Origin of the sequence: Nocardioides marinisabuli (assembly GCF_013466785.1) — a bacterium.
In the GTDB taxonomy this organism is placed as follows: domain Bacteria; phylum Actinomycetota; class Actinomycetes; order Propionibacteriales; family Nocardioidaceae; genus Nocardioides; species Nocardioides marinisabuli.
On record NZ_CP059163.1, the window covers coordinates 1,124,116 to 1,347,016 of the forward strand.

The following is a 222,901-nucleotide window of genomic DNA, read 5'->3' on the forward strand; positions in this document are numbered from 1 at the left end:
TGCCCATCGTGAGCATGGCCTCCATCGTGCGCCGGGCCCGGTCGGGGTCGGGGTCGTCGAGCAGCTCGTTGAGCCGCGTCGGGACGACCTGCCACGAGAGGCCGAAGCGGTCCTTGATCCAGCCGCACGGTCCGGGCTCACCGCCGTCGGCGCCCAGCGCCTCCCACAGCCGGTCGACATCGGCCTGGTCCTCGCACTCGTAGACCAGCGAGACGGCCTCGCTGAAGCTGAACTCGGGGCCGCCGTTGAGCGCCTGGACCCGCTGCCCGGCGATCGTGAGGTCGACCACCAGCACCTGGCCGGCCGGGCCGGCAGGGGTGTCGGCGGGCGAGCGCCACACCTTGTCGACACGGCTGTCGGGGAAGATCCCCACGTAGTGCTCGGCCGCCTGCTCGGCCACGCCGTCGAACCACAGGCACGGGTACATCCTCGTGTTGGTCATGTGGAGATGGACCGGCGCGACGCGGGCGAATCATCGCCCGCGCCGCCGGGGCGGTGCGCCAGCAACCAGGTGTCGGCGACGGAAGGTTGCTGGGTCACCGCCGACCCCGGCGCGCGCACGCCACTGCGACCAGGGAGGCGCGGCACCTCCATCGCTGTCGTCAGGGCATCGCAGTCGATCCGGCGCCTCGTCGCGAGAGCTCCCGACGCCCGGTCACACGCTCATCCGCGTAGCTCGGACTGCAGACTGAGCGCGAATTCGGGCCATCGCCGGCGTGGACTGGGGCGATCGAACTCCTTCCATGCCCACACAGTGGTTCCTCCACTGAGGAGGAGCGAGAGCACCATCGGGACCAGCAGCGCCCGGATCTCCAGCGCCATGGCCAGCGCGATGGAACCGAGGGCGCAGGCCATGCACACCATCGTGAACGTCGCGGGGAGAGACGTGAATCCCAGCCTCGCTCGCCACAGCGCCTCTCGACGGCTCCTGAAGTCGTCGACGCCCGCCTTCCCGAACCCGCGGAGGAACCACTGGTGCTGCCACCACGACAGACCCGCGGCACCGAAGCAGGCGATGGAACCGATGACCGAGAAGAAGAACTCCGAGGGATAGGACTCGACCATCACCACCGGTCAGAGCTCGCTCTGGACCCCCGCCAGCAGCTGGCGCGCCATCACGATCCGCTGCACCTGGTTGGTGCCCTCGTAGATCTGGGTGATCTTGGCGTCGCGCATCATCCGCTCGACCGGGTAGTCGCGCGTGAAGCCGTAGCCGCCGAGCACCTGCACGGCGTTGACGGTGACTTCCATGGCCACGTCGGAGGCGAAGCACTTGGCCGCGGCACCGAAGAAGGTCAGGTCGCTGTCGCCGCGCTCGGAGCGGCCGGCGGCGGCGTACGTCATCTGGCGCGCGGCCTCCACCTTCATGCCCATGTCGGCGAGCATGAACTGCAGGCCCTGGAAGTCGGCGATGTTCTTGCCGAACTGCTGGCGCTCCTGGGCGTACTCCAGCGCGTAGTCGAGCGCGCCCTGCGCGACGCCGACGGCCTGCGCGGCGATGGTGACGCGGGTGTGGTCGAGGGTCTTCATCGCGGTCTCGAAGCCGGTGCCCTCCTCGCCGATCATCCGGTCGGCGGGGATGCGCACGTTGTCGAGGTAGACCTCGCGGGTCGGCGAGCCCTTGATCCCGAGCTTCTTCTCGGGGGCACCGAAGGAGACGCCCTCGTCGGACTTCTCGACCACGAAGGCCGAGATGCCCTTGGAGCGCTTCTCGGGGTCGGTGACGGCGATGACGGTGTAGTACTCCGACTCGCCGGCGTTGGTGATCCAGCGCTTGGTGCCGTTGAGCACCCAGTGGTCGCCGTCGCGCACCGCGCGGGTCTTCATCGACAGCGCGTCCGAGCCGGCCTCGGGCTCGGAGAGGCAGTAGGAGAACCCGCCCTCGCCGCGTGCGAGCGCGCCGAGGTACGTCGCCTTCAGCTCCTGCGAGCCCGCGATCTGCACCGGCAGCGAGCCGAGCTTGTTGACGGCCGGGATCAGCGAGGACGACACGCAGGCGCGGGCGATCTCCTCGATGACCAGCACGGTGGCCAGCGCGTCGGCGCCGGCCCCACCGAACTCCTCCGGCACGTGCGGGGCGTGGAAGTCCGCGGCCTGCAGCGCGGCGGCCGCCTCGTGCGGGAAGCGGGCCTCCTCGTCGACGGCGGCGGCGTACGGCGCCACCTTGGCCTCGACCAGGTCGCGCACGGCGCCACGGATCGCGCGGTGCTCCTCGGGCAGGGCGTAGAGGTCGGTCGTCTCGCTCACGGGGGCACTCACTTCTTGTCGTAGGTGTAGAAGCCGCGGCCGGACTTGCGGCCCAGGAGGCCGGCGTCGACCATCCGGGCCAGCAGCGGCGGCGGGGCGTAGAGGGGCTCCTTGAACTCCTCGTACAGCGACTCGGCCACGGCCTTGGTCGTGTCGAGGCCGATCAGGTCGGCGAGGGCCAGCGGGCCCTGCGGGTGGGCGGCGCCGAGCACCAGGCCCTGGTCGATGTCCTCGGCCGAGGCGAAGCCCGACTCCATCATCCGGATGCCGGAGAGGATGAAGGGCACCAGCAGCGCGTTGACGACGAAGCCGGCGCGGTCCTGGCAGAGGATCGAGCGCTTGCCGAGCAGGTCCTCGACGAAGGAGCGCGCGGTCGTGGTGGTCTCCTCCGAGGTCAGCAGGCTCGGCACCAGCTCGACGAGCTTGAGCACCGGGACCGGGTTGAAGAAGTGGATGCCGAGCACCTGCTGGGGCCGCGAGGTCACGACGCCGAGCTTCATGATCGGGATCGAGGACGTGTTGCTCGCGAGGATCGCGTCGGGCGCGGTGACGATCTCGTCGAGGCGCTTGAAGAGGTCGACCTTGACGGCCTCGTCCTCGACGATCGCCTCGACCACCAGCCCGCGGTCCGCGAGCGCCTCGAGCTCGGTCTCGACCCGGATGCGGGCCAGGACCTCGTCGGCGGAGTCGAGCTTGCCGCGCGACTCCGCGCGCCGCAGCGACCCCTCCAGGCGGGCCCGGCCGGCCTCGGCCGCGGCCTGGCTCGACTCGACCACGACCACGTCGAGCCCGGCCCTCGCGGAGACCTCCGCGATGCCGGCCCCCATCAGGCCACAGCCGACCACTCCGACGTTCTCGACACTCGTCACGCGCGCTCCATCCGTTGGTTCGGTACTCAGTACCGTACTCTCGGCATCGAGTCTCACCAACCTTGGGAGGTCCCGTGCCCGAATCGAGCACGCAGTCGAGCCGGCCCGGCGCGGGCGAGGTCCGCGACCGGCTGCGAGCCGCCGCCTTCGCCCTCTTCGAGGAGCGCGGGTACGACGCCACGACGGTCGGCGACATCGCCGAGGCCGCAGGGGTCGGGCGCACCACGTTCTTCCGGGCGTTCGGCTCCAAGGAGGACGTGATCTTCCCCGAGCACGCCGCCCTGATCGAGCGGGTGCGGGGCCGGCTGGAGACCGCGACCGCGCCGGGCGCGGCCACCCTGATCGGGATCGCCGAGGCGACCCGGCTGGTGCTGGAGCACTACCTGCAGGAGGGCGACGTGGCCCGGGCCCGCTACCGGCTGACCCGCACCGTGGCCACGCTGCGCGACCGCGAGCTGGCCAGCACCCTGCAGTACCACCGGGTCTACCGCGACGCGCTGCGCTCGTGGACCGGCGAGGAGGCCGGCAGCGACCTGCGCGCCGAGCTGGTCGCGGCCGCGGTGGTGACCGCTCACAACCACGTGCTGCGCCGCTGGCTGCGCGGCACGGTCGACGACGCCGGCGCCGTCGAGGAGCTGGGCGCGGCCCTGGAGCAGGCGCTGGACCACCCCTCACCCGGCGCCGGGCCGTCGCTCGACCACGCAGGGACGTCGGTGGTGGTGCTGCGCACCCCGCGCGACGTCGACGAGGTGCTGCCGGCGCTGCGCCGGGCGCTCGCCGAGCCGCCGCGCTGAGCGCACCCCGATTCCGGCCCCACGAGCCGCCCTGGATGGGACCATCGGAGCACCATGAGCACCGAGGACCAGGACGCGCAGCCGGGCGACGACCTCGTCGACCGGTGGCTCGCGCACCGCGAGCGCACCGCCGAGGACCCCGCGACCCGTCCCCGCACGTACGGCATCGCGCGCACCCAGCCGCTCGAGCGGCCGACCGCCCGGCCAGCCGCCCCTGCTCCCCCGCCTGCTGCCATCCCTGATCCCGTCCCTGCCCCCGCTCCTGCCGCGCCCGTCGAGGAGGCGACCCCGGTCGCCCGTGCGGCCGCCTCGGAGGTGGGCCTCGACCTCGACGGCTTCGAGCCGGTGCTCACCGCCTCCGCGCGCCGCGCGCTCGAGCAGCCCGAGCAGCGCCGGGGGTGGCGCGCCCGCACCCGGCCCGGTCGCGGGCCGGCCCCAGCCGACGCCGATCCCGCTCTCGATCCCGCCGAGGAGGTCGCGCCGGAGCCGGAGGTGGACACCGAGGAGGCGGTCGGCGCACCACCGGAGCCGGAGCCCGCGCCAGAGCCCACGCCTGCGCCCGAGCCCACGCCTGCGCCGGAGCCCGCGCCGGTGCGCGAGCCCGAGCCCGAGCCCGAGCCGGCGCCGGAGCCCGCGCCGGTGCGCGAGCCGGAGCCCGAGGCCGCGCCGACCCCGGCTCGCCCGACTGCCCGGCGCCACCCCGCCCGTCTCGCCCACCTCGGAGCGGCAGCGTCGTCGCTGCGCTCCCAGCTCGACCGGGCCGTCTCCGGCGGACCGCAGGCCCAGCCCGCCCCGGCGCGCGCGCAGGCACCGGCCACCCCGGCCCCACCAGCACGCCCGGCACGCACCGCACAGCCCGCGCCCGCGCCCCTGCCCGCTCCCGCGGCCACGCCGCTGCCCACCGAGCTGCACTCACCCGGCGGAGTACGAGCGGCGACCGGCCTGCTGCTCCTGCTGGGCCTGGCGGCGACGGGGGTGGCCGGCTACATCGCCTACGGCGACCCGACCGAGACCGCCCTGGGCGTCACGGGTGTCCTGGCCCTGCTCAGCGCCGTGATCTGGGCGGTGCGCGCGAGCGCCAGCCCGACGCACATGACGTTCCAGCAGGGCCACCTGGAGATCCGCAGCGCCGCCGGGCGGCACCTCTTCGACCTGGGCAACCCGCACACGGCCATCGAGGTGCGCGGCCGCCCCGGGTCGCGAGGCTGGAAGGTGCTCTTCCACCGCCGCTCCATGGCCCCGTTCGTGGTCGACCCCTCGATGGTCGACCCGGTCGCCTTCACCGAGGTCCTGCTCCACCACCGCCCCGACCTCGCGCCGCCGGACGACGCCCGACCGCGTCGGTGAAACGTGTTCTAGTCTGACCTCGTGGTCGGATACACGAAGGACGACGTCTCAACCGAGGAGCGCGAGCGCCAGCGCGCTCTCTACGGACCGTTCACCGACGCCCTGCGCGGACTCGTCGACGCGGGCATCCGCACCGAGGTCGACGACGACGAGGTCCGTGCGGTCCAGGCGGAGGTCGAGGCGCTCACCGCCCGCCTGCGGGCCCGCCAGATCGACGGGGCCTACGGGGTGCGCATGGGCGCGGGAGGACAGGGCCGGGCCTGGGGCAACGCCGTGGTGGGGCTGCGCAACGCGGTCGCGCCCCCGCTCGTGGTCGAGCAGGAGGGCGACAGCGGCCGGGTGTGGTCGGACTTCCACCTCGGCGCCGCCTACGAGGGGCCGCCCACGCTGGTGCACGGCGGCGTCGCCGCGCTCATCCTCGACCAGGTGCTGGGCCAGGCCGCGGGAGCCGGACGGCGGCCCGGGATGACCGGCACGCTGACGCTCGTCTACCGCCAGGGCACCCCGCTCGGCCCGTTGCGCGCCGAGGCGTGGATCGAGCGGAGCGAGGGGATCAAGACCTGGGCGCGCGGGCACATCCTGGGCCCCGAGGGCGTCACGGTCGAGGCCGAGGGCGTCTTCATCCTGCCGCGGTGGGCCCGCCGTGCCCTGGCCGAGCAGGACGCCTCGGACCAGCAGACCCCGCGCTACTTCGAGTGACCGCGCCTGCTCGACCGACGAAGGGGGTCAGGCGCGGTCGCCGACCTTGGTGCCGCGCTCGCCGGCGTCGGTGAGGCGGGCCTCCTCGGCGGCCTGGGCCTCCAGCTCCTCGCGCCGCTGGGAGTCGGCGCTGCGGCGCAGGTCGTCATACTCCCCCGGCTCGGAGACCAGGTCGCTGGCCCCGCGTTGCAGCCGCGCGAGCGCGCTGCGCCCGAAGATCTGCTGCTCGGTGGCGGTGCGCTCGGAGCGCCCACGACCCAGGAAGGAGACGAACCAGTGCAGCACCGCCGTGACGCGGTTCTTGAAGCCGGTGATGTAGAAGAGGTGCACCGCCAGCCACATCAGCCAGGCGATGAAGCCGGTCAGGCGCAGCTTGCCGACCATCGCCACCGCGCGGAAGCGGCTGATGGTCGCCATCGAACCCTTGTCGAAGTACTTGAAGGGCTTCTGCGCGGGCTTGCCCTTGAGCCGTCCGTCGATCTCCTTGGCGGCGTACTTGGCGCCCTGGATGGCCACCTGGGCCACGCCGGGCAGGTTGTCGAGGGCGATCATGTCGCCGACGACGAACACCTCGGGGTGCCCGGGCAGGGTCAGGTCGGGGTTGACGCTGATGCGTCCGGCCCGGTCGAGGGGCGCCCCGGTCTGCTCGGAGAGGGTCTTGCCCAGCGGGCTGCCCTGCACGCCGGCGGCCCAGATCTTGGTGATGGCCTCGACCCGGACGGTGCGCCCGTCCTTGTAGGACATCTCGAGGCCGCGCTCGTCGACGTCGGTGACCATGGCGCCGAGCATCACCTCGACACCGAGGTCCTCGAGCTCCTTCTTGGTCTTCTCGCCCAGCTTGGCGCCGAAGGGCGGAAGCACCTGGGGCGCCGCGTCGACGAGCAGCACGCGGGCCTGGCGGGTGTTGATGTGGCGGAAGTCGCGGCGCAGGGTGCGGTGCGCGAGCTCGGCGATCTGCCCGGCCATCTCGACGCCGGTGGGTCCGGCGCCGACGACGACGAAGGTGAGCAGGTGGTCGACCTCCTCGCCGCGGCGGGCGGCCAGCTCGGCCATCTCGAAGGCGCCGAAGATGCGGCCGCGCAGCTCGAGGGCGTCGTCGATGCTCTTCATGCCGGGAGCGAACTCGGCGAAGTGGTCGTTGCCGAAGTAGGACTGGCCCGCGCCGGCAGCGACGATCAGCGAGTCGTACTCGGCGACGGTCTCGCGCCCCAGCACGTGGAAGCTGACGCGGCGCTCCTCCAGGTCGATGTCGGTGACCTCGCCGAGCAGCACGGTCGCGTTGTCCTGGCCGCTGAGCACCTCGCGGGTCGGGGGCGCGATCTCGCCCTCGGAGAGGATGCCGGTCGCCACCTGGTAGAGCAGCGGCTGGAAGAGGTGGTGGGTCGTCTTGGCGATCATCGTCACCTCGACGTCGGAGCGCCGCAGGTGCTTGGTGCCGAAGAGACCGCCGAAGCCGGAGCCGATGACCACCACCCGGTGGCGTCGGGCGGCCTCGGGCGTGGCGTCCTGGGTCGCGGTCATGGGTGCTCACCTCTCGTGTCCGGGGCCGGCGCCCCGGGTGGTCGTACGTCGTGGTCGGCGGATCGGTGCCGGCACGGGTGCCTCGGGCACCCATTGTCGCCGATGCCCCGGCCACCACTGTCTCAACCTCGGGGCGGGCGCCCACCATCCGTATGGTCCGTCACACCGTCACGACGGGTGAAAATTCGACGACCCACGGTTTGCCCCCGAGCCCGGCGGGGTATGCGGGCACCAGTGCAGTTGATGCCGCCCGTCCTGATGTCCACCGTGGGAGTTCGCCAGTGCCGCTGAACCGGCCCGCCCTCTTGCTGGGCGCAGGACCTCGCAGCGTCCAGGACGCGAGGCGCTGGGTCGTCGACACCTGCCGCGACATCGACCGGCCCGAGCTCGCCGAGTGCGCCGAGCTGGGCGTCTCCGAGCTGGTGACCAACGCGCTCCTGCACGGTGAGGGCCCGATCCGGGTGCGCGTGCGCGGCACCCGGGAGCACCCCCGGGTCGAGGTGCGCGACGCCTCGCGCGAGCGGCCGGTGCTGCCCACCCCCGCCGAGCCCGGCGACGAGGACGACCTGCTGCTGACCTTCGGGCGGGGCCTGAGCATCGTGGCCCGCTCCTCCGACGCCTGGGGCGCCGAGATCGAGGCCGACGGCAAGGTGGTCTGGTTCGCCCCCGCTGCGCAGTTCGCCACCGACGACGGCGTGCAGGGCGTCATCACCGGCCTCGACGAGGTGCCCGGAGCCGCGCCCGCCGACCCCGTCACCGTGCACGTCCCCGGCGTCCCCGTCGAGCTCTACCAGGCCTTCGAGCGGCACTTCAGCGAGCTGCGGCGCGAGGTGCGGCTGCTGGCCCTGGCCCACGAGTCCGACTACCCGATCGCCAAGGACCTCTCCGACCTCTTCGGCGACATCGACCGCGAGCTGCGCCAGGCCGTGGGCACCGAGGAGATCGCGGTGGCCGAGCAGCGGGGCGAGAGCACCACCGACGTCGAGGTCGTGGTGTCCCGCTCGAGCGCCGACACCACGCAGAAGTTCGTCGAGCTGCTCGACATGGCCGACCAGTTCTGCCGCGAGCAGCGCCTGCTCTCCCTGGCCCGCTCCGAGGAGCAGCGGCGCTTCCAGCAGTGGTACCTCGGCGAGTTCGTCCGCCAGGCCCGGGGCGACGAGCCCACCCGCTGGGTCGGCGCGGACCGGCACAGCGGCGTCTGCTGAGACGGCACCACCGGCCGGACGGCCCCGCGACCGGCCACTAGGGTCGGCGCGTGAGCCCGCACCCCCCGCCCGGCCCGGCCTCGGGTGCCCCGGCGCTCGCCGCCGTGGCCCTCGGCGGTGCGGTCGGCGCAGTGCTGCGCTGGTCGGTCGGGGCGAGCGTGCCAGGCGGCGACTGGCTCGTGGCGGCGACGCTGGTCGTCAACGTCACCGGGTCGTTCGCCCTCGCCGCCCTGCCGGTCCTGCCCGCCGTACGCCGCCGGCCGCTGCTGCTGGTGGGCCTCGGCCCCGGTCTGCTCGGCGGGTTCACCACGCTGTCCGCCGCCTCGGAGCAGACCCGCTCGCTGCTCGACGAGGGGCGGGTGGTGAGCGCCGCCGCGCTGGTCGCGCTGACGCTGGCGGCGTCGCTGGGGGCCGTGGCGCTGGCGCGACGGCGCTGGCCGCCGGTCCGGGTCGAGCCGGGGCCCGCGCGGTGACGCCGCTGCTGGTGGCCCTGGGCGGCGCCGGGGGCGCGGCGCTGCGGTGGTGGCTGGGGGCGCGCCTGGACTCCGCGAGGTTCCCGCGGGGCACCCTGCTGGCCAACCTGGCCGGGTCGCTGCTGCTCGGGGTGCTGGTGGGCCTGGCGCTGCGCGGGCACGCCCTGGCCCTGCTGGGCACCGGCTTCTGCGGCGCGCTGACCACCTACTCGTCGTTCGCGGTGCAGGCCCACGACCGCGGGCGCCGCGCGGCGACGTACGTCGTGGTGACGCTGGGGGGCTCGCTGGCCCTGTGCACGCTCGGCTTCGTCGTCGGCGCCCAGGTGTGAGGGCGGCGGCTGCGGGGCCTCAGGCGTAGCCGAGGTCGTGCAGCCGGGCGTCGTCGATGCCGAAGTGGTGCGCGACCTCGTGGACGACGGTGACCCGCACCTCGTGGGCCAGCTGCTCGGGGGTGTCGCAGAAGTCGAGCAGCGGACCGCGGAAGAGGAAGATGCGGTCGGGCAGCCCGGCGGGCCCCCACGAGTCGCGGTGGGTCAGCGCGACCCCGTCGTAGAGGCCGAGCAGGTCGTCGGGCTCCTCGGGCGGCGGCTCCTCCTCGACGAGCACCACCAGGTTGCGCACCAGCGTGGCGAGCTCCTCGGGGATCTCGTCGAGCGCCGTCTCGACCAGGGCGTCGAAGCGCGCGGGGTCGGTGACGAGCGGGTCGAGCGGATCCAGGGGCACGACCCCATCGTGCCCGAGATGCAGAAGAGCTCCGAACCGTGACGGTCCGGAGCTCCCCGCTTCGTGCTGGCGACCCCGACGGGACTCGAACCCGCGGCCTCCGCCGTGACAGGGCGGCGCGCTAACCAACTGCGCTACGGGGCCATCGCTAGTGCCGGTCAAACCTCACCGGCGAAGCGTCGGAACTCTAACCCACGACCGGCGCCGCACCCAATTCGAGGTCCCGACCCGTCACGCCCGGGCCGTGGCGCGCGCCGCTCGGCGCCGCAGCACCCACCTCACCAGGCCTGCCGCACCGACCGCGGAGACCAGGAGCAGCAACCCCGCCGGACCGGCCAGGGCCCCCAGGGCGCGGACGGCACCTCCCGCGGTGACCCACACCATCGCCCACACCAGCGACCCGGAGACCGAGGCCGCAGCGAACCAGGCGTAGCGCATGCCGGCGACCCCGGCCACGGCGGGCATGACGGTGCGCACCAGCGGCAGCAACCTGCTCACGAAGACCGCGGGGGCGCCTCGCCGCTGCACCAGCCGGGTCGCGGTGGCCCACCGGTCCACGCCCACGCGCCGTACGAGCCGGGACCCCGCCAGACGCGGCCCGAAGCGGCGTCCCAGCAGGTAGCCGACGTGGTCCCCAGCGGTGGCGCCGAGGGCGAGGACCAGCACGGCGGCGCCCTGGCTCGCGCGGTCCAGACCCGCCACCACGGCGGTGATGGCCACCTCGCCCGGGAAGAAGGCGCCCACCCCCAGTGCGGACTCGGCGAAGGCGAGCAGCCCTGCCAGCAGCACCGACCACCCGTCGGCCGAGCTCACGCGCCCGGTCCCGGCGCCGGCAGGACCCGGCCCTCGGGCAGCGAGGTCCACCCTCGCTGACCCCGACGCGCCTGCGCGGCAGCCCGCACCAGCTCGTCGAGGCGGGGCCCCTCGACGGGCCAGATCTGGAACCGCTGCAGCATCTGGACCGCGCTCTCGGGGGCCCTCACGTCGTGCCGGACGACGACGGCGAGGTCGATGCCGCGCACGCGCAGCATCCGGCCCTCGAGGCAGAGCAGGACCGCGAGGTCCATCGAGATCTCCGTGAGCCCGGTCAGGTCCACCCCCACCACCTCGATCCACCCGGGGAGCCGCTGGTGCGCGCGGCGCAGCTGGCCCAGCAGGCTCTTCGGCGTCACCGCCGCGCCCAGGTGGGCGGCGAGGTCGAGCCACGCCGCACGGTCGGCCCGGTGGACGTAGGTCGGCACCGTCGGGTGCCGCAGCGCACGCCAGCGACGCCCTTCCGTCCGGACCTGGGTGCCGACGTTCATGCGTGCACGTCCTGGGCCGCCACCCGGACCGACGGGCTCGCGCCCAGTCGTGCGAGGGCCGAGACGCCCGGCCCTGGCAGCAGCCAGGCGGCGGCCCCGAGGAGCAGCGCAGCGACGAGACCGTCGAGCCACCAGTGGTTGGCGGTCACCACCACGACGAGGACGGTCACAGCCGCATGGAGCACCGCCACGGCGGCCAACGGTCGTGGCCCGGTCCGCACGAGGACCAACGCGATCAGCAGGGCCCACCCGATGTGCAGGCTGGGCATCGCCGCGTACTGGTTGGCGACCGCGGCGCTGGCACCGTCGTAGGCGGAGGGCCCCCAGACCGCCATCGTGTCGACGAATCCCCACTCCGGGAACATGCGCGGCGGCGCCAGCGGGAAGGCCACGTGGAGCACCAGCCCCAGGAAGGTCAGGGTCGCGAGCAGGTTGCGCGCCCAGGCGTACTCGGCCCGGGGCCGGGCCAGGAAGCCCCAGACCAGGAAGACGACCATCACCGGGAAGTGCAGTCCGACGTAGTAGTGGTTGGCGGCGACCAGCAGGTCCGGGACCCCGAGCAGCGCCCCCTGCAGCTGCGCCTCGGAGGGCAGCCCGAGCACACCCTCCACCCTGCGGACGAGGTCGGCGTTGCTCCGGGCCGTGTGCTCCTGGCCCTCGAGGGAGACACGACCGAGGTTGTAGAGGACGAACAGGACGCCCACGACGGCGGCCTCGACAGCGAGTCGAGCCAGGAGGCCCAGGCGACGTCTGGCCGTGGTCGGGTGGTGGGACATCCGGTTCCTCCTGGGGTCCGGGCGAGGACGGGCGGGCAGGCGCGAGGCCCGGCCGCACGGGAACCGTGCGGCCGGGCTCGGCACTCAGCCGACAGGCTGCGGCACCTGGTCGCCGTCGGAGGTCGGGTCCTCGGCGCCCGCGGCGGGCTCGGCCGGGTGGTCCCGCTCGAGCTTGGCGCCCTCGATGTCGACGTCCGGCAGGATGCGGTCGAGCCACGACGGCAGGTACCAGGCCTTGTCGCCCAGCAGCGCCATCACGGCCGGGACCATGGTCATCCGCACCACGAAGGCGTCGATGAGCACACCGAAGGCCAGCGCGAAGCCGATCGACTTGATGGTCGCGTCGTCACCGAGGATGAAGCCGGCGAAGACGGAGGCCATGATCAGCGCGGCCGCCGTGACCACCCGGGCGCCGTGGCGGAAGCCGCCGACGATCGACTCGCGCGGCGAGGCCCCGTGCACGTAGTCCTCGCGCATCCGGCTGACGAGGAACACCTCGTAGTCCATCGCGAGACCGAAGAGCAGGCCCACGAGGAGGATGGGCAGGAAGCTGATGATCGGCCCGGTCGACTCCACGCCGATCAGCTCGGCGAGCCAGCCCCACTGGAAGACCGCCACCAGCGCGCCGAAGGTGGCCGCCAGGCTGAGCAGGAACCCGGCGGTGGCCTTGAGCGGCACCAGGATGGAGCGGAAGGCGACGGTGAGCAGCACCAGCGAGAGGCCGACGACCACGATCAGGAAGAGCGGCAGGGCGCCGGTCAGCTTGTCGGAGATGTCGATGCCCAGCGCGGTGTTGCCGGTCACGTAGATCTCGCCGCCCGTCGCCTCGGCGACCTCGGGCTGCAGGTCGCGGATCGACCCGACCAGGTCCTTGGTCGCACTGTCGGCCGGGCCGCTCTCGGGGAACACGGTGATGATCGCGGTGTCACCGGCCGGGTTGAGCGTCGCGGGCGCGACACCGGCCACGTCGTCGAGCCCGCTCAGGGCCTCGACGGTGGTGTCGGCCGCCTCCTGCACACCACCGGTCCCGGCGCCGTCGACCACGACGGTCAGCGGCCCGTTGAAGCCCGGGCCGAACCCGTCGGCGAGGAGGTCGTAGGCCTGGCGCTGGGTGGTCTCGGAGCTCAGGTTGCCCTCGTCGGGCAGGCCCAGCTCGAGGTCGAGCGCCGGCACGGCGAGGATGCCGGTGCCGATCACGGCGGCGAGCAGGAACGCGGCAGGACGCTTGGTGACGAGCTTGGCCCAGCGGGTGCCGGTCGACTCGTTGGAGGCCAGGCGCGCCTGGCGGCCCTTGAGCCCCGGGACGGGGTACTTGTTGAACGACCGACCGGCGAAGCCGAGCAGCGCGGGCACCAGGGTGAGCGCGACCAGGACGGCGACACCGACCATGCCGGCAGCCACGAGACCCATCGTGGTCAGGAACGGGATGCCGACGACCGTGAGACCGGCGAGCGCGATCATCACCGTGGCACCGGCGAAGACCACCGCGCTGCCGGCGGTGCCGACGGACATGCCGGCGGACTCGTGCGGGTCCATGCCCTCGGCCAGGTGCTGCTTGTGGCGGATGGAGATGAACAGCGCGTAGTCGATGCCGACCGCCAGCCCGACCATCAGGCCCAGGGTGGGCGCGGTGCTCGTCAGGTCGACCACGGCCGAGAGGGCCAGGGTGCCGGCCATGCCGACGCCGACGCCGATGAGCGCGGTGAGCAGGGGCAGCCCGGCCGCCACCAGCGAGCCGAAGGTCACCGCGAGCACGAGCATCGCGACGAGCACGCCGATTGCCTCGGCTGCGGACTGGTGGGCCTCGGCCTGGGTGGCCTCGCCACCCACCTCGACCTGGAGCCCGGCGGCCTCGGCTGCCTCACCACTGTCGAGCAGACCCTCCCGGGCCTCCTCGGTGATGGCGTCGACGGCGACCGCGTAGGAGACGGTCGCGTAGGCGACCGTGCCGTCCGGCGAGACCGACTGGCTCTCGAACGGGTCCGACACCGCCGCGACCTGGGCGGCCTGGCCGACGGCAGCGAGCGACTCCTCGATGGCGGTCCGGTTCTGGGGGTCGCTCACCTGCTCGCCGTCCGGGGCCGCGAAGACGACCCGGGCGGTCGCTCCACCCGCGGCGCCCTGCGGGAAGCGGTCCTGCAGCAGCTCGGTGGCGGTCACGGACTCCACGCCGGGGATGGTCAGCTGGGCGTCGGCGTTCTTGCTGAACGCGCCGGCCAGTCCGCCGGCGGCGACCAGCACGAGCAGCCAGGCCGCGAGCACCAGCCTGCGGCGCTCGAACGCGAAGCGTCCGATGCGGTAGAGGAGTGAAGCCATGGGAGTCGTCTCCTGACGAGGATGAGGTGGACTCGATCTGACCGATCGACAAGTAGAGAGTGACACCGTCACTTGCCGATCGTCAAGTTATCGACTTGTCGCTCGTACAGATTTTGCTGTCCGGTCAGCCAGTCCCGCCCTTGTCGATCGACAAGTGGTTTCGCTTGTGTGTCACCTCTGTGGACGGCTAACCTCGCCCCATGCCGTCCCCAGCGATCTCCTCCCACCAGCCCGGTACACCGGCTGGACCGAGCCAGCGGTTCGTCGACGCGGCCCTGGACCTGTTCCTCGAGCACGGGTACAACGGCACCTCGCTCGCGATGATCGGCGACCGGTTGGGGGTCAGCAAGGCCGCGGTGACCTACCACTTCCGGTCCAAGGAGGAGCTCCTGGCCGCCGTGGTGGGGCCCGCGTTCACGGACCTCGCCCAGCTCCTGGACGAGGTGGAGGCGGTGCGGCGCGAGAGTGCGCGGCGACGCGAGGCGTTGCACGCCTACATCGACTACCTGATCCGTCAGCGTCAGGTCGCGGCGTGGCTGAGCCGCGACGTGGCCGCGATGACGCACCCGGTGGTCGTGGAGCCGGCCATGGCTCTCAGCGGCCGCATCGACGCACTGCTGGTCGCGGACCGCGACGAGCCCCTCGGCCGGATCTGGGGCGCCGCCATCACGCAGGCCCTGACCGGCCCCATCCTCAGCGAGATCCCGGTCAGCGACGACGAGCTGCGACTGCAGCTGGAGGGCATCGGCGAGACCCTCCTCCGTGGCTACCAGACCGCACGCCGCCGGGCCGCGGAGCCGACGGACTGACTGACGAGGACGCTGTTCCCCGCGGTCAGGGAGCGTCGCCCTCGCGAGCGAGCACCTCGGCGTGCAGGCGCTCCATGTGCTCATCGAGCCGGCCGGCCATCTCGGCGGCGTCGAGCAGGTCTCCTGCGAGCCGGGGCGGGACGGCGCGGTGGTAGCGGTAGTGGATCTTGTGCTCGAGGCTCGCCCAGAAGTCCATGGCGACCGTGCGGATCTGCACCTCGACGAGCACGAGCTCGACGCGGTCGGACAGGTGGACCGGGATGCGGACCACCAGGTTCAGGCTCCGGTAGCCGTTGGACTTCGGTTCGGCGATGTAGTCGCGCGCCCGGACCAGCTCGACGTCCGGCTGCCCGGTCACCATCTCCATGACGGTGTAGGCGTCGGAGATGAAGCTGCACACGATCCGGATGCCGGCGATGTCGAAGATGCCGTCCCGCACCGCCTCGAGGGTGGGTGGGCAGTCGATGCGCAGCGCCTTCTCGCGGATGTTCTCCAGCGACTTCAGTCGTGAGCTCACGTGCTCGATCGGGCAGTACCGGTCGGCCAGCGTGAGCTCCTCGCGGAGGATGTTGATCTTCGTCATCATCTCGTCGAGGCCGAACTTGTAGGCCATCAGGAAGCGGGTGAGCTCCGGCGTGACCGGGCCTCGGAACGGGTCGTCGGCAGGCAGCGCCCTCAGCCCCTCAGGTCGCGGCGGGCAAAGCCACGCTGACCGCCGACGAGGACGAGCGACGCCAGCGCGACGAGCACGAGGAGGTGGACCGGCTCTGCCCCGTTGGCGAGCGGGTCGCTGGAGTTGTAGTAGTACCAAGGACTCGTCCTGGCTCCCTCGGTCAACGAGTCGGAGAGCGGCAGGAAGCTGGCGAGCGCGAAGGAGAGACCACCCAGGCCGGCAGCGACCGCCGTGGTCAGCCGGGCACTTCCGCTCCAGGCACTCACCGCGAGGGCGACCGCCCCGAACAGCAGCCCCAGCGCTGCGACGTGCAGGCTGGCGCCCACGATGCCGGCCACGTCCAGCCCCATGTCGCCGACGAGGTCACCGAGCAGCAGCCCGACGCCGACCGCGACCGAGGCCAGCACGACGTGGACAGCGGTGGCTGCGACCTTCGCCCAGAGGAAGGCCGACCGAGGGACGGGTGCCGCCAGCAGCACGCCCAGGGTCTTCGACTCCTCCTCCCCGGCGACCGACTTCGCTGCGGAGATCACCGCCACCGCGATGACCGCGGCGGGCGCCACCATCGACAGCATCTCGGCGTTGGCCCACCCGCTGGGGGTGGACATGTCGGCGCCCGCCAGGACGGTGACGAAGGCGTCGGGCAGCGAGTCCTGGATGTCGGCGAAGGTGTCCTTCAGGGAGGGCCACAGCGCGCCGACCAGCAGTCCCATGCCCAGCATCGCCGCCGAGACGGTGCCGAGCAGGGCCAGCTTGTCCCGGACCGCGTAGGAGGCGATGACGATGCCGGGGTTGCCGGCGGCACCGGCGCGCGTGGCGGGGGTGGGGGCGGTACGGGTGGTGCTCATGTCTCTCAGCCCTTCAGGTCACGGCGGTTGAAGGCCACGACGGCCACGGCGAACGCCGCTGCCGCGAGCCCGCACAGCACCAGGAGGTGGGTCGGGTCGAAGCCGTTGACGAGCGGCTCGCTGCCGGCGTAGTAGAACCAGGGGCTCAGCTCGGCCCAGGCATCGAGGTCGGCCAGCGGCAGCATGCTGTTGGCCAGGTAGGACGCGACCGCGATCCCGCCCGCCACGCCGGCCGCGACCGACGCCCGGCCCGTCACGGCCCCCGCAGCCATCGCCACGGCCCCGAACGCCAGGGCCAGGGCGCCGAGGTGGACCGCGGTGGCCACGACGTTGCCGGTCGACAGGCCGACGTCGAACCAGGCCGTCGCCGCCGAGGCTGCCAGGAGGAAGCCTCCGGTGGCGGCGCCCAGCGCGACGAGCAGGGCACCGGCCTTGCCGACCAGCACGCTGGTGCGGCTGACCGGGGTGCCCATCACCATGCCCAGGGTCTTGCGCTCCTCCTCACCCGCGGTGGCGGCGGCACCGGTCATCACCGCGAGAGCGACCAACGCCAGCGGAGCGATCAGGTTGAAGACCTCGCCGACGACGTACCCCCCGGGCGCGTCGCCACCCATGAAGCTCATCAGCTCCTCGGGGAAGTCCTTCGTCAGGTCGTCGAGCGTGTCGCTCATCCCCGAGTAGACGCCCAGCGCGCCGATGGTCAGGATGCCGATCCCGATGCTCAGGGCCGCGACCGGCAGCGACCGCTCCCGCAGGTCCTTGACCAAGATCTCAGTAGACATCGGCGGGCTCCTCGTCCGAGCGCTCGTGCTGCGGCTGGGCGTCGCGGTAGTAGGCCAGGAAGATCTCCTCGAGGTCGGACTCCTTGCTGTGCAGGTTGACGACCTCGTGCGTCATCGCGGCCTGGAGGAGGGAGTTGACCGACCCTTCGAAGGACACGTGCGCGATGCGGCCCTCGACCTCGGACGAGCGCACCCCCTCGACGCCGAGGAAGAGGTCGGAGGGCACGTCGTGCGCGAACTCGAAGTCGATGCGCCGGATGGCCTTGCGCTTGAGCTCGTCGACCCGTTCCACCACGACCAGACGGCCGTTGCGGATGATGCCGACGCGCTCGGCCACACGCTCGACCTCCGAGAGGGTGTGCGAGGAGAGGAAGACGGTGCGACCGTCGTCGCGCACCTCCTGCATCATCGAGTGGAACTCCTGCTGCACGAGCGGGTCGAGGCCGGCGTTCGGCTCGTCGAGGATCAGCAGGTCGGGCTTGTGCATGAACGCCTGGATCAGCCCGATCTTCTGGCGGTTGCCGGTGGAGTACTCGCCGACCTTCTTCGACAGGTCCGCCTCGAGCCGCTCGGCGAGCTGGTCGACGTAGGACTGGTCCACGCCGCCTCGGAGCCGGGCGAAGTACTGCAACGTCTGGTGCCCCGTCAGCTTGGGGTAGAGCGCCAGGTCACCAGGCAGGTAGCCCAGGTGCCGACGGATCCGCACCGACTCCTCGCGGATGTCCATCCCGAGGATCCGGGCGGAACCGCTGGTGGCGCGGATCTGGTCGAGCAGGGTGCGCATGGTCGTGGACTTGCCGGCGCCGTTGGGCCCCAGGAAGCCGAAGATCTCTCCCCGTCGCACGTCCAGGTCGAGGTCCGCGAGGGCCGTGAAGTCGCCGTACTGCTTGGTGAGTCCACGGGACTCGATGACGTGCTCACTCATCAGACATCTCCTGGTGCGCTGGACCGGCCGGGGCCGCCTGCGAGGAGTTTAGGTGCAGTCACTGCATCAAAGCAACAACTGCATGCGTAGACCACCTGCACTGTTGCGGACGATGACATCACTCCGCATACTTCGGCCATGGACTCCGCAGTGGAACCGCCGGGCAGGCGCGAACGGAAGAAGCGTCAGACGCGTCGCTCACTGCGCGACAACGCGCTGCGGCTCTTCGCCGAGCAGGGCTTCGAGCGCACGACGATCGCCCACATCACCGAGGCCGCCGACGTGGCGCCCCGCACCTTCTTCCTGCACTTCGCCTCGAAGGAGGACGTGCTCCTCGCCGACGCCCAGGAACGAGGCGCTGCCTTCGAGGCGGCCCTCGCGGCCCAGCCGGCCGATGCGACGCCGCTCGAGGCCGTCCGCGAGGCTCTGCGCGCACTGATGGGCAGCGAGGACCTCGACGCCGAGGAGCTGATGCTGCGGGCGCGGCTGATGGAGGAGGCCCCCTCGGTGCTGGCCCGCAACCTCGAGCAGTACACCGCGTTCGAGGACCTCATCAGCCGCGACGCCGCGCAGCGGCTGGGTCAGGACGCCTACCGCGACCGCTACCCCGCACTGCTCGGCGCGTCGGTCATGACCGGGCTGCGAGTGGCCATCTCGCTGTGGTACCGCCAGGGCGGCACGAGCGATCTGACCACGTACGTCGACGACGTGCTCGACGCGATCGGCTCCGGACTGGCACTGGCACCCCCAACGGGATTCGAACCCGTGCTACCGCCGTGAAAGGGCGGGGTCCTGGGCCGCTAGACGATGGGGGCAGGACGCGCCAGATCATAACGTGACCCGTCGACGCCCGCGTGCGTCGGCTCGCGACCGGTGGGAGCGGCTGGCAGGCTGGGTGCCACCACCGGCCAGCACGTGCGGCACCGACGACGAGGAGGGTCAGCGATGGGCAGGGCCACCCTCCAGTCGATCGCCGACGAGGTCGGCGTCAGCCGGATGACGATCTCCAACGCATTCTCGCGCCCCGAGAAGCTCAGCGCCGACCTGCGCACCCGCATCCTGGCCGTGGCCGAGAAGCAGGGCTACGCGGGGCCCGACCCGGCGGCGAGGGCACTGGCCCGGGGCCGGACCGGCACCGTGGGCCTGCTGGTGACCGGGCGGCTCGGCGACAACGTGCGCGACGCGGTCGGCACCCAGTTCCTGGTGGCGGTCGCCGACGCCCTCTCCGACCACGGGCTCGCCCTGACGCTGATCGTGGCCGGCGTCGGCAGCGACGTGGTCCCCGCCCGGGACGTGCCGATGGACGGCGCGCTGGTCTACGTCAGCGAACCCGGCTCCCCGGACGTCGAGTGGCTGCGCAAGCGCGAGCTGCCGCTGGTGACGATCGACCAGGACCCGCTGCCCGGAGTGCCCAGCATCAACGTGGACGACCTGGCCGGAGCCCGGGCCGCGGCCCAGCACCTGCTCGACCTGGGTCACCGACGCATCGGCACCCTCAACCTCGACCCGGTCAGCCCACCCTCCCTCGAGCGCGCCCGGGGCTGGGCCCAGGCCTTCGCCACCACCGAGGTCGAGGTGGTCGAGGTGGTCACCCCCTTCCGGCCTCCCGAGGCGGCGTACACCGCTGCCGTGCGCCTGCTCAGCGCCGCGGACCGGCCCACGGCGGTGCTCTGCTACTCCGACGCGTACGCCGCGCAGGCGCTGCGGGCGGCCGAGTCGCTGGGGCTGCGGGTGCCCGACGACGTGTCGGTGGTCGGCTTCGACGACGGACCCCTGGCCGCCTCGCTGAGCCCCGCCCTCACGACGGTCGCCCAGGACGTCACCGAGAAGGGCCGGCTCGCGGTCACCAGGCTGCTCGAGGTGACCGCAGCCCGCGCCGCCGACGCCTCGACCAGCCCGGCCTCGGCGAGCGCGGCCCCGACGAGCACCGCCCCGCGCACGGTGATGGCGACCTCGCTGGTGGTGCGCGACAGCACCGCGCCCCCACCCGCGCAGGTGCGCCCGGCTCGCGCGCAGGCCGATTCGTGACGTCCCGCGGCGCTGCGGTAAGGTGACCGCGCTCGGGCAGGTAGCTCAGTTGGTACGAGCGTCCGCCTGAAAAGTGGAAGGTCGGCGGTTCGACCCCGCCCCTGCCCACGAGCACCGCAGGGCTCTGACCTGCAGCACGAGGCCCCCGCCGGTTCACCGGCGGGGGCCTTCTGCGTCTCGGCTCAGACCAGGGCGCTGCGGCGTGCCTTGAGCTCCCAGCCTCGGAGTGGGTGCTGGGTGAGGTGCCACCTGGGGTCGTGGGCGCGGTGGTGGTGCCAGGAGCAGAGGGGGAGGGCGTCGTCGAGGTCGGTGTCGCCGTGGTGGGCCCAGGGGGTGAGGTGGTGGGTCTCGGTCCAGGCGAAGGGTCTCTCGCAGGTCCCGATGGCGCAGGTGTCGTAGAGCAGGAACAGGGCTTTGCGTTGGTGGTGGGTGTGGAGTCGTCGGGTGCGGCCGAGGTCGAGTGGGACCGAGTCGTTGGTGCCGGGCGGGGCGCCGAGGACGGCGGGGACGAGTCCGGCTTCGCAGGCCAGGCGGCGCAGGTCCCCGGCGGCGACCCGGGTGCCGGTGTCGAGGCGGGCGGTGCCGGTCTCGTGGGGTCCGTGCCAGTCGGGCCAGGTGGTGGGGTCGAGGTCGCCGGACTGTGCGAGGTCGCGGGTGAGGTCTTCGGCGGTCATGGTGACGAGCAGTGTGAGGGCGTTGGCGCCGTTCCAGCCGTCGGTGGGCAGGTGCTCGATGAGCTCGCACAGGGCGTTGCCTGCGACCTCCCAGCCGGAGAGGCCGTGGTCGGGGCCGGTGGGGGCGGACTCGTCGTACCCGGAGACCTGTTCTCCCTCCGGGCCGTTGCGCGCCTTGTTGAGGCGCCGGGGTGCGGAGAGGGTCTCGAGGGCGGTGCGGAGCAGGGAGCCGTGGAGCTCGGGGATGGTGAACTTGCCGGAGTAGGTGCCGTCGCCGTTGTCGTGCAGGGCGAGGTAGGTCTCGTGCTTGGCTCGCCTGGATTCGCGCCCGAGCATGATCGCTTCGTGCTTGTCGGCGAGGTCGCGGTCGACGACGTCGAGCATCCGCCGCGCGGCTTGGCGGAGCCTCTTGGGGTTCATCGGGCGACCGGTGCGGGTGCCGATGCCGATGGCTTTGTTCACCAGGACCTCTTCGGCGGCGGCGAGCTGCTCGGGGGTGGTCTCGAGGGGTGCTTGTTCGGCGGCGGCGACGATGATGCGGACCTGGCGGGTGGTGATCGCACCGGTCGCGTACGCCGCACGCGCGTGGTGGTACTTGCTGCGGAGCAGCTCCGCCACCCGCGCACCACCGGCGAGGACCTCACGGGACTGCTCGGTCAGGGCGGCGGCCCACGCGTCGGTACCGGTGGCGGCCTCGGCGTCGGCGACCTGGCGTCGTTCGGCCTCACCGAGCACCTCACCCAGCAGCGCGGACGCCTCTGCCTCCAGTCCCGAGAGGGCTTGGACCAGGACAGCGAGGTCCTCGACCGGCTGCCGACGCAGATCCCCGTCGCGAGCAGCCGCCATCGCCGCACGAGCCGCCGCGACCGCCGCCGCGACAGGACCCGACTCAGGCGCTGGGGCGAGGCTGGCGGGCACCCCAGGACCCGGGCCGGGGGCCCGGTCGCTGGTGGGGTGCTGGAGCAGCCTCATGCCCACCATTCCCCCACGCCGAAACCGGTTTGTCGAACACTTGTTCTAAACGATTCTGCCCTCCCGGGACGCAGCTCACACGACGACGAGCGCCACCGAACGGGTGGTGAGACAAGTGCTTGACGCCCCTACCGTCGGGACCATGACCGGCACAGCGCAGCCCCCCCTCACCCCGACCACCGCACGCACGCCGGGGACCCGGCCGCTGGCCTGGGCGGTGCTGGCTGCCTCCGTCCTCGAGGTCGTGGCGCCAGCGATCACCCTCAACGGACCCGGCTCCTCCCCCGACGCCGGTTCGGGGCCGGAGCTGCTGATCACCCCCGCCGGGTGGGCCTTCTCGATCTGGGGCGTCATCTACGCCCTGGCGATCGCCCAGGCGGTCGGGGTGCTCGCCGCCGGGGCCGAGCACACCTCCCGGCGCCTCCAGGTCTCCCAGCTGGTGCTGTACGTCGGCGGGGCGGTGTGGATCGCGGTCGCGGGCGTCGACAGCACCCTGGCCACCGCCGCCGTGCTGGTCGTGATGGCGGTGGCCGCCACCGCCGCCGTCCTCACCGTCGCCACCCAGGGCGGGCCCGAGTGGCTGCGGCTGCTCAGCCGCGCAGCGGTCGGCCTGTACGCCGGCTGGGTGACCGCAGCGGTCTTCCTCAACGTCTCCACGGCCCTGGCCGAGCTCGGCCCGCTGTCGGCGCGTGACGCCGGCTGGCAGGTCGTCGTGCTGGCGCTGGCCGCACTGACCCTGCTCGTGATCACCGCGCTGACCGGCGGGGTGGTCACCTACGCGCTGGCCGGCGCCTGGGCGATGCTCGGCATCGCCGTGACCGCGGCCGGGGACGGCACCACCGCGGTGCTCGTCACGGCCGTCGTCGCCGGAACGGCGCTGCTGGTCGCGCTCGCGACGGCCGCGGCGCGGGCCCGGCGAGCGGTCGCCACCGCCTGACCCTGACCGACCCACCCTCCCGGTGAGCCGTGAGGCTGCCACAGTGGAGGCATGGACGTCGCCCTCACCCTGGTCGCCGGCAGCCTGCTGATCGCGGTCATCATCGCGGCCAACGGCTACTTCGTGGCCCAGGAGTTCGCCTACATGGCCGTCGACCGGTCGCGCCTGAAGGCCATGGCCGGGCGCGGCGACAAGGCGGCCCAGCGGACCCTGCGGATCACCGACCGCACCTCCTTCATGCTCTCGGGCGCCCAGCTCGGCATCACCGTCACCGGTCTGCTGGTCGGCTACGTCGCCGAGCCGGTGCTGGGCACGGCGATCGGCGAGGTGCTGGGCGGCGTGGGCGTGCCGACCGCCACCGGCATCCTGGCCGGCACCGTCCTGGTGCTGGTCGGCTCCACCTTCGTGCAGATGCTCTTCGGCGAGCTCTTCCCCAAGAACCTCGCCATCGCCCGGCCGTACCCGGTCGCCGAGCGCCTCTCCCGCTCGACCCTCGTCTACATGGCCGCCTTCGGGTGGCTGATCCGGGTCTTCGACGCCGCCTCCAACGCGCTGCTCAAGGTCCTGCGGATCGAGCCCGTGCACGACGTCGAGCACTCCGCCAACCTCCACGACCTGCGCCGCATCGTCAGCGTCTCCCGCGACTCCGGCGAGCTGCCGCCCGAGCTGAGCCTGGTGCTCGACCGGATGCTCGACTTCCCCCAGCGCCCCGTGGGCCACGCCCTGGTGCCGCGCTCGCGGGTCGACGTGCTGGCCCACGACACCCCGCTGACCGAGGTGCGCGACGTGATGGAGGGCGGGCACTCCCGCTACCCCGTGCTCGACGACGAGGGCGACGTCGTCGGGGTGGTCCACCTCGTCGACGTCCTGGAGTCCCTGCACGGGACCGGGGACACCGGGGACCGCCCCGTCAGCGACGTGGCGCGCCCCGCGACCGTCGTGCCGACCCTGATGCTGCTGCCCGGGGCGCTGGCCGCCATGGACGAGTCCGGCGACCAGATGGCCTGCGTGGTCGACGAGTACGGCGGCTTCGTCGGCGTGGTGACCCTCGAGGACCTCGCCGAGGAGGTCGTCGGCGAGATCACCGACGAGCACGACGTCGACGAGGAGCCGCACCTCGTGCCGGTCGGCGACGACGGGCGCTGGACGGTGCGCGGCGACGCGCCCCTCGACGAGGTCGAGCGCGAGATCGGCGTGGTGCTGCCCGAGGGCGACTACGTCACCGTGGGCGGACTCGTGATCGCCACCCACGGCGCGCTGCCCCGGGTGGGTGAGCAGGTGGTCGTGCCCCTGCCCGACGACCCGGCCGACCTCGCCCACGACGACCACCCGCCCCGGCGCCGCCTGGAGGTCGAGGTGCTCGAGGTCGCCCGCCACGTCCCGACCCAGCTGGCCGTCGCCCTGCACGCCACGGATCCGGACGCCCCCGACGAGCACGCCGAGCACGCCGAGACCGAGAGCGAGGTCGCCCGATGACCGGTCTGGCCGCCATCCCCGTCACCATCGCGATCATCGCGGCGAGCGCCTTCTTCGTCGCCACCGAGTTCTCGGTCATCGCCGCCCGCCGCACCCGCCTCGAGGCCGCGGCCGCCGACAGCCGCTCGGCCCGCGCCGCGCTGCGCAGCGCCTCCGAGGTGCCGCTGCTGCTCGCCGGCAGCCAGCTCGGCATCACCGCCTGCACCCTGGCCCTGGGCGCGGTCACCAAGCCCGCCGTGGACCACGCGCTCGAGCCGGTGCTCGAGCAGGTCGGCCTGCCGGCCTACGTCGCCGCACCGGCGTCGTTCGCGCTGGCGCTGCTGCTGGTGACCTTCCTGCACCTCGTCGTCGGCGAGATGGCCCCGAAGTCGTGGGCGATCAGCCACCCCGAGCGCTCCGCGACCCTGCTGGCGCTGCCGATGCGGGGCTTCATGTGGGCCTTCCGGCCGGTGCTGACGGTCCTCAACGACGCCGCCAACCGGCTGGTGCAGCGGATGGGGGTCGAGCCGGTCGCCGAGGTGGCGATCGAGCAGGACCCCGACGACCTGCGCGAGCTGGTGCGCCACTCCGCCGAGACCGGCGAGCTCGACGCCGGTTCCTCCGAGCAGCTCGTCGGCGCCCTGGAGACCTCCCGCGCCACGGTCGACGAGGTCATCGGCGAGCGGGAGCTGGTCGTGGTCGACGCCGGGGCCAGCGTCGCCGACGTGCACGAGCGCGCCCGGAGCACCGGCCACCTGCGCATCCTCGTCGGCAACCAGCACGCCCCCACCGGGGTCGTGCACGTGCGCGACACGCTGACGGCGTCCGGACAGGACGCGGTCGAGCCGTTCGTCCGCGGCCTGCACCGCCTCGACGGGAGCACGACCGTCCTGGAGGCGCTCTCGGCGCTGCGCGAGGAGGGCACCCAGATCGCCCTGGTCGTGCGGGAGGGCGCCAGCCCCGCCGTCGTGACGATCGCCGACCTGCTGTCGCGGCTGATGCCGGCCACCGCGCGCGCGGAGAAGGTCGAGCAGTAGGGAGCCCCAAAGGTCAGTAGGGAGGCCGGACTACCTGATCGGGTGGTTTGGCGAGCAGGTCGGTGCACGGGTGTTTTACCCGGCCCGGGTGCGGGCACAGGACGGTGCACCGCACCCGACCTGAGGAGACACCAGATGAGCGAGCACCGCGAGCCGCAGGGCCTGTCCGACGAGGAGCTGGCCGCCGAGACCGGCACCGCCCTCCCCGACAAGGAGGTCGTCTCGATCCTCGACCTCAACGCCGACCTCGACCTCGCGATCGACGCCGCGGCCCCCATCGACCTCGGTGTGGCGGCCAACGCCAACGTCGCGGCCCCGATCGACGCCGCGGTGGGCGCCAACGTGCTCTCGGAGGGCTCGACCGCCCAGGCGATGGCCGACCAGGGCGCGGTCATCAACCAGAACGTCGAGGCCGACGCGATCGCCAACGCCACGCAGGACAGCACCCTCGAGCAGGGCGCCTCGCCCGACGCCTCGGCCTCGAACGACCCGGTGACCACCGCGGCGGGCGACCCGACCGGACAGGAGTCGACCACCCCGACCGCACCCGACGCGACCGGCACGACCGGCACGATCGGCGGCGCCGTCGACGGTGCGACCGGCGCGGTGGACGGTGCCACCGGCGGCGCCACGGGCGGCGCGACCGACGGCTCGGCGACACCGTGGGCGGCGCCGTGGGTGACGCGGGCGGCGCCGTGGGCGGCGTGACCAGCGGCGCTCCCTCGGTGGGCGACCTGGCCGACGGCAACCTGCTCGACGTCAACGTCGACCTGGCCGCCGACGCCAACCTCGCGGCCCCGATCAACGGTGCCGTGGCCGCCAACGCCAACGTGGCCGCGCCGATCGACGCCGCGGTGGCCGCCAACGTCGGCTCGGTCGACAGCGACGCGGTGGCCCTGGCCCAGCAGGACGCGATCATCAACCAGAACATCGAGGGCTCGGCGGAGGCCACCTCCGACCAGACCTCCGACATCTCGCAGCCCTGACGGAGACCCGGTGACCCAGCAGACCGACCCGCCGCCGCAGACCGCGCTCGCCGACCCGGCGGCCGGTCTGCGGCGTGCCGACGGGGTGCAGCTGATCGGCGAGATGGAGGGGTCCGGCTACCGGACCCCTCCGGCCCTCGCCCGGCGCTCCGACGGCCAGACCGTCCAGCTCACCGCGCTGCTGTACGCCGTGCTGGCCGCGCTCGACGGTCGCCGCGACCCCGAGGCGGTCGCGGCGGCGGTGCGGGAGACCACGGGTCGCCCCGTCAGCCCCGACAACGTCGCCACCCTCGTCGACAAGCTGCGCGAGCTCGGTCTCGCGGTGCGCGCCGACGGCAGCGAGCCCGTCGTGCGCCGCAGCAACCCGCTGCTGGCGCTGCGGCTCAAGGTCGCGGTCACCGACCCCGAGCGCACCCGGCGCCTCACCACCCCCTTCGCCCGGCTCTTCCACCCGCTGCTCGTGGTGCCGGTTTTGCTGGGCTTCGCCGCCATCACGGTGTGGGTGCTGGTGGTCAAGGGGCTGGCCTCGGCCACCCACGAGGCCTTCGCGCGGCCCGGCCTGCTGCTCGCCATCCTGGCCGTCACGATCCTTTCCGGCGGCTTCCACGAGTTCGGGCACGCGGCGGCGGCGCGGCGGGGCGGCGCCGACCCGGGGGTGATGGGTGCGGGCCTCTACCTGGTCTGGCCCGCCTTCTACACCGACGTCACCGACTCCTACCGCCTCGGCCGGGTCGGGCGCCTGCGCACCGACCTGGGCGGGCTCTACTTCAACGCCATCGTGGTGGTGGCCACCATGGGCGTGTGGTGGGCCACCGGCTACGACGCGGTGCTGCTGGTCGTGGCCACCCAGATCCTCCAGATGCTGCGCCAGCTGCTGCCGCTGGTGCGCTTCGACGGCTACCACGTGCTCGCCGACCTGACCGGCGTGCCCGACCTCTTCGCCCGCATCGGCCCCACGCTGCGCGCCCTGGTGCCCTGGCGCGAGACCGAGCCACAGGCGCGCGACCTCAAGACCTGGGCCCGCGTCGTGGTCACCGTCTGGGTGCTCACGGTGGTGCCTGTGCTGCTGGGCGTCGTGGTGCTGCTCGTGCTGACCCTGCCCCGCATCGTCGGCACCGCCCTGGCCGCCGCCGACGCGCAGCGCCGGATGATGCTCGGCGGCGCCACCGGCGACCCGACCCTGCTCGAGTCGGCCGGGCACGCCGTGTCGATGGTGGTGGTCGCGCTGCCGGTGCTGGCCATCGGCTACATGCTGACCCGGGTCGTGCGCCAGGTCGGCGCCGCGACGTGGCGACGTACCGACGGCCGCCCCGTACGCCGCGCGCTCGCGGTGCTCCTCGCGCTCGCGCTGGCCGCCGGGCTCGCGCTGGCGTGGTGGCCCCAGGAGGACCGCTACCGACCGGTGCAGGCCTGGGAGGGCGGCACCCTCGGCGACGCGGTGAGCCTCGCCCGCCCGCCCGCCGGCTACGAGGTCGGCGCCCGTGGCAGCGGCACCATCTACCTGCCCGACGGCGCCGAGGCACCCACCCGTGAGCGCCCGACGCTCGCCGCGGTGCTGGTCCCCGCCGGGGGCGGGGTCACCGACCCGGCGGCCGGGGAGGCCGCGGCGACGGAGACCGCCGACCTCGAGCAGGGTGACGTCGAGCAGGCCGACGACGGCACCTGGATCTTCCCCTTCGACGAGCCGCTGGCTCCCGACGCCGGCGACAACCAGGCCCTGGCGACCAACACCACCGACGGGACGGCCGCCTACTCCGTGGCCTTCGCGCTGGTCTGGGCCGACGGGGACCAGCCGCTGACCAACACCAACGAGGCCTTCGCGGCCGCCAGCTGCGACCGGTGTGCCGCGGTCGCGGTCGCGTTCCAGGTGGTGCTCGTCGTGGGCGAGGCGAACGTGGCCGTGCCGCAGAACACCGCGGTGTCGGTGAACTACGACTGCACCAGCTGCCTGACGTTCTCGGCGGCCGTGCAGCTCTTCGTCACCCTCGACGGGCCGCTCAGCGAGGAGTCCACCGCGCGCATCGAGGAGATCTGGGCGGAGGCGGTCACCTTCGGGCAGGACATCGGCTCGGTGCCGCTGGACCAGATCCAGGCCCGGCTCACCGACTTCGAGCAGCAGATCCTCGCCGTCATCGAGGCCGAGCAGGGGCCGCTGACCCCCGGTGGCGCCACCGGCTCGCCCAGCCCCGGCGACAGCGCGAGCCCCAGCGGCACCCCCGGCGGGAGCACCAGCGCCAGCCCGAGCGGCTCCCCCGGAGCGAGCACCAGCGCGAGCCCCTCGGGCTCGACGAGCCCGTCCGGCAGCCCGTCGTCGAGCGGGTCGACCAGCCCCTCGGGCTCGACCACGCCGAGCCCCACCGCCGCGTCGTCGAGCACGTCGTCCGGCACGTCGTCGCCCACACCGTCGAGCACACCCTCGCCGAGCGGCTCGGTCAGCCCGTCGGGCAGCGCCACGCCCTGACCCCGCACAGCGACGGGCCCCCACCCCCGCTGCCGGCGTACCGGCGGGAGGGTGGGGGCCCGTGCCACGGGGCCCGTCTGCTCAGAGCACGAGGAACAGCAGGATGACGATGGCGATGACGAGGGCGGCGATGGCGATGGTGCGAGTGTTCATGGTTCCTCCTGGTGACGGGGTGCCAGGCGTCCGGTCGGACCCCTGCCCCTGATCGTGGGGGCACCAACCTGCCAGTGTCACGCCGCCACGCGGCCCACCCCTTCGGACACACCCGCCCCAGCGACCCCAGGGGCCGCTCCTCACCCGCACGGGCGGTGCGCCCGGGGCCGGGAGACGAGAACCTCACAGGGAGCGCCGCCGGCGCGAAGGGAGGCACCACCATGCGAGGCATCCTCGGAGCCGTCGTCGTCATCTGGCTCGTCATCGGCGTCGTCGCCGCCATCCAGCGCGGCTACTTCGGCGACGACCAGGAGGTCAGCTGCGCGACGGCCGGCACCACCGCCGTCACCGTGCTGGCCGGTCCGCTCAACTACGTCGGGGCCAACCCGAAGGTCGACTGCGAGGTGCCCGAGCCGTCGAGCTGAGCCGTCGAGCCGAGCCGTCGAGCCGGGCCGCCCGCACCGGGACCTCGGTCCCTGGGGCGGCTCGGGACGGCGTGGGACCATGGCAGCACCATGACGACCCCGCAGCCCGCCACGCGCCCGCGACGCCGCCACCTGATCGATCCCGACAACCCCCCGCCGCCGCCCAGCAACGCCTCGCTGGGCCGGGTGCAGCAGTGGGTGATGTCGGTGCTGGTCACCACGACGATCCTGCACCTGAGCGTCGGGCTGGTGCTGGCGGCGTGGGTGATCGACCAGGACGACCTGGTGCCGGTGGTCGGCCTCGAGGTCATCGCGGGCATCTTCGCGGTGATCGCCGTCGGGCTCGCCCGGGCGATCCACCGCCTGCCGGTCCTCTCGCCGTGGCTCCTGCTGGGCGTCGTGCCCACCCTGGTCGGGCTCGTCGTCACCCTGACGTGACCGACACCGGCGAACCCGCCCGGGTGGTGCCGCGACGTGGGACCCTGGGACCCGGCACCGAGGCGCGGTGCCCCGCGGCACAGCGACGACCATCCGGGGAGGGGACACGTGGCTGACTCGCCCGACCTGCCGCCCACGGTCTGGCGCTCCCTCGTCGAGGCCAGCACCGACGCGCTGTGGCTGCTCGGCACCGACGGCACCACCGTCTGGGCCAACGCCCGTCTCGGCGAGCTCCTGGGTCGCGACGACGACCTGACCGGCATGGCGGCACCGCAGGCGTTCGCGCCCGAGGCGCGCGAGCGCGTGCGCGGCCACCTCGCCCAGCTGGCCCGGGCCAGCCGCGGCCGCGAGAACGTCGCGATGGAGCTCCAGCGCGCTGACGGCGAGCGCCTGCCGGTCCTCGTGAGCTACGCCCCCGTCCGCGACGGCGACCCCTCGGCCCCGACCCGCTGGCTGCACCGGCTCACCCCGGCGCCGGCGGCCGCGACGAGCCCGCCGGCGGTCGATGCGCTGCTCGAGCGCCTCGAGGAGGTCACCGAGCGCGAGCGGCAGCTGGCCGAGGCGCAGGAGATCTCGGGGATGGGCAGCTGGTCCTGGGACATCGCCGAGGACGTCGTGACCTGGTCCGAGCAGCTCTACCGCTTCTACGGCATCGACCCGTCCGAGCACGTCGCGACCTACGACGGCGTGCTCGAGCACACCCATCCCGAGGACCGCGACCTGGTGCACGACGCCGTGCAGGAGGCCTTCGACGGCAGCGGTGAGTTCGAGCTGGAGTATCGCGTGCTGCGCCCCTCCGGCGAGGTCCGCTGGACGGTCGGAAGGGGTCGCGTGACCCGCGACCCCGCGACCGGTCGGCCGGTGCGGATGAGCGGCACCACCACCGACGTCACCGAGCTGCACCGCACCCAGGAGCTGGCCGCCGAGGCGACCGAGCGGATCCGCCTGCTGCAGGAGCTGGCCGTGGCCGCCAACAGCGCCACCACGCTCGAGGAGGCCGTCGAGGTGGCCGGCGCCGCCCTGGTCGAGCACACCGCCTGGCGACCCGTCGCCGGCTTCCGCGCCGTCCCCGGCGAGGAGTCGCTGCGCCCCATCGACCTGCTGATCCCACCGGCGTGCGACCCCGACCCGGCGCTCGCCGAGCGCGCGCGCCGCACCCGCAGCATCGTCGACGGGCCCGCGCCGGCGCCGTACGACGCCCCGGGGCCGTCCGCGCGGCGCCTCGTCGCGCTGCCGGTGTCGGCGGGCGAGCACGTGGTGGCGGTCCTGCAGGCCCTCACCGGGCCCGGCGTCGACCAGGAGGACCGGCACCTGGCCGTGCAGGTGGCCGACCAGCTCGGGCTCGTGGCGCTGCGCGAGCGCGACGCCGCCGAGGTGCTGGCCGCCCGGGACGCGGCGATGGAGGCCTCCCGGCTGAAGTCGGAGTTCCTGGCCACGATGAGCCACGAGATCCGCACCCCCATGAACGGCGTCATCGGGCTCAACGAGCTGCTGCTGCGCACCGAGCTCGACGAGCACCAGCACCGGCTGGCAGCCGGCGTGCAGAGCGCCGGGCTGTCGCTGCTGGCGATCATCAACGACATCCTCGACCTCTCGAAGATCGAGTCGGGCAAGCTCGAGCTCGAGGACGTCGACTTCGACGTGCGCAGCGTCTTCGAGCAGACCGCGGCCGTGCTGAGCGGACCCGCCCACGAGAAGGGCCTCGAGCTGGTGGTGGGCTGCCACCCCGACGTGCCCGAGTTCCTGCGCGGCGACCCGACGCGGCTGGGCCAGGTCGTGACCAACCTCGGCTCCAACGCGGTCAAGTTCACCGAGAGCGGCGAGGTGGCCATCCGCGCCCACGTCGAGCGCAGCGACGAGGGCGGGGTGCTGCTGCGCGTCGAGGTCAGCGACACCGGTGTCGGCATCCCGGCCGCCGCGCAGGCCGGGCTCTTCGACGCCTTCACCCAGGCCGACCTGTCCACCACCCGCCGCCACGGCGGCACCGGGCTGGGCCTGGCGATCTCCCAGCAGCTGGTCGAGGCGATGGGCGGTGCCATCGAGGTCGCCAGCGAGCCGGGCCGGGGCAGCACCTTCAGCTTCAGCGCCCTGCTCGAGCACACCTCGGTCGCCCCGCGACGCACCACCCCGCGCAGCCAGCCGCTGCGCGACGAGCGGGTGCTGGTGGTCGACGACAACGAGACCAACCGCTTCATCCTCACCGAGCAGCTCGCGGCCTGGCACCTGCGCCCGGTGGCGGTCTCGACACCCGCCGAGGCGCTCGCCGCGCTGCGCGAGGCGCACGCCTCCGGCGAGCCCTTCACCGTCGCCCTGCTCGACCTGGTGCTCCCCCGCGTCGACGGTCTCGAGCTGGCCCGCATGATCCACGCCGACACCGACCTCGCGGGCCTCACGATGCTGCTGCTGACCTCCGACCAGGCGGTCAGCCCCCGCGACGCCCGTGCCGCCGGCATCAGCGCGACCCTCAACAAGCCCGTGCGCCACGCCGAGCTCCACGACGCCATGGTCACCGCCACCGGCCGCACCGGCGAGCCCGTGCGGCGCTCCGTGCGCCGCGTCGTGGTGCCGTCGCTCGACCTGTCGGTGCTGGTCGTGGAGGACAACCCCGTCAACCAGCTGGTCGCCACCGGGCTCCTGGAGTCGCTGGGCCTGCACGTCGACGTCGCCGACGACGGCCTGGCCGCGGTCGAGGCGCTGCGCGGCGACCACGACTACGCGCTGGTGCTGATGGACTGCCGGATGCCCGAGATGGACGGCTTCGAGGCCACCCAGGTGGTCCGGGCCCGGGAGTCGCCCGGGCGCCGGGTGCCCATCATCGCGATGACCGCCTCGGCCCTGGAGGGCGAGCGGGAGCGGTGCCTCGAGGTCGGGATGGACGACTTCCTGACCAAGCCCGTCGACCCGACCTCGCTCGAGGAGGTGGTGCGGCGCTGGACCCGGCCGCAGCCCCCGGCCGACGAGCCGGCTGTCGCCTCCGCACCCGCGGGTGATCCCGGCGACCCCGGCGACCCCGGGGACCCCGCGACCGTGACCGACCCCGGGCTGCCGGTCGTCGACCAGGCCCGCCGCCGGCTCCTCGACGAGCTGGTCAAGGACGGCGTGAGCTTCTTCGACCGCACCGCGCGCTCGTTCTCCTCGCGCATCGACGACCAGGTCGCCGCGATCCGCGACGCCGTCGCCGCCGGCGACGCCAACCGCGCCTTCACCGCCTCCCACCTGGTCAAGGGCAGCGCGCTCAACCTGGGGCTGCCGCGGGTCTCGGCCGTGGCCGCCGCCCTCGAGGCGCACGCCCACGGCGGGCGCACCGACGACGCCGAGCCGATGCTCGCCGAGCTCGAGGCGGAGGTCGCCCGCGCCGTCGACGAGCTGCAGCGCGTGGTGCGGTCCTGACCCCTGTGCCTGCGCCCCCGCCGCCGCCCCCGGGCCCCACGGCCCCGGGCCGGTTCGAGGAGGTCGCCCGGCACCGCCCGGTCGACCTGGTCGCCCCCGGCGCGGTGCAGGTCGACGACGCTCCCCCGGCGCGCACTCGCGGCGACCGCTGCCCCAGGTGGCGCCCAGCACCGCGGTGGAGGCTGTCGTGCGGGGCCCCGGCCCGGTGCGCCTCGCCCTCGGCCTGGCCCCGCTGGTGGTGGCCGCGACCTGGGCCGACGGGGTCTGCGCCCTCGAGGTCACCACGCCCGCGGGCACCCAGGTGCACCGCAGCCGGCGCTCGGCCCGCGCGCCCGGCCTGGAGCGGCTCGCCCTCACCCTGACCGGCACCGAGGCCGTGGTGCTGGGCCACGACGGCAGCGGGTGGCGCGGCCACGCCCGCGTCGAGCTGCGCGAGGCGGCGGGGGTCCCGCCCGGTCTGTGCCGTGACGAGGCCTGGCTCGCCGGCGTCGAGGTGCAGCACACCGGCGACGTGGCCCACCTGCGTGCCGGCGGCTTCGGCCAGCTCGGGCTGCGCGACCTGCGGCTGGTCACCCACGCCGACGGCACGGCGTACGCCGACGGGGTGCAGGAGGAGGGGCGGGTGCTGTGGCTCAGCGCGACCAGCGCCGGCCCGGGGTTCTTCGGCACCGCCCACACCTCGGTGTGGCGCCTCGAGCTCGACGGCCACCGGCTCGAGCACCGCGCCGACCTGTTCTTCCGGCGGCCCGACCGGCCCGGGGTCTTCGGTGACCACGCCACCCACGTCGTGCGCGACGGCGACGAGTGGCTGGTGGCGACCAGCACCTGGGGCGACTTCGACCGGGACGCCGACGATGCGGGCGTCGCGGTCACGCTGGCGCGCACCGACGCCGACCTGCTGCGGGGGCGGCACGTCCTCGACACGCAGCCGCTGCCGCTGCCGGTCGAGGGGTTCGCCTCGGTGGGCGTGTGGGACCCGCACCTGGTGCGCACCGACCTCGGCGCCGGCCCGACCTGGCTGGTGGGCTACGTCAGCGCGCGGCGCTTCTTCGACTTCCACCCCGTGCTGGCCGCCGGCCCCGACCTCGACCACCTGTCCCTGCGCGCCGCCTCGCTGACGCGGCGCGCCACCGAGGGCACCACCCTGGTGCGCTGGGACGGCCAGTGGCGGGTGCTGGCCAGCGACGGGCGCGACAACCCGCGCCGCCACCGCGAGCAGCACCCCGTGCTCGACCTCGACCTGCAGCCCGCCGGCGCGCCCCTCGACGCGGCGTACCCGACCAACATCCCATGGCCCACGCTCGCGCCGCTGCCCGACGGTGGGTGGCTGATGGTCACCTTCAACGGGCGCGGGCTCGGCGGCCGGGTGGTGGGCTACGGCAGCCACGGCGACGTCATAGTCATGCGGGCGCCGGCCGCCGAAGCGACCGGGCCCGGCGTCTCGTCGTAGGCTGGGAGTGAGACCTGCGCCACCCCTGCGGGCTTCACCACCACCGCCACACCACCCCTGTGGCCCGAGCAGAGAGCGGCCCATCATGTCCGTGACCCCCAGCAGCAGCCCCGTCGACGTCTTCGAGCTCGGCGCCGAGCACGAGCAGGTCGTCTTCGCGAGCGACCCGGCCACCGGGCTGCGCGCCATCATCGCCATCCACTCCACCGCCCTGGGCCCGGCGCTGGGCGGCACCCGCTTCTACCCCTACGCCTCGACCGACGACGCGGTGCGCGACGTGCTCGACCTCTCGCGCGGCATGTCCTACAAGGCGGCCCTGGCCGGCCTCGACCTCGGCGGCGGCAAGGCCGTCATCATCGGCGACCCGGCCACGCTGAAGTCCGAGGCCCTGCTGCGCGCCTACGGCCGCTTCGTGCAGACCCTGGGCGGTCGCTACCGCACCGCCTGCGACATCGGCACCTTCTCGGCCGACATGGACCACGTCGCGCGCGAGTGCGACTACGTCACCGGGCGCACCGTCGCCCACGGCGGGGCCGGGGACAGCTCGGTGCTCACGGCGTACGGCGTCTTCCAGGGCATGCGCGCCGCCGCCCAGGTCGCCTGGGGCGAGCCCACGCTGGCCGGGCGCACCGTCGGCGTCGCCGGCGTCGGCAAGGTCGGTCGGCACCTGGTGCGCCACCTCGTCGAGGACGGCGCCGACGTCGTGGTCACCGACGTGCACGCCCCCGCCGTCGACGCCGTGGTCGCCGAGCACCCCGGGGTGCGCGCGGTCGCCACCACCGAGGAGCTCGTCGCCTCGCCGCTCGACGTCTACGCCCCCTGCGCCATGGGCGGCGCGATCAGCGACGAGGTCGTCGAGGTGCTCAGCGCGCGCGTCGTCTGCGGCGCCGCCAACAACCAGCTGGCCCACCCCGGCGTCGAGAAGGCGCTCGCCGACCGCGGGATCGTCTACGCCCCCGACTACTGCGTCAACGCCGGCGGGCTGATCCAGGTCGCCGACGAGCTCGACCCCGCCGGCTTCAGCTTCGAGCGCGCCCAGCAGCGCGCCACCGGCATCTTCGACACCACCCTGGCGATCCTCGCCCACGCCGAGGCCGAGCACGTCTCGCCCGCCCTGGCCGCCGACCGGATCGCCGAGGCGCGGATGCGCGACGTGGGTCGGTTGCGCTCGATCTGGGTCGGCTGAGCCACCCGCGAGCCGGCGCCAGTTCCTCACCGAGCCGGCGCCAGTTCCTCACCGAACCGGCGCGACTTCCTCACCGAGCCGGCGCTACTTCCCGTCGTACGACGTCGACGGCGGGAAGTGGCGCCGGCTCGCGCAGGAACTGGCGCCGACTCGCGCAGGAACTGGCGCCGGCTCGCGCCCGGACCCGGCCCCGAGTGGCCGGTGTCCGGGCGCGTCGACACGTCCGGTGGCCCACCCGGATGACCGGGGAGACCGTGCGAGGCCCGAGGGCCGCCGGTGGGGTCAGTCGCGACGAGGGTCGTAGTCCGACCACTCGTCGGGCTCGTCGCCCTGCTCGGTGTCACTTGCTTCTTCACTGCCATGCAGCTCTCGCGCCAACGCCCCGAAGTCCGTCTCGTGAGTGCGGTACTTCAGGTCGCGGGCGACCTTCGTCTGCTTGGCCTTTGCACGGCCGCGCCCCATAGGGTCAGCCCCCTCGCACGCTTGGCCGGGGCGCTATGGCTCCCGGGCTGTCTCTGCAATCTCGTGGGGGCAACGCTACCTGCTGGGGGGTCGTTCACGCACACCCGGCTCGCGGAGGCGCCCCCAGGCTTCACCAACCGGGGTGCTGGCCCACCAGGTCGACGCGCCCACCACGGTCGGCCGAGGCGCTCACCTCACCGGCCACCCAGGCGCGCACGCCGTGGCCGGCCAGCACCGACACCGCGGTGTCGACGTCGTCGGCGGGCAGCAGCGCCACCATCCCGACGCCGCAGTTGAGGGTGGCCTCGAGGTCGGGCTGGGAGACCGAGCCGACCTGGCGCACGAGGTCGAAGACCGGCTGCGGGGTCCAGGTGGCGCGGTCGATGGTGGCGGCCAGCTCGACCGGCATCACGCGCTCGAGGTTGGTGGCCAGGCCGCCGCCGGTGACGTGGGACATCGCGTGCACGCCGGTGCGGGCGGCGAGGTCGAGGCAGGCCTTGGCGTAGATGCGGGTCGGCTCGAGCAGCTCCTCGCCGAGGGTGCGGCCCAGCTCGGGCACGTCGCGGTCGAGGGCCCAGCCCGCCCCGCCGTCGGCGGCGCTGCCCAGCAGCACGTGGCGCACCAGCGAGTAGCCGTTGGAGTGCAGGCCGCTGGCCTCCATGGCCAGCACCACGTCGCCCGGGCGGACCCGCGCCGGGCCCAGCAGCCGGTCGGCCTCGACGACGCCGGTGGTGGCGCCGGCGACGTCGTACTCGTCGGGGGCCAGCAGCCCGGGGTGCTCGGCGGTCTCGCCGCCGACCAACGCGCAGCCGGCCTCGGCGCAGCCCTCGGCGATGCCCTTGACGATCGCGGCGATCCGCTCGGGGACGACCCGGCCGGTGGCGATGTAGTCGGTCATGAACAGCGGCTCGGCGCCGCACACGACGAGGTCGTCGACGACCATCCCGACCAGGTCGCGCCCGATCGTGTCGTGCACGTCCATCGCCTGCGCGATCGCGACCTTGGTGCCGACCCCGTCGGTGGAGGTGGCCAGCAGGGGGCGGGTGTAGCGGGTCAGCGCGGAGGCGTCGAAGAGCCCAGCGAAACCGCCGAGCCCGCCGATCACCTCGGGGCGCGTGGCCTTGGCGACCCAGCCCTTCATCAGCTCGATCGCGGTGTCGGCCGCCTCGATGTCGACGCCGGCCCGGGCGTAGGCGTTGGTCTCGGTCACGTCGGGGCCTCCTGGCCGGCTCACGGGTTGTTGAGGACGGGCAGCGCGCGGCCCAGGGTGGGCGAGCTCAGGCTCACCTCGAGCAGGTGCTTGCCGAGCAGCGACTCGTCGGGCAGCTCGACGGGGTAGTCGCCGGTGAAGCAGGCGGTGCACAGCGCCGTCTGCGGCTGACCGGTCGCCTCGACCATGCCGTCGAGGGAGATGTAGCCGAGGCTGTCGGCGCCGACGCTGGCGGCGATCTCGTCGACGTCGAGGCCGTTGGCGATCAGCTCGGCGCGGGTGGCGAAGTCGATGCCGTAGAAGCACGGCCACTTCACCGGCGGCGAGGAGATCCGCACGTGCACCTCGAGCGCCCCGGCCTCGCGCAGCATCCGCACCTGGGCGCGCTGGGTGTTGCCACGCACGATCGAGTCGTCGACGACCACGAGCTTCTTGCCGCGGATCATGTGCTCGAGGGCGTTGAGCTTGAGCCGGAGCCCGAGCTGGCGCAGCGTCTGGCTGGGCTGGATGAAGGTGCGGCCCACGTAGGCGTTCTTGACGAAGCCCTGGCCGAAGGGGATGCCGGACTCCTCGGCGTAGCCGGACGCGGCCGGGGTGCCCGACTCGGGCACCGGCATCACCATGTCGGCGTCGACGGGGAACTGGCGGGCCAGCTCGCGGCCCATCTCGACGCGCGCCTCGTGCACCGAGCGCCCGGCGATCTTGGCGTCGGGGCGGGCCAGGTAGACGTACTCGAAGACGCAGCCCTTGCGCTCGGGCTCGGCGAAGGTGTGCGAGCGCAGGCCGTCGCCGTCGATGACGATGAGCTCGCCCGGCTCGACCTCGCGCACCACGCTGGCGCCGATGGTGGCCAGGGCGGCGTCCTCGGAGGCCACCACCCAGCCCCGGTCGAGGCGGCCCAGCACCAGCGGCCGGATGCCCTGGGGGTCGCGCGCGGCGTAGAGGGTGTCCTCGTTCATCCACACGAAGCAGAACGCGCCGCGCAGCATCGGCAGCACCTCGAGCGCCCGGTCCTCGAGCGTCGAGTCGGGGTGGTGGGCCAGCAGCGCGGTCACCAGGCTGGTGTCGTTGGTGGACACGTGCCCGGGGCGCTGGAGGTCGAGCTCGTCGTCGGGCCCGGGCAGCGCCGCGACCTGCTCGCGCAGCTCGTGGGTGTTGATGAGGTTGCCGTTGTGGCCCAGGGCGATGGAGCCGTCGGGCGTGGGCCGGAAGGTCGGCTGGGCGTTCTCCCAGGTCGAGGCCCCGGTGGTGGAGTAGCGGGCGTGGCCGATGGCCAGGTGGCCCTTGAGGGAGTCGAGGGTGGTCTCGTCGAAGACCTGCGAGACCAGGCCCATGTCCTTGTAGACCAGGATCTGGCGACCGTTGCTGACGGCGATGCCGGCGGCCTCCTGGCCACGGTGCTGGAGGGCGTAGAGCCCGAAGTACGTCAGCTTGGCGACGTCCTCACCGGGCGCCCAGACGCCGAAGACGCCGCAGGCGTCCTGGGGTCCCTGGTCCTGGGGGTCGAGGGCGGTCGTCAGCCGCCCGTCGCCGCCTCGGCGGGTGCTGCCACTGCTCTGGAAGGGCACGACCGCAGTCTACGCACCGTCCACCTCCTGGCCGATTCGCCTCCCGCGAGGCCCCCCGGACCGTAGGATCGCCGGGCCTGGGGGGCATGACGTCACGTGCGGAGGACTGGGACCTGTGAGCGAGCGAGCCTGGCTGGGCGCGGACGCCGCGAGCCCTGCCGTCGACGCGCTCACGCTGATCGCCGAGGGCGTCACGCGCGTCGCCGGCTTCCGGGTCGCCACGGTCGGCCTGGTGCGCGGCAACGAGCTCGAGACGGTCGCGGTCGCCGGTGACGACGAGGCCCGCACCGCCCTGCTCGGCGCCCGCACCCCCCTCGCCTCCATCCTCGCCGAGCTCGAGCTGGCCGAGCACTGGGGCCCGCTGCGCTTCGTGCCGCACGAGTCGCTGCCCGTCGACCTGCAGGTCTGGGGCTGGGTCCCCGACCTGCTGCCGCTCGAGGGACCGGACGCCTGGCACCCGATGGACGCGCTGTGCGCCCCGCTGCACAGCGGGAGCGGCGAGATGCTGGGCATGCTGTCGATGGACCTGCCCGACGACGGGCGCCGGCCGGGCCCCGAGGCGCAGCGCGTCCTCGCGGCGTACGCCGACCAGGCGACGCGCGCGGCCCTGCTCGCGCTCGAGCGCGAGCAGCTGGCCGAACAGGTGCGCCTGGCCTCGGCGGCGCGCCAGATCGTGCGTGACGCCCCGGCCCAGCTCGGGGTCGAGGAGGTGCTCGCGGCGAGCGCCGACGCGCTGATGCAGGGCTTCCGGGCCGTCGGGGCCTGGTTGCAGATCTTCGCCGACGACGGCCTGGGCACCGGTCGGCTCGTGGCCGCCGACGGGACCCAGGTCGCGCTGCCGGGCCGGCTGGTGCGCACCGCCGAGCGCTCGGCGCGCGCCTCGTGGGCCGCGCAGCGCGTCGACGTGGTCTCCCGCGAGCACCTCCAGGCGCCGGCGCTGAGCGCGCGCGAGACCAGCGAGATCGTCGACTTCCTCGACGAGATCCGGGTCGGCTCGCTGCTCTTCGTGCCGATCGGGGCCGCCCACGAGGCCCTGGGCAACCTGGTGCTGACACGGCTCGCGGGGGCGCCGGGGTGGACGGCCGCGGAGCGCGAGGCGGCGCTCGACATCGGCCACGACCTGGGACGCGTCGTCCTCAACGCCCGCTCCTTCGAGCGGGAGCACCGGATGGTCGAGGAACTGCGCGCCCTCGACTCCTACAAGGGCCGGCTGATCGCCACGGTCTCGCACGAGCTGAAGAACCCGCTGACCGCGATCGTGGGTCACCTCGAGATCCTGCAGGACGAGCCCACAGACCCGGCCGTGTCGGCGTCGGTCGACGCCATCGACCGGGGAGCCCGGCGACTGGCCCGGGTGGCCGACGACCTGCTGCTGCTGGCCAAGGTCGGCGACCCCGACCACCCCGTCGTGCCGCGACCGGTCGACCTGGCCGACGTGGTGGCCGACGTCCTCGCGCTGCAGGAGCACAGCCTGACCCGCAAGGGCATCGAGGTGGTGGTGGAGAAGCCCGAGGAGCCGGTGGTGGCGATGGCCGAGGCCGAGGAGATCGAGCGCCTGGTGACGAACCTGGTCAGCAACGCCGGCAAGTACACCCCGAGCGGCGGCCGGGTGACGGTCTGCCTCGCGGTCGAGGGCGACGAGGCGGTCCTCGAGTGCACCGACACCGGCCTGGGCATCTCCGCGGAGGACCAGGAGCAGCTGTTCCAGGAGTTCTTCCGCTCCACCAACCCGCTCGCCCTGGCCCAGCCGGGCACCGGGCTCGGGCTCAGCATCGTGCACCGGATCGTCAGCCGCCACGGCGGGCGCACCGAGGTCGAGTCGCGGCTCGGCGAGGGCAGCACCTTCCGGGTGCGGCTGCCCGTGGCCGGCTGACCGTCCCGGCGGGACCGACCTGTGGAAAGCAGCGGCAGGGTTCAGGACCCCCCTTTAAGGTGAAGGGGACGGCGGCTCGTGCAGGCAGGGCCGCACTCTGCCACCCACCTGCCGGAGCCCCCACGTGACCCCGACCCAGGGCACCACCCACCAGCCCCTCGCGGCGACCCCCGTCGCTCCGGCGAGCCCGGTCCCCGCGACCACCGAGCTGACCCGGGTGCTGCGCTCGATCGCAGCGGAGATGGCCCAGGCCGGTGGCTTCCGGGTCTCGGCGGTCAGCCTGTTCCGGGCCACCGACGAGCTCGAGTTCGTCGTGGTCGACGGCGACCCCGAGGCCGTGGCCGAGCTGACCGGCGACGTCACCCCGACCCCCGTGGCGATGACGATGCTCGAGCGCGCCGAGCAGTGGGGGCCGCTGCGCTTCCTGCCCCACGAGCAGGCCGTGGAGCTGCTCGACCACATCTGGGTGGGATCGGCGCAGTCCGCGGCACCCGCGCACCCCGACGCCTGGCAGCCCTGCGACCTGCTGATGGCCCCGCTCACCGACACCGACGGCACCCTGCACGGCATCGTGTGGGTCGACCTGCCCCTCGACGGGCTGCGCCCCGGCACCGACCAGCGTCGGCGCCTGGGGGGCTACGCCGAGCGCGCCAACAGCGCCATGCTCGACGTGCTCGAGCGCGAGCGCCTGCTCGAGCAGGTGCGGCTCGCCGACGCCGCCCGGCGGGTGGTGCGCAGCGCCACCGCCGACCTCGACCTGGCCCGCCTGGTGCAGACCGTCATCGACACCGTCTGCGACGGGTTCACCGTCGACGACGTGCGGGTGCAGCTGCTCGCCGAGGAGGAGGAGGCCGACCTCGACGAGGTCTCGCTGCTGTCCCGGCGGCTGGCCGAGCGCTGCTGGCGCGACCAGCGCGTCGCCATCATCTCCCACCGCCGTGCCGCGCCGGCCCTGCTCAGCGCCGAGGAGCACGCGCTGCTGCTCGAGGGCCTGCACGGCCAGGGCGACACCTCGCTGCTGCTGACCCCGCTCGGCGCCGGGCCCGAGTGCGTGGGCCGGCTGCTGATGTTCCGCCGCGACCGCACCGACTGGTCCGACGAGGAGGCGAGCGCGGCCCTCGACATCGGCCACGACCTGGGCCGTGCGGTGCTCAACGCCCGCAGCTTCGAGCGCGAGCAGCAGGCGGCGGCGTACCGCCAGCAGCTGATCGCGACCATGGCCCACGAGCTGAAGAACCCGCTGGCGGCCGTCGGCGGATACCTCGACATGCTCGAGGACTTCCTGGCCGAGGAGCCCGCCACCGGCCCCGAGGTGCAGCGCTCGCTGCGCGGCATCGGGCGCGCCACCCGGCGCCTCGACGACATCGTCGCCGACCTGCTGACCCTGGCGCGCTTCGACGAGGCGGCCGACCCGGCGCTGGTGGCGCCGCAGGAGCTGGGCGCGCTGCTGCACGAGGTGGTCGAAGGCCTCGCCGTGCAGGCGGACGCCCGTGACGTGCGGGTGCGCGTGCACGCCCCGTCCAGAGGAGTGCTGGTCAGCGCCGACGCCGCGGACCTGGAGCGGCTGCTGGTCAACCTGGTCAGCAACGCCGTGAAGTACTCCCACGAGGGCGGCGAGGTCGAGGTGCACCTCGAGACCCGCCCCGGCCCGGTCCCCGCCACGACCGAGGTGGTGCTGCGGGTCGTCGACCACGGCATCGGCATCGCCGCCGCCGAGCAGCAGCGGCTCTTCGAGGAGTTCTACCGCTCGGCCGACCCGGCCGCGGCCAGCCAGCCGGGCACCGGCCTGGGCCTGGCCATCGTGCAGCGCGTCGTACGACGCCTCGACGGCGACATCGCCGTCGAGTCCGCTCCCGGGGAGGGCAGCGTCTTCACCGTCACCCTCCCCGGCAGCGGGTCCCCGACCTGAGGCCGGCGGGGTCGCTCAGGCCATCCCGCGCGCGCCCTGCACCACGGCCTCGCGGATGCGCGTGTAGGTGCCGCACCGGCAGATGTTGCGGATGGTGTCGAGGTCGGCGTCCCTGATCTCGCGTCCCTCGCGGCGCACCTTCTTGACCAGCGCGACCGCCGCCATGATCTGGCCCGGCTGGCAGTAGCCGCACTGCGGGACGTCGCGGTCGATCCAGGCCTCCTGCATCGGGTGCAGGTCCTGGCCCACGGTGTCGGGCAGGCCCTCGATGGTGGTGACCTCGTCGTCGCGGCCGAGGTCGCCCACCCGCACCGAGCACGGGTTGAACGCCTTGCCGTTGATGTGCGACGTGCACGCCTTGCACACGTTGATGCCGCAGCCGTACTTCGGACCGGTGACCCCGAGGAGGTCGCGCAGGACCCAGAGCACCCGCACGTCGTCCTTGACGTTCACGGTGACCGGCTTGCCGTTGAGGATGAATGTCTGCTTGGGCATGTCGGCCTCTCCTTAGTAGGTGAACTTGAGGCCGTTGGTCGGCGACTTGGGGACCGACGGCACGAACGACTTGGGCTTGAAGGTGACCTTGCCGTGGTTGATGGGGAACCGGGTCGGCATCGTCCCGGTCGCCCGGGCGTAGGCGCAGGCCACGGACGCCGCCGAGGCGGCCACGCCGGCCTCGCCGGCACCGCCGGGCAGCCGGTCCTCCGAGGGCAGCACGAAGCACTCGAAGCGGGGCGGGATGTTCCACTGCCGCGTGTAGTAGTAGTTGTCCCAGCTGGCCTCGAGGAAGTGCCCGTCGCGCAGGTGCACGCTGCTGGTCAGGGTGAGCGCGAGCCCGTCGGAGAAGCCGCCCATCATCTGGGCCTTCAGGCCCTGGGGGTTGATCACCAGGCCCGCGTCGACCGCGAAGGTGGCCCGGGTGACCCGCGGGCCGGTGACGGCGTTGCGGATCCTGCGGTTGACGGTCTCGGGCCGGGTGTCGATCTCGACCAGGCAGGCCGTCGCACCCTTGTACTCCTGGTGGATCGCGATGCCCTGGGCGAAGCCGGCGGGCATCCTGCGACCCCAGTCGCCCTCCTCGGCCACCTTCTCCAGCGCCTTGCGGACCTTGGCGCTCTTGGCGTGCTTGAGCCGGAACTCCAGCGGGTCCATGCCGACCTCGGCGGCGAGCCGGTCGACGACGAGCTCGACGGCGACCCGGGTGTCGGGCGAGTAGATGTTGCGCATGCTGCCGGTGTTGAACCGGTCGTCGGTCTCGTTGAGCAGCTGGGTGACGACACCGAAGTTGTAGCCGAGCTCCTGGGTCAGGGTGAAGATCGTCTGCGAGAAGCCCAGGCCGCCGACCTTCTTGCCGACCTCGGTCGGCGCCTCGTCGATGGTCGAGGTGATGATCTCGCCCAGCCCGTGGCTGAAGTCGGTGACGACGCTGGTGTTGCGCTGCTCGAAGCTGAGCACCTGCCCGGCCAGCACGGTCGCGCGGATGCGCGAGGTGACCATCGGGTGCAACCGGCCCTGGCGGGGCTCGTCGGCGCGGTGCCACATCAGCTTGACCGGCTTGCCCATCGCCTGCGAGACCTTGGCGGCCTCGATGGCGGCGTCGCTGAAGAGCTTGTGGCCGAAGGACCCGCCACCGGTGACGACGTTGACCTTCACCTGGTCCTGGCTCATCCCGAGCGCCTGGGCGATGTTCTGCTGGGCCAGGATCGGGACCTTGAGCCCCGCCCAGATCTCGGCGGAGTCCTCCCGGACGTCGGCGATCGCGCAGTTGGGCTCCAGCGCGGCGCTGGAGCGGAACATGAACTCGAAGCGCTCCTCGACGGTCTTGGCCAGCAGCGGCACCTCGGGCACCGCCAGCGGCAGCTCGGCCTTCTTCAGGCGCGCCAGGATGGTCTGGTCGGACTCGCCCTCGACGGGCCCGTCGTTCCACACCACGTCCATGGCCCGGATGGCGTCGATGCACTGGCCGAAGGTCGTGGCGCGCACCGCCACCCCGGTGTCGACGACCGCGACCTGCTTGACGCCCGGCATCTTGAGGATCTTCTTCTTGTTGCGCAGCCGCTTCGGCGAGCCGTTGAGGGTCGGCGGACGGCACAGCATCGTCGGCTTCGCACCCTTGACCTCGAGGTCGAGGGTGAAGTCCTTCCTGCCGGTCACCGCGAGCCGCGCGTCGTCGCGGTTGCGCGGCTTGCCGATGCGGGTGAACTCCTCGGGGTCCTTGAGCAGCACGTCGACGACCTCGGTAACCGGGCTGGCCGCCAGGGTCGCCAGCTCGCCGTAGCCCAGCGTCTCGCCGCCGGGACCGATCACGACGCCGTCCTTGGTGCGCAGCCGCTCGACGGCGTACCCGAGCTGGCGCGCGGCGGCGTCGAGCAGGGCGCCGCGCGCGATGGCCGAGGCCACCCGGATCGGGGTGTACGTCGACACGGTGCTGTTGGAGCCGCCGGTGAGCTGGTTGAAGACCAGCTCGGGACGGGCGGGGGCCAGGGTGACCGTGACCTTCTCGACCGGCAGGTCGAGCTCCTCGGCGATGATCATCGCGGTCGAGGTGGTGATGCCCTGGCCGACCTCCATGCGCGGCAGCGCGAAGGAGGCGGTGCCGTCCTCGTTGATCTCGATGGTGATCAGCTGCGAGGTCGGCAGCGCCGCGTCGGTCTGCAGGTCCTCGAGGTCGTAGAGCTCGGGCACCTGCGGCAGCGAGGGGACCGCCGCCCGCGCGGGCCGGGCCATGGTCAGGTCGGCGGCCGCGACCAGCGTGGTGCCGGCGACCACGTAGCCGAGGAAGGAGCGGCGGCGGACCCCTCCGGGAGGCCCGGTGTCCGGGGCGCTGTCGTGGCTGGTTCCGGCGGGTCCGGTGCTGTCTTCAGGCGCTGTCATGTGACCGAGAAGCTCCCCATGTCGTGGTCGGGCAAGGCCCCGGTCTAGACCGGGCGCCTCCTTTCTACCCGCGCGTGAGCGTCGTCACGCACATCTGGCGTTCGTTCCTGTCAGATGGACGGATTTTTACCCGGTGGGGCATCTCAGGGGGTGGGACGCCCCGCCTCCGCGAGCCGTGCCAGCAGCAGCGTCTCGGCCAGCACGACCCGCTCGAACTCGGCCAGGTGCAGGCCCTCGTTGGCGCCGTGCGCGCGGGTGTCGGGGTCCTCGACACCGGTCACCAGCACGCTCGCGCGCGGGAAGGCCTCGAGGAACTCCGCGATGAACGGGATCGAGCCGCCCACGCCCATGTCGATCGGCTCGGTGCCGTCCCAGGCCTCGGTGAAGGCCGCCCGCGCCGCGTCGTACGCCGGCCCGGTCGCGTCGATGTCGGTCGCCTCGCCGGTGTCGACGACGGTGACGGTGAGCTCGGCGCCCCACGGGACGTGGCGCTCGAGGTGGCGGCGCAGGCAGTCGGTCGCGTTGGCGGCGGTGTCGCCGGGGGCGATGCGCAGCGAGACCTTGGCGCGCGCGGCGGGCACCAGGGTGTTGCTCGCCCCCTCGACCTTGGGCGCGTCGAGACCGGTGATGCTCAGCGCCGGCCTGGTCCACAGCCGCTCGACCGCCGAGCCGGTGCCGATCCACTCGGTGCCGGCGCAGGCGCCCGAGTCGGCGCGCAGCCGCTCCTCGGGGTAGGCCACGTCGGCGGCGGGGCCGGAGTGCAGGCCCTCGATCGCGACGTCACCGGCGTCGTCGTGGAGGGTGGCGATGAGCCGGCTCAGCGTCATCAGCGCGTCGGGCACGAGGCCGCCCCACATGCCGGAGTGCACGGCGTGGGTAAGGGTGCGGACCTCGACGTCGGCGCGCACCAGGCCGCGCAGGCTCGTGGTCAGCGCCGGCACGCCGACGTCGAAGTTGCCGGAGTCGGCGATCACGATCACGTCGGCACGCAGCCGCTCCTGGTGGGCGGCCAGCAGGGCCGGCAGGGTCTCGGAGCCGACCTCCTCCTCGCCCTCGACGAAGACCGTCACGCTCACCGGCAGGTCGTCGCCGAAGACCCGCAGGGCACCCAGGTGCGCCACGATGCCGGCCTTGTCGTCGGCCGCGCCACGGGCGAAGAGCCGGCGCCCGCTCGGGGAGTCGCGCTCGGTGGGCTCGAAGGGCGGGGAGTCCCAGTCGGCGTGGTCGTTCTCGGGCTGCACGTCGTGGTGGGCGTAGAGCAGCACCGTCGGCGCACCCTCCGGGCCGGCCTTGTGCCCGATCACCGCGGGCGCCCCACCCTCGATGCTCACCACCTCGGTGTCCATGCCCTCCGCGGCCAGCAGCACACGCACGGCCTCGGCGCTGCGGCGCACCTCGTCGGCGCGCGCGGGGTCGGCGCTCACGGACTCGATGCGCACGAGGTCCTCGAGGTCGCTGCGCAGGCCGGGCAGCACGTCGGTGACGCGGGCCCGCAGGTCGGTGGTGTCGGCGTGGGAGCTCATGGCGTCAACGTAGCCGGGCCGCGACGCCGCAGGCACGCCGGCAGGGCGGCTCAGAAGCGCTTGCGCCGGCGCATCGACAGCGAGCGGCCGTCGGGGTCGTGGAGCAGCTGGTAGCCGGGCACGGCGAGCAGCTGGCGCGCCAGCGGCAGCCGCGGCTCGGGCAGGCGTCGCAGGCGCCCCGGGGGCCGCTCGCCCACGCGGCCGCCGTCGTGCCAGGCCTCGAGGGCGTCGGCGCTGGCCGCGAACCGGGCGAACATCTCGGCCGGGTCGACGCAGTCGGCCATCACCTCGAGCAGCCCGGCGTCGTCCATGTCGTCGAGGCAGGTCAGCTCGTCGGGGTCGAGCCGGTCGAGGTGCTCGGCGGCGAGCGTCAGCCGCAGCCGGCGCGCGAAGCCGGCGCGGTCGCCGTCGGTGCCGCGGTCGATGACGGCGGCCGAGAGCTCGGAGTCGTTGGTCCAGGAGCGGCGGCAGAAGTTGTCGGACCCGATCGAGGCCCAGGAGTCGTCGAGCACGCAGACCTTGGCGTGCACGTAGACGGGGGTGCCGGCGTGGTTCTCCAGGCCGTAGAACGCGACGCGGTCGGGCGCCTCCAGCAGCAGGCGCTGCACCCCGCGCAGCCGCCCCAGCACCTGGGGGTCGCGGGCGAACCAGCCGTCCTGGTCGGGGTACTGCGGCAGGACGGCGACCAGGTGCAGCCCCGGGTTCTCCTGCAGCGCGTCGACCAGCACGCTGCTCATCTCGTGGCCCCACAGGAACTGGTCCTCGACGTAGACGAGCTCGCGGGCGTGCCGGACCGCCTTGGTGTAGCCGCGGGCCACCGACCGCTCGCCCCGGGGGGCGAAGTCGAAGGCCCACCCGGCGCCCAGCACGGGGTAGGTGCGCAGCAGCTGCACGGCGTGGTCGGCCCCGGGCACCTCCGGCGGGGGCGGGGCCTGCGGCGGCAGCGGACGCTGGGCCTCGTCGAGGTCGGCGCGGGCGTCGCGCCAGCGGCGTACGGGGTTGCGCGAGGTGGGCGTGGAGTCCTCCCAGCGCTCCCGGAAGACGGTCTCGACGTCGTGCACCACGGGTCCCTGCACGGCCAGCTGCACGTCGTGCCACGGCGGGCGCTCGCCGTACTCGTCGGCGACGTGGATGCTCTGCGGGTCGCCGTGGTGCAGCGCGTCGTCGCGGCGGCCGTGGCACAGGTCGATGCCGCCGACGAAGGCGATGTCGCGGGTGGGGTCGTCACGGTGCCGGACCACGCAGAACTTCTGGTGGTGCGCACCCACCCGGGTCACCCGCATGTCGAGCTGGACGTCGCCGCCGCGCTCCTGCAGCAGCGCCCCGAGGTCGCGGTGCTCGTCGTGGGCGTAGCCGAAGAGCCCCGACTGCGAGCGCCACACCAGGGCCCGCACGTCGACGCCGCGCTCCAGCGCACGCCCGAGCACCTCGACCAGCTCGCTGGCCGGGTCGTCGTCGAGGCGCTGGTCGGGGTTGGACTGCCAGTCGGTGAACCAGACCAGGTCGCCCTCGCCGGTGGCCTCGACGCAGCGGCGCAGCTCGGCGAAGTAGGTGGCCCCGTGCACCAGCGGCCGGGCCAGGTTGCCGGTCGTGAAGGCGGCGTCGGGGTGCGCCTCGTCGAGACGGGTCGCGGGGTTGCCCCGCTCGTCGCGGGACAGGAACCAGTCACGCGGGTCGGGCATCGGGGGCATGGGTGGAGGCTAGACCTCCACCTCCCCCGCTCAGGTCAGCGGCAGGTGCGGGCCCAGGTCGGCGCGCTGACCGGAGGCGCTGACCCGCCCGGCGTCCTCGGCCTCGGCCCAGGTCAGCGCGCCCGTGGCCAGCGCGATCCAGGTGGCCCCGTCGGTCTCGACCACGGCCGGCGGGGTGCCCCGGGTGTGGCGCACGCCGGGGATGACCTGCACGGCGGCGTACGGCGGGACCCGGACCTCGACCGAGGCCCCGGGCGCGCGCTGGTCGAGGACGGCCAGGAAGTGCTTGACCAGCAGCCGCAGATCGGCGCGCTCCTCGGCCCCCGCGGCGAGGCGCTCGAGGGCCTCGGCGACGTCGTCGGGGTCGGCGGGGCGGAGTCGGACGGGCACCGCGGCAGCCTAGTCCCGCCGGGCCGGTCGGTGCGATCGGGTAGACAGGGCGCATGGACCCGCACTCCTCCGGCCGCACCGCCCGCTCGCTCGAGACCCTGCACGCGCTGGGCTACTTCGTGCCCGAGGTCGAGGAGGAGGTCACCGCCCTCGGCGTCCGCCGCGGCCGTGGCGCCTACTTCGCCTCCCGCTCGGCGGCGATGGGCCGGGTCGGGCCGGGCCCGGTCGCCGCGACCTTCTTCGTCTTCTCCCCCTCGCTGGTGGCCCACTTCGTCCCGGCCTGCTGGGAGGCGGCCTCCCCCGAGGACGTGCTGGCGGCGCGCTACCGCGGCGTCGACGCGGCGTACCGGCGGCTGCTGGGCCAGGAGGTCCTCGACTCCCCCGAGATGGCCGAGGCCGCCGAGCTGGGCCGCACCGCCGCCGGGGCGTGCACGCCCGAGGGTCGTGCGCTGTACGCCGCGCACGCCGACCTGCCCTGGCCCGAGGCGCCCCACCTGGTGCTCTTCCACGCCCTCACGCTCGTGCGCGAGCACCGCGGCGACGGCCACGTCGCGACCCTGCTGGGCCACGGCCTGACCGGCCTGGAGTCGCTGGTCACGCACACCGCGACCGGCACCGGCTTCACGGTGCCGGCCGCCCAGGCGACCCGGGGCTGGTCCGACGAGGAGTGGGCGGCCTGCTCGGCCGACCTGCAGCAGCGCGGGCTGCTCGGCGCCGACGGCGCCCTGACCGACCAGGGCGTGGCGCTGCGCACCTCGGTCGAGACCGCCACCGACGAGCTCGGGCACGCCCCGTGGGCCGCGCTGGGCGACGAGGGCGCCGACCGGCTGCGCACCCTGGGCCGTCCGTGGGTCAAGCAGATGGTCGCCGGGGGCGTCTTCCCCACCGGCGTGCTGGCCTGAGCGCCGTCCGGGGGCGACGTGCCCGAGGGTGACAGCGTCCACAAGCTCGCGCGGCGCCTCGACCGGGCGCTGCGCGGGCGCACCGTGGCGCGCTCGGACCTGCGGGTGCCGAGGCTGGCCACGCGCGACCTCGCCGGGCGCGAGGTGCTCGAGCACGCCACCCACGGCAAGCACCTGCTGACCCGCTTCTCGGGCGACGTCACCCTCCACAGCCACCTGCTGATGGACGGAGAGTGGTCGGTGACCCGGCCGGGCCGCCAGTTGCCGCGACGCCTGCAGCCCGACGTCCGCGTGGTGCTCGAGACCACTGAGGGCTCCACGGCCTGGGGGCTGCGCCTGCACCAGCTCGAGCTGGTGGCCACCTCGCAGGAGGCGCAGGTGGTCGGCCACCTGGGCCCCGACCTGCTGCACGACGACCTCGACACCGCCGAGGCGGTGCGCCGGCTGCGCGCCGACCCCGAGGTGCCGCTGGTCAGCGCCATGCTCGACCAGACGAAGGTGGCCGGGCTGGGCAACCTGTGGGCCAACGAGCTGGCCTTCGTCCTCGGCCGCAGCCCCTGGACGCCGGTCGGCGAGGTCGACGTCGAGCGGCTGGTCACGCTCGCGGCCCGGGCCCTGCGGCACTCCGCGACCGTGCCGGGCGCCTACCAGGTCACGACCGGCACGGGTCGCCGCGGCGAGTCGCACTGGGTCGCGGGGCGCCAGCGCCGACCGTGCCTGCGCTGCGGCACCGTGGTGCAGATGGTCGACGAGGTGCCGAACGACCCGGCCAACCGGCGTACGTGGTGGTGCCCGCACTGCCAGCCCGGCCCGGCCCGCCCGGCGCGCTGACCTCGCTGTCGGCTCAGAGGGCGTCGAGGACCTCCAGGGTGCGGGTCCAGGCGGCCGAGGCCGGGTCGACGACGGTGAAGTGGTCGCCCTCGACCTCGACCAGCTCGGCCTGTGCGCCCGCGGCGAGCGCGGCGTCGACGTAGCGCTGCGACTGGGTCGGCGGCACGATCGTGTCGTCGCGCCCGTGCACGCACCACACCGGCTGCTCGAGCGGGACCTGGCTCAGCGGGTCGACCGCGGTGTCCGCGGGGTCGGAGACGTCGGGGGCATGACCGAGGAACGCCGCGACCGCACCCCCGCCGAGCCCGGCGGCGTGCGCCCCGGCGAGGTCGAGCACCCCGGCCTGCGAGACGACGTGGGTCAGCTCGACGCCACCGGCCCAGCGGTCGTGACGGGTGCGCGAGGCCGCCCAGGTCGCCAGGTGACCGCCCGCGGAGTGACCCACGGCCACCACCGGCGCGGTGGCGAGGTCGAGGTCGGTGGTCGCGAGCAGGTCGATCCCGGCGGCGACGTCGTCGAGCGTCTCGGGCACCCCACCACCCCCGCCGTCCCCGCCGCCGACGCGGCGGTACTCCAGCGCCAGTGTCGCCCACCCGGCCGCGACCAGGCTCGGCACCAGCGGCTCGGCGTACTCGATGCCGTACTCCGCCTTCCAGAACCCGCCGTGCACGACCACCACGACCCCGCGCGGGGTGCCCGCGGGCCGGGTCAGCACGGCGTACTGGCTGGGGTCGTCGCCGTACGTCAGTCGCTCGGTGGTGGAGCCGTCGGCGGGAGCGGGCACGGTCGGGACCTCCTGGGAGCCGGTGGCGCAGGCCCCCACGGCGGCGAGGCCGGCGAGGGCGGGCAGGGTCAGCAGGCTACGTCGGCGCACACCCCTGCTTCGTAGCCGCGGCCACCCCCGATGCCGAGCAGTCACTTGTGAACCATCCACCGGTCACTTGTGCACCCTTCTTCAGCACCACGAGGGGCGGAAGTGACTGCTCGATGGTTCACAAGTGACTGCTCGTGCCTCACTCGTCGGGGCCGCGGCGCAGGCGCTTGGTCTGGCTGCGCTGCTTCTTCGCCTCGAGCCGGCGGCGCTGGGAACCGCGGGTCGGCTTGGTGGGCCGGCGCTTGGGGGGAGGTGGCCCGGCCGCCGAGCGCACGAGGGCCGCGAGCCGTTCCCGGGCGGCGCGGCGGTTGGCCAGCTGGGTGCGGAACTCCGAGGCCGCCACCGTCAGCACCCCGTCGACCAGCCGGCCCGAGAGCGCGTCGAGCACCCGGGAACGCACCACCGGGGGCAGCGACGAGGCCGCGACGTCGTACGACAGCTCGACGCGGGAGTCGGTGGTGTTGACGCCCTGCCCGCCGGGGCCGGAGGAGCGCGAGAAGCGCTCGGTGAGCTCGGCCCCCGGGATCACCAGGGTCCGGGTCACCGGCAGGTCGTCAGCCACCGCTCATCGTCAACCGGTCACAGGGTCGCGGCGACCACGGCGGGGTCGCCGGCCAGCGCGGCCGGCAGCGTCGCGGTCCACGCCGAGCGGAGCCGGAGCAGGTTGAGGGCGAACGAGCCCTCGACGACCAGCTCGTCGCCGCCGGTGCGGCCCAGCTCGGTCACCGGCACGCCGTGGCGCCCGGCCAGCTCGAGCAGCGCCGGGGCGTCGGCGTCGGCGACGGTGACCACCGCGCGCCCGGCCGACTCGGCGAAGAGCGCCAGGAACGGGTCGCCGCCGGCGACGGCGGCCAGGTCGACGGTGACGCCGCACATGTTGCTGATCGCGGACTCGGCCAGGGTCTGGGCCAGGCCGCCGTCGGAGACGTCGTGGGCGCTGGTGAGCAGCCCGACGCCCTCGTGCAGCACCCGCGCCAGCGCCTGCTCGGCAGCCAGGTCGACCTGCGGCGGGAGGCCGCCGAGGTGGCCGTGCACGACGTGGGCCCACTCCGAGCCGGAGAGCTCCTCGCGGGTCTCGCCGAGCAGGAAGACGCTCTCGCCGCGGTCGTCACCCTCGACGGCGCGCCAGCCGGTCGGCGTACGACGGGTGACGTCGTCGATAACGCCCAGCACGGCCACGACCGGCGTGGGCAGGATCGCCGTCTCGCCGGTCTGGTTGTAGAGGCTGACGTTGCCGCCGGTGACGGGGATGCCGAGCTCGAGGCAGCCGTCCTTGAGGCCGCGGCAGGCCTCGGCGAACTGCCACATCACGTCGGGGTCCTCGGGCGAGCCGAAGTTGAGGCAGTCGGAGATCGCCAGCGGCACCGCGCCGCCGGTGGCGACGTTGCGGTAGGACTCGGCCAGCGCCAGGCGCGCGCCGGTGTAGGGGTCGAGCTTGGCGAAGCGGCCGTTGCAGTCGGTGGCGACCGCGACGCCGAGGTTGCTCTCCTCGTCGATGCGGACCATGCCCGAGTCGGAGGGCTGGGAGAGCACGGTGTTGCCGCGCACGTAGCGGTCGTACTGGTCGGTGATCCACGACTTGTCGCAGAGGTTGGGGCTGGCGACCAGGCGCAGCAGCGTCTCGCCCAGCTCCTCGCCGGTGGTCGGCCGGGGCAGCGCCTCGGCGGCGTCGGCCTGCAGCGCGTCCTGCCAGGCCGGGCGGGCGAAGGGGCGCTCGTACGTCGGCCCGTCGTGGGCCACCGAGCGCGGCGGCACGTCGACCACGCGCTCGCCGTGCCAGTCGATCTCGAGGCGGCCGGTGTCGGTGACCTCGCCGACCACGACGGCCTCGACGTCCCACTTGGCGCAGATCGCCATGAACGCCTCGACGTCGCCGGGCTCGACGACGGCCATCATCCGCTCCTGGCTCTCGCTCATGAGGATCTCCTCGGGAGCCAGGGTCGAGTCGCGCAGCGGCACCCGGTCGAGCTCGACGTGCATGCCGCCGTCGCCGGCGCTGGCCAGCTCGGAGGTGGCGCAGGAGAGCCCGGCGCCGCCGAGGTCCTGGATGCCGGCGACCAGGCCGGCGGCGAAGATCTCGAGGGTGCACTCGATGAGCAGCTTCTCCATGAACGGGTCGCCGACCTGCACGCTGGGCCGCTTCGCGGGGCCGTCGGCGTCGAAGGTCTCGCTCGCGAGCACGGAGACGCCGCCGATGCCGTCGCCGCCGGTGCGGGCGCCGTACAGGATCACCTGGTTGCCGGCCCCCGAGGCCTTGGCCAGGTGCAGGTCCTCGTGGCGCAGCACGCCCACGCACAGCGCGTTGACCAGCGGGTTGCCGAGGTAGGTCTCGTCGAAGACGGCCTCGCCGCCGATGTTGGGCAGGCCCAGGCAGTTGCCGTAGTGGCCCACGCCCTCGACGATCCCGGGCAGCACCCGGTGGGTGTCGGGGGCGTCGAGGGGGCCGAAGCGCAGCGGGTCCATCACCGCGACCGGGCGCGCGCCCATGGCCAGGATGTCGCGCACGATGCCGCCGATGCCGGTGGCGGCACCCTGGTGCGGCTCGACGTACGACGGGTGGTTGTGCGACTCGACCTTGAAGGTGACGGCGTAGCCCTGGCCGACGTCGATGACGCCGGCGTTCTCGCCGATGCCGGCCAGCATCTTGCCGGCGGGGGTCTCCTGGGGGATCTCGGAGAACTGCTTGAGGTGCACCTTGGAGGACTTGTAGGAGCAGTGCTCGCTCCACATCACCGAGTACATCGCCAGCTCGCTGGAGGTGGGCCGGCGCCCGAGGATCTCGCGGATCCGGGCGTACTCGTCGGCCTTCAGACCGAGGTCGGACCAGGGCTGCTCACGGCCCGGGTCGTCGGTCGCGACCGCGACGGTGTCGAGAGCGGAGACGCGGGGCTGCGGGGAGTCCTCAGGCACGAGGGTCAATCTACCGGCGCCCCCGACCGCGGCTGCGCCCGACCGTCGGGTGACGGGTCGTCGGGCCACCGCACCCCCTCTGACCTGGGAAAACTACACGTCTGTAGTTCACGGTGAAGGCTGTTACTCGTGTGACTGGAGTGGTTAAGGTGGCGCAGCCCGACCCGTCGGGCGTCGTTCTTCCCCGCCTCGTAGGAGCCCCCTGATGCCCCGACAGACCTCCCCCCGGGTCCGCCTCGCCCTCGCCGGCGCACTCAGCGGCGCGCTCGCGACCACCGGGGTCCTGGCCCTGGTCCCGCTCGCCTCCGCCGCCGACCAGGGCAGCGCGTCGGCCCCCACGAGCAGCACCGGCGACCGCCGGGCCCCGACGGTCGAGGAGGGCCAGGTGGTCACCCCCGGCGACTTCACCGGCTACGGCTTCGACCAGTGCCTGGCGCCCACCCAGAAGTCGATGAACACCTGGTGGCGCACCTCGCCGTTCTCGGCGGTCGGCATCTACATCTCCGGCAAGTCCCGCGCCTGCCGCGACCAGCCCAACCTGACCCCCACCTGGGTGGTCAAGCAGGCCACCAAGGGCTGGCGGCTGCTGCCGATCACCCTCGGCCCGCAGGCCTCGTGCCAGCCGCGCTTCCCGCGCTACGACGACGACGTCACCATCGACCCCCGCCCCGGCAAGAACGGCCAGTACGTCAAGGCCCTCAAGATGGGCCGGCGCGAGGCCGTCTCGGCCGTCGCCGCCGCCAAGGCGCTCAAGATCGCCGAGGGCAGCACGCTGTGGTACGACCTCGAGGGCTTCGACCACAACAACACCGCCTGCCGCGAGTCGGCGCTGTCCTTCCTCTCCGGCTGGACCCAGAAGCTGCACCGCCTCGACTACGTCTCGGGCGTCTACTCCAGCGTCTCCTCGGGCATCAAGGCCCTCGACGACGCCCGGGTGAGCCGACCCGACCGCTTCGAGCTGCCCGACGCCATCTGGCTGGCGCGCTGGGACGGCGTCGCCAACACCTCCAGCAGCTACATCCGTGAGGACGGCTGGCGCCCCGGCGGCCGCGTCAAGCAGTACCGCGGCGGCCACGACGAGACCTGGGGCGGGGTGCGGATCAACATCGACTCCAACTTCCTCGACCTCGGCAAGGGCAGCACCGCCCGACCGGCCGCCGAGATGTGCGGCGGCACCCGCGTCAACTACACCTCCTACGAGCTGCTGCGCCCGCCGCGCGAGACCAGCGGCGGCACCAAGAAGTCCGACCCCGACAAGGTCGCGGCCCTGCAGTGCCTGCTCAAGCAGCGCGGCTACTTCGACACCGACATCACCGGCACGTACGGCGGCCGCGTCGTCACCGCCACCAAGGCCTGGCAGCGCGACCACGGCTTCGCCGAGCAGGACCTCTGGTCGCGCAAGCACTGGATGTCGCTGCTGGCCTCCGGCTCGAAGGTCACCACCAAGTACGGCTCCAGCGGCGACGCCGTGCGCCGGCTCCAGCGCGCCCTCAACGCCGCCTCGCCGAAGGCCCGGGTCGTCGTGACCGGCGTCTACGGCCCCGCGGTCGAGACGGCGGTCAAGGACTGGCAGGAGCGCGTCGGGATGAGCGCCTCCGGGGTCGTCAACGCGAAGACCTGGAAGAAGCTGCAGGCCGGCGCCCGGGGCTGAGGCCCCCGGCGCGGGCCGGTCAGCCGACCGGGGGGCCGGCCAGCAGCGCCACGCCGGTCAGCGCCGCGACCGCGGCCGCGCCGGTGACCGCGCCCCGGCCCGGGTGGCGCACCAGCCAGGAGACCGGGCGCTCCAGCCCCACGGGGGCGGCGGTCCGCAGCCGCCACGCGCTCCCGAGCAGCCCGCGCCGGTCGGCGTACCGCTCGAAGGGGAGGGTGGCCAGCGGGGGCACCGCGCTCGCGAGGCCGAGCAGGGTCCGACCGGCGCCCCAGCGCTGGTCGACGGCGACCACCACGGTCGCCACGGCGTAGGCCACGAAGACCACGCCGTGCAGCATCCCGAAGACGCTCACCGCGACGTCGGTGGTCTCGGTGACGTACTTGAGGAACATCCCCACCAGCAGCAGCGACCAGGTCACCGCCTCGGCGCCCGCGAGGCCGCGGAAGAGCAGGCGTGGGCTCACGCGAGCACGGCCTCGACGAGGCTGGTGAAGAAGCCCAGCCCGTCGGTGCCGGAGCCGGTGAGGTCCTCGACGGCGTGCTCGGGGTGCGGCATCAGGCCGACCACGTTGCCGCGCTCGTTGCTCACGCCCGCGATGTCGCGCAGCGAGCCGTTGGGGTTGTGGTCGAGGTAGCGGGCCACGACCTGCCCCTCGCCCTCGAGCCGGTCGAGGGTGGCCTCGTCGGCGACGTAGCCGCCCTCGCCGTTCTTGAGCACGACCGTGATCTCCTGGCCGGCCTCGTAGGCGGAGGTCCAGGGAGTGTCCGCGCGCTCGATGCGCAGGCGCTGGTCGCGGCACACGAACTTGCGGTGGTCGTTGCGGATCAGCGCACCCGGCAGCAGGTGCGACTCGCAGAGGATCTGGAAGCCGTTGCAGATGCCCAGCACCGGCATGCCGCGCTGGGCCGCCTCGACGACCTCGGCCATCACCGGCGAGAACCGCGAGATGGCGCCGCAGCGCAAGTAGTCGCCGTACGAGAAGCCGCCCGGCAGGACGACCGCGTCGACGCCCTTGAGGTCGTGCTCGCCGTGCCACAGCGCGACGGCCTCGTTGCCGCCGATGCGCACGGCGCGCTGGGCGTCGACGTCGTCGAGGGAGCCCGGGAAGGTGACGACGCCGATCTTCACGCCTGCACCTCGGCGGTCTCCTCGACGCGCACGGTGAAGTTCTCGATGACGGGGTTGGACAGCAGGGTCTCGGCCATCCGCGCCACCTCGGCGAGCACCTCGTCGGTCACCTCGCCCTCGACCTCGAGCTCGAAGCGCTTGCCCTGGCGCACGTCGGCGACGCCGGAGAAGCCCAGGCGCGGCAGGGCGCCGAGCACGGCCTTGCCCTGGGGGTCGAGGATCTCGGGCTTGGGCATCACGTCGACGACGACTCGGGACACGGGGCGCTCCTGGAGGAGGAAGGGTCGGAGAACACCCCGATCCTAGGCGCCGCCCCGACGGCTCACCCGCTCGGTCCCACCCCCACCGCGGCATGATGGGGCCATGAGCATGAACGCAGCGTCCCGCGCCCGCACGGCCCTGCCGCTGGAGTTCCCCCAGTCGCTGGCCGTCTACGACGACTACGCCGACGCCCAGCGCACCGTCGACCACCTCTCCGACAACAAGTTCCCCGTCGAGCACCTGATGATCGTCGGCACCGACCTCAAGCGGGTCGAGCGGATCACCGGGCGCCTGACCACCGGCCGGGTGGCCGCCGGCGGGCTGGCCTCGGGAGCCTGGTTCGGCACCTTCATCGGCCTGGTCTTCACGATCTTCACCGAGGAGGGCTTCCTGGCGACCTTCCTGCCGGTCGTGGTGATCGGCGCGCTCTTCGGCATGGTCTTCGCCCTGGTCGGGTACGCCGCCTCGCGCGGGCGGCGCGACTTCTCCTCCGTCACCCAGGTCGTGGCGACCCGCTACGAGGTGCTCGTCGAGCACAAGCACCTCGCCCGCGCCCGCGAGCAGCTCGCCGACCTGCCCGGCGCGCTGCCCAACCCCTTCGCCTGACCCGGCCCAAATCTCGCGCTGACCCGGCTCATATCTCTCACTGACCCGGCCCGAACCTCTCGACGAGAAGTTCGGGCCGGGTCAGGGTGATGTTTGCGCCGGGTCAGGGTGAAGTTTGCGCCCGGTCAGGGTGAGATTTGCGCCGGGTCAGGGTGAGATCTGCGCCGGGTCAGGGGCGGCGCTGGAGGACCACGATGGCCAGGGCGACGCCGAGGCCGGCGAGGACCGGCCCGAGGGTGCCCAGGGTGCGGTCGCCGCCGGGCTCCCCTGCCGCGCCGTCGTAGGAGAGGCCGAGGTAGGTCACCACGGCCCCTCCCACCAGCATCACGGCCGCGACGGCCAGCCCGAGGATCCGGGCACCGGTCACGACAGCTCGCGCTTGAGGATCTTGCCGGTCGCGGTCATCGGCAGGTCCTTGCTGAACTGCACGATGCGGGGGTACTTGTAGCCGGCCATCTGCTCCTTGCACCAGGCGACGATGTCGTCCTCGGTGACGGTGGAGCCCTCGTTCATGATCAGGACGGCCTTGATCTCCTCGCCGTGCGACTCGTGCGGCACGCCGATGACGGCGGCCAGCGAGACGTCGGGGTGGCTCATCAGCACCTCCTCGATCTCGCGCGGGTACACGTTGTAGCCGCCGCGGATGATCATGTCCTTGGAGCGGTCGACGATGTAGTACCAGCCGTCCTCGTCCTTGCGGCCCAGGTCGCCGGAGCGGAACCAGCCGTCCTGGATGGACTCCGCGGTCGCGTCGGGGCGCCCGTAGTAGCCCTTCATGATGTTGTGGCCCTTGATCGCGATCTCGCCGACGGCGTCGGGGCCGGTCTCGGTGATGTCGCTCCAGTCGCCGGGCTCGGGGCTGATCAGCTTCATCTCCACGCCGGGGATGGGCGTGCCGATCGAGCCGGGGCGCGGCTCCTCGCCGTACGGCGAGAAGGAGGCGACGGGGCTGGTCTCGGACAGGCCGTAGCCCTCGAGGATGGTGACGCCGAACTTCTTCTGGAAGTCCTTGTGGACCTCCACGGGCAGCGCCGAGCCGCCGGCCGCGGCCACGCGCAGGTTGGCGGCCAGCGAGGAGACGTCGTGCTCGGGGGTCAGCGCACCCAGCAGGCCCCAGTACATCGTCGGCACACCGGCGAAGAAGGTCACCTTCTCCTTGAGCATCAGCGACAGGGCCGGCTCGGCCTCGAAGCGCGGCAGCATCACGACGGTGCCACCGAAGGCGAAGGCGCCGTTCTGGATGACGGTCTGGCCGAAGGAGTGGAACAGCGGCAGCACGCACAGGTAGGTGTCGGGCTTGGCCGGGTCGGCGCCGAAGAGGTCGGTGCCGGCGAGCGCGTTGTCGCGCATGTTGCGGTGGCGCAGCTCGGCGCCCTTGGGCTGCCCGGTGGTGCCGGAGGTGTAGAGGATGACGGCGGTGTCGTCCTCGTCGGTGGCCACCGTGTCGAAGGTGGGCGGCTGCTGGGCCATCGCGCGGCCCATCGTCTCGGTGCCCTCGATCGGCGACTCGGCGGCCGGGTCGGCGGTGATCATGAAGAAGTGCTCGCAGGAGTCGGTCTCGCTGAACCCGGCGTGGCCCTCGGTGCCGATCGGCAGCTCGGGGGTGCCCTGGAAGCAGAAGAACGCCTTCGCGTCGGAGTCGGCGAGGTGGTAGGCCACCTCGCGGCCCTTGAGCAGCACGTTGAGCGGCACCACGGTGGCGCCGGCCTTGAGGATGCCGTAGTAGACGATCGAGAAGTACGGCAGGTTGGGGCAGCTCAGGGCCACCTTGTCGCCGGGCTGGACGCCGCGCGAGGCCAGCAGGTTCGCGACCTGGTTGGCGGCGCCGTCGACCTGGGCGTAGCTGAGCCGGGTGTCGCCGAAGATGATCGCGTCGCGGTCGCCGAACTCGCCGGCGGTGCTCTCGAGCAGGGTCGCAAGGTTGTAGCTGGTCACGCGGTGGCCTCCGTCACGTTGGTGGATGGCCCCAACCTACCGACGGGTCCTCAGGCGGACGAGGCCCCCTGGCACAACCTGGCCGCTCGGCGCAGGTCGGCGCGCACCGGGAGCACCGAGCCCAGGCTGAGCAGCAGCCCGAGCGGGCGCAGCGGCCCGGGCCCGCTGATGCGGAAGCCGAAGGTGACGTCGCAGCCCGCCGCGGTCGGGGCGAAGGACAGCTCGAGGCTCGCGCGCACCGCCCTCCAGGTGCCGACCTCGGCCCAGCGCCGCGGCCGGTCGTACGCCGTGGTCTCCATCGCCGGTCGCAGGCCCGGGCGGGTCACGTCGACCCAGCGCTGGCCGACCCCCACCTCGCCCTCGACCTGCTCGACGCCGGCCAGGCTCGACTGCCACTGCGCCCGGTGGCGCGGATCGACCAGGTAGTCGAAGGCGGCCTCGGCCGAGCACGGGAAGGCGACGGTGCCGCCCACGGTGCGCTCGCGGCTCACCACGCCTGCCCGGTGAGCAGCTCGTAGGCCTCGACGTAGCGGGCGCGGGTGCGCTCGACGACCTCGGCCGGCAGCGCGGGCGGCGCCTCGCCGGAGGCGCGGTCCCAGCCCGACTCGGGCGAGAGCGCCCAGTTGCGCACGATCTGCTTGTCGTACGACGGCTGGGTGCGCCCCGGCTGCCAGTCGTCGGCGGGCCAGAAGCGCGAGGAGTCGGGGGTGAGCACCTCGTCGCCGAGCACGACCGCGCCGGCGGGGTTGCGGGCCGCGCCGGCGGAGCGTCCGAACTCGAGCTTGGTGTCGGCCAGCAGGATGCCGCGCTCGCGGGCCAGCTCCTCGGCGCGGCGGTAGACCGCCAGGGTCAGCTCGCGCAGGTGGGCGGCGTCCTGCTCGCCGATCCGCTCGGCGACCGCGGCGTAGGAGACGTTCTCGTCGTGCTCGCCCAGCTCGGCCTTCGTCGCGGGGGTGAACACGGGCTCGGGCAGCCGGCTGCCGTCGACGAGGCCGGGGGGCAGCGCGACCCCGCACACCTCGCCGGTCGCGTCGTAGTCGAGCAGCCCCGAGCCGGTCAGGTAGCCGCGGGCCACGCACTCGACGGGGAACATGTCGAGCCGCTCGCAGACCACCGCGCGGCCGGCCACCGCGGCCGGCACGTCGGTGGAGAGCACGTGGTGGGGCACCAGGTCGGCGAGCTGCTCGAACCACCACAGCGACATCCGGGTCAGGATCTCGCCCTTGTCGGGGATCGTCGTGTCGAGCACGAAGTCGAAGATCGAGAGGCGGTCGCTGGCCACCACGAGCAGCTGCCCGGCGTGCTCGCCGGCCTCGACCTCGTAGAGGTCGCGCACCTTGCCCGAGTGCAGGTGGCGCATGCCGTCGAGGGCGGGGGCGGGCGGGATGTTGAGGTCGGCGCTCACTCGCCCAGCCTAGGGCCGCCCCAGGAACGGCGACGGGGCCGGCCCGGAGGATCGCTCCTCCGGACCGGCCCCGCCGGTGCTGCTGGTGCTGCTGGGTGCTGCTGGGTGGTGCTGGGTGGTGCTGGGTGTCAGCGACGCAGGTCGTCGCGGTGGTCGTGCGCCGGGTGCAGCTCGGCGTTGCGGGCCGCCTCCTGGGCCGCCTTGCGCTCCGAGCCGCTGGGACGCGGCTCGGGGGCGGGCGAGCCCTCGCCGAGGCCCTCGGTGCTGACGGCGTACGTCGCCACGGCGTGGGCGATCGCGCCGGACATCTCCGCGATCGCGTCGCTGCTCACGTTGTCGCGGTCGTCGCACTCCTGGTGGTAGCAGGGGTCGTAGGCCTCGCCGGCGGTGCCGCCGTAGATCGCGGCCTGCTCCTCGGTCTTGACGCCCTCGGCGCCGGTGAACAGGCCACCGGACGGGATGTCGACGCCCTCGGCGATGAACGGGCCGTAGTCGGAGCGGCCGCTGAACGGGGTCGCCTCGGAGGGCAGGTCGACGCTGTCGAAGTACTCGTTGAACATCGCCTCGATGTCGTCGGAGCCGGCGGGGCCGACCGCGCCGCCACCCTCGGAGTTGTCGCCGTCGTAGACGAAGCGCACGTAGTTGGGCGAGCCGACCATGTCGAAGTTCAGGTAGAGCGCGATCTCGTCGGTCTCCCCGGCCTCCACCAGCTGGTCGATGTAGTACTCGGAGCCGAGCAGGCCGAGCTCCTCGGCACCCCACCAGGCGAAGCGCACCTGGTTGGTCAGGCGGCCCTTGCCGCCGTTGCCCTTGGCCTTCTTGCCCTTCTTCTTCTCCTTGGCGTCGAACTTGGCCAGCTTGACCGCGGTCTCCAGGATCGCGCCGGAGCCCGAGCCGTTGTCGTTGATGCCGGGGCCCTCGGGCACCGAGTCGAGGTGCGAGCCGGCCATCACGACGTTGTCCTTGTCGCCGCCGCGGGTCTCGGCCAGGACGTTGTAGGTCGTGCGGATCTCAGACGTCGTGTCGGTGGTCAGGGTGACCTCGGTGCCGGCCGGGTCGTAGAGGTCCTGGCCGACGGCGAAGGAGGTGCCCACGACGGGGATGGTGTAGCCGGGCTGGCCCAGGGTGCCGGCGAAGGAGTCGGTGGCGCCCTCCGCACCGGAGTTGAAGATGATGACGCCGGTGGCACCGGCGTCCTGCGCGTTCGTGGCCTTGGTGCCGAAGGTGCACCCGCCGCGCTGGATCAGCGCGATCGAGCCCGCGGGGAAGTCGGTGAAGTCCGTGGCCCCGCAGCCGCTGGTGCCCGCACCGGGGGTGGCCGTCGTGTCGACGGGGGCCACCGCTCCGCTGGCCTCGCCCGAGCCGGAGTAGGTCATGATCGAGAAGTCCTCGGGCGAGTCGTACGTCGTCGCGTCCGGGGCGGTCTGCGCGAGCGTGGCCGGCGCGTTCTCGACGAAGTAGGGGAACTCGAACTCCTGCACCTCGGGCTCGTAGCCGACCCGCTCGAGGGTCCGCACGATGTAGCGCACGCTGGCGTTGTAGCCGGGGGTGCCCGAGGCACGGTTGCCGTCGAACTTGTCGGCGATCGCCTGGAGCTTGTCGAGGTGCACGTCGATGCCCTCGGCCTTGACCCGCTTGGTCAGCTGCTTGGGGAGGTCGAAGCCCTTGTCCTTGGGCTTGCCGCGCTCGGCGGCCTGGATGGTGGTGGTGTCGTCGGCGTTGGCGGTGAAGCCGACGCCGCCGGCGACGAGTGCTGCGGCCGTGGTGACGGCGAGTGCCGGCACGGCGGCACGGGACAGTGAACTGAGACGCACGAGTTCCTCCGAGAAAGTCCGCCCGCTCCCCCGGTCGTCCAGGGGCGGGCATGTCATGTGCGCGTCACCCTAGGCAGCGTGTGACCCAGCCCACAAGAGGCGCGCCGAAGATTCCCGACCGATCGGTCAGTGCCCGGCGCTGGTGCGCCGCCACGGCGGCGGCTGGCCCTGGAGGAACCACTGCATCCTGCGGGTGATCCAGGGCAGCGCGGCGTACGTCATCACCGGGGTCATCACGAGCACGGTCAGCAGGATCCGCACCGGCAGGGCCAGGTCGGCGACGTAGGAGCCGGCCAGCCAGTTGACCAGCACGCTGAGCGGGTAGAAGACCAGGAAGATCGTCACCGCCTGCTTCCAGCGCGGCGGGGGCGGCGGGTTGAGCCGCAGGTCGCGCACGTCGCGGCTGGTGGGCTCGTCGAACCACCCCTCGATGCCCGTACGCCGCTCGACGCGGGACTCGCGCACGCCCAGCCCGACCGCCGCGTGGCGCCACCACTCGCGCTCGTGGGAGTCCTCCCAGCGCGCCAGCGCCTCGGCGTCGGCGAAGCGGTAGAGCATGTGCCAGGTCTCGGAGTCGGCCTCGGGCCGCACCCACCCGGCGCCCAGGAAGCCGGGGAAGCGCTGCGCCAGCGCGGTGCCGGCCTGGAGCCAGCTGACCATCTCGGCCTCCCGGCCGGGGTCGAGGTGCCGGGTGATCGAGACGGTGACGGGGGCACTCATGCCCCGGATCCTCCCGGCCGGCCCCCGGGGCGCCAAACCGGGCGGTGCGACAGGATGGGCCGATGACCCCCAGCGACGGGAAGGAACAACAGGGCCCGGCGGGTTCCGAGGACATGACCCCCGCCGCCACCCACCCGACGACCGGGGACCCGGCCGCCGCCCGGGCCGAGGCGTTCGCCCGGTGGGTCGAGCCCGAGGTCGAGGTGCTGCTGCGGGTGGCCCACACGCTGACCGGCTCCTGGAGCGACGCCGACGACGTCGTGCAGGACACGCTGGTGCGGGCGTGGCGCGCAGCCGACCGCTTCGACGGCCGCCACCCCCGCGCCTGGCTGCTGACCATCCTGCGGCGCACCCACCTCAACAGCCTGCGCCGCACCCGGCCCGACCTGGTCGGCGACGACGTCCTGACCACCCGGCGCCCGGCCTTCGGCAGCGCCCGGGCCGCCTCGCCCGAGCAGATCGTCGACGAGCAGGGCTTCGACGCCGACGTGGCCGCCGCCCTGGCCGGCCTCGGCGAGCAGTTCCGCCGGGCGGTGCTGCTCGTCGACGTCGACCACCTCACCTACGAGGAGGCCGCCGCGGCCCTCGACGTGCCCGTCGGCACGGTCGTCTCGAGGGTCAGCCGGGGCCGCTCCCGCCTGCGCGCCGCCCTGGCCCACCGTCGCCCCGCAGGAGGTGCCTGATGCAAGGACCACGATCGATGCTGGAGTGCTGGTGGTCGGGCCGCGTCCTCGACCGCTACGTCGAGCAGCAGCCCGCCGCACCGCTGGGCCGGGCCGAGCGCGAGCGCCTCGAGCGCCACCTCGCCGTGTGCGGGCGCTGCGCCTCCTCGGCCGCCGAGCGCCGGCGGGTGCACGCCGCGCTCGACCGCCTCGGCGCCGGGCACACCCCTCCCCCGGCGTCCCTGCGCCGGGCCCACGACCTCGTCCGCGACCTGACCCACGGAGACAGCCGATGACCGCGACCACCCGGACCCCCGGCAGCCCCGGCAGCCCCGAGGCAGCGGCCCGCCGCTCCGACCCGCTCACCACCCCCGACGGCGCACCCTGGGACCTGCTGGTCGTCGGCGGCGGCACCGCCGGGCTGGTGGCCGCCCACACCGCGGCCGGGTTCGGTGCCCGCACCCTGCTCGTCGAGCGGCACCGCACCGGCGGCGACTGCCTGTGGACCGGCTGCGTGCCGAGCAAGGCGCTGCTCGCCGCTGCGCACGCCGCCGCCGCAGCCCGGCAGGCGCCGCGCCTGGGCGTGCACGTCGGCGACGTGCGGGTCGACTTCGCGGAGGTGATGCGCCACGTGCACGCGACGATCGAGCGCATCGAGCCGGTCGACTCCCCCGAGCGGCTGCGCGGGGCCGGGGTCGCCGTGGCCCACGGCAGCGTGGTGATGACGGGGCCGCAGAGCGCGGTCGTGGACGGCGAGCCGGTGCGGTTCGCCCAGGCGCTGCTGGCCACCGGCTCCTCACCGAGCGTGCCGGGCATCCCCGGGCTGGCCGACTCCGACCCGCTGACCTCCGACGACGTCTGGGACCTCACCGAGCTGCCGGGGCGCCTGCTGGTCCTGGGCGGCGGTCCGATCGGCTGCGAGCTCGGCCAGGCCTTCGCCCGCCTCGGCAGCCGGGTCGACATCGTCGAGGCCGGCCCTCGGATCCTCGGCCCCGAGGACGCCCACGCCGCCGCCCTGGTGCGCGCCTCGCTGCGCGCCGACGGTGTCGAGCTGCACGAGGACGTCTCCCTCGAGCGCGTCGAGGGCGTGCCGGGCGGGGTCACCGCGCACCTCTCCGACGGCACCCGCCTGCAGGCCGACCGGGTCCTGGTCGCCGTCGGCCGCGCGCCCGGCACCCGCGACCTGGACCTGGCGGCCGCCGGCGTCGAGCTGACGGAGCGCGGCCACGTCGTCGTCGACGGCGCGCTGCGCACCACCAACCCGCGCATCTGGGCGGCCGGCGACCTGACCGGCCACCCCGCCTTCACCCACGTGGCCGGCATGCACGGCAGCCTCGCGGCCTCCAACGCCGTGCTGGGCCTGCGCCGCAAGGTCCGGCTCGACACGGTCCCGCGGGTGACCTACACCCAGCCCGAGGTGGCCTCCTTCGGGGTCGGCACCGAGAGCGACGACCCGTCCCACACGGTGCACCGCGTCGACGCCGGCGAGGTCGACCGGGCGGTCGCCGAGGACGACACCGACGGCGAGGTCGCGGTGGTGCTCGACGGCCGGGGCCGGCTGGTGGGCGCCCGCGTCGTGGGGCCCCGCGCCGGTGAGGTGCTGGCCGAGCTCACGCTGGCCGCCCAGGCCGGCGTCAGCCTGCGCACCGTCGCGGGCACCATCCACCCCTACCCGGCGTGGAGCGACGGGGTCTCCAAGGCCGCGCTCTCGCGGACCCGCGAGGAGCTGGCGAAGCCGGTGCCGGCGACCGTCACCCGGGTCCTGGCGCGCGGTCGGCGTCGCTGGGTGCAGCACCGCGCGTCCGCCGCTGCCGCCACACCCCCAGCACGGTGAGCAGCACCAGCGCCGCGATCGCCAGCAGGAACGGCGGCGAGCCGGGGTCGGTGCCGAACGCGCCGACCGCCACGTAGACCGCCGAGCCCGGCACGATGCCCAGCGCCGTGGCGCCGGCGTACGAGCGGGTGCTCACCGAGGTCAGTCCGAAGGCGTAGTTGGCCGTGCTGAACGGCACCAGCGGGATCAGCCGGGCCAGCAGCACCGTCGCGAAGCCGTTGTCGCGCACCCGGTCGTCGAGGCTGGCGAAGCGCTGGCCGGTGAGGCTGCGCACAGCGTCGCGGCCCAGGAGCCGGCTGACGAAGAAGGCGGCGACGGCCCCCAGCACCGCCGCGGCGAGCACGGCGGCCAGCCCGGTGCCGAAGCCCAGCAGCAGCCCGCCGAGCACCGTCATCACCGCGGTCGGGCCGGCCGGCAGCAGGCTGACGGCGGCGTAGGCCGCCACGAAGGCGGGCACCGCCCACGCGCCGAGCCCGTCGAGGGTCGAGCGCAGCTCGGCCTGGCTGGGCAGGCCGACGCTCAGCTGGAGCCCGACGGCGAGCGCGACGAGGGCCAGCAGCACCCCGGCCTTGACGACGGTCGCGCGGTTCATCGCTCTCCTCCGTCCTGCTGGGCCTGCTGGGGCTGCTGGGGCAGCGAGGGCTGCCGGGGCAGCACGTGGCAGCGGTCGGGGGGCAGCACCAGGCGCGCGGGCTCGCCCGGCACGACCGCGGAGCCCACCGGCAGGTGGGCGCGCAGCGGCGTGCCGTCGGCCAGGGCGACCTCGACGACGACGTGGGTCCCGGCGAAGCGGACCTCCTTGACGGCCGCGTCGACGACACCGGCCCGGGCGGCCCGGGCGGACCCGGGGCCGGTCCGCCAGGAGCAGCGCCTCGGGCCCGCACGACGAGCACCGCCGACCCGGCGGGGGCGCCGGTCGGCACCCGCAGCGTGCCGTCGGGGCTGGTGAAGCAGCCGTCGGCGACCTCGCCGGCGAGCTCGTTGACCGGGCCGAAGTAGCGCGCCGTCGCCAGGGTCGCGGGCCGGGTGTAGACCTCCTCGGGGGTGCCGCCCCCGACGACCCGGCCGCGGTCGAGGACCAGCACCCGGTCGGCGACGTCCACGGCCTCGTCGCGGTCGTGGGTCACGAAGAGGGTGGTCACCCCGAGCTCGTCGTGCAGCCGGCGCACGAGGGTGCGCATGTCGGCGCGCAGCTCGGGGTCGAGCTGGCTGAAGGGCTCGTCGAGCAGCAGCACGCGGGGGCGGCGCAGCAGGGCGCGGGCCAGCGAGACGCGCTGCTCCTGCCCGCCCGAGAGCTCGTGGGGCCGACGGGTCCCGAGGTCGTCGAGACGGACCCGGCGCAGCATGTCGGCGACCTCGGCCCGTTCGTGGGACCTCAAGGCGCCGGCCATCCGCAGCCCGAACCCCACGTTGCGGGCGACGTCGAGGTGCGGGAAGAGCAGCGGCTTCTGCAGCACCAGCCCGACCGGGCGGCGCTCGGGCGGGCTGCCGAGCACCTCGACGCCGTCGATGCTCACACTCCCGGAGTCGGGGCGCTGCAGCCCCGCGAGCACCCCCAGCGTGGTGCTCTTGCCGCAGCCCGAGGGGCCCAGCAGGGCGGTGAAGCTGCCGGGCTCGAGGTCGAGGTCGAGGTGGTCGACGGCGACGGTCTCGCCGAAGCGGACCACCAGGTCGCGGGCGACCACCCGGGCCGCGGGGGCGGAGGCGTCGCCGGGACGCGGTCGGGGCTCACGCACGGGAGACCCCCATCCACGCGACGTCGCGCCCGGCCACCCGGGTCAGCGCCAGCACGAGCAGCACCGGGGGCGCCACGACGAGCAGCCCGAGGGCCGCGGCGGCGGTGCGGTCGGAGGACTCGATGGCCGAGAAGAGCAGCAGCGGCAGGGTCGTGACCCGGCCGCCGCCGACGAGGAGGGTCAGCACGTACTCGCTCCAGGAGATGAGGAAGGTCAGCAGGAAGGCGGTCACCAGCGCCGGGCGCAGCAGCGGCAGGCTCACGTGGAGCAGGGTCGCCACCGGGCCGGCACCGAGCACCCGGGCGGCCTTCTCGTGGTCGGTGTCGAGGTCGGCGTGCGCGGCGGCGAGCAGGCTGGCGGCGTACGGCACGGTCGGCACGAGCTGGACCAGCACCACGCCGGCGACGGTGTCGGAGAGGCCGTAGCGCACGAAGAAGACCTGCAGGCCCAGGGTGACCGCCAGCGGCGGCACGATGATCGGCGCCAGCAGCAGGAACTGCACCAGACGGCGGCCCCGGAAGCGGTGCAGGCCCAGGGCCCGGCCCGCGGGCAGGCCGACCAGGCAGGCGAGCGCCGCGACGCTGGTGGAGACCAGCACCGAGGTGCCCAGCGCACCCACGACGCCCTCGCTGCCGAGCAGCCGCAGGCCGCGCAGGCTCAGCTCGGGCGGCAGCAGGTCGGGGTAGCGCCACGCGCCGGCCACCGCCCACAGCACCACGGGCAGCATCGGCAGCAGGGTGACGACCGCGACGACGGCCACGGCTGCGCCGCGCCACGGGCTGCGGGTCACAGCGACCGCCTCGTGAGCCCGCCGACGAGGCGCAGGTAGACCAGCGCCGCGACGGTGGTCAGCAGCGCGATCAGCACCGCGAGCGCCATCGCCTCGGGCCGCGAGGTCAGGTCGATGTCGCGGTAGCGCTGGAAGGCCTCCACCGACAGCGTCGCCGGGTAGGGGCGACCCAGCAGCCGCGGCACCTCGTAGGAGGCGGTGACGAAGGCCAGCACCAGCACCGAGGCGGCCGCCACCGGCGGGGCGAGCACCGGCAGCGTCACCTCGCGCAGCCGCTGCCAGCGCGAGGCGCCCAGGGTCGCGGCGACGTCCTCGAGGTCGCCGACGCGGCGGCTCAGCGCCGCGAGCGCCACGACCGCGACGAAGGGCGTCTCCTTCCAGGTGTACTCCGCGATGATCCCCCAGCCGAAGGCGTCCTGGGTCAGCGCGGGCACGTCCTGCACCGAGTCGACCAGCCCGAGGCGGTACGCCGCCCGCGAGAGCAGGCCGGAGGGCGAGAGCAGCAGGCCGATGGCCAGCGCCCCCACCAGGTGCGGCACCGCCAGGGTGCCGTGGAACAGCGCGGCGAGCCGGCGGCGTCCTCCCAGCCGGCGCACCAGCAGGGCGAGCGCGGTGCCGAGGACGGCGGCGGCCGCGGTCGAGATCAGCGAGACCCGGGCGGTGAGCAGCAGGGAGGCGCGCACCGCGGGGTCGGCGACCACGCGGCGGTAGGCGTCGAGCGTCCACCGCGACTCCCCCACGACCGGTGCGTACCCGAGGCTCTGGAGCACGGCCTGGAGCACCCCGCCCACGACGAAGACGCCGACGACCAGCAGGGCCGGGGCCAGGAGCAGGGCGATGCGCAGGCGCGGGCTCACTCCTCGCCCCGCAGGACCTGTGCCCTCCAGTCGTCCTCGATGCGGGCGAGGGTCGCGCTGTCGAGCTCGGGCAGGGCGTCGGCGGTGAGCTCGGCGGGGGTCAGCACCGAGGGGCCCGCGTCGACCGCGGCGAAGCGCTCGGCCAGGGCGGGGTCGAGGGTGTCGAGGTCGACGACCGGGAAGATGCCGGTGGCCTCGTAGAGCCCCAGCTGGACCTCGGGGTCCTGCAGCACGTCGGCGAGCACCATCGCCCCCGCCCGGTCCTCCGCGTTGGCGGGCACGCCGACGAAGGAGACGTTGGAGATGTTGCCGACCGACAGCACGGTCTCGCGGGTGCTCCCGGGGAAGACGCCGTCGGCCACCAGGCTGCTCACCGCCCCGGGGCCGTAGGTCAGGAAGGCGCTGATCTCGCCGTCGGCGTAGAGCTTCTCGACCTCCTCCTGGCTGACCGGGTAGGTCTCGCCGCCGCGCCAGAAGCCGTCGGAGGCCGCCACGAGGCGGTCGAAGGTCTCGTCGCGGGCCTGCTCGTAGACGGCGTCGTCGAGCCCGCCGTCCTCGGCCGCGGCGGTGACCGTCTCGGCGCCGAGGGTGTCGTAGAGGAAGGTGCGCACCGCCATCGAGCCGGTGAAGTCGGGCGGGGCGGGGTGGGTGAAGCGCCCCGGCTCCCGGGCGGTCCAGGCCAGCAGCGACTCGACCGACTCGACGTCGGCCTCGTCGAGCACCGCGCTGTCGTAGACCAGCGCCGAGCTGGCCTGCTGCCAGGCCGCCTCGCAGCCCTCGACCGGCACCCCGAAGTCGGTGGCCACCGCCGGGTCGTCGAGGTCGACGTACCGGGCGTTGGGCAGGTCGGCGGTCCAGCCGCAGGCCCACAGGTCGGCCTGCACACCGGTGGCGAAGTTCTCGCCGTTGACCCAGATCGCGTCGACCGACCCGCCCGAGGTGCGCCCGGCCTGCTGCTCGCCGAGCACCTTGTTGACCGCCTCAGCGGTGTCGGTGATCTTGACCTGGTTGAGCGTGATGCCCAGCGCGGCCAGCCGGTCGGCCACCTCGCCGTTGACGAAGTCGTTGAGCCGCTGGTCGCCGCCGTACATGTACCAGTCGACGCTCTGGCCCTCGGCCTGGGCGAGGACGGCGTCCCAGTCGGAGGTGTCCACGGCGACGGCCTCCTCCGGCCCGCCGCCGCACGCGGAGGCGAGCAGGGCGGTGGCGGCGAGCGTCGCCGTCAGGGCGGCGGCGCGGGCGGGGCGGGTCACGGGGTCTCCTCGGCAGGGCGGGTCTCGGGGGTGGTTCGGAGCGGCCGCCGGTCCTGGATGCCCGGGCTCCGCTCACCCAGGCTCCGCACACCCAGGGCGATGCGCTGGAGGGCGGTCAGGGCGACCATCGCGGCGAAGACCCACAGCACGGTCTCGGCGTGGCCGGGCAGCAGGCACAGCACGGCGTAGGCCAGCACGGTCTCGGTGCCCTCGGCCAGGCCACCGACGAAGAGCACGGAGCGGCCGTCGCCGCGGGCGCCGCGCTTCTCCAGCAGCGGCGCGAGGGTCAGGAAGGCGGTCCCCGACACGTAGTAGGTCAGCAGCAGCACCAGGCAGGCCAGCCGCGCCTCGGGCACGGCGACCCCGACCGCGAGCACGAATCCGCCGTACACGCTGAAGTCGGCGAGCAGGTCGAGGTAGCCGCCCAGGTCGGTGGCGCCGCGGCGGCGAGCGAGGGGGCCGTCGAGGCCGTCGAGGAGCCGGTTGGCCAACCACAGGACCAGCGCCGTCGACCAGTGCGAGGTGGCCACGGCGACGCACGCGGCGAGGCCCACCAGCCAGCCGAGACCGGTGACGGCCAGCGGACGCACGCCCAGCCGGTCGAGGCCGGCCGCGGCCGCGTCGAGGCCCGGACCGAGGGCGCGGCGCGCGGGTGCGTCGAGCACGGTGGCTCCTCCTGGGTCCGGGATCGGGGGCGTCCTGGACCGGGAACCCGGTGGGACCCCCAGGATCATCCCGCGCCCAGCACACCCGCGCGGGTCTGGGGTGGTGCGTCAGGCTGGGGGCATGGTCGAGCAGCAGGACGTCCCGCGCGCCACCACGGGGCGCAGCGACGCCCTCGCACCCTGGTCCGGCGGCGACGGCGGGGACGAGCCCGACCCGCGGCGCTGGCGGATCTTCGCGGTCTCGCTGGTGGTCGGCTTCATGGCGCTGCTCGACGTGACCATCGTCAACGTGGCGATCCCCTCGATCCAGGAGGGCCTCGACACCTCGACCGGCACCGTGCAGTGGGTGGTCTCCGGCTACGCGCTGAGCTTCGGGCTGGTGCTCGTGACCGGTGGCCGGCTCGGTGACGCCTACGGGCGCCGGCGGCTGCTGCTCGTCGGGCTGGGCCTCTTCGTGCTCACCAGCGCGGCCGTCGGCCTCGCGCCCGGCGTCGAGCTGGTGATCCTGGCCCGGCTGCTGCAGGGCGCGGCCGCAGGCCTGCTGACCCCGCAGAACTCGGGGCTGATCCAGGAGCTCTTCTCGGGCCGCGAGCGAGGGCGCGCCTTCGGGATCTTCGGCCTGACGGTCTCGGTCTCCGCGGCCCTCGGCCCGGTGCTGGGCGGGCTGATCATCTCGCTCTTCGGCGAGGAGGACGGCTGGCGCTGGATCTTCCTGGTCAACGTGCCGATCGGGCTGGCAGCGCTGGTGGCGGTGCTGCGGCTGGTGCCGCACACCCCTGCGCGCGGGGCCGGCGAGACCCGTCCGCGGCTCGACCCGCTGGGCTCGGCACTGCTGGGTGCCGCGGTCCTCCTGCTGCTCTACCCGGTGGTCCGGGCCGAGAGCGGCAACTACCTGTGGCTGCTCCTGCTGCCGCTCGCGCCCGTGGTGGGCGCGTTGTTCGTGCGCTGGGAGCACCGCGTCGTACGCCGGGGCGGCGCGCCGCTGCTCGACGTCACCCTGCTGCGGCGCACGCCCGGCTTCGCCAACGGCATCGCGGTCGGCACCCTCTACTTCACCGGGTTCACCGGCCTGGTGCTCGTGCTCTCGATCCACCTGCAGACCGAGATGGGGCTCGCGCCGCTGACGGCCGGGCTGCTGCTCACCGGCTTCGCCCTCGGCTCGGCGATCTCGGCTCCGCTGGCGGGGCGGGTGGTGACGACGGTGGGTCGCCAGCTCAGCGTCGCCGCGCTGGTGACCGTCGTCGCGGCGGTGCTCGTGATGGCGGTGCTGGTGCCCGGGCGCGACGGGGGCGCCCTGTGGGCGCTGCTGCCGCCGCTGCTCTTCGTGGGCGGCCTGGGTGGCGGCGCAGTGATTTCGCCGAACTTCACCCTCACCCTCGACCGGGTGCCGCCGCGGATGGGCGGCGCCGCCGGCGGCGCACTGCAGACCGGTCAGCGCATCGGCTCGGCCGTGGGCTCGGCCCTCGGCGTCACCGCCTACACGGTGGCCCTGGGGATGTGGGGCCCCGACGCGGGGCTGCGCACGGCCTTCCTGACCTCGGCGGCGCTGGTGTCGCTGGCGCTGGTCGCGGCGGTCGTGGCCCTGCGCGACGAACGCGCCGGCCGCGAGGCCTGAGCCCCGCGACCGGCGCGCCGGTCGGTCACTGCGTCGTCAGGCCCTCAGGAGCCGATCGACTCGAGCATCCGCTTCGCCAGCGGCCCCGACGAGGCGGGGTTCTGGCCGGTGAACAGCGAGCGGTCGACCACGACGTTCTCGGACCACGGGTCGGCCTCCTGGAAGTCGGCCCCCAGGGCGACGAGCCGGTCCTGCAGCAGCCACGGCGCACCCTCGGCCAGCCCGGCCTGGGTCTCCTCGGCGTTGGTGAAGCCGGTCAGCTTGTAGCCGGAGAAGGGCGAGCCGTCCTCGCCCTCGGTCGCGAGCAGCGCGGCGGGCGCGTGGCACACGATGCCCAGCGGCTTGCCCGACTCGAGGGTCTGCACCAGCAGGCGGGCGGAGTCGGCGTCGCCGGAGAGGTCCTCCATCGGGCCGTGGCCGCCCGGGTAGAACACCGCGTCGTAGGCGGTGGGGTCGACCAGGTCGAGCGACTCGGGCGAGCGCAGCTGCTCGATCTCGTCGATGGCCTTGCGCAGCGCGTCGGCGTTCTCCTGCCCGCCGTTGGCCTCCGCGGCGAGGCTGCCCTCGTCGACCACGGGCTGCACGCCACCGGGGGTGGCGACGACGACCTGGTGGCCGGCGCCGGTGAAGACCTGGAAGGGCGCGACGAGCTCCTCGGCCCAGTAGCCGGTGGGGTGCTCGGTGCCGTCCTTGAGGGTCCAGTGGCGGGCGCCGGTGACGACGAAGAGGATCTTGCTCATGGGGTTGCTCCTTCGATCAGCTGAAGTTGCGTACCCCGTCACAACAGGTGCCCCGACGCGCGTGTTCCGACCTCAGGGGTGAGGCCGGGCAAAGCCTGCGTGGGCGACCTACAGGATCGCGCCGGGTGCGTACGCCGCCGCGACGGGGTGCTGCTCGGCGAGCGCCGCCACGCGGCGTACGACGGCCTGGGTCTGGGCGACCGCGGCGCCGGTGAAGGCGATCGGCTCTGCGACCAGGCTCTCGAGCTGCGTCTCGGTGAGCCCGAGCCGCTCGTCGGCGGCGAGCTTGGCGAAGACGTCGTTCTCGGCCTGGCCCTGGCGCATCGACAGCGCCGTGCCGACCGCCGCCTCCTTGATGGCCTCGTGGGCGCTCTCGCGGCCCACGCCGTTGCGCACCGCGGCCATCAGCACCTTGGTGGTGGCCAGGAACGGCAGGTAGCGGTCGAGCTCGCGCTGGATCACCGCGGGGAATGCGCCGAACTCGTCGAGCACGGTCAGGAAGGTCTGGAAGAGGCCGTCGACGGCGAAGAACGCGTCGGGCAGCGCGACGCGGCGCACCACCGAGCAGGAGACGTCGCCCTCGTTCCACTGGTCGCCGGCGAGCTCGCCGACCATCGAGAGGTAGCCGCGGGTGACGACGGCCAGCCCGTTGACCCGCTCGCAGGAGCGGGTGTTCATCTTGTGCGGCATCGCCGAGGAGCCGACCTGGCCCTCCTTGAACCCCTCGGTGACGATCTCGTTGCCGGCCATCAGCCGGATCGTGGTGGCCAGGTTCGAGGGGCCGGCGGTGAGCTGGACGAGCGCCGAGAGCACGTCGAAGTCGAGGCTGCGCGGGTAGACCTGGCCCACGCTGGTCAGCACCCGCTCGAAGCCGAGGTGGGCGGCGACGCGCTGCTCGAGGTCGACCAGCTTGTCCTCGTCGCCGTCGAGCAGGTCGAGCATGTCCTGGGCGGTGCCCATCGGGCCCTTGATGCCGCGCAGCGGGTAGCGCCCCAGCAGGTCCTCGACCCGCTCGAGGCTGACCAGCATCTCGTCGGCGACGCTGGCGAAGCGCTTGCCCAGGGTGGTCGCCTGCGCGGCGACGTTGTGGGAGCGGCCGGCCATCACGGTGGTCTCGTGCTCGGCGGCCAGGCGGCCCAGGCGGGTCAGCGTGGCCACGGCCCGGTCGCGCAGCAGCTCGAGGGACTGCTTGACCTGCAGCTGCTCGACGTTCTCGGTCAGGTCGCGGCTGGTCATGCCCTTGTGAATGTGCTCGTGCCCCGCCAGCGCCGAGAACTCCTCGATGCGGGCCTTCACGTCGTGGCGGGTGATCCTCTCGCGGGCGGCGATCGAGGCCAGGTCGACCGCGTCGGCACCCTGCGCGACCACCCGCTCGTACGCCTCGACGACCCCCTCGGGCACCGAGATGCCGAGGTCGCGCTGGGCCTTGAGCACCGCCACCCACAGCTCGCGCTCGAGCACGATCTTGTGCTCGGGCGACCAGATCTGGGCCAGGTCGGCGGCGGCGTAGCGGGTGGCGAGGACGTTCGGGACGGTCACGGACCCCATTCTCACCGATGCGCCGCGCCGCCTCCCACTCGCGGGTCGTGGTCCGGGTCGTGGCCTGGGTTGTGGCTCGGGTCGTGTGCCCGAGGACGCGCCAGGGCGCGACCAGGACCCACGACCCGGACCACGACCCAGGCCACGACCCGACGCAGGGCGGGCGAGGGCGGGGTCAGCCCTGCTCGGCGGCCTTCAGCGCGATGTCGGTGCGGTGCTGGGCGCCGGCGAAGGAGATCGCCCCGACCCCGTCGTACGCCGCGGCGCGCGCGGCGGGGAGCGAGTCACCGGTGCCGACCACGGCCAGCACGCGGCCGCCGGCCGTGACGACCTCGCCGTCGCCGCCGAGCGCGGTGCCGGCGTGGATGACGTGCACGTCGGGCAGCGCCTCGGCGGCCTCGAGGCCGCTGATGACGTCACCCTTCGAGGAGGACTCGGGGTAGCCGGCGCTGGCCATCACCACACCCACCGCCGCGCCGGAGCGCCACTGCGGGGCGGGCACGTCGGCCAGGGTGCCGGTGGCGGAGCCGAGGAGCAGCGGGGAGAGCGGGGAGTCGAGGAGCGCCAGCAGCGGCTGGGTCTCGGGATCGCCGAAGCGGGCGTTGAACTCCACGACCCGCACGCCGCGCGAGGTCAGCGCCAGGCCGGCGTACAGCAGGCCGGTGAAGGGGGTGCCACGGCGCGCCATCTCCTCGACCGTGGGGCGCAGCACGGTGGCCAGGACCTCGTCGACGAGGCCCTCGGGCGCCCAGGGCAGCGGCGTGTAGGCGCCCATGCCGCCGGTGTTGGGGCCCTCGTCGCCGTCGCGGATGCGCTTGAAGTCCTGGGCGGGCTGCAGCGGGTGCACCACGGCGCCCTGCTCCTCGTCCCAGCCGCAGATCGCGAACAGCGAGACCTCGGGGCCGTCGAGGAACTCCTCGACGAGCACCCGCTCGCAGCCGGCGGCGTGGGCCAGCGCCTCGTCGCGGTCGGAGGTCACCACGACGCCCTTGCCGGCGGCCAGGCCGTCGTCCTTGACGACGTACGGCGCCCCGTGGGCGTCGAGCGCGGCGGCGACCTCGTCGGCGGTGGTGCAGCTGGTGGCGGCGGCGGTCGGCACCCCGGCGGCGGCCATCACGTCCTTGGCGAAGGCCTTGGAGCCCTCGAGCTGCGCCGCGGCGGCCGAGGGGCCGAAGACCGCGGTGCCGCGCTCGCGCACGACGTCGGCGACCCCGGCGACCAGGGGCGCCTCGGGGCCCACCACGACCAGGTCGGCGCCGAGGCGCTCGGCCAGGTCGGCCACCGCCGTGCCGTCCATCGGGTCGACGTCGTGGAGCTCGGCGACCGCCGAGACCCCCGGGTTGCCGGGGGCGCAGTGCACCGCGGCGACGCCGGCGTCGTGGGCCAGGGCCCGCGACAGCGCGTGCTCGCGGCCACCGGTGCCGATGACGAGGACGGTCAGGGGGCCGGTCGGCGCGGTCGCGGAGGGGGCGGTGCTCACGGGCCCTGACTCTCTCAGATCAGCGGGTGGACGACCACGGTGGCCTCACGGTCCGGACCGACGCCGACCGCGGAGATCCGCGCCCCCGACAGCTCCTCGACGCGGCGCACGTAGGCCTGGGCGTTGGCGGGCAGGTCGTCCATGCTCCGCGCGCCGCTGATGTCCTCGGTCCAGCCGGGCAGCTCCTCGAAGATCGGCTGCGCGTGGTGGAAGTCGGTCTGGTTGACCGGCATCTCGTCGTGGCGGACCCCGCCCACGTCGTAGGCCACGCACACCGGGATCGTCTCGAGGCCGGTGAGCACGTCGAGCTTGGTGAGCACGAAGTCGGTCACGCCGTTGACCCGCGCGGCGTAGCGGGCGATGACGGCGTCGTACCAGCCGCAGCGGCGCTGGCGACCGGTCGTGGTGCCGAACTCGGCGCCGACGCTGGCCAGGTGGGCGCCGTTGTCGTCGAAGAGCTCGGTGGGGAACGGGCCCTCGCCGACGCGGGTCGTGTAGGCCTTGACGATGCCGATGACCTGGTCCATCCGCATCGGCGGGATGCCCGAGCCGGTGCAGGCGCCGCCGGCGGTGGCCGACGAGGAGGTCACGAAGGGGTAGGTGCCGTGGTCGACGTCGAGCAGCGTGGCCTGGCCGGCCTCGAGCAGCACGGTCTCGCCGCGGTCGAGGGCCTGGTTGAGCAGCAGGCCGGTGTCGGCGACCATCGGGCGCAGCCGGTCGGCGTACTGCAGCAGCTCCTCGAGGGTCTCGTCGACCGAGGGGGCGCGGCGGTTGTAGATCTTGGTGAGCACCTGGCCCTTGAGCTCGAGGGCGCCCTCGATCTTCTGGCGCAGGATCTTCTCGTCGAAGATGTCCTGCACCCGGATGCCGATGCGGTTCATCTTGTCGGCGTACGTCGGGCCGATGCCGCGCCCGGTGGTGCCCAGGCGGCGCGAGCCGAGGAAGCGTTCCGTGACCTTGTCGACCGTGCGGTTGTAGTCGGCGATCACGTGCGCGCTGGCGCTGACGACCAGCTTGCCGGTGTCGACGCCGCGGGCCTCGAGGCCCTCGATCTCCTGGAACAGCACGTTGAGGTCGACGACCACCCCGTTGCCGATGACGGGGGTGCAGCCCGGGGTCAGGATGCCGCTGGGCAGCAGGTGCAGGGCGTACTTCTGGTCCCCGATGACCACGGTGTGGCCGGCGTTGTTGCCGCCGTTGAACTTCACGACGTAGTCGACGCTGGAACCGAGGAGGTCGGTGGCCTTCCCCTTGCCCTCGTCGCCCCACTGGGCTCCGATGATGGCGATAGCGGGCATCTGCTCGCTCACTCTCCGTGGAAATCGAAGAACCCCGGCACAAGCGCACCGGGGCCTCTTGCGCAGTCACGCTACCAAAACGGGCGCCGGCCTCCCCTTTCGCCGCCGGTCGTCGGGACGGGCGGATAGGGTCACCGGCGATGGAACCCCTGCTCGTCATCAAGAACAGCGACGCGGGCACCGCCGACGAGGAGACGCTCGAGCGGGGCCTGGCGGTCCTGCGCGCCCGCACCTCCGTCGAGGTGGCCGGCACGTCGAACCCCGGCGAGCTCAACGGCGTCCTGCACCGGGCGGGCTCGCGACGCATCGTCGTCGCGGGCGGCGACGGCAGCCTGCACGCGGTCGTCTCGGCGCTGCACCGGCGCAACGAGCTCGCGGAGCGCACGCTCGCGCTGCTCCCGCTGGGCACCGGCAACGACTTCGCCCGCGGCAACGACATCCCCCTCGACATCGAGGAGGCCGCACGCCTGGTGCTCTCGGGCGAGCCGCGCCCGGTCGACCTGGTCGTCGACGAGGTGGGCGAGGTCGTGGTCAACAGCGTCCACGTCGGCGCCGGGGCGCAGGCCAGCCGGCGCGGCGCGCGCTGGAAGGAGCGCCTGGGCTCGGTCGGCGTCAAGGGGGTCAACCTCGGCAAGCTCGGGTACCCGGTCGGCGCCGCGCTCGCGGCGTTCCGGCCGCCCTACGTGCGCCTGCACGTCGAGGTCGACGGGCGCAGCGTGGTCGGGTTCGACCAGCCGGTGCTGATGGTGGCGGTCGGCAACGGCTCCAGCGTGGGCGGCGGCACCGACCTGGTGCCCGACGCCGACACCGAGGACCGTCGCCTCGACGTGATGATCTCGCGCTCCGTCGGCCCCGTGGCCCGCTTCGGGTACGTCGCCGGGCTGGTGCGCGGGCGCCACCCCGAGCGCGACGACGTGATCTCGCTGCGCGGCACCGAGGTCTCGGTCTCGGGCGAGGAGTTCTGGTGCGCGGCCGACGGGGAGATCTACGGCCCCGAGCGGCGACGCACCTGGCGCCTGGAGCCGGCGGCGTACACGATGGTGCTGCCCCGGCGCCGCTCCTCCTGAGCCGTCAGGGGCTCAGAGCCAGCCCCGCCTGGCCGCCTCGACGCCAGCCTGGAACCTCGAGTCGGCGCCCAGCTCGGCGAGCAGCTCGGCGACCCGGCGGCGCACGGTGCGCAGGCTGACCCCCAGCCGCCGCGCGATCTGCTCGTCCTGGGCGCCCGAGGCCAGCTGCTCGAGCAGGAACTCACGCATGTCGGGGCCGTTGTCGCGGGCACCGTCGAGGTCGAGCGGCACGGCGCGGTCCCACATCGACTCGAACCACAGGATCATCGCCTCGACCCAGCCCGGCTGGCGCACCAGCGTCCGCGGCTCGTCCATGAAGCCCAGCGGCTCGGGCAGGATCACGTGGGTGGTGCCGATGATGAACATCCGGGTCGGCAGGTCGGGCAGCAGCCGGATCTGCTCGCCCACCTCGGCGCGCAGCCGCAGCGTGTCGGGCACCTCGCTGACCGCCCGGACCGGGTAGATCGCCCGCGACTGGCGCCCGGTGCGGATGGCCTCCCCCACCACATGGGCCATCGCGTCCTCGCGGGGCTTGCGGAACTGGTCGGGGCGCAGCCACAGCAGGTCGCCCCGGCTCTCCCGGATCAGCGCCGTCAGCAGCTCCACGGGCTGCCCGCCCGAGGTGACCTCGCCGTCGATCGGCTCCACGTCGAGGATGTCGACCGGGCCGGGCCGGGCGCTGCTGCCGCTGAGGTAGGGGATCGCGTCGGCCACGGCGTTGAGCCGGGCGTGCGAGGCGGCGGCCGACTCGGCCGCCGAGGTCACCATCTGGCCGATCACCTCGGCCGGCGAGCTGACGAAGAGCCGCGAGTCCTCGACTGTGACGATGCCGCGCTCGCGCAGCGGCGCCAGGTCGCGCAGCAGCTCCTCGGGCGTCTGCAGCAGCGAGGCCGCCACCGAGACCAGCTCGCGCCCGGACTGCGGCAGCACCCGGTGGTAGGCGCGGTCGGCGTTGCGGGAGAAGCCGAGCGCGCTGATCACCGAGGGGTAGCTCGAGCGGACCATCGCTCCACTGTAGTGGCAACTTGCTGCCAGCGACAGGTACGCCGCGACTGGCACGGTCCGGTCAGGCAAAGATGGGTACCGCGGTGCCCCGCCGTCCTCGGCCGGGGTCTGGAGCCTCGCGACATCGGGGGATGACGTTGCTCCGACCACCGCAGGAGGGGCGCCGGGGCTGCCACAGGGGACGGCTCCGGCGTCCTGCACCCCCTCGGCGCTCCGGTAGCGTTTGCGCGGCCACAGCACCCCACGACGCAGGAGCTCCCCACCCCATGGCACGAGGCGGCGACGCACGCGGTACCGACCGGCCCGACCCCACCGACTGGGTCACCCGGGCAGCCGACGACGCGATCCGGCACGCCGGCGGCGAGGACGCGGTGCGCGCCGAGGGCCGCACCATCACCTGCGCCTCGGGCGCCAGCCCGTCGGGCCCGGTGCACCTGGGCAACCTGCGCGAGTTCCTGACGGTCCACTTCGTCGCCGAGGAGATCCGCCGCCGCGGGCTGCCCGTGCGCCACCTGCACAGCTGGGACGACTACGACCGCTTCCGCAAGGTCCCCGCCGGCGTCGACCCCTCGTGGACCGACCACATCGGGCGCCCGCTCTCGGCCGTGCCCGACCCGTGGGAGTGCCACGCGTCGTGGGCCGAGCACTTCAAGGAGCCGCTGGTGGCCTCCCTGCGCGCGATGGGCGTGGAGATGGAGGAGGTCTCGCAGACCGAGGCCTACCGCCGCGGCGACTACGTCGAGCAGGTGCTGCAGGCCGTGGCCCACCGCGACCGCATCGAGACGATCCTGGGCCGCTACCGCACCAAGGCCGCCCCGGTCGCGGAGTCCGAGCAGGAGGCCGCGGCCCTGGCCGACTCCGTCCTCGAGGACGACGAGGCGACCGGCGCCGGCGACGGCAACGGGGCCGGCGACCTCGCCCGCTTCCCCTACAAGCCCTACTGCCGCGAGTGCGGCCGCGACACCACCACCGCGACGGCGTACGACGACGAGAGCGCCGACCTCGCCTACACCTGCACCTCGTGCGGCTTCGAGGGCGTCACCAACCTGCGCACCGACCACGAGGGCAAGCTGGTCTGGAAGGTCGACTGGCCGATGCGCTGGTCGGTCGAGGGCGTCGACTTCGAGCCGGGCGGCGTCGACCACGCCAGCCCCGGGTCGTCGTACACCGTGGGCAAGGAGGTCGTGAAGGCCGTGTACGGCGCCCGCGCGCCGTCCTTCGTCGGCTACTCCTTCGTGGGTGCCGGCGGCCAGGTGAAGATGTCGTCCTCGCGCGGTGGCGTGCCGACCGCGGCCGACGCGCTGAAGATCCTCGAGGCGCCGGTGCTGCGCTGGCTCTACGTGCGCCGCCAGCCCAAGCAGGCCTTCAACGTCGACTTCGGCCCCGAGGTGGTGCGCCTCTACGACGAGTGGGACTCCCTGACCCGCAAGGCCGCCGACCCGGCCAAGCGCGACGCGCAGGTGCTGGCCTACGAGCGGGCCTCGTCGACGGCGGCCGCGGGCACGCTGCCCACGCCGCCGGTCGTGGTGCCCTTCCGGCTGCTGTCGTCGGTGGCCGACGTGACCGCCGGCAGCGCCGAGCTGGTCAGCCGCATCGTCGGCGACGTGGGTCACGAGCACGCCACGGTGGCCGACCTCGAGCCGCGGCTGAGCCGCGCGATGACCTGGATGTCGGAGTACGTGCCGGAGTCCGAGCGCACCACGGTGCGCTCGGAGCCCGACACCGCCCGCCTCGCCGCGCTCGACGAGGACGAGGAGCTGTGGCTGCGCCAGCTGCTCGACCGGATGCCCGACCGGCTCGAGCTCGACGAGACCACGGCGCTGATCTACGGCGTGCCCAAGCTCGCGCGCGGCCTGGGGCTCGACGACGCCCCCACCGACGAGGTGAAGGCCGACCAGAAGGCGTTCTTCCGGCTGCTCTACGAGCTGCTGGTCGACGCCGAGCGCGGCCCGCGCCTGCCGACGCTGTTCCTGGCGCTGGGCGCCGAGAAGGTGCGCAGCCTGCTCACCCCCTGACGACGAACGCCGAGCCGGCTCGTTCGAACGAGCCGGCTCGGCGTTGCGGGGAGGTGTCAGGCGTCCTTGACCAGCTCGTCGTACGCCGTCGGGCTGGAGTCGCGCAGGAAGTCGCGGCAGCGCTCCCACTCGTCGGTCTCGCCGATGCTGCGAGCGGCCAGCGCGAGCAGCGCCAGGCACATCAGGAAGCCGCGGTTGGGCTCGTGCTCCCACGGGACCGGCCCGTGGCCCTTCCAGCCGTTGCGGCGCAGCATGTCGAGGCTGCGGTGGTAGCCCACGCGGGCGTAGGCGTAGACGGTGATCGCGTCCTCCTGCGCCTCCGCCGCCGCCCCGGCCAGCGCGGCCCAGGCGAAGGGCGAGGCGGGGTGGGTGCGGGCCACGTCGTGGCGGTCGGTGCCCGAGGCGAGCAGCGCCTGCGCGGGGTCCGCGGGGAGGTGGGTGGGCGGCGGTCCGGCCATCAGGTCCTGTCCGATGTTCATCCCGCCATCGTGCCACCCACCCCCGTCGGGGCCTCAGGCCAGGGCGCGGCCCGCGGAGCGCAGGTTCTCGCAGGCCTCGACGACCCGGGCCGCCATCCCGGCCTCGGCGGCCTTGCCCCACGCGCGCGGGTCGTACTGCTTCTTGTTGCCGACCTCGCCGTCGACCTTGAGCACACCGTCGTAGTTGCGCAGCATGTGCTCGGCGACGGGGCGGGTGAAGGCGTACTGGGTGTCGGTGTCGACGTTCATCTTCACCACGCCGTAGTCGACGGCCTCGGCGATCTCCTCGGCGCTGGAGCCGGAGCCGCCGTGGAAGACCAGGTGGAAGGGCTTGGAGCCGGGCTCGAGGCCGAACTCGCCGACCACGGCCTCCTGGGCGTCCTTGAGGACGCTCGGGCGCAGCTTGACGTTGCCGGGCTTGTAGACGCCGTGCACGTTGCCGAAGGTCAGGGCGGTCATGTAGTAGCCGCGCTCGCCGTGGCCCAGCGCCCTGGCGGTGGCGATGGCGTCCTCGCGGGTGGAGTAGAGCTTGTCGTTGATCGCGTTCTCGATGCCGTCCTCCTCGCCGCCGACCACGCCGACCTCGATCTCGAGGATGATCTTGGCCTCGATGCACCGCTCGAGCAGCTCGGCGGCGATGGAGAGGTTCTCCTCGAGCGGCACCGCGGAGCCGTCCCACATGTGCGACTGGAAGAGCGGCGCCTCGCCGCGCTGGACCCGCTCGCGCGAGATCTCCAGCAGCGGGCGCACGAACCCGTCGAGCTTGTCCTGCGGGCAGTGGTCGGTGTGCAGCGCGATGTTGACCGGGTAGTTCTTCGCGACCTCGGCGGCGTACGCCGCGAAGGCGACCGAGCCGGTGACCATGTCCTTGACGCTGGGGCCCGAGAGGTACTCCGCACCGCCGGTGGAGACCTGGATGATGCCGTCGGAGCCGGCGTCGGCGAAGCCCTTGAGCGCGGCGTTGAGGGTCTGCGACGACGACACGTTGATGGCGGGGAAGGCGTAGCCGCCGGCCTTGGCGGCATCGAGCATCTCGGCGTACTTCTCGGGCGTTGCGATCGGCACTGCGGGCTCCTGGGTCACGGTCGTGGGTGGGCGAGGCCACCCTAGTGGAGCCCGCGCGCGGCGTACGCTGCGGAGGATGGAGCGCCGCACGTCGCTGACCAGCACCACCCGCGCGAGCCGCCTGAGCCTCGACGCCGCGCACGCCTGGGGGCTGGTGGCCTCGGCCCGCACCGGACCGCAGTGGTACGTCGACGCCGCGCCGTTCGTCCTCCGCGGTGCGGTCGACCGGCTCGCGCTCGGGCGTGGGCGCCGCTGGCCCGTGCCCGACCGGCCGGTGCTGCGCGCCGGCGACACGGCCGGCTTCTGGGAGGTCGTGGAGTCGGGGCCGGTGGCCGAGGGGCCCGCGGACCACCACCGGCTGGTGCTCGAGGCGCGGGTCCGCGCGCCCGGCACGGTGCGCCTGACCACCGAGGTCACCCCCGAGGGGCCGCGCTGCTGCCGGGTGGCGCAGACCGTGACGTTCACGCCCTCGGGGGTGCTGGGGCGCGCCTACCTGCTCACCGACGTGCCGGCCCGCGAGGCGCTGATGGAGCTGGTGCACCGACGGGTCGTGCGCGACCTCGAGCGCGCCGCCCCCTGATCGGGGCCGGTCTGGGCGAAGATCCGTCGCGACGCATGACAACCGATCGACCACGAGATCCGTAGACAGGGCATGGACCAGGACAACGAGCGCGACCTCTCCCGCCGCATCGACGACTCCTTCGGCGACGGGCCCCCCGCCGGGCCGGTCGACGAGGTCGTCGCCGCCGGGCGCGGGGCGCTGCGCCGGCGCCGGGCCGCGACCTGGGGCGGCGCGCTGGCCGTGCTCGGCGTCGTCGGCGTGGGCGCCGTGGTGGCGCAGACCGGCACCCCCGGCGGCGGTGACGACCTGGTGGCGGGCGGCACGAGCGCCTCGGAGCCGGCCCAACCCGATGAACAGCCCAGCGAGGAGCCCGGCGAGGAGCCGAGCGCCGAGCCCGAGCCGCCGACGTACTCCGACGACGTGCCCGACTCGTGGGGCCAGGGACAGCTCGCCGGCTACGTCGACGGCGAGGTCGTGGTGCGGGCCGGGCTGGAGGTCACCGAGGTGGCCGAGGACCCGCTGGGCCTCGAACCGGCCGTCTCCTCGACCGCGCTGGCGCTGGCCGAGACCGACGGCAAGCGCTCGTGGCGCTACCTGCTGTGGACCGACGGCGAGCGGCCCCGCTTCGCGCAGGAGAGCTCGACGGTGCCGGCCTGGAGCTTCGAGGAGTGGCTCGAGGCCTACGCGGTCGACACCGTGGAGGCGATCGGTCGCGACCTGGTGCGCTTCGGTGGCGGCAAGAGCCTCGAGGCCGGCGAGCGCGCCACGATCCTCGAGCAGCGCCCCGACCCCGACCTGCCGGCGCCGTTCGCGCCCGCCTCGGCCCGCACCGCGGTGGCCCAGGTCGAGCGCGACGGGCTGACCTGGTTCGTGCTGGCCCGCGAGCTCGAGGGCGAGCGCGACTACGTCGCCACCCCGCTCTCCGAGGAGACCGGCGACGACGTCGACAGCTTCCTCGAGCTGGCCACCGAGCGCTACGCCGACCAGGGCGGCACGGGCATGCGGTGACGCGCGACAGCGAGTTCAGCGACTTCGTGGCCGCCCGGCGCACCCACCTGCGCCGGGTGGCCTACGCCTGCTGCGGCGACTGGCACCGCGCCGAGGACCTCGTGCAGACCTCGCTGGTCAAGCTGTACGTCGCGTGGCCGCGGCTTCACCGCGACGGGCGCGAGGAGGCCTACGCGCGCCGCATCATCGTGCGCGCCGACGTCGACGAGCGGCGGCGCCCCTGGCGCCGCGAGGTGCCCTCCTCGCAGGCCGGCGAGACGCTGAGCGGGGTCGCCGACCCCGCGGCGGGCGACGTACCGGGCCCGGAGGAGCGCAGCGAGCTGTTCGCCGCCGTGCAGGCCCTGCCGGCGCAGCAGCGCAAGGTGGTCGTGCTGCGGCACTGGCTGGGGCTCTCGGTCGCCGAGACCGCCAGCGAGCTGGGCATCTCGGAGGGCACCGTGAAGAGCCACTCCTCGCGCGGCCTGGCCGCCCTGCAGCGCACCCTGACCCCGCCCACCTGACGCGAGCCGGCGCCAGTTCCCCCGCGAGCCGGCGCCAGTTCCGGAAGTGGCGCCGACTCGGCGAGGAAGTGGCGCCGGGTCGGCGGGGCGGGTCGGGGGCCGGCGTGACCCACGGGGCAAAGCGGCGTTGTAAGGGCACATCCGCTCGCCCCGACCCCGCTTGGAGATCGACGATGACCCGCCGACCCCGCCCCGTCCCCCACCGCCACCGGGCGCGCCGCCGCGTCGCCGGCCTGGCGACCCTGGCCGCGCTCGCCGTGACCGCGCCGATGGCCGCCACGGTGGGCAGCAGCGCCGCCACCCCCGGCGCCCCCAGCGTCTTCGCACCCCAGCTGGTCACCGTCGACACCCCCGACCGCGCCGACCGCACCCGGCTGCAGAAGCTCGGCCTCGACCTGACCGAGCACGCCGGCCACGACTACGTCGAGGTCGTCCTGCACACGGCCGCCGAGCGGGCCGCACTGCGCGCCGCCGGCTTCACCTACGACGTGCGGATCGAGAACCTGGTCGAGCGCGGCGTCGAGATCGCCGAGATCAACGAGGCGTACGCCGCCTCCGTCGACGTCTCCCCGCTCCCCTCGGGCCGCGACAGCTACCGCGTGCTGGCCGACTACGTCGCCGACATGACCGCCCTGGCCGCCGACTTCCCGGGCCACGTGCGGATGTTCGACCTGGCCAACCCGACCCTCGACGGCAACACCGTGCACGCCATCGAGATCGGCGCCGACGTCGACAAGCCCGCCTCGGGCAAGCCCACCTTCCTGCTGATGGGCCTGCACCACGCCCGCGAGTGGCCCTCGGGCGAGCTGGCGATGGAGTTCGCCACCGACCTGGCGCAGAGCTTCGGCAAGGACAAGCAGATCACCCGGATGCTCAAGAAGGCCCGGGTGCTGGTCGTCCCCGTCGTCAACCCCGACGGCTTCGACCTCTCGCGCACCGACGGCGAGTACGTCGACCTGCGCGCGCTCAACGACACCGGCGCGGACCCGCTGGGCGGCTCCACCACCATCCTGGCCACCCCCGGCCAGGCCTACAAGCGCAAGAACTGCCGCGTCGTCGACGGCCAGGACATCCCCGACGGCTCGTGCCGCGCCACCCTGGCCAGCCCCGGCGGGTTCGGCCTGGGCGTCGACCTCAACCGCAACTACGGCGGCTTCTGGGGCGGCCCCGGCGCCGCGGGCACGTTCCCGAACCCCGCCGAGGTCGACACCGGCTTCCTCGACCCGACCTACCGCGGCGCCTCGGCGTTCTCCGAGCCCGAGACCCAGAACATCCAGACGCTGGTGCGCGAGCGCCAGGTCACGATGATGATCTCCAACCACACCTTCTCCAACCTGATCCTGCGCCCCAACGGCGTCGCGCCGACCACCATCGGCCCCGACGGCAACCCCGTCGGCAACGCGCCCGACGAGAAGGGCCTCAAGGCGCTCGGCGCCAAGATGGCCGCGCAGAACGGCTACCTCAACCAGAACAGCTGGCAGCTCTACGACACCACCGGCACCACCGAGGACTGGTCCTACAACGCCACCGGCGGCTTCGGCTACACCTTCGAGATCGGCCCCGACGAGTTCCACCCGCCGTTCCCCCACGTCGTCGACGAGTACCTCGGCGCCGGCGAGCACGAGGGCCGCGGCAACCGGGCGGCGTACCTGCTGGCGCTGCAGCACACCATCGACACCAGCCAGCACGGCGTGATCAAGGGCAAGGCCCCCAAGGGCGCGACGCTGCGCCTGCGCAAGGACTTCGAGTCCCCGACCTGGGAGTCCTCCTTCGAGGACTTCCTCGACTCGACGATCACCGTCGGCAAGAAGGGGCGCTTCTCGTGGGTGGTCAACCCCTCGACCCGCCCGCTCCTGCAGTCGCGGCCCATCGAGAAGCTGGACGACGAGCCGTTCGCGGGCGAGACCATCGAGGGCGGCGCCACCGAGCCCGTGGTCGGCACCGTCGACCACGAGTACGTCGCCACCAAGGACTCCGACGTGCTGCGCATCAACCTCGACTGGCCCACCCCCGACGACTTCGACCTCGAGGTCTACCGCAAGGACGCCTCCGGCGAGCTCGTCGAGGTCGGCACCTCGGGCAACGCCCCCGGTGAGAAGGAGGAGGTGCAGGTCTTCGACGCGGCGAAGGGCACCTACGTGCTGCGGGTCGTCAACTACGCCTCCGTCAGCCCGTCGTACACGCTCGAGGTGGGGCAGTACGCCAGCCGGTCGACCTTCACCGACGGCGCCCGCGAGACGTACACGCTCAGCTGCGAGGTGGGCGGCAAGACCCTGGCGTCGAAGAAGGTCTTCATCGACCGTGGCCAGGTCAAGCGCTTCAACCTCAAGCGCGCCTGCCGCTGACCCAGCGACGCCCAGCAGCACCCAGCACCAGCCCTGAGCCGGCTCCCGCGCACCGCGGGGGCCGGCTCAGCCGCGCCAGGCCCGCTCGTCGCCGAGGTCGGCGTGGTCGCGCACCCACGCGTGCATCGCGATCGCCGCGGCGGCCGAGGCGTTGATCGAGCGCGTCGAGCCGAACTGGGCGATCGAGAAGGTCGCGTCGCAGGCCTCGCGGGCCCCCTCGGAGAGCCCCGGCCCCTCCTGGCCCAGCAGGAAGCACACCCGTCGCGGCACCGGACCGGCCTCCAGCGGGCGCGAGCCCGGCAGGTTGTCGATGCCGTGCAGCTCGACCGGGCCGCCGGGCAGCGCGTGCAGGTAGTCGCGCAGCGCCGGCACGTCCTCGTGGTGGCGCAGGTGCTGGTAGCGGTCGGTGACCATCGCCCCGCGCCGGTTCCAGCGGCGGTTGCCCACGATGTGCACCTCGGCGGCCAGGAAGGCGTTGGCGCTGCGCACGACCGTGCCGATGTTGAAGTCGTGCTGCCAGTTCTCGATGGCGACGTGGAAGTCGTGGCGGCGGGTGTCGAGGTCGGCCCGGATCGCCTCGAGGCTCCAGTAGCGGTAGCGGTCGACGACGTTGCGCCGGTCACCGCCGGCGAGCAGCTCGGCGTCCCACTGCTCCCCCGTGGGCCAGGGACCCTCCCAGGGGCCCACCCCGACCTCGGCCGGGCCGTGCGGCATCGGGTCGTACGGCGCCCGGCGGGCCTCCTCGGGCAGGTCGGGGCCGACGGGAGGGGGACTCTGCGCGGACACGTCCGCAGGCTAGTCGGCGCCGACCGATAGGCTCACGTCCGTGCTGGGTATCGAGCCGCTCCTGTTCGGCATCGAGTGGCTCCAGCTGGAGTGGTGGCTGGGCCACTTCGGGCAGACGCTCTTCTGGATCGCCCTCGCTGTCGTGTTCGTCGAGTGCGGGCTGCTGTTCCCGTTCCTGCCCGGCGACACCCTGCTCTTCAGCCTCGGGCTCTTCATCGCCACCGGCCAGATCGACCTGTTCCCCGGCGGCGTGGTCACCGAGCTCGCCATCGCCATCGTGCTGCTGATCGCGGCCGCCTTCGCCGGCAACGTCGCGGGCTACGAGATCGGGCGCCGCATCGGTCCACCGCTCTACGCCCGCGACGGGCGCATCATCAAGCGCAAGCACTTCGACCAGACCCACGACTTCTTCGACCGGCACGGCTCGACCGCGCTGGTGCTGGGCCGGTTCGTGGCGTTCGTGCGCACCTTCGTCACCGTCGTGGCCGGTGCGACCGGGATGCCGCGGCGCACCTTCTGGCTGTGGAGCTTCGTCGGCGCGGTGCTCTGGGTCGTGGGGATCACCCTGCTGGGCTACTTCCTGGGCGGCATCCCCTGGCTCGGCGACAACCTCGACTTCGCCATCCTGCTGATCCTCGCGGTCTTCGCGGTGCCGCTCGTGCTCGAGTGGCGCCGGGAGTCGGGCACCACCCGCTGACCCGGCGCAAATCTCACGCTGACCCGGCGCAGATCTCACGCTGACCCGGCGCGAACTTCGCCTCGAGCCGGCACGAACCGTCAGCCTCGGGCGGTGTCGCGAGTCGCGCGCGCCTCGACGACCACCAGCACCAGCACCACCGCGGCGCCCAGCAGCGCCAGCAGCACGGGGCCGGCCACCGGGGCGTACGGCGCCAGCAGCGCGCCGGGGCCGTGGGCCTCGCCGTCGGAGGACGCCTCCGGCACCGACTGCCACGGCCACAGCGCCCGCAGCGAGCCGAGCATCAGCCCGACCATCACCAGCAGCGTGGTGCGCCGGCGGTGGTCGAGCAGGTAGTTGAGCAGCTGCACGAACGACGCCAGCCCGACGACGGCACCGAGGGCGAAGACCCCCACGTAGACCAGGTCGCGGCTGTCGACGGCCTCCAGCGTGGTGGTGTAGAGCCCGACGGTGAGCAGGAAGAACGACCCCGACACCCCCGGCACCACCAGCGCGCAGATCGCGATCGCGGCCGCCCCGAAGACGACCACCAGCGACGGGTCGACCTCGGCCCCGCCGCCCGCGAGGCCGACCGTCCAGAACGTGGCGACCGCGACCAGCGCCACCAGCAGGGCGTCGACCCAGGCGGGGCGGTGCCCGGCCGGCATCATCCGCAGCGGCACCACGATCGAGACCGCGACCATGCCCAGGAAGAGCCCGCGCGACAGCTCGGGGTGGTCGGTCACGAAGGCGCCCATCACGCCCGCGATCGTCAGCAGCGCCGCGGCCATGCCCATCAGCACGGGCACGATCAGGAACCAGTCGGTGCGCTTGAGCTCGGCGCGCGCCGACGCGAGCCGGTCGGGGCCGGTGACCAGGCGTCGTACGGCGGAGACGACGTGGTGGGCGGAGTCGATGAGCTGCTCGTAGACGCCGGTGACCAGCGCGACCGTGCCGCCCGAGACGCCGGGCACCAGCTCGGCGCAGCCGATCAGGAAGCCGCGCACCAGGTCGAGCGGCAGCGCGTGGCGCGGGCGGTTGGTCGCCAGGGTGCGGGCCTCGGTCACGAGACGGCGTCCAGCTGGGCCTTGGTGAGCACCGGGCGGACCTCGAGGCCGACGTCGGCCAGCGGGTTCTCGCCCTCGGGGCTGCGGTCGATGGCGCAGACGACGACCTCGACGACCGCTCCCGCGGCGCGCAGCGCGTTCGTCGCGTCGCGCACGGCGCCACCGGTGGTGATGACGTCCTCCACCAGCGTGACCCGGCGGCCCTCGACCTCGGGGCCCTCGGCGAGCTTGCATGTGCCGTACTCCTTGGCCTTCTTGCGCACGAACAGCGCCGGGCGCCCGGTCAGGCTCGAGACCATCGTCGCGATCGGGACGCCGCCGAGCTCGAGTCCGCCGAGCAGCTCGGTGTCCTCCGGCAGCAGCCCGACCATCTGGCGCGCCACGCGCAGCAGCAGCGCCGGGTCGGACTCGAAGAGGTACTTGTCGAAGTACTCCGAGGCCACCTGCCCCGAGCGCAGCGTGAAGCTGCCGGTCAGGCGGCACAGCGCGTCGATGTCGGCGGCCAGGGCGGCGTCGGGGGCAGCAGTCGTCTCGCTCACGCGAGACATTCAACCCGACCCGGGTGCGTGGCTACGGTGGGGCCATGGCTGCACCCGGCACGTCCTCCACCTCCGCCCCCGCCTCCCGGCCGCGTGGCGCCTCGCCCGCGCACCGCCTCGACGGCATCCCGCCGACGATCTTCACCCAGATGTCGGCTCTCGCGCTGCGCACCGGGGCGGTCAACCTGGGCCAGGGCTTCCCCGACGTCGACGGGCCGGCCAGCAGCCGCGCCCGGGTCGCGCGCGCCGTCGAGGAGGGGGCCAACCAGTACGCCCCCGGCACCGGCGTCCCCGCGCTCCGCCGGGCGGTCGCCGAGCACCAGCGCCGTCACTACGGCATCGACCTCGACCCCGACACCCAGGTCTGCGCCACCACCGGCGCCACCGAGGGCATTGCCGCCGCGCTGCTCGGCCTGGTCGACCCCGGCGACGAGGTCGTGGTGCTCGAGCCCTACTACGACTCCTACGTCGCGATGATCCAGATGGCCGGCGGCGTACGACGCCCGGTCACCCTGCGCGCCCCCGACTACCGCCTCGACGTGGCCGAGCTGCGGGCGGCGGTCACCGCGCGCACGAGGTTCGTGCTGCTCAACTCCCCGCACAACCCGACCGGCACCGTCCTGGGCCCCGAGGAGCTGCAGGCCGTGGCCGACGTCGCGATCGAGCACGACCTGGTCGTGATCACCGACGAGGTCTACGAGCACCTGGTCTACGACGACGCCGTGCACACGCCGATCAGCACCCTGCCGGGGATGGCCGAGCGCACCCTGAGCCTGTCGTCGGTCGGCAAGTCGTGGTCCTTCACCGGCTGGAAGGTCGGCTGGGCCACCGGGCCGTCGTACCTGGTCGAGGCCGTGCTGAACGCCAAGCAGTGGCTGACCTTCACCTCGGGCTCGCCGCTGCAGCCGGCGGTGGCGCAGGCGCTGGACGAGGAGGCCGACTTCCCGCTCGCGCTCGCCCGCGACCTGCAGGGCCGCCGCGACCTGCTCTGCGAGGGCCTAGGCGCCGCGGGGCTGCCGGCGCGGGTGCCGCAGGGCACCTACTTCGCCAGCGTCGACGTCGAGCACCTCGGCTGGGAGGACTCCACCGCCTTCTGCCGGGCGCTGCCCGAGCGCGCCGGCGTGGTGGCGATCCCGCTACGCGGCTTCTACCCCGACTCCGACGCGGGGCGCCACCTGGTGCGCTTCGCCTTCTGCAAGACCGTGCAGGTGATCGAGGACGGGCTGGCCCGCCTGGCCGCCGCCGACCTCACCGCCTGAGCGCGCGCCGGCGCCGGTTCGCGCCGGGTCGGCGCGAAGTATGCGCCGGGTCGGCGTGGGGTGGGGGGGGCTGGTCAGCGGCGCCAGGCGCGGACGTCGGGGCGCAGCAGCAGCACCACGGTCGCGGCCACCGGCACCATGACCAGCAGCATCGCGGGCGCCCAGACGACACCCCAGACGAAGAGCACGCCGGCGAGCGCCGCGCTCGAGACCGTCAGGGCCAGCCGCGCCCAGGCCACGCCCCGGAAGGCCAGCACCGCGAGCACGATGGCCACGATGCTCCACGTCACGCTGACCGCGGTCATGACGTAGACGCTCTGCGTCACCTCGGCCCAGTCGTAGGCCGCCAGCTGCGCCTGGGCCTCGGGCTGGCCCTCCAGCAGCTCGTCGAAGTCGGCTTGGGGCACCGCGACGAAGACCAGCGTGGCCAGCAACCAGAACAGGGAGACCAGGCCGCTGCCGACCCAGGTCAGGGCGCAGGCCCAGGCCAGGGCGGCCGGGCGCCGATGGGGGCCGGGGGCGGGCGCGCCACCGGGCACCGCCTGCGGGCGCTCGGCCTGCGGGTGGCCGAAGCCGGCGTACGGCGCGGGGCCGGGCTGCTGCTGGGGGTACGCCGGGGGCGGCGGGTACGCCGACGGCTGCTGCGGCGGCGCGCCGTGGCCGACCGGCTGGTGCTCCCGCTCGGGTGCCGGCGCCGGCTCCTGGGCAGGCTTCTGACCAGGCTTCTGGGTCGACTCGTCCTTGCGCAGCGTGCCGTCGGCGTTGAAGCGCTCGGGCAGCGGCTCACCGGCGAACCAGGACTTGGCGGGCTGCAGCCACAGCATCACCACTGCCGCGGCGACCAGCGCGCCCATGAAGCCGCCGATGAATGCGGCCGAGAGGAACAGCGGCACCGCCAGCACCGAGAGCCAGGTGCGCGCGGCGCGGGAGCGTTGCAGGACCTGGGTGCCGAGGATCGCGGTGGCGGTCGCGGTGGCCGCGGCGACCATCGCCACGATGCGCAGCATCTCGAGCACGGTGCCGACCGAGAGCCCCAGGCCGTCGGCCGGGGGCTCGGAGAGCAGCGCCTCGATGCGCTCGCGGGTCTCGAGCGAGCTGACCCCCGAGACCTGGCCGAAGGCGGAGAGCACGACGAAGACCGAGCCGAGGATGATCAACCAGGCAGCGACGGTCACCTGCCGCGGGCGGGCGGGAGCGGCATCTGACATGACGCCCATTCCACCAGACGACCAAGGGAGCCCGCCGGGCTGCCTACGCTGGGGCCATGACTCACACCCGGTCCGCGCCCCGCTCCTCCGCCCTGCGCACCGCCGCGCGGCTGCTGCTCGGCTCGGCGATGGTGGGCGCCGGGGTGCTGCACCTGACCTCCCAGCGCGAGGAGTTCCAGGCGCAGGTGCCCGACTGGTTCCCCCTCGACGACGACCTGGTCGTCGTCGGCTCCGGGGTCGTCGAGATCGGCCTCGGCGCGGCGTTCGTGGCGCTGCCGAGGCGCCGTCGCCTGGTCGGCGCGCTCCTGGCGGCGTTCTTCGTGGCGATCTTCCCCGGCAACGTGGGCCAGTACCTCGAGGGCACCGACGCCTTCGGCCTCACCACCGACCGGGCCCGCTTCGTGCGGTTGTTCTTCCAGCCCGTGCTGGTGCTGTGGGCCCTCTTCGGCGGCGGCTGGCTGGGCCGCCGCGCCGACCGGGGCGACCGGGCCTGAGCCCGGCCGCCCTGCGGCGTCAGGTGCGCAGCACCAGCCCGTCGTCGCCGACGTCGACCTGCACCGAGCCCCCGTCGACGACCTCGCCGCCGATCAACATCCGGGCCAGCCGGTCGCCGATCGCGGTCTGGATCAGCCGACGCAGCGGCCGGGCGCCGTACGCCGGGTCGTAGCCGGTCTCGGCGAGCCAGGTCCGCGCCGCGTCGGTGACGTCGATCGAGATCCGCCGCACCGCCAGCCGCTTCTCCAGCAGCGCCAGCTGCAGGTCGACGATGTGGGTCAGCGCCTCCTGGCTCAGCGACTCGAAGGTGACGATCTCGTCGAGCCGGTTGAGGAACTCGGGCTTGAACGAGGCCCGCACCAGCGCCAGCACCTGCTCGCGGCTGGTGGCCGCGTCGAGCGTGGGGTCGACGAGGTACTGCGAGCCCAGGTTGGAGGTCAGGATCAGCAGCGTGTTGCGGAAGTCGACGGTGCGGCCCTGGCCGTCGGTGAGCCGGCCGTCGTCGAGCACCTGCAGCAGGATGTCGAAGACCTCCGGGTGCGCCTTCTCGACCTCGTCGAGCAGCACCACCGAGTAGGGCCGGCGGCGCACCGCCTCGGTCAGCTGGCCGCCCTCGTCGTAGCCGACGTAGCCCGGGGGCGCGCCGACCAGCCGCGAGACCGAGTGCTTCTCGGAGTACTCGCTCATGTCGATGCGCACGATCGCGCGCTCGTCGTCGAAGAGGAAGTCGGCCAGCGACTTGGCCAGCTCGGTCTTGCCGGTGCCGGTGGGGCCCAGGAAGAGGAACGAGCCGGTCGGGCGGTTCGGGTCGGCGATGCCGGCGCGCGAGCGGCGTACGGCGTCGCTGACCGCGGCGACCGCCTCGCGCTGGCCGATGAGCCGCTCGCCGATGACCTGCTCCATCTCCAGCAACTTGGCGGTCTCGCCCTGCAGCATCCGGCCGGTGGGGATGCCGGTCCAGGCCTCGACGACGTCGGCGATCTGCTCGGGCCCGACCTCCTCGCCGACCAGCGGCTCGGTGCCCTCGACCTGGCCGCTCTCGGCGGCCGCGGCGGCCTCGATCTGCTGCTCGAGCTCGGGGATGCGGCCGTAGAGGATCTCGCTGGCGCGCCCCAGGTCGCCCTCGCGCTGCAGCCGCTCGGCCTCGATGCGCAGCCCGTCGAGCTGGCGGCGCAGCTCGCCCTCGCCCTCGAGCGAGGCCTTCTCGGACTCCCAGCGGGCCTCGAGCCCGCGCAGCTCCTCCTCGGCGTCGGCCAGGTCGGCGCGCAGCGCCTCGAGGCGCTCGACGGAGGCCTCGTCGCTCTCCTTGGCCAGCGCGAACTCCTCCATCTTGAGCCGGTCGACGTGGCGGCGCAGCTGGTCGATCTCCTCGGGCGAGGACTCGATCTCCATCCGCAGCCGCGAGGACGCCTCGTCGATGAGGTCGATGGCCTTGTCGGGCAGCTGGCGCCCGCTGATGTAGCGGTCAGACAGGGTGGCCGCGGCCACCAGCGCGGCGTCGGTGATGCGCACCCCGTGGTGCGCCTCGTACTTCTCCTGGATGCCGCGCAGGATCTGGATGGTGTCCTCGACGCTGGGCTCGCCGACGAAGACCTGCTGGAAGCGGCGCTCGAGCGCCGGGTCCTTCTCGATCCGCTCGCGGTACTCGTCGAGGGTGGTGGCGCCGATCATGTGCAGCTCGCCGCGCGCCAGCATCGGCTTGAGCATGTTGCCGGCGTCCATGGAGGAGTCGCCGCCGGCGCCCGCCCCGACGACCGTGTGCAGCTCGTCGATGAAGGTGATCACCTGCCCGCCGGCGTCCTTGATCTCCTCGAGCACGGCCTTGAGCCGCTCCTCGAACTCGCCGCGGTACTTCGCGCCGGCGACCATGGCGGCCAGGTCGAGGCTGAGCACCCGACGGCCCTTGAGGGAGTCGGGCACGTCGCCGGCGACCACGCGCTGGGCCAGGCCCTCGACGACGGCGGTCTTGCCGACGCCGGGCTCGCCGATCAGCACCGGGTTGTTCTTGGTGCGCCGGCTCAGCACCTGCACGACGCGACGGATCTCGGCGTCGCGGCCGATGACCGGGTCGAGCCGGCCCTCCTCGGCGGCCGCGGTGAGGTCGACGGAGTACTTCTCGAGCGACTCGTACGTCGACTCGGCGTCCTGGCTGGTCACGCGGCGGTTGCCGCGCACCGCGGTGAGCCCCTCGCGCAGGCCGGCCTCAGTGAGCCCGGCGTCTGCGAGCACCTTCTGGGCGCTGGACTCGGTGCCGGCCATCGCGATCAGCAGGTGCTCGGTGGCGACGTACTCGTCCTTCATCGAGGAGGCCAGGTCGAGCGCCCCGGCCAGCACCCGGGTGAGCGCGGCGGAGGCGGAGGGCTGCTGCACGGTCGCGCCGCTGGCGCGCGGCAGCGCCTCGAGCGCCGCCCCGGCCCCGGTGACCAGCTGCTGCACGTCGACGCCGGCCTTGGTGACCAGGCTGCGTGCGATGCCGTCGTCCTGACCCAGGAGCGCGACGAGGAGGTGGACGGGCTCGGTGTGGCTGTGCCCGGAGGTGGTGGCGAGCCGCTGCGCGGTCTCGATCGCCTCGCGGCTGCGGGTGGTGAACTTCTCGGCCCCGAACTGGCTCACGGCTGCTCTCCCTGTCTCGTGCGGTGTCTGGCTGAGTCGTATGGGTCGTTCACTGGTCCCAACGCCCGACAAGTTGAGTCTGTTCCACTCAACTTTGTCCGGTCAACAATTTTTCTGTGATTCGGCTCGCACGGCCCTCCGCGCGCCCTACGGTGGTGCGCGGAGCAGGGTCCCGCCTGGGGAGGAGGGACCCGGGAGGGAAGCCGGTGACGGCCTGGGTCGGCGCCACGAGCGCCAGCGCCGCCGCCCACACCGTGCACTACGCACTGGTGGTCGGCGGACTCGTCGCGCTCGCCGGCCTGCTCGGCGCCCGGCTGCTGCCGGCCGCCCACCGCGCGCCCGACGCCCACGACCTGCGGGTCGCCGCGCTGCGCCACGCCGCGGCCACCGGCACCCTGCAGCTCCGCCCGCTCGCGACGACCCCGGCCCCCGTCGCGCAGCCCCGGGCCGGCACCGCGGTCACCCTGCTGCTGCCGCTCGCGCTGGTCTCCAGCGCCGCCGCCGCGGGCGTGCACGCCGCGATGGGGCCGGCCCACCTGCGCGAGCAGACCCTCTTCGGGCTCTTCTTCGCCGCGGCCGCGCTGGCCCAGCTGGCCTGGACCGCCGCCGCCCTGCAGCGCCCCGGTCGACCGAGCCGCCGCCTGCTGCTGCTCGGCGCCGCCGGCAACGCGGCCTGCCTGGGCCTGTGGGCGCTGACCCGCACGGTCGGGCTGCCCCTGGACCTGATGGGGACCCCCGAGGCGGTCGGCGCCTGGGACCTCGCCGCCGTGGCCTGGCAGCTCGTCGTCGTCGGCGCCTGCGTCGCCCTGCTGCGCGGCGCGCCGCCGGCGCCCGGCGGTGCGCCGGCCGGCTGGCACCCGCCGCGACGGCGTACCTCGGCGTCTCGGTGACGGCGCTGGCGCTGCTCTCCCTGAGCGGGGCGGGCGGATGAGCGTGGAGCCCTGGGTCGTCGGGCTGGTCTGCAACACCGTCATCGCGATCGCCTACCTGCTGATCAGCACCGCCATCGTGGTCCCGCTGGCCCGCAGCAACCAGCTGCGCACCAACCCGCTGGGCGCTGCCACCGCGGCCATCTTCCTGACCTGCGCGGTCCACCACGGCGCCCACTCGGTGCACATGCTGCTGCCGAGCTTCGGGCTCGACGACGTGCAGGGCCTGGCGATGCGCACCGCGTGGGGCTGGCCGCTGGCGCTGTGGGACGTCGTGGGCGCAGCCGTGGGCGTCTACTACTGGTCGCAGCGACGCCAGTACTCCTCGTTGATGGAGGGCGCCCAGCTCTTCCAGGACCTGCGCCAGCGCGAGCAGCAGGCGCTCGAGCTCAACGACACCGTCCTGCAGGGCCTGGTGGTGGCCAAGATGGCGCTCGACCTCGACGACCCCGCCCGGGCGCAGGCCGCGCTCTCCTCCTCCATCGACTCGGCGAGCCGCATCATCACCGACCTGCTCGGCAACAGCGCCAGCCAGTCCCTCGAGCTGGTGCGCAGCGCCGCCGCCGAGATCCTCAAGGAGCCGCCCGACGGCGACCCCACCGCCCCACCAGAGAGGCCTGCCCCGTGAGCGCAGCCGCCCGAGCCCGACCGCTGCGGGTCGTCATCATCGACGACACCGCCGACCTGCGCGAGCTGCTGCGCCTGGCCCTGGGCCGCGGCGGGTACGACGTCGTCGGCGAGGCCGGCGACGGGCGCCGCGGCATCGAGGTGGTGCGCGAGCAGCGCCCCGACCTGGTGCTGCTGGACCTGTCGATGCCGGTGATGGACGGCCTCGAGGCGCTGCCCTCGATCCGGCGCAGCGTGCCGCGGGCCAAGGTCGTGGTGCTCTCGGGGTTCGGGGCCACCCAGATGTCGGAGCGGGCGCTGGCCGTGGGCGCCGACGGCTACGTGCAGAAGGGCGCCTCGCTCGACTCGATCCTCGACTACGTCGGGGAGATGACCTCCGGGGCGCCGTCGCCCAGGGCCCCGCACTCGCTGTCGGTGGTGCCGCCCCTGGAGGAGTCCGAGAGCCGCATCCACCCGGCCCGCGAGGACGACGGGTCCCCAGGTGAGGAGGCCGCGGGGGCCGCCGGCGCCGCCGGGGCGCCGGAGCCGGTCGAGCAGGCGCCGCGCAACCCCGCCTCGGCCTCGCAGATCTCCTGGTGGCAGGCGCTGAGCATGGCCCCGATGGGCATCCTCGAGCTCGCCGACGAGCCGCTGTTCCGCATCGTCTTCGCCAACACCACCGCCCAGCGGCTGCTCGGCTCCTCGGCCAGCCCCGGCACCCCGCTGGGCTTCACGTCGGGGCCGCTGGCCACGCTCGTGGCCTACCACCGCCTCGACGCCGACGCCTCCTTCGAGGTCGAGCTCGACGGCGCCACGGTGCGCGCGACGATGCGGCGTACCGGCTGGTCGGTGCTGGTCTTCCTCGACTCCGCCAGTGACGACGTGGGCCTGCTGCGCCGCGCCATCGCCACCACCGCCCACGAGATCCGCGGCCCCGTCGCGGTCATCTGCGGCATCGCCGAGACCAGCGAGTGGGGCGAGGACGACCTCGGGCCCGAGGTGCGCGCCCGGCTGATGGGCTCGGTGGCCCGCCAGGCGCGGATGCTCGACTCGATCACCGCCGACCTGCTGACCGCGGCGCAGATCCAGCGCGGCACCCTGCGCTTCGACCTGCGCCCGGTGCGCCCGCGCCAGGTCGTGGAGTCGCTGGTCCACGACCGCTACCGCGGCGACCCCGACCCGGTGGTCGAGGTCCGCGTCGACGACGACCGCGAGGTGCGCGTCGACCCGCTGCGCCTGGAGCAGATGGTCGGCAACCTGCTCGGCAACGCCCTGAAGTACGGGCGGGCCCCGTTCCTGGTGCACGTGCGCGGCGAGGACGACCGGGTCTGCATCGACGTCGTCGACCACGGCCCCGGGGTGCCGGAGGGCTTCCGCGACGACCTGTTCCGGGAGTTCACCCGGGCCAGCGGCACGGTGGCGACCGGCACCGGGCTGGGGCTGTACGTCGTCCGCACCCTGGCCGAGGCGCAGGACGCCACGGTGGGCTACGCGCCGGGCCGCTACGGCGGCTCGGTCTTCACGATCTCGCTGGCGGCGGTGGAGGCCCCGTCGCTCCCCGAGCCGCCTGTGGAGGGAGTGGGCGACTCCTCGGAGTAGGCGTCGACGCCGCCAGCGACACCGGCTCCCGACCCGGTCACCGGGTCGGGGGCCGGACCCTGCTCCGGACCCCGCCCCACGTCCGGGCCGGGGGGTGTCAGTCGGCGGTGCCGCCGTGCTTGGAGGGCTCGCCGCTCTCGGCCTCGGGCGGCGCCTGGTGCTCGGGGAAGGAGCGCTCGGCGGTGACCTCGTCGACCAGGCAGGTGCGGCAGAAGTCCTCGCCGAAGGGCGTGAGGTGGATGCTGCGTCGCACCACCTTGGCGAACTTCACCGTGTGGCAGGCCTCCAGCACGTCGGGCTGGGCCTCGAGCACCTGGTAGTCCATCGGGTCGCGCAGCGGCTCGCGGGAGAACCACACCAGGCCGAGACGGAAGAGGTTGTTGAGGTAGGCCGGCACCTGGTCGACGTAGCGGCAGCCCGCGCGGGCCCCGATCATCGTCAGGCCGGGCGCGATGAGCTGGCTGCTGACCATCCCGATCGGGCCCCCGGTGCGCACGTCGACGCTGGGCTGCGGGCCGTGCTCGAGCAGCAGCAGCAGGACGCGGGCCTCGTCGGGCGCCAGCTCGCCGAGCATCCGCTCGTACGCCGGGTGCCCGTCGCGCTCGCTCCACACGTCGCGCGAGCGCTCCAGCAGCTCGGCGCCGCGCTCGCGCAGCGAGGGCCGGCGCGGGTCGGTTCGCGGCGGGGGTCCTCGTCGTGGCGGCGGGCCCGGCGCTCGGGCGGCTCCGAGAAGGAGCCGAGGGTCTCGCCGGCGCGCACCAGCGCGGAGGAGACGGGGATGCCGGCCGAGACCGAGCGCGCCAGGTCGCTGACGACCTGCACCGCCTCGGTGGCCTCGTGGGCCAGGGCGGCCGCCTCGTCCCGGTCGGTGACGGCGCGGGCCAGCCGCGCGGTGTTGCGCAGCGACTGGCGCACGCCCCAGCCGGTGGTGTGCCAGGCCGCCGAGGCGGCCACGCGGGCCAGGCCCGGCAGCGCCTCCACCGCGGGAGCGAGCCGGTCGTGGGCGCTCGGGTGGGCACGCGGGTCGACACCGTCGGCCGGCAGGTCGTCCAGCAGGGGCTCAGGGGCCTCGGACTCGGCAGGCTGGGGCAGGGGCGCGCCGGCGGGCGGCGCCACCTCGTCGTGCAGATCGGTCATGACCAGCCCTCCTGTCGGCTCACGCGACACCGAAGATCCACAGGTGCAGGAACCCGCCGCCGAGACCCATGATGGCCCCGTGGGCGTAGAGCATCCACTCGTCCTCCCGGATCGCCGAGCGCATCATCTCGACGAAGTCGCGCGGCGGCAGCTCCTTGGTGCGGCGCGCGATCAGCACCTGGATCTTGTCGGACTGCTGCCGGCTGAACTCGGGGTCACGGAACGGGGTCAGGGTGCGCCCGACCGCCTCCTGGGCGACCTGGTCGCGGATGGTGTCGAAGCGGCGCGTGCCGACCGCCACCCGCACGGCGCCGCGGGCCGGGCCCGCGGCCCGCTCGATGGCCGGGCGCAGCGAGTGGGCGAGCATCTGGCGGGTCCGGTCGCCGCTGGGGCCGTCGAGCAGGAAGTCGCCGATCCGCTCGAGGGTGATGACGTCCTCGGCGATGATCCGGGCGTACACCTCGGCCGCCTCGGCCTGGCGGCGCAGGAAGAGCCCGTGCACCTTCACGCCCAGGATGCGGCGCGGCTCGGGCGGCTCGAAGATCAGCCACATGCCCAGGGCGTTGGTGATCCAGCCGACCACCACGCCCATCAGCGGCAGCAGCCACCACTGGCCGAAGATGCTGTCGACGACGGCCACGGGCACGCCGAGGGCGAAGCCGAAGACGAACCCGAAGGCCACCATCAGGTTGAGCTCACGCTGCCCGAAGTCGCGGAAGATCCGCACCACCAGCGACGGGTTGTCGCGGAAGTGGTCGATCACCATGATCTTGGGGTCGAGCAGCTGGTCGATGTGCACGCCGATCTCGGTGGTGATGCCGCTGACCACGCTCGGCAGCTGCGACTGCACCCGGTCGATGATCGCCTGCCGGATCGGTCGCGGCAGGTCGCGCCAGAGCCGCGGGTGCTCGCGACGCATCACCTCCTCGACGAGGCCCGGCACCTCGGGGCGGAAGGACTCGACGATGTGCTCGGCGATCCGCTCGGGCTCGAGCTGCTGGTAGAACTCCGCGGGCGTGCCGAGCTTCGAGATCGCCTTGTCGACGGCGATGGAGCCCATCTTCGCGGCCCGGGCCGGCACGATGCCCTGCCAGCCGATGCCGCCCTGGAGGACGCCGGGCACCTCCTGGACCTTGCGCGGCAGGATCGTGGCGAGCTCGCGCATCCCGGGGATCCGCACGCCCTTGAAGTGCAGCGGGCTGAAGAGCATGAAGAGCCCCGACCAGTTGATCAGCCAGCCGACGACGCCGGTGAAGACGGGGATCGTCAGGAAGTGGACCCAGTGGATCCCCGCGACCCACTCGTAGAACCAGTCCACCGACGTCTCGCCCTTCGTCCGACCCTCCCCAGAGCCTGCCCCGAGCGCGCGGCACCCGGGCTGACCTGGCGAGACTAGCGTCGAGGTCGGGCCCGCGACAGGGCTCGATAGCGTTGTGGGGTGACTCACGCCACCACCGCCGCACTCGCCGGCCTGCCCGCGCACCGCCGCCGCACCTTCGCCGCCCGCGTGGAGCGCTGGCGCCCCGACCTGGTCACGGCCCTCGAGGAGGTCTTCGCGGACCCCGAGGCGGTCGCCGAGCGGCTGCTGCAGGTGGCGGCGCGCCGCTTCGCCGAGCGTGAGGACGACCTGCACGACCTCGACGAGCGGCGCACCCTGGCCCCCGACTGGTTCCAGCGGCCCGGCGTCCTGGGCTACGCGGCGTACGTCGACCGCTACGCCGGCACCCTGACCGGCGTCGGGGAGCGCCTCGACCACCTGCGCGACCTCGGCGTCACCTACCTGCACCTGATGCCGCTCCTGCGGCCGCGCCCGGCGCCCAACGACGGCGGCTACGCGGTGATGGACTACCGCAGCGTGCGCCCCGACCTGGGCACCATGGACGACCTGCGCGCCCTGACCGCCCGGCTGCGCGAGGCCGGGATGAGCCTGTGCCTCGACCTGGTGCTCAACCACGTGGCCCGCGAGCACGAGTGGGCCGCGCGCGCCCGCGCCGGCGAGGCGGCGTACCGCAACTTCTTCCACATCCACCCCGACCGCACCGAGCCCGACAGCTGGGAGGAGACGCTGCCCGAGGTCTTCCCCGACTTCGCGCCCGGCAACTTCACCTGGGACGACGAGCTGCAGGGCTGGGTGTGGACGACCTTCAACGCCTGGCAGTGGGACCTGGACTGGTCCAACCCGGCGGTGCTCGAGGAGTTCGCCGACATCATCTGCGACCTGGCCAACGCCGGGTGCGAGGTCTTCCGGCTCGACGCGATCGCCTTCACCTGGAAGCGGCTGGGCACGAGCTGCCAGAACCAGCCCGAGGTGCACGCGCTGACCCAGGCGCTGCGGATGGTCGCCCGGATCGCCTGCCCCGCGGTGGCCTTCAAGGCCGAGGCGATCGTGGGCCCGCGCGACCTGGTCGCCTACCTCGGTGAGGGCCGCCACCACGGCAAGGTCAGCGACCTGGCCTACCACAACGCCCTGATGGTGCACCTGTGGTCGATGCTGGCCACCGGCGAGACCTGGATGTCGTCCCACGCGCTCGCCTCGCTGCCGACGCCGCCCTCGACGACGGCCTGGATCACCTACGCCCGCTGCCACGACGACATCGGCTGGGCGGTCTCCGACGAGGACGCCGCCGCGGCCGGGCTCGACGGCTTCGCGCACCGCCGGTTCCTCTCCGACTTCTACGACGGCTCCTTCCCCGGCTCGTGGGCGCGCGGGCTGGTCTTCCAGTCCAACCCCGCCACCGGCGACAAGCGGATCTCCGGCTCGCTGGCCTCCCTGGCGGGCCTCGAGGCCGGCGACCCGCACGCCCTCGACCGGGTGCTGCTGGCGCACGCGGTGGTGCTCGGCTTCGGCGGGGTGCCGGTGATCTGGATGGGCGACGAGGTGGGGCTCCTCAACGACCCCGAGTGGGACGCCGAGCCCGAGCACGCCGAGGACAACCGCTGGGTGCACCGGCCGCGGATGCCGTGGGCGGCCGACGGCAGCGTCCCCGACCCGCACGGGCTGCTGCCGCGCCTGCAGCACCTGGTCGGCGTACGACGCTCGCTGCCGCACCTGCACGCCGCCACGCCCGCCGAGGTGCTCGACCCGCCCGACACCGGCGTCTTCCACGTGCTGCGCCGCCACCCCGAGGGCCCGTTCCTGGCGCTGCACAACATGACCGCCACCGAGCGGCGGGTGCCGTGGTGGCTGCTCGAGCAGGCCGGCCTGGGCCGCGACGGCGCCCCGGTGCACGACCACCTCGCCGGCGGCCCGGTGCGCGCCGCCGACGGCGAGGTCCTGCTCGCTCCCTACCAGGTCGCCTGGCTCACCTGACCCGGCACAAATGTTGCGCTGACCGGGCGCAAATCTCCCACCGAGCCGGCGCAAATCCTTCGCCGAGCCGGCCCAAACTTCCTCGCGGGAGGTTCGCGCCGGGTGGGCGCGAGATTTGCGCCGGGTCAGGGTGAGATTTGCGCCGGGTCAGGGTGAGATTTGCGCCGGGTCAGGGTGAGATTTGCGCCGGGTCAGGGTGAGATCTGTGCCTGGTCAGCGCCGGCGCCAGACCACCATCGAGCCGGAGGCGTCGGGGGCGCGCAGGACGGGCAGCTTGTTGGGCGGCAGGTCGCCGCGGCGCACGGCGACGGCCTGGCGCAGGGCGGCGCGGGTCGCCTCGAGCTCGGCCACCAGCTCCTCGTTGCGGGCGGAGAGGGCGCTGACCCGGTTCTCCAGGTCGAGGATGCGGCGCACGCCCTCGATGCCGATGCCGGCGCCGGAGAGCTCGGCGATCTCGCGCAGCCGCTCGATGTCGCGCCCCGAGTAGCGGCGCCCGCCGCCCCCGGTGCGACCGGGCGTGATCAGGCCCAGGCGCTCCCACGTGCGCAGCGTCTGCGGGTGCAGGCCGGTGAGCTCGGCGGCCACCGAGATGACGAAGACGGCGGCGTCGGGGTGGGCGTCACCGAAGGGGTTGCCCGACCGCCCGGCCATCAGGCACCTGCCTGCTCGAAGAGGTTGGCGCGCAGCGGCTTGGACGCCGTCGCGTCGCGGTAGGCCTCGATGGCGGCGCGGGTCGCGGCGTCGAGCACCGCCGGCACCTGCACCTCGACGGTGGCCAGCAGGTCGCCGTACGAGCCGTCGGCCTTCTTGGCGCCCTTGCCGCGCACCCGGAAGGTGCGACCGTTGGGGGTGCCGGCCGGCAGCCGCAGCGTGACCGGGCTGCCGCCGAGGGTGGGGATGCGGACCTCGGCACCGAGCGCCAGCTCGTCGAAGGAGACCGGCACGTCGATGGTGAGGTTGTCGTCCTTGCGGCCGAAGACCCGGTGCGGCGAGACCTTCACGGCCACGAACAGGTCGCCGGGCGGGCCGCCGTTCTCACCGGGGGCGCCCTTGCCGCGCACCCGGATGCGCTGGCCGTCCTTGACGCCGGCGGGGATCCGGGCCTGGATGGTGCGCGCGGAGGTGCCGCGACCGGTGCCGCGGCACGCGGGGCACGGGTCGTCGTAGACCAGCTGGCGACCACCGCAGGCGGGGCAGGTCTCGTTGACCGAGAACGAGCCGCCCATCGAGGCGACCACGAAGCCGGCGCCCTCGCAGGTGGTGCAGATGTGCGGCCTGGTGCCGGGCTTGCCGCCCGAGCCGCCGCAGGTGGTGCAAGCGGTCTCGGAGGAGAGCCGCAGCGAGACGGTGACGCCGTCCATGGCGTCGGTGAAGCTGATGGTCGCCGAGGTCTCGACGTCGCTGCCCTTGGTGGGGCGCGGGCGCGCCGTACGCCGCCGGCCACCGCCGCCGCCCCCGAAGAGGTCACCGAACATGTCGCCGAAGCCGCCGGCCCCGCCGCCGTCGCGCAGCAGGTCCTCGAGGTTGACCCCGCCCTGCTGGCCGCCGAAGCCACCGCCGCCGAAGCCACCGGCCCCGCCGCCGGGGTAGCCCCCGGAGGCGTAGAGACGGCGCATCTCGTCGTACTTGGCGCGCTTGGCCGGGTCGCCGACGACGTCGTAGGCCTCGGCGACCTTCTTGAACGTGTCGTGCTTGGCGGTGTCGCCGGGGTGCGTGTCGGGGTGGTTGGCCCGCGCGAGGCGCCGGTAGGCCTTCTTGATCTCGTCGGTCGAGGCGTCCTTCTTGACCCCGAGCACGGCGTAGAAGTCCTTCTGCGCCCAGTCGGCGCGCATGCCGTCGGTGTCGCTCACGTGGTCCTCCCCTCGCTCCTGGCGGTCGGTGCAGGTCTCGGTACGGGTGCTGCGGGCCGGCCCGGGGGCCGACCCGCAGCGGGTCGTGCTGGTGCTACTGGTCTGGCTGGTCCTGCTCGGCCGGCTGGTCGGTCGCGGCCGGCGCGTCGGCGTCGGCCGGGTCGACCACCAGCACCTGCGCGGCCCGCACCACCCGGTCACCGATGCGGTAGCCGGCCTTGGCGATGACCTTGCAGGTCGTGACGCTCACCTCGGGATCCTCCCCGATGTGGGAGAGGGCCTCGTGGAGGCTGGGGTCGAACGGGTCGCCCGGCGCGCCGTAGCGGGTCAGCCCGGCCGCGCCCACGGTGCGCTCGAGCTGCTCGGCGACGGCCTTGAAGCCGCCCTCGAGAGGCTCGTGCTCGCGGGCCCGGTCGATGGTGTCGAGGACCTCGGTGATCGGGGCGAGCGCGGCGTACGTCGCGTTCTCCTTGATCAGGTCGCGGTCCCGCTCGACCCGGCGCTTGTAGTTGACGAACTCGGCCTGCAGGCGCTGGAGGTCGAGCGTGCGCTCCTCCAGGGCGATGCGGGCCAGGGTGAGCTCGTCGTCGGCCGGCTCCGAGGCCCCGGCAGCACCGGGGTCGCTGGAGTCGGTGGCTGAGTCGGCGGCGGGGTCGGCCGTGGCAGGGTCACCGCCGGCCGCACCCGCCTCGACATCGGTCTCGGAGACCATCTCGGCCGCCTCGTCCGGGAAGGACCCCTCGGGCGGGGGGATGTTCTCCTCGTCGCGGGGCTGGGTCACTTGCTCTCACCACCGTCGGCACCGTCGGTGCCGTCGGTGCCGGGCTCCTCGTCGACCACCTCGGCGTCGACGATGTCGTCGTCGCCCTCGCCGGTCGCCCCGGTGGTGCCACCGGCGGCGGCCTGCTCGGCCTCCGCGGCGGCGTACATCGCGGCGCCCATCTTCTGGCTCGACTCGTTGAGCTTGGTGAGGCCGGCGTTGAGCTCGTCGGCGTCGGCGTCGTCCTTCTCGAGGGTGGCCTTGAGGGCGTCGACGTCGGCCTGGACCTCGGTCTTGACGTCGTCGGGCAGCTTCTCGCCGTTCTCGGAGAGGAACTTCTCGGTCGTGTAGACGAGCTGGTCGGCCTGGTTGCGGACCTCGATCGCCTCGCGACGCTTGGCGTCCTCCTCGGCGTACTGCTCGGCGTCCTTGACCATCCGGTCGATCTCCTCCTTCGACAGCGCGGAGCCGCCGGAGATGGTCATCGACTGCTCCTTGCCGGAGCCCTGGTCCTTCGCCGAGACGTGCACGATGCCGTTGGCGTCGATGTCGAAGGTGACCTCGATCTTGGGCACGCCACGCGGCGCCGGGGGCAGGCCGGTCAGCTCGAAGTTGCCGAGCGGCTGGTTCTGGGCCCACATCTGGCGCTCGCCCTGGGCGACCTTGATCTCGACCGAGGGCTGGTTGTCGTCGGCGGTGGTGAAGATCTCCGAGCGCTTGGTCGGGATCGTGGTGTTGCGCTCGATGAGGTTGGTCATCACGCCGCCCTTGGTCTCGATGCCCAGGGAGAGCGGGGTGACGTCGAGGAGCAGCACGTCCTTGACCTCGCCCTTGAGGACACCGGCCTGGAGCGCGGCGCCGACGGCGACGACCTCGTCGGGGTTGACGCCCTTGTTGGGCTCCTTGCCGCCGAGCAGGTCCTTGACCACCTCGGTGACCGCGGGCATCCGGGTCGAGCCGCCGACGAGCACGACGTGGTCGATCTTGTCGATCGCGACGCCGCCGTCCTTGAGCACGGCCTGGAACGGGGCCTTGGTGCGGTCGAGCAGGTCGGAGGTCATCTTCTGGAACTCCGAGCGGGTCAGGCGCTCCTCGAAGTGCAGCGGGCCCGACTCGCCGTGGGTGATGTAGGGCAGGTGCACCGTGGTCTCGGAGCTCGAGGACAGCTCGATCTTCGCCTTCTCGGCGGCCTCCTGGAGGCGCTGCTTGGCGATCTTGTCGGCCGCGAGGTCGACGCCGTTGTTGTCCTTGAACTTCTTGACCATCCACTCCACGACGCGGGCGTCCCAGTCGTCACCACCGAGGTGGTTGTCGCCGGAGGTCGCCTTGACCTCGACGACGCCCTCGCCGATCTCGAGCAGGGACACGTCGAAGGTGCCGCCACCGAGGTCGAAGACGAGGATGGTCTGGTCGTCGCCCTTGTCGAGGCCGTAGGCCAGCGCGGCCGCGGTGGGCTCGTTGACGATGCGCGAGACGTTGAGGCCCGCGATCTCGCCGGCCTCCTTGGTGGCCTGGCGCTGGGCGTCGGAGAAGTAGGCCGGCACGGTGATGACCGCGTCGGTGACCGTCTCGCCGAGGTAGGCCTCGGCGTCGCGCTTGAGCTTCTGCAGGACGAACGCGCTGATCTGCTGCGGCGTGAAGTCCTTGTCGTCGACCTTGGTCTTCCAGTCGGTGCCCATGTGGCGCTTGACCGACCGGATGGTGCGGTCGACGTTGGTGACCGCCTGACGCTTGGCGACCTCGCCGACGAGGACCTCGCCGTTCTTGGCGAACGCGACGACCGAGGGGGTCGTGCGGGCGCCCTCGGCGTTGGCGATGACGGTGGGCTCGCCACCCTCGAGGACCGACACGACGCTGTTCGTGGTGCCGAGGTCGATTCCGACCGCTCTGGCCATGGTGTTACCTCCATCTAGGGGGACGTGCTGGGGAAGTCCGGTGCGACCATCGTGCGTCGCTGCCCAGAGTCTGGCAAATTACTTGAGTCTGATCAACTCAACTTTGCTCACTGGGTCCAATGCAATGGCAGCCGCTTTCATTCCCGTGCTTGGCTGCGTCCCATGAGCGACCTTCTGCTGCGACCACTGGGCCCCGACGACGAGGCCCAGGCGCGCGCCGCGCACGCCGAGCTGGCCGCCGACGACTTCGGGTTCCTGATGTTCGAGCGGGTCGGAGAGTCGTGGCCCGACTACGTCGCCCGGATCGAGGGACACCGCCGAGGGCAGGACCTCGAGGAGCGGATGGTGGCCTCGACCTTCCTGGTCGCCGAGGTCGACGGCCAGATCGTCGGGCGGGCCTCGGTGCGCCACGAGCTCAACGACTTCCTGGCCACCTGGGGCGGCCACGTGGGGTACGGCGTGCGCCCGGCCCACCGCCGCCGCGGCTACGCCACCGCGATCCTGCGCGGCTGCCTCGAGGTGTGCCGCGGGCACGGCATCGAGCACGCGCTGGTCACCTGCGACGTCGACAACGTCGGCTCGGCCGCGGTGATCGAGGCCTGCGACGGGGTGCCCGACGGGGTCGCGCCCGCCACCGGGACGGTGGCGGCGAAGAAGCGCTACTGGGTGCCGACCGGGCTCTGAGCAGCAGGACTCCGGGGCGACGCGTCAGAGGTGCCGCGCCAGCGGGGACTCGCGCGGCGCCCCGCCGGCCTCGACGTGGTCGGCCTGGGCCGCAGCCGCGAGGTGAGCCGCTGCCGCTCGGGGGCCCACCGGTCGATCTCGTCGGCGAGGACCCGGAGCAGGTCGGGGCCGGCGCTGCGCTCGCCCCCGAGGTCGTCGGCGAGCAGCGTGACGCGCACCGTCCCACGCTCGCCCCGGGCGCGCAGGGCCAGCTGGCCCGCCCGGTTGCGCTCGAGGTCCACGGTCGTGGCCTGCGCCCAGGCCACCCTGCGCTCCGGCAGGAACGCGACCCGGTGGTGCAGCGTCCCGTCGCCGGTGTCGAGCCACGTGCGGCGCCAGACCACCGCTGCCACCGCCACGACCGTCGCCGCGACGACCAGTCCCGCCATCACCTGGTTGACCCCGGTCTCGGTGGCCACGGCCCACCCCGCCATGGCGAGGACGGCGACCACGGTGCCTCCGAACGCCAGCCACCTCGTCGGCTGGCGTGACAGCAGCCGCGGGATGTCGAGCTGCGCGCTCTCAGCCACGCAGCACCTCCAGCTCGGCACGCAGCGGCTCGTCCGCAGCATCCACCACCCAGCACCCGTCGGGGCCGGAGAAGACGGTCAGGGCCGGCGGATCCGTGTCGTCGCGGACCGCGGCCGTCCGCGCGATCGCCTCGGGCGTCGGCGGGTCCAGGACCCCACGGGCCAGCAGGGAGCGGTACGCGGTGCGCCGGGCGGTCTCGCGCTGGGAGTCGTCGAGCTCGTCGACCTGGTCGTCGACGGCGCTGGAGGCCCTGCCGAGGTCGTCGGCGGCGGAGGTCAGGGCGGCGGGCCGCCAGGAGCGCACCAGCGGGATCGTCCACCCGCTCATCGGGGCATCCCCTGCTCGAACCGCGTGCTGGCGCCGCCGTCGGCGTCGGAGACCGTGGCGGCGGTCTGCGCCGCGTCGACGTCCAGGATCGCCGACGCGGCCGCGTCCACGCGGCCTGCGGCGGTGGCCACCGCATGGGGATGCACGTCGAGCACGGGCCGATCCTGCCCTGCCGCGGTGGCGCTAAACCGACGCCCGCGCCGGCAGCGACCCGCGGGACCGGCCTGGAAGGCACAGGTGCCGACGGGCTGACCGCGGCGGTGCTGGCGGCCTACGATCACGCATGCCCGCGACCGAGCCAGCGACCGCCGGGCGCACGGTCCGGCTGGGCGGCACCGACTACCCGGTGCGCCTGCCGTCACCGCGCGACCCCCGGCTGCACCTGGCCGTCACCATCAGCACGCTGCAGGTGCTGGGCCAGACCGTCCTGGGCTGGCAGGTCTCGATCGCCCAGATCCTGCTCTGCCTCGGGACCTGCGCGGCGATCGAGATCGTCGTGGTGGCCCGGGAGTCGGGGGTGCTCGCCTGGCCCGCGAGCGCGCTCCTCACCGGCAACGGGGTGGCGCTGGTGCTGCGCTGGAACGGCACCGAGCACGGCGACTGGTGGAGCCTGCAGGGCTGGTACGTCTTCGCGGCGACAGCTGCCCTGGCGCTCCTCTCCAAGTACGTGCTCCGCCACCGGGGGCGACCCCTCGTCAACCCCTCCAACCTGGGGCTGGTGGTCTGCTTCCTGGTGGTCGGCGAGGACCTCGTCAACCCGCTCGACTTCTGGTGGGGCGACCTGGGGCCGGCGCTCCTGGTCGTGTACGCCGTGCTGCTGGCCGGCGCGCTGGCGGTGACCCGGCGCCTGGGCCTGCTGGCGATGTCGCTGGCGTTCTGGGGCGTCCTGGGCGTCGGGGTGGGAGCGCTGGCGCTGACCGGGCACTGCTTCTCGGCCCGCTGGAGCACCGCACCGGTCTGCGGAGCGGACCTGTGGCTGGTGGTGCTGGCCTCGCCGGAGGTCCTGGTCTTCATGTTCTTCATGATCACCGACCCCATGACCTCGCCCCGCGACCCTCGGTCCCGGGTCGCCTTCGGCGCCGCGGTGGCGGCGGCGTGCACGCTGCTCATCGCCACCGCCGAGACCGAGTTCGGCGCCAAGGTGGGGCTGCTCGGGGGCCTGGTCGCCGTCTGCGCGCTGCGACCGGTGCTGGGGTGGGCACGCGAGCGGAGCGCGGTGCCGGCGTCCCCGGCGTCCCCGATCTCGCGCGCCACCGTCCTGGCGCTGGCCGCCGCGTTCGTGCCGCTCGTGCTCGTCGTCGGGGCCACGACCCCCGCGCCCACCCCGACCGCCTCCGCGTCCGCGTCCGACGCTTCCACCCCGTCCGGGGCGCGCCCCGCCGTGACCCTGCCCGCGCCGCCCGAGGTGGGCGTCTCCGCGGAGGTCGAGAGCATCCGGGGAGGCACCGCGGGGCTCGACGCGGGGGAGATAGCCACCGACCTGCTGGCCGCCCTCGCCATCGAGCACCGGGCGCTCGAGGAGCGCGACCCGGCCATGGCCGCCACCGCGCTGGGGGCGACCCGGCTGGCCGCGACGACGGACGCGATCCGCGCCGGGGTCGCGCCGGCGACGTACGACGTCGACGCCGTCGAGCTGGTGCTGGTCCGCGACCCGTCCGACGAGCAGGCCGTGCCCCGCTTCGGCCTGCACGCGACCGGCAGCGTCGACGGGCGTCCGCTCGACCGGGTGTTCGTGCTGGAGCCGGCGGACGGCGTGTGGCTCCTCGTCGACGAGATCGACCCCGCCGCGGCCTGAGACCGGGACTCAGCGACGCGTGAGCGTGACCAGCCGGTCGACCGCCAGGTCGTCGACGCGCTGCGGGAGCCGGGTCCCCGGCCAGGTCACCAGCACGTCGACGGGACCCCCGACCGCACCCAGCCCCACGTGCACCTCGGGCGGCCGCTGGGACTGGTAGGACCCGGAGCGGTGCACCCAGCGCACCACGCGGCGCCCGTCGGGCAGCCGGACCTCGACCCGGGCCCCGATCCCCGCGGCGTTGCCGGTCGAGCGCGGGTCCTCGAGCCGCAGCGCGAGCCAGTGACGACGCGGTGAGACGTTGCGGTAGAGCGTCGGGGCCGCACCGCCGTTGGCGACCAGGAGGTCGAGCCGGCCGTCCCGATCGACGTCGAGGACGACGAGCCCGAAGCCGACAGCCGTGTGGTCGATCCCCACCTGCTCCGCGACGTCGACGTAGGCCCCGCCGTCCGGCACCCACACCCGGCTCGGGTCGTCGACGAAGGCCCGGTAGTAGACGTCGGCGGCGTCGTCCGGCGCGGCGGGCCCCGGCCCCGCCGCTCGACCGTTGACGGCCACGACCACCTCCCGCTCGTCGTTGCCGAGGTCGGCGGCGCTGATGCCCCAGCCCCACCAGCCGTCGCGCAGCCCCCAGTCGTCCGTGCGGTCCGCGAAGGTCAGGTCGCCCTCGTTGGCGAACGCACGGTTGCCCGAGCACCCGGCGAAGAGGGAGACCTCGGGGCAGTCGCCGTCGCTCGTCGGGTAGCCGATCGAGCTGACGAGCCAGTCCGGGCGGGCGTCGCCGTCGAGGTCGCCCAGCCAGGAGCCCATGCCGTTCTCCGCCCCTCCGGCGGACGAGGAGGGCGTCTGGTCGAGGAACCGCTCGCCGTCGACGTTGCGGTAGACCCGCGAGGTGCACACGTCGCCGGCGACCACGAGGTCCAGCCGCCCGTCGTCGTCGAGGTCGTGCAACTGCGGGGTCATCGGCAGCCGGGTGCGCAGCGGCTCCAGCCCCCACTCGCGGGTCGCGTCGCGGAAGCCGGCCGCACCGTCGTTGAGCAGCAGCCGGGTGTCGCCGGTGGCCTCGAGCCCCCCACGCACCCGTTCCCGGTCGATGAAGGCCGCGAACTCGCACTGCGTCTCGAAACCCGTCGGGCCCCGCCCCGCCATCGACGCCGCCACGATGGCGGCGGAGTTCCAGTCGGTGACGAGCAGGTCGAGGTCGCCGTCACCGTCGACGTCACCCATGTCGGCTCCCCGGATGCGCCGCCGCTGCGCCCCCGCGACCGCTGGCCGGTCGTCGATGCCCGCGGCCCGGGTCGCGTCCCGGAAGCCACCGGTGCCGTCGCCGAGCAGGAGCCGGCCGAACCTGCCCTCGGGGCCACCGAGGAAGAGGTCCTCGTGGCCGTCGGCGTCCAGGTCGCCCACCGCGAGCGCGCTGACGGTGGCCAACCCGGTCAGTCCCGACCCCGCGGTCACGTCGCGGAACCTGCCCCCGACGTTGCGGTAGAGACCGCTGGCGGGGCCCGCAGCGGTCAGCACCAGGTCGTGGTCGGCGTCGTCGTCGAGGTCGAGCACGGCGACCCCGCCGTCGAGCTCGTCGGGCAGGGACGGGCCGCCCGCCGGTCCCCGCGCGAGCCCGGCACGGGCGGTGACGTCCTCGAAGGCCAGACCGCGCAGCACCTCCGGGCCGACCCGCACAGGCTCGTCGACCAGCGGCGGCACCACCGCAGGAGCCCGCTCGGCAGGGACCGCGACGTCGGCGAGCGGGGGCGAGCCTGGCCGGTGGTCGGAGACCCGCACGACGACCAGCACCGCCACGGCCAGCACGGCGAGCGCCGTCAGCCCCACCGGCGCACCGGTGCGGGGCTCGCCGTCCATCAGCCGATGGTGCCACGCAGGAGGGTGGCCGTCAGCCCCTCTCCCGGGCCGTCTGCCTACAGCAGGCCGGCGAGCCGCAGCGAGATGTCGACGATCGAGACCCGGTCGAGGCCGCGCACCTCGTCGAGGGTGAACCAGCGCGCCTCGTCGGTGCTGCCGTCGCGCTCGGGGGTCAGCTCGCCGCCGACGACCTCGGCGCGGAAGACGGTGCGCACGGCCTTGAGGGACCGGTCGCTGTCGTTGAGCCGGCGGTGCGGGGGCAGCACGTAGGTGTCGACGCCGAGCAGCGCGCCGGCCACGACGTCGTACCCGGTCTCCTCGCGCACCTCGCGCACCACGGCCTGCTCGACGCCCTCCTCGAGCTCGACGCCACCGCCCGGCATCGTCCACTGCCGCCGCGACCCCTCGTTCCACAGCGCCAGCAGCACGCGCCCCTGGTCGTCGGTGATGACGGCGTACGCCGCGAGCCGGGTGTCGTAGTCGGTGTAGTGCACGTGAGCATCCTCTCCTCACCCCGGTGACAGGAATGAGCCAGGGCCTGCGGGGCATTGTGGACACCATGAGCGTTCCCACCATCACCCTGAACAACCAGACGCAGATCCCGCAGCTCGGCTTCGGCGTGTTCCAGGTGCCGCCCGAGCAGACGGCCGACACCGTGACCAAGGCCTTCGAGGTGGGCTACCGGCACATCGACACCGCGCAGATGTACGGCAACGAGCAGGAGGTCGGCGTCGCGATCGCCAACGCCGACATCCCCCGCGACGAGCTGTACGTGACCAGCAAGCTCAACAACGGCTTCCACCGCCCCGACGACGCCCGCCGCGCCTTCGACGACACGATGAGCAAGCTCGGCCTCGACCAGATCGACCTCTTCCTCATCCACTGGCCGCTGCCGACCCTCTACGACGGCGACTTCGTCTCGACCTGGCAGACCCTGTCGGAGTTCGTGGCCGACGGGCGCGCCCGCTCCATCGGCGTCTCGAACTTCCAGCCCGCCCACCTCGAGCGGATCATCGCCGAGACCGGCGTCGTGCCCGCGGTCAACCAGATCGAGGTGCACCCCTACTTCACCAACGAGGAGGCGCGCGCCGCCTCGATCCGCCACGGCATCGAGGTCGAGGCCTGGTCGCCGATCGCCCAGGGCGCGGTGCTCTCCGACGAGACCATCGGCGAGATCGCGGCCGCCCACGGCAAGACCGTCTCGCAGGTCACCCTGCGCTGGCACGTCGAGCGCGGCGACATCGTCTTCCCCAAGTCGATGAAGGAGGAGCGGATGCGCGAGAACTTCGACATCTTCGACTTCTCCCTCACCGCCGACGAGGTCGCGACGATCGCCGCCCTCGACCGCGGCGCCGACGGCCGTCGCGGCCCGAACCCCGACGAGTTCGACTACGTCCCGGGCTGAGCCCCCCGCACGACCCGTACGCCGCCCGGCCCGCCTCAGGTGAGCCGGGCGGCGACGTCGTCGGCCTCGGCGCGGGTCCAGCCGTCCCGCCGACCTGCAGGTCGCGCCGACCCCGTCGGCGACGCGCGGCAGCGCGACCAGGGTGCCGTCGACGACGACGGCGAAGCGGCCCTCGGAGCCGACCAGCCCGCTCACCAGCTCGTCCAGCGCACCTGCTGCGGCCTCGTCGAGCGCGACCTGCACGGCGTACCCGCCGTCGACCTCGACCACCTCGACGCCCTCGACCCCGCCGTCGACGCCCGTGGGGCCGAGCAGGAAGCCGGCGCCGCGGGCGTCGCAGGCGAGCATCGCCTCGCCGCCGGGCCCGTTGGCGCTCGGCGGCTTGCGCAGGCAGTCGAGGGCCTCGAGGCGGCGCGCGAGGGCGGGGTCGAGCCCGTCGGGGCTGCGTCCCTGCGCCGCGAGCACCGGCCGGGCCTGGAAGGGCGCTGGCTCCCCCGCCGCGTCCTCCGACGGGCCGGCCGGGCTCGTCGGGGTGGGGGCCACGCCCTCACCGGGGCTGGGCTGGGAGGGCGAGGAGCCCTCGTCGGCGCAGCCGCCGACCACGACAGCCGTCAGCAGCAGGCCCACCAGACCCGTCAGCCCGGTCAGCCCCGTCGTACGCATGCTCCGAGACTACGCGCGAGCAGGGAGCCGCAGGCTCAGCCGACGGTCACCTTGACCTCGTTGGAGGCGGTCTCGGAGTCGTTGTCGACGACCCGGAAGCGGTTCACGCCCTGCGCACTGGTCTGCACGTAGGTCGCGAAGGTCTCGTTGCTGACCACGGCGGTGACCGGGAAGTCCTGCCAGCCGCCGCTGACGAACTTCTGCACCTGCAGCACCCGGCCCTCGCCGCCCGGGTAGACGCCGGTGAGGTCGATCTGGCCCATCGGGGCCACCTGGGTCTGCCCCGCAGACAGCGAGATCTGGCCCTCGGCGTCGTCGCTCTTCGACGGCTCCTGGGTCGGCTCCTGGCTCGCGCTGGACCCCTCGCCCGGCTCGGCGGCCAGCGTGAGCAGCGGCCCCGAGGGGCCCTCGGTCTGCGAGGGGCGCGGCAGGTAGAGGGAGGCGGCGTCGGTCGCGGTGCTGGCGCCGGAGGAGCCGTCGATGCCCAGCACCCGGGTCACGGCCAGGGCGCCACCTCCGAGCACCAGACCGACGGCCAGGCCGACGCCGACCAGCGCGAGCAGCCCCGTCAGGACGGGGCGGTCGTCGTGCAGGGCCACGGGGGTCTCCGTCGTCGTCTCGGCGAGCAGTCGCTGCTCATTGTCGCGGACAACGCGGCGCGGACCAAGCCGCGTCCCCGCGGGCAGCGGCTACAGGCCGCGCCTCCACACGATCTCCTCGTGCAGGTGCCGGCTGCGCCAGCCCTCGGCGGTGCGCACCAGCCGGTGGTGGTAGATCCCGCCGAGCTCCACGACCTTCTCGCCGCCGGCGCCGTCGCTCATCACCATCGGGTTGTGGAAGTACGCCGTCGTGGTCGCGGTGTCGCCCTCCAGGCGGGTCTCGACCTGGCCGAGCATGTGCATCCGGCGCAGGAAGAACGCCGGCAGCACCTCGGCCAGCCACGGCTTCACCTCGGCGTACCCGGCCGCGATGCCGCCGGAGGCGGTGTAGTCGATCTGGGCGTCGGGGGTGAAGACCGTGTCGAGCAGGTCCCACTCGCCGGTGTCGATGGCCCGGGTGTAGCGGGTCAGCACGTCTGCCGCCTCGAGCCGGTCGCTGATCTCTGGGAGGTCCACGGTCGGAACTCTGGCACAGAACTGAAACACGTTCTATATTTCGACAGGCTCAATAACCGAGGGAAGAGAGCAGATGCGTTTCACCTATGCCGAGGCGATGACCAGCATCGAGCACTACGCGCCGCTGGCCCAGGCCGCCGAGGCCGCCGGCTACACCTCGATGACGGTCGCGGACAGCCTCATCTACCCCGAGGTGTCGGACTCGACCTACCCCTACACCGACACCGGCGACCGGGAGTTCCTGCAGGGCAAGGACTTCGTCGAGACGATGGTGATGTGCGCGCACCTCTTCGCGCTGACCACCACGCTGCGCCTGACGCCGTTCGTGCTCAAGCTGCCGGTGCGCCCGCCGGTGCTGGTGGCCAAGCAGGCCTCCAGCCTGGCCGCGCTGTCGGGCGACCGGCTCGGTCTCGGGGTGGGCCTCTCGCCGTGGCCGGAGGACTTCACCGCCATGGGCGTGCCGTGGGAGCGGCGCGGCAGGCGGATGGACGAGTGCCTCGACATCGTGCGCGGGCTGACCTCGGGCGAGTTCTTCTCCTACGACGGCGAGTTCTTCTCGATCGAGTCGATGCAGCAGCGGCCCGCCCCCGGGCGCCCGGTCCCGCTGCTGGTCGGCGGGCACGCCGACGCCGCGCTGCGCCGCGCGGTGCGCAAGGGCGACGGCTGGATGCACGCCGGCGGCGACGGCGAGGAGCTCGACCGGCTGCTGGCCCGGCTCTCCGAGATCCGCCGCGAGGAGGGCGACACCCGCGACGACTTCGAGGTGCACGTGATCTCCTACGACGCCTACGACCCCGACGGCGTCAAGCGCCTCGAGGACAAGGGCGTCACCGACTGCATCGTCGGCTTCCGGGTGCCCTACATCAAGGGCCCCGACACCGAGCCGCTCGCGACCAAGGTCGAGCACCTCGAGCGGTACGCCGAGTCCGTCATCAGCCGGGTCGGCGCGTGAGCGGCCCGTCGCAGGAGCCGACCGAGGACCCCGGCTGGGACCTCACCGCACCGCTGCGCGAGGCGATCGCCGAGGGCGAGCACCTCGTCGCGACCGCCCCGTTCATCCGCACCGAGCAGGACCGCCTCGAGGGCTACGACTACCTCGCGGGCCGCATCCGGATGGCGATGCAGATGGCCTTCGACCACGACCTCGACCGGCCGCTGTTCATCAACGCCACCCACCAGTTCTCCCGCCAGGGCCTCGACAACCCCGATGCGGTCTACTTCAGCGCCTACCTGCGCGAGGGCGTCGAGTACGTCGTGCGCGGGCGGCGCGGCAGCTCGGCCGACCTCTCGTTCCAGGTGATGGGCGGGGCCTACACCGCCGACTCCGCCGCCACCTCGCTGATGGCCTTCGACGACCGCGAGCTCGACGTGGCCCCCGACGGCTCCTTCGACTTCACCTACACCGCCGAGCCGGGCGCCAGGACCCTCATCGTGCGCGAGGTCTTCAACGACTGGGACACCGAGGAGCGCGGCACCCTCACGATCGAGCGCACCGACACCCTGGGCCGCCCCGCCCGCGACCTGACCCGCGACCTGCTGGCCAAGCGGTACGACGTCGCCGCCCGCACCCTCACCGGCTCGATCCGCACCTGGTTCGCCTTCCCGCACTGGTTCCAGTACGCCGAGCCGGTCAACACCCTCACCGCGCCCCAGCAGACCCCCGGCGGGCTGGCCTCGCAGCGCTCCTCGATCGGGCACTACGCGCTCGCCGAGGACGAGGCGATGATCGTGACGGTGCCGCGCTGCGACGACTGCAGCTACCAGGCGATCCAGGTCGGCTCCGACTGGTACGCCTCCACCGACTACGAGACCCACCAGACCTCGCTGACCAAGGCCCAGGCGGTCACCGACCCCGACGGGCTGATGCGCTTCGTCATCAGCGAGCACCCGCCCAGCGGCGACGCCGAGGCGCCGTACCTGGCCAACTGGCTGGAGACCACCGGGCACCGCACCGGCTCGATGATGCTGCGCTGGCAGCGCCTCGAGCGCGACCTCGGCCCCGACGACGGCCCGCGCGTGCAGGTCGTCCCGCTGGCCGAGGTGCCCGCGCACCTGCCCCACCTCGCCCCGCTCACCCCGCAGCAGCACGCCGAGCGGATCACCGCCCGGCAGCGCCACGTCGCCCGGAGGATGATCTCGTGACCCCCACCACCGCCACCACCCACGACACCTCGGTCGAGGAGCGCTACGAGCCGCAGCCGCTGCTGCGCGGCAGGGTCGTGGTGCTCTCCGGCGTCGGCCCCGGGCTGGGTCGCGCGCTGGGCGAGGAGGCGGCCCGGATGGGCGCCGACCTCGTGCTGGTCAGCCGCACCGAGTCGCGGCTGGAGAAGATGGCCGCGGTCGTGCGCGAGCTCGGGTCGCGCGCGCTGGTGGTGCCGACCGACATCACCGACGAGGCCTCCCGCGCCGCGCTCGTGGAGCGGACCCTGGCGGAGTACGGTCGGGTCGACTGCCTCATCAACCACGCCTTCGCGATCCCCCCGATGGACCCGATCTCGACCATCCCGGTCGAGGAGCTGCGCCGCGCCAACGAGACCAACGTCTTCGCGCCGCTCTCGCTGACCGCCGCCTTCGCCGACGCGCTCGCCGCGGCGCCGGGGAAGCCGGGCGGGTCGGTCATCATGCTCAACTCCTGCGTGCGCTACTCCTCCCAGCCCGAGTACGCCGGCTACAAGCTCTCCAAGGGCGCGCTGGCGCACCTGGCCGAGTCGCTGGCCACCGAGCTCGGCCCGCGCGGCATCCGCGTCAACAGCGTCGCGCCGTCCTACATCTACGAGGACGTCAACAAGGCCTACTTCGACTGGATCGCCGCGGAGTCGGGGCGCACCCACGACGAGGTGTACGCCGAGAAGGCCGCCCCGACCGACCTGCAGCGGCTGGCCTCGCCGCAGGAGGTGGCCCGCGCGGCGCTTTTCCTGGCCACCGACCTGGCCTCGGCGGTGAGCGGGCAGACGCTCAACGTCGACTGCGGGGAGTTCCACTCGTGAGCGGTGCCAACGTGATGACCCGCGAGCGCGCCGACGTCGGGTCCTACGACGACATCGCCGCCGCCGCGGTGCGCACCACCGGCCTCGACGACTTCGGGGGCGACGCCCACGAGGAGGGCCTGCGGGTGCTCGTCGAGGACCTGAACAGCCCCGAGGCGGGGCTGACCGGGCGCGGCAACTACTTCCAGCGCTCCGAGGTCAAGAGCGCGCTCGTGGGCCGGCTGCTCACCCAGGCCCAGTTCACCGCGCTGCCCCAGCACGCCGACGTACCGCTGGAGCGGCCGGTCTTCGTGATGGGCCTGCCGCGCACCGGCACCACCGCGCTGCACCGGCTGCTGGTCTCCGACCCCGCCCACCAGGGCCTCGAGATGTGGCTGACCCAGTTCCCCCAGCCGCGCCCGCCGCGGGCGACGTGGGAGGCCGACCCGGTCTTCGCCGCGATGCAGGAGGCCTTCAGCGCCCACCACGTCGAGGACCCGGAGTACATGGGCATCCACTACATGGACGCCACGTCGGTGGAGGAGTGCTGGCGGCTGCTGCGCCAGACCGGCAAGTCGAACTCGTACGAGTCGCTGGCCAACCTGCCGCGCTACACCGACTGGCTGCGCGGCCAGGACTGGACCGACGCCTACGCGCGGCACCGCCAGAACCTGCAGCTGATCGGGATGAACGACCCCGAGAAGCGCTGGGTGCTGAAGAACCCCTCGCACATGACCGCCCTCGACGCGCTGATGAGCGTCTACCCCGACGCGCTGGTGGTCTACACGCACCGCGACCCGGTCACCTGCATCGCGTCGTCGTGCTCGCTGTCGGCGGCCACCACCGCCGGGCACTCCGACACCTTCGTCGGCGGCGTCGTCGGCCACACCCAGCTCGACCTGTGGTCGCGCGCCTTCCACGCCTTCCACGACGCCCGGCCCCGCTACGACCAGTCCCAGTTCGTCGACGTCGACTTCGCGGACCTCCAGGGCGACCCGCTCGGCACGGTGCGCGGCGTCTACGAGGCCTTCGGCATGACGCTCACGACCGAGGCCGAGGCGCGGGTGCGCGAGATCGACGCCGAGGCCCGCTCCGGCCACGCCCGCCCCAGCCACCAGTACTCGCTCAAGGACTACGGCCTCACCGAGACGAGGGTGCGCGACGCGTTCGCGCGCTGAGCCGTCACCGGCGGCGCCTCAGCCGAGCGGCTCGCCCTCGCAGCAGTTCGCCTTGAACTTGCAGTGCGGGCAGAACCAGCGGGTGGCGATCGGGTCGAACTCGTGCCCGCAGGCCATGCAGGAGTAGTAGCCGCTCATGGTGGCCCAGCCTGCCACGCGATCACCCCTCGTCGCGGGCGGCGCGCACCGCGCGCTCGGCGACGGCGTGCTCGTCGGTGCGGGCGTCGTAGGACCAGAAGTCGCGCAGCCACAGCGCGGTCGCGCCCACACCCGCGACGCAGGCGATGCCGCCGCTGGTGATCGAGCCGCGCACCGACCACAGGTCGGCGGTGACGCCCGCGCGCACCTGCCCGCCCAGCGGGCCCAGCGAGTAGGACAGCATCTCGATCCCGGCCAGGCGCCCGCGCATCCCCTCGGGGATGGTCTGGCTCCACACGATCCCGCGGAAGACCCCGGAGACCATGTCGGCGGCGCCGGCCAGCGCGAAGAAGACCGCCACCAGCCAAAAGCTCGGCATCAGCCCGGCCAGCGCGATGCACACGCCGTACGCCGCCGCGGCCAGCACGATCGCGCGGCCGTGGTGGTGGACCCGCCCGGTCCACCCCGACAACGCCGTGGCCACCAGCGCACCGACGGTCTCCGCGGAGTAGAGCAGCCCCAGCAGCTCGGGGGCCTCGAAGACGGTCTCGGCCAGCGCCGGGAAGAGCACCACCGGCATCGCCAGCAGCATCGCGGCGATGTCGACGAGGTAGGTGCCGAGCAGGTCGCGGCGGGCCAGGGCGTAGCGCGCGCCCTGCACGACGCCGGCCAGGCTCGGCGGGGTGGTCTCCTCGCGGTGCGGGTAGGAGCGCATCGCCAGGTACATCAGGGTGGCCACCCCCAGCCCGACGACGTCGACCACGAAGCACCAGCCCAGCCCGACGTACGCGATCAGCAGGCCGCCGAGGGCCGGGCCGACGAGGACCCCGATCTCCATGCCGAGGCTGGTCAGGGCCTGCGCCGCCGGGATCTCGTCGTGACGCACGGTGCGCGGCATCAGCGCCTCGCGGGAGGGCCGCTGCATCGAGGAGGTCGAGGCGAGCACGGCCGCGAGCACGAAGACCAGCCACAGGTGCGGGTCGGGGCCGAAGGCACCGAACGCGTTGGCGGCCAGCACCGCGGTGGCCACGGCCTGGGCCACGCCCGTGGCCACGAGCAGCCGCTTGCGGTCCACGTGGTCGGCCAGCGCGCCGCCGTACAGCGCGAAGACCACCAGGGGCACCAGCTCGACGAGGCCGATCGCGCCGACGGCGAGGTTGGAGCCGGTGACCCGGTAGACCTGGAACGGGATGGCGACGTAGGTGACCATCGCGCCGAGGTAGAAGACGGTGCCGGCCACGAAGAGCAGCCGGAAGTCGCGCGAGGTGCGCAGCGGGGTCAGGTCGATGCGCAGCGCGCGCAGCCGCTCACCCCAGGACATCGCCCACCACGACGGGCCACGCTGCCAGGAGCGTGACCCCGCCGCGAGTGGTTTTGCGCCGGGTCGGCGCGAGATCTGGGACGGGTCAGCGCGAGATGTGGGCCGGGTCGCGCCGGGAGACGCGGACCCGGGCGCCGTCGCGGGGCACCGAGGTGATGTTGCGGACCTTCGGGGCGTCGTCGACCGGGGTGGCGACGTCGTGGACGCGCAGCACCTCGCGGAGCACCGCGACGCCCTCCATCTGCGCGAAGCCGGCGCCGATGCAGCGGCGTACGCCGCCGCCGAAGGGGATCCAGGTGTTGGTCGGCGGGTTCTGCCCCAGGAAGCGCTCGGGACGGAAGGCGTCGGGGTCGGGGTGGTGCTCGGACTTCTGGTGGGTCACGATGATCGAGGGGCCGACGGTGACCCCGCGGGGCAGGTCGACGCCGCCGACGGTGGCGGGCCGCATCAGGGTGCGCACCACCATCGGGATGACCGGGTGCAGGCGCATCGACTCCTTCATCACCGCCTCCAGCCAGGCGTCGTCCTCGGCGCTGTCGCCGTCGGCGGCGGCCTGGGAGCGCCGCAGCAGCTCGGGGTCGCGGCCCAGCTCGTAGAGCGCCCAGGCCAAGGAGGTGGCCGTCGTCTCGTGCCCGGCCAGCAGCAGGGTGATCAGCTGGTCGCGCAGCTCGGTGTCGCTGAGCTCGTCGCCCTCCTCCACACCGTGCCGGATCAGCCGCGACAGCACGTCGCTGCGCTCGGCGAGGTCGGGGGCCGAGCGGCGCTCGCGGATCTCGGCGTAGATCAGCCGGTCGAGCTCGGCCTGGTTCTGCACGGTGCGCCGCCACGGCCCGAAGCGCTGCAGCCGCGGGTAGCCCCAGCCCAGCAGCACCGCGGGGCTGATGTCGACGGTGGCGTTCACCCGCGGGCGCATCGCGGCCAGCCTGGACTCGTCGGTGACACCGAAGACCACCCGCAGGATCACCTCGAGGGTCAGCACGTTCATCCGGTCCAGCGAGCGCAGCACGACGCCGTCGGGCCAGTGCGCCGCCTCGTCGGCGGCCAGGTCGGTCACCAGGAAGCGGTACTCGCGCAGCGCGGCGCCGTTGAAGGCCGGCATCAGCAGCTTGCGCGCCCGCTTGTGGTCGGCGCCGTCCTGCAGCAGCAGCGAGTGCTCGCCCATGATCGGGCCGAGGATGGCGTTGCCCTTGCCGGCGTGGAAGAACTCCGGGTCGGCGGCGAAGATCTCCTTGGTGTGCTCGGGGCGGGTGAAGAAGACCAGCGGCTGCGCGCGCGGCACCAGCCGCACGGTGAAGACGTCGCCGTAGGTGCGGTGCAGGTAGGGGTGCATCCAGTGCCGGAAGCGCAGCAGCGCCGCCGTCTGCACCAGGGCCGGCCACCGCGGGCCCGGCGGCAGCCCCTGCGGGGCCACCCGAGCAGCGCCGGCCTCGCCGACCGAGGCACCGCTCATCCGGCGGAACCGCTCCTCGGTGAGCTCCCCGGTCTCGGGGAGCGCGTCGAGCAGGGCGTTCTGAGAGGTGGCCATGTCACATACTAGGAGTACGTCACCCCGTCGTGTCGAGGGCCGGCGCCAGGTGCCGGGTCAGGAAGTGCACCTGGTGGGCCAGGGCGGGGGCGAAGAAGTCCTTGCCGGGCCAGACGTCGAAGTGGTCGCCGGGGTAGTGCCGGACCTCCGCCCGACCCTTGACCGCCGCCTTGGCCGCCGCCTGCGGCGGGGCGAGCCGGTCGAAGTCGGCGATCTGCACCAGCAGCGGGCAGGTGACCTCCTTGGCGCTCTTGATCGGGCGGTGGCTGCCGAGCTCGAGCGCCACGGCGGCGTCGACCTCGTTGCGCCACGACGGCCCGGCCAGTGCGAGGTAGTCCTCCTTGCAGCCGGGCAGGGTCAGGGCGCCCTGCTCACCGGGGTCGGCCACGACCGGCACCATCACCGGGCCGCGCCGCGAGGCCAGCGCGCGCGAGCGCACCCCGTCGACGGTCGAGCGGGCCAGCGTCAGCGGCGAGTGGTGGCGCAGCGCCAGCCGGCCGGCTGCGGCCCCGTCGACCAGCGGCGTCAGCGAGACCACCGCGGCGACGTCGTCGCGCCCGGCGGCGACGGCGAGCACGTGGCCGCCGGCCAGCGAGACGCCCCAGAGGACCAGGCGGCCCGCGTCGACGCCCGGGAGGGCGGCGGCCGCGGTCGCGGCGGCGCGGAAGTCCTCGAGCTGGCCGGCCACCGAGACCCGCTGGCGCACCGCCCCGCCCGAGCGCCCGAAGCCGCGGTAGTCGAAGGCGAGCACGTCGAGCCCCGCGGCAGCCAGGCCGTCGGCGAAGGGCAGCAGCCCCGAGTCGACGGTGCCGGCCAGGCCGTGGGCCATCACCACGACCGGCCGCCCGGCCGGTCCGGCCAGCTGGTCGTGCGCGGCCGGCACGTGGGTGGCCACGCACTCGTCGGAGCCCGACGCGAAGCGCACCTCGTGGTGGGTCGGGGCCGGGGCGGCCAGGGTCGTGTCAGCCAGGGTCGTGTCGGTCATGACGTCCTTCCGTAGATGGTGCGCAGCCACACGGCGACCACGCCCTCGACCAGCTCCTCGCGGCCCAGCGGGCCGCCGACGGCGCTGCGTTCCAGCATCCGGTCGTTGAGCTCGAGCAGCACCGTGGCCAGCGTCGTGGCGGCCACCCCGTCGGGCGCGCGGCCGGCCTCGCGCTCGGCGTCGATCATCGCCGCCACCACGGGCACGAACGACTCGCGGTCGGAGTCCCACATCTCGCGCACCGCGGCGCTGGAGGCGCGGGCCTCCAGGGTGGCGCGGCACAGGTGCTCGTTGCGGTCCCAGCTGGCGAAGAGCCCGCGGATGGTGCCCTCGATGCGCTCCTGCGGGGTGCCCTCGCCCGTCAGCAGGGCGGCGGCCGCGGCGGTGTCGTCGTACATCTGCTCCATCAGCGCCGCGACCGCGGCCGCCTTGTTCTCGAAGTAGAAGTAGAAGGCCGAGCGGGTCACCCCCGCGCGACGCGAGATCTCGGCGATGTTGACGGCCTCGAACGAGGAGTCCTGCAGCAGCGCGTCGAGGGCGTTGAGCAGCGCCGTGCGCCGCTGGTCGCCGCGCGGGGTGGCGGAGTCGAGGGTGTTCACCGGGCTCCTGCCAGCACGCCGCCGCCGAGCCGCTCGGCGCGCCGCATCCCGGCCGGGATCTCCTTGGCGCGCATGTCGTGCTCGTAGATGAAGTAGTCGAGCTGCTGGGTGTGGCGGGGCCGGTCGAGCACGTGGCCGGTGTACTTCTGCTGGTCGGCGTCGATCACCTGCTCCATGGTGTCGACGTCGGGCAGGCGGTAGCGGCCCACCGCGTAGGCCCCGAGCAGGCGCGCCTGGCACTCCACGAAGGGGAACAGCGTCGGGGTCGACTGGGCCAGGCCCATGAAGACCAGGTCGTCGCGACCGGGCAGGAACATCCGCTTGAAGAGCCGGATCCGGTTGTCGGGGGCGCTGACCACGTCGGGGTCGAAGAACGGGAAGGTGATGTTGTAGCCGGTGGCGTAGACGATGACGTCGAACTCCCCCGACGTGCCGTCCTCGAAGTGCACCGTCGAGCCGTCGAGGCGCGAGACGTTGGGCTTGGGCGTGACGTCGCCCGAGCCGAGCCGCAGCGGCAGCTCGACCGACTGGGTCGGGTGCGCCTCGAAGAACTTGTGGTTGGGCTTGGGCAGCCCGTAGAGCTCGGGGTTCGAGCCGGCCATGAACTGCATCTTCTGCAGCACCTTGCGCTGCCACTTCAGCGGCAGGTACGGCGTGGTCACGTAGTACTTGTCGGCCGGGAGCCCGCCGGTGTACTTCGGCACGATCCAGGCGCTCGAGCGGGTCGAGAGGGTGACCTCGTTCTGCAGGCTGCGGCTGGAGAGCTCGACGGTGATGTCGGCGGCACTGTTGCCCAGGCCCACCACCAGGATCCGCTTGCCGGTGAAGTCGAGCGGGTCGTGCGGGTCTATGTAGTGGTGCGAGTGGATCGAGGTGCCGGTGAACTCGCCGGGGAAGTCGGCCATCCGCGGGTCCCAGTGGTGGCCGTTGGCGACCACGAGCAGGTCGACGTGGCGCTCCTCGCCCGACTGCAGGCGCAGGTCCCAGCCGCCGCCGGGCGCGGGGTCGGCGTGCTCGACGCCGTTGCGGAACTCGATCGGGTCCAGCAGCCCGAAGGCCTCGGCGTAGGAGTCGAGGTACGCCTTGACCTGGGTGTGGTGCGGGAAGTCGGGGTAGTGCTCGGGCATCGGGAAGTCCTTGAAGGACAGCCGGTGCTTGGAGGTGTCGATGTGCAGCGAGCGGTAGGCGCTGCTGTGCCCGTTGGGGTTGCCGAAGGCCCAGTTGCCGCCGATCCGGTCGGAGCTCTCGTAGCAGGTGTAGGGCACCCCGTAGTCGGTGAGCATCTTGCCGGCGGTCAGCCCGCTGATGCCGGCGCCGATGACGGCGGTGGTCGGCAGGGTCGGAGCGGGCACGGGGCCTCCTGGGGCGTGGGCGGACGTCGGTGTGACGTGGGACACGCTAGGGCGCGATTTGACACGCGTCAACTGACTGTCCGCGCCTGCTGCGGCCGTACGCTTCGTCGGTGCCCACCTCCCCGCGCCGTCGCGCGCGCCCGGCCCCCACCCTCGCTGCTCTCGCCCTCGCCGCGACGCTGCTGCCCGGCGCACCGGCCTCGGCCCGGCCCGCGGGCGAGACGCTCTTCCCGTCCCAGGGCAACAGCGGCTACCAGGTCCGCGTCTACGACGTCGCGATGGACTACCAGCCGCTGACCAACCGGGCCCGGACCCGGGTGCTGGTGCGCGCCAGCGCCAAGCGGACCCTCGACTCCTTCCACCTCGACTTCTCGGGCCCGCGCGTCACCGAGGTGCTCGTCGACGGGGTCGCGGCACAGCACCGGCGTACGGGCGCGCACGAGCTGGTCGTCACCCCCGCCGAGCCGGTGCGCCGCGGGCGGTTCACGGTGTCGGTGTCGTGGCAGGGCGAGCCGCCCGAGCACACCGACGCCGACGGCTCCACCGAGGGCTGGGTGCGCACCTCGGACGGTGCGGTGGCGCTGGGCGAGCCGGTCGGTGCGATGACCTGGCTGCCCTCCAACAACACCCCCGGCGACAAGGCCCGGTTCCGCTACGCGATCACGGTGCCGACCGGCTACGAGGTCGCGGCCAACGGCGACCTGGTGGGCCGCGACGAGACCGCCACCTCGACCACCTGGCGCTGGGACGCGCGCGACCCGATGGCCACCTACCTGGCGATGGTCGCGATCGGGCAGTTCGACGTACACGAGTCGGCGACGACGTCGGTCGACGGCCGCACCATCCCGATCTGGTCGTTCACTGACCCCACCACCGGCGACGCAGCCGACGCACGCGAGGCCCTGCCCGGGATCCTCGCGTTCAACGAGGAGCTCTTCGGGCCCTACCCCTTCACCTCCGCCGGCCTCGTGGTCGACGACGCGAGGGTCGGCTACGCCCTCGAGACCCAGACCCGCGCCTTCTACCCGCCGGGCGCCGCGACCACCTCCACGGTCGTGCACGAGGTCGCCCACCAGTGGGTCGGCAACGCCGTCACCCTCACCGACTGGCACGACATCTGGCTGGCCGAGGGCTTCGCGACGTACGCCGAGTGGCTCTACGCCGCCGAGCACGGCGGGCCGCGCCCGGGCCAGCGCTTCAAGGCGCTCTACGCCCGCCCGGCCTCCGACGACCTCTGGAGCCCCGCGCCCACCCGCTTCACCGACAGCTCCCAGCTCTTCGGCGCGCCGGTCTACACCCGGGGCGCGATGACCCTGCACGCGCTGCGCCAGCGGGTCGGCGACGCCGACTTCTTCGCGATCCTGCGCGCCTGGGTGCGCCGCCACCACGACGCCAACGTGACCACCCGCGACCTGCTGCGCCTCTCCGAGCGGGTCTCGGGCGAGGAGCTGGACGGGCTGTTCCGCGAGTGGCTGGTGCGCGACGGGAAGCCGCGGGGCTACTGACCCGGACCGGCAAGTTGGAAAGTGTGGAGTCCTGGATGAACCAGGTTGATCCAGGACTCCACACTTCCTCGGGGACACACCCGGTGCGACCTCACTGCAGCGGGACGCCGCCGCGGTAGACCGAGCGCACCAGCGGCACCCCGGGGCGGTAGGCCAGGTGCACGTGGCTGGGGGCGTCGAGCACCACCAGGTCGGCCCGCATGCCCGGCGCCAGCACGCCGACGTCGTCGCGGTCGAGGGCGCGGGCCCCACCGAGGGTGACCGCGCGGACGGCCTCGGCCGGGGTCATCCTCATCTCGCGGACCGCGAGCGCGACGCAGAACGGGATGGAGCTGGTGAAGCAGGAGCCGGGGTTGCAGTCGGAGGCCAGCGCGACGTCGACGCCGGCGTCGAGCAGCCGACGGGCGTCGGGGTAGGGCTGGCGGGTCGAGAACTCCACGCCCGGCAGCAGAGTGGCGATGGTGCCGCTGTCGCGCAGCGCGTCGACGTCGGCGTCGTCGAGGTGGGTGCAGTGGTCGACCGCGACGAGGCCGAGCTCGCAGGCCAGCTGGACGCCCGGGCCCGGGCCGAGCTGGTTGGCGTGCAGCCGCCCGCGCAGCCCGGCGGCCGCGCCGGCCGTGAGCACCGCGCGCGCCTGGTCGGCGTCGAAGGCGCCGCGCTCGCAGAAGGCATCGATCCAGCGGGCGTGCGGCGCGGCCGCCTCGAGCATCGGGCCGGTGACCAGGTCGACGTACGCCGCCGGGTCACCCGCGTGCTCGGGTGGCACGACGTGGGCGCCGAGGAAGGTCGTCTCGTCGGTGAGCTCGCGCGCGACCGCGAGCGAGCGGGCCTCGTCGTGGACGCTGAGGCCGTAGCCGCTCTTGATCTCGACGGTGGTGGTGCCCTGGCGGCGCATCTCGGCCACCAGCCCGGCGGCGTGGGCCAGCAGCTGCTCGTCGGTGGCGGCGCGGGTGGCGGCGACGGTGGTGCGGATGCCCCCGGCTGAGTAGCTCTCGCCGGCCATCCGGGCCGCGAACTCCGCCGACCGGTCGCCGGCGAAGACGAGGTGGCTGTGGCTGTCGACGAAGCCGGGCAGCACCGCGCGGCCGCCGACGTCGACCGCGGCGGCGGCGGCCGGGGCCTCGGCGGCGGGTCCGACCCACGCGACCCGTCCCCCCTCGACGACGACGGCCGCGTCGGGCACCAGCCCGAGGACGTCGCCGGGCCCGACCCGGGCGGGGTCGTTGGTGGCGAGCTCGGCGATGCCGGTGATCAGCAGGGAGGTCATCGGTCGTCCTTCCAGACGCGGTCGATCGCGGCGGCGAGGTCGCGGCCGACCTCGGGGGCCTGCTCGCGGGTGTGCACCAGGCGTCCGTCGACGACGACCCGGGTGACGTCGGCGCCGGTGGCGGCGAAGACGGCGGTGTGCTCGTCGGCCCCGGTGCCGGCGGTGCGGGGGCTGGTGGTGTCGAGCGTGACCAGGTCGGCGCGCGCCCCGACCGCGATCGCGCCGGCGTCGTCCAGGCCGAGCGCGCCGTGGCGCAGCCCGGCCCCGAGCAGCTCGGCGGCGGCCCAGTGCCCGCGGCGCTCGGCCACGAGCCGCTCGTCGAGCTCGACGGCGCGCATCTCCTCGAAGAGGTCGACCACGGCGTGGCTGTCGGAGCCCAGCGTCAGCGCGCTCCCGGCGTCGTGCAGCGCCCGGCTCGGCCCGACCCCGTCGCCGAGGTCGCGCTCGGTGGTGGGGCAGAAGCAGGCGTGCGTGCGACTCGCGCCGAGGGCCAGCACGTCGGCGTCGTCGAGGTGGGTCGCGTGCACCGCGCTGGTCAGCGGGCCCAGCACCCCGGCCTCGGCGAGCACCTGCGTCGGCGAGGCGTCGTACGCCGCGCGGCAGGCGTCGTTCTCGGCGCGCTGCTCGCTCAGGTGCACGTGCAGCGGCCGGCCCCGGGCGCCCTCGACCACGGTCGCCAGCTGCTCGCGCGGCACGGCGCGCACCGAGTGCACCGCCGCGCCGACGACCACGTGGGGCTGGTCGGCGACCGCGGCGGCCAGCGCCTCGACCCGCCGCGCCCACCGCTCGGCGTCGCCGTCGCTGTAGCGCACCTGCGCACCCTCGACCGGCGCCCCGAACCCCGAGGAGAGGTAGCAGGTGTCGAGCAGCGTGAGCCGGATCCCGGCGCGCCGGGCGGCCTCGACGAGGACCAGGCCGGTCTCGTTGGGCTCGGCGTAGGGGCGTCCGTCGGGGGCGTGGTGCAGGTAGTGGAACTCCCCCACCGTCGCGATCCCGACCGAGGCCATCTCGCGGTAGAGCGCGGTGGCCAAAGCCAGGAGGTCGTCGGGGTCGAGGCGCCCGGCGAGGTCGTACATCTGCTCGCGCCAGGTCCAGAACGTCCCGCCCCCGCGCTGGGTGCGCCCGCGCAGCGCCCGGTGGAAGGCGTGGCTGTGGCTGTTGGCCAGGCCGGGGAGCGTGAGACCGGGGACCCGCTCGACCCCGGACGGCACCCGCGCCGACGCCTCGACCTGGGTGAACCGGCCGCCCTCGACCTCGACCAGCACGTCGTCCTCGACCCGCCCGCCGACCCAGGCCCGCTCGAGCAGGTACGCCGTCGGCCCCGTCACCGGCCCCGTCACGTGCACAGCCGCTCGAGGGTGTCGGCCAGCGCGTCGACGCCGGCCAGGCAGTCGGGCAGCTCGGCGTGCTCGGCCGGGGAGTGCGAGACGCCGGTGGGGTTGCGCACGAAGAGCATCACGGTCGGGATGCCGGCGCCGGAGAGGATGCCGGCGTCGTGGCCGGCCTGGGTGGGCAGCACCGGCCAGTCGCCGCCGGTGTGGTCGGCGGCGACGCGGCGGGCCAGGTCGGGGTCGAAGGAGACCAGGCCCGAGACCGACTCGGCGACCACCCGCACCTCGGTGCCGTCGACCTCGGCGCGCTGCCGGGCGCGCCGCTCCAGCCCGGCCACCAGCTCGGCCAGGGCGCCCTCGGACTCGCAGCGCGCGTCGAGCCAGGCGGTGACCCGCGACGGCACGGCGTTGGTGCCGTTGGGCACCACCTCGACGCGCCCGAAGGTGGCGCGGGCGCCGGCCCGACGGGCCTCCTCGTCGGCGGCCAGCGCGGTCGTCGCGTAGGTCAGCATCGGGTCGGCCCGGTCCTCCATCCGCGTGGTGCCGGCGTGGTCGGCGGTGCCGCTCAGCTCGAAGCGGTAGCGCCCGTGGGGCCAGATCCCGCTGGCCACCCCGATCGCGCGGCCCAGGTCGACCAGGGCCCGGCCCTGCTCGACGTGCAGCTCCACGAAGGTCGTCACGCCCGCCAGCAGGTCGGGGTCGCCGGCCTGTGGGCCCGGCAGCCCGGCCGCCTCGAGCGCATCGGGCAGCGCCACGCCGTCGCGGTCGCGCAGCTCGCGCGCCCGCTCCCACGTCGTCGCGCCGGTCAGCAGCCGCGAGCCCAGGCAGGCCAGGCCGAAGCGCGAGCCCTCCTCCTCGACGAAGACCGAGACCCCGACCGGCCGGGCCGGCACCACGCCGCGCTCCCGCATCCGGTCGATCGCCGCGAGCGCCGAGACGACGCCGAGCGGGCCGTCGTACGCCCCGCCGTCGAGCACCGAGTCGAGGTGCGAGCCGGTCAGCAGCCGCTCGTCGGGGCGGGTCGCGTGCTCCTCGCCCCACCAGCCGACGAGGTTGCCCAGGCCGTCGCCCTGCACGCGCAGGCCGCGCTGCTCGCACGCCTCCACGAACCAGGCCCGCAGCTCGCGCTCGGCGCCGGCCCACGGCTGGCGGAAGTAGCCGCCGCTAGCGGCCGAGCGGCCCACCGGCGCCAGCGCGCCCCACATCGCCTCGAAGTCATCGGCCACCGGGCCACCTGCCTCTCGCCCCACGCTGGCCGTGTCCGAGCTCGTGGCCATACTCGTCGCCATGGAGTTCCAGGACGTCGTACGCCGCCGCCGGATGGTCCGCGACTACGCCGACCGGCCGGTGGCCCGCGAGCAGGTCGACCGGATGCTCGAGAACGCCACCCGAGCGCCCAGCGCCGGGTTCAGCCAGGGCTGGTCGTTCCTGGTGCTCGACACCCCCGACGACGTGCGCCGCTTCTGGCGCACGACCTCCGACGACGTCGACGACCCGGACCGCTGGCTGGCCGGGATGATGCGCGCCCCCGTGGTGGTCGTGCCGTGCAGCAGCCGCGCGGCGTACCTCGACCGCTACGCCCAGCCCGACAAGGACGGCACCCGCCGGCGCAACGGCGCACCGGCCGGCGACCCGTGGACGGTGCCCTACTGGCACATGGACGCGGCGATGGCGAGCCTGCTGATCCTGCAGACCGCGGTCGACGAGGGGCTCGGCGCCTGCTTCTTCGGGCTGCCGCCGCACCGCGAGCCCGAGGTGCGCGAGGAGTTCGGGGTGCCCGACGACGTCGACCCGATCGGCGTGATCACGATCGGCCACCGCGCCGAGGGCACCGGCGCGAAGGGCTCGCCGGCCACCCGTCGCCGACGTCCGGTGGGCGACGTGGTGCACCGCGGCGGCTGGGGCTGAGCAGGGGCGGAGGGGCACGGCACCAGTCCAGCCACCGCCGCGTGGCGGGTCAACGACCCCCGCCCCACCCGTGTCTCGGATGCGAGACCAGGTGGGACCGGGCGTTCGGCCCCGGGCCGGCCCCCGCACCGCGTAGCCTGCCGCCCGTGACCTTGAGGGAGGGCGCGGAGCAGTCGCGCGCGGTGGGCAAGCTGCAGGCACTCGTACGGATCCCGACGGTGAGCCACCGCGACCCCGACCTGGTCGACACCGCCGCCTTCGACGCCTTCCTCGTCGAGCTCGAGACGCAGTTCCCGCTGCTGCACCGGCACCTGGACCTGACCCGGGTGCACACCCACGGACTCCTCTTCCACTGGCGCGGCGCGAGCGACGCGCGGCCCGTGGTGCTGATGGCCCACCTCGACGTGGTGCCCGTCGAGGGCGAGTGGCAGCACCCGCCCTTCAGCGGCGCGATCGCCGACGGCAGCATCTGGGGCCGCGGCACCCTCGACGACAAGGGCTGCCTGGTCGGCATCTGCGAGGCCGTCGAGACGCTCCTCGAGGCCGGGCACACCCCCGCCCAGGACGTGTGGCTCTCCTTCGGCTGCGACGAGGAGGTCTTCGGCCACGCGGCGCCGCTGGCCGTCGACGAGCTGCGCCGGCGCGGCGTACGCCCGTGGTTCGTGCTCGACGAGGGCGGTGCCATCGCCTCGGAGGCCTTCCCCGGCGTCGGTGCGCCGATCGGGGTCATCGGCGTGACCGAGAAGGGCATCACCTCGGTCGAGCTGCGCGCCGAGGGCCGCGGCGGCCACGCCTCGACGCCCGCGCGCAACGGTCCGGTCGCCCGCGTCGCGCGCGCCGTCACCCGGCTCGAGAAGGCACCGCTGCCCGCGAGCCTGCCGGCCCCCACCATCGAGCTCTTCCGCCGCCTGGCGCCGCACGCACCGCTGCCGCTGCGGCCGCTGATGGCCAACGCCGAGCGGCTGCGCCCGGCGCTGACCCGGGTCCTGCTCGCGGCCGGCCCCGAGACCGCCGCGATGACCCGCACCACCGTCGCGGTCACCACGCTGTCGGGCTCCCCCGCGCTCAACGTCATCGCCGCCACCGCCAAGGCCGGGGTGAACATGCGGCTGATGGTCGGCGACACCGTCGAGGAGGTGCTGGCCCACGTGCGCCGCACCGTCGGCAGGGGCGTCGAGGTCGACGTGGTCGAGAGCAGCGAGGCCAGCCCCGTCTCGCCGTACTCGACCACCGACGGCCGGGGCGGGCACGGCAGCGTCGACGAGGCGTTCGCGCTGCTCGAGGACACCATCACCGAGGTCTTCCCCGACGCCGTGCCGGCGCCGTACGTGATGATGGCCGCCACCGACGCGCGGCACTTCACCGCGATCTGCGAGCGGGTCTACCGCTTCGCGCCGTTCCGGATGACCAAGCAGCAGCGCGAGTCGATCCACTCCTACGACGAGCACATCGGCGTCGAGGCCTTCCTCGACGGCGTCGACTGGTACCGCCGACTCCTCGAGAGGCTCCCGTGAACCGCTCCCTGCCCCCCGGCGCCCGTGGCCTGGCCACCGTCGTCGGCTTCCTCGTCGTCGTCGAGCTCGCCAGCGGCGTCCTGCAGGGCTACTACACCCCGATCTTCAGCGACATCGCCGACCACCTGGGCATCCAGGACGCCGACGTCAACTGGTTCGAGGCCGCCCAGCTGCTGGTCTCGGCGCTGTGCGTGCCGCCGCTGGCCCGCCTCGGCGACCTCGTGGGCCACAAGAAGGTGCTGCTGATCTCGACCGCGGTCACCGCGGTCGCCTCGTGGGGCGTCGCCTTCGCACCGTCCTTCGAGACCTTCCTGGTCGCCTGGGCGCTGCAGGGCTTCTACGTCGTGTGGCTGCCGCTCGAGGTCGCGATCATCTACCGGCGCACCGCCGGCTCCGGTCGCCAGGGCGTGCTCACCCGGCGCTCGGCCGCGGTCCTCGTCGGCGCCCTCGAGCTGGCCGTCATCATCGGCGCGCTGACCTCGGGGGCGCTGGTCGAGAGCACCTCGATGACCGTGCTGCTCGCGCTGCCGGCCGTCGTGGTCACCGCGTGCCTGGTCATCATCTGGATCGGCATCGACGACGCCCCCGGCGAGGCCACCGGCGGGTTCGACTGGCCGGGCCTGGGCCTGGTCACCGCCGCGCTGCTGCTGGTGATGGGTGGGCTGATCGCGGTCCGGCTCCAGGGCCCCGGCAGCGTGCTGCCGTGGCTGCTGATCGCGGCCGGGCTGGCTGTGCTGGTGCCGTTCCACCGTGTCGAGGCCGCCCGCGCCGACCCGATGATCGACGTCCGGCTGCTGGCGACCCGCGGCCAGTGGCCGGTGCAGCTGACCGCGTTCCTCTTCGGCATCTCGGTGCTCGGCGCCCAGATCCCGCTCTCGACCTTCGCGCGCACCGACCCCGACGTCGCCGGCTACGGCCTCGGCGCCGACGCCGCGTTCGTCTCCACGCTCGTGGGCGTCTACGTCGTCTTCCTGGCCGTCGGCGCCCTCACCCTGCCGCTGACCGCCCGCCTGCTCGGCCCCCGCGGGGCGCTGGTGGCCGGCGCCCTGCTGGTGGCGCTGGGCTACGGGCTGTTCCTGCCCTTCCACGACTCCACGACCCAGACCCTGGTCAACATGGCGATCGCGGGCATCGGCTCCGGCGCCCTGGTGGCGGCGCTGCCGGCCACCGCGGCGGCCGCCGCCCCGCCCGACCGCACCGGCTTCGCGACCGGCATGACCAACGCGACCAAGACGGTCGGCGGCGCCTTCGCCAGCTCGGTCTTCGCGATCGCCCTGGCCTCCACCGGCTCCCTCGGCGAACCGGGCGCGGGCCAGGCGCCGCTGTCGGGCTACCTGACCGTGTGGGCGATCTGCTCGGTCTCGGCCGTCGTGGCCGCCCTGGTGCTCCTGATGATGCCGCGACCCGTCGAGACCGTGCCCGACACGGCGCTCGACGCCGTGCCCGTCGGCTGAGCACCGATCCGAGTACCCGGGCTCACGACTGAGCAGGGGCCCGCGGGGAAGGCTGTGCCCATGAGCTCCCCCACCACCCCCACCCCGACGTCGTACGGCGCCCCGCCGGGCCGCTCGCCCCGCGCCCGCACGGCGTACCGGGTCGCCACCCGGGTCGTGCTGGGCCTCAGCGCCCTCGCCCTGGTCGGCGTGGTGGCCCTGTGCGTGGCCGGCGCCACCGACCCGAGCGAGTACGCCGACTTCTACTACCTCTTCGCCGTCCTCCTGGCCGCGCCGGTGCTCCTGGCGCTGGCGCTGACCTGGGCGGCCCGCCGGCTGCGCCCCCGCGCCCCGCGGGTCTCGCTGGCGCTGGCCTGCGTCGCCGCCGCCGGCATGACGTGGCTGGCGTTCGGCGCCCTCGCCGTGCTGTGGCCGATGTGACGGCGCCGCGCTCCCCGGGCGCGGCCTACGCCGTGCCGGCGCTGCTCGCGCTGGTGACCTGCGCCCTCGCCCTGGCGGCGGCGGTCGCGCTGGGGGCCCAGGCCTGGGTCGACCCCGACCCGTGGGCGGGGGTGGGCTTCGTCTACGTCGTCATCCTCGCCGCCCCGGCGCTGACGTCGCTGGCGCTGCTGGGCGCCGCCCACCGCGCCCGGCGGCACAGCCCCGGCCGCGCCCGGGCGCTGGCCTGGACCGCGCTCGGCCTGGTCGGCCTGGTCGGGCTCGCGGCCAGCCGCCACCTCGCCTACTGACCGATCTCCCACCGAAGTCCCACCACGACCACGCCGGCCACGGCCGAGGACCAGGATGTGCCCATGACCACCGACCCCGGGCTCGAGAGCCGCTCCGCCACCACCGGCGAGCCCCGCCCCGACCGCGCCGCACGACGCAGCCCGGCGCTGCGGCGTACCGCGCGTGCCACGCTCGTGCTCGACGCGCTGGCCGTCGCCGGGTGCGTCGCCCTGGCCGTCGCCTTCTCCGTCGACCCGCTCGCCGTCGCGGTGGCGATCATGCTGCTGGTCCCCTTTCTCGTCTCCGCCGTGGTGGTGCTGGTCGGCGCACGGGTGCGTGACGCCGCCTTCGCCTGGCTGCTGGTCGGACCCGCCTGCGCCGGCACGCTGGGGCTGCTCGCGCTGGTGCTGGTGCAGTGGCGCTTCAACGCCTTCTGAGCCCTGGTCGGCTCGGACCCACCGCCTAGGATCGGGACCAGGGAGGTGGCGACATGTCCGAGGAGCCGCACCGCCGCGCCGACGCCGCGCGGCCCACCGACGAGTCCCAGGCCGCCGACGAGGTCGAGCGGCGCAAGCGCAGCGGCGAGAGCATCGCCGCCGCCCGGATCGGCAACCAGACCGCCTGGGTCGACCAGCAGGTCCGGGTGGCGATGGCCAAGGGCGAGTTCGACGACCTGCCCGGCAGCGGGCGCCCCATCGAGGACCTCGGCTCCGAGCACGACCCCGACTGGTGGGTCAAGCGCCTCGTCGAGCGCGAGCAGATCACCGGCGTGCTGCCCCCGAGCCTGCAGCTGCGCAAGGACGACGCCGAGCTCGACGCCCGCCTCGACGCCCTCACCGTCGAGCGCGAGGCCCGGCGCGAGGTCGAGGACTTCAACGCCCGCGTCATCCGCGCCCGCTACACCCCCGCCGACGGCACGCCCCCGCTCATCACCATGCCCCGCGACGTCGAGGCCACCCTCGCCGCCTGGGCCGAGCGGCGTACGGCGCGCGCGGCCGCCGTCCGCGCCCAGGTGCAGGCCCAGGCGCTGGCCGCCGCCACCCGCCCGCCCCGCCGCCCCTGGTGGCGCCGCTCCCGCCCCGGCCCCGCCGAAGGTTCATCGGGTACCCGATGAAACTGGCGCCACCGGGCTGAACCTTCGTGCAGGTAGCGCGAGGTCCATCGGGTACCCGATGAAACTCCCGCCGGGCCCCTCCACACCCCACCGCTGTCAGATCCGTCATACCCACGGGTAATGCTTCGCTGCTACTTTCGCGCGCATGCCCAGCTCGAGCCGCAGCGCCAAGGACTTCTTCCGCCCCCTCGCCGTGGGGGCGCCGACCCCGCCGACGGAGATCCCGGCCCGCCCGAGCCGGGCGATCCACTTCTTCGACCCCAGCAACGCCAAGATGGCGGCGAAGATCCCGCAGATGGTCGGCAGCGTCGACGTGCTGCTCGGCAACCTCGAGGACGCCGTCAAGGCCGACAACAAGGAGGCCGCCCGCGAGGGTTTGGTGAAGATCGCCCAGGAGACGGACTTCGGGCCGACCCAGCTCTGGACCCGGATCAACGCCCTCGACAGCCCCTGGGTGCTCGACGACCTGACCACGCTGGTGCCGGCGATCGGGCACAAGCTCGACGTGATCATGGTGCCGAAGGTGCAGGGCGCCGAGGACATCCACTACGTCGACCGGCTGCTGGCCCAGCTGGAGGCCAAGGCCGGGCTAGAGAAGCCGATCCTGGTGCACGCGATCCTCGAGACCGCGCGCGGCGTGGCCAACGTCGAGGAGATCTGCGGCGCCAGCCCCCGCATGCAGGGCCTCTCCCTGGGCCCGGCCGACCTGGCCGCCGACCGCCGGATGAAGACCACCCGGGTCGGCGGCGGCCACCCCGGCTACCTGGTCCGCCAGGACCCCGACGGCTCCGGCGAGGAGGCGATCAACGGCGCCCGCACGACGTACCAGCAGGACCTGTGGCACTACACGATCGCCCGGATGGTCGACGCGTGCGCGATGCACGGCATCTACCCCTACTACGGCCCCTTCGGCGACATCGCCGACGTGGTGGCCTGCGAGGACCAGTTCCGCAACGCCTTCCTGCTCGGCTGCGTCGGCACCTGGAGCCTGCACCCCAAGCAGATCGCGATCGCCAACCGCGTCTTCAGCCCCAGCGTCGAGGACGTCACCCACGCCCGGCGCGTGGTCGCCGCGATGGGCGACGGCACCGGCGCGGTGATGCTCGACGGCAAGATGGAGGACGACGCCTCCCTCAAGCAGTGCCTGGTGATGGTCGAGCTGGCCGAGGAGCTGGCCGCGATCGACCCCGACCTGAAGAAGCAGTACGACGCGATCACCCTGCCCGGAGAGGACGCCTGAGATGACCGACGTGACCCCCCTGCGCAGCGTCCTCTACATGCCCAGCTCCAACGAGCGGGCGCTCGAGAAGGCCAAGTCGATCGCCTGCGACGGCCTGATCCTCGACCTCGAGGACGCCGTCGCCCCCGACGCCAAGCCCGCCGCCCGCGACCAGGCCGCCGCGGCCGCCTCGTCCGGCGAGTACGGCCGGCGCACCGTGACGATCCGCGTCAACGGCATCGGCACCGAGTGGCACGACGACGACATCGTCGCCGCCGCCCAGGCCGGCCCTGCCGGCGTCGTGGTGCCCAAGGTCAACAGCGCCGAGGAGGTCCGCACCCTGGTCGCCGCTCTCGAGAAGGCCGGCGCCCCCGACCACACCCGCCTGTGGGCGATGGTCGAGACCCCCGAGGCGATCTTCAACGTCCGCGAGATCGCGGCCGCCTCCGACCGGCTCGCGGTGCTCGTGATGGGCACCAACGACCTGGTCAAGGAGCTGTACGCCGAGCACGTGCCCGGCCGCGCCCCGCTGCTGACCTCGCTGTCGCTGAGCCTGCTGGCCGCCCGGGCCGCGGGCGTGCAGATCCTCGACGGCGTCTACAACGACGTCAAGGACGCCGAGGGCTTCCTCGCCGAGTGCGCCCAGGGCCGCCAGATGGGCTTCGACGGCAAGACGCTGATCCACCCCGGCCAGGTCGCGCCCGCCAACGAGCAGTTCGCGCCCTCGCCGGAGGCGGTCGAGGACGCCCGCGGCCTGATCCAGGCCTGGGAGGACGGACAGGGCTCCGGCGTGGTGACCTACAAGAACAAGATGGTCGAGAACCTGCACGTCGAGTCCGCCCGGCGCACCCTCTCGATCCACGAGGCCGTGCAGGCGCTCGAGTCCTGAGCCCGGGCTGAGCGGGGCTGGGTCCGCGCTCAGCGGCCGTCGAGGCGCGCCACCCGGCGCGCCCCGGCGGTGCGCCGGTACGAGGCGTCGAGCAGCTCGGCGACCTCGTCCCAGTCCGAGCCCTCCAGGTCGAGGTCGACGCCCAGCCAGCCCGACGGACCGAGGTAGGCCGGCACGAAGACCCGCGGGTCGTCGACCAGCGCCTGGCGGTCGTCGGGGTCGGTCAGCACCATCACGGCCTGCTCGTGCTGCACGTAGCTGCCGGCCACCTTCACCGAGCCGCCGTAGTAGGCGAACACCTTCGTGGTGAAGAAGGCCGGGCGGCCGTGGCTGACCTTCTCGGCGGCGTCGGGCAGCGCGAGCGCCAGGGTGCGCACGCGGGCCAGGACCGGGTCGTCGTCGTCGTACATCTGCGGGTGCGGCACCGCCCCAGACTGCTCGACCCGCGGGGCGGCGTCCAGGCCGCAGCCGGTCCTGGGCCACGATGGGTGCGTGCGAGCCGTCATCCAGCGAACCCTGCGTGCCAGCGTCACCGTCGACGGCGAGGTGGTCGGCCACACCGACCGGCCCGGGCTGCTGGTCTACCTCGGCGTCACCCACGACGACGGCCCGGCCGACGTCGCCTGGACCGCCCGGAAGATCTGGGAGCTGCGGGTGCTGCGCGAGGAGCGCTCGGCCTCCGACGACGACGCCCCGGTGCTGGTGGTCAGCCAGTTCACCCTCTACGGCGACACCCGCAAGGGCCGCCGCCCCTCCTGGTCGGCCGCCGCCCCGGGCCCCGTCAGCGAGCCGTTGTACGACGCGCTGTGCGGCGAGCTCGAGCGCCTCGGCGCCCACGTGGAGCGCGGCCGCTTCGGCGCCGACATGCAGGTCGAGAGCGTCAACGACGGCCCGATCACGATGCTGCTCGACAGCCCCCGCTGAGCGCGGCCGCTCAGCCCCAGAGCTCGCGCACCCGGGCGACGTGTGCCGCGGCCTGGGCGTGACCGGCGCGCGCGGAGCCGGGCCGGGCGGCGGGGTCGAGCACGTTGGAGCCGATCGCGGCACGGGAGCCGTCGTCCGGGGTGATCACCAGGTGCGGCACGCCGAGCTCGGCGAGCTGCTGGCGGGCGCTGCGCAGCGGGCCGACCGAACGGTCGAGCGGCGAGAGCACCACGACCGGGTCGCACCCGGCGGCCAGGTCGGCGTTGGCGCCCGAGCGCATCCCGCCGTCGACGTAGGTGCGGCCCCCGATCGGGATCGGCGGGTAGACACACGGCACCGCGCAGGAGGCGTTGACGGCGTCCTCGAGGCCCACGTCGCCGCCGCCGCGGAAGGCGGCCAGCTCGCCGGTGGCCGCGTCGACGGCGGTCACCACGAGGTCGCGCTCGGGCCAGGTGGTGGTGGTCAGCCGCTGGCGCACCTGGTCGTAGCGCTCGGCGATGCTCGGGGTGCGCCCCCGCGCGGCGGCCCGCACGGCGCGGGAGCCGAGCAGCCGCCCGAAGACCTCGGGGTCGCGGCGCGAGCGCAGCACCGCGACGGCGTACGTCGCCAGCACCCGCGGCCCGATCGCGGCCAGCGCCGCCTCGGTGGGGCCCTCGGGGTGGCCGGGCTCCAGGAGCTGGCGCCGGTAGAGCTCGTCGAGCGGGGTGTCGCTGGTGACCTGGGAGCCGACGATCGAGCCGGCCGAGGTGCCCACGACCCGGTCGGCGCCGGTCAGGTCGACCCCCGCGTCGGCCAACCCGGCGAGCAGGCCGGTCTCCCACGCGATACCGGTGATGCCGCCGCCGCCGAGCACGAGTGCCTTCATGGCCGCCAGTGTGGCGTGCCTTTACCAGTCTTGACCGATCGGGTGGTGCAAAACGCCACACCGGCGTCCACGATCAGCCAGACTGGTCCGTACCAGCAGTACACCGCTTCCCCCACCGACCACGCAGATCCTGTCTCGGGACCAGGAGTAGGCGTCGAAGGAGTCTCATGTCCCCCACCAAGCCCCTGCCCTTCGTGGCCACCCTGGCCACGACGGCCGCCCTGGCCCTCGGCCTCTCGCTCGCCCCCGCCACCGCCGCCGAACCGACCCCCCGCGACGGCGCAGCCACCTCCGCGGCCCCGGCCGTCGCCGAGAAGCGCACCCGCACCCCCTTCGTCTTCAAGGGCAACGGCTACGGCACCGTGGTGGAGGGCGGCGACCTGCCCGTCGACTCCAGCCGGGTGGCGCTGAGCTCGATGGCCTGCACCACGATCGCCGGCAAGAAGAACCGCAACTTCGTCGAGGAGACCGAGGTCCCGGGTCTGGGGACCGTGCGCGGTGTCTTCTCCCGCGTGGTCAGCAAGAAGAAGGGCACCACGACCTTCCAGAAGTCCAAGCACAAGGTCGCCGAGATCGTCCTCGCCGAGACCCCGCTGGGCAGCCTGTCGATCTCGGGCATCGTCTCGACGACCAAGGCCTCCTTCGACACCGAGGAGGGCTGGGCCTCCTCCGCGGTCACCAAGATCGCGGGCATCACCCTGACCCCGGCGGGCGGCGACCCCATCCAGATCGACATCCCCTCGCCCGGCCAGACCATCCCGATCCCGGGGATCGCCAACATCAGCCTGGGCCGGATGATCGAGAAGCCCGAGCCGGACAAGAACCGCTCGCGCGCCTACGCCGTGGGCGTGGTGATCGAGGTGATCCCGACCGGCACCACCGTGAAGGTCGCGCGCAGCATGTCGAAGCTCGAGAAGGGCTTCAAGACCGGCATCTTCGGCGGCAGCGCGATCCCGGTGAAGGCCAACGTCCTCGGCGAGCTGGTCCAGGTCGGTCGCGTCGTGCGGCAGACGATGCCGTGCCTGGGCACCGACAACGAGTGGCAGGCGGCCGACGCCGCCGACGTCAACCTCGGCGACCAGATCGTCGTGCAGGCCGCCAGCGCCCGCCAGAAGGGCAAGCAGACCAGGAAGAAGGCGGTCGGCACCGAGGTGGCGCGCATCGCGAAGCTCGACCTCGGCGACGGTGCCCTGGTCCTCGACGCGATCGAGTCGAAGGCCAAGGTGACCCGCCTCAAGAGCGGCCGGCTCAAGCGCAGCGCCTCGGCCAAGGTCGGCGCCATCACCGCCGGCGGCGGCGACGCGCAGAGCCTCGAGGACCTCGACGGCCTCGAGATCCCCGGTCTGCTCAAGATCCAGACCGGCCTGAAGAAGAAGATCAAGAACGGCATCCGGATCATCGGGCTGCGGATCACGCTGCTCGACGGCACCGGCGCGGTGGTCGACCTGGCCACCTCGAAGGTGACCATCGCCGACCGCTGAGCCACCCGCAGCACCCGGCACCACCCGGCACCGGCCCGGGGCGACGACCCGCAGCACGCGGGCCCTCGCCCCGGGCCGTCTGGTTTCTCACACCCCGGATCCGTGGGACGAGGTGGCTCCCCCGGCCCCCGAGGGCGTCAGATGGGGCGGTGACCACCCGCCCGCCCGCGACCGAGCCCTCCTCCCGCCGCCGGTGGGCGATGCTCGGCGCCTCGACGCTGGCGCAGGGCGCGGCCGCGGTGACCATCCACGGCCCGGCCTTCCTGATCCCGGTGCTGCGCGACGAGGGGCTGAGCCTGCCGCAGGCCGGGCTGGTCGCCGCCGCCCCGACGATCGGGGTGATGCTGACGCTGGTGGCGTGGGGCCTGCTCACCGACCGCCGCGGCGAGCGCTTCGTGCTGGTCAGCGGGCTCGCCCTGACCGCCGTCGTCGGGCTGGTCGCGATGGCGGCGCGGGGCCCGGTCGCGCTCTTCGTGGCGCTGCTGGTCGCCGGCGCGGCCGCGGCCAGCACGGGCTCGGCCAGCGGGCGCGTCGTCGTCGGCTGGTTCCCGCCGCACCGGCGCGGGCTGGCGATGGGGGTGCGCCAGATGGCCCAGCCCACCGGGGTCGCGCTCGCCGCCGTCAGCATCGCCGTCGTCGCCGACACGTACGGCGTCGCCACCGCCCTGGCCGTCCCGGTCGTCGTCGCGGCCGCGGCCGCGCTGGTGGTGGCCCTGGTCGTGGTCGACCCGCCGCGCCCGGCCCTCAGCGCCGGCGAGCGCGCACCCAACCCCTACCGCCGCGACTCCTACCTGGCGCGCATCCACGGCGTCTCGGTGCTGCTGGTGGTGCCGCAGTTCCTGGTGTGGACCTTCGCGCTGGTCTGGCTGGTCAGCGACCGGGGCTGGTCGGCCGCGGCCGCGGGCAGCCTGGTCGCCGGCGCCCAGCTCGCCGGCGCGCTCGGCCGGATCGCGGCCGGCCAGCTCAGCGACGTGGTCGCCAGCCGGTTGCGCCCGCTGCGCTGGGTGGCCGTGGCCGCCGGCGCCACCATGGTGCTGCTGGGCCTGGCCGCCGGCCAGGACGCCGCGGTCGCGGTGCCGCTCGTGGTGCTGGCCACGGTCCTGACCGTCGCCGACAACGGGCTCGCCTTCACCGCCGTCGCCGAGCGCGCCGGACCGCACTGGTCGGGGCGGGCGCTGGGCGCCCAGAACACCGCGCAGTACCTCACCGCCTCGGCCGTCCCCCCGCTGGCCGGCCTGCTCGTCGACCGGGCCGGGTACGCCGCGGCGTTCGCGCTGGCGGGGCTCTTCCCGCTCCTGGCCGTGCGACTGGTGCCGGTGCGCGAGGAGCACGACCTGACCTGAGGGGTGAGCGGGGTTCGACCGCTGGCCAGCGGGGTAGGAGATCTACATGTCCACCACCAGCCTCGTCCTCCTCGTCATCGCCGTCCTGGTCGTCGCGGTCCTCGTGGGTCTCGCCGTCGTCGCGCTGACGAGGCGCAACGCCCGCCTGCGCGCCGCCCGTGTCGAGCAGGCCGGTCAGCTGCGGGCCGCCGCGGCCGCCCACGACGAGCCGATCGCCGCCTCGCGCAACCGGGTCGAGGAGGCCCAGGTCCGCGCCGACGAGGCGCACGCCCGGGCCGACGAGGCCGACGCCGAGGTGCACCTCGCCGAGCAGGTGCTCGCCCACGACGAGGCGCAGCAGGAGGACCAGCTGCGCGCCGCGGACGAGCTCGCCCCCGAGACGAGCACCGGCACGGGCACCGACGACACGCAGAGCACCCAGGACACGCAGGGCACCGACGACGGACCCGAGGGGCGCCACCGCGCCTGAGCCGCCTTGCTGTCTGGGAGGCTGCGCGCATGGCCTCCGACCAGTCCCCGCGGCAGCCCGCGCCCCAGGGCTCGCAGGTGCCTGCGGCCACCCGGACCCTGCGGGTGCTGCGCTTCCTGGCCGGCCAGCCCGACCCGGTGCCGGTCGACCGGATCGCCCGCGCCTGCGACCTGCCCCGCTCCACGGCGTACCACCTGCTCGGCGTGATGGTGGAGGAGGGCTTCGTGACCCACCTGCCCGAGGAGCACCTCTACGGGCTGGGGGTCGCGGCCTTCGAGGTCGGCAGCGGCTACGCCCGCCAGGTGCCGCTGCAGCGGATCGCACGGCGGGCGCTGGCCGCCCTCGTCGACCGCACCGGCCACAACGCCCACCTGGCGGTGCTGCACGGGCGTGACGTGCTCTACGTCCTCGAGGAGCGCGCCCCGGGCCGCGCCCCGCTGGTCACCGACGTGGGCGTGCGGCTGCCCGCCCACCTGACCGCCAGCGGCCGCGCGCTGCTGGCGGGGCTCTCCGCGGCCCAGGTGCGCGCCACCTACCCGGGCCCCGAGGGGATGGTCGAGCGCACCGGTCTCGGGCCGCGGACGCCGGCGGCCCTGCGCGAGCTGCTCGTCCAGACTCGGGCGCGTGGGCACGCAACCGAGGACGGCGAGGTGAGCACGGGGATGGCCAGCGTCGCGGCCGCGGTCCGCGACCACAACGACCACCCCGTCGCGGGGGTGGCGGTGACCTACCCCGTCGACGAGGTCGAGCGGCCGGCCGGCGTCGAGGCCCTGGCCGCGGAGGTGCGCCGCACCGCCGACCAGCTCACCCGCCGCCTGGGCGGCGGGCGGGCCCGGTGAGCACGTCGACGCGGTGGGGCGTCTCGCAGATCGCCCTGGCCGCGTTCCTGTGGGGCACCGGCGGCCTGGTCGTGCAGCTGGTCCGCGAGCAGGTGCCGCTGTCGGTGCCGACCATCAGCGCCTGGCGGCTCGCGCTCGCCCTGGCCGCCCTGCTGGCGGTGGTGCTCGCCCAGCGCACCGGCGGGCGGCTGCTGGCGCTGCTGCGGGCGCGGCCGCGCCGGGTGCTGGCCGTGGGTCTGGCCACCGCGGGCTACCAGCTCCTCTACTTCCTGGCCGTCACCTGGGCCGGCGTCACGGTCGCGACGGTGGTGAGCCTGGGCCTGGCCCCGGTGCTCCTGGGCGTGAGCGAGGCGGTGACGGCCCGCCGGGCGCCGAGCCCGACGCGGCTGCTCGTGGTGACCGCCGCGCTGGCCGGCCTCGCCCTGGTCTCGACCTCGACGGGTCACGGTGGGGGTGGCGTGGGGCCACGGCCCCTGGCCGGCCTCCTGGTCGCCGTGGCCGCCGGGGTGCTCTACGCCCTGGCCACCGGCTGGGGTGGCGCCCTGGCCCGCGACACCCCGCCGCTGGTGCTGACCACCGCGACGACCGGCGTCGGGGCGGTGGCGCTGGTGCCCGTCGCCCTGCTCGGTGGTGGCCCGCACCTCACCGGTGACCCCGCCGCGCTGGCCCTGCTCGCCTACCTCGGCCTCTTCACGATGGCCGGGGCGTACGCCGCCTTCTACGCGGGGCTGCGCACCACCAGCGGCTCGACCGCCGCGCTGGTCACGCTGGTGGAGCCGCTGTCGGCGGCGCTGCTGGCCGCGGTCGTGCTGGGCGAGCGGCTCGGCCCCGGCGGCGTCGTGGGCACGGTGCTGATCCTGGGCGCCGTCGCCGGCCTGGCTCGCGACGACGGGGACGCGGTGGCCGCGACCGCCGGCCCGACCGCGGCACTGCCGGGCGTGCCCCCGCACGCCGACCCGCACTGATCCCACGCCCGGCGAGTTCCCGCGAACCCCGGCGCGATCGTCGCGGGGTGCCCACACTGTGACGAGCGTCTCGACAGGTCAGTGAACATGTGTCACTTTCGTGTCTCGTTCCCCCCGGAGGTCACCATGCGCCGCACCCCGTCCGACACCCGCCCCACCCGGGGCTCCCGCGAGCCCGGCACCACCCGGCGGCTCGCCTGGACCGCCGGTGGCGCCGCCCTGGTGGTCGGTGCCGCGCTCGTGCTCCCCGGCCTGGTGGGCAGCAGCACCCCCGCGACGGACGCCGCGCGCGGCGCGCAGGCCCGCGGCGGGCTGCAGGCCGCCCACGACGCGGCCAGCGGGCAGGGGACGCTGCCGTTCACCGACGCCCACGGGCACGAGGTGCGCCTCGACGTCGACCCCGCCACCAAGAACGCGGTCTCGCGGGCCGGCGAGCTCGGCGCGGAGACCCGCGACCCCACGACCGCGGCCGAGCGCGCCGCCGCGGCGGCGTACGTCGCGCAGGAGCGGGCCCGGCGCGACCCCCGGCTCGGCTCCACCAAGGCCTACCCGAAACGCACCACGCACCCGCGCACCCGCTACGCGATGGCGCGCGGCTGCTACACGCTGGTCCCCGGTGGCGAGCCGACCTACTTCCAGGCCACCGACCTGGGCGACTACCTGCTGCTGCTGCCCGACGAGACCCTGCGCAGCAGCGGGGGCGGCACCGCCACCCAGCCCAGCGACAGCACGGTGTGGACCGCGACCAAGAAGGGCAAGCGGTTCTCGTTCACCAACGACGGCGAGCGGCTCGAGCTCGACGGGGCCACCGCGTTCCGGCTCACGACCGCCCGGGGCTGCGCCCGCTGGCCCGAGGCCCAGGTCGACGTCAAGGGCCGCCCCCACACCGGCGTCACGCCCTTCCAGGAGGTCCGCGGCTACGTCGACGCGCACACCCACCACATGGCCTACGAGTTCCTCGGCGGCGAGGTGCACTGCGGCAAGCCCTGGGACCGGTTCGGGGCCGAGGTCGCGCTGACCGACTGCGAGGACCACACCCTCACCGGCGGCTACGGCGCCCTGCTCGAGACCGCCCTGTCGGGCGAGGTCGGCCACGACCCGGTCGGCTGGCCCACCTTCGTCGACTGGCCCGCGCCGAACTCCCTGACCCACGAGGGCACCTACTACCGCTGGATGGAGCGCGCCTGGCGCGGCGGCCAGCGCCTGTTCACCAACCTGCTGGTGGAGAACAACCAGCTGTGCCAGCTCTACCCGCTGAAGCGGAACTCCTGCGACGACATGGACTCCGTGCGCCTGCAGATCCAGCGCACCGTCGAGTTCCAGGACTACGTCGACGCCCAGTTCGGCGGCCCCGGCAAGGGGTTCTACCGGATCGTGACCAGCCCCTTCGAGGCCCGCGAGGTGATCAACGAGGGCAAGATGGCCGTGATCTTGGGCATCGAGACCTCGGTGCCCTTCGGCTGCACCTTCAAGAAGCTGCCGCTGGGCGACCTGGCCCAGTGCGACGCCGAGACCATCGACGAGCAGATGGACGAGATGCACGACCTGGGCGTGCGCCAGATGGAGCTGGTCAACAAGTTCGACAACGCGTTGTCGGGCATCGCCGGCGACGCCGGCGAGACCGGTGTCGCGGTCAACGCCGCCAACTTCCTCGAGACCGGCACGTTCTGGGACATGCGCACCTGCGCCCCGGCCGACACCGAGAACCACGACCGCAACCAGACCCTCGCGGCTCCCGAGATCTCCGCCGACCAGCAGGACGCGCTCTTCGGGGCGATCGGCCAGCTCTTCGGCACCCTCAACCTGCCCGCCCTGCCGCTCTACCCGCGCACCAACCACTGCAACGCGCGCGGCCTGACCACCCTGGGCGAGCACACCATCAACAGCCTCGCCGAGCGCAAGATCGTCTTCGACCCCGACCACATGAGCGTCAAGGCGCGCAACCAGGCCCTCGACCAGATCGAGGAGCTGGGCTACCAGGGCCTGCTCTCCAGCCACTCCTGGTCGACGCCCGACGCCTACCCGCGCATCTACGAGCTCGGCGGCTTCATCACGCCGTACGCCGGCGACTCCACCGGCTTCGTCGAGAAGTGGCGCCGCCACGTGGGCTGGGCCGACGAGCGCTACTACTTCGCCATGGGCTACGGCGCCGACATCAACGGCCTCGGCGCCCAGGGCGACCCGCGCGGCGTCGACGTGCCCAACCCGGTCACCTACCCCTTCAAGGGCCTCGGCGGCGTCACCGTGCGCCAGCAGCGCGCCGGCGAGCGGGTCTACGACATCAACGCCGACGGGGTCGCGCAGTACGGCCTCTACCCCGACTGGATCGAGGACCTCGGCCGGGTCGCGGACTCCCAGCAGGGTGACGGCCGCGCGGTGCTCGACGACATGGCCCGCGGCGCCGAGGGCTACCTGCAGATGTGGGAGCGGGCCTACGGCATCGCCCCCGACTCCTGCCGCAACCCCGAGCGGCAGCTGCCGGTGGCCACCGTGCAGCGCCGCCTGGAGCGCGGGATGACCACGACGCAGGTGATGCGCAAGGTCGGCCAGCCCTACACCCGGCTGGGCCGAACCTTCGGCTTCTGCGCCCGCAGCGGGGGCTCGGAGGTCGAGATGACCGCCACCTTCACCAAGCGCGGCACCCTGCGCGGCGTGCGCCGCTCGTGACCCCCGGGCGGCGGCCCGCTGCGCAGACACCCGCTGGCGTTGAAGTTACCGCCCGGTAGGCTCCATCTCACCCCGACTGGAGCCTGACGGCACCGACGCTGGGGCCTAGGCTCACGCAGGCGCGCAGGTAGCCGCGCGCCAACAGAACCCGAGGAGCACGTCCGCATGCAGACCTTCGCCATCGTGGTGTCCCTGGCGTTCACGGCGGTCGCCGTGGCGATGACCGTGCGGGCGGTGCGCGCCATCGTGGCCACCGTCCGGCTCGGCACCCCCATCAGCCGCACCGACAACCCGGTACGACGCTCGGTGACGCTGCTCAAGGAGTCGCTCCTGCACACCCGGATGCTGCAGTGGCACTGGATCGGGGTGATGCACTGGTTCGTGTACGCCGCCTTCATCGTGCTCTCCGCGGCAGTGGCCACCGGCTACGTCCAGCTCTTCAACCCCGACTTCGCGCTGCCGATCATCGGCCACTTCTTCCTCTTCGAGTGGGTCAGCGAGGGCCTGGGCCTCCTCGGCACGATCGGCATCATCTTCCTGATCGTGGTCCGCCAGCTGAACCACCCGCGCGACAAGGGCCGCCGCAGCCGGTTCTTCGGCTCCAACCAGTGGCAGGCCTACTTCGTCGAGGCGTTCGTGCTCGTCGAGAGCGCCGCGATCCTCTTCATCCGCGGCGCGGAGTACAACCTCGGCCAGATCGACTCGGCCCACCCCGAGGACTTCACCGCCTTCCACTTCCCGATCTCCAGCATCGTCGGCGAGGCGCTCTTCCCGGCCGGGGTCGCCGGCAACGAGGGCGCCCTGGAGACGACCATCGTCGTCATCGCGATGATCAAGGTCGTCCTGGCGATGATCTGGCTGATGGTCATCTCCTCCAACCTGACCATGGGCGTGGCCTGGCACCGCTTCACCGCCTGGTTCAACATCTTCTTCAAGCGCGAGTCGACCGGTCGCGACACCGACGGCGCCACCACCGCGCTGGGTGCGGTCAAGCCGCTGACCAACAACGGCGAGCGGGTCAGCCTCGACGACATCGAGGACCTCGACGAGGACGCCAAGCTGGGCGTCGGCGCCGTCGAGGACTTCTCCTGGAAGGGCCTGCTCGACTTCACCACCTGCACCGAGTGCGGCCGGTGCCAGAGCCAGTGCCCGGCCTGGAACACCGACAAGCCGCTCTCGCCCAAGCTGCTGATCACCGCGCTGCGCGACGCGACGTACGCCAAGGCGCCCTACCTGCGCGCCGGCGAGGACGAGCGGGCCGCGATGCTCGAGGGCGACACGGCCCTGGCCACCGAGGTCGAGCGTCCCCTGGTCGGCGAGACCGGTGGGCGCATGGACGGCCTCGAGGACGGCGAGTGGTTCTACAACCCGAGCAACGGCGCCGCCGTGATCGACCCCGAGGTGCTGTGGAACTGCACCTCGTGCGGCGCCTGCGTGCAGCAGTGCCCCGTCGACATCGAGCACGTCGACCACATCGTCGACATGCGCCGCTACCAGGTGCTGGTCGAGTCGAACTTCCCTGCCGAGCTCAACGGCCTCTTCAAGGGCCTGGAGAACAAGGGCAACCCGTGGAACATGTCGTCCACGGCGCGCATGGACTGGGCCAAGGGCCTCGACTTCGACGTCAAGGTCGTCGGTGAGGACATCGAGTCCCTCGACGAGGTCGACTGGCTCTTCTGGGTCGGCTGCGCCGGCGCCTACGAGGACCGCGCCAAGAAGACCACCCGCGCGGTGGCCGAGCTGCTCGACATGGCCGGGGTCTCCTTCGGCGTGCTCGGCAACGGCGAGACCTGCACCGGTGACCCGGCGCGCCGCGCCGGCAACGAGTTCGTCTTCCAGGGCCTGGCCGCGCAGAACGTCGAGACCCTGACCGAGTACAAGGTCAAGAAGGTCGTCTCGACCTGCGCCCACTGCTTCAACACCCTCAAGAACGAGTACAAGGAGTTCGGCATCGAGCTGGAGGTGGTCCACCACACCCAGCTGCTGAACCGCCTCGTGCGCGAGGGCAAGCTGACCCCGGTCAAGGAGGGCGCGGGCGCCCACAAGCGCTCGATCACCTACCACGACCCCTGCTACATCGGCCGCCACAACGGCGTCTACACCCCGCCCCGCGAGCTGCTGCAGATCCTGCCCGGCGCCGAGGTCGTGGAGATGGAGCGCAACTCCGAGCGGTCCTTCTGCTGCGGCGCCGGTGGCGCGCGCATGTGGATGGAGGAGAACACCGGCGAGCGGATCAACATGAACCGCACGGACGAGGCGGTCGGCACCGGCGCCGACCAGATCGCCGTCGGCTGCCCCTTCTGCCGCGTGATGCTCTCCGACGGCCTGACCATGAAGCAGTCGAAGGGCGAGGCCCGCGAGGAGGTCGAGGTCCTCGACGTCGCGCAGATGCTGCTCGCCTCGGTCAAGGGCGAGATGGCCACCAAGGCCGCACCCGGCTCGGCTGCGGCGGCCCCGGCCGCCAAGGCGGCGCCCGCCGCCCCCGCCGACGACACCGCCACCAAGGCGGAGCCCGAGGCCGGCGACGCGACCATCACCGAGGACACCGTCGTCGAGACCCAGGACGCCGGCCCGCTCGCCAAGGCCAGCGGCGGCTCCAGCCTCTTCGACTCCCCCGACGCCGCGGCGGCCGACGACAAGCCGGCCGGCGCCACCTCGGGCGGGTCGCTCTTCGACACCCCCGAGACCGCAGCCGAGGACAAGCCGGTCGCCGACGAGGCGACGGCCGCGAAGCCGGCGTCCGCCGGCGGGTCGCTCTTCGACCTCGGTGGCGACGAGCCCGAGGCGAAGACCGAGGCGAAGCCCGAGGCCGACGAGATCGGCTCCGGCGGGTCGCTCTTCGACCTCGGCGGCGACGAGCCCGAGGCCCCGAAGGCCGAGGCACCGAAGGCCGAGGCACCGAAGGCGGAGGCACCGAAGGCGGAGGCACCGAAGGCGGAGGCAGCCGAGCCCGAGGCGCCGAAGGCCGACCTGGGCTCCGGCGGGTCGCTCTTCGACATCGCCGGCGACGAGCCCGCCGCCCCCGCGGCCAAGGCCGAGCCGACCGAGGCACCCGAGGCAGCGGCACCGAAGACCAAGGCCCCCGCGCCCGACCTGTCCGGTGGTGGCTCGCTCTTCGACATCGCCGCCCCCGAGCCGACCGCCACCGCGAAGGCCCCCGCGGCCGAGCCGGAGGCCGAGACGAAGGCCGAGCCGGAGCCCGAGCCCGAGCCCCAGGTCGAAGCCACCCCGGCGCCTGAGCCCGAGGCGAAGGCCGAGGCGGCACCGGCCCCGGCGGCCGCCCCGGTCGCCTCCTCGGGGTCGGCGACCGCGCCGAAGACCGACGTGGACCTCGACGCCATGGGTTCGCTCTTCGACATCGAGGCCCCGGAGGCCACGACCGTCGAGCGCCCTGCCCAGCCGGAGTCGGCGGCGCCCGCGCCGTCGGAGCCGGAGGCGTCCGAGCCCGAGCCGGAGCCGGAGTCAACGGTGTCGTCGGACGCTCCCGACGGCGCGGCGCTGAGCGCGGCGGCCACCCAGGCCGCCGGCACGGCGGAGGAGACCCCCGAGCCGGCCCAGCCCGAGGCCGAGGCCGTGGTGGAGGAGCCCCCGGCCGAGGAGCCGACCGAGGAGCCGACCGAGGAGCCGACCCCCGAGCCGGCCCCGAAGCCGACCTCGAGCGGCGCCGCGCACACGCCGCGCACCGACGTCGAGATCGACGAGTCGGGATCGCTCTTCGACCTCTGAGCAAGGCTAGGCCCGCGCGCGCCGAGGCAGAGTGTGGAGCCCCGGATCAACCTGGTTGGTCCGGGGCTCCACACTTTCCGCAGGACCCCAGCCGGCCGGTCCACCCCCGGCGGGTGAGGACCGCCGCCACCGCCCGGGCCGTCGCGCAGGGGCGGTCGACCGCCTGTCCCCAGCCGATGCGCAGCGTCTCGCCGCCGGTGGCGCCCACCGCGTGGGCCAGGTCCCGGTCGAGGTCACGGTCGCGCTGGCGCACCGAGGAGTGGTGCAGCCGGCCGTCGAGCTCGACCACCACGCCCTGGTCGGCGTACACGACGTCCTGCCAGGTGCTGCGCCCCTCGTGGCGGGCGAGCACCTGGCGCGAGCCGACCGGCAGGGCGTGGGCGCGCTCGACGCGGGTGAGGTACTCGTGCTCCAGCACCGAGCAGGTGCCCTCGGCGACGTCGAGCAGCACCTGGAGGGTCCAGGCCCGGCGCCGGACCCAGGGCCGGGCGTCGAGGGCGGTGACCATCCGCTGCGCCGTCGTGCGCAGCGAGCCGCAGGCGTCGGCCAGGGCCGCCACCGCGTCGAGCTCGCTCTCCGCCGCCAGGGCGACGTCGAGGGCGGCCTCCTCGTAGCGCATCCGCGGTGGCCCGGCGTTCCACCGCACCCGGGCCGCGAAGCCACCGACCCGGTGCACGACGACGCCGGGCGGTGGCTCGAGGCGCCGCCCGCGCTCGACGGTGACGTGCAGCTGGTCGGTGTCGCGCCTGGGACGCCCCGGCCCCTCCGCAGCCCGCAGCGCGCTCTCGTGCGACAGCGCCGCCGGCGCGGCCCACAGCACCGCGGCCCAGGCGCGCTGCGACCAGGTCAGCGGGCCGGTGTGCTCGACGTACACGCCGCGGTGCACCTCGGTGAGGTCGCGGCGGCGCAGCATCCGAGCCACGTCGACCCGGTCCACCCCGTCGAGGTCGAGCAGCTGGCGGCGCGCCACGACGCCGCCCTGGCGCGCGTCAGCCGCCGCTGGACTCGTCGCCGCCCTCGGGCACGTAGACCGGGCGCAGCCGCGCCCAGCCCAGGAAGACGGCGGCGACCACCAGCATCGCCAGGCCGGCCCACAGGTTCGCGTTGACCCCGCCGGTCTTGTCGGTCTCGGGGTCGGCGAAGAGACCCATCAGCACGAGGATGACGCCGTACGCCCCGATCAGCCAGCCGATGATGTTGCGGATGTCGAAGGCCCCCGCCTGGTGTCGGCGGGTGGCTCCGGTCGTGCTCTCAGGCATCGGGGACTCCTCAGAAGGCCACGTTGAGTGCGATGACGATGACGAGCGCGATGCTCGCCAGCGGGACGGTGCGTCGGTACCAGGGGTACGACGCCTCGTCGGGGTCGGTGCGCTCCTCGCGCGGGGTCTCGGAGTAGACTAGGCCGCGCAGCGAGCCCTCCGGCTTGGGAGCGGTGACCAGGGAGACCGCGACGCTGACGACGATGTCGACGGCGAACGCGGCGCCGGCGGCCACGAAGGCCGCGCCCTGGCCGCTGAGCGGCAGCACCCCGATGCTCAGCCCGCCGAGCGTGCCGTCGGAGAGGAAGCCGACCAGGACGGCGGCCGACGTACCCGCCACGAGACCGGCCCAGCCGGCCGTCGCGGTCATCCGCTTCCAGAACATGCCGAGGATGAAGGTCGCGAAGAGCGGGGCGTTGAAGAAGCCGAACAGCGTCTGGAGGTAGTCCATGATGTTCGAGAAGCTGGAGGCCAGGTAGGCGGTGCCGATCGCGGCCACGGTGGCGCCGACCGTCGCCAGCCGCCCCACCTGCAGGTAGTAGCGGTCCGCGCGGTCCTGGAAGGCGTAGCGCTGCCACAGGTCGAAGCTGAAGACGGTGTTGAAGGCCGAGATGTTGGCCGCCATGCCGGCCATGAACGCCGCGAGCAGACCCGCGATCGCCACCCCGAGCAGGCCGTTGGGCAGCACGTCGCGCATCAGGTAGATCAGCGCGTCGTTGTACTGCACGGTGCCCTCGGCGCCGCCGGCGACCTCCTCCCCCGCCTTGGTGCGCGCGATCTCGCTGACCAGCACGGCCGCGATCATGCCGGGCAGGATCGTGATGAAGGGGATGAAGATCTTGGGGAAGGCACCGATGATCGGGGTCTTGCGGGCCGAGGAGATCGAGTCCGTGGCCATGGCCCGCTGCACCTCGACGAAGTTCGTGGTCCAGTAGCCGAACGACAGCACGAACCCGAGCCCCAGGACGATGCCGACGACCGAGAGGACGTCGGAGGAGAAGCCGGTCAGCGCCGTGCCCGGCCACGAGTTCAGCTGCTCGGCCGCCGAGGGCACCCCGGGCCCGCCGGCGTCGGCGGCGATGCGCTCCTTGAGCCCGTCCCAGCCGCCCACGCGCGAGAGGCCCAGCAGGGTCAGCGGGAGCAGGCCGGCGACGATGACGAAGAACTGCAGCACCTCGTTGTAGATGGCGGCGCTCAGCCCGCCCAGCGTGATGTAGCTCAGCACGACGACGGCGGCGATCACCAGCGCGATGATCAGGTCGATGCCGATCAGCGCCTGGATGATGCTGCCGAGCAGGTAGAGGTTGATGCCGGCGATCAGCAGCTGGGCCACCGCGAACGAGATCGCGTTGACCAGGTGGGCGCCGGTGCCGAAGCGGCGATACATGAACTCGGGCACCGAGCGCACCTGGGAGCCGTAGTAGAACGGCATCATCACCACGCCGAGGAAGAGCATGGCCGGGATGGCGCCGATCCAGAAGTAGTGCACCGCGGGCAGGCCGAACTGCGCGCCGTTGGCGCTCATCCCCATGATCTCGACGGCGCCGAGGTTGGCGGAGATGAAGGCCAGGCCGGTGACCCAGGCCGGCAGCGAGCGGCCCGACAGGAAGAAGTCGACCGAGTCGGAGACCTGGCGCCGCGCCACGACGCCGATGGTGAGGACGAAGCCGAAGTAGATGGCGATGATCAGGTAGTCGACGGGGTGCGCCGAGATGATCGTGTCGCCTGCCCAGACAGTGGTCACTGCCAGTCCTTTCACGCCGGGTCGCGCGGTCGGTCGAGGCTAGGACCCGGACGCCGGCGCGGCGCCCACCCCTGGGGGCGAGGCGCTCAGGCGCAGGCCACGCAGGTGCGAGCGGCGGGCCGCACCTCGAGCCGCTCGGGCGCGATGTCGCGCCCGCACCGCTCGCACACGCCGTACGTGCCGGCGGCCACGCGCTCCAGCGCCGCGTCGAGCTCGCGCAGGCGCCGCTCGCCCTCGCGCAGGAGCGCGGAGACCTGGGAGCGCTCGAAGGCGATGGTGGCGCCCTCGGGGTCGTGCTCGTCGTCGGCGTTGTCGCGCTCGGAGGCCGCCCGGAAGGCCTCGAGGTCCGCGCGCAGCAGCGCCAGCCGGGCGTGCACCTCGGCCCGCTCCTGCTCGAGGCGGGCGCGGCTCACAGGAAGCGGGCCGAGGCCCACCGGCGGCGGACGTCGAGGTGCGGGTGGTCGCGGTCGACGTGGTCGTAGACGTCGCGGTAGTGCTGGGCCACCTGGGCCACCAGCTCGTCGGGCAGCGTCTCGGCGGTGCGGGGCGTCTCGTTGGGACGGGTCTCGGTGTCGGGCTCGATCGGGGCCAGGCCCAGCCCCGCCGTCAGCGCCTCCAGCGAGGCGGGCTCGAAGAGCGTCTCGTACAGCACCACGTGCACCCGGTCGTCGGGCAGCACCGCGCGGGCCGCGGCCAGGGTGCGGTCGTAGCGGGTGCGCGACTCGACCTGCTCGTCGGCGTAGAGCTTGCGCACCCAGTCGGCGGAGCCGCCGGGGTAGCGCGAGGGCTGACGCATCTGCATCATCCGCACCGCCGACCAGATCCGCTCGACCGGGTCGCGCAGCGACATCAGCACCCGCATCTGCAGCCCGCGCGCCTCGACGCCGTCGCGCACGAAGGCCAGGCGGCGCTCGCCCAGGCCGCCGTACGCCGGGGTCAGGTCACCGGTGAGCCGGGCGCGACCCGGCCCGACCAGCGAGGCGAAGTAGTCGAAGTAGGACTCCGGCTCCAGCATGAACGCCGCCTGGCGCAGCGCCCGCACGTCGCCGCCGCGACCGCCCTCGGCCAACGCGTCGAGTGCCTCGCGGCCGCGCTTGACCATCCGCTTGAGCCCGGGGCGGTCCTCGGCGAGGTCGAGCCGGTCCCAGACGTGGTACTCCTTCATGAAGCCCAGGTCGGTCTCCGCGGAGGAGGACAGGTAGCCGTGCAGCCAGGCCGTGCCGCCCTTCTGGCAGCCGGTGCCCAGCAGGAAGACGGGGGCGTCGCCGGGCACGGGCATCAGATCGTCGTGCGGTGGAAGCTCTGGAAGGAGCGCGAGGGCGTCGGCCCGCGCTGGCCCTGGTAGCGGCTCCCGTACTTCTCCGAGCCGTAGGGGTGCTCGGAGGGCGAGGAGAGCCGGAAGAAGCAGAACTGCCCGATCTTCATGCCCGGGTAGAGCTTGATCGGCAGCGTCGCGACGTTGGCGAGCTCGAGGGTGACGTGGCCGCTGAAGCCGGGGTCGACGAAGCCGGCGGTGGCGTGGGTGAGCAGCCCCAGACGCCCCAGCGACGACTTGCCCTCGACGCGGGCGGCGATGTCGTCGGGCAGCGAGACGACCTCGTAGGTCGAGCCCAGCACGAACTCGCCGGGGTGCAGGATGAACGCCTCGTCGCCCTCGGGCTCGATCATCCGGGTCAGGTCGGACTGGTCGGCCGCCGGGTCGATGTGCGGGTACTTGTGGTTCTCGAAGACCCGGAAGAACCGGTCGAGGCGCACGTCGATCGACGACGGTTGCAGCATCGCGGGGTCGAACGGGTCGAGGGCGACCCGCCCGGCGTCTATCTCGGCCATGATGTCGCGGTCGCTGAGCAGCACGGGCGCCAACCTACCGCCCGCGCCCCGCGGGCGGCAGGTGCCCGGGCCTCGGGGACAATGGCGTCATGAGCACGACCCCCACCTACTCCCGCTACGTCGCCATCGGCGACTCCTTCACCGAGGGCGTCGGCGACCACGACCCCGAGCGCCCCAACGGGGTGCGCGGCTGGGCCGACCGGGTCGCGGAGGCCCTCGGGGCGCGCGAGCCCGGCTTCGCCTACGCCAACCTCGCCATCCGCGGGCGCAAGCTCGGCCCGATCCTCGAGGAGCAGCTCGAGCCGGCCCTGGCCCTCGAGCCCGAGCTGGTCACCGTCTACGCCGGCGCGAACGACATCATGCGACCCTCGGTCGACCTCGAGGCGCTGCTGGCGTCGTACGAGGACATGATCGCGCGGCTGCGCGCCAGCGGCGCGGAGGTGCTGGTGTGGACCTCGGCGGACCCGGGCGGCTCGGCGACGTACCGGCTGGTGCGCGAGCGGTTCCGCCGCTACAGCGAGGGCGTGCGCGAGATCGCTGCGCGGCAGGGGGCGCGGGTCGTGGACTACTGGCACCTCACCGAGTACGCCGACTGGCGGATGTGGGACGCCGACCGCATGCACATGGGCCCCGCCGGCCACCAGCGGATGGCGATCGAGGTCCTCGACACCCTCGGCGTCGAGCACGACCTCGAGCCGCTCGTGCTGGCCGACGCCGGCCCGACGTCGTGGGTGCAGCGGGTGCGCACCGACGCCACCTGGGTGCGCACCTTCCTGTGGCCGTGGGTGCACCGCCGGGTGACCGGGCGCTCGTCGGGCGACGGGATGGCGCCGCGCTACCCCGAGTACACCCGGATCGCACCGGCCGGCGCCTGATCGTCTAGCATTGGCCCGCACCACCTCGGTGGCGCGTGCGGACGTAGCTCAGTTGGTAGAGCGCGACCTTCCCAAGGTCGATGTCGCGAGTTCGAGTCTCGTCGTCCGCTCCACGAATGCACCGCCCGCCGGTCCGGGCGTACCCTCGGGGTGAATGACCGTCCGCACGAGCCCGTCGGGCCGGTGCGCAGACGGTCGAGAGGCACACGTCATGACGACGGCCACCGCACCTCCCACCACCTCCACGGCTCCCGGCCTCGAGCCGACCGGGCTGCGGCTCCGGCTCGCCGACCACCAGGGGCACGACCACCTCGACGGCGGGTGGTGGCCGCACAGCCGCGACCTGAGCGCCGAGCTGCGCCGGCTCGTCGACGACTTCCCGCCCGAGCGGGGGCGCGTCGTGCGGGTCCTCTACTCCCCGCCCGACTGGGACAACCGCCCCGTCCGCTCCCTGCCGGTCGCCGCGGGCCAGGTGAAGGTCGGCTTCTTCCCCCACGACGACACCCACCTGGTGCACCTGACGATGTCGGACCGCAGCGTGTGGCTGCTGGCCGTCGTGCCGCCCGGGTTCAGCGCCGACCAGGGCGACGAGGCCCTCCTGGCCGCCGCGACCTCCGGCAACCAGCACTCCGCCGCCGACCTGCTGCACACGGTCGAGGGCGAGGCCGCGAGCGTGCCGGCCGACCACTGGGCCCGGGGCAGCTGATCCCACCCGACCGGTGGCCCCGCGGCGACCTAGGCTCGGGGGCATGACGCCACCACCGACCGAGCGGACGGGCACGCCGGAGGGGTCCACGGGGTTCACCGGCTTCCCGAGCGCCGCCCTCGACTTCTACGACGACCTCGAGGTCGACAACACCAAGTCGTTCTGGGAGGCCCACAAGCACGTCTACGCCGAGTCGGTGAAGGCGCCGATGACGGCGCTGTGCGCGGCCCTGGAGCCCGAGTTCGGGCAGGCCAAGATCTTCCGGCCCTACCGCGACGTGCGCTTCGCGAAGGACAAGACGCCGTACAAGACGCACCAGGGCGCGTTCGTGCCGGTCGGGCCGGCCACCGGCTGGTACGTCGAGCTGTCACCGCGGGGGCTGCGCACCGGCGCCGGCTTCTACGAGGCCGCCGGCACCAGGCTGGCCTCGTTCCGGGAGGCGGTGGCCCACGAGCGGTTCGGGCGCGAGCTGGAGCAGATGGTCGCCGGGCTCGTCGCCGCGGGCTTCGAGCTGGGCGGCGAGCGGCTCAAGACCTCGCCGCGCGGCTTCGACGCCGACCACCCGCGCATCGAGCTGCTGCGGCACAAGTCGCTGACCCTGGGCCGCGACCACGGCTTCGGCCCCGAGATCCACACCCCGGCCGCGCTCGACCTGGTGCGCGACGACTGGCGCACGCTGCGCCCGCTCGTCGAGTGGCTCCAGCGCCACTGCCAGGACTGACCTCTACCCGGCGGGGGCCTGGTAGGTGGCCATCGTGCGCTCGGGCTCCCAGAAGGCGCGCATGGACCTGACCCGGCCGTCGTCGCCGACGGTGTAGACCATCACCAGGTCGGTGTGGGTCGCGCCGCCGTCGGCGAAGGCGGTGTGGATGGTGCCGACGTTGGCGCAGGTCGAGCCGTTGGCGAAGGAGTCGCGGATGACGAAGCGGAAGGTCGCGATCGGCTCGATCGCCAGGCGCCAGAAGGCGGCGATGCCCTCGTGGCCGTGGTGGCCGCGGCCCTCGGGGTCGAACATCGAGGGGCCGACCGGGTCCTCCAGCACCGCGTCCTCGGCGTAGACCCCGAGCCACTCCTCGAGGTCGCCCTTGGCCACCGCGGAGTAGGAGCGCATCGAGGCCAGCCGCGCCGGGTGCTCCTCGAGGCTGGCGTGCCACTCGACGGCGGGTGAGCTGATCGCGGACGGGAGCGAGGTCGTCATGCCCGCATCGTAGGACCGAACTGGAACAGGTTCTAGTGATGTGGGGGCGACCTTCGTCAGCAGGTGGCGACCACGACACCCGGGGTTCACCCGCGCGCCGTGCGCCGCTGCCAGCCTGGCGGCCATGAGCAAGCGCAGGTTCGTCCTCCACATCGGCCTCGAGCACGCGGGCGCCGACGGCGTCGCGGCCGGTCTCGTCGAGCACCGTGAGCGGCTCGCCGAGCTGGGCGTGCGCAGCCCGGCCCGCACCCCCGACGACTCGCTGCGCGCGGCCATCGAGATGCGCCGGCTGCACAAGGCCTGGGGCTTCAAGCGCCGCGAGGTGGAGGGGGCCTGGTCCGACCTGGTCCGGCGCGCCCGCAAGCAGGGCGCCACCGCGCACGCCGCGGTGGTCGTGAGCGAGGAGCTGCTCGCGGGCGCGTCCTCCGACCAGGTCGCCCTGCTCCTGGACTCCCTCAGCGGCTTCGAGGTGCACGTCGTGGCGACGCTGCGCGACCCCGCCTCCCAGCTCGTGGACGCCTGGGCCGGCTCGGTGCGGGCCGGCGGCTCGCTGTCGCTGCGCGCGCTACGCGCGCCGGGTGCTCGACAGCGGGCGCGAGACGGCCGAGGCAAGCGACTTCTGGGCCGCGCAGGACGTCGGGCCGGTGCTGGCCCGCTGGCGCGCCGAGCTGAAGCGGGCCGACCGGTTGCACGTGGTCGTGCCCGCCCCCGGGCAGGACCGCACCGAGGCGACCTGGCGCACCATCGCCGAGCTCGTCGGCGTCGAGGCCGAGGGCCTCCCGGTGCGCGAGCCCGCCCGCGCCCCGCTCGGGCCGGTGGGCCTCGGCGTGCTGCGTCACGTCAACCGCGCCGTCGACGACCGCGCGCAGGTGCGCACCTCGCGCCTGGTGCTCGACGAGCAGCTGCGCACCCGCGAGCCCGGCGGTGCCCCGGTCGGGCTCTCCCCCGAGCTGCACGACGAGCTGTGCGAGCTCGCCGACACCTGGGGCAAGGCGGTCGCCGAGGGCGGCTACGACCTCGTCGGCGACACCGCCCACCTGCACCCCGCGTCGCCGCTGGGCCTCGGCACCCGGCCGGGGGCGCCGTACGCCGCCGACACCAGCACCACCGAGCAGCGCCTGGCCTCGGCGACCGACGCGCTGGCCGACCTGCTGGTGGAGACGACCCGACTGCGCGAGCAGACCACCGAGCTCGAGGCCAAGGTCGCCAAGCTGGCGCGCAAGAAGGCCACCCTCAAGGCCCGGCTGGCCGCCGCCATCAGCTGAGGCTGGCGGCGCCGCCCGGCCTCAGTGCGGCTGCCAGGCGTCCTCGTCGGCGGTGCGCTCGGTGACCTGCGGTGGCAAGTCGCGCTCGGCCAGCTGGCGGATCGAGACCTGTTCGAAGACGTCGCGCAGCGAGCCGCGCGCGGCGATCCAGACGTGCTGGAGCACCTCGGCGGACTCGTTGTACTCCACCGCCTCGGGGCGCAGGCCGTAGACGGAGACCAGCGGGCCGTCGACGGCCCGGATCACGTCGGCGACCGAGACGCCGTCCGCCTCGCGGGCCATCCGCCACCCGCCGGACTGGCCACGCTGCGACATCACGATGCCGGCGCGGCGCAGGTCGGCGAGGATCGTCTGCAGGAAGCCGTGCGGGATGTCCTGCACCCGCCCCAGCTCCTCGGCGCTCACAGCCTTGCGGTCGCTGCGAGACGCCATCTCGATCAGCGCCCGCAGGGCGTAGTCGGACTTCGCGGAAACTCGCACGAGTCCAGTGTCTCAGACGAGTCGATCAACTCACTCGACTTCGGGTCCGACCCGGTCGGGTGAAGTTGTTGCGAGCCAAGTTACTGGCCCGTACCATATAAGTTACCGGTCAGTATGACGCGCGTCTCATGGCCGGCCGAGAACCTGACGACGAAGAAGGTGGGGGCCGTGAGCCACTACAAGAGCAACCTGCGCGACATCGAGTTCAACCTGTTCGAGGTCCTGGGCCGTGACGAGGTGCTGGGCACCGGCCCCTTCGGCGAGGTCGACAGCGACACCGCTCGCGAGATCCTGGCCGAGGTCGACCGGATGGCTCGCGAGGAGCTGGCGGCGTCGTACGAGGACAGCGACCGCAACCCGCCGGTCTTCGACCCGGAGACCAGCACCGCGCCGATCCCGGAGTCCTTCAAGAAGAGCTACCAGGCGTGGATGGACTCGGAGTTCTGGCGCCTGCAGATCCGCGAGGAGCTGGGCGGCACCCCCGCCCCCTCGAGCCTGGTCTGGGCGCTCGGCGAGCTCGTCCTGGGCTCCAACGCCCCGGTCTGGATGTACGGCGCGGGCGCGCCGTTCGCCGGGGTCGTGCACCGCAACGGCAACGACCGCGACAAGCGCATCGCCCAGATCATGGTCGAGCGCCAGTGGGGCGCCACCATGGTGCTGACCGAGCCCGACGCGGGCTCCGACGTCGGCGCCGGCCGAGCCAAGGCCACCCAGAACGACGACGGCTCGTGGAACATCGAGGGCGTCAAGCGCTTCATCACCTCGGCCGAGCACGACATGAGCGAGAACATCATGCACCTCGTGCTCGCCCGCCCCGTGGGCGTCGAGGGCGTCGGCGGCCCGGGCACCAAGGGCCTCTCGCTCTTCCTGCTCCCGAAGTACCACTTCGACCACGAGACCGGTGAGCTGACCGGCGAGCGCAACGGCGTGTACGTCACCAACGTCGAGCACAAGATGGGCATCAAGGTCTCCAACACCTGCGAGGTGACCTTCGGCGAGAAGGAGCCGGCCAAGGGCTGGCTGCTCGGCGAGGTCCACAACGGCATCGCCCAGATGTTCCAGGTCATCGAGAACGCCCGGATGATGGTCGGCACCAAGGCCATCGCCACCCTCTCGACCGGCTACCTCAACGCGCTGGAGTTCGCGAAGTCGCGCCAGCAGGGCGCCGACCTGACCCAGTCGGGCGACAAGACCGCGCCCCGCGTGGCGATCACCGCCCACCCCGACGTGCGCCGCTCGCTGATGGTGCAGAAGTCGTTCTCGGAGGCCATGCGCTCGCTGGTGTTCTACACCGCCGCGTGGCAGGACAAGATCATGGTCGCCGAGCACGAGGGCACCATGGACTCCGAGGAGACCAAGCTCGCCGAGGCGGTCAACGACCTGCTGCTCCCGATCGTCAAGGGCTACGGCTCCGAGCGCTCGTGGGTGCTGCTGGGCACCGAGTCGCTGCAGACCTTCGGCGGCTCCGGCTTCCTGCAGGAGTACCCGATCGAGCAGTACGTCCGCGACGCCAAGATCGACACCCTCTACGAGGGCACGACCGCGATCCAGGGCCAGGACTTCTTCTTCCGCAAGATCGTCAAGGACCAGGGCAAGGCTCTGGGCCACCTGGCCGCCGAGATCCAGGGCTTCATCGACAGCGAGGCCGGCAACGGTCGCCTGAAGAACGAGCGCCAGCTGCTGGCCACCGCCCTCGACGACGCCAACGCGATGGTCGGCCACCTCATCAACGACCTGATGAGCGCCCAGGACGAGATCCGCAACATCTACAAGGTGGGTCTCAACACCTCCCGCCTGCTGATGGTGCTCGGCGACGTCGTCTGCGCCTGGCTGCTGCTGCGCGGCGCCGAGGTCGCGCTGGAGAAGCTGGGCGGCGACGTGCCGGCCAAGGACAAGGCGTTCTACGAGGGCAAGGTCGCGGCCGCGCAGTTCTTCGCGTCCTACAACCTGCCCAAGATCAGCAGCGAGCGCGCGATCGCCGAGGCGGTCGACCTGTCGCTGATGGACCTCGACGAGGCCGCGTTCTGATCTGATCGACCGCACGACCACGAGCCGCCGTCGGCCCCGCGAGAGCGGGTGCCGGCGGCGGCTCCGTAGTCGTGGGCGCTAGAGGTCCAAGCGGTGGGCGATGGAGCCCTCACGCTCGAGGTACGGCGTGAAGCCCAGGGCCGAGTAGTAGGCCGCCCGGACGCGCGCACGCACGCCGGCACGCCGCGCAGTGCGTGGCCGTGCCGATCTGCGGACTACGACAGCTGGCGGTAGACGGCGATGCTGTCGTCGCCGTCACTGGACCCGAAGCGTCCGACCTCGGCGTCCTTGGAGAGCCGTCCACAGGGACATCGCTCGGATCGGTCGTTCCACAGCCGGAGCAAACCGCCGCAGGCCCCGCAGCGTCGAAGCAGTTCTCCGCAAGGTGCCAGCCACGTCCGCCGGATGTGGCCTCCGGCCCCAACCGAGGAACCTGTAGCCAGGCAGCTGTGCGTGGTCGCCCATGCGAGGAACGTACTGATCTGCCGCGCGGATGGTCAGCGCGCCACTGCCCGCCGGTCACGGACGTACCAGCTGACCCAGGCGAGGGGGAAGAGGAGACCGGCGCCCAGCACCACCGGGAGCGAACCACCACGGCGACGCTCACCGAAGGCCGTCAGGACGGCCAACGCCGACACCGGGACAGCCAGGAGCAGCATCACCAGCACGGCTCCTGACGGCATGCGTTCAGTGTCGCAGGACATGTCGCCCAGCCGTCGTGGCGAGCGGAAGCTCCGGTGAGCGGGATCAGGCGAGGAAGGACCGGCCCCACAGGCGGTAGCCGGCTATCGCCGTGGACGGGATCGAGCAGACGATGAAGGCGATGCCCAAGAGTCGCCACGGCTCTGACTGCCACACGTCGTAGGCCACGGCTGAGGCGCAGGAGAAGCCGCCTAGCAGAGACGACACTGCTACATGGCGCCGCGCGCTGTAGGCGCGCTCGAGGATAGGCACCTGCGGATGGCGCGCCGCCTGCCTGCGCAGAGACGGGCCTACCAAGATGAACAGAGCTGACGCTGCGACCAGTCCGACCGAGGCGAAGGACAGGAAGCGAGCGTCATCCGACACAGCGAGCAGTCTGGCATGGTGGGCATCTGCCGCTGTCCGCATGGTCGTGGCGAGACGCCTGGCCCTGGTGACGCATGCTGCGCGCTGTCGTTGACCGGGCATGTCGGGCATAGCGCAACGCATCGCACGCCTCACAGGGGCCATCGTCTTCAGCCTCGTGTGCGCGGTTGTCGTACTCGGGTTGTGGGTCGTAGGTCAGGCGAGGTACCTCGAGGACTACTGCCAGACGAGGGTGGATGAGCCTGCGGCACCCCCGGGCATCGAGGGGCTCAGCGGTAGACCGGCGTATCTGGACGGACCTGTCACGATCCGTTGTGAGTACGACCAAGTCCCCGACCTCGCTGTCACAGATCCCCTGCCGCTGATCGGTGCGCTTGTTCTGATCGTTCTCGTGCTCGGCGTTGTCGCGGTGACGATCCAGTGGGCCCGGCGGCCGACGCGCTCCGCCTCACAGGACAGGGCGTCGACACCGGTCCCCTGAGACGCCCGAGTCCGGCGCCCCACTGTGTCAACGGGTGCCTGGGAGCAGGTCCTCCATGTGCTCGCGGCCTGGGTATAGCGACTGCCGTGCGGGTCCGGGGCGACCGGCGAACCGGGCCACGCCACCGACCTCGACCAGGATGCGGGCGGCGCCGGCGGGTCCGATGCCGTAGTCGGCGCCCCCCATCCGGTTCTGCCCGCTCTGCCACAACGGGTCGAACCGAGCGCGGCTCTCCAGCCCCGACACGTTGGGGCGCGCACCGAACAACCCGCCTGAGAGCCGGAACGGACCGGTTGCGTGCGTCGCTGCGCCACCTCCCCCGCGCGGCGTCGAGCGCCATCCACAGCTGCATCTAGACCCTGGACATGGCCTACCGGGCCGCCTAGAATAGAACACATGTTCGAAGCGATCAACGACTCCCTCCCCGGCACGCCGGGCGAGTGTGTCGCGATGCTCGAAGAGCTGGAGTCGTTGAAGGCGCACCTGGCGGCTCGCCAGGCCAGGTTGACCGCGCGTCTCGACGACCTCCAGGCCGACGCCTCGGATCGGTCGGTGGGTGCGCAGGTCGCGCTCGCACGTCATGTCATGAGTCACCGCACCGCGGTGCCCGGCTGCGTGCGATGGCCTGCACCCTGGTCGACGACCTGCCCCACGTCCTCGCCGCCCTCGATGACGGGCTGATCAACGAGCACCGCGCCGAGATCCTCGCCACCGAGGCCGACCACGTCCACTCCGCGCTGCGCCCCGCCTTCGACACCGCCCTCGGTGACCTCCTCGCCACCGGGACACCGCTGGGGGACCGGGCGCTACGACTCGCCGCGCAGCGGATCGCGATCCGCCTCGACGACCACGCTGCTGCCCGGCGCCGCGAACGCGCCCACCGCAACCGCCACCTCACCTACCAACGGCGCGAGGACGGCACCGCCCAGATCACCGCGATCATCTCCGACGTCCAAGCAAGCCGCGGTCATGCAGTCCCTGCACCAACGCGCCACCCAGCTCAAGGCCCAACCCGACGAGGACCGCACCCACGCCCAGATCATCGCCGACCTGTTCGTGGCCCGCCTGACCGGCCAGATCACCGCCACCCACACCCCCATCGCCCTCAACATCGTGATCTCCGCCGAAGCACTCCTCGGCGACGGCTCCGACGCCGACGAGCCGGCCGAGGTCGTGCCGATGTACGGCGGCGCCGGCGGACCCATCCCCGCCTCCGTGGCCCGCAACCTCCTGGCCTGCGCCCCCGAGATGGGCACCCGGGTACGCCGACTCTTCGCCGACACCGACCAGCTCGTCGCCATGGAATCCACCAGCCGGACCTTCGACGGGCTGCTGCGCCAGTTCATCACCCTGCGCGACCGCACCTGCCGCACCCCGTGGTGCAACGCCCCCATCCGCCACCACGACCACATCACCCCCGACCACGCCGGCGGCCCCACCAGCACCCTCAACGGCCAAGGCCTCTGCGCCGCCTGCAACCAGCTCAAGGAAGAACCCGGCTGGCACCACAAGGTGCTGCACCACTACGACCTCGACCCCCACGACGTCGAGATCACCTCACCCGCCGGCCAGACCACCCACTCCCGCGCCCCCGACCCACCCGGCCTCCTCCCACCCGAACCCACCTGGGTCCTGGAATCACCAGGCCACTGGGTCCTCACCGCCTGAGACCTGCGGCCGCGACGGGCCGGCCAGGCCACCACCCATGACAGGTGTCACGGGCAGGTCGTGACAACTCCCCCGGGCCTCGTCGCGCGCGCGGACCCAGGCTGGTGCCATGAGCACACCAGCGGTCCGGATGAACGCCCTGACCAAGACCTTCGCCGCCCCGGTCGGCAGCCACGGCCCACCGGTCAAGGCCGTCGACGCGGTCGACCTGACCATTCGGCCCGGCGAGGTCGTCGCCTTCCTCGGCCCGAACGGAGCCGGCAAGACCACCACCGTCGACATGCTGCTCGGGCTCACCGAGCCGACCAGCGGCAGCGTCGAGGTGTACGGCGTCTCCCCGCGGCGCGCGGTCGCCGCCGGCCGGGTCTCGGCGGTGCTGCAGACCGGGGGGCTGCTGCCCGACTTCACCGTCCGGGAGACGGTCCGCGCGGTCGCGGCGCTGCACGGCCGACCCGACCGGGTCGACCACGTCCTCGAGCGCGCCGGGCTCGGCGAGCTGGCCGGGCGACTGGTGCAGGCCTGCTCGGGCGGCGAGCAGCAGCGCCTCAAGTTCGCGCTTGCCCTGGTGCCCGACCCCGACCTGGTCGTGCTCGACGAGCCGACCACCGGGATGGACGTCGGCGCCCGCCGCGACTTCTGGGACACCATGCGCGCCGACGCGGCCGCCGGGCGCACCATCGTCTTCGCGACCCACTACCTCGCCGAGGCCGACGAGTTCGCCGACCGCACCGTGCTGATGGCCCGGGGCCGGATCGTCGCCGACGCGCCGACCGTCGAGGTGCGAGCGGCGTACGGCGGGCGCAGCGTCACCTTCCGCCCGCCCCCGGAGGCGGTGCACCCCGAGGGCGTGGACCCCGCCTGGCTCGAGCAGGTGCGCGACCGCCTGGCCCCCCTGGGGGTCACCGACCTCGACGTCTCCAGCGCCAGCCTCGAGGCAGCGTTCCTGGCGCTCACCGCGACCCCTGAGGAGGCCCTGCGATGACGACCCTGAGCACCAGCACCAGCACCGCCGCCGCGACCACGGCGACCACGTGGCGCACTCGCCTGCTGGCCTACGGCCGCCTCGACCTGCGGCGGCTGCTGCGCGACCGGACGGGGATGTTCTTCGCGGTCGCGCTGCCCGCCTTCCTCTTCGTCGTCTTCGGGCTGGGCGACGACGAGCCCTACGGCAGCGGCAACGTCGGGCTCTACGTGATGATCTCGATGGCGGCGTACGGCGCCGTCACGGCCACCACGACCGTGGCCGGGTCGGCGGTCCACGAGCAGACCACGGGCTGGGGACGTCAGCTGGCGCTGACCCCGGTCCCGCCGCTGGCCTTCGTCGCGGTGAAGACCGCGGTGGCGATGGTCGTCGCTGCCGTCCCGATCGCCCTGATCTACACCATCGGCGCCGCGACGGGAGCCCGCGGCAACGCCTTCGACTGGGTGGCCAGCGCCGTCGTCGTCTGGCTCGGCTCGAGCGTCTTCGCGCTCTACGGCCTCGCCGTGTGCCTGGTCCTCCGCGGCCAGAACGCCTCGAGCATCGCCTCCGGGCTGATCGTGATCCTGGCCTTCCTGGGCAACGTCTTCACCCCCATGGACGGCGTGGTGCTGGCCATCGGACGTCTCACCCCGCTCTACGGGTACGCGGGGCTGGCGCGCTACCCCTTGAGCGAGGGCCACCTGCCGATCGACGCCGGGCACGATCCGGTGTGGCTGCTGATCGCTAACGTGGTCGCGTGGACCCTGACCTTCGCAGCGCTCGCCGTGTGGGGGCTGCGCCGCCGGCGGGAGCGGGTGTGACCCAGTCCCCCTGGGAGCGGTGGACCTGGGTGGTCGCGGGGGTCTGGCTGGTGTTCCTGACCTACCCCGTCGTCGAGACCTTCCAGGCCGACCTCTCCGCGGTCGCCCGGGCGGCGACCCTCGCGACGCTGGCGGCCTTCGCGGGGGTCTACCTGCTGGGCTTCGCCGTGTGGCGTCGGCACGCGCTGCCGGTGTGGTGCGCACTCGTGGCCCTGGGTCTGGCCACAGCGCCTGCCATCGGCATCGAGGCGGTCGGGCTGACGCCCTACCTCGGGGCGTTCTCGGCGCTGATGGTGCCGGCCCCGTGGTGGCGCTGGACGACTGCCATCTCCGCGGTCCTGCCGCTGGTCTCCCTGATCGGTGGCGGCTTCCCCGCGTTCTTCTTCCTGATGGTCTGGCCGATCATCGGCTTCTGCACCGCGATCCGGGTCTTCGCGGAGCTCGATGTGCGCGCCGCGCGCACCCGCGCCGAGCTGGCGCTCACCGCCGAGCGCGAACGGGTCGCCCGCGACGTGCACGACGTGCTGGGCCACTCCCTGACCGCCCTGGCCATCAAGGCCGAGCTCGCGAGCCGGCTCGTCGACCTCGACCCCGCCCGGGCCCGCGCGGAGCTGGACTCGATCCAGGAGACGGCCCGCCAGGCCCTGGCCGAGATCCGCGCGACCGTGGGCGGGCTGCGGGCCGCCGGCCTCGAGGACGAGCTGCGCTCGGTGCCGGGACTGCTGGCCGACGCGGGCATCGACACCCGGGTCCGCGGTGAGGTCGCCGACACCGACCCACGGCACCGCGCCCTGCTCGCCTGGGTGCTGCGCGAGTCGGTCACCAACGTCCTGCGCCACGCCCGCGCCTCCCACGTCACCGTCGAGCTCTCCTCGACCGGCCTCGCGGTCACCGACGACGGCACCGGTCTGAGTGGCGCCCACGCCGAGGGCAACGGGCTGCGCGGCATGCGCGAGCGGGTGTCAGCGGCCGGCGGGACGCTGCTGCTGGCCCACGGCGAGCCGACCGGGACCAGGGTCGAGGTGCGGCTGCCGTGATCAGGCTCCTCCTGGCCGACGATCAGGCGCTGGTGCGCGGTGCTCTGGCGGCGCTGCTCGACCTCGAGACCGACCTCGAGGTCGTGGCCCAGGTCGGCCGCGGCGACGAGGTCGTGGCCGCGGCGCGGGCCGCCGACGTCGACGTCTGCCTGCTCGACATCGAGATGCCGGGCATGACCGGGATCGAGGCGGCTGCCGCGCTCCGCGCCGAGCTGCCCGGGGTGCGTTCGCTGGTGGTCACGACGTTCGGCCGACCCGGCTACGTGCGGCGCGCCCTCGAGGCGGGCGTGGCCGGCTTCGTCGTCAAGGACACCCCGGCGCGCGAGCTCGCCGACGCCGTACGCCGTGTGCACACCGGGCTGCGCGTGGTGGACCCCGAGCTCGCGGCCGAGTCGCTGCTGGCCGGGCCCAGCCCGTTGACCGTACGCGAGGCGGAGATCCTCACCCTGGCGCTCGACGGGTCGCCGGTGGCGGTGATCGCGGCCCGGGCCCACCTCACGGCGGGGACGGTGCGCAACCACCTGTCCACCGCCATCGGCAAGACCGGCGCCACCACGCGGGCCGAGGCGGCCAGGGTCGCCCAGGCCAACGGCTGGCTCTAGCCCGAGGAGCTAGATCGGGTAGCCGCGGTAGTCGGCGGGCGCCCGGTAGCGGATCTGGTCGAGCATCCAGGACCGCGAGGCCTTGTTGACGCCCTGCACCGAGACGCTGAAGCGCTTGTTGCCGTAGAGGTTGGACCGGACGTAGCCGAGGCCCTGGTCGGGCGTCGGCCGCGAGTAGGCCCGTCCGTAGAGCCAGTCGAAGGACTTCCTGCCGCGGTTGTACGCCGCGATCTCCGACTTCATGGTCGGTACGTCGACCCACTCCAGCAGCCGCGCCTGGGCTTCGCCGTGCGGCGTGGAGCGGCTGCACCGCAGCGCGGGCACCTGGCCCTGCGCGGTGCCGGCGGTGACGCACTCGCCGTCGAGGACGAACATGTGGCGCAGCCCCGTCGCGCCGGTCGGCCCGGCCGGGCAGGCGCCCTGCCCGCCGCTGACCTCGCTGCCGTCCCAGCAGCGGAAGTCGGCGGCGGGCCCTCGTCGGCGGGCTCCTGCGAGCCGCCGCCGTTGCCGCCGTTGTTCCCGCCACCGCCGTTGCCACCGGAACCACCGCCGTTGCCGCTGCCGCCGGGGCCGGCGCCTGGCTGGGCACGGCGGGAGGGGCGCTGGGCAGGCTCCCCGCCGGGGCACACCCGCGAGGGGCTGGCCGCCGGCGTCGCCGGAGCGGCCGCCCGCACCGGCTCCGGCCCGGGGCGACACGGTCGCGTCGAGCGGGCTGAGGGTCGCGCCGGGGGCCACCTGCTCGCCGTCCGCAGCGCCGGTCGGTGCGGGCGTCGGGACGGCGGTGCCGAGCGGCGCGCCGGTGGTGGTGAGCTCGGCGGGGGCGCTCGACGGCGAGGCCGGCGTAGAGCCCGGCGCCGACCAGCAGGGCCGCGGCCGCGGTGCCGACGAGCAGGGCGGCCCCGCGTCGACGACGGCGTACCGGCGCGGCGGGCGGCGCGGCGCCGACGGCGTGCCTGATCGAGGTGTGCTCGGGCAGCGTGACCAGGGCGGGCGCCCGGAGCGCACGGCCTCGAGGTCGAGGCGCATCGCGCGCGCCGAGGCGTAGCGCGCGGCGGGGTCCTTGTGCATCGCGCGGGCGAGCACCCGGTTGAGGCCGCGGGCGAAGGCGTCACCGCCGGGCAGCTGCGGCACGGGGGCCTGCAGGTGGGCCATCGCGATCTCGACGTCGGTGCCGGCGTACGGCGCCGAGCCGGTCAGCACGTGCCACAGCAGGCAGCCGGTGGCGTAGACGTCGCCGGGCACGCCCGCGGTCCGGCCCTGGTGCCGCTCGGGGGCCATGTAGGGGAAGGAGCCGACCAGGCCGCCGGTGCGGGTGACCTCGGCGCCGGGCAGGGTGGCGATGCCGAAGTCGCAGAGGAACGCCTCGGTGCGCTCGCCGCGCCGGCGCAGCAGCACGTTGCTGGGCTTGACGTCGCGGTGCACGATGCCGGCGCGGTGGGCGTCCTCGAGCCCGAGGAGCACCTGGGCGACCAGGTCGAGCCCGGCGCCGGGCGCCAGGGCCCCCTCGGCCCGCAGGCGCTGGAGCAGGTCGCCGTCGGGGACGAGCTGGGTGACCAGGAACAGGCAGCCGTCGACCTCGCCGTGGTCGTGGACGGCCACCACGTGGGGCGAGTCCATGCGGGAGAGCGCCAGCGCCTCGCGCTGGAAGCGCACCCGGTACTCCGGATCCTCGGCCAGCTGCGGGCTGATGACCTTGAGCGCCACCTCGCGGTCGAGCGTGGTGTCGTGGGCGGCGTAGACGATGCCCATGCCACCGTGCCCGAGCTGGCGCACCAGGCGGTAGCGGCCCACGTCGTCGCCGACCGACGGCATCCTGATCATGCGCCCAGTGAAGCCGCCACCCGGCCGACTTTACAAACGGCGGAGCCGCCCGTCAGGGGCGCAGCCGGCGCTGCGCGGCGGCCCGCACCGCGTCGCTGAGTCGGTCGAGGACCTCCGAGCCCAGGCGCCAGCGCTGCCAGTGCAGCGCGACGTCGAGGTGCTCCTCGCCGCCCAGGGCGACCAGGCTGCCGGCGCGCAGCGCCGGGTCGAGCTGGGGCTCGGGCACCATCCCCCACCCGAGCCCGGCCTCGATGGCGGCCACGAAGTCGGCCGAGGTGGGCACCCGGTGCACCACGCGGGGCGCGCCGGCGCCGCGCCGCGCGAGCCACTGGTCCTGCAGGGCGTCCTTGTCGTTGAAGACCACCATCGGCAGCCCTGACCAGTCCGGACGCGCCGCCTCCCCCGGCCCGACCAGGGCGGGCGCGGCCGCGGGCCGGTAGCGCAGCGTGCCCAACGGCTCGACGCGGCAGCCCTGCACCGCCACCGGGTCGCTGGTCACCGCGCCCAGCACCCGCCCCTCGCGCAGCAGGTCGTGCGACCAGGCCTGGTCCTCCACGTGCAGGCCCAGCGCCACTCCCGGCCACCGCGCCACGACCCCCAGCACCTCGCGGAACCAGGTGGCGAGCGAGTCGGCGTTGACGGCCACACCCAGGTCGACACGCGGCCCGGCAGCCCCGACGGCGTCCTCCGGGTCGAGACCCAGCTCGGCCCGGGCCTCGGCCGCCAGCAGCGCCTGGGCCCGGCCGAGCCGCACCAGCACGGCCCCGGCGTCGGTGGGGGTGCACGGCGTCGCGCGCCGCACCAGCACCTGCCCGACCTCGGACTCCAGGGCCCGGACCCGCTGGCTCACCGCGCTGGGCGTCACGTGCAGCGCGCGGGCGGCGGCCTCGAAGGTGCCGGTGTCGCAGACCGCGACCAGCGCGGCGAGCTGCGGGGCGGCGTACGTCATGAAGCAACGCTAAGCCATCCCCAAGAACATTCGCTGTTCTTCAGGCCGCTGCCCTCCTAGCCTCGTCCCATGACCTCCACCGCACTCGCCGGGCTGCTCGCCGGCCTCGGCCTGATCGTCGCGATCGGCAGCCAGAACGCGTTCGTCCTGCGCCAGGGCCTCGCCCGCCAGCAGGTCCTGCCCGTCGTGGTGGTCTGCGCGGTCTCCGACGCGGTGCTCATCGCCGCCGGGGTGGCCGGCATCGGCACCATCGTCGAGCAGGCCCCCGAGGTGCTGGTAGTGATGCGCTGGGCGGGCGCGGCCTTCCTGACGGCGTACGGCGTGCTGTCGCTGCGGCGCGCCGCTCGAGGGGGCGAGACGCTCGAGGCGGCGGCACAGGGGGTGACCCGGCTGTGGCCCGCGGTGCTGACCACGCTCGCGCTGACCTGGCTGAACCCGCACGTCTACCTCGACACGGTGCTGCTGCTCGGCTCGCTGGCCAGCGGCTACGGCGTCGAGGGCCGCTGGGCCTTCGCGGCGGGGGCCGCCCTGGGCTCGGTGGTGTGGTTCGTCGGGCTGGGCTACGGCGCCCGGCTGGCCTCGGGCCTCTTCGCCCGCCCCGGCGCCTGGCGGGTGCTCGACCTGCTCATCGGCATCGTGATGCTGGCCCTGGCGGTCTCGCTCGCGCTCGGCTGAGCCCGCTCAGCGCACCGGACGGATCGGCCCGGCGCCGGGCTCGACCGCCTCGAGCACCTCGACCTCGTCACCCTCGCGGATCGTGACCGGCCGCCCGTCGGGCAGGTCGGGCACCAGGTTGGTGCCGAACCAGGTGGCGCCGTCCCAGCGGCGGATCCGCGCCAGCGAGGCGATCGGCTCCTTGCCGCCCTCGGCGGTGTCGGGGTCGAGGGTGGTGATGACGCAGCGCGCGCAGCCCTTGACGGCGCGGAAGTCGACGCCGCCGATGCGGACCCGGCGCCAGTCGTCCTCGGCCCAGGCGCCGACGCCGTCGACCACCACGTTGGGCCGGAAGCGCTCCATCGGCAGCGGGTCGTGGGCGCCGCCGCTGCGCTCGAGCACCTGGTCGTTGAGGGCGTCGAGCGAGGCGCGGGTGGTGACCAGCAGCGGGTAGCCGTCCGCGAGCGAGACCCGGTCGTCGGGGGCGGCGTACTCGGCGGAGACCGGGCGCCGGGTCGGGTCGTCGAGGTGCACCAGCCGCACCGGGCGGCCCAGCACCCGGTTCAGCCACGCGTCGGCCTCGCCGGCGTGGGCGGCGGTCAGCTCGGAGCGCCACAGCCGCACCGGCACCTGGCGCGCCGGGTCGGGGGTGGCCACCTCGAGCGGGTCGCAGCCCGGCGCCTCGATGCGCAGCCCGGCGGCGGTGATCTCGGGGCGCAGGAGCAGCAGCGGGTGCACCTCGCGGGCGGTGACGGCCAGGCCGTCGGGGTCGACGACCATCCACCGGCGGTCGCCCTCGAGCCCCCAGGGCTCCACCGACGACTCGGCGAGCCGCTCCCCGCGCGCCGACTTGAGCGGGTAGCGGTGGATCGAGGCCAGCGTCGGCGTGCCAACGGCGCTCACCCGGCGCCGCCCAGGGGCAGCACGAGCTCGGCCGGGGCCCCGGCGACGACCCGCACCGGCACGCCCCAGTCCTGCTGGTGCATCCGGCAGGCCGCGCCCTCGCCGCCGTCGGCGTCGCAGGAGGCGGCTCGGGCGGCGACGTGCAGCACGCCGTCGCCGGCGTGCGGGTCGAGCACCAGGGTGCGGGTCAGCGCGGTACCGCGACCCGAGCCCTCGCGCAGCAGCCCCGGCGGCGTCGACTCGACGACGAGCTGGGAGGGTGGGCCGAAGCGGTCGTCGACCTTCTGCCCCGGCGGCGGCTCGAAGGTGACGACGAGCTCGAGCTCGGCGGCCACGTCGGTGACCGGCCGCTGCGTGGAGTGCGCGAAGCCGTCGACGGTGGCCACGGCCCCGAGCGGCACCCGGGCCAGCCGGTGCGCGGCCGACTCGACCACCACCAGCACCCCGGGGTCGGCGGGGTCGAGGACCGCGCCGCTGGGCTCGGCCAACCCGGTCGCGAGCGTCGTGAGGGTCGCGGTCGCGGGGTCGAAGCGGCGCACCGCGCCGTTGTAGGTGTCGCAGACCGCCACCGAGCCGTCGCCCAGCACGGTGACGCCCAGCGGGTGCTGGAGCAGCGCCTGGTCGGCGGGCCCGTCGCGGAAGCCGAAGTCGAAGAGGCCGCTGCCGACCGCGGTGCCGACCGAGCCGTCGGCGCCGATCCAGCGCAACGACGACGTCTCGCTGTCGGCCAGCCACAGCCGGTCACCGTCGGGCGCGAGCCCCGAGGTCTGGGCGAACCACGCCTCGCCGGCGGGCCCGTCGAGCAGGCCCTCGTTGGCGGTGCCGGCGGCGACCTCCACCACCCCGGTGCGCGGGTCGAGGGTCCAGAGCTGGTGGATGCCGGCCATCGCGACCCACACCCGCTCCCGCCACCAGGTGACGTCCCAGGGCGAGGAGAGCCGGGCGGTGCCGTCGCCACTCATCCACTGGTGACCGTCGCCGGCCAGGGTGCGGACCGCACCGGTGGCCAGCTCGAGCCCCGCCAGCCGGTGCCCGACGGTGTCGGCGACGACGACGTCGTACCCGACCTCGGCGGCCACGCCGGGCGGCAGCAGGCACAGCCCGTTGGGCTCGCGGAACCCGCCGGTGCGGCGCACCACGGCCCCCTCGGCGTCGAGCTCGACGACCTCGTCGTGCCCGGCGTCGGCGACCAGCAGGTGCCCGTCGGGCAGCGCGACCGCCTTGGCCGGGAAGCGCAGGTCGGTCGGCTCCACGACCGGGGCGACGTACGGCGACCCGGCGGGCTGCAGCGTGCCGCGCTCGCGGTGCTCGGGCACCAGGTCGGCCAGCAGCGCCTCGATCGCGTGGGCGTGGCCCTCGCCGGCGTACTGCGCCACCACGTAGCCCTCGGGGTCGACGAGCACCAGGGTCGGCCAGGCCCGGGCGGTGTAGGCCTGCCAGGTCACCAGCTCGGGGTCGTCGAGCACCGGGTGGTGCACGCCGTAGCGCTCGACCGCCGCCGCGAGCGCGTCGGGGTCGGCCTCGTGGGCGAACTTCGGGCTGTGCACCCCGACCACCACCAGCTCCTCGGCGTACGCCGCCTCGAGGGGGCGCAGCTCGTCGAGGACGTGGAGGCAGTTGACGCAGCAGAACGTCCAGAAGTCCAGCAGCAGGAAGCGGCCGCGGAGGTTGCTCAGGGTCAGGGGGCCGTCGGTGTTGAGCCAGCCTCGGCCGGCGAGCTCGGGGGCGCGGACGCGCGGGCGGTGCGACATGACCCGGATTCTGCCCCCGCCCGGCAACCGCCCGGAACTTTGCGAAGTCGCTGACGAGGACCGCGGGTCTCGTTACGGTGCTGGAGTCACCTGCCCACGACCCCAGGAAGCCATGACCGCTCGTCCCACCGTCCTGACCGCTCTGACCGGGTCCGCCGCCGTGCTGGCGCTGACCCTGGGTGCGTGTGGGGGAGGTGAGGACGGGCCCACCGTGTCCACGACCGCCGACGTGGACGCCGACACCGGCGCCGAGGACGACGGTGGGGACGACGGTGGGGACGACACGCAGGCCTCCGACGGCGGGACCGGACAGGTCGTCGTCGCGGGCACCACCTACTCCTTCACCCCCACCACCTGCGTCTTCAGCCCCGGCGACGCCCAGGAGTTCTCGATCAACGGCCCCGGCGAGGCGGAGGACGGCACCCCGGTCTTCGTCGACGCCGTGGGCCCGAACCAGCTGGTCGTCTACGTCGGCACCGCCGAGGCCTTCGGCGAGGCCGACACGATCTACGAGGTCAACCCGATGCTGGGCGGGGGCGGACCCACCGAGCCGATGGCCGGTCTCGAGGCCGGCGACGGGTCCGTCTCGGCCACCCCCGGCTTCTACCGGGTCGACGAGTCGCGCACCGAGTTCGAGGACGTCGGCCAGGGCGAGCTCGAGGTCAGCTGCGGCTGACCCGACCGGGCTTCCCGGTTGCCGCCCGACGGCGACCAGGTCTGGGATAGCGTTCGTCCTCGAGAAGACGGAGGTCGCACGCCATGTCCCACCCCGACCTCCGGGCCGGACCCGAGGCCGACCTGCGCGTCGCCTTCGACCGCTACGCGCGCCTGGTGCGCCGGTCCCTGGGCTCCGACATGGCCCTGGTCAGCCTGGTCGAGGAGCAGCGGCAGGCGTTCGTCGGCGCTGACGGGCTCACCGGTGAGCTGGCGACCACGCGCGAGACCCCGCTGTCGCACTCGTTCTGCCAGTGGGTGGTCGCCGACCAGGCCCCGCTGGTCATCACCGACGCCCGTCTCGACGAGCGGCTGCGCAGCAACCTGGCGATCCCCGACCTCGGGGTGATCGGCTACGCCGGCTACCCGATCCGTGACCAGCACGGCACCATCGTCGGCTCGCTGTGCGCGATCACCCACGAGCCGCGCGAGTGGAGCGGGGCCGACCTGGCCTCGCTGCAGGACCTCGCGGCGGCCTGCTCCAGCGAGCTGGCCCAGCGCGGCCTGCGGGCCGAGGCGGCCCGGGCCGCCGACTCGGCGGCCAACCTGTCGCGCCGCTCGAGCGTGCTGCTCGCCCTGAGCGAGGGCCTGGCCAGCACCCGCACCCTCGGCGACGTGGCCGTCGCCGTCGAGGCGGTCTCGATCGAGCAGCTCGGCTGCTCGCGCGCCGGCATCTGGATCGACGACACCGCCCAGCACCCGGGCACCTCCGACCCGGTCGGCGACGACGCCCGCCTGCACTACGTGCCCCCCACCGGCGACGACTGGCGCTCGGCCCAGCTCAACCAGCGCCTCGGCCTCGACCACTCCAACCCGCTGGGCAGCGCGATGGTCCTCCAGCGGCCGGTGTGGTTCCACGACCGGGCCGCGCAGAACGAGCACTACGGCCACCTCGACCTCAGCGCCCAGGTCGGCGAGGCCCGCGCCTTCCTGCCGCTCTACGACACCGACGGCGTCTCGCTGGGGGCGATGGCGCTGGTCTGGGACACCGCCCGCGACCAGAGCGACGAGGACGTCACCACGATGACCGCGCTGGCGTCGTACACCGCCCAGGCGGTGAGCCGGGCGCTGCTGGTGCAGGAGCGGCTCGACGCCCTGGTGACGCTGCAGAGCGCGCTGCTGCCGGCGCTGCCGCGCAGCACCGGCCAGGAGATCGCGGCGCGCTACCGACCGGCCGCCGCCCGCGACCAGGTCGGCGGCGACTGGTACGACGCCGTGGTGATGCCCGGCGGCGACACCTCGCTGATGATCGGCGACGTGGTGGGCCACGACCTCGGGGCCGCGGCGACGATGGGCCAGGTGCGCAACATGCTGCGCGCCATCACCTGGGCCGTCGACGACCGCCCGGCGGCCAACGTGCGCCTGCTCGACCACGCGCTGCACGACCTGGAGGTCGAGGGCCTCGCGACGCTGGTGCACGCCCGCATCGAGGCTCCCGGCCCGGAGGACGACGAGCCCGGCGGGCGCTGGCTGGCCTGGACCAACGCGGGGCACCCGCCGCCGCTGCTGCTCGGGCCCGAGGGCCGGTGCTCCTACCTGCAGGACGGGCCGCCCGACCTGATGATCGGGGTGCTGCCCGACGTCGAGCGCGCCGACCAGCGCGTCCTCGTCGCGGCCGGCTCGACCCTGCTTCTCTACACCGACGGGCTCGTCGAGCGGCGCGGCGAGCACCTCGACGAGGGGCTCGAGCGGTTGGCCGCCGCGGTGGCGGACCACGGCCACCTGCCGGTCGAGAAGTTCCTCGACGCCGTGCTGCGCGACCTCGCCGACGACGACCTCGACGACGACATCGCGGTGATGGCGGTGCGGTTCACGCCCGACGACTGAGTCACCGACCCGGTCGGGCGCCAGTGCGGCCGCTAGTGCTGGCGGCGCTCGTGCAGCCGCTGCTGGGCCGCCTCGAGGTAGGCCAGGCAGGGCGCCTCCTGGCCGGGGTGCTGCTCGGTGAGGTGGAAGGTCCACCGGTCCATCGCGGCCAGATAGCCGTTGTCGGCGCCCGGTCGGTACGTCGACCACGCGCGGCGCTGGGTGCGACCGGTGGCCCGGGCCGAGGCCGAGGTGGTGCACTCGGAGCAGCCGATGCGGTAGACGAAGGAGTCGTCGGCGCCCACGTCGATGGTGACCGTGGCCAGGGCCCCGGCCTCGGCCGTGGCCTTGCGGGCTCGCGCCGATCGTGTCGCCGCCATGGCCACCCCTCCTCGTGCTTCCTCGACGACCGAGACTACGGGGGCTCTAGGCTGCCGCCCATGAGCGCCCCCGACGACCGCGACCTCCTCGCCGGCTACGCCGAGACCTGGTGGCAGGCCATCGACGACTTCACCGCCCTGCTCGAGGACCTCGACGAGGCCGAGTGGGCGACTCCCACCGACCTCGCGGGCTGGGACGTGCGCGCGGTCGCCGCCCACGTCGCCCACCTCGAGCAGGTGCTGGCCACCGGCGTCGAGGAGCACGCCGAGGTCGGCGAGCCCGCCCACGCGACGGGCCTGATGAACCTCTACACCGAGATCGGCGTCGTCAACCGGCGCGACGCCTCGCCCGACGCGATCATCAACGAGATCCGCTCCGCGGCGACCGCGCGGCGCACGGCGTTGCTGGCCGACCCCCCGTCCGACGCCTCCGCGACCCCCGACCGGGTCTTCGGCGGGGTGCCGTGGAGCTGGGGCACGCTGCTGCGCAACCGGCCCCTCGACGTGTGGATGCACGAGCAGGACGTGCGCCGCGCGACCGGTCGCCCCGGCGGCCTCGACAGCGCTGCGGCGCAGCACACCATCGAGTACCTCGCGGAGTCGATGGGCTACGTGCTGGCCAAGAAGGTGGGGGCACCGGCCGGCACCACGCTGGTGCTGCACGTCGAGGGCTGCGAGCCGGTCGCGCACGCCGTCGGCGACGACGGCCGCGGCCGGCCGGTGGCTCCCCCGGCGACCCCCACCGTGGCGCTGCACCTCGACCGCGACTCCTTCGCCCGGCTGGCCGGCGGGCGCTGCGACGCCGAGCCCGGCGCCGTACGGGTCGAGGGCGACCAGGAGCTCGGCGCCCGGGTGGTCGCGTCGATGGCGACCACCCCGTGAGCGCCCCGGTGAACAGGCCCGTGGACACCTGGCGGCTGGCCGACATCCCCGACCAGGCCGGGCGCACCATCGTGGTCACCGGCCCGTCGGTCGGCGGCCTGGGCCACGTCACCGCCCTCGAGCTGGCCCGCCGCGGCGCACGCGTGGTGCTCGCCGGGCGCACCCAGGCCAAGCTCGACGAGGCCCGGTCCAGTATCGAGGCCGAGGTGCCCGGCGCCGACCTCGAGCCGCTGCTCGTCGACGTCTCCGACCTGTCCTCGGTACGCCGCGCGGCCGCGGCCGCCGGCCGGCTGGGGCCGATCCACGTGCTGGTCAACAACGCCGGGGTGATGGGCACGCCGTACTCGCGCACCGCCGACGGCCTCGAGCTGCAGATGGCCACCAACCACTTCGGGCCGTTCCTGCTGACCGGGCTGCTGCTGCCGCAGCTGGTCGACAGCGAGGGCGGGCGCGTGGTGGCGGTGTCCTCGCAGTTCCACCGGGCGGCGCGGCGCGCCCCGCTCGAGGACCCGCGCAGCACCACCGGCCGCTACTCGCGCTGGCCGACGTACGCGCGCACCAAGCTGGCCAACCTGCTGTTCACCTTCGAGCTCGACCGGCGCTGCCGGGCCGCGGAGGTGCCGGTGCTCGCGACCGCGGCGCACCCCGGCTTCGCCGGCAGCCACCTCGCCGTCAACGGCCAGTACGGCCGCACCAGCGGCGGGGTCGCCAGCATCCTCGACGGCGCCATCAAGGCGGTCTCCCAGCCGGTCGCCCACGGTGCCTGGCCGACGCTGATGGCCGCCACCGCCGACCTGCCCGGGTCGACGTACTGCGGGCCGGGCGGGCTGGGCGAGATGTCCGGCGCGCCGCAGGTCGTCACCGCGCGCCGCCTCGCCCACGACGAGATCGCCCAGCGCCGTCTGTGGGAGCTCAGCGAGCGGGTCACCGGCATCAGCTACCCCTGACCCCAGGTGCTGGACGGGCGAGTCGCTCACTTGTCAGGTGTTGCAACCCCTGACAAGTGCATGAGTCCCCGGCCGGCCGGGGACTCATGCAGGGGGTTTAGCGCTGCTCGTCCCGCACCCGCACCAGCCCGCCGAGGGTGGCGACGTACGCCGCCCCGTCGGGGCCGAGGGTGACCTCGGACCAGTGGTTGTCGAGCAGGGGGCCGCGGCCGGTGCGCACGGAGAAGGCGGGGCGGCCGGTGCGGACGTCGAGGGCGGTGAGGTACCAGGCGTCGACGCCCCACCAGCTCTTGCGCTTGGTCCAGGAGTAGAGCAGCCCGGCTTGAGCGGAGACCGCCGGCGTCGCGGAGGGCGAGACGACCTCGGAGGTCCAGGCCGGCACGCACTCGCGCCCCACCACGTCGACGCGGGCCAGGCCGCCGGTCGGGACCCGGCCCAGGACGGTGCGCAGCACCCCGTCGTAGCCGTGGGTGTTGGCGACCACGACCCCGCGGCCGACGGCGACCAGCGCGCCCTGGCTGGCCGAGGCGTCGTCGTCGAAGACCTCGGCCTGGCAGACCCGTTCGCCGTCGGCGCCGTCGAGGACGACAACGTGCATGCGCGGGTTGGCGTTGTCGGTGATCGCGATCAGTCCGTCGGCCAGCAGCGTCGCCGGGGAGCCGCTGCCCTGGGCGAGCTGGCCGGGCTTGGTGGCGCTGCCGCGCTCGTAGTCGCTGCGCCAGGTCAGCACCGGCTCGCCGCCGCGCACGTCGAGGCGGGCCACGGAGCCGACCGTGACGACGTACACGCCGCCGTCGGGGCCGGTGGTGAGCGGGTTGGCGACCTCCTCGTCGAGCTCGAGCAGCTGCGGCGGGCCGCCGAGCGGGTCGAGGAAGCCGGCCCGGCCCTGCCGGGTGACGAACCAGATGCGGCCGTCGCTGTCGGGCGCCACCGAGAGCAGGCAGTCGTCGTCGGGCACCAGCGCGCCCAGGTCGTGGGTCTCGAGGGTGGTCAGGTCGGCCTCGCCGGCGCCGTCGGCGGTGGCCACGACCAGCACCTGCCGGTCGGCGGTCGGCACGACGACCCGGTCGGCCGCGTCGAGGTGGAAGCCGACCCGGGCGCAGCCGGGCGCACCGTCGGGGTCGGGCAGGTCCTTGCCGGCCAGCGGGCGCAGGGTGTCGGCGTCGATGACGCGCAGGCGCTGGTCGTCGCCCTCGCCGCACAGCGCCACCAGCCGGCCGCCGGTGGTGACGTCGATCCCCGCGCACTGCTCGGCGCCGTACCAGGCGGTGTCGACCTCGGGGCTCAGCCCGAGCGGCCCGGCGACGGCCGCCGTGCCGGGGGCGTCGAGGGTGAGCGGCTGCGGGGTGACGGGCCGGCCGGTGTAGCCGGGGGTGACCAGCGCCCCCGAGCCGCTGGGCAGCGGCAGCAGACCGTCGGGCACGAGCACCAGCAGGCCGGCGAGCACCGCGAGCGCCAGCCCCCAGCCGCCGACCGTACGACGACCGGGCCGCCAGGCGCGCCGCACCCGCGGGTGCGCCAGGCCCGCCAGGGCGAGCAGCGGCACCAGGGGCCCCAGCCACCACCACAGCAGGCCGAGGCCCAGCAGGACCGCGGTGCGCCAGAACCTCACGCGCTCAGCGCTGGCGCGGCCCGAACTCGGGGGCGACGCGCTGGAAGGCGGCCTCGCGGGCGGCCTTGGTGTTGCGCGCGACCAGCAGCCAGGCCTGCTCGACCCGCTCGCGGGCGAAGGTGTGGCGCGCCGAGGAGGTCCAGGTGTCGTCGAAGAGCCGCTTGGCGGCGGCGAGCTGGTCGGGCGAGCGGCCCTTGAGCTGCTCGGCGAGCTCGAGGGCGGCGGCGACGGGGTCGCTGTCGATCTCGGTGACCAGGCCCAGGTCGTGGGCCTGCTTGCCGGTGACGGTCTCCGCGGTCATCGTCAGCCGCTTCGCCACGTCGATGCCGACGAGCTCCTTGAGCGAGCGGACGCCCGACATGTCGGGGATGATCCCCCACCTGCCCTCGAGCACCGACCACTGCGAGTCGGGGGTGGCGATGCGGAAGTCGGCGGCCAGCGCGATCTGCAGCCCGCCGCCCAGGCAGTGCCCGTGGACCGCCGCCACGACCGGCACCGGCAGCCGGCGCCAGGCCCAGCAGGCCTCCTGGAAGGTGTTGGTGCCGCGCCAGGGCCGCGGCACGAAGGCCAGCGCGACCCGGCCCGGGGTGCGCATCACGGTCGCGAAGTCGAGGCCGGCGCAGAAGGCGTCGCCCTCGCCGGAGAGCACGACCGCACGCAGGGTCTTGTCGCGGCGCAGCATCCGGGCCGTCGAGACGAGGTCGTCGAGGACGTCGAGAGTCAGCGCGTTGAGCTTGTCGGGGCGGTCGAGACGCACGTGGGCGACGCCGTCCTCGATGGTGCAGGCGACGTGGCTCGTCCGGTTGCTCATGCGCTCATGATGCATGATGCGGGAATGAGCCACGAGCGTGCCGGGACCACCGCCGAGCCAGCCGACCTCATCGACGTCGCGCAGGTCGTGACCGCCTACTACACCGGCGTGCCCGATCCCGACGACCCCGACCAGCAGGTCGCCTTCGGCACCAGCGGGCACCGCGGCACCTCGCTGCGCACCGCCTTCAACGAGACCCACATCCTGGCCACCACCCAGGCGATCTGCGAGTACCGCCGCGAGCAGGGCTACGACGGCCCGCTGTTCATCGGCCGCGACACCCACGCGCTCTCCGAGCCCGCCTGGTCGACCGCCCTGGAGGTGCTGGTCGCCAACGACGTCACGGTGCTGGTCGACGACCGCGACGGCTACACCCCCACCCCGGCGGTCTCCCACGCCATCCTGCGCGCCAACGGCGGCCGGACGACCGGCTCGGGCCTGGCCGACGGGATCGTGGTCACGCCCTCGCACAACCCACCGGCCGACGGCGGCTTCAAGTACAACCCGCCCCACGGCGGCCCCGCCGACTCCGACGCCACGAAGGTGATCGCGGCGCGCGCCAACGAGCTGATCCGCGGCGGCCTCGACGGCGTGCGGCGGGTGCCGTTCGCGCGGGCCCGGGCGGCAGCGACGGCGTACGACTTCCTCGGCGGCTACGTCGACGACCTGCCGAACGTGGTCGACCTCGAGGCGATCCGCCGCGCCGGGGTGCGCATCGGCGCCGACCCGCTGGGCGGGGCGTCGGTGGGCTACTGGGGCGAGATCGCCGAGCGGCACGGCCTCGACCTGCACGTCGTGAACCCGCTGGTCGACGCCACCTGGCGCTTCATGACCCTCGACTGGGACGGCAAGATCCGGATGGACTGCTCCTCCCCCTCGGCGATGGCCTCGCTGGTGGCCCAGAAGGACGCCTACGACATCGCCACCGGCAACGACGCCGACGCCGACCGGCACGGCATCGTCACCCCCGACGCCGGCCTGATGAACCCCAACCACTTCCTGGCCGTGGCGATCGGGCACCTCTTCGGCGGGGCCCGCCCCGACTGGCCCGAGACCGCCCGGATCGGCAAGACGCTGGTGTCGTCGTCGATGATCGACCGCGTCGCCGCCTCGCTCGGCAAGCCGCTGGTCGAGGTGCCGGTCGGCTTCAAGTGGTTCGTGCCCGGGCTGATCGACGGCTCCTTCGGCTTCGGCGGCGAGGAGTCGGCCGGCGCCTCGTTCCTGCGCCGCGACGGGTCGACCTGGACCACCGACAAGGACGGCCTGCTGCTGTGCCTGCTCGGCGCCGAGATCCTCGCGACCACCGAGCAGACGCCCTCCCAGCACTACGCCGCGCTGGTCGCCGAGCACGGCGACCCGGCGTACGCCCGCGTCGACGCGCCCGCGACCCGCGAGCAGAAGGCCGCGCTGGCGGCGCTGAGCCCCGACGCCGTCACCGCCACCGAGCTCGCCGGCGAGCCGATCACCGGCAAGCTGACCGAGGCCCCCGGCAACGGCGCCGCCATCGGCGGGCTCAAGGTGACCACCGAGTCGGCCTGGTTCGCCGCCCGGCCCTCGGGCACCGAGGACGTCTACAAGATCTACGCCGAGTCGTTCCGCGGCCCCGACCACCTGGCGCAGGTCCAGGAGCAGGCCCGCGAGGTGGTCAGCGCCGCGCTGGGCGGGTCGTCGCAGTGACCGGCACGATCCTGACGATGGGCGGCGGCGGCTTCTCGATGGCCGACGACCGGTCCGTCCCGGCGCCGCTCGACGACTTCCTGCTCTCCCTGGTGGAGAGCCCGCGGGGCGCCGGCGGGCTGCCCCGGGTCTGCTTCGTGGGCACCGCCAGCGGCGACGCGGCCGGCTACGCCGAGGGGTTCGAGACCGCCTTCCGGGGTCGCGCCGAGACCAGCGTGCTGCCGCTCTTCTACTACGACCAGATCCCTGGCGGGGACCTGCGCGCGCACGTGCTCGCCCAGGACGTGGTCTACGTCGGCGGCGGCTCGACCGCCAACCTGCTGGCGCTGTGGCGCCTGCACGGCCTCGACGAGGTGCTGCGCGAGGCGGCGGCCGCCGGCACGGTGCTCGCCGGCATCAGCGCCGGCATGAACTGCTGGTACGAGGGCTCGGTCACCGACTCCTACGGCCCGCTCGCCGCACTGCCCGACGGCCTCGGGCTGCTGCCCGGCAGCGCCTGCCCGCACTACGACGGCGAGGCCGAGCGCCGCCCGACCTACCTCGACCTGGTCGGCACCGGCGCCCTGCCCGCCGGCTACGCCGCCCACGACGGGGTGGCGCTGCTGTGGCGCGACGGCGAGCTCGTCGAGGCCGTGTCGGAGCGCCCCGATGCCCGTGCCTTCCGGGTGCGGCGCGAGGGCGGGGTAGCCGTCGAGGAGCCGCTCGAGGTCCGCCTCCTCCCCTGACCAGCACCGTTGGTCGAGCAGCAAGGAGCGCCAGCGACGCGCGTCGCCGAGACCCCGTGAGTGACTCGCAGACCGCAACCGTGGTCGCCGTACGCCATGGGCTCACCGGGTTTCGGCGACGCTCGAGCCTTCGGCCCTCGCTGCTCAACCGACGACGGTGACCTCGTCGCCGGGGCGGACGGTGCCGGGGCGGAGGACGTGGCCGTCGACGCCGAGGGTGGGGGTGCCGCGGAGGGTGGTGAGGGCGGTGAGGACGCCGGAGCCGCGGGCGCCGGTCAGCGGGTCGAGGTCGAGGACGGCGCAGCGGGGGGTGCGGGTGGTGAAGCGGAGGACGGCGCTGCCGACGGCCACGTCGCGACCGACCCAGTCGTCCTCGGCGAAGGCCCGACCGCCCTCGACGACGAGGTTGGCGCGCACCCGGGCGGGGTCGAGGCCGCCGAGCGCGGCGAGCGAGCCCTCGCCCACAGGCTGACCGAGCCGCCGTAGACGACCCCGCCGGCCGGGGCCTGCGCCAGGCGCACCCGGCGACCCAGGTGGGCGGAGGCGGCCTCGGCGAACGGTCCGTCCACCAGCTCGAGCGCCACCTCGCGACCCCAGTAGTCGCAGGTGACCGACTCCCCCGAGAGCACCGCGGGAGCCCGCAGCGCAGCACGCCCCGGCGCTTCGAGCACCAGGTCGTCACCGGCATCGTCGAGCAGCAGCCCCACGAGTCCCGGGTGGGCCACGGTCCGCAGCACCTGCCGGGCGCCGACGTCGACGAAGCACCAGCGCCGGTCGCCGACCACCCCGTCGGCGGCCAGCACCACCTGGTCGCGGGCGAGGTGACGGGTGCCCTTCGCGGCGGCGTACCCGACCCTGCTGACCCTCACCCGCCCGAGCCTGCCACGCCCGGGTCTTGTCCAGGCCGGTCGAGCCTGGTGAGGTACGCGGTGTGACCCAGGACTCCTACGCCGCCGGCCCCACCGAGCCGCCCCTCCCGGACACCACGATCGGCGCCGACCTCTCGCGCACCGTGGCCGCCCATCCCGACCGGGAGGCGCTGGTGGAGGTCGCGAGCGGACGCCGCTGGACCTGGCGCGAGCTCGAGGACGACGTCGACCGGGTCGCCAAGGGGCTGATGGCCGCCGGTGTCGAGAAGGGCGACCGGGTGGGCATCTGGGCGCCGAACTGCGCCGAGTGGACCCTCGTGCAGTACGCCGCCGCCCGCACCGGCGCGGTGCTGGTCAACGTCAACCCGGCCTACCGCACCCACGAGCTGGCCTACGCGGTCAACCAGAGCGGCCTGTCGCTGATGGTGGCCGCGACGTCGTTCAAGTCCAGCGACTACACCGCGATGCTGCGCGGGGTCGGCCCGCAGTGCCCCGACCTGCGCCGGGTCGTGCACATCGGCACCGACGACTGGGACGCCCTGGTCGCCGGCGGCGACGACGTCAGCGACGAGGCGCTGGCCGAGCGTGCCGGCTCGCTGGACCCCGACGACCCGATCAACATCCAGTACACCTCGGGCACCACCGGCTACCCCAAGGGCGCGACGCTCACGCACCGCAACATCCTGGGCAACGGCTTCATGACCACCGAGCTCATCGGCCTGGGCCCCGAGGACCGGCTGTGCATCCCGGTGCCCTTCTACCACTGCTTCGGGATGGTGATGGGCAACCTGGGCTGCACCTCCCACGGCACCACCATGGTGATCCCGGCGCCCGGCTTCGACCCCGAGACGACGCTGCGCACCATCGCCGCGGAGCGCTGCACCGGCGTCTACGGCGTGCCGACGATGTTCATCGCGATGCAGAACCACCCCACCTTCGCCGAGCACGACCTCAGCAGCCTGCGCACCGGCATCATGGCCGGCTCGGTCTGCCCGGTCGAGGTCATGAAGCGCTGCGTCGACGACATGCACATGAGCGAGGTCGCGATCGCCTACGGCATGACCGAGACCTCGCCGGTCAGCTGCCAGACCCGCGTCGACGACGACCTCGAGCGGCGTACGGCGACCATCGGGCGGGTGCACCCGCACCTGGAGATCAAGGTCGTCGACCCGGTCACCGGCGAGACCCTGCCCCGCGGCACCGCCGGCGAGTACTGCACCCGCGGCTACTCGGTGATGCGCGGCTACTGGGACGACGCCGAGCGCACCGCCGAGGCGATCGACGCCGACGGCTGGATGCACACCGGCGACCTGGCAGTCATGCGCGAGGACGGCTACTGCACGATCGTGGGCCGGATCAAGGACATGGTGATCCGCGGCGGCGAGAACATCTACCCCCGCGAGATCGAGGAGTTCCTGCACACCCACCCGGACGTCGAGGACGTCCAGGTCATCGGCGTCCCCGACGAGCGGTACGGCGAGGAGCTCTGCGCCTGGGTCCGGCTGCGTGAGGGCGCGGAGCCGCTGGACGCCGCCGCGGTGCGGTCCTTCTGCGAGGGCCGCCTGGCCCACTTCAAGATCCCGCGCTACGTGCTGGTCGTCGAGGAGTTCCCGATGACGGTGACCGGCAAGATCCGCAAGGTCGAGATGCGCGAGGAGACCACGAGGATGCTCGAGCTCTGAGGACCCTTCCGTAGGATCGGGCGCGCAGAGGGTTCAACGCGCGCTTGGAGGTGGGTTCGGCGCGTCGCTGTGACGCACCCGAAAGGCACCACCCCGTGACCCCCCTGTCCTCCTACCGGCGACTGATCGACCTCGCCGGCCCCACCTACGTCCTGGTGGCGTTCCTCGGCCGCCTGCCCCTGGCGATGAGCCAGCTCGGCACGCTGCTGCTCGTCTCGACCGCGTCGGGCAGCTACGGCCTGGGCGGCCTCTCGGCCGGCGCCCTGGCCGTGGCCAACGCGCTCGGCGCCCCGGCCGCCGGTTCACTGGCCGACCGCATCGGGCAGCGCCCGGTCGTGCTCGTCCAGTCCCTGCTGGGCGCCGCCGGCCTCGTGCTCCTGGTGGCAGCGGTCGGCGCCGACGCCGGTGACGCGGCCGTCGTGGCCATCGCGGCCGCGACCGGTCTGGCGATGCCCCAGGTCGGCCCGCTCGCCCGGGTGCGCTGGCGACCAATGACCGAGGGCACCGGCCCGCAGCAGCGCCGCCTCGTCGACGCCGCCTTCTCGTACGAGGGCGCGGCCGACGAGGCCTCGTTCGCGCTCGGCCCCGCGCTGACCGGCCTGGCCGCGGTGCTGGTCTCCCCCAGCGGCGGCCTGGTCCTGGCCGCGGTCCTGCTGGCGGTCTTCGGCAGCGCCTTCGCCCTCGACGGCTCCGCCCGGCTGGTCCCCCGCCACGACCACGCGGCGCACCCCGGCCGCCTGGTCAGCCTCGTCTTCGTGGTGCTGGCCGCCGCCCAGCTGCTGGTCGGCGTGCTCTTCGGCGCCACCCAGACCGGCGCGACGGTGCTGGCCACCGAGGCCGGCCAGCCCGGGGTCGCCGGCCTGGTGCACGCCACGCTCGGCGTCGGCAGCGCGGTCGCCGGCATCGCGACGGCGTACCTTCCCGAGCGGATCGGCCACGAGCGGCGCGCCCTGGTCGCCGCGCTGGCCCTGGCCGCGCTCAGCTGGCCGCTGCTGCTGGTCGAGAGCCTCCTCGGGGCGACCGCGGTCGTGCTGGTGCTGGGCTGCGCGGTGGCGCCGTACATGATCGCGGTCTTCTCGCTGGCCGAGCGGGTGGTGCCGCTGCCGCGCGTGGGGGCCGCGATGACGACGCTGGCCAGCGCCACCGGCATCGGCTACGCGCTGGGCTCGTCGGTGGCTGGCCGGCTCGCCGACGTGCACGGCTCGACGGCCGCCTTCGCGGTCACGGTCACCACGACCCTGCTCGCCACCGTGCTGATGGCCACCCAGCAGCGGCGGCTGCGCACGGCCGTCAGCGACAGCCAGGAGCAGGAGCCTCTCGCCAGCGACCTCGTGTAGGTGCCATCCTCGGAGGATGCGGGTCGAGCAGGCCACCCCCGAGCAGTACGAGGCGCTCATCGCGCTCGGTGTCGCGCGCAACCGCCACCTCACCGGCTCCGACGCCGGCTGGCAGCTGATGGTGCCGGAGACCTGGCCGGGCCTGGTGGCCCTGCAGGCGGTGCGCGGCGACGGCACCACGCTCGGCTACGGCTGGATCACCCGCGGCACCCACCTGCCCCCGGGCTGGGCGGTGGAGTGGCTGACCGTGGCCGAGGGCGCGGAGGGCTGCGGGGTCGGCTCGGCGCTGCACCGGGCGCTCTCGAGCCGCACCCCGGCGGGCACGACCCTGATGACCAGCCGGGTCTTCGACGACGAGCCCCGCTCCCTGGCGGTGGCCCGGCACTGGGGCTACGAGGTCGAGGAGCTCTCGATCGAGTCGGCGCTGCCGCTGGTCGACCTGCCCGAGCCGCTGCCGCCGTCCGGGGTCGCGCTGGAGGCCTGCGACGACCTGCGGGTGCCCGACCAGGCCGCCTTCGACGCGATGCTGCGCGCCAGCCAGACCAACCCGGAGGCCGTCCGCGGCGGGCGCTACGTCACCGCCGCCTCGCTGCTCTCCTCCAGCCAGGGCGCCCGCTCGGTCGGGGTGCTGGCCCGCGTCGACGGGCGCCCGGCGGCCATCGCCCAGGGCACCGTCGTCGGCGAGGACTTCTTCATCGCCTACACCGGCGTCGACCCGGTCCACCGCGGCCGGGGGCTGGCGCTGATGGTCAAGATGGAGATCCACCGCCGCGCGGCCGCGGCCGGCGCCACGCTCTGCCTGACGGAGAACGAGGAGCACAACCGCGGCATCCGGGCCGTCAACGCGGCGCTGGGCTACGAGGTCCGCCACGGCACCTACCGGCTGAGGCGGACCCTGCCGTGACCCGGCGGTGGCTCAGGCCGCCTGGGCGAGCTTGCGGGCCTGCTGCTGCAGCCGGGCCTGGGCGGCGCGGCGCACCTTGGGGCCCTTGGTCGTCATGCCGTAGAGCAGCTTGAGCTGGCTGGGCAGGTTCTTGGCGTTGGTGGTGGCCATCCAGCCGTTGGGCAGGGAGAGCCGCACGACCTTGTGCCAGGCCGAGTAGACCTGCGCCGGCAGCGGCGCCTCGTGGTAGTTCAGGCCGTACTTGTCGAACAGCGCCTTCACCTTGGGTGCGACCTCCGCGTAGCGGTTGGAGGGCAGGTCGGGGAAGAGGTGGTGCTCGATCTGGTGCGAGAGGTTGCCGGTCATCACGTGCATCGCCTTGGAGCCGGAGATGTTGGCCGAGCCCAGCATCTGGCGCACGTACCACTGGCCGCGGGTCTCCTTCTCCGGGATCGCCTTCTTCTCGAAGGTCTCGACGCCCTCGGGGAAGTGGCCGCACATGATCACCGAGTGCGTCCACAGGTTGCGCACGAGGTTGGCGGTGGCGTTGGCGGCCAGGGTCGGCAGGAACGAGCCGGTCGGGATCGACAGGGCCGGGTGCACGACGTAGTCCTTGGTCGCCTGCTTGCGGATCTTGCCCAGGGTGCCCTTGACGTTGGCCTTGAAGGCCTCGCTGCGCTTGTGCTTGGGGGTGCGCAGGTTCTTGCCGAGCTCGAGGTCGTAGGCGGCGATGCCGTACTCGAAGAAGCAGGCGTTGATGAAGTTCCACAGCGGCTGCGCGAGGTACATCGGCACCCAGCGCTGGTCCTCGTCGACGCGCATGATGCCGTAGCCGAGGTCGTTGTCCTTGCCCACGATGTTCGTGTACGTGTGGTGGACCTCGTTGTGGCTGTGCTTCCACGCCTCCGACGGGGTCGCGTTGTCCCACTCCCAGGTGCTGGAGTGGATCTTGGGGTCGCGCATCCAGTCCCACTGGCCGTGCATGATGTTGTGGCCGATCTCCATGTTGTCGAGGATCTTGGCCACGCTCAGCCCGAGGGTGCCCAGCACCCACGCGGGCGGGAACACGCTGGCCAGCAGCATCGCGCGCGAGCCGAGCTCGAGCTTGCGCTGCACGTCGATGACCTTGCGGATGTACGCCGCGTCCGCGGCACCGCGGGAGTCGATGACCTCCTGGCGGATCGCGTCGAGCTCGGCGCCGATCTGCTCGATGTCGGCGTCGCTGAGGTGGGCGATCGGGTTCTCGGGCTTGCGGGTGATGGCAGTCATGGGGGTCTCCTCGCGTCGAGCGGTACGGGTGGTCGAGCGGGTCAGTGGTCGATGGAGCAGGCGCCGGCCGCGGCGCTCACGCAGGTCTGGACGAGGACGCCTCGCGGGTCGGTCTCGCCGGGCACGGCGGTGGTGACCTCGCCGTTGCGCAGGTCGCGCACCGAGCCCTCCTTCAGCGGCAGCACGCAGCCCATGCAGATGCCCATCCGGCAGCCGCTGGGCATCAGGACGCCGGCCTCCTCGGCCGCGTCGAGGATCGGGGTGGCGCCGTCGGCCTCGACGACCGTGCCGCCCTGGGCGAAGGTGACCGCGCCGCCCTCGCCGGGCGCGACCCGGGCGGTGCGGAACTGCTCGACGAAGAGCTCGACGCCGGCGGCGCGGTGGTGCTCCTCGAGCGCGTCGAGCAGGCCGGCGGGGCCGCAGGCGAAGGTGCGTCGCTCGGCCAGGTCGGGCACCAGGTCGTCGAGGTCGGCGACGTCGAGGACGCCGTGGGTGTCGTCGTAGCGGGCCACGAGGCGGATCGCGCCGGCCTCGTCGAGCGCCGCGAGGTCGTCGCGGAAGATCGAGCTCGGCTCGGTGGGGGCGACGTGGACGACCACGATGTCGAGGTCGTCGCTGCGGCGCAGGCGCAGCACGCCGGTGTCGGTGGCCGGGAAGAGGTTGCGCAGCATCCCGATGACCGGGGTGATCCCGGAGCCGGCGGTGACGAAGAGCAGCTTGGTCGGCTGGCCCACGACGGTCTCGGGCAGCACGAACTCGCCCGCGGCCTGCTCGAGGTGCACGGTGGTGCCGACCGTGGCGCGGTGCACCAGGAAGTCGCTGACCTTGCCGTCGGGCACGGCCTTGACGGTGATCGAGATCAGCCCGTCGCGGCGCGGGCCGTGGGTCAGGGAGTAGGCGCGCCAGTGGCGCACCCCGTCGACGTCGATGCCGATGCGCAGGTACTGCCCCGGCACGTGGCCGGCCCAGTCGGCGCCGGGCTTGATCTCGATGGTGGCCGCGTCGGCGGTCTCGGGGCGCACAGCGACGATCCGGCCGCGCAGCGGCGCGCCGCGGCGCAGCGGGACGAACACGTCGAGCACGTCGTCGACCTCGAGCGGGGTGACGGCGGCCTCGGCCACGCGCCGGACCTGCCGGCGCAGGGCGCTCGACCACGACGGTCGGGCGCCGGGGGCGGGGGCGAGGAAAGCGCTGGTCATGTGTTCCAGGATGCTGGACACAGGCGCTAAAGTCCTGTGCAGACGACGCAGACTTCTGCCTCCCTTTTGTTCGGAGCGAACAACATGGCTCGACACATCCCCCGGCGTATCGCCGGCCACGGGCTCCAGCTGCCCGCCCGCGCGGTCACCGAGATGCGCGCCGACCTGGCCTCGGTCGCCGACCGGGTGGTGGCAGCGATCATCGCCGAGGTGCCGTCGTACGACGACGCGCTGACCGGGTCGATGGGCGAGAACATCCGCAACGCGGTGCAGCTGGCCCTGGGTGGCTTCCTGTCGCTGGCCAGCGGCCGGCGCGGCGCCGACCCCCGCACCCCCACCGCCCCCTCGGTCGAGGGCGCCTACCAGCTGGGCCGCGGCGAGGCCCGCAGCGGACGCAGCACCGACGCGCTGCTGTCGGCCTACCGGATCGGCGCCCGGGTGTCGTGGCGCGAGATGTCGGCGACCGCGGTGCGCGCCGGCATGGACGCCCCGACGCTGGGCGCCTTCGCCGAGCTGGTCTTCGCCTACATCGACGAGCTGTCGGCGGCCAGCGTGGCCGGGCACGCCGACGAGCTGGCCACCACCGGCCGGGTGCGCCAGCGCCTCCTGGAGAAGCTCGCGCGCCAGCTGCTGGCCGGGGCGCCCGCAGAGAGCGTGGCCGAGACCGCCGCCCGTGCCGAGTGGGAGCCGCCGACCACCCTGACGGCCGTGGTGATGCCCGACTCGCAGGTGCGCCCGGTGCTGGTCTCGCTGCCCGGCGCCACGATCGCGGTGACCGACGCCCCCGAGGTCGAGGAGGGCGGGCTGCTGCTGGTGCCCGACGCGCACGGCCGGGCCCGTGGCGCGCTGCTGCGCACGCTCGAGGGCCGCGACGCCGTGGCCGGTCCGCCGCGCCCCTGGCTGGAGGTCCGCGCCTCCCTCGACCGGGCCCGGCGGGCCCGGGCCCTGGGGCTGGGCCCCGACACCGAGAAGCACCTGCCGGCGCTGGTGCTGGCCGCCGACGCCGACGCCCGCGCCGACCTGCGCGAGGCGGTGCTCGCGCCGCTGGCCGACCTGCGCCCGGCCACCGCCGAGAAGCTCACCGAGACGCTGCGCTCGTGGCTGCTGCACCAGGGCCGCCGCGACGAGGTCGCCGCGGAGCTCTTCGTGCACCCCCAGACCGTGCGCTACCGGATGGGCCAGCTGCGCGACCTCTTCGGCGACGACCTCGAGGACCCCGAGACGGTGCTGGCGCTGGTGGTCGCGCTGGGCTGAGGGGGTGTGGCCGGGCGCCGTACGGTGGCCGCCATGACCTCTCGCCTCACCCGGGCCCTCGCCGCCGGTGCCACCGCCGCCCTGCTGTCCGGCGGCCTCCTCGCCTGCGGCGACGACCAGGAGCAGGAGGCGGCGCCCGCACCGACGCCCTCGAGCGACGAGGAGCGCGGCGAGCAGGGCAGCCGGCAGGGTGCGCGCGGGAGCGACTACCCGTCGTACGTCGCCCTCGGCGACTCCTACACCTCGGCGCCGTTCGTCCCCGAGACCGACCGCGACGACGGGTGCCTGCGCTCGAGCGGCAACTACCCCAGCCTCGTGGCCGCCGAGCTCGGCAGCGAGCTCACCGACGTCAGCTGCGCCGGCGCCCAGACGCTGTCGCTGGTCGGGGTGCAGCGCACCTTCGACGGCCAGAGCCGCCCCGCCCAGTTCGACGCGCTCGACGAGGACACCGACCTGGTCACCCTCGGCATCGGCGGCAACGACTTCGGGCTCTTCAGCACCCTGGCCTCGGGCGGGCTGGCGGTCGGCGAGGTGGAGGCCGACGACGTCGTCGGTGACATCACCGAGCAGCTCGACCAGGTGAGCGACCGGGTCACCTCGGCGCTGGCCGGCGTGGCCGACCGGGCACCCGACGCGCGGGTGATCCTGGTGGGCTACCCGCGGCTGGTGCCGGCGCAGGGCACCTGCTCCGCGCTGCCGCTCGACGACGAGGCGCTGCCGGTGGCGCGCACGCTCAACCGCGGGCTGGCCGACGCGCTCGAGAACGCCGCCCGGCGCGCCGAGGTCGAGTACGTCGACCTCTACGCGCTGAGCCAGGGCCACGACATCTGCTCCGACGACCCGTGGGTCAACGGCCAGGAGAACGACCCCGAGCGGGCGCTGGCCTTCCACCCCTTCGCCGCGGGGCAGGAGGCGGTCGCCGACGAGCTGCTGCGGCTGCTGGCGCAGACCCCCGCCGAGGCCGCTCGGTAGAAGTCGCAGCCCGGACCCATCCGGTCGGCCATCTCACCCGTCCGGGTGGGGAGTGACGTCGAACACCTCATGAGGCGCCCCTGGAGGAGGGGCCCATCTCACCGGAGGGAACAACCGTCATGAGCACCATCAAGAACCGCTTCGTCGCGACCGTCGCCACGACCGGACTGCTGGCCGCCGGACTTGCCACCACCGCCCCCGCGCAGGCCGCCGAGGCCAAGGGCGGCGGCACCAGCCTCGCCGAGGTCCTGGCCGCCGACGGCAACAAGTTCGACCGCACGGGCAAGGACTTCGACGTCCTCGACCGCGTGGTCCGCGTCGTGCTGAAGAAGAAGCCCGGCTCCACGGTCGGTGTCCTGGCCGACCCGTCGTTCGAGGCCACCGCCTTCCTGCCCAACGACTTCGCGTTCAAGAAGCTGACCCGCCACCTGGTCGGCGGCAAGGCCGCGCGCACCGAGCGTCGCGCCGCGAAGGCGCTGATCAAGAACGTCGACGTCGACACGCTCGAGACCGTGCTGCTCTACCACGTGGTGCCGGGCGAGCCGCTGGACTCCGGCGCGGTCGCGAAGGCCGACGGCGTCGCCCTCACCACCGCCCAGGGCGGTGACGTGACGGTCCACGTCAACGGCAAGAACGGCGCGATCACCCTGCAGGACCAGGACCCCGACGCCAAGGACCCCCGCGTCGTCGCGGTCGACATCAACAAGGGAAACAAGCAGATCGGGCACGCCGTCAACCGCGTGCTGCGCCCGATCGACCTCTGACCCAGGGACCCGGTCAGGGGGCACGGCGGCCGGGACCGGGTGCTCAGTCGAGGGTGGTGAACACCTCTCGGCCGGCCACCCAGGTCCCGGCCACCTGCATGTCGCGCAGCTGACGCGCCTGCTCCTCGGCGGAGCCGTGGGGCAGCGGGTCGGCGTCGAGCAGCACCAGGTCGCCGCGGCTGCCGGCGCGCACGGTGGGCTGGTCGTCGACCGAGGCGGAGAGCACCTCCTGGGGGGTCAGCGCGTGCTCGCCGTGCCAGGCCTCGCGCTCGTCGCCGCTGCGGTGCACCGCGGCGGCCATCGCCAGCCACGGGTCGAGCGGGGAGACCGGGGCGTCGGAGCCCATCGCGAGCCGCACCCCGTCCTCGAGCATCCAGCGGAAGGCGAAGCAGCGCTCGGAGCGCTCGCCCCAGATCCGCTCGGTCAGGTCGCGGTCGTCGAGCAGGTGCGCCGGCTGCACGCTGGCCCGGATGCCCAGGCGCGCCATCTCGCGGACGTCGGCGCGGTTGACCATCTGGGCGTGCTCGATCGAGCCGCGCGCGCCGGTCTCGGCGTACGACGCGAGCGCCTCGGCGACGGCCGCGTCACCGATCGCGTGGGTGGCGACCTCGAGCCCGGCGGCGTGCGCGGTGCGCAGCAGGTCGCGCAGCTCGGCGCCGGAGAGGTTGGGCTGGCCGGAGGGGTACTCCAGGCGGTGCGCGTCGCCGTACGGCTCGCAGCACCAGGCGGTGCGGGTGTTGAGCGAGCCGTCGCTGATGATCTTGAGCGGGCCCATGGTCAGGCGCGGGTCGACGGGGCCGGCACCGAGCAGGTCGAGACGCAGCGGGTCGCCGCTGCGCAGCCCGTGCGCGAGGACAGGGTCGAGCCCCTCGGCGTACGTCGCCATCCGTACGCGCAGCACGTCGCAGCCCTCGACCCAGCGCTCGGCCCACTCGGCGGCGCCGCCGCTGAACTCGAAGTCGACGAGGCCGGCCACGCCCATCGACGCGGCGTGGTCGAGGGTGCGGCGGTAGGCCTCGGGGGAGGTGCCGTCGTTGCCGACGAGGCTGGCCAGGCGCGGGTAGGCGGCGAACCACTCGGCCTCGCGCACGACCGAGTCGCGCACCGGCATCGCGAGGAAGAGCAGGGCCACGGTGTTGAGCCAGGCGTGGTGGCCGTCGCCGGAGATCAGCACGACGGGGGTCTCGCCGGTGACGGCGTCGAGCTCGTGCACGGTGACGTCGCGGTCCCAGCCGGCGGAGCGGTGGCCCCAGCCGATGACGGGCAGGTCGGGGTACTCCGCGACGCGCTCGGCGACCATCGCCAGCGCGGCCTCGGGGCTGCGGGCGCCGCCGAGGTCGAGGCGGCCCGAGCTCAGCGTCCACTGGGCCAGGTGCACGTGCTGGTCCCAGAGGCCGGGGATGACCCAGCGGCCGTCGGCCTGGACCTCGCGCAGCCCGTCGGGTCGCTCGAGGCTCTCGCCCACGGCCGTGACGGTGCCGTCGGTGACCAGGACGTCGACGGGCTCGTGGGGCACGACGTCGCCCGCGTGCACCGGGACCAGGCGCGCGTGGCGGATGATCAGGCTGCTCATGGCGCAACGGTAGGGCCGGGACGCCCGTCACACCGACGTGCCCCCGAGGGTTTACCGTGAGCGCGTGAGCGTGCGCGGACTCGGGTCGGCCACCGCCGTGGTGGTGCTGCTCGCCCTGACGGGCGGGGTGGCGGGGTACGCCGTCGCGCGCGCCGACCGCGAGACGCCTGCCCCGCTGGGCGAGGTGCGGCCGATGGTGGCCGTCGACCCGGCGTACCCGACGGACCGGCCGGTGCTGGTGCGCGAGGACCGCGACGACCCGGCCCTGGCCCGTGACCTGCCGCTGCGGCGGGTCGAGCTGGGCATGGCGCCCTTCACGGTGTCGGTGTCGGTGCCGAAGGGGTGGGTGCGCAGCGACTCGGCGGGTGGCGAGTGGCGCTTCTACCCGCCGCCGGGGCCGGACGACGCGAAGAACCTCTACTTCCTGCGGGTGCGCCAGGTCGCCAACCTCTTCCAGAGCGTGCCGGCGGCGCGGGCTGCGCGGGTGGGGGCGCTGGCGACGGCCTCGGAGGTACAGGAGCTCGAGGTCGTCGAGGAGACCTACGACGGGCTGGAGGTCACCTACGTCGCGGAGGGCTTCCGGCGGCACTCGCTCGAGCGGTGGCTGACGACGCCGGGCACCGGTGAGACGGCGCAGTACTACCTGGGCATGATCGGGCGCGGGGTCGACCGCGACGCGATGGTGGAGCTGTTGGACCGGATCGCGGAGAGCGCCCGGGTCGGGTAGTCCGCCAGGCTCAGGCGGCGTGGTCGATGCGGCGGGTGCCGGTGTGGTCGACGAGGTAGAGCGCGCCGTAGGGGTCGAGCCACACGAACACGCCGGGGTAGGGCTGCTTGACCCGCATGTGCCCGTGGGTCTTGACGCGGTGGTGGGTGGTGGTCATCGGCCCGTAGTTCCCGACCTCGCTCGTACCCCCGGCGTCCCCGGGTGCCCAGGGGTCGGTGTGGTCGACCTGCATCCGGTTGCTGGTGCCGGAGGAGAAGGGGAACACGTCGGCCGGCGAGATCACCCGCACGGCCCGCCTATGTCGGGCCGGGATCTCGTAGGCATCGACCGGCACCTGACCCAACGGGTCCAGCACCGGGCGGATCGTGAACCTCGCGTGCGGTCCGAGGACGTCGCGGACCCACTCGCGGGTCACCGGGCCGTGGCCCTCCACCCGGCCGATCGGCGGCAGCGGTTCGCCCGCATCGGCGATGGAACGGCCGTCGAGGTGGACCACCAGCTCGGCGCGCGGCGCCAGGGCACCGATGTCGAGGCCCTCGGGGGCGGTGCCGGGGTTCGCCAGCATCAGCACCGCCAGCACCCGCCGCTCATCGGCACTCACCGCCGTGGGGGTCGGGTCGGGCTGCTCCTCACCCACCGGCTGGCGCAGGACCTCGGCGGCATGCGGATCATCAGGCAGTCGCTCGCGCAACCGCTCCGCGACAGCGCCGATGGCGGTGTCGAGCTGCTCGATCACCGGGATCGGGGCCCGGATCAGGAACGAGGCCATCCCGTGCTCAGGCGTCCCGATCTTCTTCGCGAACGTCGCCCGCCGGGCACGCTCCTCCTTCTCCCGCGCCAGCTCCGGTGCCGCAGCCGCGACCTTCCCGACCACCAGCGCCTCGAACCGGGTCCAGGTGATCCGCCCGTCCGCGGACTCCGCCACCTCGCCATCGACCCAGCCCGCCTCGAGGGCGTCGAGCTCGCGGGTCTTCGAGACCACGAACCGGGCATACGAGGCACGCACCTCCCCAGCCAGCACCCGCCCCCACAGCACCGGGTGGCGGTCCTGCAGGTCCTGCGCATCCGCGATCAACGCCGCGGCCGCATACGTGCTGCGACCGATCCGCGCCCCCAACAGCGACGCCGCGAACTCACTCACCGGCCGCGTGCCCGCACCGCCGTACTGCCTGACCTGCTCCCGCCCCGGCTTCGACACCTCAACAGGGTCCAACTTGTGGTCGGGATCGTTGAGCACCGCCCACCGGTACGCCACCACCAGCATCTGCACCTCCGCCTGCTGCGCGGTGGTCGCGAGCGCGGCAGCAGTGTCGAGGACAGCGTCCTCCGACATCTCCCCCACCACCGGCTTCCCGAGCATGAACCCACTCAAGCACCAGCCACCGACACTGAGGTCGGTCGCGAACTCGCACTGTGCAGAACGGCGACGAGCACTGCCTTTCGCCGCTAGAGTGCGCCCCGCGACTGTGTCTAATCGCCGCATCGGGGTCAAGTTTCCCGTCTCGGTCAGCTTTGATGCAGTGTGCGGTGGCTCGAGAACCGGGGTGCGGTGGCGGGGCCGAACGCTGCTACCCGGCGGCCAACGAGCTCGGACACGCTGAGGCTCAGCGCCGCGCTCTCGGCATCACGGTGCGCCACGAGGTGTCCCTCGTCGTCGACAGCGATGTATCCGTGTTCGAAGAGGGCGTCACAGCCGAGCCTGCACGCCAGCATCGCGGCCGAGGTGAAGTCGAGGCGCTCGGCTTCACCCAGGGAGTATCGCGGTGCGATGTGCGCCGCGACGAGAAGTCGCGGTGGGAGTAGGCGATCACAGATGGCGCATGGGGCTTCGGTGCGGTCGCCCAGGAGGTGCTGTCGAAGAAAGCGTTGCTCCCGTCGGACAGCGATCAGGGCGATGCCGTCGGTGGCGGTGTCGCGCGGCCGAGGAAATCTGCTTGCCTTTGGGATGGTGGCCGGGGCAGGAGAGTCCGCGGTCATGCGAGGTCCGCGGCCGGGGTTGTTCGCGCTCTTGGCCTTCGCGACGCAGGTAAGGCACGCCGGGAGACCGCGCATCTGGTCGTTGGTGGCGAGCAGAGGTGGCTCTCCCAGCAGCCGGTCGTCGGCGCCGCGGAACCAATGGGAGCAGTCTAAGAAGTGCCGCATCCTGATCGGGGATCCGTTCGGCTCCTGGGTCTCTCGGTCAATCGGCACCTTTACCCACTCGATTGTGGGCCAGTCGAACGACTCCTGCCGGCCTTGGCGCGCGGCAAAGAGCCGAGCCAACTCCAGAGCAGGCAGGTATTGCTCTACGGCGGCGCGACCGTTCTCGAACCTGACGCCCTCCTGCTCAAGGACGTCGTTGGGGTCGTCGTTTCGGTCGGGGTTGCTCCAGCGGAAGCCGCTTCCGTGTCGTTGTCCGCCAGATGTGAGCACCCTGACGGCGTTCGGGCAACGTGGGCAGTTCTTGATGTGGCTACCCAGACCTCGCGAGTGGACGTCGACCAACGACCCCACATCGCCATAGGTGGTCCATCGACCCGCCGGAATGACTGACATGAGTGTGTGGAGCGCGGCGAACTCGTCAGCCTTCGATGGCGGTCGGAGGAGGCGGAAGCGGGTATCGCTAACTCGCTCGGCCCAGCCCTCATCCTTGAGTACGCGGTGTGCCTGGCGACGGATGGCGTCGTTCTCGGGCATCGTCCGCCCCGACTCGGCGGGAGGCCCGGCCAGGTCGGCGATGAGCCACTTGAGCGCACCGCGGGGTGTTGGCTCATACAGCCTGGTTTGATCGCCGCGGTCGTCGGTGGCGATGTCCCACATCCTGGCGTACAGGTCATCGAAGTCGAGTTCGTATGTGGCGGCACGCAGGGTGGGCGACATGTGTCGACAGCGTACGGGGCCTGACGGGCCGGCACTCACAGATCGCCCGGGCGAACGCCGTCGCTCCGCGCAATGCGTGGGTTCTCTGGCAAGGTAGGGCTGAGCTCCCCTAAGGGATCCGCGTCAGACGCGGCCGGTAATCCAGGTGACGGGTCTGTACTCTGTGTGCACATCAGATGTGCGTCTTTCTGACGCTAGTACGCGGACCCTGGCCCGTCATCGAGGGGCTTTCACCGCTCCTCTACATACTTGAGGACTTGCGCCCGCTGACGTCGCTGGCCGACCCTGCTGTGCCAGTCGTTGCGCAGCCACATATGGACTCTCGCCTCGGCTCGATCTAGTTCATCTGAGACAGCGCTGCCGTTGACCAAGATCAACCCGTGCTCGGGCTCTTCCTCGGTAGCGTTCCAGAAGGCCTCGGCTGCCTCAGACAGCGAACCAATGATGGATTCCGGAACCCCAACTTCGCGGAGATGAACGCGTAGTCGCCCGAGGTACACCTGAAGCTGCACCCAACCGTCAAGAGCGTCTTTCGACCAAACCTGACGGCGCATGTCCGCTAGAAGATCTCCAGCTGCAACTCGGCGAGAGTATCCCGAGTTCGACCTCTGAAGAAAAAAAGTCGTTAGGGCACCGAGCAACAGTGTCACGATTGGGAGGATGCGGTCGAAGACGTCCACAAGGCGAGGTTCCCATACGTTCAAGGCCCGAGCATGCTGCGTGACGAAGTCCCCCGCTCAGACAGGGCAGGTTCCTACGGGCCAATCTCAACCGATATGTGTCACTTCACCGCGTTCGTCGCTACGCGACCCTGGCGCCTGCACTGCCGCGGCGATGGTCCATACTCCTACCGAGCCGGGCTCGTCAGAGGCCGGCCCTGCGGACGTGGTGTAGTTGCAGCGCGCTTCCCTTCCAGGGAAGAGGTCGAGGTTCAAATCCTCGCGTCCGCTCCAGTCTTTCCCGGGGCCTGCGGCCTCACTGCAGGTTCGCGTGCCGCCGGTGCATCTCCTCGCGAGTCGCCAGGTCGCCGGCGTCGATCGCCAGCACCGCCGCGTCGAGCGTGAGCAGCGCGGCCTGCTCGTAGAGGCTGCCGCCGAACTGCACCGACGCCGAGACCGGTACGTCGAGCGTGACGTCGGCCAGGCTGCGCAACGGGCTCGGGCCGGCCGTGGTCACCAGCGCGACGGCGGCGCCGACCCCGCGGGCGGTCTCGGCGTGGTGCCGGCTCACCGCGGTCGTGCCCGAGGCCGAGAGCACCAGCAGCGCGTCCCCGGCGCTGATGGACGGGGCGGTCGCCTCGCCGACGACGTGCGCGCGGTGGCCCAGGTGCACCAGCCGCATCGCCGCCATCCGCGCCACCAGCCCCGACCGGCCCTGGCCGGTGCAGAACCAGGTCCGGCCCGGCTCCCGCAGTTCTGCGACCAGACGGTCGAAGGCGTCCTGGTCGACCTCGGCCAGCACCCCCGCGACCTCGTCGACGACACGACGGATGGCGCTCACGACGCCGCCCCTGCCAGGGCGCGGCCGGCGACGGCGTACCGGGCGCCGGCGGCCGAGATCCGCTCGAGCCCCTCGTCGGTCACGCCCCCGTCGACGCCGGCCGGCCAGCCGCGCCCGCGCGCTGACTCGACGAGTCGCAGCCGGTCGAGGTCGGCCAGTTGCCCGGGCTGGCCGGGCGGGGTCAGCAGCACCAGCAGCCCGTCGGCGTCGGCCTCCCGCAGCCGCGCGAGCGCGAGCGGCTCGTCGTGGACCGCCAGCCAGACCTCGGGCGCCTGGCGCCGGCTGCGGCGTACGAGGTCGACGACGTCGTCGCGGCCGTCGCACTGCAGCGTCACCCTGCCGATGCCCCGCTCGGGCAGGGCGGCCAGGTCGCTCTCGAGGTCATCGACCATCAGGTGCACGTCGAGCCGGACGTCGGGGAGGCCTGCCAGCTCGTGCACCTCGTCGAGGCCCACCCCGGCCTGGCCGCGGTAGGAGCCCTCGATGCGGTCGGCGTGCACCCAGTGGCCCCGCTCGGTCAGCGAGCGCGCGTGGCGCAGGCGGTCGGCGGCCGGGACGGCGATGACGCTGCCCGCCAGGGTGACGTCGAGCGCCGCGGCGTGCACGAGCAGCGTCACGACCGGTCCCCTCCGCGCCACTCGGCGGCGGCGAGGTAGCGCGCGAACAGCTCCTCTAACGCGCCACCCGGCCGCGGCTGGGTGTCGGGCAGCAGCTCGGCGGCCCGGGCGTCACGCACGTCGCGTACGTCGTCGCCGTGCAGGCAGGCGGCCGCCTGGAGCGCGGCGCCGTCGGCCACCGCCTCGACCGAGGTCGACATATGCACCGTGGCGCCGGTGGCGATCACCCGCCCCGATGTGTTGGCGCCGACCGCAGCCGGGCCGCCCCCGCTAACCAGTCCACCGCCGCGACCCGGCCGTGGCGGGTCGCGGCACACGTAACCTCGCCCCATGGACGCTGACAGGCTGCAGTGCGCCGAGCAGGCCCTCCGATCGGTCCCCGAGGACTACCGACAGGTGGACGGCGCGGAGGTCGCGAGCCGCGAGCGGGGCCAGAGCCGGCACCGAGGGATGTACATCGGTTGGGCCTGGGGCCAGGACGGGCAGGGCCGGCACTTCCTCGACCTGCTCTCGGACCACCGCCACCCCGGCATGCTGGCGACCCGGTACTTCGCCAACGGGGACACCGAGCCGATCGAGGTCCCGGCCTCGATGCGTGCTGCGTCGGTCGATCCGGTGGAGGACGCCGAGCTCGAGCGGAGGTACTTCGCGAGGAACAGGGCTGCCTACGCGGACCTGCGCGAGCGCGGCCTCCTGCCTCCCGAGCCCGGCGCCAGCCCCACCAGCAGCGAGCCCTCCTACTGACGAGCCACGCGCCGCATCATGAGTGAGAGCCCAGGTCAGGCGGTGGGGAGATCCCGGCCATCTCGGCGCGCGTGGCGAGGACCTCACGGATCACCTCTCGGCACACCTGGCGGGCGTCGTGGGCGCCGACGAAGGCTGAGGCGGGCAGCTTGATGGCCAGGTCGCCGGACTTCTTGCGCAAGACCCTCTTCGTGGACCGATCCGCGACCTCCAGGTAGTTGAAGGGCCCCCGGACCTCGTCCTCGTACCGAGTCATCCACTCGCGCCACGCGGGCTGCTGCTGCAGCTCGTCCCATTCGGCGTCGAAGGTGTCCTCGATGCCCGCAGGAACGTGCTGGGACACCCAGGCGACGTTGATGCCGGAGTTGATCCATGCCTGCTCGCTCATCGGCACCTGGGCATGCCCGGCGGGCACTCACCCATCCCTCCCTTGCACCTCGTCGCGGCGGGTTCTCACGGCTTAGCGTGCCCTCGTTGAGGTCGTCACACCTTCCCGCGCAGGATCCGCTTGAAGTAGGTCAGCGGCAGCCCGTACCGGTCGGCGTACCAGGTCAGCACCCGTGGCTTGGTCAGGTCGGGGAACGGCACGGTGGGTGAGGGCTGCCCGTCCCGGTCGACCTCGACGAGCATCAGCCGGCGCCGCGAGGTCGTGATCGGCATGACGGTGTAGCCGTCGTAGTGCTGCGGGGGCTCGCTGCCGTCGGTGGTGATGTTGTGCGAGAGCACCGCGACCTGCTTGCGCAGGCCGCCGCCGGAGGGTCGGGTGCCGAGGTCGGCGACGTCGCCGAGCGACCAGACCGCCGGGTGGCGGCGGTGGCGCATCGTCTGCGGGTCGACGTCGACGAGACCCGCGTCGGTCGCGCCGGCCAGGTCGCTCTCGGCGACCCAGCGCGGCGCGCGGTAGTGCGGCACGACGTGGGCGTGGGCGACGTCGTCGAGCTCGACGTCGCCGGTGGGCGTGGTCACCGTGACCCGCCGGTCGGCGAGGCCGGTGACGCGGGCCTCGCGGTGCACCCTGACGCCGTACGACGCGAGCACCCGCTCGAGGCGCGCGTCGGGGCCGGGCAGGCCCAGGGGCGTGGCGCCGGGGAGCACCAGGTGCACCTCGATGTCGTCGAGCACGCCGCGTCGGCGCCAGTGGTCGCAGGCCATGAACAGCGGCTTCAGCGCGGTCGCGCCGCACGGCGCCGGCTCGGGCGGCATTGTGAAGAGGACGCGGCCGTGGGTCAGGTCGCGCAACGCGGGCCAGAGCCGCCGGGCCGTGTCGACGGTGAACGTCGAGCCGGCCCACCCGGCGGTCTGCGCCTCCTGCAGGCCGGGGGTGGCGGCCCAGTCCTCCTCGAGGCCGGGGCAGACGACCAGCGTCGTGCAGCCGACCTCGCGGCCGCTGGCCAGCCGCACGCTCGGGGCGGCCGGGGCGACGCTGACGACCTGGTCCTCGACCCACGTGGCGCCCTGCGGCATCACCTTCGCCGCGGGTCGCTCCAGCGCCGACATGCTCGCCTCGCCGGAGCCCACGTAGTTGAGCAGCGGGCGGTAGCGGTGCGTCGACTGCGACTCCACCACCGCGACGCCCTCGGCGCCGTCGCGCAGCAGCCGCGCGGCCAGCGAGACGCCGGCGTTGCCGCCGCCGATGACGAGGACCTCGTGGTGCTCCATCTCGCCAACGTAGCCCTGTCGACTACACCCCTCGGGCCTCCTCGGGCGCCTGGGTCAGCCGGTGGGGTCGCGCGGCGCCGGCGGCTGGCTGCCGAGGCTGTCCTCGTCGGGCATCAGGATCCACAGCACCGGGTAGATCAGGAACTGGCTGCCCGGCACCACCATCAGGATCAGCACGAACAGCAGCCGGGCGACCCACGGCCCGAGGCCGAAGCGGCGCCCGAGACCGGCGCAGACACCTCCCAGGACCCTGCTGTCGCGGGGCCGGACGAGGCCTTGGTTGCCGAGGCTGGCACGGATGTCGGTCATGGGGTCCTCCCAGTGGTGCGGTTGATGACTCCAGCATGCGCCGGAGTCGGCCTGCGGACCATCGGGGTACGCCCCGAGCCGACCCTGACGCTGGCCTGACCCGACTTTGTAATGCTACGTTTGCGTCAATCACTGACACAAAAGGTTGGAGGCCTCCGTTGGGCGTCATCTACCTCTCCGGGTTCGTCGTCATCAACGTCGTTGCCACCGTCCTCTTCGTGAGGTCGCAGCGTGGGAAGGCCGCTGCCGAGCTGATGACTTTCGCGGAGACCGTGCCGGCTCCGCTGACACCCCAGGTACGAGAGTGGTTGGGGCCTCAGCTGCATCGCCGGGCGGTCTACCCGTTCGTGGGGTTCCTGTGGGGCATCACCGCTGTCTACCTCCTTCCAAGCTCCGCGTGGGACGACCTCCCCTGGCACTGGTTCCTCCTCGTGATCGGCATTGGGGTCGGTTCCTCGACAGGCGCGCTCCTCGCCAGCGTCCGCACCAAGCCGCTGGTCGACGGACCACGACGCGCCGTCGATCCGGTGCGTCGTCGCGCCTCGGACTACTACGGCCGCATCGACGTGCTGCGGCTCCGCCTGTCCGTGCTCACCGCGGGATCGGCGCTCGCCCTGGCGGCCGCACTGGTGGCAGGGACCGGCACGGCGACCGCCGACCGGGCGCTGATCGCGTGCAGCATCGGACTGGTCCTCGTCGCCGCCCAACACGGCGTCGTGGCCGTCGTCGTGGCCCGTCCCTTGGTGACCAGCACCGCCGAGGGCCTGTCGTGGCAGAAGGCGGTCCTGGCCAGAACCATCGCGCCGATGCCACACCTGGCGATCTTCGCCGGGATCTTCAGCACTGTCGTCGCGGTCTACGCAGCGGTCGTGCATGTTCGCGAGCTGTCGTTGCCGATCCTGCTGCTCAGTGTCGGTGTCGCAGTGCTCGGTGCCGCCGCGGTAGTGGTCATGGTCATGGGCATTCGGCGAGATCGGCCGAGGCAGACGGACCCGATCGCCCACCCGAGCTCCGCGCCGTGAACCTCGCCGTCGACACCTCCTCGAGCGTCCCGCCGTACGAACAGCTGCGGGCCCAGATCGCCGGCATGGTCGCCAGCGGGACGCTGGCGGCGGGCACCCGGCTGGCGACGGTGCGCCAGATGGCAGCCGACCTGGGGCTCGCACCCAACACCGTGGCCCGGGCCTACCGGGAGCTCGAGGCCGACGGGGTCATCGACACCCACGGCCGGCGGGGAACGTTCGTCCGCTCCGCGAGCACGCCGGGCCCGGACCTGCGCGACCTGGTCGCCGACTACGTCAGCAGCGCCCGCGCTCGCGGGCTGACCTGCGCCGAGGCGACGAGGCTGGTGGAGGAGCAGTGGTCGGGCTGAGCTACTTCGACTCGCCGTCCTCGTCGTCCGCGGCACCGCGCCGCTTGAACATCGAGGCCCCGGGGATGCCCTCCACGATCTGACCCATCGCCTCGAAGCGCTCGGCCAGCGAGTGCAGCTCGGGCGTCAGCGCACCCAGGTTGCGCAGCGCGGGGGTGATCAGGTCGATCACCTCGGGCGTGAGGTCGAGCAGCTTGGCGACCGACTCGGCGTGCTGCGGCTCCAGCACCTCCGCGCTGCGCTCCAGCGTGGGCCGCAGCTGCGCGACGGCGGGCTCGATCGCGTCGATCAGCGCCGCCAACCGACGGACCTGGACGTCGGCGAGGGTGGCGGTGCGACCCGCGTCGATGGCGACCGCGTCGGCCTGCGAGACCACCAGGGAGGCGCGCCCGGCGATCACCGCGATCTCGTCGACCAGCACCTCGATCGTGCCGACCAGAGCCACGACGCGGGTCACCAGGCCGGCGGCCTGCTCGACCACGTCGGTGGCGTCGGCGACCAGTCGCCGCCCCGCGTCGACGGCCTGGCCGGGCAGACGGGTCACGGCGACCGCCCCCGACACGACCCGGGTCGCGAGCCCGGCCGGGCCCGACCCGAGGCTGGTCGGGGCAGTCGTCGTGGCAGCGGCATCCATCCCTCGACCGTACGGCGCGGGGGCGGTGGCGTCACCGCACCAGGAGGGTGGTGCGCGCTCAGATCCCCGAGGTCGTGACGCTGTCGAGCACCCGGTTGGCGGTGGGCCGGTCGAGGCTGCGCACCTGCACCCACAGCAGCCGGTTGCCCGCGACCTGGAGCACCCGCTCGACCACGACCCCCGTGCCCCCGCCGCAGCCGGTGGACAGCACCGTCACCGACGGCACCTCGCCCTCCTCGACCACCGGCGACTGCTGCTCGTCGCACTCCGGGTGCGTCGGCACCAGCTCGGGCAGGTCGCCGCCGGGCATCAGCCCCAGGAAGACGCCCTCTGCCTCGCGGGCCGGGTCGGTCCAGGAGGCGTCGGTGCCGACCGACAGGGCGGCGTACGACCCGTCGCCCTCGGGCCCGGCCCAGCCCTCACCGCCGACGCTGCGCTCCCAGTCGGCGGGCACCTCGACCGAGAGCGTGCCGCCCTCGTCGCTGAGCACCCGCAGGTCGGGGCGCGAGCCCTGCTCGATCGCCGCGCCGGCCCACGCTCCCCCGGCCGCGGCCAGCAGGCCCGCCACCGCGGTCAGCGCCACGAGCCGGCGGCGGCGCGGGCGCCGCGGGGGCCGTGGGGGCTCGGGGTCGCGGAGGCTGGCCGACGGGGTGTGCAGCGAGGGCCGGTTGCCGGGCTGGGTCAGCTCGGGGTCGACCGGCAGCCACGGCGCGCGGTCGCCGGCTCCCCGGCCCCCGACACCACCGGCTCGAGCGCCGCACCCAGCTCGGCCACGAACGTCGCCACGTCGGGCCAGCGCTCCTCGCGCTCCACCGCGAGCGCCCGGCGTACGACGTCGTCGACGGCGGCGGGCAGGTCGCCGCCGACCGGCGCGGGCGGCTGCGGTCGGCCGCGGCGCGCAGGCTGGCGTGGGAGAAGGCCGGTCGCCCGGCGAGCAGGAGGTAGGCGACCGCGCCCAGGGAGTACTGGTCGGCGCGCGCGTCGGGGGCCTCGGCGCGGGCCTGCTCGGGCGCGACGTAGGAGGGGCTGCCGGCGACCATCGTCAGCCGCGACGACACGTCGAGCGCCTTGCCCAGGCCCAGGTCGCCGAGCATGGCGCGGACCTCGCCCTCCACGGTGCGGAACAGCACGTTGGCCGGCTTGACGTCGCGGTGCAGGATGTCGCGGGCGTGCAGCGCGGTGAGCCCCGCCCCGACCTGGCGCACGATCTCCAGCGACTGCGCCGGGGTGAGCCCGTCGATCTCGAGCCGGTCGGCCAGGGTGCCCTGGTCGGCGTACGACATCACCAGGTAGGGCCGGCCGTCGTCGAGCTCGCCGGCGTCGTAGACGCCCACGACGTGGGGCGACTCGACCCGGCGCAGGTAGCGTCCCTCCTCGAGGAAGCGGCGCCGCACCTGGGCATCGTCGGTCCAGTTGTCGGCCAGCACCTTCACCGCGACCGGCGAGTCGAGGTGCTCGTCGTAGGCCAGCCACACGGTCGCGAAGCCGCCCGAGCCGATCCGCCGGCGCACGGCGTAGCGACCCAGGCGCTGCGGGATGCGCTGACCGGTGGACACCCAGGCATGATGGGCCATCGAGGTAAAGGGAGACCAGTGGGCGCACCGGAGGCGTACGACGCCGACCAGATCGACGACCTGGCCCGACGGGCGCAGGACGGGGACCGCCCCGCCCTCGAGGAGCTGCTGACCGCCGTCCGGCCGCGCGCGCTGCGGGTCTGCCAGGGCGTGCTGCCGCACTCCGCCGACGCCGAGGACGCCTGCCAGGAGGCGCTGATCAACATCGCCGGCAAGATCGGCGGCTGGGGCCGGCGCGGGCGCTTCACCACCTGGATGCACGCCGTGGCGGTCAACTCGGCCCGCACCACCTACCGCCGGATGAAGAACCAGGCCGTGCCCGCCGACCCGCAGGCCGAGGGCGGCGGCAGCCTGGAGCGGCCCGACCCGCGCACCACCAGCGTCATCGCCGGCACCCGCCTGGACCTGCTCGAGGCGATGGAGACCCTCGAGCGGGAGCACCCCCAGGTCGTCGAGCCGCTGCTGCTGCGCGACGTCTACGGCCTGCCCTACGACGAGATCGCCGCGCTGGTCGGGGCGCCGCTGGGCACCATCAAGGCCCAGATCCACCACGGCCGCCGCCTGGCCCGCGAGCTGCTGCGCGGGGGCGTCGAGTGAGGCGCTCGCTGCTCGCGCTCCCCCTGCTGGCGCTCGCCGCCTGCTCCGGCGCCGCCGAGGAGCCGCTGTTCGAGCGGCCGGCCGGGGCCGAGGCGCCCCTCGAGGTCGCCCCGGTCGCCGCCGAGCCGGCGTACGACGGCCTCGACGACCCGGCGCTCGACGCGGCCCTCAGCGAGCCGGTCGAGGACTCCGTCTACCCGCGCACCGGCGACCCGGGCGTCGACGCGCTGCACTACGACCTCGACCTGGCCTGGGACCCCGCCGCCGAGGTGCTGACCGGGCGCCAGACCCTGCTGCTGCGCTCCACCGAGGACGACGACGAGCTGCAGCTCGACCTGAGCCCCGAGCTGCGCGTGGGTGCGGTGCGGGTCGACGGCGAGGAGGTCGACTTCAGCCACGAGGGCAAGGACCTCGTCGTGGTCACCGACGTCGTCGTCGACGGCCGCTACGAGCTCGCGCTCGACTTCGAGGGCACCCCGCTGCCGGTCCCCGCGCCCACCACCCGCGGCGACTTCGCCACCAACGGCTGGACCACGATGCCCGACGGGTCGACGTGGACGATGCAGGAGCCGCACGGCGCCTACACCTGGTACGCCGTCAACGACCACCCCTCCGACAAGGCGCTCTACGACATCAGCGTCACTGTGCCCGAGCCGTTCACCGGCGTCGCCAACGGCGAGCTCGTCGACACCACCGAGGCCGACGGGCTGCGCACCACCACCTGGCACCTGGCCGAGCCGGCGGCGTCGTACCTGATGACGATCGCGACGGGCGACTACGTGCTGACCGAGGACGAGTCGGCCAGCGGGGTGCCGATCCAGTACTGGGTGCCGCGCGAGCGCCAGCGCCTGGCCCGCGCCCTGGCCCCGACCCCCGAGGGGCTGGCGTTCCTCGAGGAGATCCTGGGGCCCTACCCCTTCGACACCCTCGGCATCCTGCTCGTCGACAGCGAGAGCGGCATGGAGACCCAGACCATGATCACGCTCGGGATGACCGACTACACGACCTCGCCGGCGGTGGTCGTGCACGAGCTCGCGCACCACTGGTGGGGCGACGAGGTGGGCCCCTCGGACTGGCGCGACATGTGGATGAACGAGGGCATGGCGATGTACCTGCAGGGCATGTGGGAGGCCTCGCAGGACGACTACACGATCGACCAGCTGATGGACTACTGGGCCTCCTTCGAGGACGAGGAGCGCGCCGCCGCCGGCCCGCCCGCCGCCTACGACCCGGCGACCTTCGGGGAGTCCAACGTCTACTACGGCCCCGCGCTGATGTGGCACGAGCTGCGCCGCGACCTCGGCGACGAGCTGTTCTTCGAGCTGGTGCGGGCCTGGCCGGCCGAGCACTCCAACACCACGTCGTCGTACGACGAGATCACGGCGTGGTTCTCCGAGCGCTCCGGGCGCGACCTCAGCGGGTTCTTCGACGCCTGGTTGCTGGGCGAGACGACGCCGGCGCGGGGTTGAGGCCCGGGTGGCGCCCTGCATGAGTCCCCGGCCGACCGGGGACTCATGCGCTTGTCAGGGGTTGCAACACCCACTATGTGCGGGAGAAGGCTGACAAGTCCGTTGCGCCGGCGACCCCGATGCGCTGCGATGGCCGCATGCGGGTCCTGGTGCTGGGCGGCTCGGTCTTCCTCTCGCGGGCGGTGGCGCAGGAGGCGGTCGCGCGCGGCCACGACGTCACGGCCGCCTGCCGCGGCGCGTCCGGCCCGCTGCCCGAGGGCGTGCGCCACGTCCCCGTCGACCGGGTCGCCGGGCTGCCCGACGAGCTGACGTCGACGGCGTACGACGCCGTGGTCGAGGTGGCGCGCTCGCCGTCGTGGGTGCGGGCCGCGGTCGCCGCCTGGCCCGCGGCGCACTGGACCTTCGTCTCGACCCTCAACGTCTACGCCGACGACTCCACCCCCGGCGGACGCCCCGGCACCCTGCCGCTGCGCGAGCCCCGGCACGACGACGCCGACCTGGCCGTGGACCCGGAGGCGTACGGGCCGATGAAGGTGGCCTGTGAGCAGGCGGTGCTCGACGGCGCCCCCGCGGCCCTGGTCGTGCGGCCCGGCCTGATCGTGGGGCCCGGCGACCCACCGGCCGCTTCACCTACTGGCCGGCGCGGCTCGACGGCGCCGGCGACGGGGAGCCGGTGCTGGCCGGTGGGTCGCCCGACGACCTGGTGCAGGTGATCGACGTGCGCGACCTGGCTCACTGGCTGGTCGACGCCACCGAGCGCGGCCTGACCGGCGTCCTCGACGGGGTCGGGCCCACGCTGCCCCTCGGCCGGCTGCTCGACGAGGTGGCCGCCGGGGTCGGTGCCGCGCCGCGCTGGGTGTGGGCCGACGACGAGACGCTCGCGGCCGCTGAGGTGGCGCCGTGGATGGGCCCGCGCTCGCTGCCGCTGTGGCTGCCGCGCCCGGCGTACGACGGCATCCTCGCCCACGACTGGACACCCTCGCGCGACGCCGGGCTGCGGGTGCGACCGGTCGGTGAAACCGCCGCCGACACGCTGGCGTGGCTGCGGGCCACCCCCGACGCGGTGGTGACCGGGCTGACCCGGGCCGAGGAGCGAGAGGTGCTCACAGGGCTGCCCCAGGAGCCCTAGCCTTCGGCCATGACGCGGCTGACCTCCCACGACCTCATCGACCTCGTGCTGGACGAGGGGTCGTGGCGCAGCTGGGACGAGGCGCCGTCGTACGGCGAGATCAGCGAGCAGTACGCCGCCGAGCTCGCGGCGGCGCGCGAGAAGGCCGGCACCGACGAGGCGGTGGTGACCGGCGAGGGGCTGCTGCGCGGACGGCGGGTGGCGGTGGTGCTGGGCGAGTTCGGCTTCCTGGCCGGCTCGATCGGGCGCGCGACCGCCGACCGGCTGGTCGCCACGATCACCCGCGCCACCGCGGAGGGGCTGCCGCTGCTGGCGGCCCCGATCAGCGGCGGCACCCGGATGCAGGAGGGCACGCCGGCCTTCGTGCAGATGGTGCGCATCGCCCAGGCGGTGATGGCGCACAAGACCTCGGGGCTGCCCTACCTGGTCTACCTGCGCCACCCCACGACCGGCGGCGTGATGGCCAGCTGGGGCTCGCTGGGCCACGTGACGGTCGCGGAGCCGGGCGCGCTGGTGGGGTTCCTGGGGCCGCGGGTCTACCAGGCGCTCTACGGCGAGGACTTCCCCGAGGACGTGCAGACCTCCGAGAACCTCTACGCCCGCGGCATCATCGACGCGGTCGTGGCGCCCGAGGACATCGCCGACATCCTGCACCGCGCCCTGCGGATCATGCTGCCCCCGCGCGAGCAGATGGCACAGGTGCCCGACCCGGGCGACGACGAGATCCCCGACGTCGACACCTGGGAGGCCGTCACCCGCTCCCGCGACCCCGAGCGCCCCGGCGTACGCCGGCTGCTGAGGTACGCCGCCGACGACGTGGTGCCGCTCAACGGCACCGGCCAGGGCGAGGCCGACCCGGGGCTGCTGATCGCGCTGGTGCGCTTCGGCGAGGTGCCGTGCGTGTTCCTCGGCCAGGACCGCCGCGGCCAGACCAAGACCCACCCCCTCGGCCCGGAGGCGCTGCGCGAGGCGCGGCGCGGGATGCGGCTGGCCTCCGAGCTGCGGCTGCCGCTGCTCACCGTCATCGACACCCAGGGCGCGGCGCTGAGCGTGAACGCCGAGAACGGCGGGCTGGCCGGCGAGATCGCGCGCTGCCTGGGCGACCTGGTCACCCTCTACGCGCCCACGCTGAGCCTGATGCTCGGCGAGGGCAACGGCGGCGGGGCCCTGGCGCTGCTGCCGGCCGACCGGGTGGTGGCCGCCCAGCACGCCTGGCTCTCGCCGCTGCCGCCCGAGGGCGCCAGCGCGATCGTGCACCGCGACCTCGACCACGCCCCCGAGATGGCCCGTCAGCAGCGGGTCCGGGCGCTCGACCTGCACGCCGCCGGCGTCGTCGACCGGGTCGTGGGCGAGCGCCCCGACGCCGCCGAGGAGCCCGAGGACTTCTGCCGCCGGGTCGGCGCCGTGCTCGCTCACGAGCTGGCCGGGCTGCTGACCCGAGGCGCCGGCAGCCCCGCGGAGCGGGTGCGCCGCTACGAGTGACCACGCGGACGTTGGTCGAGGAGGTTGCGCAGCAACCGTCTCGAAACCCGGTGACCGGCCGGCGTACGGCGAGCGCGACCCTCACCGGGTCTCGACGACGTTCCTCGCTGGCGCTCGTCACTGCTCGACCAACGAGCGCCTCCGCTGGTTGAGCAGCGAGGGCCGAAGGCTCGAGCGTCGCCGAAACCCCGTGAGGCCATGGCGTACGGCGACCGGGCACGTCACCGGGTCTCGGCGACGTTCCTCGCTGGCGCTCGTCACTGCTCGACCAACGACGCCGGGTCGGCGCGGTCCTCGCTGGCGCTCGTCACTGCTCGACCAACGGGCGCCTCCGTTGGTTGAGCAGCGAGGGCCGAAGGCTCGAGCGTCGCCGAAACCCCGTGAGCCCATGGCGTACGGCGACCGGGCACGTCACCGGGTCTCGGCGACGTTCCTCGCTGGCGCTCGTCACTGCTCGACCAACGAGCGCCTCCGTTGGCGCTCGTCACTGCTCGACCAACGGACGGGGTGACGGGGCACCCTGTTGACTGGGGCGCATGCGCGCCCGCTCCGCCGCCCTCACGGGCGCCCTGGCCCTCGCCCTCGCCCTCGTCGCGTCCGCGGCCTTGCTCGCCCCGGCGACGGCGGCGGGAGCCGGGGGCGAGGTCGCCGAGGCGATGGTCGCGGTGGGGCCCGAGCCCGGCGGCGCCGAGGTCGAGCTCGACACGTCGGTGTTCGTGCCCGACGGGGAGGGGCCGCACCCGGCGGTGCTGCTGACCCACGGCTTCGGCGGCAGCAAGGCCGACCTGGTCGAGCAGGCCGAGGACCTCGCGGGCGACGGCTACCTGGTGCTGACCTACACCGCGCGCGGCTTCGGCGCCTCCGGCGGGCGCATCCACCTGGCCGACCCCGCCTTCGAGATCGCCGACGCCCGGGCGCTGGTCGACCTGCTGGCCGAGCGCGACGACGTCGTCACCGACGCCGACGGCGACCCCCGCGTCGGGCTCGTCGGGGCGTCGTACGGCGGGGCGGTGTCGTTGATGACCGCCGCCACCGACCCGCGCGTCGACACCGTGGTCGCGGCGATCACCTGGCACGACCTGGCCGAGTCGTTCTTCCCGCAGTCGGTGGTCGGCAGCGACGAGCCGGGGCCCTTCAAGCAGCTGTGGGCCTCGCGGTTCTTCCTCTCCTCCACCGCGCAGGGGCAGGGCGGCGACCCGCTCTGCGGCCGGTTCGCCGCCGAGGTCTGCGCGCCCCTCCTGGAGGCGGCCGACAGCGGCGAGCCCAGCGAGGAGCTGCTCGAGCTGCTGGCAGCGCACAGCCCCGCGCCGCTGCTCGACGACCTCGACGCGCCGACCTACCTGGTGCAGGGCATGGCCGACACGCTCTTCGGCCTCGACCAGTCCGAGGCCACCGCCCGCGCGCTCGAGGAGCAGGGCACGCCGGTCGCGGTGCGCTGGAGCGACGGCGGCCACGACGACCTCGGCGGGTCGCTCGAGGCGGACACCGCGACGATCGAGCCGTGGCTCGACCACTACCTGCGCGGCGCCGGGGCCGAGGCAGCCGAGGGGGCCGACGACCTGCCGCTGCCCGAGCTCAGCTGGGCCCTGCCGCGCACCCGCGGCCAGGACACCGCCACCGTGCAGAGCAGCGACGAGACCGACGCGACGTCGTACGAGACGCTCGCGCTGAGCGGCGAGGAGCAGCCGCTGGCCAACCCGCCGGGCGGTGAGCCGCAGTCGCTGACCGCCGTGCCGTCGACCGGTGACGTGGTCGACGAGTTCAGCGACGTGCTGTCGACCTACCCGCTCGCCGCGCTGCCCGGCCAGTCGGCCTCCTTCGACACCGCCGAGCTCGACGAGGCCCGCACGGTCGTCGGCACGCCCCGGGTGCGCCTCGACGTGACCTCGACCGGGCGCAGCAGCACCCTCTTCCTGAGCCTGTGGCAGGTCAGCAACGGGGTGCCCGAGCTGACGCGCCGCCTGGTCGCGCCGGTCACGGTCGACACGACGCCCGGCGAGGAGACCAGCGTCGAGGTCGACCTGCCCGGCGGCACCTGGCAGGTGCCGGCCGGTTCCCGGCTGCGGGTGCTGGTGACCTCGACCGACCAGACGTACGCCGCCCCGCGGGCCGCCCGCGCCGACGTCGTGCAGGTCAGCGACCTGCAGCTGCCCTCGGTCGAGGGCGCGACGGTGCTGGCCACCGAGGGCGGCGAGGGCCTCGACGACGAGGTCGTGGGGCTGCTCGTGGCCATCGGCGTGGTGCTGCTGGGGCTGCTGGGCGCGGCGCTGGTGGGCCGGCGCCGCAGCCACGGACCCGTCGACCCCGAGCTGGCCGACGTGCCGCTGGTCGTCGACGGGCTGGTCAAGACCTACGCCGACGGCCACCGCGCCGTCGACGACGTGTCCTGGCGCGCCGAGCGCGGCCAGGTCGTGGGCCTGCTGGGCCCCACGGCGCCGGCAAGACCACGACGCTGCGGATGGTGATGGGCCTGATCGCGCCCGACGCCGGGCGGGTGCACGTGCTGGGCCGCCAGGTCGGGCCGGGCACGCCGGTGCTGGCCCGGGTCGGGGCCCTGATCGAGGGGCCGGGCTTCCTGCCGCACCTCAGCGGGCGCGCCAACCTCGAGGCCTACTGGGCCGCCACCGGTCGCGACCCGGCCGAGGCCGGCTACGAGGAGGTCCTCGAGATCGCGGCGCTCGGTGGTGCGATCGAGCGGCCGGTGCGCACCTACAGCCACGGCATGCGCCAGCGGCTCGGCATCGCCCAGGCGATGCTCGGGCTGCCCGAGGTGCTGGTGCTCGACGAGCCGACCAACGGGCTCGACCCGCCGCAGATCGCGGGGCTGCGCCCGGTGCTGGCCCGGTACGCCGCCGCGGGCCGCACCGTCGTGGTCTCCAGCCACCTGCTGGCCGAGGTCGAGCTGACCTGCTCGCACGTCGTGGTGATGCACGCGGGCCGGGTCGTGGTGACCGGCACCGTGGCCGAGCTGGTCGACTCCACCGACACCACGGTGGTGACGCTCGCGCCGGGCAGCGACCCGTCGTCGCTGGCCGAGCGGCTGCGCGACCTCGAGGGCGTCAGCGAGGTCGACGTGGTCGAAGACGTCGACGAGCCCCACGTCGTGGTCGTCGCCCACCTCCCGCGCGCCGAGGTGGTGCGCGCGGCCGCCGCGAGCGGCGCCGACGTGGTCGGCGTCAGCAGCCGCCGGCACCTCGAGGAGGTCTTCCTCGGCGTGATCGCCGCGGCCTCCGGCTCCGACCCCGACCTCAGGCAGGTGCGTTCGCGATGAGCTCCTCCACCGCGTCCCTCGAGACGCTCCCCGGGCGGCCGCTGTCGCTGCGCGCCGAGCTGCGCCGCCAGCTGTCGCGGCGGCGTACGACGTGGTCGTTCGTGCTGCTGCTCGCGCTGCCGCTGGTGATCGTGGCGGCCTTCGCGCTCGGCGACGGCGACCCCAGCGAGGGCAGCCTCGTCGACCTGGCCACCGGCGGCGCGGCCAACTTCACCGTCTTCACCACCGCGGTGTCCTCGTCGTTCCTGCTGATCGTGCTGGCGGCGCTCTTCGTCGGCGACTCGCTGCCCTCGGAGGCGTCGTGGTCGACGCTGCGCTACCTGCTGCTGGCGCCCGTGCCCCGCTCCCGGCTGCTGCTGAGCAAGCTGGTCATCGGGCTGCTCAGCACCGCGGTGGCGGTGCTGGCGCTGATCGGCTGGTCGCTGCTGGTGGGGCTGGTCTTCTACGGCCCGGCCGGCTTCAGCAACCCCAGCGGCGGCACCCTCGACTGGGCGACGTTCGGGCCGCGCCTGGCGCTCATCGCGGCGTACCTGGTCGTCGTCCTGATGCCGGTCGGTGCGATCGCCTTCGCGTTCGGGGTGCGCACCGACGCGCCGCTGGCCGCCGTCGGCGGGGCGGTGATGGTGACGATCGTGGCCGCGATCCTCGACCAGATCGACAACCTGGGGTCGCTGCGCAACGCGCTGCCGATGCACGACGCCGGGGCGTGGTTCGCGCTGCTGCGGCCCGAGGTGGTCTGGGACGACCTGGTGCAGGGCACGCTGTGGTCGATGCTCTACACGCTGGTCTTCGTGGGGCTGGCGTTCTGGATGTTCCGGCGCAAGGACGTGCTGAGCTGAGCCGGGTGGTCGTCGGCGGGCGGGCGTAGCCCCGTCCGGCCCGGGTCGTTGACCGGAAGTGGTCCAGACCGCCTGGGCCACGGACGGAAGGACGACGATGCGCCTGTCTCGGAAGGCCGGTACCGCCGGTTCGCTGTTCGCCGCCGCGGCGATGGTGGCCAGCACCACCACCCCTGCCCACGCCGCCACCGACGACCCCCTGCGGGGCCAGCAGTGGGGTCTCGACCAGGTCCGGGCCGAAGCGGCCTGGCCCACCACGACGGGCGCCGGCGCGGTGGTCGCCGTCGTCGACACCGGGGTCGACTTCTCGCACCCCGACCTGAGGGCCAACCTGCTCCAGGGTGCGACCTTCACCGGCTGCGAAGGCACGGCGCCCTGCGGCAACGGCGACTTCCGCGGCCCCGACGGCGAGAACAACGCCGACGAGCACGGCACCCACGTGGCCGGGATCGTCGCGGCCGTCACCGGCAACGGCGTCGGCGTGGCCGGCACCGCGCCGGACGCCAAGATCCTGCCCGTCAAGGTGCTCGAGGACGGCAGCGGCTTTTTCGCCGAGATCGCCGCCGGCATCCGCTGGTCGGCCGACAACGGCGCGGACGTCGTCAACCTGAGCCTCGGCGGCCTGCCCGGGCTGCAGGCGCTCACCCTGACCGGCGTCGAGTCCGACGTCACCGACGCCATCGCCTACGCCAACGAGCGCGGGGTCACCGTCGTGGCGGCCGCCGGCAACACGGCCACCCCCCTGTGCAACACGCCGGCCTTCGAGCCCGGCGCGATCTGCGTGGCCTCCACGGACCGCAACGAGGTCAAGAGCTGGTTCTCCGAGCTGCCCAACAAGCTCGACCTCAAGGCGGTGACCGCCCCCGGCGGCGCCGGCCTGACGTCCTGCGAGGACGACATCGTCTCGACGGTGCCCCTGGGCACCGGCAGCGCGGCCTGCGGCGAGTCCGACTACGACTACTACGCCGGGACCTCGATGGCCACGCCGCACGTCGCGGGGGTCGCCGCGCTGCTCGCGGCCCAGGGACGCACCCGCGAGAACATCGAGGCGGCCCTGCTCGACACCGCACGCCAGCCGCTGACCGACGTCACCGGGCTGTACTCGCCGGTCTACGGGTGGGGCATCGTCGACGCCGCCGCTGCCGTGCAGCAGCCCGGTGCCGCGACGACGACCGTCGACCCCGCGCCCACCCAGGGCAACGGCAAGGGGAAGGGCAAGGGGCGGACGAAGGGCTGAGGCGAGCGCCGACGGCTGGCGCCGGCCCGGGCGCACGCCCGGGCCGGCGTCACCGGGACTGCGGCCCGCCCGGCGGGACCGCGAGGTCGACCCACACCATCCGGTGGTCCGAGCTCGGGAAGCCGTTGGTGTACGACGGGTCGTAGACGCCGGTCAGCCGGAAGAGCGGATCCTCCTGGACCGGCCAGAAGACACCCGCGTCCCGCACACGCAGGGGCCGCGACGGCAGCACGTAGTCGACGCGCAGGTTGCCGGCGGAGCCCGGGCCGTCGCTGAAGTCGGCGGTGTCCAGGGCGGGGTCGCCGGCATGGGTCCGGTTGGCGCCGCCCTGCAGGTCGGTCGCCTCGGCCGCGCCGTCGCTGGCGGGGGCGGGGTCGCGGACCAGGGGGTGCTCCACGACCTGTGCCGCGGCCCCGGCCACGCCGCTGCCGTCGGCGGGATCGGCGTTCAGGTCGCCCATCACGACGAACGCCGAGCCGGGGTGCAGCCCGCCGCGCTCGCCGTCGTCGTCGTAGATGTAGTCCGAGCGACCGGGCGAGACGTAGTCGGCCCAGAAGCGGATCTCGTCGTGGTTGCGGGTGCCGTTGCGGTCCTCCGGCCCGTCGAAGCCCGGGGGCGTCGGGTGGCTGGCCAGCACGTGGACCGTACGGCCGCCGACCTCGACGGGGACGTCGACGTGGTTCTTGCTCGAGAGCCGGAAGACCTCCAGCTCCTCCGGTGAGTACCAGTCGGCCGGCTCCGGGGTGTCGGGATCGTCGGGCAGCAGCGCACCCGGCATGTCCGCCCACCGGAACTCCTGGAAGGTCCGCACCGCGTCGGTGTCGATCGGGTGCTGGGAGAGGAGCGCGAAGGCGTACTGGCCCGGGAACTCGCCGTACCCGAAGGAGTCGTCGCCGTAGGCACGGCCCGACTGCCCGACCTCGCCGTTGTTGTTGAGGTCGAAGCCGCTCGCCACGCCGGTGTTCGAGGCGAACACCATCGCGTAGGGGTAGTCGATCGGCTCGGCGCCACCCTGGCCCACGGCCAGGAAGTTGTCCTGGAAGCGCTGCAGGGCCAGTGCCTCGGGGTCG

Annotated in this window: 215 protein-coding genes, 5 tRNA genes and 2 pseudogenes (2 of these 222 running past the window's edge); 108 read left to right on the forward strand and 114 right to left on the reverse strand. The window is 73.7% G+C overall.

Annotated features, from left to right (window positions below; genetic code table 11):
* The 4 genes from H0S66_RS05435 to H0S66_RS05450 all read right to left on the reverse strand — a co-directional run.
* Window positions 1–442, reverse strand: partial view of a VOC family protein gene (locus tag H0S66_RS05435; RefSeq protein WP_179614486.1) — the 5' portion only. 44 nt of this gene lie to the left of the window's left edge; only the first 442 of its 486 coding nucleotides appear in the window; its start codon is at window positions 440–442; the stop codon falls past the left edge of the window.
* Window positions 443–663: 221 nt separating this feature from the next.
* Window positions 664–1,071, reverse strand: coding sequence for a hypothetical protein (locus H0S66_RS05440; RefSeq protein WP_179614487.1), 408 nt, complete (start codon window positions 1,069–1,071; stop codon window positions 664–666).
* A gap of 3 nt (window positions 1,072–1,074) precedes the next feature.
* The gene (locus H0S66_RS05445) at window positions 1,075–2,247 is read right to left on the reverse strand and encodes an acyl-CoA dehydrogenase family protein (protein ID WP_179614488.1); all 1,173 of its coding nucleotides are present in this window, start codon (window positions 2,245–2,247) and stop codon (window positions 1,075–1,077) included.
* 8 nt (window positions 2,248–2,255) lie between these two features.
* Window positions 2,256–3,074 carry a 3-hydroxybutyryl-CoA dehydrogenase gene (locus H0S66_RS05450; protein ID WP_218876585.1) on the reverse strand — a complete coding sequence of 273 codons (819 nt, stop codon included), beginning with the start codon at window positions 3,072–3,074 and terminating at the stop codon, window positions 2,256–2,258.
* Window positions 3,075–3,190: 116 nt separating this feature from the next.
* Between H0S66_RS05450 and H0S66_RS05455 the strand changes: the two genes are divergently transcribed.
* From H0S66_RS05455 to H0S66_RS05465, 3 genes are read left to right on the forward strand one after another with little or no spacing between them, the layout of a single operon-like run.
* Window positions 3,191–3,910, forward strand: coding sequence for a TetR/AcrR family transcriptional regulator (locus H0S66_RS05455; RefSeq protein ID WP_179614490.1), 720 nt, complete (start codon window positions 3,191–3,193; stop codon window positions 3,908–3,910).
* A 54-nt stretch (window positions 3,911–3,964) separates the two neighbouring features.
* Window positions 3,965–5,257, forward strand: a complete 1,293-nt coding sequence (locus H0S66_RS05460) for a hypothetical protein (RefSeq protein ID WP_179614491.1) — start codon at window positions 3,965–3,967, stop codon at window positions 5,255–5,257.
* A gap of 21 nt (window positions 5,258–5,278) precedes the next feature.
* Window positions 5,279–5,956, forward strand: coding sequence for a PaaI family thioesterase (locus H0S66_RS05465; RefSeq protein WP_179614492.1), 678 nt, complete (start codon window positions 5,279–5,281; stop codon window positions 5,954–5,956).
* Between the two features lie 27 nt (window positions 5,957–5,983).
* On the opposite strand, the gene H0S66_RS05470 is transcribed toward H0S66_RS05465, so the two are convergent.
* Entirely contained in the window at window positions 5,984–7,477 is a 1,494-nt protein-coding gene (locus H0S66_RS05470) for an NAD(P)/FAD-dependent oxidoreductase (RefSeq protein WP_179614493.1), read from the reverse strand.
* Window positions 7,478–7,758: 281 nt separating this feature from the next.
* Here H0S66_RS05470 and H0S66_RS05475 point away from each other — a divergent pair, with 281 nt between their 5' ends.
* The 3 genes from H0S66_RS05475 to H0S66_RS05485 are packed head-to-tail and all read left to right on the forward strand — an operon-like array spanning window position 7,759 to window position 9,484.
* Entirely contained in the window at window positions 7,759–8,682 is a 924-nt protein-coding gene (locus H0S66_RS05475) for an ATP-binding protein (protein WP_179614494.1), read from the forward strand.
* 50 nt (window positions 8,683–8,732) lie between these two features.
* The gene (locus tag H0S66_RS05480) at window positions 8,733–9,155 is read left to right on the forward strand and encodes a CrcB family protein (protein ID WP_179614495.1); all 423 of its coding nucleotides are present in this window, start codon (window positions 8,733–8,735) and stop codon (window positions 9,153–9,155) included.
* Window positions 9,152–9,484 (forward strand): fluoride efflux transporter FluC, encoded by a 333-nt coding sequence (locus tag H0S66_RS05485; protein WP_179614496.1) that lies wholly within the window; start codon window positions 9,152–9,154, stop codon window positions 9,482–9,484. Before H0S66_RS05480 ends, H0S66_RS05485 begins: the two co-directional genes overlap by 4 nt.
* A gap of 19 nt (window positions 9,485–9,503) precedes the next feature.
* On the opposite strand, the gene H0S66_RS05490 is transcribed toward H0S66_RS05485, so the two are convergent.
* The 6 genes from H0S66_RS05490 to H0S66_RS05515 all read right to left on the reverse strand — a co-directional run bounded on the left by H0S66_RS05490 (window position 9,504) and on the right by H0S66_RS05515 (window position 14,274).
* Window positions 9,504–9,878, reverse strand: coding sequence for a metallopeptidase family protein (locus H0S66_RS05490; RefSeq protein ID WP_179614497.1), 375 nt, complete (start codon window positions 9,876–9,878; stop codon window positions 9,504–9,506).
* 67 nt (window positions 9,879–9,945) lie between these two features.
* Window positions 9,946–10,022: transfer RNA gene (locus H0S66_RS05495), tRNA-Asp, on the reverse strand.
* A gap of 87 nt (window positions 10,023–10,109) precedes the next feature.
* A complete protein-coding gene (locus tag H0S66_RS05500) occupies window positions 10,110–10,691 on the reverse strand; it encodes a DedA family protein (protein WP_179614498.1) in 582 nt (193 codons plus the stop codon).
* Window positions 10,688–11,182, reverse strand: a complete 495-nt coding sequence (locus H0S66_RS05505; RefSeq protein ID WP_179614499.1) for a hypothetical protein — start codon at window positions 11,180–11,182, stop codon at window positions 10,688–10,690. Before H0S66_RS05505 ends, H0S66_RS05500 begins: the two co-directional genes overlap by 4 nt.
* A complete protein-coding gene (locus tag H0S66_RS05510; protein ID WP_179614500.1) occupies window positions 11,179–11,958 on the reverse strand; it encodes a phosphatase PAP2 family protein in 780 nt (259 codons plus the stop codon). The genes H0S66_RS05505 and H0S66_RS05510 overlap by 4 nt, the downstream gene beginning before the upstream one ends.
* Before the next feature lie 84 nt (window positions 11,959–12,042).
* Window positions 12,043–14,274: an MMPL family transporter gene (locus tag H0S66_RS05515; RefSeq protein WP_179614501.1), complete on the reverse strand. Its 2,232-nt coding sequence runs from the start codon at window positions 14,272–14,274 to the stop codon at window positions 12,043–12,045.
* 200 nt (window positions 14,275–14,474) lie between these two features.
* Here H0S66_RS05515 and H0S66_RS05520 point away from each other — a divergent pair, with 200 nt between their 5' ends.
* Complete coding sequence (locus tag H0S66_RS05520) at window positions 14,475–15,083, forward strand: TetR/AcrR family transcriptional regulator (protein ID WP_179614502.1); 609 nt, start codon at window positions 14,475–14,477, stop codon at window positions 15,081–15,083.
* A gap of 25 nt (window positions 15,084–15,108) precedes the next feature.
* Here the strand turns inward: H0S66_RS05520 and H0S66_RS05525 are convergent, their stop codons facing one another.
* From H0S66_RS05525 to H0S66_RS05540, 4 genes are all read right to left on the reverse strand, one after another.
* The gene (locus H0S66_RS05525; RefSeq protein ID WP_179614503.1) at window positions 15,109–15,696 is read right to left on the reverse strand and encodes a GTP pyrophosphokinase; all 588 of its coding nucleotides are present in this window, start codon (window positions 15,694–15,696) and stop codon (window positions 15,109–15,111) included.
* Between the two features lie 62 nt (window positions 15,697–15,758).
* Complete coding sequence (locus H0S66_RS05530; RefSeq protein WP_179614504.1) at window positions 15,759–16,604, reverse strand: ABC transporter permease; 846 nt, start codon at window positions 16,602–16,604, stop codon at window positions 15,759–15,761.
* 5 nt (window positions 16,605–16,609) lie between these two features.
* A complete protein-coding gene (locus H0S66_RS05535) occupies window positions 16,610–17,386 on the reverse strand; it encodes an ABC transporter permease subunit (protein ID WP_179614505.1) in 777 nt (258 codons plus the stop codon).
* Window positions 17,376–18,311 (reverse strand): ABC transporter ATP-binding protein, encoded by a 936-nt coding sequence (locus H0S66_RS05540; RefSeq protein WP_179614506.1) that lies wholly within the window; start codon window positions 18,309–18,311, stop codon window positions 17,376–17,378. Before H0S66_RS05540 ends, H0S66_RS05535 begins: the two co-directional genes overlap by 11 nt.
* Window positions 18,312–18,449: 138 nt before the next feature.
* Here H0S66_RS05540 and H0S66_RS20960 point away from each other — a divergent pair, with 138 nt between their 5' ends.
* The gene (locus H0S66_RS20960; RefSeq protein WP_420846880.1) at window positions 18,450–19,091 is read left to right on the forward strand and encodes a TetR/AcrR family transcriptional regulator; all 642 of its coding nucleotides are present in this window, start codon (window positions 18,450–18,452) and stop codon (window positions 19,089–19,091) included.
* Here H0S66_RS20960 and H0S66_RS05555 read toward each other — a convergent pair.
* Window positions 19,051–19,126 (reverse strand) — tRNA-Glu (locus H0S66_RS05555). The two genes, H0S66_RS20960 and H0S66_RS05555, sit on opposite strands and share 41 nt — an antisense overlap.
* 130 nt (window positions 19,127–19,256) lie before the next feature.
* On the opposite strand from H0S66_RS05555, the gene H0S66_RS05560 reads away from it, so the two are divergent.
* Window positions 19,257–20,339: a LacI family DNA-binding transcriptional regulator gene (locus H0S66_RS05560; RefSeq protein ID WP_179614507.1), complete on the forward strand. Its 1,083-nt coding sequence runs from the start codon at window positions 19,257–19,259 to the stop codon at window positions 20,337–20,339.
* 34 nt (window positions 20,340–20,373) lie between these two features.
* Window positions 20,374–20,447: transfer RNA gene (locus tag H0S66_RS05565), tRNA-Phe, on the forward strand.
* 74 nt (window positions 20,448–20,521) lie between these two features.
* Here H0S66_RS05565 and H0S66_RS05570 read toward each other — a convergent pair.
* Complete coding sequence (locus H0S66_RS05570) at window positions 20,522–21,859, reverse strand: HNH endonuclease signature motif containing protein (protein ID WP_180923805.1); 1,338 nt, start codon at window positions 21,857–21,859, stop codon at window positions 20,522–20,524.
* 268 nt (window positions 21,860–22,127) lie between these two features.
* On the opposite strand from H0S66_RS05570, the gene H0S66_RS05575 reads away from it, so the two are divergent.
* The 11 genes from H0S66_RS05575 (at window position 22,128) to H0S66_RS05625 (ending at window position 35,903) form a co-directional block, all read left to right on the forward strand.
* Window positions 22,128–22,922 (forward strand): MFS transporter, encoded by a 795-nt coding sequence (locus H0S66_RS05575; RefSeq protein WP_179614509.1) that lies wholly within the window; start codon window positions 22,128–22,130, stop codon window positions 22,920–22,922.
* A 51-nt stretch (window positions 22,923–22,973) separates the two neighbouring features.
* A complete protein-coding gene (locus H0S66_RS05580; RefSeq protein ID WP_179614510.1) occupies window positions 22,974–24,398 on the forward strand; it encodes a hemolysin family protein in 1,425 nt (474 codons plus the stop codon).
* Window positions 24,395–25,414, forward strand: coding sequence for a CNNM domain-containing protein (locus H0S66_RS05585; RefSeq protein ID WP_179614511.1), 1,020 nt, complete (start codon window positions 24,395–24,397; stop codon window positions 25,412–25,414). Before H0S66_RS05580 ends, H0S66_RS05585 begins: the two co-directional genes overlap by 4 nt.
* 135 nt (window positions 25,415–25,549) lie before the next feature.
* Complete coding sequence (locus H0S66_RS20035) at window positions 25,550–26,122, forward strand: hypothetical protein (protein ID WP_219633620.1); 573 nt, start codon at window positions 25,550–25,552, stop codon at window positions 26,120–26,122.
* Window positions 26,089–26,400, forward strand: coding sequence for a hypothetical protein (locus tag H0S66_RS05595; protein ID WP_219633621.1), 312 nt, complete (start codon window positions 26,089–26,091; stop codon window positions 26,398–26,400). Before H0S66_RS20035 ends, H0S66_RS05595 begins: the two co-directional genes overlap by 34 nt.
* A 10-nt stretch (window positions 26,401–26,410) precedes the next feature.
* Window positions 26,411–28,861 (forward strand): hypothetical protein, encoded by a 2,451-nt coding sequence (locus H0S66_RS05600; RefSeq protein ID WP_218876229.1) that lies wholly within the window; start codon window positions 26,411–26,413, stop codon window positions 28,859–28,861.
* Between the two features lie 374 nt (window positions 28,862–29,235).
* A complete protein-coding gene (locus H0S66_RS05605) occupies window positions 29,236–29,439 on the forward strand; it encodes a hypothetical protein (protein ID WP_179614513.1) in 204 nt (67 codons plus the stop codon).
* A 90-nt stretch (window positions 29,440–29,529) separates the two neighbouring features.
* Entirely contained in the window at window positions 29,530–29,877 is a 348-nt protein-coding gene (locus H0S66_RS05610; RefSeq protein ID WP_179614514.1) for a hypothetical protein, read from the forward strand.
* Between the two features lie 108 nt (window positions 29,878–29,985).
* Window positions 29,986–33,267, forward strand: a complete 3,282-nt coding sequence (locus H0S66_RS05615) for a response regulator (protein ID WP_179614515.1) — start codon at window positions 29,986–29,988, stop codon at window positions 33,265–33,267.
* Window positions 33,268–33,454: 187 nt separating this feature from the next.
* On the forward strand, window positions 33,455–34,717 hold the full coding sequence (locus tag H0S66_RS05620) for a hypothetical protein (RefSeq protein WP_180923807.1): 1,263 nt from the start codon (window positions 33,455–33,457) through the stop codon (window positions 34,715–34,717).
* An 85-nt stretch (window positions 34,718–34,802) separates the two neighbouring features.
* On the forward strand, window positions 34,803–35,903 hold the full coding sequence (locus H0S66_RS05625; protein ID WP_179614517.1) for a Glu/Leu/Phe/Val family dehydrogenase: 1,101 nt from the start codon (window positions 34,803–34,805) through the stop codon (window positions 35,901–35,903).
* Between the two features lie 282 nt (window positions 35,904–36,185).
* Here the strand turns inward: H0S66_RS05625 and H0S66_RS05630 are convergent, their stop codons facing one another.
* The 3 genes from H0S66_RS05630 to purF all read right to left on the reverse strand — a co-directional run bounded on the left by H0S66_RS05630 (window position 36,186) and on the right by purF (window position 39,143).
* The gene (locus H0S66_RS05630; RefSeq protein ID WP_179614518.1) at window positions 36,186–36,365 is read right to left on the reverse strand and encodes a DUF3073 domain-containing protein; all 180 of its coding nucleotides are present in this window, start codon (window positions 36,363–36,365) and stop codon (window positions 36,186–36,188) included.
* A gap of 130 nt (window positions 36,366–36,495) precedes the next feature.
* Window positions 36,496–37,575 carry a phosphoribosylformylglycinamidine cyclo-ligase gene (gene purM, locus H0S66_RS05635; RefSeq protein WP_218877379.1) on the reverse strand — a complete coding sequence of 360 codons (1,080 nt, stop codon included), beginning with the start codon at window positions 37,573–37,575 and terminating at the stop codon, window positions 36,496–36,498.
* Between the two features lie 20 nt (window positions 37,576–37,595).
* Window positions 37,596–39,143: an amidophosphoribosyltransferase gene (gene purF / locus H0S66_RS05640; RefSeq protein WP_179614520.1), complete on the reverse strand. Its 1,548-nt coding sequence runs from the start codon at window positions 39,141–39,143 to the stop codon at window positions 37,596–37,598.
* Window positions 39,144–39,258: 115 nt separating this feature from the next.
* Here purF and H0S66_RS05645 point away from each other — a divergent pair, with 115 nt between their 5' ends.
* Entirely contained in the window at window positions 39,259–41,016 is a 1,758-nt protein-coding gene (locus tag H0S66_RS05645; protein ID WP_179614521.1) for a sensor histidine kinase, read from the forward strand.
* 124 nt (window positions 41,017–41,140) lie between these two features.
* On the forward strand, window positions 41,141–42,925 hold the full coding sequence (locus tag H0S66_RS05650; protein WP_179614522.1) for a sensor histidine kinase: 1,785 nt from the start codon (window positions 41,141–41,143) through the stop codon (window positions 42,923–42,925).
* A gap of 15 nt (window positions 42,926–42,940) precedes the next feature.
* Here H0S66_RS05650 and H0S66_RS05655 read toward each other — a convergent pair whose 3' ends face one another.
* From H0S66_RS05655 to H0S66_RS05675, 5 genes are all read right to left on the reverse strand, one after another.
* Complete coding sequence (locus tag H0S66_RS05655; RefSeq protein ID WP_179614523.1) at window positions 42,941–43,420, reverse strand: (2Fe-2S)-binding protein; 480 nt, start codon at window positions 43,418–43,420, stop codon at window positions 42,941–42,943.
* Window positions 43,421–43,432: 12 nt separating this feature from the next.
* The gene (locus H0S66_RS05660) at window positions 43,433–45,799 is read right to left on the reverse strand and encodes a molybdopterin cofactor-binding domain-containing protein (RefSeq protein ID WP_179614524.1); all 2,367 of its coding nucleotides are present in this window, start codon (window positions 45,797–45,799) and stop codon (window positions 43,433–43,435) included.
* A gap of 143 nt (window positions 45,800–45,942) precedes the next feature.
* Window positions 45,943–47,322 (reverse strand): dipeptidase, encoded by a 1,380-nt coding sequence (locus H0S66_RS05665; RefSeq protein ID WP_179614525.1) that lies wholly within the window; start codon window positions 47,320–47,322, stop codon window positions 45,943–45,945.
* A gap of 50 nt (window positions 47,323–47,372) precedes the next feature.
* Window positions 47,373–49,013 (reverse strand): phospholipase D family protein, encoded by a 1,641-nt coding sequence (locus H0S66_RS05670; RefSeq protein WP_218876230.1) that lies wholly within the window; start codon window positions 49,011–49,013, stop codon window positions 47,373–47,375.
* A 30-nt stretch (window positions 49,014–49,043) separates the two neighbouring features.
* Window positions 49,044–49,403, reverse strand: coding sequence for a sterol carrier family protein (locus tag H0S66_RS05675; RefSeq protein ID WP_179614526.1), 360 nt, complete (start codon window positions 49,401–49,403; stop codon window positions 49,044–49,046).
* 53 nt (window positions 49,404–49,456) lie between these two features.
* On the opposite strand from H0S66_RS05675, the gene H0S66_RS05680 reads away from it, so the two are divergent.
* Both H0S66_RS05680 and H0S66_RS05685 read left to right on the forward strand, forming a co-directional pair.
* Entirely contained in the window at window positions 49,457–50,305 is an 849-nt protein-coding gene (locus H0S66_RS05680) for an SCO6745 family protein (RefSeq protein ID WP_179614527.1), read from the forward strand.
* Between the two features lie 18 nt (window positions 50,306–50,323).
* Window positions 50,324–51,136: a DNA-formamidopyrimidine glycosylase family protein gene (locus H0S66_RS05685; protein WP_179614528.1), complete on the forward strand. Its 813-nt coding sequence runs from the start codon at window positions 50,324–50,326 to the stop codon at window positions 51,134–51,136.
* Between the two features lie 13 nt (window positions 51,137–51,149).
* Here H0S66_RS05685 and H0S66_RS05690 read toward each other — a convergent pair whose 3' ends face one another.
* The 3 genes from H0S66_RS05690 to purL all read right to left on the reverse strand — a co-directional run bounded on the left by H0S66_RS05690 (window position 51,150) and on the right by purL (window position 54,920).
* On the reverse strand, window positions 51,150–52,010 hold the full coding sequence (locus H0S66_RS05690; protein ID WP_179614529.1) for an alpha/beta hydrolase family protein: 861 nt from the start codon (window positions 52,008–52,010) through the stop codon (window positions 51,150–51,152).
* 139 nt (window positions 52,011–52,149) lie between these two features.
* On the reverse strand, window positions 52,150–52,572 hold the full coding sequence (arfB, locus tag H0S66_RS05695) for an alternative ribosome rescue aminoacyl-tRNA hydrolase ArfB (protein ID WP_179614530.1): 423 nt from the start codon (window positions 52,570–52,572) through the stop codon (window positions 52,150–52,152).
* A 17-nt stretch (window positions 52,573–52,589) separates the two neighbouring features.
* Window positions 52,590–54,920 (reverse strand): phosphoribosylformylglycinamidine synthase subunit PurL, encoded by a 2,331-nt coding sequence (purL, locus tag H0S66_RS05700; RefSeq protein ID WP_179614531.1) that lies wholly within the window; start codon window positions 54,918–54,920, stop codon window positions 52,590–52,592.
* Window positions 54,921–55,125: 205 nt separating this feature from the next.
* Here purL and H0S66_RS05705 point away from each other — a divergent pair, with 205 nt between their 5' ends.
* Window positions 55,126–56,571: a glycoside hydrolase domain-containing protein gene (locus tag H0S66_RS05705; protein ID WP_179614532.1), complete on the forward strand. Its 1,446-nt coding sequence runs from the start codon at window positions 55,126–55,128 to the stop codon at window positions 56,569–56,571.
* A gap of 19 nt (window positions 56,572–56,590) precedes the next feature.
* Here H0S66_RS05705 and H0S66_RS05710 read toward each other — a convergent pair whose 3' ends face one another.
* Genes H0S66_RS05710 through purS form a run of 3 tightly spaced genes read right to left on the reverse strand, consistent with a single transcriptional unit; the run spans window position 56,591 to window position 57,959 of the window.
* Complete coding sequence (locus H0S66_RS05710) at window positions 56,591–57,034, reverse strand: DUF3817 domain-containing protein (protein WP_179614533.1); 444 nt, start codon at window positions 57,032–57,034, stop codon at window positions 56,591–56,593.
* Window positions 57,031–57,699: a phosphoribosylformylglycinamidine synthase subunit PurQ gene (gene purQ, locus H0S66_RS05715; protein ID WP_179614534.1), complete on the reverse strand. Its 669-nt coding sequence runs from the start codon at window positions 57,697–57,699 to the stop codon at window positions 57,031–57,033. The genes H0S66_RS05710 and purQ overlap by 4 nt, the downstream gene beginning before the upstream one ends.
* A complete protein-coding gene (gene purS / locus H0S66_RS05720) occupies window positions 57,696–57,959 on the reverse strand; it encodes a phosphoribosylformylglycinamidine synthase subunit PurS (protein WP_179614535.1) in 264 nt (87 codons plus the stop codon). The genes purQ and purS overlap by 4 nt, the downstream gene beginning before the upstream one ends.
* 103 nt (window positions 57,960–58,062) lie before the next feature.
* Here purS and H0S66_RS05725 point away from each other — a divergent pair, with 103 nt between their 5' ends.
* Window positions 58,063–58,566: a YflT domain-containing protein gene (locus H0S66_RS05725; RefSeq protein WP_179614536.1), complete on the forward strand. Its 504-nt coding sequence runs from the start codon at window positions 58,063–58,065 to the stop codon at window positions 58,564–58,566.
* A gap of 169 nt (window positions 58,567–58,735) precedes the next feature.
* On the opposite strand, the gene H0S66_RS05730 is transcribed toward H0S66_RS05725, so the two are convergent.
* The 6 genes from H0S66_RS05730 to H0S66_RS05755 all read right to left on the reverse strand — a co-directional run bounded on the left by H0S66_RS05730 (window position 58,736) and on the right by H0S66_RS05755 (window position 64,440).
* Window positions 58,736–58,933 carry a hypothetical protein gene (locus tag H0S66_RS05730; protein WP_179614537.1) on the reverse strand — a complete coding sequence of 66 codons (198 nt, stop codon included), beginning with the start codon at window positions 58,931–58,933 and terminating at the stop codon, window positions 58,736–58,738.
* Window positions 58,930–60,501, reverse strand: coding sequence for a long-chain-fatty-acid--CoA ligase (locus tag H0S66_RS05735; protein WP_179614538.1), 1,572 nt, complete (start codon window positions 60,499–60,501; stop codon window positions 58,930–58,932). The genes H0S66_RS05730 and H0S66_RS05735 overlap by 4 nt, the downstream gene beginning before the upstream one ends.
* Before the next feature lie 50 nt (window positions 60,502–60,551).
* The gene (locus tag H0S66_RS05740; protein WP_179614539.1) at window positions 60,552–60,995 is read right to left on the reverse strand and encodes an SRPBCC family protein; all 444 of its coding nucleotides are present in this window, start codon (window positions 60,993–60,995) and stop codon (window positions 60,552–60,554) included.
* On the reverse strand, window positions 60,989–61,861 hold the full coding sequence (locus tag H0S66_RS05745) for a phosphoribosylaminoimidazolesuccinocarboxamide synthase (RefSeq protein ID WP_179617201.1): 873 nt from the start codon (window positions 61,859–61,861) through the stop codon (window positions 60,989–60,991). The genes H0S66_RS05740 and H0S66_RS05745 overlap by 7 nt, the downstream gene beginning before the upstream one ends.
* 173 nt (window positions 61,862–62,034) lie before the next feature.
* Entirely contained in the window at window positions 62,035–63,690 is a 1,656-nt protein-coding gene (locus tag H0S66_RS05750) for a M28 family metallopeptidase (RefSeq protein ID WP_179614540.1), read from the reverse strand.
* 156 nt (window positions 63,691–63,846) lie between these two features.
* Window positions 63,847–64,440 carry an antibiotic biosynthesis monooxygenase gene (locus H0S66_RS05755; RefSeq protein WP_179614541.1) on the reverse strand — a complete coding sequence of 198 codons (594 nt, stop codon included), beginning with the start codon at window positions 64,438–64,440 and terminating at the stop codon, window positions 63,847–63,849.
* Window positions 64,441–64,502: 62 nt separating this feature from the next.
* On the opposite strand from H0S66_RS05755, the gene H0S66_RS05760 reads away from it, so the two are divergent.
* From H0S66_RS05760 to H0S66_RS05770, 3 genes are read left to right on the forward strand one after another with little or no spacing between them, the layout of a single operon-like run.
* Complete coding sequence (locus H0S66_RS05760; RefSeq protein WP_246305113.1) at window positions 64,503–65,123, forward strand: RNA polymerase sigma factor; 621 nt, start codon at window positions 64,503–64,505, stop codon at window positions 65,121–65,123.
* Entirely contained in the window at window positions 65,123–65,398 is a 276-nt protein-coding gene (locus tag H0S66_RS05765) for an anti-sigma factor family protein (protein WP_179614542.1), read from the forward strand. Before H0S66_RS05760 ends, H0S66_RS05765 begins: the two co-directional genes overlap by 1 nt.
* The gene (locus H0S66_RS05770; protein WP_179614543.1) at window positions 65,395–66,936 is read left to right on the forward strand and encodes a dihydrolipoyl dehydrogenase family protein; all 1,542 of its coding nucleotides are present in this window, start codon (window positions 65,395–65,397) and stop codon (window positions 66,934–66,936) included. The genes H0S66_RS05765 and H0S66_RS05770 overlap by 4 nt, the downstream gene beginning before the upstream one ends.
* Here H0S66_RS05770 and H0S66_RS05775 read toward each other — a convergent pair.
* The 7 genes and pseudogenes from H0S66_RS05775 to H0S66_RS05805 form a co-directional block, all read right to left on the reverse strand.
* Window positions 66,854–67,528 carry a TVP38/TMEM64 family protein gene (locus H0S66_RS05775; protein WP_179614544.1) on the reverse strand — a complete coding sequence of 225 codons (675 nt, stop codon included), beginning with the start codon at window positions 67,526–67,528 and terminating at the stop codon, window positions 66,854–66,856. The genes H0S66_RS05770 and H0S66_RS05775 overlap by 83 nt on opposite strands.
* 119 nt (window positions 67,529–67,647) lie before the next feature.
* Window positions 67,648–67,890 (reverse strand): annotated as a pseudogene (locus H0S66_RS20965) (hypothetical protein); the annotation flags it as partial.
* A 317-nt stretch (window positions 67,891–68,207) separates the two neighbouring features.
* A pseudogene (locus H0S66_RS20970) lies at window positions 68,208–68,672 on the reverse strand (ABC transporter ATP-binding protein); the annotation flags it as partial.
* Window positions 68,665–69,462, reverse strand: coding sequence for an ABC transporter permease (locus H0S66_RS05790; protein WP_218876234.1), 798 nt, complete (start codon window positions 69,460–69,462; stop codon window positions 68,665–68,667). The pseudogene H0S66_RS20970 and the gene H0S66_RS05790, both read right to left, overlap by 8 nt.
* A complete protein-coding gene (locus H0S66_RS05795; protein WP_179614545.1) occupies window positions 69,459–70,319 on the reverse strand; it encodes an ABC transporter permease in 861 nt (286 codons plus the stop codon). Before H0S66_RS05795 ends, H0S66_RS05790 begins: the two co-directional genes overlap by 4 nt.
* Entirely contained in the window at window positions 70,316–71,572 is a 1,257-nt protein-coding gene (locus H0S66_RS05800) for an ABC transporter substrate-binding protein (RefSeq protein ID WP_179614546.1), read from the reverse strand. Before H0S66_RS05800 ends, H0S66_RS05795 begins: the two co-directional genes overlap by 4 nt.
* Window positions 71,569–72,237, reverse strand: coding sequence for a CDP-alcohol phosphatidyltransferase family protein (locus H0S66_RS05805; protein WP_219633622.1), 669 nt, complete (start codon window positions 72,235–72,237; stop codon window positions 71,569–71,571). Before H0S66_RS05805 ends, H0S66_RS05800 begins: the two co-directional genes overlap by 4 nt.
* A gap of 121 nt (window positions 72,238–72,358) precedes the next feature.
* On the opposite strand from H0S66_RS05805, the gene H0S66_RS05810 reads away from it, so the two are divergent.
* Window positions 72,359–73,852, forward strand: coding sequence for an MFS transporter (locus H0S66_RS05810; RefSeq protein WP_179614548.1), 1,494 nt, complete (start codon window positions 72,359–72,361; stop codon window positions 73,850–73,852).
* 44 nt (window positions 73,853–73,896) lie between these two features.
* On the opposite strand, the gene H0S66_RS05815 is transcribed toward H0S66_RS05810, so the two are convergent.
* From H0S66_RS05815 to H0S66_RS05830, 4 genes are all read right to left on the reverse strand, one after another.
* Entirely contained in the window at window positions 73,897–74,592 is a 696-nt protein-coding gene (locus H0S66_RS05815; protein WP_179614549.1) for a type 1 glutamine amidotransferase domain-containing protein, read from the reverse strand.
* A 108-nt stretch (window positions 74,593–74,700) separates the two neighbouring features.
* The gene (gene purB, locus H0S66_RS05820) at window positions 74,701–76,131 is read right to left on the reverse strand and encodes an adenylosuccinate lyase (protein WP_258017112.1); all 1,431 of its coding nucleotides are present in this window, start codon (window positions 76,129–76,131) and stop codon (window positions 74,701–74,703) included.
* Between the two features lie 175 nt (window positions 76,132–76,306).
* Window positions 76,307–77,572 (reverse strand): phosphoribosylamine--glycine ligase, encoded by a 1,266-nt coding sequence (gene purD / locus H0S66_RS05825; protein WP_179617205.1) that lies wholly within the window; start codon window positions 77,570–77,572, stop codon window positions 76,307–76,309.
* 53 nt (window positions 77,573–77,625) lie between these two features.
* A complete protein-coding gene (locus H0S66_RS05830) occupies window positions 77,626–78,921 on the reverse strand; it encodes an adenylosuccinate synthase (RefSeq protein WP_258017113.1) in 1,296 nt (431 codons plus the stop codon).
* A gap of 128 nt (window positions 78,922–79,049) precedes the next feature.
* Here H0S66_RS05830 and H0S66_RS05835 point away from each other — a divergent pair, with 128 nt between their 5' ends.
* Complete coding sequence (locus H0S66_RS05835) at window positions 79,050–79,976, forward strand: diacylglycerol/lipid kinase family protein (protein WP_179614551.1); 927 nt, start codon at window positions 79,050–79,052, stop codon at window positions 79,974–79,976.
* Between the two features lie 12 nt (window positions 79,977–79,988).
* Here the strand turns inward: H0S66_RS05835 and H0S66_RS05840 are convergent, their stop codons facing one another.
* Window positions 79,989–80,981 carry a helix-turn-helix transcriptional regulator gene (locus tag H0S66_RS05840; RefSeq protein WP_179614552.1) on the reverse strand — a complete coding sequence of 331 codons (993 nt, stop codon included), beginning with the start codon at window positions 80,979–80,981 and terminating at the stop codon, window positions 79,989–79,991.
* 266 nt (window positions 80,982–81,247) lie between these two features.
* On the opposite strand from H0S66_RS05840, the gene lysS reads away from it, so the two are divergent.
* On the forward strand, window positions 81,248–82,996 hold the full coding sequence (gene lysS, locus H0S66_RS05845) for a lysine--tRNA ligase (RefSeq protein ID WP_179614553.1): 1,749 nt from the start codon (window positions 81,248–81,250) through the stop codon (window positions 82,994–82,996).
* A gap of 56 nt (window positions 82,997–83,052) precedes the next feature.
* Here lysS and H0S66_RS05850 read toward each other — a convergent pair whose 3' ends face one another.
* Window positions 83,053–83,475 carry a DUF3151 domain-containing protein gene (locus tag H0S66_RS05850; protein WP_179614554.1) on the reverse strand — a complete coding sequence of 141 codons (423 nt, stop codon included), beginning with the start codon at window positions 83,473–83,475 and terminating at the stop codon, window positions 83,053–83,055.
* 33 nt (window positions 83,476–83,508) lie between these two features.
* Window positions 83,509–84,540 (reverse strand): class II fructose-bisphosphate aldolase, encoded by a 1,032-nt coding sequence (gene fbaA, locus H0S66_RS05855; protein WP_179614555.1) that lies wholly within the window; start codon window positions 84,538–84,540, stop codon window positions 83,509–83,511.
* 76 nt (window positions 84,541–84,616) lie between these two features.
* On the opposite strand from fbaA, the gene H0S66_RS05860 reads away from it, so the two are divergent.
* The 4 genes from H0S66_RS05860 (at window position 84,617) to H0S66_RS05875 (ending at window position 88,955) form a co-directional block, all read left to right on the forward strand.
* On the forward strand, window positions 84,617–85,120 hold the full coding sequence (locus H0S66_RS05860; RefSeq protein ID WP_179614556.1) for a DUF2867 domain-containing protein: 504 nt from the start codon (window positions 84,617–84,619) through the stop codon (window positions 85,118–85,120).
* A gap of 72 nt (window positions 85,121–85,192) precedes the next feature.
* Window positions 85,193–86,110, forward strand: coding sequence for a hypothetical protein (locus H0S66_RS05865; protein ID WP_179614557.1), 918 nt, complete (start codon window positions 85,193–85,195; stop codon window positions 86,108–86,110).
* Window positions 86,107–86,610, forward strand: a complete 504-nt coding sequence (locus H0S66_RS05870; RefSeq protein WP_179614558.1) for a SigE family RNA polymerase sigma factor — start codon at window positions 86,107–86,109, stop codon at window positions 86,608–86,610. Before H0S66_RS05865 ends, H0S66_RS05870 begins: the two co-directional genes overlap by 4 nt.
* 173 nt (window positions 86,611–86,783) lie before the next feature.
* Complete coding sequence (locus tag H0S66_RS05875) at window positions 86,784–88,955, forward strand: M14 family metallopeptidase (protein ID WP_218876235.1); 2,172 nt, start codon at window positions 86,784–86,786, stop codon at window positions 88,953–88,955.
* A 66-nt stretch (window positions 88,956–89,021) separates the two neighbouring features.
* On the opposite strand, the gene H0S66_RS05880 is transcribed toward H0S66_RS05875, so the two are convergent.
* Entirely contained in the window at window positions 89,022–89,669 is a 648-nt protein-coding gene (locus tag H0S66_RS05880; RefSeq protein ID WP_179617208.1) for a TrmH family RNA methyltransferase, read from the reverse strand.
* Window positions 89,670–89,781: 112 nt separating this feature from the next.
* Here H0S66_RS05880 and H0S66_RS05885 point away from each other — a divergent pair, with 112 nt between their 5' ends.
* Window positions 89,782–90,438 (forward strand): DedA family protein, encoded by a 657-nt coding sequence (locus tag H0S66_RS05885; RefSeq protein WP_258017114.1) that lies wholly within the window; start codon window positions 89,782–89,784, stop codon window positions 90,436–90,438.
* A gap of 80 nt (window positions 90,439–90,518) precedes the next feature.
* Here H0S66_RS05885 and H0S66_RS05890 read toward each other — a convergent pair whose 3' ends face one another.
* Window positions 90,519–91,484 (reverse strand): DUF368 domain-containing protein, encoded by a 966-nt coding sequence (locus tag H0S66_RS05890; protein WP_179614559.1) that lies wholly within the window; start codon window positions 91,482–91,484, stop codon window positions 90,519–90,521.
* Window positions 91,481–92,023 (reverse strand): orotate phosphoribosyltransferase, encoded by a 543-nt coding sequence (gene pyrE, locus H0S66_RS05895; protein WP_258017115.1) that lies wholly within the window; start codon window positions 92,021–92,023, stop codon window positions 91,481–91,483. The genes H0S66_RS05890 and pyrE overlap by 4 nt, the downstream gene beginning before the upstream one ends.
* A 44-nt stretch (window positions 92,024–92,067) precedes the next feature.
* On the opposite strand from pyrE, the gene H0S66_RS05900 reads away from it, so the two are divergent.
* Complete coding sequence (locus H0S66_RS05900) at window positions 92,068–93,282, forward strand: pyridoxal phosphate-dependent aminotransferase (RefSeq protein WP_179614561.1); 1,215 nt, start codon at window positions 92,068–92,070, stop codon at window positions 93,280–93,282.
* Window positions 93,283–93,356: 74 nt separating this feature from the next.
* Here the strand turns inward: H0S66_RS05900 and H0S66_RS05905 are convergent, their stop codons facing one another.
* Window positions 93,357–94,490, reverse strand: a complete 1,134-nt coding sequence (locus H0S66_RS05905) for a hypothetical protein (protein ID WP_179614562.1) — start codon at window positions 94,488–94,490, stop codon at window positions 93,357–93,359.
* Between the two features lie 56 nt (window positions 94,491–94,546).
* On the opposite strand from H0S66_RS05905, the gene H0S66_RS05910 reads away from it, so the two are divergent.
* Window positions 94,547–94,984, forward strand: a complete 438-nt coding sequence (locus H0S66_RS05910; protein WP_179614563.1) for a DoxX family protein — start codon at window positions 94,547–94,549, stop codon at window positions 94,982–94,984.
* 19 nt (window positions 94,985–95,003) lie between these two features.
* Here the strand turns inward: H0S66_RS05910 and clpB are convergent, their stop codons facing one another.
* Window positions 95,004–97,598, reverse strand: a complete 2,595-nt coding sequence (clpB, locus tag H0S66_RS05915) for an ATP-dependent chaperone ClpB (protein WP_179614564.1) — start codon at window positions 97,596–97,598, stop codon at window positions 95,004–95,006.
* Window positions 97,599–97,804: 206 nt separating this feature from the next.
* Here clpB and H0S66_RS05920 point away from each other — a divergent pair, with 206 nt between their 5' ends.
* From H0S66_RS05920 to H0S66_RS05930, 3 genes are read left to right on the forward strand one after another with little or no spacing between them, the layout of a single operon-like run.
* On the forward strand, window positions 97,805–98,488 hold the full coding sequence (locus H0S66_RS05920) for a hypothetical protein (protein WP_180923809.1): 684 nt from the start codon (window positions 97,805–97,807) through the stop codon (window positions 98,486–98,488).
* Window positions 98,489–98,525: 37 nt separating this feature from the next.
* Window positions 98,526–99,155, forward strand: a complete 630-nt coding sequence (locus tag H0S66_RS05925; protein ID WP_179614566.1) for a hypothetical protein — start codon at window positions 98,526–98,528, stop codon at window positions 99,153–99,155.
* Window positions 99,152–100,732, forward strand: a complete 1,581-nt coding sequence (locus H0S66_RS05930; RefSeq protein ID WP_179614567.1) for a hybrid sensor histidine kinase/response regulator — start codon at window positions 99,152–99,154, stop codon at window positions 100,730–100,732. Before H0S66_RS05925 ends, H0S66_RS05930 begins: the two co-directional genes overlap by 4 nt.
* A 97-nt stretch (window positions 100,733–100,829) precedes the next feature.
* Here H0S66_RS05930 and H0S66_RS20340 read toward each other — a convergent pair whose 3' ends face one another.
* Together H0S66_RS20340 and H0S66_RS05940 are read right to left on the reverse strand one after the other, a co-directional pair.
* Window positions 100,830–101,345 (reverse strand): DUF4393 domain-containing protein, encoded by a 516-nt coding sequence (locus H0S66_RS20340; RefSeq protein ID WP_258017116.1) that lies wholly within the window; start codon window positions 101,343–101,345, stop codon window positions 100,830–100,832.
* A 543-nt stretch (window positions 101,346–101,888) separates the two neighbouring features.
* The gene (locus H0S66_RS05940; protein WP_219633623.1) at window positions 101,889–103,187 is read right to left on the reverse strand and encodes a DUF445 domain-containing protein; all 1,299 of its coding nucleotides are present in this window, start codon (window positions 103,185–103,187) and stop codon (window positions 101,889–101,891) included.
* Window positions 103,188–103,307: 120 nt separating this feature from the next.
* On the opposite strand from H0S66_RS05940, the gene H0S66_RS05945 reads away from it, so the two are divergent.
* Entirely contained in the window at window positions 103,308–105,179 is a 1,872-nt protein-coding gene (locus H0S66_RS05945) for an alpha-amylase family protein (RefSeq protein ID WP_179614569.1), read from the forward strand.
* A gap of 213 nt (window positions 105,180–105,392) precedes the next feature.
* Here H0S66_RS05945 and H0S66_RS05950 read toward each other — a convergent pair whose 3' ends face one another.
* The 4 genes from H0S66_RS05950 to dnaK all read right to left on the reverse strand — a co-directional run bounded on the left by H0S66_RS05950 (window position 105,393) and on the right by dnaK (window position 109,684).
* Window positions 105,393–105,830 (reverse strand): heat shock protein transcriptional repressor HspR, encoded by a 438-nt coding sequence (locus H0S66_RS05950; protein WP_179614570.1) that lies wholly within the window; start codon window positions 105,828–105,830, stop codon window positions 105,393–105,395.
* Window positions 105,830–107,011 carry a molecular chaperone DnaJ gene (gene dnaJ, locus H0S66_RS05955; protein WP_179617211.1) on the reverse strand — a complete coding sequence of 394 codons (1,182 nt, stop codon included), beginning with the start codon at window positions 107,009–107,011 and terminating at the stop codon, window positions 105,830–105,832. Before dnaJ ends, H0S66_RS05950 begins: the two co-directional genes overlap by 1 nt.
* A 112-nt stretch (window positions 107,012–107,123) precedes the next feature.
* Window positions 107,124–107,810: a nucleotide exchange factor GrpE gene (grpE, locus tag H0S66_RS05960; protein WP_258017117.1), complete on the reverse strand. Its 687-nt coding sequence runs from the start codon at window positions 107,808–107,810 to the stop codon at window positions 107,124–107,126.
* Window positions 107,807–109,684, reverse strand: a complete 1,878-nt coding sequence (dnaK, locus tag H0S66_RS05965; RefSeq protein ID WP_179614571.1) for a molecular chaperone DnaK — start codon at window positions 109,682–109,684, stop codon at window positions 107,807–107,809. Before dnaK ends, grpE begins: the two co-directional genes overlap by 4 nt.
* Before the next feature lie 162 nt (window positions 109,685–109,846).
* Here dnaK and H0S66_RS05970 point away from each other — a divergent pair, with 162 nt between their 5' ends.
* Entirely contained in the window at window positions 109,847–110,368 is a 522-nt protein-coding gene (locus H0S66_RS05970; RefSeq protein ID WP_179614572.1) for a GNAT family N-acetyltransferase, read from the forward strand.
* On the opposite strand, the gene H0S66_RS05975 is transcribed toward H0S66_RS05970, so the two are convergent.
* From H0S66_RS05975 to H0S66_RS05985, 3 genes are read right to left on the reverse strand one after another with little or no spacing between them, the layout of a single operon-like run.
* Window positions 110,344–110,937: a hypothetical protein gene (locus H0S66_RS05975; RefSeq protein WP_180923811.1), complete on the reverse strand. Its 594-nt coding sequence runs from the start codon at window positions 110,935–110,937 to the stop codon at window positions 110,344–110,346. The two genes, H0S66_RS05970 and H0S66_RS05975, sit on opposite strands and share 25 nt — an antisense overlap.
* On the reverse strand, window positions 110,930–111,265 hold the full coding sequence (locus H0S66_RS05980) for a hypothetical protein (RefSeq protein ID WP_179614574.1): 336 nt from the start codon (window positions 111,263–111,265) through the stop codon (window positions 110,930–110,932). Before H0S66_RS05980 ends, H0S66_RS05975 begins: the two co-directional genes overlap by 8 nt.
* Entirely contained in the window at window positions 111,262–111,420 is a 159-nt protein-coding gene (locus tag H0S66_RS05985; protein ID WP_179614575.1) for a hypothetical protein, read from the reverse strand. Before H0S66_RS05985 ends, H0S66_RS05980 begins: the two co-directional genes overlap by 4 nt.
* Window positions 111,421–111,548: 128 nt before the next feature.
* Between H0S66_RS05985 and H0S66_RS05990 the strand changes: the two genes are divergently transcribed.
* On the forward strand, window positions 111,549–113,060 hold the full coding sequence (locus H0S66_RS05990; protein WP_179614576.1) for a hypothetical protein: 1,512 nt from the start codon (window positions 111,549–111,551) through the stop codon (window positions 113,058–113,060).
* Between the two features lie 9 nt (window positions 113,061–113,069).
* Here the strand turns inward: H0S66_RS05990 and H0S66_RS05995 are convergent, their stop codons facing one another.
* Together H0S66_RS05995 and H0S66_RS06000 are read right to left on the reverse strand one after the other, a co-directional pair.
* Window positions 113,070–114,920 carry an FG-GAP-like repeat-containing protein gene (locus tag H0S66_RS05995; protein WP_179614577.1) on the reverse strand — a complete coding sequence of 617 codons (1,851 nt, stop codon included), beginning with the start codon at window positions 114,918–114,920 and terminating at the stop codon, window positions 113,070–113,072.
* Window positions 114,921–114,976: 56 nt separating this feature from the next.
* Window positions 114,977–115,414: an NUDIX hydrolase gene (locus tag H0S66_RS06000; RefSeq protein ID WP_179614578.1), complete on the reverse strand. Its 438-nt coding sequence runs from the start codon at window positions 115,412–115,414 to the stop codon at window positions 114,977–114,979.
* Between the two features lie 65 nt (window positions 115,415–115,479).
* Here H0S66_RS06000 and H0S66_RS06005 point away from each other — a divergent pair, with 65 nt between their 5' ends.
* A complete protein-coding gene (locus H0S66_RS06005) occupies window positions 115,480–116,325 on the forward strand; it encodes an aldo/keto reductase (RefSeq protein ID WP_179614579.1) in 846 nt (281 codons plus the stop codon).
* Between the two features lie 698 nt (window positions 116,326–117,023).
* Here H0S66_RS06005 and H0S66_RS06010 read toward each other — a convergent pair.
* Both H0S66_RS06010 and H0S66_RS06015 read right to left on the reverse strand, forming a co-directional pair.
* Window positions 117,024–117,587 carry a hypothetical protein gene (locus tag H0S66_RS06010; RefSeq protein WP_179614581.1) on the reverse strand — a complete coding sequence of 188 codons (564 nt, stop codon included), beginning with the start codon at window positions 117,585–117,587 and terminating at the stop codon, window positions 117,024–117,026.
* A 90-nt stretch (window positions 117,588–117,677) separates the two neighbouring features.
* Complete coding sequence (locus H0S66_RS06015; RefSeq protein WP_179614582.1) at window positions 117,678–118,103, reverse strand: nuclear transport factor 2 family protein; 426 nt, start codon at window positions 118,101–118,103, stop codon at window positions 117,678–117,680.
* Window positions 118,104–118,176: 73 nt separating this feature from the next.
* Between H0S66_RS06015 and H0S66_RS06020 the strand changes: the two genes are divergently transcribed.
* Genes H0S66_RS06020 through H0S66_RS06035 form a run of 4 tightly spaced genes read left to right on the forward strand, consistent with a single transcriptional unit; the run spans window position 118,177 to window position 122,247 of the window.
* Window positions 118,177–119,055: a TIGR03619 family F420-dependent LLM class oxidoreductase gene (locus tag H0S66_RS06020; protein WP_179614583.1), complete on the forward strand. Its 879-nt coding sequence runs from the start codon at window positions 118,177–118,179 to the stop codon at window positions 119,053–119,055.
* Window positions 119,052–120,245 (forward strand): hypothetical protein, encoded by a 1,194-nt coding sequence (locus H0S66_RS06025; RefSeq protein WP_179614584.1) that lies wholly within the window; start codon window positions 119,052–119,054, stop codon window positions 120,243–120,245. Before H0S66_RS06020 ends, H0S66_RS06025 begins: the two co-directional genes overlap by 4 nt.
* Window positions 120,242–121,090 (forward strand): SDR family oxidoreductase, encoded by an 849-nt coding sequence (locus H0S66_RS06030; RefSeq protein ID WP_219633624.1) that lies wholly within the window; start codon window positions 120,242–120,244, stop codon window positions 121,088–121,090. Before H0S66_RS06025 ends, H0S66_RS06030 begins: the two co-directional genes overlap by 4 nt.
* Entirely contained in the window at window positions 121,087–122,247 is a 1,161-nt protein-coding gene (locus H0S66_RS06035) for a sulfotransferase family protein (RefSeq protein WP_258017118.1), read from the forward strand. The genes H0S66_RS06030 and H0S66_RS06035 overlap by 4 nt, the downstream gene beginning before the upstream one ends.
* A gap of 18 nt (window positions 122,248–122,265) precedes the next feature.
* On the opposite strand, the gene H0S66_RS06040 is transcribed toward H0S66_RS06035, so the two are convergent.
* From H0S66_RS06040 to H0S66_RS06065, 6 genes are all read right to left on the reverse strand, one after another.
* Window positions 122,266–122,403, reverse strand: a complete 138-nt coding sequence (locus H0S66_RS06040) for a hypothetical protein (protein ID WP_179614585.1) — start codon at window positions 122,401–122,403, stop codon at window positions 122,266–122,268.
* Between the two features lie 4 nt (window positions 122,404–122,407).
* The gene (locus H0S66_RS06045) at window positions 122,408–123,706 is read right to left on the reverse strand and encodes an MFS transporter (RefSeq protein WP_179614586.1); all 1,299 of its coding nucleotides are present in this window, start codon (window positions 123,704–123,706) and stop codon (window positions 122,408–122,410) included.
* A gap of 85 nt (window positions 123,707–123,791) precedes the next feature.
* Window positions 123,792–125,231 carry a cytochrome P450 gene (locus H0S66_RS06050; protein WP_218876237.1) on the reverse strand — a complete coding sequence of 480 codons (1,440 nt, stop codon included), beginning with the start codon at window positions 125,229–125,231 and terminating at the stop codon, window positions 123,792–123,794.
* A gap of 19 nt (window positions 125,232–125,250) precedes the next feature.
* On the reverse strand, window positions 125,251–126,216 hold the full coding sequence (locus tag H0S66_RS06055) for an alpha/beta hydrolase (protein WP_179614587.1): 966 nt from the start codon (window positions 126,214–126,216) through the stop codon (window positions 125,251–125,253).
* The gene (locus H0S66_RS06060; protein WP_179614588.1) at window positions 126,213–126,815 is read right to left on the reverse strand and encodes a TetR/AcrR family transcriptional regulator; all 603 of its coding nucleotides are present in this window, start codon (window positions 126,813–126,815) and stop codon (window positions 126,213–126,215) included. The genes H0S66_RS06055 and H0S66_RS06060 overlap by 4 nt, the downstream gene beginning before the upstream one ends.
* On the reverse strand, window positions 126,812–128,167 hold the full coding sequence (locus tag H0S66_RS06065; RefSeq protein WP_218876238.1) for a flavin-containing monooxygenase: 1,356 nt from the start codon (window positions 128,165–128,167) through the stop codon (window positions 126,812–126,814). Before H0S66_RS06065 ends, H0S66_RS06060 begins: the two co-directional genes overlap by 4 nt.
* A gap of 110 nt (window positions 128,168–128,277) precedes the next feature.
* Here H0S66_RS06065 and H0S66_RS06070 point away from each other — a divergent pair, with 110 nt between their 5' ends.
* Window positions 128,278–129,672, forward strand: coding sequence for a M1 family metallopeptidase (locus tag H0S66_RS06070; RefSeq protein WP_179614589.1), 1,395 nt, complete (start codon window positions 128,278–128,280; stop codon window positions 129,670–129,672).
* Window positions 129,673–129,763: 91 nt separating this feature from the next.
* Here H0S66_RS06070 and hutI read toward each other — a convergent pair whose 3' ends face one another.
* Genes hutI through H0S66_RS06085 form a run of 3 tightly spaced genes read right to left on the reverse strand, consistent with a single transcriptional unit; the run spans window position 129,764 to window position 133,496 of the window.
* Window positions 129,764–130,939: an imidazolonepropionase gene (gene hutI, locus H0S66_RS06075; protein ID WP_180923813.1), complete on the reverse strand. Its 1,176-nt coding sequence runs from the start codon at window positions 130,937–130,939 to the stop codon at window positions 129,764–129,766.
* Window positions 130,936–132,279 carry a formimidoylglutamate deiminase gene (locus tag H0S66_RS06080; protein ID WP_258017119.1) on the reverse strand — a complete coding sequence of 448 codons (1,344 nt, stop codon included), beginning with the start codon at window positions 132,277–132,279 and terminating at the stop codon, window positions 130,936–130,938. Before H0S66_RS06080 ends, hutI begins: the two co-directional genes overlap by 4 nt.
* A complete protein-coding gene (locus H0S66_RS06085) occupies window positions 132,276–133,496 on the reverse strand; it encodes an allantoate amidohydrolase (protein WP_258017120.1) in 1,221 nt (406 codons plus the stop codon). The genes H0S66_RS06080 and H0S66_RS06085 overlap by 4 nt, the downstream gene beginning before the upstream one ends.
* 61 nt (window positions 133,497–133,557) lie before the next feature.
* Here H0S66_RS06085 and H0S66_RS06090 point away from each other — a divergent pair, with 61 nt between their 5' ends.
* From H0S66_RS06090 to H0S66_RS06130, 9 genes are all read left to right on the forward strand, one after another.
* On the forward strand, window positions 133,558–134,178 hold the full coding sequence (locus H0S66_RS06090; RefSeq protein ID WP_179614591.1) for a nitroreductase family protein: 621 nt from the start codon (window positions 133,558–133,560) through the stop codon (window positions 134,176–134,178).
* Window positions 134,179–134,324: 146 nt separating this feature from the next.
* The gene (locus H0S66_RS06095) at window positions 134,325–135,692 is read left to right on the forward strand and encodes a M20/M25/M40 family metallo-hydrolase (RefSeq protein WP_258017121.1); all 1,368 of its coding nucleotides are present in this window, start codon (window positions 134,325–134,327) and stop codon (window positions 135,690–135,692) included.
* Window positions 135,689–137,146 carry an MFS transporter gene (locus H0S66_RS06100; RefSeq protein WP_219633625.1) on the forward strand — a complete coding sequence of 486 codons (1,458 nt, stop codon included), beginning with the start codon at window positions 135,689–135,691 and terminating at the stop codon, window positions 137,144–137,146. The genes H0S66_RS06095 and H0S66_RS06100 overlap by 4 nt, the downstream gene beginning before the upstream one ends.
* Before the next feature lie 60 nt (window positions 137,147–137,206).
* Window positions 137,207–137,566 carry a hypothetical protein gene (locus tag H0S66_RS06105; protein WP_179614592.1) on the forward strand — a complete coding sequence of 120 codons (360 nt, stop codon included), beginning with the start codon at window positions 137,207–137,209 and terminating at the stop codon, window positions 137,564–137,566.
* Window positions 137,563–137,874 (forward strand): hypothetical protein, encoded by a 312-nt coding sequence (locus H0S66_RS06110; RefSeq protein ID WP_179614593.1) that lies wholly within the window; start codon window positions 137,563–137,565, stop codon window positions 137,872–137,874. The genes H0S66_RS06105 and H0S66_RS06110 overlap by 4 nt, the downstream gene beginning before the upstream one ends.
* Window positions 137,875–137,937: 63 nt before the next feature.
* The gene (locus H0S66_RS06115; RefSeq protein ID WP_179614594.1) at window positions 137,938–138,291 is read left to right on the forward strand and encodes a hypothetical protein; all 354 of its coding nucleotides are present in this window, start codon (window positions 137,938–137,940) and stop codon (window positions 138,289–138,291) included.
* A 53-nt stretch (window positions 138,292–138,344) separates the two neighbouring features.
* Window positions 138,345–138,968: a DnaJ family domain-containing protein gene (locus H0S66_RS06120; protein ID WP_179614595.1), complete on the forward strand. Its 624-nt coding sequence runs from the start codon at window positions 138,345–138,347 to the stop codon at window positions 138,966–138,968.
* Between the two features lie 145 nt (window positions 138,969–139,113).
* Window positions 139,114–140,208, forward strand: a complete 1,095-nt coding sequence (locus tag H0S66_RS06125; RefSeq protein WP_179614596.1) for an HpcH/HpaI aldolase/citrate lyase family protein — start codon at window positions 139,114–139,116, stop codon at window positions 140,206–140,208.
* A gap of 1 nt (window position 140,209) precedes the next feature.
* Window positions 140,210–141,076: an HpcH/HpaI aldolase/citrate lyase family protein gene (locus H0S66_RS06130; RefSeq protein WP_179614597.1), complete on the forward strand. Its 867-nt coding sequence runs from the start codon at window positions 140,210–140,212 to the stop codon at window positions 141,074–141,076.
* A 29-nt stretch (window positions 141,077–141,105) separates the two neighbouring features.
* On the opposite strand, the gene H0S66_RS06135 is transcribed toward H0S66_RS06130, so the two are convergent.
* Window positions 141,106–141,501, reverse strand: a complete 396-nt coding sequence (locus H0S66_RS06135) for an MmcQ/YjbR family DNA-binding protein (RefSeq protein WP_218876239.1) — start codon at window positions 141,499–141,501, stop codon at window positions 141,106–141,108.
* A 67-nt stretch (window positions 141,502–141,568) separates the two neighbouring features.
* On the opposite strand from H0S66_RS06135, the gene dtd reads away from it, so the two are divergent.
* Window positions 141,569–142,000 carry a D-aminoacyl-tRNA deacylase gene (dtd, locus tag H0S66_RS06140; protein ID WP_179614598.1) on the forward strand — a complete coding sequence of 144 codons (432 nt, stop codon included), beginning with the start codon at window positions 141,569–141,571 and terminating at the stop codon, window positions 141,998–142,000.
* 10 nt (window positions 142,001–142,010) lie between these two features.
* Here the strand turns inward: dtd and H0S66_RS06145 are convergent, their stop codons facing one another.
* Entirely contained in the window at window positions 142,011–142,865 is an 855-nt protein-coding gene (locus H0S66_RS06145; protein ID WP_179614599.1) for a patatin-like phospholipase family protein, read from the reverse strand.
* 167 nt (window positions 142,866–143,032) lie between these two features.
* On the opposite strand from H0S66_RS06145, the gene H0S66_RS06150 reads away from it, so the two are divergent.
* From H0S66_RS06150 to H0S66_RS06180, 7 genes are all read left to right on the forward strand, one after another.
* Window positions 143,033–144,346, forward strand: coding sequence for a choice-of-anchor P family protein (locus H0S66_RS06150; RefSeq protein ID WP_179614600.1), 1,314 nt, complete (start codon window positions 143,033–143,035; stop codon window positions 144,344–144,346).
* Window positions 144,347–144,495: 149 nt separating this feature from the next.
* On the forward strand, window positions 144,496–145,689 hold the full coding sequence (locus H0S66_RS06155; protein WP_258017122.1) for an MFS transporter: 1,194 nt from the start codon (window positions 144,496–144,498) through the stop codon (window positions 145,687–145,689).
* 46 nt (window positions 145,690–145,735) lie between these two features.
* Window positions 145,736–146,158, forward strand: a complete 423-nt coding sequence (locus H0S66_RS06160; protein WP_179614601.1) for a hypothetical protein — start codon at window positions 145,736–145,738, stop codon at window positions 146,156–146,158.
* Window positions 146,159–146,187: 29 nt separating this feature from the next.
* The gene (locus H0S66_RS06165; protein ID WP_179614602.1) at window positions 146,188–146,997 is read left to right on the forward strand and encodes an IclR family transcriptional regulator; all 810 of its coding nucleotides are present in this window, start codon (window positions 146,188–146,190) and stop codon (window positions 146,995–146,997) included.
* Window positions 146,994–147,962: a DMT family transporter gene (locus tag H0S66_RS06170; RefSeq protein ID WP_179614603.1), complete on the forward strand. Its 969-nt coding sequence runs from the start codon at window positions 146,994–146,996 to the stop codon at window positions 147,960–147,962. Before H0S66_RS06165 ends, H0S66_RS06170 begins: the two co-directional genes overlap by 4 nt.
* A 126-nt stretch (window positions 147,963–148,088) precedes the next feature.
* Window positions 148,089–150,629 (forward strand): amidohydrolase family protein, encoded by a 2,541-nt coding sequence (locus H0S66_RS06175; RefSeq protein WP_179614604.1) that lies wholly within the window; start codon window positions 148,089–148,091, stop codon window positions 150,627–150,629.
* Between the two features lie 165 nt (window positions 150,630–150,794).
* Entirely contained in the window at window positions 150,795–154,355 is a 3,561-nt protein-coding gene (locus tag H0S66_RS06180; RefSeq protein ID WP_179614605.1) for a (Fe-S)-binding protein, read from the forward strand.
* Window positions 154,356–154,401: 46 nt separating this feature from the next.
* Here H0S66_RS06180 and H0S66_RS06185 read toward each other — a convergent pair whose 3' ends face one another.
* The 6 genes from H0S66_RS06185 to dcd all read right to left on the reverse strand — a co-directional run bounded on the left by H0S66_RS06185 (window position 154,402) and on the right by dcd (window position 159,212).
* Window positions 154,402–155,325 carry a hypothetical protein gene (locus H0S66_RS06185; protein WP_179614606.1) on the reverse strand — a complete coding sequence of 308 codons (924 nt, stop codon included), beginning with the start codon at window positions 155,323–155,325 and terminating at the stop codon, window positions 154,402–154,404.
* Between the two features lie 19 nt (window positions 155,326–155,344).
* Window positions 155,345–155,614, reverse strand: coding sequence for a hypothetical protein (locus H0S66_RS06190; RefSeq protein WP_179614607.1), 270 nt, complete (start codon window positions 155,612–155,614; stop codon window positions 155,345–155,347).
* A 10-nt stretch (window positions 155,615–155,624) separates the two neighbouring features.
* Window positions 155,625–157,358 (reverse strand): sodium:solute symporter family protein, encoded by a 1,734-nt coding sequence (locus H0S66_RS06195; RefSeq protein WP_219633626.1) that lies wholly within the window; start codon window positions 157,356–157,358, stop codon window positions 155,625–155,627.
* Between the two features lie 86 nt (window positions 157,359–157,444).
* Window positions 157,445–157,771, reverse strand: a complete 327-nt coding sequence (locus H0S66_RS06200; RefSeq protein WP_179614608.1) for a TraR/DksA C4-type zinc finger protein — start codon at window positions 157,769–157,771, stop codon at window positions 157,445–157,447.
* The gene (locus H0S66_RS06205) at window positions 157,768–158,637 is read right to left on the reverse strand and encodes a sulfotransferase (RefSeq protein WP_179614609.1); all 870 of its coding nucleotides are present in this window, start codon (window positions 158,635–158,637) and stop codon (window positions 157,768–157,770) included. The genes H0S66_RS06200 and H0S66_RS06205 overlap by 4 nt, the downstream gene beginning before the upstream one ends.
* Window positions 158,637–159,212 carry a dCTP deaminase gene (dcd, locus tag H0S66_RS06210; protein ID WP_179614610.1) on the reverse strand — a complete coding sequence of 192 codons (576 nt, stop codon included), beginning with the start codon at window positions 159,210–159,212 and terminating at the stop codon, window positions 158,637–158,639. The genes H0S66_RS06205 and dcd overlap by 1 nt, the downstream gene beginning before the upstream one ends.
* A gap of 65 nt (window positions 159,213–159,277) precedes the next feature.
* Between dcd and H0S66_RS06215 the strand changes: the two genes are divergently transcribed.
* The 4 genes from H0S66_RS06215 to H0S66_RS06230 all read left to right on the forward strand — a co-directional run bounded on the left by H0S66_RS06215 (window position 159,278) and on the right by H0S66_RS06230 (window position 161,490).
* A complete protein-coding gene (locus H0S66_RS06215; RefSeq protein ID WP_179614611.1) occupies window positions 159,278–160,063 on the forward strand; it encodes an SGNH/GDSL hydrolase family protein in 786 nt (261 codons plus the stop codon).
* A 37-nt stretch (window positions 160,064–160,100) separates the two neighbouring features.
* Window positions 160,101–160,176 (forward strand) — tRNA-Gly (locus H0S66_RS06220).
* Between the two features lie 98 nt (window positions 160,177–160,274).
* Window positions 160,275–160,769: a DUF5994 family protein gene (locus H0S66_RS06225; protein WP_179614612.1), complete on the forward strand. Its 495-nt coding sequence runs from the start codon at window positions 160,275–160,277 to the stop codon at window positions 160,767–160,769.
* A gap of 43 nt (window positions 160,770–160,812) precedes the next feature.
* Window positions 160,813–161,490, forward strand: coding sequence for a DUF2461 domain-containing protein (locus H0S66_RS06230; RefSeq protein WP_179614613.1), 678 nt, complete (start codon window positions 160,813–160,815; stop codon window positions 161,488–161,490).
* A gap of 3 nt (window positions 161,491–161,493) precedes the next feature.
* Here H0S66_RS06230 and H0S66_RS06235 read toward each other — a convergent pair whose 3' ends face one another.
* On the reverse strand, window positions 161,494–161,967 hold the full coding sequence (locus tag H0S66_RS06235) for a nuclear transport factor 2 family protein (RefSeq protein ID WP_179614614.1): 474 nt from the start codon (window positions 161,965–161,967) through the stop codon (window positions 161,494–161,496).
* 578 nt (window positions 161,968–162,545) lie between these two features.
* Here H0S66_RS06235 and H0S66_RS06240 point away from each other — a divergent pair.
* Window positions 162,546–163,232 (forward strand): PspA/IM30 family protein, encoded by a 687-nt coding sequence (locus tag H0S66_RS06240; protein ID WP_180923815.1) that lies wholly within the window; start codon window positions 162,546–162,548, stop codon window positions 163,230–163,232.
* 21 nt (window positions 163,233–163,253) lie between these two features.
* Here the strand turns inward: H0S66_RS06240 and H0S66_RS06245 are convergent, their stop codons facing one another.
* Window positions 163,254–163,712, reverse strand: coding sequence for an RrF2 family transcriptional regulator (locus tag H0S66_RS06245; RefSeq protein WP_179614616.1), 459 nt, complete (start codon window positions 163,710–163,712; stop codon window positions 163,254–163,256).
* A 168-nt stretch (window positions 163,713–163,880) separates the two neighbouring features.
* Here H0S66_RS06245 and H0S66_RS06250 point away from each other — a divergent pair, with 168 nt between their 5' ends.
* The gene (locus H0S66_RS06250; RefSeq protein ID WP_179614617.1) at window positions 163,881–165,740 is read left to right on the forward strand and encodes an acyl-CoA dehydrogenase; all 1,860 of its coding nucleotides are present in this window, start codon (window positions 163,881–163,883) and stop codon (window positions 165,738–165,740) included.
* A gap of 497 nt (window positions 165,741–166,237) precedes the next feature.
* Here the strand turns inward: H0S66_RS06250 and H0S66_RS06255 are convergent, their stop codons facing one another.
* The 3 genes from H0S66_RS06255 to H0S66_RS06265 all read right to left on the reverse strand — a co-directional run bounded on the left by H0S66_RS06255 (window position 166,238) and on the right by H0S66_RS06265 (window position 167,475).
* Window positions 166,238–166,423, reverse strand: a complete 186-nt coding sequence (locus H0S66_RS06255; RefSeq protein WP_179614618.1) for a hypothetical protein — start codon at window positions 166,421–166,423, stop codon at window positions 166,238–166,240.
* Between the two features lie 64 nt (window positions 166,424–166,487).
* Complete coding sequence (locus H0S66_RS06260) at window positions 166,488–166,808, reverse strand: hypothetical protein (protein ID WP_179614619.1); 321 nt, start codon at window positions 166,806–166,808, stop codon at window positions 166,488–166,490.
* Window positions 166,809–167,316: 508 nt separating this feature from the next.
* Window positions 167,317–167,475 carry a hypothetical protein gene (locus H0S66_RS06265; protein ID WP_179614620.1) on the reverse strand — a complete coding sequence of 53 codons (159 nt, stop codon included), beginning with the start codon at window positions 167,473–167,475 and terminating at the stop codon, window positions 167,317–167,319.
* A 210-nt stretch (window positions 167,476–167,685) separates the two neighbouring features.
* Between H0S66_RS06265 and H0S66_RS06270 the strand changes: the two genes are divergently transcribed.
* The 6 genes from H0S66_RS06270 (at window position 167,686) to H0S66_RS06300 (ending at window position 172,378) form a co-directional block, all read left to right on the forward strand.
* Window positions 167,686–167,970: a hypothetical protein gene (locus H0S66_RS06270; protein WP_180923817.1), complete on the forward strand. Its 285-nt coding sequence runs from the start codon at window positions 167,686–167,688 to the stop codon at window positions 167,968–167,970.
* 288 nt (window positions 167,971–168,258) lie between these two features.
* Window positions 168,259–168,957 (forward strand): HNH endonuclease, encoded by a 699-nt coding sequence (locus tag H0S66_RS20345; protein WP_180923819.1) that lies wholly within the window; start codon window positions 168,259–168,261, stop codon window positions 168,955–168,957.
* Between the two features lie 109 nt (window positions 168,958–169,066).
* On the forward strand, window positions 169,067–169,939 hold the full coding sequence (locus H0S66_RS06285) for an ABC transporter ATP-binding protein (RefSeq protein ID WP_179614622.1): 873 nt from the start codon (window positions 169,067–169,069) through the stop codon (window positions 169,937–169,939).
* Entirely contained in the window at window positions 169,936–170,739 is an 804-nt protein-coding gene (locus H0S66_RS06290; RefSeq protein WP_179614623.1) for an ABC transporter permease, read from the forward strand. Before H0S66_RS06285 ends, H0S66_RS06290 begins: the two co-directional genes overlap by 4 nt.
* Entirely contained in the window at window positions 170,736–171,776 is a 1,041-nt protein-coding gene (locus H0S66_RS06295; RefSeq protein WP_179614624.1) for a sensor histidine kinase, read from the forward strand. The genes H0S66_RS06290 and H0S66_RS06295 overlap by 4 nt, the downstream gene beginning before the upstream one ends.
* Complete coding sequence (locus H0S66_RS06300) at window positions 171,773–172,378, forward strand: response regulator transcription factor (RefSeq protein ID WP_179614625.1); 606 nt, start codon at window positions 171,773–171,775, stop codon at window positions 172,376–172,378. Before H0S66_RS06295 ends, H0S66_RS06300 begins: the two co-directional genes overlap by 4 nt.
* A gap of 9 nt (window positions 172,379–172,387) precedes the next feature.
* Here H0S66_RS06300 and H0S66_RS06305 read toward each other — a convergent pair whose 3' ends face one another.
* The gene (locus H0S66_RS06305) at window positions 172,388–174,199 is read right to left on the reverse strand and encodes a serine/threonine-protein kinase (protein WP_180923822.1); all 1,812 of its coding nucleotides are present in this window, start codon (window positions 174,197–174,199) and stop codon (window positions 172,388–172,390) included.
* 52 nt (window positions 174,200–174,251) lie between these two features.
* On the reverse strand, window positions 174,252–175,148 hold the full coding sequence (locus H0S66_RS06310) for a LysR family transcriptional regulator ArgP (protein ID WP_179614627.1): 897 nt from the start codon (window positions 175,146–175,148) through the stop codon (window positions 174,252–174,254).
* Between the two features lie 69 nt (window positions 175,149–175,217).
* Here H0S66_RS06310 and H0S66_RS06315 point away from each other — a divergent pair, with 69 nt between their 5' ends.
* Window positions 175,218–175,823, forward strand: coding sequence for a LysE/ArgO family amino acid transporter (locus tag H0S66_RS06315; RefSeq protein WP_179614628.1), 606 nt, complete (start codon window positions 175,218–175,220; stop codon window positions 175,821–175,823).
* A 6-nt stretch (window positions 175,824–175,829) separates the two neighbouring features.
* Here the strand turns inward: H0S66_RS06315 and H0S66_RS06320 are convergent, their stop codons facing one another.
* Window positions 175,830–176,705 (reverse strand): MOSC domain-containing protein, encoded by an 876-nt coding sequence (locus H0S66_RS06320; RefSeq protein ID WP_219633628.1) that lies wholly within the window; start codon window positions 176,703–176,705, stop codon window positions 175,830–175,832.
* The gene (locus H0S66_RS06325; protein WP_179614629.1) at window positions 176,702–178,456 is read right to left on the reverse strand and encodes a thioredoxin-like domain-containing protein; all 1,755 of its coding nucleotides are present in this window, start codon (window positions 178,454–178,456) and stop codon (window positions 176,702–176,704) included. The genes H0S66_RS06320 and H0S66_RS06325 overlap by 4 nt, the downstream gene beginning before the upstream one ends.
* A gap of 112 nt (window positions 178,457–178,568) precedes the next feature.
* Here H0S66_RS06325 and H0S66_RS06330 point away from each other — a divergent pair, with 112 nt between their 5' ends.
* Window positions 178,569–179,132, forward strand: coding sequence for a hypothetical protein (locus H0S66_RS06330; protein WP_179614630.1), 564 nt, complete (start codon window positions 178,569–178,571; stop codon window positions 179,130–179,132).
* Between the two features lie 83 nt (window positions 179,133–179,215).
* Complete coding sequence (locus H0S66_RS06335; RefSeq protein WP_179614631.1) at window positions 179,216–180,997, forward strand: GAF domain-containing SpoIIE family protein phosphatase; 1,782 nt, start codon at window positions 179,216–179,218, stop codon at window positions 180,995–180,997.
* 32 nt (window positions 180,998–181,029) lie between these two features.
* Here the strand turns inward: H0S66_RS06335 and H0S66_RS06340 are convergent, their stop codons facing one another.
* The gene (locus H0S66_RS06340; RefSeq protein WP_179614632.1) at window positions 181,030–181,356 is read right to left on the reverse strand and encodes a hypothetical protein; all 327 of its coding nucleotides are present in this window, start codon (window positions 181,354–181,356) and stop codon (window positions 181,030–181,032) included.
* Between the two features lie 60 nt (window positions 181,357–181,416).
* Between H0S66_RS06340 and H0S66_RS06345 the strand changes: the two genes are divergently transcribed.
* On the forward strand, window positions 181,417–182,238 hold the full coding sequence (locus H0S66_RS06345; RefSeq protein WP_179614633.1) for a maleylpyruvate isomerase family mycothiol-dependent enzyme: 822 nt from the start codon (window positions 181,417–181,419) through the stop codon (window positions 182,236–182,238).
* Between the two features lie 8 nt (window positions 182,239–182,246).
* A complete protein-coding gene (locus tag H0S66_RS06350; protein ID WP_219633629.1) occupies window positions 182,247–183,185 on the forward strand; it encodes an oxidoreductase in 939 nt (312 codons plus the stop codon).
* Between the two features lie 97 nt (window positions 183,186–183,282).
* On the opposite strand, the gene H0S66_RS06355 is transcribed toward H0S66_RS06350, so the two are convergent.
* Together H0S66_RS06355 and H0S66_RS06360 are read right to left on the reverse strand one after the other, a co-directional pair.
* Window positions 183,283–184,797, reverse strand: coding sequence for a PQQ-binding-like beta-propeller repeat protein (locus H0S66_RS06355; RefSeq protein WP_179614634.1), 1,515 nt, complete (start codon window positions 184,795–184,797; stop codon window positions 183,283–183,285).
* Window positions 184,798–184,801: 4 nt separating this feature from the next.
* On the reverse strand, window positions 184,802–185,608 hold the full coding sequence (locus H0S66_RS06360) for a crotonase/enoyl-CoA hydratase family protein (RefSeq protein ID WP_179614635.1): 807 nt from the start codon (window positions 185,606–185,608) through the stop codon (window positions 184,802–184,804).
* A gap of 24 nt (window positions 185,609–185,632) precedes the next feature.
* On the opposite strand from H0S66_RS06360, the gene pgm reads away from it, so the two are divergent.
* Both pgm and H0S66_RS06370 read left to right on the forward strand, forming a co-directional pair.
* On the forward strand, window positions 185,633–187,285 hold the full coding sequence (pgm, locus tag H0S66_RS06365; RefSeq protein WP_179614636.1) for a phosphoglucomutase (alpha-D-glucose-1,6-bisphosphate-dependent): 1,653 nt from the start codon (window positions 185,633–185,635) through the stop codon (window positions 187,283–187,285).
* On the forward strand, window positions 187,282–188,010 hold the full coding sequence (locus H0S66_RS06370) for a Type 1 glutamine amidotransferase-like domain-containing protein (protein ID WP_219633630.1): 729 nt from the start codon (window positions 187,282–187,284) through the stop codon (window positions 188,008–188,010). Before pgm ends, H0S66_RS06370 begins: the two co-directional genes overlap by 4 nt.
* Window positions 188,011–188,154: 144 nt before the next feature.
* Here the strand turns inward: H0S66_RS06370 and H0S66_RS06375 are convergent, their stop codons facing one another.
* A complete protein-coding gene (locus H0S66_RS06375) occupies window positions 188,155–188,475 on the reverse strand; it encodes an MOSC domain-containing protein (protein WP_180923824.1) in 321 nt (106 codons plus the stop codon).
* Between the two features lie 466 nt (window positions 188,476–188,941).
* Between H0S66_RS06375 and H0S66_RS06380 the strand changes: the two genes are divergently transcribed.
* From H0S66_RS06380 to H0S66_RS06390, 3 genes are all read left to right on the forward strand, one after another.
* Window positions 188,942–190,561: an AMP-binding protein gene (locus tag H0S66_RS06380; protein ID WP_179614638.1), complete on the forward strand. Its 1,620-nt coding sequence runs from the start codon at window positions 188,942–188,944 to the stop codon at window positions 190,559–190,561.
* 95 nt (window positions 190,562–190,656) lie between these two features.
* Window positions 190,657–191,898, forward strand: coding sequence for an MFS transporter (locus H0S66_RS06385; RefSeq protein WP_179614639.1), 1,242 nt, complete (start codon window positions 190,657–190,659; stop codon window positions 191,896–191,898).
* 16 nt (window positions 191,899–191,914) lie between these two features.
* Window positions 191,915–192,802, forward strand: coding sequence for a hypothetical protein (locus H0S66_RS06390; protein WP_179614640.1), 888 nt, complete (start codon window positions 191,915–191,917; stop codon window positions 192,800–192,802).
* Between the two features lie 12 nt (window positions 192,803–192,814).
* On the opposite strand, the gene H0S66_RS06395 is transcribed toward H0S66_RS06390, so the two are convergent.
* Window positions 192,815–194,050: a fatty acid desaturase family protein gene (locus H0S66_RS06395; RefSeq protein ID WP_179614641.1), complete on the reverse strand. Its 1,236-nt coding sequence runs from the start codon at window positions 194,048–194,050 to the stop codon at window positions 192,815–192,817.
* Between the two features lie 41 nt (window positions 194,051–194,091).
* Window positions 194,092–195,249 carry a ferredoxin reductase gene (locus H0S66_RS06400; protein ID WP_179614642.1) on the reverse strand — a complete coding sequence of 386 codons (1,158 nt, stop codon included), beginning with the start codon at window positions 195,247–195,249 and terminating at the stop codon, window positions 194,092–194,094.
* Between the two features lie 84 nt (window positions 195,250–195,333).
* On the opposite strand from H0S66_RS06400, the gene H0S66_RS06405 reads away from it, so the two are divergent.
* The 3 genes from H0S66_RS06405 to H0S66_RS06415 all read left to right on the forward strand — a co-directional run bounded on the left by H0S66_RS06405 (window position 195,334) and on the right by H0S66_RS06415 (window position 198,239).
* On the forward strand, window positions 195,334–196,503 hold the full coding sequence (locus H0S66_RS06405; RefSeq protein WP_179614643.1) for a PucR family transcriptional regulator: 1,170 nt from the start codon (window positions 195,334–195,336) through the stop codon (window positions 196,501–196,503).
* Between the two features lie 33 nt (window positions 196,504–196,536).
* A complete protein-coding gene (locus H0S66_RS06410; protein ID WP_179614644.1) occupies window positions 196,537–197,475 on the forward strand; it encodes an SGNH/GDSL hydrolase family protein in 939 nt (312 codons plus the stop codon).
* A gap of 119 nt (window positions 197,476–197,594) precedes the next feature.
* Complete coding sequence (locus H0S66_RS06415; protein WP_179614645.1) at window positions 197,595–198,239, forward strand: fasciclin domain-containing protein; 645 nt, start codon at window positions 197,595–197,597, stop codon at window positions 198,237–198,239.
* 43 nt (window positions 198,240–198,282) lie between these two features.
* On the opposite strand, the gene H0S66_RS06420 is transcribed toward H0S66_RS06415, so the two are convergent.
* Entirely contained in the window at window positions 198,283–199,812 is a 1,530-nt protein-coding gene (locus H0S66_RS06420; protein WP_179614646.1) for an amidohydrolase, read from the reverse strand.
* 64 nt (window positions 199,813–199,876) lie between these two features.
* Here H0S66_RS06420 and H0S66_RS06425 point away from each other — a divergent pair, with 64 nt between their 5' ends.
* The gene (locus H0S66_RS06425) at window positions 199,877–200,539 is read left to right on the forward strand and encodes a hypothetical protein (protein WP_179614647.1); all 663 of its coding nucleotides are present in this window, start codon (window positions 199,877–199,879) and stop codon (window positions 200,537–200,539) included.
* Between the two features lie 10 nt (window positions 200,540–200,549).
* On the opposite strand, the gene H0S66_RS06430 is transcribed toward H0S66_RS06425, so the two are convergent.
* Both H0S66_RS06430 and H0S66_RS06435 read right to left on the reverse strand, forming a co-directional pair.
* Window positions 200,550–202,022, reverse strand: coding sequence for a DUF222 domain-containing protein (locus H0S66_RS06430; RefSeq protein WP_338037247.1), 1,473 nt, complete (start codon window positions 202,020–202,022; stop codon window positions 200,550–200,552).
* A 23-nt stretch (window positions 202,023–202,045) separates the two neighbouring features.
* The gene (locus H0S66_RS06435; protein ID WP_179614649.1) at window positions 202,046–203,398 is read right to left on the reverse strand and encodes an MGMT family protein; all 1,353 of its coding nucleotides are present in this window, start codon (window positions 203,396–203,398) and stop codon (window positions 202,046–202,048) included.
* A gap of 879 nt (window positions 203,399–204,277) precedes the next feature.
* On the opposite strand from H0S66_RS06435, the gene H0S66_RS06440 reads away from it, so the two are divergent.
* Window positions 204,278–204,351, forward strand: a tRNA-Gly gene (locus H0S66_RS06440).
* A 22-nt stretch (window positions 204,352–204,373) separates the two neighbouring features.
* On the opposite strand, the gene hxlB is transcribed toward H0S66_RS06440, so the two are convergent.
* Genes hxlB through H0S66_RS06455 form a run of 3 tightly spaced genes read right to left on the reverse strand, consistent with a single transcriptional unit; the run spans window position 204,374 to window position 205,742 of the window.
* Complete coding sequence (gene hxlB / locus H0S66_RS06445; RefSeq protein ID WP_179614650.1) at window positions 204,374–204,898, reverse strand: 6-phospho-3-hexuloisomerase; 525 nt, start codon at window positions 204,896–204,898, stop codon at window positions 204,374–204,376.
* Window positions 204,895–205,515, reverse strand: coding sequence for a beta/alpha barrel domain-containing protein (locus tag H0S66_RS06450; RefSeq protein ID WP_179614651.1), 621 nt, complete (start codon window positions 205,513–205,515; stop codon window positions 204,895–204,897). The genes hxlB and H0S66_RS06450 overlap by 4 nt, the downstream gene beginning before the upstream one ends.
* Entirely contained in the window at window positions 205,512–205,742 is a 231-nt protein-coding gene (locus tag H0S66_RS06455; RefSeq protein ID WP_179614652.1) for a hypothetical protein, read from the reverse strand. Before H0S66_RS06455 ends, H0S66_RS06450 begins: the two co-directional genes overlap by 4 nt.
* A gap of 103 nt (window positions 205,743–205,845) precedes the next feature.
* Here H0S66_RS06455 and H0S66_RS06460 point away from each other — a divergent pair, with 103 nt between their 5' ends.
* The gene (locus H0S66_RS06460) at window positions 205,846–206,259 is read left to right on the forward strand and encodes a hypothetical protein (protein ID WP_179614653.1); all 414 of its coding nucleotides are present in this window, start codon (window positions 205,846–205,848) and stop codon (window positions 206,257–206,259) included.
* A 16-nt stretch (window positions 206,260–206,275) separates the two neighbouring features.
* Here the strand turns inward: H0S66_RS06460 and H0S66_RS06465 are convergent, their stop codons facing one another.
* The 3 genes from H0S66_RS06465 to H0S66_RS06475 all read right to left on the reverse strand — a co-directional run bounded on the left by H0S66_RS06465 (window position 206,276) and on the right by H0S66_RS06475 (window position 208,227).
* Window positions 206,276–206,674, reverse strand: coding sequence for a hypothetical protein (locus H0S66_RS06465; RefSeq protein ID WP_179614654.1), 399 nt, complete (start codon window positions 206,672–206,674; stop codon window positions 206,276–206,278).
* Between the two features lie 68 nt (window positions 206,675–206,742).
* Window positions 206,743–207,918: an FAD-dependent oxidoreductase gene (locus H0S66_RS06470; RefSeq protein WP_179614655.1), complete on the reverse strand. Its 1,176-nt coding sequence runs from the start codon at window positions 207,916–207,918 to the stop codon at window positions 206,743–206,745.
* 54 nt (window positions 207,919–207,972) lie between these two features.
* Window positions 207,973–208,227 (reverse strand): PspC domain-containing protein, encoded by a 255-nt coding sequence (locus tag H0S66_RS06475; RefSeq protein ID WP_179614656.1) that lies wholly within the window; start codon window positions 208,225–208,227, stop codon window positions 207,973–207,975.
* Between the two features lie 158 nt (window positions 208,228–208,385).
* Between H0S66_RS06475 and H0S66_RS06480 the strand changes: the two genes are divergently transcribed.
* Both H0S66_RS06480 and H0S66_RS06485 read left to right on the forward strand, forming a co-directional pair.
* Entirely contained in the window at window positions 208,386–209,249 is an 864-nt protein-coding gene (locus H0S66_RS06480; RefSeq protein ID WP_180923828.1) for a hypothetical protein, read from the forward strand.
* Window positions 209,246–209,599 (forward strand): GntR family transcriptional regulator, encoded by a 354-nt coding sequence (locus tag H0S66_RS06485; protein ID WP_179614658.1) that lies wholly within the window; start codon window positions 209,246–209,248, stop codon window positions 209,597–209,599. Before H0S66_RS06480 ends, H0S66_RS06485 begins: the two co-directional genes overlap by 4 nt.
* A 1-nt stretch (window position 209,600) precedes the next feature.
* On the opposite strand, the gene H0S66_RS06490 is transcribed toward H0S66_RS06485, so the two are convergent.
* The 3 genes from H0S66_RS06490 to H0S66_RS06500 are packed head-to-tail and all read right to left on the reverse strand — an operon-like array spanning window position 209,601 to window position 211,789.
* Window positions 209,601–210,233 (reverse strand): hypothetical protein, encoded by a 633-nt coding sequence (locus tag H0S66_RS06490; protein WP_179614659.1) that lies wholly within the window; start codon window positions 210,231–210,233, stop codon window positions 209,601–209,603.
* 58 nt (window positions 210,234–210,291) lie between these two features.
* On the reverse strand, window positions 210,292–210,687 hold the full coding sequence (locus H0S66_RS06495) for a hypothetical protein (protein WP_258017123.1): 396 nt from the start codon (window positions 210,685–210,687) through the stop codon (window positions 210,292–210,294).
* Window positions 210,653–211,789 (reverse strand): serine/threonine-protein kinase, encoded by a 1,137-nt coding sequence (locus tag H0S66_RS06500; RefSeq protein WP_258017124.1) that lies wholly within the window; start codon window positions 211,787–211,789, stop codon window positions 210,653–210,655. The genes H0S66_RS06495 and H0S66_RS06500 overlap by 35 nt, the downstream gene beginning before the upstream one ends.
* A 36-nt stretch (window positions 211,790–211,825) precedes the next feature.
* On the opposite strand from H0S66_RS06500, the gene H0S66_RS06505 reads away from it, so the two are divergent.
* From H0S66_RS06505 to H0S66_RS06540, 9 genes are all read left to right on the forward strand, one after another.
* Entirely contained in the window at window positions 211,826–212,404 is a 579-nt protein-coding gene (locus H0S66_RS06505; RefSeq protein ID WP_258017125.1) for an RNA polymerase sigma factor, read from the forward strand.
* Window positions 212,401–213,873: a M1 family metallopeptidase gene (locus H0S66_RS06510; protein WP_179614662.1), complete on the forward strand. Its 1,473-nt coding sequence runs from the start codon at window positions 212,401–212,403 to the stop codon at window positions 213,871–213,873. Before H0S66_RS06505 ends, H0S66_RS06510 begins: the two co-directional genes overlap by 4 nt.
* 137 nt (window positions 213,874–214,010) lie before the next feature.
* Window positions 214,011–214,586, forward strand: coding sequence for a Rossmann-fold NAD(P)-binding domain-containing protein (locus H0S66_RS20350; protein WP_258017126.1), 576 nt, complete (start codon window positions 214,011–214,013; stop codon window positions 214,584–214,586).
* The gene (locus H0S66_RS20355) at window positions 214,547–215,002 is read left to right on the forward strand and encodes a Rossmann-fold NAD(P)-binding domain-containing protein (RefSeq protein WP_258017127.1); all 456 of its coding nucleotides are present in this window, start codon (window positions 214,547–214,549) and stop codon (window positions 215,000–215,002) included. Before H0S66_RS20350 ends, H0S66_RS20355 begins: the two co-directional genes overlap by 40 nt.
* Window positions 215,003–215,011: 9 nt before the next feature.
* Window positions 215,012–216,484: a carboxyl transferase domain-containing protein gene (locus H0S66_RS06520; RefSeq protein WP_179614664.1), complete on the forward strand. Its 1,473-nt coding sequence runs from the start codon at window positions 215,012–215,014 to the stop codon at window positions 216,482–216,484.
* Between the two features lie 536 nt (window positions 216,485–217,020).
* On the forward strand, window positions 217,021–218,949 hold the full coding sequence (locus H0S66_RS06525; RefSeq protein WP_179614665.1) for a S15 peptidase family protein: 1,929 nt from the start codon (window positions 217,021–217,023) through the stop codon (window positions 218,947–218,949).
* Entirely contained in the window at window positions 218,949–219,755 is an 807-nt protein-coding gene (locus tag H0S66_RS06530) for an ABC transporter ATP-binding protein (protein WP_246305114.1), read from the forward strand. Before H0S66_RS06525 ends, H0S66_RS06530 begins: the two co-directional genes overlap by 1 nt.
* Window positions 219,752–220,594, forward strand: coding sequence for an ABC transporter permease (locus H0S66_RS06535; RefSeq protein WP_179614667.1), 843 nt, complete (start codon window positions 219,752–219,754; stop codon window positions 220,592–220,594). Before H0S66_RS06530 ends, H0S66_RS06535 begins: the two co-directional genes overlap by 4 nt.
* A 97-nt stretch (window positions 220,595–220,691) precedes the next feature.
* On the forward strand, window positions 220,692–221,831 hold the full coding sequence (locus H0S66_RS06540; protein ID WP_179614668.1) for a S8 family serine peptidase: 1,140 nt from the start codon (window positions 220,692–220,694) through the stop codon (window positions 221,829–221,831).
* A gap of 49 nt (window positions 221,832–221,880) precedes the next feature.
* On the opposite strand, the gene H0S66_RS06545 is transcribed toward H0S66_RS06540, so the two are convergent.
* A protein-coding gene (locus H0S66_RS06545) for an endonuclease/exonuclease/phosphatase family protein (protein ID WP_179614669.1) crosses the window boundary here: on the reverse strand, window positions 221,881–222,901 show its 3' portion. It continues 263 nt past the right edge of the window; only the last 1,021 of its 1,284 coding nucleotides appear in the window; the start codon falls outside the window, past its right edge — the gene reads right to left on this strand; it ends in the stop codon at window positions 221,881–221,883.

What these genes read in the sequence shown, in the direction of transcription:
- H0S66_RS05450 (WP_218876585.1), bottom strand. Translation starts at nt 3,074, where the DNA reads ATGGGGGCCGGCATCGCGGAGGTCTCCGCGAGGGCCGGGCTCGACGTG.
- H0S66_RS05460 (WP_179614491.1), top strand. Translation starts at nt 3,965, where the DNA reads ATGAGCACCGAGGACCAGGACGCGCAGCCGGGCGACGACCTCGTCGAC.
- H0S66_RS05470 (WP_179614493.1), bottom strand. Translation starts at nt 7,477, where the DNA reads ATGACCGCGACCCAGGACGCCACGCCCGAGGCCGCCCGACGCCACCGG.
- H0S66_RS05505 (WP_179614499.1), bottom strand. Translation starts at nt 11,182, where the DNA reads ATGAACGTCGGCACCCAGGTCCGGACGGAAGGGCGTCGCTGGCGTGCG.
- H0S66_RS05510 (WP_179614500.1), bottom strand. Translation starts at nt 11,958, where the DNA reads ATGTCCCACCACCCGACCACGGCCAGACGTCGCCTGGGCCTCCTGGCT.
- H0S66_RS05515 (WP_179614501.1), bottom strand. Translation starts at nt 14,274, where the DNA reads ATGGCTTCACTCCTCTACCGCATCGGACGCTTCGCGTTCGAGCGCCGC.
- H0S66_RS05520 (WP_179614502.1), top strand. Translation starts at nt 14,475, where the DNA reads ATGCCGTCCCCAGCGATCTCCTCCCACCAGCCCGGTACACCGGCTGGA.
- H0S66_RS05525 (WP_179614503.1), bottom strand. Translation starts at nt 15,696, where the DNA reads ATGGCCTACAAGTTCGGCCTCGACGAGATGATGACGAAGATCAACATC.
- H0S66_RS05530 (WP_179614504.1), bottom strand. Translation starts at nt 16,604, where the DNA reads ATGAGCACCACCCGTACCGCCCCCACCCCCGCCACGCGCGCCGGTGCC.
- H0S66_RS05535 (WP_179614505.1), bottom strand. Translation starts at nt 17,386, where the DNA reads ATGTCTACTGAGATCTTGGTCAAGGACCTGCGGGAGCGGTCGCTGCCG.
- H0S66_RS05540 (WP_179614506.1), bottom strand. Translation starts at nt 18,311, where the DNA reads ATGAGTGAGCACGTCATCGAGTCCCGTGGACTCACCAAGCAGTACGGC.
- H0S66_RS20960 (WP_420846880.1), top strand. Translation starts at nt 18,450, where the DNA reads ATGGACTCCGCAGTGGAACCGCCGGGCAGGCGCGAACGGAAGAAGCGT.
- H0S66_RS05560 (WP_179614507.1), top strand. Translation starts at nt 19,257, where the DNA reads ATGGGCAGGGCCACCCTCCAGTCGATCGCCGACGAGGTCGGCGTCAGC.
- H0S66_RS05570 (WP_180923805.1), bottom strand. Translation starts at nt 21,859, where the DNA reads ATGGCGGCTGCTCGCGACGGGGATCTGCGTCGGCAGCCGGTCGAGGAC.
- H0S66_RS05575 (WP_179614509.1), top strand. Translation starts at nt 22,128, where the DNA reads ATGACCGGCACAGCGCAGCCCCCCCTCACCCCGACCACCGCACGCACG.
- H0S66_RS05580 (WP_179614510.1), top strand. Translation starts at nt 22,974, where the DNA reads ATGGACGTCGCCCTCACCCTGGTCGCCGGCAGCCTGCTGATCGCGGTC.
- H0S66_RS05585 (WP_179614511.1), top strand. Translation starts at nt 24,395, where the DNA reads ATGACCGGTCTGGCCGCCATCCCCGTCACCATCGCGATCATCGCGGCG.
- H0S66_RS20035 (WP_219633620.1), top strand. Translation starts at nt 25,550, where the DNA reads ATGAGCGAGCACCGCGAGCCGCAGGGCCTGTCCGACGAGGAGCTGGCC.
- H0S66_RS05605 (WP_179614513.1), top strand. Translation starts at nt 29,236, where the DNA reads ATGCGAGGCATCCTCGGAGCCGTCGTCGTCATCTGGCTCGTCATCGGC.
- H0S66_RS05610 (WP_179614514.1), top strand. Translation starts at nt 29,530, where the DNA reads ATGACGACCCCGCAGCCCGCCACGCGCCCGCGACGCCGCCACCTGATC.
- H0S66_RS05625 (WP_179614517.1), top strand. Translation starts at nt 34,803, where the DNA reads ATGTCCGTGACCCCCAGCAGCAGCCCCGTCGACGTCTTCGAGCTCGGC.
- H0S66_RS05630 (WP_179614518.1), bottom strand. Translation starts at nt 36,365, where the DNA reads ATGGGGCGCGGCCGTGCAAAGGCCAAGCAGACGAAGGTCGCCCGCGAC.
- H0S66_RS05655 (WP_179614523.1), bottom strand. Translation starts at nt 43,420, where the DNA reads ATGCCCAAGCAGACATTCATCCTCAACGGCAAGCCGGTCACCGTGAAC.
- H0S66_RS05660 (WP_179614524.1), bottom strand. Translation starts at nt 45,799, where the DNA reads ATGACAGCGCCTGAAGACAGCACCGGACCCGCCGGAACCAGCCACGAC.
- H0S66_RS05665 (WP_179614525.1), bottom strand. Translation starts at nt 47,322, where the DNA reads ATGAGCTCCCACGCCGACACCACCGACCTGCGGGCCCGCGTCACCGAC.
- H0S66_RS05670 (WP_218876230.1), bottom strand. Translation starts at nt 49,013, where the DNA reads ATGCCCCCGATGCCCGACCCGCGTGACTGGTTCCTGTCCCGCGACGAG.
- H0S66_RS05680 (WP_179614527.1), top strand. Translation starts at nt 49,457, where the DNA reads ATGGACCCGCACTCCTCCGGCCGCACCGCCCGCTCGCTCGAGACCCTG.
- H0S66_RS05705 (WP_179614532.1), top strand. Translation starts at nt 55,126, where the DNA reads ATGCCCCGACAGACCTCCCCCCGGGTCCGCCTCGCCCTCGCCGGCGCA.
- H0S66_RS05725 (WP_179614536.1), top strand. Translation starts at nt 58,063, where the DNA reads ATGAGCATGAACGCAGCGTCCCGCGCCCGCACGGCCCTGCCGCTGGAG.
- H0S66_RS05745 (WP_179617201.1), bottom strand. Translation starts at nt 61,861, where the DNA reads ATGCGCCACCTGCACTCGGGCAAGGTGCGCGACCTCTACGAGGTCGAG.
- H0S66_RS05755 (WP_179614541.1), bottom strand. Translation starts at nt 64,440, where the DNA reads ATGAGTGCCCCCGTCACCGTCTCGATCACCCGGCACCTCGACCCCGGC.
- H0S66_RS05760 (WP_246305113.1), top strand. Translation starts at nt 64,503, where the DNA reads ATGACCCCCAGCGACGGGAAGGAACAACAGGGCCCGGCGGGTTCCGAG.
- H0S66_RS05765 (WP_179614542.1), top strand. Translation starts at nt 65,123, where the DNA reads ATGCAAGGACCACGATCGATGCTGGAGTGCTGGTGGTCGGGCCGCGTC.
- H0S66_RS05770 (WP_179614543.1), top strand. Translation starts at nt 65,395, where the DNA reads ATGACCGCGACCACCCGGACCCCCGGCAGCCCCGGCAGCCCCGAGGCA.
- H0S66_RS05775 (WP_179614544.1), bottom strand. Translation starts at nt 67,528, where the DNA reads ATGAACCGCGCGACCGTCGTCAAGGCCGGGGTGCTGCTGGCCCTCGTC.
- H0S66_RS05810 (WP_179614548.1), top strand. Translation starts at nt 72,359, where the DNA reads ATGGTCGAGCAGCAGGACGTCCCGCGCGCCACCACGGGGCGCAGCGAC.
- H0S66_RS05815 (WP_179614549.1), bottom strand. Translation starts at nt 74,592, where the DNA reads ATGAGCAAGATCCTCTTCGTCGTCACCGGCGCCCGCCACTGGACCCTC.
- H0S66_RS05835 (WP_179614551.1), top strand. Translation starts at nt 79,050, where the DNA reads ATGGAACCCCTGCTCGTCATCAAGAACAGCGACGCGGGCACCGCCGAC.
- H0S66_RS05840 (WP_179614552.1), bottom strand. Translation starts at nt 80,981, where the DNA reads ATGGTCCGCTCGAGCTACCCCTCGGTGATCAGCGCGCTCGGCTTCTCC.
- lysS (WP_179614553.1), top strand. Translation starts at nt 81,248, where the DNA reads ATGGCACGAGGCGGCGACGCACGCGGTACCGACCGGCCCGACCCCACC.
- H0S66_RS05850 (WP_179614554.1), bottom strand. Translation starts at nt 83,475, where the DNA reads ATGAACATCGGACAGGACCTGATGGCCGGACCGCCGCCCACCCACCTC.
- H0S66_RS05860 (WP_179614556.1), top strand. Translation starts at nt 84,617, where the DNA reads ATGGAGCGCCGCACGTCGCTGACCAGCACCACCCGCGCGAGCCGCCTG.
- H0S66_RS05865 (WP_179614557.1), top strand. Translation starts at nt 85,193, where the DNA reads ATGGACCAGGACAACGAGCGCGACCTCTCCCGCCGCATCGACGACTCC.
- H0S66_RS05875 (WP_218876235.1), top strand. Translation starts at nt 86,784, where the DNA reads ATGACCCGCCGACCCCGCCCCGTCCCCCACCGCCACCGGGCGCGCCGC.
- H0S66_RS05880 (WP_179617208.1), bottom strand. Translation starts at nt 89,669, where the DNA reads ATGCCGCACGGCCCGGCCGAGGTCGGGGTGGGCCCCTGGGAGGGTCCC.
- H0S66_RS05900 (WP_179614561.1), top strand. Translation starts at nt 92,068, where the DNA reads ATGGCTGCACCCGGCACGTCCTCCACCTCCGCCCCCGCCTCCCGGCCG.
- H0S66_RS05905 (WP_179614562.1), bottom strand. Translation starts at nt 94,490, where the DNA reads ATGTCAGATGCCGCTCCCGCCCGCCCGCGGCAGGTGACCGTCGCTGCC.
- H0S66_RS05910 (WP_179614563.1), top strand. Translation starts at nt 94,547, where the DNA reads ATGACTCACACCCGGTCCGCGCCCCGCTCCTCCGCCCTGCGCACCGCC.
- H0S66_RS05925 (WP_179614566.1), top strand. Translation starts at nt 98,526, where the DNA reads ATGAGCGTGGAGCCCTGGGTCGTCGGGCTGGTCTGCAACACCGTCATC.
- H0S66_RS05950 (WP_179614570.1), bottom strand. Translation starts at nt 105,830, where the DNA reads ATGGCCGGGCGGTCGGGCAACCCCTTCGGTGACGCCCACCCCGACGCC.
- dnaJ (WP_179617211.1), bottom strand. Translation starts at nt 107,011, where the DNA reads ATGCGCGCCGACTGGGCGCAGAAGGACTTCTACGCCGTGCTCGGGGTC.
- dnaK (WP_179614571.1), bottom strand. Translation starts at nt 109,684, where the DNA reads ATGGCCAGAGCGGTCGGAATCGACCTCGGCACCACGAACAGCGTCGTG.
- H0S66_RS05970 (WP_179614572.1), top strand. Translation starts at nt 109,847, where the DNA reads ATGAGCGACCTTCTGCTGCGACCACTGGGCCCCGACGACGAGGCCCAG.
- H0S66_RS05980 (WP_179614574.1), bottom strand. Translation starts at nt 111,265, where the DNA reads ATGAGCGGGTGGACGATCCCGCTGGTGCGCTCCTGGCGGCCCGCCGCC.
- H0S66_RS05990 (WP_179614576.1), top strand. Translation starts at nt 111,549, where the DNA reads ATGCCCGCGACCGAGCCAGCGACCGCCGGGCGCACGGTCCGGCTGGGC.
- H0S66_RS05995 (WP_179614577.1), bottom strand. Translation starts at nt 114,920, where the DNA reads ATGGACGGCGAGCCCCGCACCGGTGCGCCGGTGGGGCTGACGGCGCTC.
- H0S66_RS06005 (WP_179614579.1), top strand. Translation starts at nt 115,480, where the DNA reads ATGAGCGTTCCCACCATCACCCTGAACAACCAGACGCAGATCCCGCAG.
- H0S66_RS06020 (WP_179614583.1), top strand. Translation starts at nt 118,177, where the DNA reads ATGCGTTTCACCTATGCCGAGGCGATGACCAGCATCGAGCACTACGCG.
- H0S66_RS06045 (WP_179614586.1), bottom strand. Translation starts at nt 123,706, where the DNA reads ATGTCCTGGGGTGAGCGGCTGCGCGCGCTGCGCATCGACCTGACCCCG.
- H0S66_RS06050 (WP_218876237.1), bottom strand. Translation starts at nt 125,231, where the DNA reads ATGGCCACCTCTCAGAACGCCCTGCTCGACGCGCTCCCCGAGACCGGG.
- H0S66_RS06055 (WP_179614587.1), bottom strand. Translation starts at nt 126,216, where the DNA reads ATGACCGACACGACCCTGGCTGACACGACCCTGGCCGCCCCGGCCCCG.
- hutI (WP_180923813.1), bottom strand. Translation starts at nt 130,939, where the DNA reads ATGACCTCCCTGCTGATCACCGGCATCGCCGAGCTCGCCACCAACGAC.
- H0S66_RS06090 (WP_179614591.1), top strand. Translation starts at nt 133,558, where the DNA reads ATGGAGTTCCAGGACGTCGTACGCCGCCGCCGGATGGTCCGCGACTAC.
- H0S66_RS06105 (WP_179614592.1), top strand. Translation starts at nt 137,207, where the DNA reads ATGAGCTCCCCCACCACCCCCACCCCGACGTCGTACGGCGCCCCGCCG.
- H0S66_RS06115 (WP_179614594.1), top strand. Translation starts at nt 137,938, where the DNA reads ATGACCACCGACCCCGGGCTCGAGAGCCGCTCCGCCACCACCGGCGAG.
- H0S66_RS06120 (WP_179614595.1), top strand. Translation starts at nt 138,345, where the DNA reads ATGTCCGAGGAGCCGCACCGCCGCGCCGACGCCGCGCGGCCCACCGAC.
- H0S66_RS06125 (WP_179614596.1), top strand. Translation starts at nt 139,114, where the DNA reads ATGCCCAGCTCGAGCCGCAGCGCCAAGGACTTCTTCCGCCCCCTCGCC.
- H0S66_RS06130 (WP_179614597.1), top strand. Translation starts at nt 140,210, where the DNA reads ATGACCGACGTGACCCCCCTGCGCAGCGTCCTCTACATGCCCAGCTCC.
- H0S66_RS06145 (WP_179614599.1), bottom strand. Translation starts at nt 142,865, where the DNA reads ATGAAGGCACTCGTGCTCGGCGGCGGCGGCATCACCGGTATCGCGTGG.
- H0S66_RS06150 (WP_179614600.1), top strand. Translation starts at nt 143,033, where the DNA reads ATGTCCCCCACCAAGCCCCTGCCCTTCGTGGCCACCCTGGCCACGACG.
- H0S66_RS06160 (WP_179614601.1), top strand. Translation starts at nt 145,736, where the DNA reads ATGTCCACCACCAGCCTCGTCCTCCTCGTCATCGCCGTCCTGGTCGTC.
- H0S66_RS06165 (WP_179614602.1), top strand. Translation starts at nt 146,188, where the DNA reads ATGGCCTCCGACCAGTCCCCGCGGCAGCCCGCGCCCCAGGGCTCGCAG.
- H0S66_RS06175 (WP_179614604.1), top strand. Translation starts at nt 148,089, where the DNA reads ATGCGCCGCACCCCGTCCGACACCCGCCCCACCCGGGGCTCCCGCGAG.
- H0S66_RS06180 (WP_179614605.1), top strand. Translation starts at nt 150,795, where the DNA reads ATGCAGACCTTCGCCATCGTGGTGTCCCTGGCGTTCACGGCGGTCGCC.
- H0S66_RS06190 (WP_179614607.1), bottom strand. Translation starts at nt 155,614, where the DNA reads ATGCCTGAGAGCACGACCGGAGCCACCCGCCGACACCAGGCGGGGGCC.
- H0S66_RS06205 (WP_179614609.1), bottom strand. Translation starts at nt 158,637, where the DNA reads ATGCCCGTGCCCGGCGACGCCCCCGTCTTCCTGCTGGGCACCGGCTGC.
- H0S66_RS06215 (WP_179614611.1), top strand. Translation starts at nt 159,278, where the DNA reads ATGAGCACGACCCCCACCTACTCCCGCTACGTCGCCATCGGCGACTCC.
- H0S66_RS06225 (WP_179614612.1), top strand. Translation starts at nt 160,275, where the DNA reads ATGACGACGGCCACCGCACCTCCCACCACCTCCACGGCTCCCGGCCTC.
- H0S66_RS06230 (WP_179614613.1), top strand. Translation starts at nt 160,813, where the DNA reads ATGACGCCACCACCGACCGAGCGGACGGGCACGCCGGAGGGGTCCACG.
- H0S66_RS06235 (WP_179614614.1), bottom strand. Translation starts at nt 161,967, where the DNA reads ATGACGACCTCGCTCCCGTCCGCGATCAGCTCACCCGCCGTCGAGTGG.
- H0S66_RS06255 (WP_179614618.1), bottom strand. Translation starts at nt 166,423, where the DNA reads ATGCCGTCAGGAGCCGTGCTGGTGATGCTGCTCCTGGCTGTCCCGGTG.
- H0S66_RS06265 (WP_179614620.1), bottom strand. Translation starts at nt 167,475, where the DNA reads ATGGGGGGCGCCGACTACGGCATCGGACCCGCCGGCGCCGCCCGCATC.
- H0S66_RS06270 (WP_180923817.1), top strand. Translation starts at nt 167,686, where the DNA reads ATGTTCGAAGCGATCAACGACTCCCTCCCCGGCACGCCGGGCGAGTGT.
- H0S66_RS20345 (WP_180923819.1), top strand. Translation starts at nt 168,259, where the DNA reads ATGCAGTCCCTGCACCAACGCGCCACCCAGCTCAAGGCCCAACCCGAC.
- H0S66_RS06285 (WP_179614622.1), top strand. Translation starts at nt 169,067, where the DNA reads ATGAGCACACCAGCGGTCCGGATGAACGCCCTGACCAAGACCTTCGCC.
- H0S66_RS06290 (WP_179614623.1), top strand. Translation starts at nt 169,936, where the DNA reads ATGACGACCCTGAGCACCAGCACCAGCACCGCCGCCGCGACCACGGCG.
- H0S66_RS06305 (WP_180923822.1), bottom strand. Translation starts at nt 174,199, where the DNA reads ATGATCAGGATGCCGTCGGTCGGCGACGACGTGGGCCGCTACCGCCTG.
- H0S66_RS06310 (WP_179614627.1), bottom strand. Translation starts at nt 175,148, where the DNA reads ATGACGTACGCCGCCCCGCAGCTCGCCGCGCTGGTCGCGGTCTGCGAC.
- H0S66_RS06315 (WP_179614628.1), top strand. Translation starts at nt 175,218, where the DNA reads ATGACCTCCACCGCACTCGCCGGGCTGCTCGCCGGCCTCGGCCTGATC.
- H0S66_RS06325 (WP_179614629.1), bottom strand. Translation starts at nt 178,456, where the DNA reads ATGTCGCACCGCCCGCGCGTCCGCGCCCCCGAGCTCGCCGGCCGAGGC.
- H0S66_RS06330 (WP_179614630.1), top strand. Translation starts at nt 178,569, where the DNA reads ATGACCGCTCGTCCCACCGTCCTGACCGCTCTGACCGGGTCCGCCGCC.
- H0S66_RS06335 (WP_179614631.1), top strand. Translation starts at nt 179,216, where the DNA reads ATGTCCCACCCCGACCTCCGGGCCGGACCCGAGGCCGACCTGCGCGTC.
- H0S66_RS06340 (WP_179614632.1), bottom strand. Translation starts at nt 181,356, where the DNA reads ATGGCGGCGACACGATCGGCGCGAGCCCGCAAGGCCACGGCCGAGGCC.
- H0S66_RS06345 (WP_179614633.1), top strand. Translation starts at nt 181,417, where the DNA reads ATGAGCGCCCCCGACGACCGCGACCTCCTCGCCGGCTACGCCGAGACC.
- H0S66_RS06360 (WP_179614635.1), bottom strand. Translation starts at nt 185,608, where the DNA reads ATGAGCAACCGGACGAGCCACGTCGCCTGCACCATCGAGGACGGCGTC.
- pgm (WP_179614636.1), top strand. Translation starts at nt 185,633, where the DNA reads ATGAGCCACGAGCGTGCCGGGACCACCGCCGAGCCAGCCGACCTCATC.
- H0S66_RS06390 (WP_179614640.1), top strand. Translation starts at nt 191,915, where the DNA reads ATGCGGGTCGAGCAGGCCACCCCCGAGCAGTACGAGGCGCTCATCGCG.
- H0S66_RS06395 (WP_179614641.1), bottom strand. Translation starts at nt 194,050, where the DNA reads ATGACTGCCATCACCCGCAAGCCCGAGAACCCGATCGCCCACCTCAGC.
- H0S66_RS06400 (WP_179614642.1), bottom strand. Translation starts at nt 195,249, where the DNA reads ATGACCAGCGCTTTCCTCGCCCCCGCCCCCGGCGCCCGACCGTCGTGG.
- H0S66_RS06405 (WP_179614643.1), top strand. Translation starts at nt 195,334, where the DNA reads ATGGCTCGACACATCCCCCGGCGTATCGCCGGCCACGGGCTCCAGCTG.
- H0S66_RS06410 (WP_179614644.1), top strand. Translation starts at nt 196,537, where the DNA reads ATGACCTCTCGCCTCACCCGGGCCCTCGCCGCCGGTGCCACCGCCGCC.
- H0S66_RS06415 (WP_179614645.1), top strand. Translation starts at nt 197,595, where the DNA reads ATGAGCACCATCAAGAACCGCTTCGTCGCGACCGTCGCCACGACCGGA.
- H0S66_RS06420 (WP_179614646.1), bottom strand. Translation starts at nt 199,812, where the DNA reads ATGAGCAGCCTGATCATCCGCCACGCGCGCCTGGTCCCGGTGCACGCG.
- H0S66_RS06430 (WP_338037247.1), bottom strand. Translation starts at nt 202,022, where the DNA reads ATGCGGCGATTAGACACAGTCGCGGGGCGCACTCTAGCGGCGAAAGGC.
- H0S66_RS06435 (WP_179614649.1), bottom strand. Translation starts at nt 203,398, where the DNA reads ATGTCGCCCACCCTGCGTGCCGCCACATACGAACTCGACTTCGATGAC.
- H0S66_RS06460 (WP_179614653.1), top strand. Translation starts at nt 205,846, where the DNA reads ATGGACGCTGACAGGCTGCAGTGCGCCGAGCAGGCCCTCCGATCGGTC.
- H0S66_RS06470 (WP_179614655.1), bottom strand. Translation starts at nt 207,918, where the DNA reads ATGGAGCACCACGAGGTCCTCGTCATCGGCGGCGGCAACGCCGGCGTC.
- H0S66_RS06475 (WP_179614656.1), bottom strand. Translation starts at nt 208,227, where the DNA reads ATGACCGACATCCGTGCCAGCCTCGGCAACCAAGGCCTCGTCCGGCCC.
- H0S66_RS06490 (WP_179614659.1), bottom strand. Translation starts at nt 210,233, where the DNA reads ATGGATGCCGCTGCCACGACGACTGCCCCGACCAGCCTCGGGTCGGGC.
- H0S66_RS20350 (WP_258017126.1), top strand. Translation starts at nt 214,011, where the DNA reads ATGCGGGTCCTGGTGCTGGGCGGCTCGGTCTTCCTCTCGCGGGCGGTG.
- H0S66_RS06520 (WP_179614664.1), top strand. Translation starts at nt 215,012, where the DNA reads ATGACGCGGCTGACCTCCCACGACCTCATCGACCTCGTGCTGGACGAG.
- H0S66_RS06525 (WP_179614665.1), top strand. Translation starts at nt 217,021, where the DNA reads ATGCGCGCCCGCTCCGCCGCCCTCACGGGCGCCCTGGCCCTCGCCCTC.
- H0S66_RS06530 (WP_246305114.1), top strand. Translation starts at nt 218,949, where the DNA reads ATGGGCCTGATCGCGCCCGACGCCGGGCGGGTGCACGTGCTGGGCCGC.
- H0S66_RS06535 (WP_179614667.1), top strand. Translation starts at nt 219,752, where the DNA reads ATGAGCTCCTCCACCGCGTCCCTCGAGACGCTCCCCGGGCGGCCGCTG.
- H0S66_RS06540 (WP_179614668.1), top strand. Translation starts at nt 220,692, where the DNA reads ATGCGCCTGTCTCGGAAGGCCGGTACCGCCGGTTCGCTGTTCGCCGCC.